This window comes from Paenibacillus sp. Y280 (assembly GCF_056786335.1).
Window position 1 is genome coordinate 57672 of the sequence record NZ_JBXCIW010000006.1, and the last position, 230686, is coordinate 288357.

Genomic DNA, 230686 nt, shown 5'->3' on the forward strand with positions numbered 1-230686 from the left:
ATTGCGGCCTCATGATATTTGACGTTCAGAAGCAAAAGGTCCAAGCTGGCGGCAGCGGCTGCGGCTGTTCCGCGGTTGTCACTTACGGGCATTTGCTTAAACGGATCAAGAAAGGCGAATTGAAACGAATTTTGGTCGTTGCTACCGGAGCGCTGTTATCTCCGCTATCGTTCCAGCAAGGCGAGAGCATTCCATGCATTGCACATGCGGTGGCAATAAGTGCGAAAGGGGGGTGAGGCGGTATGATTTTTTTATGGGCGTTTCTAGTCGGTGGAGCAATATGCGTAATCGGCCAGCTTATGTTCGATGTGCTTAAGCTGACACCGGCGCATACGATGTCCACATTAGTTGTTATCGGAGCCATCGTTGACGGCTTTGATTTGTACGAGCCACTGGTTAAGTTCGCTGGAGCAGGAGCTACCGTTCCGATTACAAGCTTCGGTAATGCGCTCGTTCATGGGGCGCTTACCGAGCTGCATAATCAAGGCTGGATCGGCGTAATATCCGGTATCTTTAAAGTAACAAGCGCGGGCATATCGGCGGCCATCATTTTCTCCTTTCTGGCAGCGCTCGTGGTCAGGCCAAAAGGATAATAATATGATTTTCAAATTGGGGGATCCTGTGGGATCTTCCAATTTTTTTTGGAGCGAAAAAATTTGTGTACACGAAAGAAAGTACTGTAAAATAGTAGTATTGAGTATGAACATAGGCATTATTTTGGGAGGTAATGAAATGGATATTCGTCCTGCGGACATGCAATTATGCGCTGCTATACTACGAAACTTAGAAACTTGTATCCTAGGCAAACAGGAAGAGATCCAGAGATTGCTCATCGCCGTTATTGCAGGCGGTCATGTACTTTTAGAAGATGTACCAGGCACTGGAAAGACGCAATTAGTGAAAGCGCTGGCAAAATCAATCGGCGGTCAATTCCGGCGGATTCAATGCAACCCAGACTTGCTTCCCACTGATATTACAGGCGTTTCCATTTACCATCCCAAGCAGGAAGCATTCTTATTCCGCCCAGGTCCAGTAATGGCTAATATATTGCTCGCCGATGAAATCAATCGAGCGACTACGAAGACGCAATCCGCTTTGCTAGAGGCCATGGAGGAAGGGCATGTAACGGTTGACGGAGATACTTACGAGCTGCCGCGTCCGTTCGTTCTGCTAGCTACCCAAAACCCGATTGAATTTGAAGGCACCTATACGCTTCCTGAGGCACAGCTTGACCGTTTCATGATGAAGCTGTCGCTCGGCTATCCGAGTGAATCCGACGAGCAGCGAATGGTGCTATCTAATGAAGGAATACATCCGTCCGATCGGATTGAGCCTATGATCAACATCAATGATATGGTCCACATTCAGGATCAAGTACAGCAGGTTCATATCGATGATGCTGTAGGCAAATATTTGGTTGGCCTTATAAGAGGGACTAGAGAGCATGGAAGCGTCATGCTTGGGGCAAGTCCGCGTGCGGCACTTGCGCTAGCAAGAGCAGCCAAGGCGAGCGCCTACATCCAGCAGCGTCAATTCGTTACGCCTGACGATGTAAAGGAGCTTGCGCCATACGTACTATCGCATAGGCTGCTGCTCCGGACGGAAGCTAGAATGAACGGGCTGAAAGCGGAGGACATCATCTCGCAGGTGATTCAGTCCACGAAAGTGCCGGTTCGGCTGGAGCGTTAGTCTGATGACAGCGACCAAATCCACGAAGCTGCGTTGGCAGCTTGTCGCAGTTATTTATTTGACCAGTCTTTTTTATTTTTTGTTTCAAGGCGGCAAAACCGCAATGATGCTCTTTATGATATTAAATTTAATGCTCATTTATTTGGTACTTGGAAGGTGGAGCGGCATCAATAAAGTAATGGGCAGCAGAACCTATCAAGCTCCAGGCGCGTCAGGGCTTGATCACTCTTTATCTGCAGGCAGCGTGCTCGATGTCAGTCTACAAGTGAAAATTCCAGGCTTTTATCCGCTGCCTTATGTCATCGTTAGAGATCAACTGCAGCGCCATAACGGGCAAAAGCTTGCGTTCGAGACATCCTTTGTTCCCAATTGGAAGCGCAGCGGACAGGTCGCCTATCAAACGCCTCCTCTGCACCGCGGGGAATATCGGTTTAAGCATACGCAATGCTTATCTTACGATGTGTTCGGACTGTTTGAACACTCCGGCCGATTCGGTTCCGAAACCATTTTTAGCGTACAACCTCAGACGGTTCCGCTCAGACAGTGGAACGGCATTCAGCGAGGTATACGCGGCCCTTATTCACATGCTATTGCTTCACGCTCGGCAAAGGAAACGACGCAAATTAACGGTGTTCGCGAATATTTGTACGGCGATCGCTTGTCTCGCGTGCATTGGAATGCGACGGCGAAGACCGGCGAGTGGAAATCAAAAGCATTTGAGCGCGAATCGCTCCCGCGTACGGTTGTCATCCTTGACCGCCATCCGGGAGGCTATGGAGGCGAGCTTGCGACACGCTTTGAACTAGCTGTGTCTGCTGCGGCCTCGCTGCTCGAAAACGGATTGAAGGATGATACGGCGATGGGCTTGCTCTCGGTGGGCGAGACGATGACGCTGCTCCCGCCTAAATCCGGTCTGGATCAAAGGAATTTGCTTATGAAGCATTTAACCTTCGTTGATGCGGATGCAGCCCAGCCGCTTTATGCGTCGCTGCAGCGCGCAGATTCCATGCTCGAGCCCGGAAGCTTCGCCGTTGTAATCACACCTGAAGTAGGCGCAGATATCATTCGGAGCATGGAGTGGCTGTCTCGAAAAGGCATAACGCCTTGTTTGCTGCATATTTCATCCTCGGTTGATATGCTTAGCCATAATACTTCATGGAAGCATATGATGCGGGAACGCGGTTGGCCCGTATTTGAAATTCGTCAGCTGCAGGAGCTCCCAGCCGCTCTGGAAGGGAGTGGAATTGCATGAAGCAAGCATTAAAATCGATGGGTCGTTATTTTACGTCCGACTGGTATGAGAAGCTTAGATTTATATTTATAGCCATTATTCTTGCGAATACAATATCTATTTTTGAAGGCTACTGGTGGGATGAAACATTCGCCATCGTCTACTATACGCTATTTGCTGCTGCCGCGATCGACGTGCTGCTGCCGCTTCGCAGCCGCTATTACAAGCTTATTGTTCAAATATGTGCCGCCATACTTATTACAACCCAGCTAGCCAGAATGGATTGGCTGGTTGCGAGCCCTCAGCGCTGGGAGGAATGGATTTGGTGGCTGCAAGCGCATTTCGTACAGCTGAACCCATATATTTGGATTAGCGCTGCGATGCTTTTGCTTCATGTATTGTTCGGTATTTGGACGACTACGCGGATCCGCATGATCGGGTTTGTCGGCGCGAGCATTCTAGTGCTGACGATAGCGGACTCCTTTACTCCGATTTGGCTTTGGGATGAAGTAGGCATGGTCGTATTCATAGGGCTGCTATGGCTTGTCGCAAGCCATATGTCGAGGCTTAAGCGCGAGCATCCGAACAGCTGGAAGGAGCTCATTGAATATCCGCTTCATTTAATAATGCCAATTGCACTCGTACTTGCAGTGGTAATGACGGTCGGGCTGAATATGCCGTCCATATCTCCGATTTTGCAGGATCCCTACACGATCTGGAAGGAAGCGAAGGGCGAGACGGTACAAGTATTTCTTGGCGATAAAGGGGCCGATTCGGATATTCCTGGAACTACTGGCAATGCGAGCTCTGGCTATAGCAGAAGTGATGAAGAACTCGGCGGTGGATTTGAGTACGACTATTCGCCGATGATGACGGTTACCACCTCGCACCGGAGCTATTGGCGCGGTGAATCGAAAACATTTTACACAGGAGAAGGCTGGATAGACGGTGACTTAGAGGAAGCTGGAGACCGAGTTGTTAATGTACAGAAAGGTGAACGGCTTTTATCCTTAGATGTACCGCCTGTGGAGGGAACGATAGAGATTGATCAAATCGTAACGATGATACGTAAGGATGCTTATCCTGTATTGTTCGGTGCGGCTCCTATTAGTATGGTAAATTGGATGGAAAATGAAGGAGCGCCTTTACCGACCGGAACAGCCTGGGTGCCTAACTCGAGCGAGCTGCGTCTGTTGAACTGGTCAATAAAAAACCGGATATATCCGAAAACCTACTCCGTTACTTCCTCTGTACCTTTTCTGGACGAGGAAATGCTTAAGAAGGCAAAAGCAGGTTGGAAGGATAAAACGGCAGCTTCAACTTATCGTTATTACTTGCAATTGCCGGATACACTGCCTGATCGTGTGAAGCAATTAGCTCAGGATGTAACCGCTGAGGCAACCAACGATTATGACAAAGCAAAAATGCTGGAAACGTATTTAAGACTCCATTATAACTACAACAACAAGCCGGATGTATCGAAGCTTTCAGGCTCGACAACTGATTTTGTCGATCAGTTCCTGTTTGAGCTTAAGGAAGGCTATTGCGACTATTTCTCCACCTCGATGGCGGTAATGGCGCGAAGCCTTGGTCTTCCTACAAGATGGGTTAAAGGATTTGCTCCGGGGGTGCTTCCGGCTAGCGACTTTGGACCTCCAACTGAATTTAGGGAGGATATCAATTCTAGCGGTGCCGGTACTTATACGGTACGCAATTCCGATGCCCATTCTTGGGTCGAGATCTACTTTGAGGGCTTCGGCTGGCTTCCCTTTGAAGCGACGGCTGGCTTCTCGTTCCCTTATACGTTCGCGGAGGAAGAGAAGGAAGTACTGCCTGACCTTGGCACCGATTCGGAGGAAGCTGCCGAAGCTGTAAAAACGGAAAGCAAATCGAATGCTAGGTTTTGGGCATGGAGCTCTGTTGGATTGCTTGCTGCAGTTGCAGCAGCGTGGCTTTTCGTTAGACGTGACAAGCTTATTGCTTCCGTGCGCAAGCTCCGTCACGGCTCGTACTCATCCAATGACCGAATTGTACTTGAGACGCAGAAGCTGCTTCGCATTTGCAAGAAGCGCGGGCTGGAGCGCGAGGAGCATGAGACGCTGCGAGAGGCAGTCATGCGCTGGTCCCAGAGCCAGAAGCGTCTGCGCGATGATTTCAATGCGGTGCTGGATCGGTTCGAGCAAGCCAAATACAGCCCGGTTATCGCAACAAACGAGGATGCTGATCGTTTTGTACTGAAGGTGAAGTCATTAATCGATCAGTTAAGGTAACAATATTCGTCATAATTTGAACAAATACCGCGCGCCAGTGAAATGGGCAGCGGTATTTTTTTGCAACAAATTTGGTTTGTATGGTATAGTTTCGTAAGAAAGCAGGCAGAAAGCAGAGGGATATCCATTATGTTTGAACGGCTGTTGCCGCATATGCGCGTCAATACAGTGTATGAAATTAATTTAGATGAGCTGCACGCAAGAGGCGTACGCGGCATCATTACGGATCTGGATAATACGCTCGTCGGTGCGAAGGAGGCGCTAGCAACGCCTGAGCTTGTGCAGTGGCTTGATTACGTGCGCTCACGGGGCTTTCAGGTCGTTATCGTCTCTAATAATAATGAAACGCGTGTCGGGAAATTTTCATCACCGCTGAATATTCCATATATTCATGCCGCGCGCAAGCCCGCAGGCAAATCTTTCCGGAAAGCGCTTAGCGTACTCGGACTACCGGCTGAGCATGCTGTCGTTATCGGTGATCAAATGCTGACAGACGTGCTTGGCGGCAATCGAATGGGACTGTACACCATTCTTGTTACGCCAATCGCTCCTTTAGATGAAGGGATTATGACACGAGTTAATCGCCGGATTGAACGGTTTGCATTAGTGCGCTTGAGAAAAAAAGGGCTATGGTATGAGGGGGAAACAAAGTAATGGAACAACAACTAAGTCAGACATCTGGCTCATGTGCGGGCTGCGGTGTCGCGCTGCAGACGAAAAATCCTGAGTTGCCAGGATATTTGCCGGAATCGGCAAATGGGCGCGATCCAGTTATTTGCCAGAGATGCTTCCGTATTCGCAACTATAATGAAGCGTCATCCGTTGCGGTTGATCAGGATGACTTCTTAAAATTGCTTGGAAGCATTGGAAATACGGACAGTCTTGTCGTACATATTGTCGATTTGTACGATTTTGAAGGAAGTTTGATTTCAGGCTTGCAGCGCTTCGTCGGCAATAATCCAGTGCTGCTTGTCGTTAACAAAATTGATCTGCTGCCGAAAGCGATGAATGTGAATCGACTTCGGAACTGGGTTCAGAAGCAAGCGAAGGAAGAAGGACTGCGGACGGTCGACGTCGTATTGTGCAGCGCAAAGCGCAATATGGGCTTCGAGCGCGTTATTGAAGCGCTGGAGCAATACCGGAACGGTCGCGATGTCTATGTGGTCGGCGCAACGAATGTCGGCAAGTCCACATTAATCAACCGACTTATTCGCGATTACAGCGATATGGAGCGTGAGCTAACGACGTCGCGTTATCCGGGAACGACGCTTGACGCCGTTCATATTCCGCTTGAGGATGGCAAAGCGATTATTGATACGCCCGGTATCGTCTATTCAACGCGGATGACGGAAGTTGTGCCGCGCAGCTTTCTCGGCTCTCTATTGCCGGACAAGCCGATTAAACCGCTCGTCTATCAATTAAACTCAGGCCAGTCGCTGTTTATTGGCAGCCTTGTGCGATTTGATTTTGTCGAGGGCGACCGCCAATCCTTTACGTTCTACGTGTCGAATGCGCTTAACATGCACCGGACGAAGCTTGAGCGTGCTGATGAGCTCTATGCGGATCACCGCGGGCAATTGCTTGGCGGGCCAAGCCTCGAGGAGCTGGAGACCATCCCGGCATGGACTAGACATTCGCTCCGAGTGAAGCGCGGCTTGAATAAGGATGTATTCATATCCGGTCTTGGCTGGATTCAAGTGAACGGTACCGGCGGAGCTGTGATTGATATTTATGCACCGAAGGGCGTTAAGGTCATGCTTCGCGATTCGATGATCTAAAGAATTGGCTTTGGAAGGGGAATTCACTGTGACGAGTGTGGGCGCAGGAAACCGAATTGACAGCAATACCGTTTTGTATGGCGTAATCGGCGACCCGATTCGTCATTCAAAGTCACCGATCATGATGAATCGTGCCTTTCGGGAAACGGGAATTAACGGCGTGTATAACGCTTTTCACGTATCGAGCGATCGTATAGCGGATTTCGCTGCAGGCGTGCGGGCCATGGGCATTCGCGGCGTCAACGTTACGATTCCGCACAAGCTGGACATTATGTCCGTATTGGACGAGATTGACGCAGGGGCGCTGGCGATCGGCGCAGTCAATACGATTGTGAACGATGATGGACGGCTAATCGGTTATAATACGGATGGCATCGGTTTTGTACGTTCGCTGAAGGAAGAAGCGGAACATGAGCTTGCAGGCAAGCGAATCGTCGTAATTGGAGCAGGCGGAGCGGCTCGCGGAATCGTCTATGCTTTAACGAGCGAGAATCCCTCGCGCATCACGGTAGCCAATCGTTCAGTAGAACGTGCCCAAGAGCTCTCATCGACCTTTCAACACCTTGCGGATATTGAAGCGATCTCGAATGAGCAGCTGCAAGCTGCTTGCGGGCAGGCGGACATCGTCATTAATACGACATCCGTAGGCATGTTCCCGAAAACGGGCGAGACGCCGATCGATGCAGCCTGGCTGAGGCCAGGCGCAGTTGCAAGCGATCTAATATACAATCCTCTAAAAACAACATTTTTAGAGCAAGCGGAGCAGCGCGGCTGCCGCATTCATGGCGGCTTAGGCATGTTCATCTATCAGGGCGCATACGCCTTTGAGTATTGGACTGGACAGCCTGCTCCGGTCACAGCGATGCGGGAAACTGTGCTGGCTGCGCTGCAAGGCTGACAAGCTTAATCATAATGGCAAGTAACAGACGAATTATTGAGATGAAAGAAGGAACACATACATGCTTACAGGTAAACAAAAACGTTATTTAAGATCGCTCGCACATCATTTGACGCCGATTTTCCAAGTTGGCAAAGGCGGCACAAACGATCACCTCGTCCGTCATATCGAAGAGGCTATCGAATCGCGGGAGCTTATTAAAGTTTCCGTGCTCAACAACTGCCTGGACGATCCAAGGGAAATCGGAGCAGAGGTCGCAGCAGCAGCAGGTGCAGAGCTGGTCCAAGTGATCGGCAAGACGATTGTCCTCTACAAAGAATCCAAGGACAACAAGCAAATCGAGCTTCCTAGCGCAGCACGCAGGTAATCGTAACATTCAAAAGCTGGGAAATAGGGCATACTATCATTCGCAGCGGTTGCTGGTTTGCCTTTTTATGGTTGATGTAAGGAGGAGTTCGACTAGTGAGTAAGATTGGTATTATGGGCGGAACCTTCGATCCCATCCATATCGGTCATTTGATCGCGGCGGAAACAGCGCGCGAGCAATGCGGCCTGCATGAGGTATGGTTCATTCCGTCTTACGGTCCTCCGCTCAAAGCGAATGAACCGGGCGTTAGCGGACAGCATCGTTTAGAGATGGTGTGCGAGGCAATCGAAAGCAATGCTTCCTTTCGCGCACTTGACATTGAATTGCTGCGCGGCGGAGTAAGCTATTCCTATGATACGGTGCTGGAGCTGCGGAGGCTCTATCCGAGCGATTCATTTTCCTACATTATTGGCTCAGACCGGGTTAATGATCTCCCGAAGTGGTATCAGATTGAGCAGCTTGTGGCCCAAATCACATTTATCGGATTAGAGCGTCCAGGTGAACCCATTGCTATTGACGCGCTGCCAAGCTTTTTGAAGGAGCGAATCACGCTGATTCAAATGCCTGGAATCGATATTTCGTCAACTGCGATTAGAAGCATGGTGAATGCTGGACAATCGGTTCAATATTTAGTGCCGGATTCGGTGAATAGCTACATGAGGAGGTACAACCTGTATGAATCGTGAGCAAATGATCGCTAAGGTAAAGGCGGAAATGCCAGAGCGGAGATGGCTTCACACGCAAGGCGTGATGGAAACTGCGGTCATATTGGCGAATAGATTCGGGGAGGACCCGGTTCGCTCCGAGCTGGCTGCCATTTTGCATGATGTGGCTAAATATTGGAAAGTAGAACGGATGGAGCAGGTCATTCGCGATCAGGATTTGCCATCCATACTGCTCCAATACGATAAAGAGCTATGGCATGCGCCTGTCGGAGCTTGGGTGGCCGAGCATGAATATGGCGTCACGGATGCTGAGGTGCTGGATGCGATTCGTTACCATACCTCCGGACGCCGCGGAATGTCGAACCTTGAGAAAATCGTTTGTCTGGCTGACTATATGGAGCCTGGGCGGGATTTTCCGGGAGTAGCAGTTATACGCGAGTTAAGCGAGCAGGATTTGAATGCAGCTTTGCTTGCAGGATTCAACTCTACTATTGCCTTCTTATTAGAAAAAGGAAAACGTATATTTCCGCTAACGATAGAAGCACGGAATGGATTATTGGAATAATATAGAAAATAACAGGAGGCTGAGCTATGGCGTTACATTCGGATGAATTGCTGCAAATTACGGTCACAGCAGCGGAAGACAAAAAAGCGGTACGGGTAGTTGCCTTGAATTTAAAGGAAATTTCTTTGGTGGCGGATTATTTCGTTATCTGCAGCGGCAACTCGGATACACAGGTGCAGGCAATCGCAACTGAAATTCGCAAGCAAGCAGAAAAAAGCGGCAATCGCGTTCGCGGTATTGAAGGCATGGATTCGGCAAGATGGGTGTTAATCGATCTCGGCGATGTTATCGTACACGTATTCCACCGCGACGAGCGTGAATACTATAACATTGAGCGTCTTTGGTCCGATGCGAAGGTTGTGGAGTTCGCATGAGCTTTTTAGCTGGAACAACACAAATGTTAAGGGTGGCACGCGAAGTGTCGCCCTACGGCTATTTCCTTAGCGATGGGGAATCGGATGTGCTTATGCATTATACCGAGCTTGTTGGCTCCAAGCCAAAAATCGGCGATGATGTGGAAGCCTTTATTTTCTATGACTCGGAGGACCGCTTAGCCGCTACGATGAAGAAGCCTCTACTACAGCTTGGCGAGCTCGCACGGCTGAAGGTAGCGGACGTTCACCCAAGGCTCGGATGCTTTCTGGAAATGGGCTTAGGCAGACAATTGCTGCTGCCGCTGTCAGAGCTGCCCGAGAGCATTGAATATAGACCGCTACCAGGTGACGAAGTGTTTGTCGTGATGAAGCATGACAAAATCGGAAGACTGGTCGCAAAAATCGCCTTTGAGGAAGAGCTCTCGGAGCTCGTATTCCCAGCGCCAGAGAGCTGGAACAATCAATGGGTCGAGGGCTGGGTAACGAAAACGCTCCAGCTTGGCTCATTCGTCATGATTGACGGAGGCGTTGTAGGATTTGGCGTTTACGGGCTTATTCCAAGCGCTGAACGGATCAGGCAGCTGCGGCTGGGAGAGCGTGTGAGCGCACGCGTAACCTTCATTCGGGAAGACGGCAGAGCCAATCTCTCGATGGCGCAGCGCAAGGAAATTGGAAGAGTAGAGGATGCCGATCGTATTCTTGCCTTTATGAAGGAAAGACCAGGCGGCGGAATGCCTTACTCTGATGAGACGGATGCCGACATTATTAAACAAAAATTCGGAATCAGCAAGGGCGCGTTCAAACGTGCGCTGGGCAAGCTGATGAGAGAAAGGTTAGTCACTCAGAAGGGCAGCTGGACGTATCTGGCTGTAGAACAGGCTGATGATGCAGCTGGACAATCAGCTGAGACGCAGGCGCAAGGGTCCGATTCCGAAGGGGCTGATCAGCAATGACACGCTCTTACGGACAGTTTGCAAAGGTCTACGATCAGCTAATGGAGGACATGCCCTACGCGGAATGGCTTGGCTTTGCTAGAGCGGGCTGGTCGCGTTACGGCATGCCTTCGACGGTCGTTGACCTTGGCTGCGGTACCGGGAGCATATCAATTCCGCTTGCCCGCTCGGGCTTTCAGGTCTACGGCATCGACCTGTCCTCGGACATGCTTACCGTTGCCCGAAGCAAGTGGGATGAGACGCCTCAGCTGGTCACAAGACCGCGTTCGGGCACCATCCGATGGCTGCAACAGGACATGCGCGAGTGGGAGCTCCAGGAGCCTGTGGATGCGGTCATTTCCTTTTGCGATTGCTTGAACTACTTGACGGAGGAAGCTGATATTGAAGCTGCTTTCCGTGCAACCTTCGCAGGTCTGCGCAGCGGCGGGACATTTCTATTCGATATGCACCCTCCCAAGCAGCTGATCCGCTATGCGGAGGAGCAGCCTTTCGTGCTTGATGAGCGGGATGTCGCATATATTTGGACATGCGATTTCGAGGAGGAGCGCTGCGAGATCGAGCATCATTTAACGATTTTCTCGCGCGACGGCGACTCCAAGTTTTTTCGTTTTGAGGAATCGCATGTGCAGCGCGCATACGATCCAGCGTGGATCGAATCTGCGCTGCGGCGAGCAGGCTTTCAAACGGTCGACCGCTACGCCGATTTCGAGCTGCTGCCGCCAAACAGCGAGTCGGAGCGTCTGTTCTTCGCAGCTGTTAAATAACAAAATGAATAGCGAAGGGTGTCAAATAAGGTCTGATAGGACTTTATGGGACGCTCTTTTTTGATTGGACGCTTAGTGGGCTATAAGCACCTATATGTACTCGCAGAGTGTAATCAGCTTGTGAGTGCGGTCGAAAGTGGGCAATAAGCACGAATATGCGCTTACAGGCAAAGAATAATCCGAGTTTGTGGGCTGTAAGCACCAATATGTGCTTACAGAGTGAAATCGGCGTATGAGTGCGGTCGAAATTGAGCAATAAGCACACATATGCGCTTACATGAGAAGAGTAACCCAAGTTTATGGACTTTAAGCACCTATATGTGCTTATAGGGTGGAATCGGCGTATGAGTAAAGTCCGAAAGCTGTTGTGCAGCACTTATGTGCTGCTCTGGTAACTACATCTTGTGGTATGAGGGGCGAATGTGCTCTGGAAGCAACCTGATCGCTGGCTTCTAGATGTGGTGTTCGAGTCGAATGATGTCGATTTGTGTGCTGATTGTAATATTTTATCAGCGGAGCATGGGTGAACGAGAAGTGCTATTGATTTTGTGGGTACTTCGGCTTGCAAATGTCTAGATGTTGTGACACTCGGCGTTCATTATTCGCGAAGGGCATCTTTCAATCGGCTGTTCATTCCTTCTTCGGCAGAAGCTTTGCGGATGGAATCGAGCTTCATTTTCTTAATCGTTTGGGTCATTTGTTCATGGTCTTTTTCTAATTTTTCGATGTAGATTAGCAGCTCAGGCACCGAATATCCGGCATCCTTGAACAGTTTTTCAATGGATACTCGTATTTGTTCTGCGGTAGTTTTTGGGTTCATTTGGGCCTCCAAAATAGCAATAAAATGTCACTATCCCATCATATCCTCATCTGTTAAAATAGTCGAGTGCGTCCGAAAAATAGATTAATATTTTCTCCATAATTTTCATTGACTACTCCTATATATTGATGTAAAATCAAAAACACAAACTACATATTGATGTAGAAGAGAGCCTTTAATGATAAGACCTTTGTAAATCATGAACCTGCGCAGCTGACGGAAATGATAGTCAGAAGCGCTTTTTAATTGCTTATTTTCAGTAGGGGAGCGAACGTGTTATGCTAGTCGTCTATGATTCCAAAACAGGCAATGTCAAGCGTTTCATTAGAAAATTGAATATGCGGGCAGTGCCTATCGATGAGAAGGAAGAAGTGGACGAGCCGTTCGTGCTGGTCACGTACACAACTGGGTTCGGGCAAGTACCGGAGAAGGTCACTTCGTTTCTAGAAACCAACTCTGAAATGCTCCGCGGCGTTTCCGCCAGCGGCAACCGAAACTGGGGAGCCGGGTTCGCAAAAAGCGCGGATACGATCTCAGAAAAGTACGATGTCCCCGTCATTTTGAAGTTTGAGTTATCAGGTACGAATCAAGATACGCAGCATTTTGTCGAAAGGGTGCGAACCATTGAAGCATATTGAACTGAATAACGAGTTGATGCAGCGCGGTGCAGACGGATTTTACCAGCTGGATAAAGATAAAGAGGCTGTTGCCGCATTTATGGAAGAAGTAGAAGAGAAGAGCGTGAAGTTCGACTCCCTTCGTCACAAGCTAGATTATTTAATCGAAAACGATTATTACGATAATGTATTCGAAAAGTATACATACGAGCAGGTTGAGGCTGTATTCACGCTAACGGCGAACAGCGGCTTTGAATTCCAATCGTATATGGCAGCGTCGAAGTTCTATAAGGACTATGCGATGAAAACGAACAACAAATCGCAATATTTAGAGCAATACTCCGATCGGGTATCGATAGTAGCTTTGCATCTAGGTGAAGGAGATGCGGATAAAGCACTCCGTATTGCCGAAGCGATGATCGACCAGCGCTTGCAGCCAGCTACGCCAACCTTCCTGAACGCGGGCAAGAGCCGCCGCGGCGAAATGGTTTCTTGCTTCCTGCTCGAAATGGACGACTCTCTTAACTCCATAAACTACGTGCTAGGCACATGCATGCAGCTCTCCAAAATCGGCGGCGGCGTTGCCGTTAACCTATCGAAGCTTCGTGGACGCGGTGAACCGATCAAAGGCGTTGAAGGCGCAGCAAAAGGCATTATGCCCGTGCTGAAGCTGATGGAGGATGCTTTCTCCTACGCAGATCAAATGGGACAACGCAAAGGCTCGGGAGCCGGCTATTACAATATTTTCGGCTGGGACATTATCGAGTTCCTTGATTGCAAAAAAATTAACGCCGATGAGAAGGCACGTATCAAAACGCTGTCTATCGGCCTTATTATTCCGAATAAATTTTATGAGCTTGCTGCACAAAACAAGCCGCTTTTCGTATTTGGTCCACATTCCGTACAAAAAGCTTACGGCAAACATCTTGACGACATGGACATGGATGAAATGTACGAGGAATTGCTCGCTAACGAGCTTGTAACGAAGAAAAAAGTGATGAACGCACGCGACATGCTGACAAAGATCGCCTCGATTCAGCTAGAATCCGGCTACCCATACATTATGAACAAATCCAATGCCAACAGCATTCATGCTTTGAAGGATATTGGCTCTATTAAAATGTCCAACCTGTGCACGGAAATATTCCAGCTGCAGGAGACTTCGGAAATTAAAGATTACGGCTACGCGGATGTTATTCAGCGCGATATTAGCTGTAACCTCGCTTCTCTAAACATTGTTAACGTAATGGAGCACAAGAAAGTGAAGGAATCGGTTCATGTTGGGATCGAAGCCTTGACGACGGTCAGTGATTTGTCCAATATCGACAATGCTCCTGGTGTTCGCAAAGCGAATGAGGAGCTTCACTCTGTCGGACTTGGCGCGATGAACCTGAACGGCTACCTAGCCAAAAACAAAATCGCATACGAAAGTGCAGAAGCGAAGGATTTTGCCGGCGTATTCTTCATGATGATGAACTACTACTCCATTGAGCAAAGCATGGAAATTGCTAAAGAGCGCGGCATCACGTTCAAAGATTTTGATCGTTCCGAATATGCCAAAGGCACTTATTTCACTCGTTATGTAGAGAATGATTTCCGTCCAAAGACGGCAAGAGTGAAAGAATTGTTCGAGGGCATGGACATTCCATCGCCTGAGGATTGGGCAGAGCTGCAAGCGAAAGTGCAGAAGCACGGCCTATACCACGCATACCGTCTAGCGATTGCGCCGACACAAAGTATTTCGTATATCCAAAATGCGACTTCGAGCGTTATGCCGATCGTTGAGCATATCGAGACGCGCACTTACGCGAACTCGACAACGTATTACCCAATGCCGTATTTGTCGCAAGACAACTACTTCTATTACAAATCGGCTTACAACATCGATCAGTTCAAGCTGATTAACCTAATTGCAGAAATTCAGCAGCACGTTGACCAAGGTATTTCGTCCGTCCTGCATGTAAATAGCAATGTAACGACACGCGAGCTGGCGCGGTTCTATGTCTATGCTGCGCAAAAAGGGCTTAAATCGCTTTATTACACAAGAACGAAGCGGCTTTCTGTTGAGGAATGCACGAGCTGCGCAGTTTAAGTAGTTCAATTTTAATCGACGCTTACGTAGCAAAGAAGGAGCTCACCAAATGAAAGCAGTAAACTGGAACCGCCCGGATGACGATTTCACTTTAACATTCTGGCAGCAAAACGTGATGCAATTTTGGACGGATGAAGAGATTCCGTTATCTGACGATAAAATGGATTGGATGGAAATGACCGACGCGGAGCGTACGCTCTACAAAAACGTGCTCGGCGGTCTGACCTTGCTTGATACGATTCAAGGCGGCATCGGCATGCCGAAAATTTTGGAGCATGTAGATGGCTTGCAGCGCAAAGCGGTACTGTCGTTTATGTCAATGATGGAGCAAATCCACGCCAAATCGTACAGCAGCATCTTTACAACGCTCGCATCGGGAGAAGAGATCGACGAAATTTTCCAATGGGTGGAGAAAAATGAACAGCTGCAAAAGAAAGCAAATCTGATTTCTTCGTGGTATTCGAATATTACGGGACCGAAAGAGCTTTATAAAGCGATGGCAGCTTCCGTATTTCTAGAAAGCTACTTGTTCTACAGCGGATTCTTCTATCCGCTCTACTTGGCTGGCCAAGGCAAAATGACGAGCAGCGGCGAAATTATCGATTTGATTTTGCGCGATGAGAGCATTCATGGTTTGTATGTTGGCGTTCTTGCACAGGAGCTGTTCCAAACGTTCAGCCCTGAGGAGCAAGCACAGCTGCAAATCGAGATTTATGCATTGCTAAACGAGCTGTACGAGAACGAGATCGTGTATACCGAGCATCTGTATGCACCACTCGGCTTGGCTGAAGAAGTGAATGTCTACGTCCGCTACAATGCGAACAAAGCGCTTATGAACCTTGGCATGGAGCTTCACTTCCCTGAGGAGCCGGTTAACCCAATCGTGTTCAACGGCATCAGCACGCACACGAAGCAGCATGATTTCTTCTCCAAAAAAGGTAATGGCTACGTACGTACGATTCACGTTGAGCCATTGAATGACGATGACTTCGTTTTCAATTTTTAAATAACTTAATCGTATTTCCACCTATGAATCGCTCTTCATTCAGCCTTATGGCAGAAGAAGAGCGATTTTGATTTTTTAAAATAAGAAAATGATTGACACCAAATAGGCGGGATGTTAATATCTTCCTCTCAAATCTTGTACGGAGGTAACAAGCGTGATAACAGTTCATGGATTAAGCAAATCGTATCAGGTTGCAAAACGCTCATCCGGCGTCAGACAGGCTGTGAAGGCTTTATTTAAAAGGGATTATAAGATCGTGGAAGCGCTTAATGATATTTCTTTCACGATTGAGCCCGGCGAAATCGTAGGCTACATCGGGCCAAATGGCGCCGGCAAATCTACGACAATCAAAGTGATGAGCGGCATTCTTGTCCCAGACAGCGGCACCTGTACAGTAATGGGATACACGCCTTGGAAGGATCGGGTTGACTATGTAAAAAATATCGGTGTCGTTTTTGGACAGCGATCTCAGCTATGGTGGGATGTTCCTGTCATCGACTCCTTCGATCTGCTTCGGGATATTTACAAGGTGCCGGAACAGGAATATAGAGACACGCTGGCTTTACTCACGGAAACGCTGGAGCTTCAGGACATTATTCAAATGCCCGTTAGGCAGCTTAGCTTAGGGCAGCGGATGCGCTGCGAGATAGCGGCTTCGCTGCTGCACAGCCCAAGCGTCCTCTTTCTGGACGAGCCGACGATTGGACTTGACGCGGTATCCAAAATTGCAGTACGGCGATTTATACGCACCATTAATGAGGAGAAGGGCGTTACGATTATTTTGACCACGCATGATATGAACGACATTGAAGCGCTGGCGAACAGGATCATTTTGATCGGAAAAGGGAGACTTCTATACGACGGAAGTGTAAACGCCATTCGGAATCAGTTCGGAACAAGGAAGATGATTACCGTCTTATACAGCCATCAGGAGAAGCCGCTTCAGGTGCCCGGCGCGGTCGTTGAGTCATGGTCTCCCGAGCGAGCGGTTCTTAGCGTCGATACGGCAGAGGTCAATATTTCGGAGCTGTTGATCGGCATATCCGCACAGGTAGAGCTTCTTGATATGACGATAGACACGCTGCCAATCGAGGATATGATTGTACAATTGTACAAGGAGCATCAAATATAATGAAGGCGTATCTATCGGTTTTTAAGCTGCGCCTGACGAATGGATTGCAATACCGTACAGCAGCGCTTGCGGGAATCGCAACCCAATTTTTCTGGGGCTTCATTATCATTATGGTGTTTGAAGCGTTCTACAGCGGGGCTGTTACGCAGCCTCCCATTTCATTAAAACAACTCATCACTTATGTGTGGCTGCAGCAAGCGTTTTTAGCTTTTATTATGCTTTGGTTCCGTGACAATGAGCTGTTCCAGCTCATCACAACGGGCAATATCGCATATGAGCTTTGCAGGCCTAGCGGCATCTATGGGTTTTGGTATGCCAAGCTGATCGCACAACGACTGGCAAGCGCGATTCTCAGAAGCCTGCCTATTTTGGCCGTTGCTTTTTTTCTGCCAGAACCTTATCGATTGCCGGCTCCGTCAGACCCGCTTGCTTTATTCTTGTTTATAGTGGCACTCGTTCTTGGGTTATTCTTGATTGTCTCTCTTTCCATGCTGATGTACATATCGGTCTTCGTCACGCTATCACCGGCGGGCTCGCTGCTTATGTTCGGCGTTATCGGCGAGTTTTTGGCAGGCATGGTCATACCTGTTCCGCTTATGCCATCCTGGCTGCAAAGCATCGTAAATGTACTTCCATTTCGCTTTACTGCCGATTTCCCATTTCGCGTCTATTCCGGTCATATTCCGAGGGAAGAAGCGCTTATCGGCATTGCTATCCAACTCGTATGGTTCATCGTATTGGTGGGGCTTGGCAGAGCAGCGATGGCAAAAGCACTCCGCAGAGTAGTCGTAAATGGAGGGTAACGAAGATGAAATTGTATTTAAAATATATGCTGATCCTGTTTAAGTCGCAAATGCAGTATCGTACTTCGTTTTGGCTGCTCTCTTTCGGACAATTCCTCTTGCCGTTTTCTATATTTGCAGGCTTGTATTTTCTGTTCGATCGATTTGGACAGATCAAGGGCTGGGATTTTCAAGAGGTAGCGCTTTGTTTCTCTATCATCCATATGGCATTTGCAATCAGCGAATGTTTTGCGCGCGGGTTCGATTCGTTTTCCAGTTTGGTCGCAAATGGCGACTTTGACCGCTTGCTGGTGCGTCCGCGCAGCACCGTCCTGCAGGTGCTAGGCTCGAAGTTCGAATTCACTAGAGTCGGACGGCTGCTGCAAAGCGCCATGGTGCTTGCTTGGTCGATCAGCCAGCTTTCACTTGATTGGTCGCTGCTGAAGATCATCACTCTCTTATTTATGATTGCGAGCGGCGTATTTATTTTTACCGGCATCTTTATGCTGGCTGCAACGATGTGCTTCTGGACGATTCAGGGCCTTGAAATCGCTAATATTTTTACAGACGGCGGCAGGGAAATGGCCCAGTATCCGCTTAATATTTATCAGAAATGGGTTACGCGCTTTTTTACGTTTATCATTCCTTTCGGCTGCGTCAACTACTTGCCCTTGCTCTATCTGCTGGACAAAACATCAGGCAATGACCTGCCGTACATGCTGGCGCCAATCGCGGGTATTGTTTTTATTTTACCGTGTCTGCTCATTTGGCGCTTTGGCGTTCGTCACTATCGCTCTACTGGATCGTAAGCAGGGATAAGAAGGACGTTGTGGAATATGGTCATAAATGACAGCAACGGGGGATTTTCGCTTTGAAATCGATAACGGTACGAGAGCTTGCGGAGCGATTTTCATTAGAAGTGCTTGCGGGAGAGGATAAGCTGGATCGGCAAATCGCGAAGGCAAGGGCTTATCGCCCGGGACTCGAGTTTGTTGGGTACTTTGAGTTTTTCCCGCAGGAGCATGTCCAAATATTAGGAAAAAAAGAAATTACGTATTTGCATACCTTAACCGAGGACGAACGAAATCATCATATCGGGAATATCGTCAAATATCATCCGCCATGCTTCGTCGTTACAGCAGGTCAAGAAGGGTTGAAATATTTGACTAAATATTGCGATCAAGAGGGAATACCTCTGCTGCGCACAAAGGTTCCTACGGCACAATTTTTGGGGATGCTGGATGCTTATCTGCTCAACTCGCTTGCCCCGGAAATTTCAATACATGGCATCATTTTGAACGTATCGGGCATTGGCATTTTGCTGCGCGGCAAATCAGGCATCGGCAAGAGCGAAACCGCACATACGCTGATCAAACGCGGCTCTAGGCTGGTAGCTGACGATATTGTCGTATTGAAAAAGCTAAGCTCGCAAACGCTGCTGGGCACACACGACGGGAAAACGAAGGAGTTTCTAGCGCTGAGGAGCATCGGTTTGATTAATGTAGTCAGGCTGTACGGTAGACAGGCCTTTCAGGATGAGACGCGTATTGTACTGGATATCGAGCTGACCAAATGGCGGGACAATGAGCTGAACAATGATTTGGAGCTTGTGCCAAAGTTTACGGAATATATTGGCGTGCAAATCCCGCATATCGAAATTCAGGTTCAGCCGGGAAGAGATATCGCTGGCTTGATTGAGGCGGCTGCTAATAACTGGTACCTAAGACAGCAAGGGTACAGCGCGGTAGAAGAATTTATGAAGCGGCTTGAAATGGAGTAGCAATTGCCGCGCAGCAGGTATATTCTGTTACTTGGAACGATTAAAGGCGAAACGACTATCCATTTACTAGTAAAGCATGATACACTAAGTGCAGAGAAAGCTCATCCTTGCGCACAAGTCCTGACAGATTCGAAGGAGGAAACCGCGTGGAAAACTGCTCAATCGTCACAAAGCCTGCGCTCCAATTGGCAGGAATTAGCTACTGCGGCCCGTATTCATCCTTTCCGGATGAGGCGATTCGGCTGCAAACCGAGTTTTTGACACGCAAACATGAGTTGAATGACGCTGCAAAATCTACGGTGCTGTATAGTCCCTATTTCGGAAATGAAGTTTTTGCAACGTACTTTGCTTGCTATGAGGTTCAGCATCTCGAGGAGATTCCTCCCGGCATGGTGCAGTTCACGATTCCTGAGCATCGATACGCGATGGTAGCCTGTTCAAACAAAAGAATCGGCGAAGGGTATGAGCAGCTTCATACTTGGATAAACGAGCTGCGGCTAGAGAAGCAGGAAAACGCCGTATCGCTGGAACTATTTTATATCGACGAGCATCATTTGGAGGAAGAGCCGGTAGAATTGCTTATTCCGCTCAAAGGATAATTTATATGAAGTGCTTGCGCGCAAACGAACGGAGTATCGAATGGAAGACATTCGCTCCGGCTCGTTTTGCGAAGGCAGGCTCTTTTTTGTTTGGAGATGCAAGGATGAAGGGAGGTAGGATAGAGAGATGAGCCATGAATTGTATATCGTAGATGCTTTCACAAATGAACGGTTCAAAGGAAATCCGGCTGCCATCTGTTTATTGGAGCAGCCGCAGCCTGAAGGCTGGATGCAGCAGGTAGCTGCTGAAATGAATCTACCGGAAACGGCATTTATTGTGCCGGGAGCGGAGAGCTATGGCCTGCGGTGGTTTACGCCTGTTGCGGAAGTTGATTTATGCGAACATGCGACGCTTGCGACTGCGCATGTTTTATGGGAGACAGGCAAATTGTCTGCACAGGAAATGGCTCGCTTCATGACGAGAAGCGGTTTATTAACGGCCAAGCTTGATGGTGCTTGGATCGAGATGGATTTTCCAGCCGAGCCGCCGGAAGCAGCAATAGCGCCTGAGGAGCTTGTTCAAGGCTTGGGACTTATTCCTAGGTATGTTGGCCGCAATCGGATGGATTATTTTGTTGAGGTGGACAGCGAGGAGACGGTTCGCACGCTGCAACCGGACTTCGCGATGCTTGCGAGGCTGGAAGCTCGAGGCGTTATCGTAACGAGTCGATCGACTGGCTCTGTATATGACTTTGTGTCACGGGCTTTCTATCCTGGAACTGGAATCGATGAGGACCCCGTTACGGGCTCGGCCCACTGCGCGCTTGCGCCATACTGGGCGAAGCGGCTTCGCAAGGACAAGCTCGTCGGTTATCATGCGTCTCAGCGTGGCGGAATCGTTAAGGTGAAGCCGGTTGGCGATAGAGTTTATTTGTCGGGACAAGCGGTAACGGTACTAAAAGGACAATTGGAGGGGTAAAACGATGTTAATGATGAAGCTGCCAAAGGAACAGAAGGAGCAGATGACCGGCCGGATTCAGCAGTATTTCGAGCTGGAGCGTTCAGAGACGCTCGGATCAATCGCAGCGGAGCAGCTGCTCGAATTTATAATTCAAGAGATAGGTCCACATTTGTATAATCACGCGATTAATGATGCGCGCAAAGCCGTCCTGGAGCGGATGCAAACGCTTGAGGACGAGCTTTATGCGCTGGAGAAGCCGATAGTAGTTAAACGATGATACTCCTTAGACAGAAGCGGACGCGTACGGCTTGAATAAGGAGCTCGAACGTATTGAAGCGCTGCAGCTTCGAGCGCATTGCTCGTCGCAAACGGAAATGAAAGTCAGATAACCTATGCTATAAAAAAACACCGCAGCAGTCGGTGTTTTTTTACTTTATGCGTATGAGGGGTTCCATATAATAGAAAGATATGATATTATTTATGCGAACACTAGTTCTGTTTTTTGGCTGACAAGCTAACAAGGCGGAGCATAGGCGGAGGGAAGGGATCGCGATGGTGACGGATCGGTATTCGGAAATAGATGAGGTAATCGCTTATATTCATGCCAATATTTATGAGCCGCTGCCGCTTTCTCGATTGGCACAGCATGCCGGCTATAGCAGCTTTCATTTCACTCGTATTTTTAAAGAGAGAGTCGGTCTCTCTCCCTTGTATTATGCTTCCTCCCATCGCTTGCAAAAAGCGAAGGCTTTGCTGCTGCATACGAATTTGAGCATTCGCGATGTTGGACTCGAGATCGGGCAGCAAAGCCTTGGAACCTTTACCTCCAGATTTACCGAGCGAGTGGGCGTGACGCCGTCTGAATTTCGCAACTCAGCCCTTCAAGTGGACGATCAAATGCGTTCTCTGCAAGAGCTGAACGATTGGACAAAGCTTGAAATTTCTACGAACAAATACGACCGGATTGAAGGAACCGTTCATGCTGAGATTCCCTTTAACGGAGTCGTTCTGATCGGTTTGTTCGCCAAACCAATCCCTGAAGGTCTGCCTTTATACGGAACGCTGCTTTCCTCGCTTGGCCATTTTTGCTTGACGGGCGTCAAACCCGGCACCTATTATCTGATGGCTACATCGGTTTCTTGGGGGATGCAAGCAAATGATGTTTTGCTGCCGCAAAACACGCTGCGAACAAGAACCAGAGAGCCAATTACCGTCACGGGCAGACTTGCTGTTCCACATCAGCAGGTTATGCTCTATACGCCTCGACCGGACGATCCGCCGATTCTCATTTCCCTGCCTTTGCTGATGAATAATTTTCTCAAGCAAGTAGCTCCATATAACAGCAGAAAGCCATGACCAATTGAAGCGGAACTCAAAAAAAAGCTTGCCCATCTCGCTTTAAGCAGGAGGGACAAGCTCAAAAGTTTATGCACGTGATTTTTTGTGCGAAGCGGTTGACTTGAACGGTGTTACTTTATTTTTGCCTGTCGTTTTCGAATGGTACATTGCTTCGTCGGCTTGCTTAATCAACTCTTGAACAACCTTGCTTTCTTTGGTTGTACTAAAGCCGACGCTTATCGTAACCATCGTTTCCTTCTCCACTCTGGACCGGATCGATTCAGCAACAATCTCTGGCTTCACACGCTCTGTACTAATGCAGCTCAGCAGCTCTTCCCCGCCATAACGTCCCGCCGAGCCTATGCCGCTGGATTCCTCCTTAATGATTTCGGCGACCTGCTTAAGCACTCCGTCAGCCTTATGATGGCCATGCGTATCATTTAATTTCTTGAAGTTATCAATGTCGCAAAATAGAATCGCCATCGGCTTGTTCCTTTGGAGCAGCAGCTCGGCCTTTGAATAAAAATGACGCCGGTTATATAAGCCGGTCAAACCGTCTGTGATAGACGAGTGATAGGTATACATAAGACGCTCGATTACCCATTCAAAGAGCAAAATAAATAAAAGCGAGTAATAGATAACCGGCAGCAGCTGGGTGAACGAAATCAACCAGATGAGCGAGCCGTGGAATACATAGGCATTGGCGAGCCTAGCAAGCTCGCTTGCGAAAAATACGATAAGGCTGGCATAATATTTGGAGCTCATGTCCGCGCTTCTGGTGTCGATCATGACCATAAAAATGACAATTAATCCATAGAAGTCGAGAGCAGGAAAAGTAAAGGCTTGCGCCTCGAAAGCCGTTTCCGCAGTAAAGGGCGTAATCGCAAATTGTATACCTGCAATAACGAAAGTCAACATACTCATAATGATAAAGGGGATGACTTTCAGTTGAGCAGAACGATGAGTATATAATTTCATGAAAACAAAGTTTATAATAATAAAAGAAATGATTTGCATGATCGTGAAAGCCAAATGAAGCCACGGTGATAATGACCAGCCCGGATAGGCAAGAATGACGAGCAAGCCATGCTTGACGATAATGAGCGGTATAGCTGTAATGAGCAAGCGGTACGTTCGTTTATTGCGGTAGCTGGCATATAGCCTCACCGACATAAAAAGCATAAGAACGAGAATGACGATAACAGCCGATGAAGAGAGCAGCTGGCCGTTTGGGCCTGAAAGCCATTGTGTAATTGACATGAGTTAACCACCGATATCTAGTATAGTACGAACAGCTTTACAGAAACATATGTTCTAATATATCATGTTTTACGGTGAACGAATAGTTAAGGGCAGACGTTTTATGTTGAAAGGATGGGACACATGAATATTTTACAAGCCTTATTTTTTCCACCGGAGCAGCCGGGCGGAGTTTCATCGATGATCCCGTACATTCAGGATAGATTTATAAAAATAGGCTGGCAGATGGAATTATTCTCGTTGCCTAAGCGAGTTAGAAGCAAGGGCCAAGAGGACGTCGTTTTCGAGACCTTTGATCATACGATCTATAGCGGAAACGCAATGGTAGACAAATATATTCAAACCTATAAGGATTACGTATGGTGGACCAAAATGCGCATTAAAAAGCCATACGATATTATACATGCCCATCATCCGATTGCAGCGCTCGTTATGAAGCAGCTATTCCCAGAAACGCCGCTGGCGGTGACGATCCACTCCAGCTTCGAGCGCGAGCTTATTTTGAACGGGAAAATTATAGAAGGCGGGCCGGAGCATCAATTCCTAATGAGTCTTTATGGCGAGCTGGAGGCGAAGGCGGATCATTTGCTGACCGTTTCCGAGTCGTTCCGTACGTATATATCTCCTCATATTAAGCATCCGGAGAAAATTAAAGTCATTCCGAACGGCTTTGATGAAAAACGATTTAGGCCGATCGCCCATGAAAATGCGATAACACAGCTCATTACGGTATGCAGGCTTGTCCCTGCGAAAGGACTTGATGTGCTGCTTCATGCATGCGCGGAGCTTAAGCAGAAGGGCCATCCGTTTGTCCTGCATATTATCGGAGACGGACCGATTCGCGAGGAGCTGGAGGCGTTAGCGGTAAAGCTGGATTTATACGACGATATTATTTTTTATGGCTACATGCTTCATCCTGAGGAGTTTATGCCCTTCTTCGATGTGTTCGTATTGCCCTCGCGAGCGGAGGCGTTTGGCTCTGTATTCGCAGAGGCCGCGTTATGCTGGCTCGCGCTGGTGGGTACGAATGTGGGCGGCATAGCCGAGCAAATCGATGACGGAGTCAACGGATTGCTAGTGCCGCCGGAGGATCCAGCAGCGCTTGCAGACGCGCTCGAGAAGGTCGTGACCGATCCTACCTATCGGTACAATCTGGCAAGGGCAGGATGGGATAAGGCGAAGAAGGTATATTCGCTGCAACGAGTCATAGCCCAGCTGAAAAAGGTTTATCTCAATATGAAGCCGGAGTAACTTTTTCATTTTAATAGAATAGGCGGTTATGGGATGTCGGTACCTTTTCGATTTATTCATGCAGCAGATTTGCATTTGGATAGCCCGTTCCGCGGACTTGCGAAGGCGCCGGGCCATGTAAGAGAAGCATTGGCTGACTCGACCTTCGCGGCGCTGCGGCAATTAACGGTGGCGGCGATTCGAGAGCAAGTGGATTTTATCGTTCTGGCAGGAGATTTATTCGATGAGGCGGATCGCTCTCTGCGGGCGCAGCTCATGCTCGTTCGAGAGTGGGAGAAGCTGGAGCAGCATGGCATTGGCGTGTTCATCATTCATGGGAATCATGATCCTCTGAGTGGGTCGAGAGCTGTTTTGATGCTGCCGTCCAATGTATATGTTTTTGGAGCGGATCAGATGGAATATAAGCCGGCTTATCGCAGAAGCGGTGAGCTGGCTGCTTTTATTTACGGCAGATCGTATGGCAAGCGAGTTATGACTGAAAATATAGCTGCCAGCTACAGCATTCAGCCTGATGCGCCGTTTCATATCGCGCTGCTGCACGGCAACGTCGATGGCGACGGATCGCATGACCCTTATGCGCCTTGTGCGCTAGACGAGCTTATTGGCGGCAAAGGCTTTGATTATTGGGCGCTGGGGCATATTCATCACCGCAGAGTGCTGCATACCTATCCGCATGTCGTTTATTCGGGCAATACGCAGGGTAGAAATCCTCGCGAGATTGGAGCGAAAGGCTGCTACATTGTTGAAGTGTCGGCTTCGAGAGCCGTCGAGCTGAAGTTTTTGCCGCTTGACCAGGTACGCTGGCTCGAAAGCAGCTATTCCATAGCTGAAATAAGCTCGGAGCAAGAGCTGCTGCAGCAGCTGGATGGTGTAATTGACCAAGTACTGGCCGAAGCAGAGGGGCGATCGGTTATGCTTCGGCTTATTTTGACCGACCGAGGCCCGCTGCATCAGAAGCTGTCGGACCCAGCGATCGTGAGTACGCTGCTTGAGCAGCTGCAGGCGGGCAGGCAGATTCTCTCTGGCGAAGCTTGGGTGCTCGTGCATGGGCTTGAGGTGAACACGGGAGCTGTGCTGAATTTGCAGGAGCTGGCGGTCGAGGACAGCTTCGCAGGTGAATTGTACCGATTAAGCGCGAGGCTCGCAGAGGACGAAACGCTGTGGCGTGATTTTGCAAAGGAAGCCGTTGGTCAGGTCGCAAGCCACGCGAAGCTGGGCAGGCTTATGCAGGGCAAATGGGACGAGCTTCCAAGGCGCTGGCTTGCGCAAGCGCAGGAGCTGACCGTTGGAGCAATCCGCGGAAATGATCGGGATGCATAAATCTAGGGCAATAGATGGATACGATACCTTTAGGAGTTGACGATGCATGAAGCTTATGAAGGCTGAAATTGACGGTTTCGGACAGCTGCATCGGCGGCAGGTGCCGCTCGATGCGCCGGTGGTCATCGTGTATGGTCCGAATGAAGCGGGCAAAAGCACCGTCTTCGGCTTCGTGCGCACGATGCTCTACGGCTTCGCCAAACGCGGGCAGCCAAGCGAGCGGCAGGAGCCGGTAAATGGCGGCAGACATGGAGGACGTTTGTTTTTTGGCGATGCAAGAGGCAGGCAATATGTGCTTGAACGCTATGCGGCAGATGGATCAAGCAAGCTGAAATTACGTGAAATCGGGCATTTGGCAGATGGAGCCCTGCAGTCGGAAGAAAGGGAGCGCCTTCTAGATGGTGCTGAGCCGATTGTTGCAGAAGGCGCTTGGCTCACGCAAACGGATTGGGAGCGGCAATTTCTTGGAGGTATAAGTGAAAGGCTGTATCGTCAATTATTCGCAGTCACCCTTACCGAGCTGCAAGAGGTGGGTACTCTGCCAAGCGATGAGCTAGGACGTTATTTGTATCAAGCGGGCTGGGATGACGGAAAGACGATTGCGGCAGCAGAGAAACGGCTGGCGCAGGAGATGGAAGCGCTTTTTAAGCCGCGCGGCACGAATCAGCAAATTAATCAACAGCTCAAATCGCTGGAGCAGCTTGAAGCTGAGCTGCGGAAAAGAAATGACGCTATCGCTTCGTACAATGATTTGGTGCAGCAGACGGCCAGGCTTGATGAATCGCTCCGCTCGCTGGAGAAGGATCTGCCTGCGGCGGAATCTCGTCAAAAGCTGCTGAACAAGGCTTGTTCCGTTAGGCCGCTATGGATTCGCAAGGAGAAGCTGCTGCTGGAGCGCGAGCAAATTGCATATGCAGCGCGGCTTTCCGTTCATGCGGAGAAAGGCTGGGAGGAGCTGCTCCGGCAGCGGGCGGAGTATCGGGAGGAGATGGAGAAGCATCGGCAGAAAGCATTGCTGCTGGAGCTTCAGCTTGAGGCGATCAGCTATGATGATCAGCTTATCCGGCTCGGGGATGAAACGGAAGCTTTGCTGCAATCATCGGAGAGCATGCGGAAGCTTGCGCAGGATAGCGCCGAACGGGAGGCAGAGCTGCGGGAGCATGATGAGATGATCGCAAGACTCGTCACCAGCATTGCGCCGGAGTGGACGGAGCGGCAGCTTAGAGAGCTTCAAGTAACGGTAGCCGATCGCGACTATGTGAGAGAGGCAAGGCAGCAGGAGCTTGAGCAGTCGCGGACGGAGGAGCGGTTCGCAGCGGAGCTTGAGACGCTGAAGCAGCAGGAGCGGGAAGCGAGCAGCGCCTTGGAGGAGGCGAGGTCAGCCGTCGCACGAGATGCGGCTGGGCAAGAGCAGGCAGGCGGAGCCGGGTTTGAGGTGCTGCCGCGAACGCGTGATGCGCTGAAGGGGGCGTGGAACGCCCTCGATAGCGCGCTCCGCGAGTGGGAGCTCGAGCGGGCGCGCACTGCCGGCGCCGCCGGAGCCGCGAGCGATAGCGTCGCGGGAGGCCGCGGCGCGGCAGCTGCTGCGGGCCGAGGCGGAGCCGGCCCGCTTTGGGCTGCAGCGGCTGGCGCGGGCGGAGCTGCGCTGGCGCTGTGGTTTGCATCGGCGGCGGCGGGTGAGCCAGCCGGCGGAGCGGCATTAGCTGCGCTAGCGGTCGCGGCGCTTGTGCTTGCTGCGGCTGCGGTGCTGCGGAGCCGCAATGCGGGTCGTGTGGCCAGCAGCAATGATGGATCGCGCGGCCTAGGGCTTGGAAGGAGTGCTGACGCTTGCGACAGAGCGGATCAGCTAGCGTTAAGCGAACGGGAGAAGCGGATTTATCAGGCGCTGGAGACTATGGTGCGCGAGCCGCAGGAAGCTGCGGCAGCGCTGCTTGCGGCAAAGCATCACAGCTCGGCTGAGCACATGCTGGCAGCCGAACAGGCGCGCATTCAACTGCGCGCCGCAGTGGAAGCCCGTCTCGAGGCGCTCCAAACGAGCGAGCGCCTCATCGACAACACCAGCGAGCTCGCCCGCCGCCTGGAGCGGCTGCGCGCGCACGCAGCAGGGCGCAGCGAAGCAGCCGCCGCCGCTGCGCAAACCAGGCAAGCCCTCGCCCGGCAATGGGCCGGCTGGCTTGCAGCACGCTCGCTGCCGGCCGGCATGTCTCCGGCAGCCGTGCTCGAAGCCTTCGACCTTGCCGAGCAAGCTTTGCAGCGGCTGCAGCAATACGACCGGCTGGCGGCAAAGCAAGCCGCCGCGGGCAAGCAGCTGGCCGCTTTCGCGAAGCAAGCGGCCGACTTGTGCGAGCAGCTCGAGGAAGCGAAGGCGCAGCTCGCTATAGATCCCGCGCTCGCACTGCGGCTGCTGCATGCCGAAATACGCCGGCATGCAGCAGCGAAGCTGGAGGCGCGCGGAATACTCGCGCGCCGCGATGAGCTGCATATGGCCATGCAAGCGGCCAATTCCCGTTTGCAGGAGCTGCAAGCTCTAATCGCAGCGCAAATAAATGAGGCAGAGCTTGCTAGCGAAGCGCAATATGAGCTGGCAACCCAGCATCGCCGCGACTTGCAGGAGCTTGAGCTTGAGCTTTCCAAGCTAACGCTTGAGATGACAGCCGGCCTGTCAGAGGAGCGAGTCGCCGAGCTGGAGCAGCTGTTCGGATTATACGATGAAGAGCGACTGCAAGCGCTGCAGGCAGAGTCAAGCTGCGAGCTTGAAGAGCTTGAGAAGCAGAAGCGGGAGCAGCTTGAGCAGCGTGGAAGCTTGCGGCAGTCTTTGGAGCATTTGCTTAAGGAAGAGGAGCACCAAAGGCTGCTATCTGACAAGGAAATGACGATAGCCAAGCTGGAGGCCGATGCGGAGCGTTACGCTGTACTTTCGATAAGCGCTGCATTAATTAGCCGAACGAAGCGGATTTACGAGGAGGAGCGACAGCCAGTCGTGCTGCGCAATGCGTCGCGTTTGATCGCGACGCTGACGGACGGCAAATATATTCGGGTGCTGACGACGCCTGGCGAGCCAGGAATAAGACTCGAAACCTCAGACAACCGCCTAATTGATAGTGCGCTGCTTAGCAGAGGGACCGCGGAGCAGGTTTACTTGGCGATGCGATTCGCATTAGCAGAGGAAGCTTCGCAGGGGACTAAGCTTCCTCTTATGCTGGACGATGTGTTCGTTAATTTTGACCGCGGGCGGCTGCATGCCGTTATGAGGCTGCTCGCGGAGCTGTCCGGCGATAGGCAGATGATTGTAATGACCTGTCATGAACATGTCAGGGATGCCATGCTTGAGCATTGTGAGGATGCAGTGCTCGTACAAATCTAGTTGTTTCTAACGCTTATACTTAAGTGTGGGTTACTCGCTTGCGGATAATCAAGATAAGCCAGCCAAAGCTGATCAGTCCGAATAATGGATAAAGCGTCGACAGCAGCGGGCCAAATCCGATTTGGCTGGCTACATAACAGATGGCGAGAATGAGAAGGACAATTAAGCTGCGCGCCCATTTCAAACGCTCATGAAGCTGAAGGGTGAGCCCGTAAATGTCGGCGATAAGCGTCGTAAAGATTTCCGCGAAAATAATAAAAATATAAATAAATTGAACGCTCGGCCCAAGCTGCCTTGCGATGCCGCCCATCGGAATGGCAAATTGCTGAATGCCCGGCATATGAACGGATAGGGCGATATGACCGGCCAGCAGCATGAAGCCGATGCCGATTCCGCCGACCCAAGAGCCTGCAATGATTACTTTGCGATCGTTAATCTCCGCGCCAAGCGGTACGAGTACTGCCTGCGACATCGAGAGATTAAATGCGGTATACAGAAAAGGCGATGCCCATGCCGCCCATATCGAATGGTCGCTCGATAGCGTAATGAACTTGTCTGCACCCGGTGTTTGGAAGGTGTCAATCATAATGAGTACGGTGAATAGCAGCATAATGGGAACGACTATAGCATTAACCGTTAGGATGGCATTCATCCCTTTGCGCAGCAAAAAGTAGCAGGCGGCTATTGTAATCAGCAGTCCCGATTGATAGGAAATATTCCAATGCTCATAAAAGATCGTACCGGCCCCAGCGAGCATAACGGCTGTTACGCCAAGGAGCACAACGAGCATGAAATGGCTGATGAGCCGCCCGTATTTGTCGCCAAACAAAGCCTTATTTAAATCCTCGTACGATTTCGCTCTTATTTCGCTGGCTATGAGCATCATTTTGGTGCCCAGCCAGATGAACAATACGGTTGAGATTGCGATCGTTATCGTTCCCCAATACCCGAAACGGGTAAAAAATTGCAATATTTCTTGACCGGTGGCAAAGCCAGCTCCTACTATCGTACCCATATAGGTTGAAGCGATTTGCAGCACCTTTCCAGTACGTTTCCACATCGTCTACCGTCCTCCGTTCGATAACCCTCTATATAAGAAGGTATGTCCAATAGGGGACAGGCATGACTTTTTTCAAAATTTTAGGATACTAGATCGACATCAAGTGGAGTAAAATCATGTCCATGCTCATTACCATTGCTGTGTTCATTTCGGCATTAGTATTCATATTGCTGAATCCGAAGGGGATTAACGAAGCGTTTGCTGCGACTGTATACCAAATATGGCTTGCTGTTCACCTTTCCGATCTTGCTGCTTGCTTTGCTTGGTTTATGGCTGCAAGGATGGTCATAGCTATTAGTCGAGTGCAAGCAGCTTTATCGATACGATTTCATTATGTACAGGGTCTAGGTCAAGCTTTAGAAGCGCTCCTTTAGCTTTGTAGGACAACAAATACGTTGTCTGCTTATCCGGCTTTCCGAGCGCTTTCAGCGCAGTCTCGGGGTCGTCTCCTATGTGAAGTCCGCTCAGGCCGGCTGAAATGCTTTTATCATAAACCTCAATATATTGAACTTTCTTGTTAACGTTGATGCCGATGGCGAAGCCTTTGTATTCAAGCACCTTGATTGCCTCGTTCTCGTCATCGAGATGGTAGCTGTCTACGGGCTTGCCAAAGAGCTTACTGACAGCTGCATCACTGTTGCCGATCGTAATGCCGTTTAGCTTTGGCGCATCTGCGCTCCATACAGCGTCTTGGCTTGCCGTTTTGACCGTTGCTTTCGTATCGTCTTTCTTCCCCGCCGTTGAGGTCTTGGCGCTCGTATCGCTCGTCGTTTCGACAAAGTTGGAATGCGGTTCATCCGTATGAAAATCATTGTCAGACTGCTCAATATATGTCTTCTGTGGGCTGTTTGGCTCGTCCTCCTCACTTTGAATCGGAGTTACGCTGCCCGTATAGGAATCGGGTGGAGTTGTCGCTGTGCTCTGACAGCCTGCGAGCAATAGGACCAGCGCAGAGGTAGCTGCAAGCATCGCTGCTTTTGTTTTTTCTTTTTTCTTAGGAAACATGAGCTGCACTTCCTTTCGTAATAATAGTGTAATCGGCATCCGTATTCTAATTGTTTGAATAAATCGAGTTGTGCATGAATAAAAGCGGCTCTCCTGATTTAGACGTAAAATGGTGGGAAAAGTTGCTCTTTTTTACCGTAGATTTGAAATTATTCCTTAGATATACTCGGATTGTTTTTTGGTTTCGGGCTAACGCCTTTAAGAGGGTTGCGCTTTTTGCCTGACCTATGGTACGTTAACGAAAAGGATTTTGGTGGAGGTAATGTAAGATGGAAAGCTTAAAACAACGTATTTTAGCTGAATCATCCGTGTTGTCGAGCAACGTGCTGCGGATGGATGCTTTGATAAACCACCAGGTCGACCCTGCATTGACGATGGAAATGGGACAAGAATTCGCAAGACGCTTCGCAGAAGAGCAAATTACGAAAGTCCTTACGGTTGAGTCTTCGGGCATACCCGCTGCATTCGCAACGGCGTACACGCTTGGCGTACCGCTCGTATTCGCTCGTCGGAAGAAGACGTTGATCGCAGATCCGGACGCATATTTGGAAAGAGTACCTTCCTTTACAAAGGGAATGGTTACCGATATTATGGTGTCAAAACAGTTTCTAACCGCAGAGGATCGGGTATTATTCATTGATGACATTATTGCGAATGGCGATGCTGCCCGTGGTCTCATCAAAATAATTCAGCGTTCGGGCGCAACCTTAATCGGCCTTGGCGTAGTCGTCGAGAAATCATTCCAAGCCGGTGGGAGAACCTTGCGGGAACAGGGCGTTCGAGTGGAGCCGCTCGTTCGTATTTCATCGCTAGATAACGGTGAAATCACATTTGAGTAACATGTTCCAGTACAAATGCTCTTTTCCCATCCAGCATTATCGCGTATACTAATACAGAAGTGATCGAGGGGAGGCACAAGTTATGGGGGAAATGTCTGCAGAGTTTATGTATGCGAAGCTTAACGATGCGAAAGTCCACTTTGAGCGTGCACTAGATTGCAAACATACGGAATTTGATGATTTATATCCTTATATGATCGAGCATCCGCAGTTTTTCTGGTACAAACGCTATGTGGCGTGGTCGGAGCTGCTAACGATTGTGAAGCTGTGCGACGAATTGTCTATTGAATGGCGGGATCAATTCACCGACCGTCAGAGCGAATATATCGGTAAGCGTGTAATGTCTTCACGCGTGCTGGATGAGTGGTATGAAACTAATGATGCCAAAGAGCGCCGGTTAACCGAACTTCAATAGGTTGAGTGAACATTTTTTATAGATTGAATGGAACCTCAATGTGATGCGCGAGCATGCATTGAGGTTTTTCAATACAGATACAGCTGCAAACAAGAATGCGGGAGGGAAGTTCAGTGATTAGCGAAGAGCAATTGGATCAATTCCGCGTTAGCGGGGAGACCGTTAGAGTCGTAAGAGATGAGATGGAAGTTAATGATGTACTCGGGATCGTAGTGGCATGGGACGAGTCCTCCGTTGTCATTCGCCGGCCTAATCGCCGTGTGGTAAAGCTAAGCCGCATTTACAGCTACTCGCCAGCATCTGAGGAACGTGCAAATCCTTTTGAAGATGTTACATAAATAGAGATTTACGTAGGATTAGGGAAGACCATTCAACTTTTGGATGGTTTTTTTTATGAGGAAGTGCCATCGACATCATGGAAAAAACACCTAATTACATATCATTTAAACTAGTATTTGATTCGATAGTAATGACAATTTTTCCTTTGGCATTTCCTTCACCAAGATACCGAAGAGCTGCAGCAGTCTCGTTTAACGGGTAACATTTATCAATAACAGGTACTACATTGCCGGATTCAAAAAGCTTTTTCATAACATTTAGATCCTCTTTGTTCGGCTTATGTATTAGAAGGCCCATTTGCTTATTCGTAATCATTGAAATCAATGGTCCTAGCAACATGACTTGGAAAAGTCGAGACATTAATCCGCCGACCATGATATAAATGCCATTTGGAAGTAATGCACGCTTGACATCGAATATCGAACGATCAGCCACAACATCAAGAATCAGATCGTAACGCCGTCCGTTTTTGGTGAAATCTTCTTCCGTGTAATCAATGACGTGGTCTGCACCAATCGAGCGCAGCATATCCAATTTACTCTTGCTGTCCACGCCGGTCACTTCAGCCCCGAATGATTTGGCAAGCTGCACCGCAAAAGTACCTACACCACCGCCCGCACCATTTATCAAAACCTTTTGCCCTTTTTTAATCTGTCCTTTATGGCGAAGTTCCTGCAGGGCGAGAATTGCCGCTTGAGGTACGGCTGCTGCTTCCTCGAATGTCATGCTGCAGATTTCAAAGCTAATGCACTTTCAGGAACACAAACATACTCGGCAAAACCACCCCAACCACACCCGGATATGTCCCCGAATACCTCATCGCCTGGCTGAAACTCTGTTGCGTTTGTGCCAACCGCTGCTACCCGCCCTGCTATGTCACAACCGAGTATTTTGTATTTTGGTTTTGAAAGCCCTTCAAGTCGAACCAGGAACGGCGTGCCTGTCAGGAGATCCAAGTCCCATGAATTCACGGATGCCGCATAAACTTTTACCAGTACTTCTTTGTCCTTCGGAGTCGGTTTTTCTGCCTCTTTGAGTTGAAGAACCTCAGGTGGCCCGTAATTTGTGTATACAATTGCTTTCATGAGTTTCCTCCAAGTTCGAACTTTCTTTTGCCTATTGTCATGACCTTTAGAATTTTTTCCATCCAATTACATGGTTCGACATACCTGTTATGGATTTTTATGTTATTATCAATTGGAAAATTTGATTTTGGGGACTGGTGTTGAACTTTGGAAACAAATCAGCGTTTAGAACAATTAGACTCAATCAGAGGGCTTGCTGCAACTTCAGTAATTTTGGCTCACATTTCGATTATCATTCCAAGCACCAACATTGTTGAGAAGTTAAATAACACTCCTCTGCATTTATTCTGGCTTGGTCATGAATCCGTCATTTTGTTTTTTATTTTAAGCGGTTTTGTTCTATCTCTTCCCTATCACAATAATAAACAATCAAAGTACAGACATTATTTAATAAGACGAATATGCAGGATCCTGATACCGAGTGCTATATCTATATTGCTAATCATGCTCCTAATGAGCATATTATCACCTAGCAATATTACAGGAGTAAGCGATTGGGCTAATACGATATGGTCAACTCCTTTTACAACTGAGATGATTGTCAATCATTTCATTCTTTTAAAAGAGTTTGACACTATGAATCTAAATCCTGTCATATGGTCGCTAATTCATGAGATGAGAATTTCTTTAATATTCCCTCTGATTATGTGGCTAATAGTTCGCAATAATAAAGGCGTTAATGCGATTATTTTATTTTCTATACCTGTCATATACTTTTTGAGTTATTATATCCTTCTCAATTTGTTTTCCTACGATATAACATCATTCCGTGCTGGTTATTCTTCTTATCTACTCACACCACACTATGTTGCGTTCTTTATGTTAGGAGCTTTGCTTGCAAAATATAAGAGAGATTTCAGTGAACGATATAACAGATTATCATTTGCCTTCAAAATTGCATTATTAGTTATTGGATTGACTCTTTATATGTACGTTTGGCTAGTGCTGCCTAATCATTCTTTGTTGCATATGTTTATAATAAATGATTGGGCTATTGCTTTAGGATGTTGTATCTTCATATTATTTAGTTTAAACTCTAAAACATTAAAGTCGATTTTACTGTTTAAGCCAATACATTTTGTAGGTAAAATATCCTATAGTGTTTATTTGTATCATTTAATTGTAATGTTGACACTCCTATATTCATTATCTGGAAAGATGCCAGTCATATCAATTTTAGTTCTTTCATTTATTGTTTCATTTGTTATAGCAACGATAATGTATTATTTGGTTGAGGTTCCATCTGTAAAATTGGGGAGACTTTTAAGCACGAAACTCATGCCTGACCATTCGATCATTCCAAAAACAATTGAATTCGAAAATCAGTCAGTAGGGGAGTGATGGAATTATTATTTTAACTTGTGAGAAGTACTTGAGCGCAGTTTTGATAATGGAAAAAAAAGTAAATAACAATAATTAAACATATTGTAATAAGAGTTTGATTTCATTCACTGAAAATTGTATCAAATTAGGAGCGTATATCATGGATTCGATATTATTTATTGCAACGTGGGCAATTGTAGGTATTTTTATTGGTGGGGTAATAGTACTGATTAGAGCTAAATTCAAGAAGTAAGGAATTACGAATGTGTCTCTTAATTTGTATGATGAAGTGTGAAAACAGCCACATCCAAGAAGGAAGTGACTGTACTCGTTATTCAACTAAAGCACCCGATAGTTTAAGTGTAATAATTCACAATTTTCCTATGCGAATTTTAATTAAATGGATTTTCTAAAGTATTAACTTCTTGGTATATTATTATTGGATCAGAAATTATACCATATTTTGTAGCAAGTAATATCAAAATTGGATGCTTTTCTATGAACTACTGTAAATATTTGAATGTGAACCAGTATTATTAGATGCTGAAATTAAGAATTTATCTTTTATATATAACCAAGCCACTAACTAGGTTCTCAAATAAAAATGAGAAGTTTGTTGTCACCATTTCACCTTCCTCAGGTCAAGTGAAAGTAAAGGCTGAGGATTTGCGTTCAGATGAAGTTATATCTTATTTTGATTTGAAAAGAGTAGACAGATTTGAAATTGTGGCGAACAAACAAGAACATTCTAGTGTTTTAATCACGCTGTGCCAAGATGAAATTCTACAAACATTAGAAATTGATTTTAAGCCAAGATTTAAGGCAGTTTTTAAGGAACATTTCGTTAGAAAAACATGGAATTTATCTACAAACGGTTGAGGGTGAATATATGACACTTAGTAAAAAACGATCTAGGAAAATAGTTGTAGAAGATGAAGAATACAGGTGGATTATCTCCGCAACTACAAGAGGATGTATCTTGTTAGTAGCAGAACATGGGCAGGAACAGGGACGAAGAATTGAAGTGCATATAGAATCAGATACTAATGATTATTGGGTCGAATTTCCATATGTTGATGATTTGAACTTAAAAATATTAAAACCAAAAGAAGTTGCTATTATTATTTTAGAAGCAATTGAACAAGGGTGGAAACCAAGGGAAAAGGGATTAACACTCGTTTTTGATTGGGTTGGAAATAAATTAGTAAGAAGGAAAGTATAGATTTTATTCAATAAATGAGAAGCTATAAAAGCATCATCATCCGATGGTGCTTTTCTTAAGCCTATGAGTGTGTATGTGAACTCTATCCTGTTTCGACAAACCATGGTAAGATTTAACTATTAATTCATTGAGTAGTAGATCGAATGGTCTAAGTTTCATTACTCTATTCATTGATATATAAAGTTGAGATGGAGGTTTCTTTTGTGATTGGTTACATCGTATTAGCTTTAATCATCGGCTTTTGTGTGGCAGCTATTATTGGGTTTAAAGTAAGAAATAAACCGGATAATAAGAGTTTTAGTCAGCCTTTTGAAGAAAATTATAACTTAAAGGAAATTGATATTACAGATATTGACAAGATGGAAGACGGCTCTGAGTTTGAGATGTATCTGTATAGGCTTCTGATTGAGCTGGGATACTCAGGCGTTTATAAGACAACGAATAGTAGAGATTTTGGAGCAGATGTGGTTTTTACTGATCGTGAGGGTATAAGAAATGTAGTACAGGCCAAGCGATACTCTGATTCTGTTGGCATTAGCGCTGTGCAGGAAGTATTCTCATGTATGCGTTATTACAAAGCTAAGAAGGCAATTGTGATTGCGACAGCCACTTTCACAGAACCATGTGAAACCCTGGCAGGAGTAAATCATGTAAAGCTGCTTGATAGAGCTGATTTGATAAAAATTATGGATGCATTCAAGGAAGATGATATAGCAGCGGCTAAAGGAATAATTGAAGCAGAGCCAAGAATGATATTGGAGTCTTGGAGTGAAGCTAATAGTAATGTCCTGCATGAAATCAGGAAGGACTACAAGGCTGAGAAGTACGTAAAGTCAGTGATGGGAAAGTAATGGATGTGCTAACGACTAACTTCGCTGTTGGTCGTTTTTATATGTTTTTTAAGCAACAAAAAAACCACTGATTATTATAATAATCAGTGGTTTGTATTTACAAAATGGAGTCAATCATTGACCATTAGATTAAACTTCGTCTAAAATAGTCTGTAAACCTAATTAGGATGCGGTCGAGAGGACTCGAACCTCCACGGCTGTTACACCACTAGAACCTGAATCTAGCGCGTCTGCCAATTCCGCCACGACCGCGTATTTTGTTTCAACAGAAAATATCTTAACATTAATTACGTGTAAATGTCAACAAAATTTTATATAAATGGAGGAATATGCTGTGAAGCAATTAGAGCAAAAAATTTTAGAGGAAGGAATTGTCCTAAACGGGAATGTACTGAAAGTGGACTCCTTTCTCAATCATCAGGTTGATCCGCAGCTTATGCTCAGCATTGGCCAAACCTTCGCTGCTTTATTTGAAGAAGAAGGCATTACAAAGGTACTTACGCTTGAATCCTCAGGCATTGCGCCGGCTGTCATGGCTGCATTAACGATGAATGTTCCGCTGCTCTTTGCACGCAAGCGCAAGTCGTTAACGCTCAAGGACGATCTTTATACCGAGAAGATTTATTCCTTCACGAAGCAGGAGGAGAGCGAGGTTACCGTATCGCGCAAATTTATGTCTGAGGAAGATCGCGTCCTTATCATTGATGATTTTCTAGCGAACGGCGATGCTGCGCTTGGCTTGGCGCGCATCGTTGAGCAGGCGGGTGGTACGGTGGCGGGTATCGGCATCGTCATAGAGAAGGCGTTCCAGCCAGGACGCGAGAAGCTTATCGAGCTAGGCTATCGCGTACATTCCTTGGCGAGGGTGGCTTCGTTGGCAGATGGGAAGGTAACCTTTGCTGCTGAGCCTGTTGCGCAAACCGCGTCAAAAGTTTGACAATGGATGCACCGTGTAACTATAATGCTTACATGGCAACCGGCTGGACAGTCAATTTTGTCGCGGGAAGGTATCATCATTATTTTTTGACAGGCGGTGAATGCGTTGACTAGCAATCGATTTGCGGTAGCGGTTCATATTTTGACCTTATTGGAGACAAATAAGGCGGCACGACTGACTTCAGATTATATTGCTGGCAGCGTGAATACGAACCCTGTCGTCATTCGCAGAATTATTGGATTGTTAAATAAAGCTGGCCTCGTCGCTACAAGCGCTGGCGTGGCGGGAGCCGTCATAACTAGACCGGCAAGCGAAATTACGCTCTTGGATATATACAATGCTGTCCATAACAATGGTCAAGACGAGCTGTTTGCTATTCATGAGAAGCCGAATCCGGCATGTCCGGTTGGCCGAAATATTCAATCATCGCTTGAAGCGGCTTTTAATGAAGCGCAGCAGGCGATGGAAAATAAACTTGCCAACATTACGCTTGAAGCAGTCACGCTGGATGTCGTGAGCAAGTTTTAATCGAATCGACTGCAGGAAGAAGAGGCCTAGCTCTAGAGTGGGCCTCTTTCTTTTGCTCTTTTTTCGTTTATTGCGACATAAACCAAAAGCAAAATTTCCTAAGACTTCTATATTTTAAGCATATTTTCCAGCCTCTTCACAAACAATGATAGTAAAAGATGAGGGGTGTATGCAGCAATGAGCAAACAGGATGGATGGTCTGATAATATGAACGTGGAAAAGAGAAGCAGAAACAGGCGTTTACTCATGATGTCGGCTATTGCTGTGATGTGTATGTGCAGTTTAGTTTTCGCTGTGAGCAATGCTGGATATGATCGAATATATGCTCAGTCTGCGTTAAAGCATAGGGCAGCTGCTTCAGAGGAGAAGGAAGTTCGGACTGTCGCGATCGTAATTGACGATTTTGGCAACGGGATGAACGGCACGTCGGAAATGATGAAGCTTCCGGTGAAAATAACGGCAGCGATTATGCCCTTTATGCCGACAACTAAGCGGGATGCGGAGGCAGCGCATAGGCTTGGACACGATGTGATCGTCCATATGCCGATGGAGCCGAATAAGGGACTGAAAAAGTGGCTTGGTCCAGGTGCGCTTACGACGGATTTGAGCGATGCAGACGTTCGCAAGCGTGTGGAGGATGCGATTAACGATGTGCCGCATGCAATCGGCATGAATAACCATATGGGTTCTAAGGTGACGGCTGACGAGAGAATAATGCGAATCGTGCTAGGCGTATGCAAGGAGCGGGGTTTGTTTTTTCTCGATAGCCGAACGACCTACAAAACGGTTGTACCCAAAATAGCGGCGGAGCTCGGTGTCCCGATTGTTTCCAATGATGTTTTTCTCGATGATGTCTACACGGTTCAGCATATATCAAAGCAAATTAACGAGCTGCGCAAGCATCTGGAATTGCACGCGAGCTGCATCACCATCGGACATGTTGGACCTGCGGGACTCAAGACAGCAGCCGTTCTGCAGCAGTACATTCCAGCGATGCAGCAAAGTGTGCAATTTGTGAAGCTGACCGAGCTGGTTAGAGGCGGTTCAATGAACGATCCATTTGTATTGCCCAATTCCTGAGGCGATAGCGGCTGCAACCTCTTGCTGACGCTGTGGATTGGTAAGCATGGTTCGGTCTTTAACACTGCTGATAAAGCCCATTTCGACAATAACGGCAGGCTGCTGAACGCGATTGAGCAAATAAAACGGCTTTCCCTCCCGCGGGAGGAAGGCTGTATTTTGCTGTCGATTAAGCGCATCCTGAATGCAAAAAGCGAGCAAGGAGCTTTCTCCGCTGCTCTGATGCAGAACGAGAGGGCCATGCTGCGAGCTTTTTTTCGACCAATTCACATGGAGGCTAACGAGCAGCTCGCTCTCAATCTCCTGCGTAAGCTGATGGCGCTGCGACAAGTCCTTGCGATGCCTGGAGCGTGTAATATGCCAGCGATTGTCATCACTTAACGCGTAATCGGCAGTTCGATTTAGAACAGAGGGAATATTTTGGCTGCGTAAAATAAAATATAGCTTGCGGGCGACTGCTAAATTGATGTCCTTCTCGAGAATATCGGCAGAGGATGCCCCTCCGTCGATGCCGCCATGCCCAACATCAATGATCACGACCGTAGACGGCAATGCCCAATCCGGATCGGTACCGACCGGCAGAAGAGGCCAAGCTTGAGCGCTTGATGAGCTGGTAAGAGCTGCAAGCCACAGCACGATAATGCCGAGTGCTATTTTACGAAGCATAATAAATTTTCCTCCAGATCACTTTGACTTACCGTATAGCGTGGCTTTTTGGAGGAAAACTCATGCATGTTTACATTCGATTGCTGCAGGGCAAACTTTATAACATCATCTTATTCGAATAGGGAGAGAGGAGCTGGGCAAATGGCGAAGGGCGATGAGTACGTAAAATATGTGACTGAGCGGTTTGTGAACTATATGGAAACACCGAGGGAAGAAAGAAAGCAACAAAGAACGTCAGCCAAAGCGCGTAGAGAGCCATGGCTGACGAGGTGGTTCGGATATGGGCCTATGAGCATTATGCTATGGTGGCGAGGCAGATCTGAGCGTCATCGGTAAAAATGGCCAAGCTCGATCAGCAGCGTTAAGGGGATATAACGGCGATCTGAGCCATTCTCATCTGCTTCAAGCGCCACGTAAATAGATCCTGTATTCCATTTGTTATAGCCGACTACCGACCACACATATAGCATTTGGCCATCGAACAGCTCAGAGGTATAGCGGAGTTGTTCTTTGTTGTTGAGATTGGTGAACAAAGAGGAATAAGAGCTGGTGCTTAATGGAAGAGGCTTCTTGGTCAGCCATGGCAGCTTCGCAAACGTGTTGAATGAGGAAATCGTTACTTGCTTCAAGAGGGTCGCGTGATCAGCTACTGCCATTTGCTTCGCATTCGTCAATTTCATTGTTGACGCTGCTTGCCAATCGCTTGGCTGCACGGGCAGCACCTCGCCGCTAGCGGCATCTGTGTAATAGGTTTCCTTATCCGCTGTTATTTTCCAGGCAGCCAGAAGCGGATGAATATAAAGGGCTTCGGTGTTGGAGGCGGGCTGCAACAGCTCCAGCTGCTTTATCGATCTAGAAAGTGTACGCTCATCGAATAAAGGGTTATGGCTTGTCCCATATTCGCCGAGTTGGAATCCGCCAGCCTCAACGGCATGAACAATGAGGTATCCAACCGTTTCGCTGTTTTGCTTCACAAGGACAAGCCAGCTGTGTGTACCCGGTCCAATCGGTGAAATATCGAGTGAAGATTTTTTCCATGCTTCAAAAGATGGCGCTTCGGCAAGCTCGTCCACCCAGCGCTGCGCTTGCTGCTCAAGCGGCTCATAAGCCGTCGCACGATTTGCTATGGCTGCCGCAGGCTGCGGCTGCAAACCGCCGGCATATAATACAATAGCGGTTAACACACAAGCCGCTGTTAGCTTAATCAACTTTTTTTGCATCCTTTTATCACCTCTATGCTATTGTAAGGGACATGCTTTAAGAAGGCTGTTGCAACCTGTCGCGAGATGGCGGCCTTGCGACCGCCTTTTTTTGACGTATCCATGGGGAAATCGTCTAATTACCGTCAATCGATGCCCTCGAGATGAAAGATGCCGCAGTTAATGGCGGACGCAGTCACACGGGGCTCGTATTGCCACTTAATTTCGGATTGCCGTTGTTCGAATTGCTCGCGAATCGCCGGCTTATTTTCTTCAAGCGAATTCTTTATAAGCGGCTCGTAATAACCGCTGATCCGCTCGAGCTCCTCCTCGAGCCTGGCTGAGGCACTCTCAGCCCAGCTGTAATCATAGCTGCGAAGCTTTCGCTCGAGCGCCTGCTCGACGATGCCAAGCGCCTTGTTGAAGGAGATGCCGTTTTTGGTGATATGGATATTGGCTGGCAGGCGCGGTGTAAGCTTGTGAGTGAGCAGTCGATCATAAAATAACTCCACGCACTGGCCGGTCGCAAGTGAAACCCCGTAGCTGTGAATCTCCTCGCGCTTGCGGTCGCATGCGAACTCAACTCGCATGTTGACGCCCAGCCAGGCGGTATACGGCGTAGAGCTGAAAGGATTGCTGCTGCGCTTATCCGGCTCCTGAAAGAGATACACGAAGCTGCCCTTCGCTTTGGCTGCATCAAACAGCATATCCAGCTTGCGCGCGCCAAAGTACAAATCTTCGCGCGGGACGCGGGCAGGCGCGGCCAAGCTGCCATGCACGAAGCCAAGTGAGCGTCCAAGCGCGGCATTTGCCGCCGCATCTTGAGACGTGATAGCTGGATCTTGCGGAATGGCTGCAGCTTCATTTTTTTTCATTTCCTCAGCAGCGTCATATTTGTTCTTATCCGTCACAAAGAGGAAAGTCATCGTCTCAGGCTCCGCGCCGACTCGGTCCACGAAGCTCCAATAATAGGGCCGATTCGTAAGCTCGCGGTCAGCGAGAGGAGAGAGCTTGACCGTAAAATGGATGGGCGATTTCTCTAAAATAGAGCACTCTGTCGCTTCTAGGTAACGATTTACGAATTTGTGCACTTGCTTCTCGTTCAAGGCTGCACCTCCACGGTTTGTCCAAGCGAATCCAAATTGACGAGCAGATCGGGACTTGCTGGCTGCGGAGTTTCGCCTGTCATCACCTCGTCGCGAATCCGGCTAAGCGAGGAGCCTAAATGATTGATTTTGTTTTTTAATTCCTTTTCATTGCCAGCTTCAAGCAGCATTCGTGCAAGGCGCTGCTCAAGCGAGCCGTCCCCCTTCTCAAAGCGCTCCAAGATATGATCCAGCTCTCCAATGACAAGCTCGAACAGATTGATTTTTTCATGCAAAAGATTGACGATATGCTCCTCGATCGTGCCGATGGTGCATAGATTGTAAATTTTGACGTCTTCCTTCTGGCCAAGGCGATGGACGCGCCCAATGCGCTGTTCCACACGCATCGGATTCCACGGCAGATCGAAATTGATCATATGGTGGCAAAATTGCAGATTTATGCCTTCGCCGCCAGCTTCTGTAGCGATCAAAATTTGCGCGCGGCCGCGGAATAAATCCATCATCCAGTCCTTCTTGCCGCGGTTCATGCCGCCTCGATAGGGAACGGCAACCATATTTTGCGCGCGGAAAAACTGAAGTAAATATTCCTGAGTTGCCCGGTACTCGGTGAAAATGATGACCTTGTCATTCATTTCCTTGACAAGCTCCATCGCTTTTTCCGCTTTCGTATTTGCTTTGATATTGCGTATTTTCTCTACGAGCTCCCAAATTTTTGGACGCATTGGAGAATCCTCTGATGTCTTCTTAAACAGGTTGACCAGCGTCAAAAATACGGCATCGCGGCTGCTGCATACTTCGCGCTGGAGCGTGACGAGGGAGAGCATGCTCGATAAATCGCCGCCGCTCTCTTCATAGCGCTCTTTCACGAAGCCTGTAACCGCATCGTAGAGCGCCTTTTCTTCCTCTGACAGCGTAAGCGGAATATTTTTGACAAAACGTTTTGTAAAATGGATGCCGCCGTCTCCGCGCCGATTGCGAATCATAACGCCTGACAACGCTTCCTGCAGCTGATCCTCGTTTTTCGGAAGCCGCTTGTCGACAACAAAGTTCGCGGCGAAATCACTTTGCCCGCCTAGCTGTCCAGGCTTAAGCAGCGTAATGAGATTGAACAGCTCATCCATATCGTTTTGAATCGGCGTAGCCGTAAGGAGCAAGCAATATTTTTTACGCAACAGATTGGCGAACTGGTAGTTTGTCGTCTTCTTGTTTTTCAGCTTATGCGCCTCGTCGATAATAATTATGTCGTAGTCGGTCCCAAGGACAAGCTCGCGATGGGGATCACGCTTAGCGGTATCGATAGAAGCGACGACAACATCATAACCCCATGTATGCTCCTTCTTCTGGGCAACGGCGGATATGCCGAATTTCTGATTGAGCTCGCGCACCCATTGAAGCACAAGGGAGGCAGGAACGAGAATTAAGATGCGCTTCGCTAGTCCTCGCACAATATATTCTTTGAGAACGAGACCTGCTTCTATCGTTTTGCCAAGGCCAACCTCATCGGCAAGAATGGCACGGCCGCCCATTTCATGGACAACCTTGCGAGCGGTGCTGATTTGATGCGGCATTGGCTCGAAGGATGGCAGCGAACGCAAACATAGCAATTCCTCGAAGCTTTCAATTCGCTTCGCTTGTTCAGCCTCAATAGCGAGCTGATATAACGTCCAATCATCCCATGGTCCGTTTTTGGAGAGACGATTTTGCAGCTCCTCAAACCAGGTGCGGTCACACTGCAAATCGACTAAAGGATGAAGCTTGCGCGTAACGATTGAAGTGCCGGCTTCGGCTGAGGCAGCCTGCGGCGTTGTCGGGATAGTCATCTTAAGCAGCTCCTTCGGCATTAAAAAGGATAAGTTGTAATCAGTATTGCCTTTTCATCCAATAATAATAAGAAGGCGATTAAAAAAGAGAATGGACAAGCATAAGTGTGAGAGAGGCCATGTAAGCGGGGCAGGCTGCTATATTTAGCCATTAACGAGCATGTGGATCAATATGTAGTGTTGTATAATGGCTTTAACACACAATATATTGTGCTAATTGCATATAATATCGTAAATATGCTTGCAGCGCGGAAGCTCGAAGGAGGAAGTAGCAGCGATGGAGATGTCTAACAGCAAGCGACTTGAGGGATTAAGCGAGAAAATATTTTTGGATCGGTACGCTTGGAAAAATGCAGATACGAGCAAAACGTTGATCGGGGATATCGTACTCGTCCTGACGAAGGATGATCCGAAATTTCCGGCGAAGGAAGTCGGGGAAGTAATCGCTCGTGAAGGAAACAGCGTTACGGTTAAGCTTAGAAGCGGGGAGCATATTGCGTCTAGCATTGAGAAGCTGACGCTTACGGTTGAGAAGACTCCAGAGGAAATGTGGGATCGCCTCGCGGGAGCGATGGCCTCCGTTGAGGCTGATCGTGAGAAGCAGATGGAATGGAAGCAGAAATTCAAATATATTTTGGAAGATTGGAAGCTGGTGCCCGGTGGACGGATCGCCGCAGGGGCAGGTGCGAGCGAGGAGCTGACGTTGTTCAATTGTTACGTTATCCCCTCGCCCAAGGATAGCAGAGGCGGCATCATAACGACGCTCAGCGAGATGACCGAGATTATGGCGCGCGGCGGCGGAGTGGGAATGAATCTGTCTTCATTGCGACCTCGCCGAGCGATAGTCGCGGGGGTAAACGGATCATCCAGCGGTGCCGTCTCATGGGGAGGACTGTTCAGCTACACGACTGGATTAATTGAGCAGGGAGGAAGCCGTCGCGGCGCCTTAATGCTTATGTTAAATGATTGGCATCCGGATGTGCTGGAGTTTATTACGGTTAAGCAAACGATGGGCCAAGTGACGAATGCGAATTTGTCGGTTTGCGTTAGCAATGCGTTCATGCAAGCTGTTAAAGAAGATTCGGACTGGGAGCTTATGTTCCCGGATACAAAGGAAGCAGGCTACGATGAGCTGTGGACGGGAGATATTGAGGAGTGGCAGCGGCTAGGCAAAAGAATCATCCCATACAAAACCGTGCGAGCTCGCGAGATTTGGCATGCGATCATCGAATCGGCATGGAAATCCGCAGAGCCCGGCGTCGTTTTTATGGAGTACTACAACCAAATGTCGAACAGCTGGTATTTTAATCCGATTATTAGTACTAATCCGTGTTTTCATCCGGATACCCGTATAGCTACGGAGTTCGGCTTGATACGAATTGAGGATTTGTTGAAACAGGTTGGCAATCAATCATTTTTAGTTGCTACGGACAATCGATTGGTAGAGCAAGCCCGCGTCGTCGGCGGCAGAAGCTATGAAACAGTTGGCACTTATATGCGATCAGCAACTGTTTTTCCAACAGGTTACAGACAAACGATGAAAATTACGCTAGGCAACGGGATGGAACTTAAAGTTACACCCGAGCATCGGGTATTTACAGTAGATGGCTGGAAGGAAGCACAGCAGTTAACCCAGAATGATACCGTGTATATTCAATCTGGAAAAGGTGAATTTGCTCAGCATGACGAGCTCGGAGAACAATGGGGCATGTTTTTGGGCTGGTTGACAGGGGATGGGTGGCTCTCCAAACGCGGCGATATCGGAATGGTATTTGGCAAAGAGGATGAAGATGTCATTCCTCTTATGATCGAAGCCGGAAAGAACTTCAGCGGTGCCGAGGCCAAGTTGTTTAGTAGAGAAAACGGTACGAGTCAACTGTTTTGGTGGCGTAAAGCTTTTCGAGAGCAGCTCGTAAAATTAGGTGTAAAAGCTGTACCAGCAGGCGAAAAAGAGGTTCCTGAAACGATTTTCACTGCCTCAAAGAAGACCGTGGTTGCTTACCTGCAAGCTTTATTTAGTGCGGATGGAACGGTTTATGACAAAGATGACATGCATCGTACCGTTCGTCTAACGTCGTCTTCAAAAAAATTGCTGCAGGATGTCCAGCTCCTATTATTGAATTTCGGCATACATGGTCATATTTATAGCCGCAGTAAGACACAACAAAGACTATTTACGTACACAAAGAAAAACGGGGAGCAGCGGACATATGAAGGCAAACCGTTTTATGAGCTGATTTTGAGCGGTAATAATATCGTTGCATTTAAAGAGGAAATCGGATTTAAATGGATTGCAAGGAAGCAAGCTGCTCTTGAAAGCATTGCTCGTGAATCACGTAAAAATGAGAAGTTTGTAGCGAAGGTGGTTTCCGTTGCTGCAGCGGAATTGGTCCAAGTATATGATATTACGGAACCCGTTACGAACTCATTAATTGCAAATGGGATGGTTGTCCATAACTGCGGAGAACAAGGATTGCCTGGCTGGGGCGTATGCAATTTATCCGCTGTGAACTTATCTAAGTTCTATGATGAGGAAAAGCATGATGTCGCGTGGGATGAACTAGCCAAAGTGACGAAATGGTCCGTAAGGTTTCTCGATAATGTAATTGATAAGACGCCGTATCATTTTGAGGAAAATGAGCGCAATCAGAAGCTTGAGCGTCGCATCGGACTTGGAACGATGGGTCTTGCAGAGCTGATGATTAAGCTTGGTGTTCGCTATGGCAGCTCGGAATCCTTGGTTTTTTTAGATAAGCTGTATGCGTTTATGGCTCGTGAATCCTATTTGGCATCAACCGAAATTGCTGCAGAGAAGGGCTCCTTTCAAGCGTTTGATGCAGAAAAATATGTGCAAAGCGGATTTATGAAGCATATGATCGCCGAGTTTCCGGAGATTGGTGAAGCAGTTGCTAAGAGGGGCATGCGTAATGTGACAGTCATTACTCAGGCGCCTACGGGAAGTACGGGGACAATGGTCGGAACCTCCACGGGGATAGAGCCTTATTTTGCATTTGAATACTTCCGTCAGAGCCGACTGGGATTTGACAAGCAAGATGTTCCCATTGCTGCAGATTGGAAGGAAAAGCATCCGGGTGAGGCGCTGCCCGATTACTTTGTGACATCAATGAGCTTGTCGGCGGAGGATCATATTCGCGTACAGGCTGTGATCCAGCGCTGGGTAGACAGCTCGATCTCGAAAACGGCCAATTGTCCAGCGGACTTCACGGTTGAAGAGACAGGCCGGCTTTATGAGCTTGCATTTGAGCTCGGCTGCAAGGGTGTAACGATTTATCGGGATGGAAGCCGTGATGTACAGGTGCTTTCTACGAAGAAGGAAGATTTCACGGAGACAAAAACAGAAATAGACGAGGAGCAATCGAATTCCGCTATTTCACCAGATGAGGGCAGTGACACCTATTTTGATGCGGATTTGGTCGAGGCTTCGGTTCCTTCCGTTCCAACGGAGCTGGTGGTCGATAAGCAATACAAACGCCGGCCGCAGGTGCTTCGAGGTGCAACCTATAAAGTAAATACGCCATTTGGCATGGCATATATTACGATTAACGACTTGAACGGCACGCCAGCCGAAATATTTTTGAACGTAGGTAAGGCGGGCTCGGATGTTTTTGCAATGGCTGAAGCATTGGGACGTGTCTGTTCGCTATTTCTGCGTTATGGCGATCATGGAAATAAGGTGAAGCTGCTCATTAAGCACCTGAAAGGGATCGGCGGAACTGGAGCGATTGGATTTGGGGTGAATCGAGTGGAGTCGATCGCCGACGCTGTAGCCAAATCGCTCGAGCTGCATCTGGCGAGTGGAGAGGAGCAGGCTGTTTCGATTGAAGCACAGGTTGAATCAAATATCCTTTCTTATGAAGAAACTGCAATGGTTGATTTACCGGAAAACGCTCATCATCATGTGGAAATCACATCGCGGGATTTATGCCCATCCTGCGGCTCCGCTTCATTAATTAGTATTGAGGGCTGCAAGCAGTGCAGCATTTGCGGGTTTAGCAAATGTAATTGATTGGTGGATTGAGGGGCGTGTATCACCTGACGTGTTTGCCAAAACTGATGAGAATTATTAACATGTAAGACCCTAGGAATTCATACCTAGGGTCTTACTTTTTTTTGACTTCATTACAGCGATGCATCGTCCAATTCAGGACAACGTCAATTCAAAAACTGTTTAGAATATTTAAAATGTGGGCAAAACTAGTATTTGGCCTTAATTCTGAAGTTTTAAGAGAATCGGAGAATAAGGAGCATTTCTTCAAAGTGCAACAAGAAACAATAGCTAAAATAAAAGATTACATCACAACGATAATTGGAAAAAAGGGGGGAATCCTTCAGAAGATTTAATTAGTGAATTCATTAAAATTCAAAAATTAAACAACTTTATTACCAAAACGGACTTAGAAATGAAATCGGTCCTGTTACTCTGCCTTACGGAATCGTCAAATTCATCTTACAGCCGTTTGTTGAAAATTCGCTTGAACACGCGTGGTTTGACGAATTGATAACGATTTGGATTCGAGTTTATGAAGATAAAGACACGTTTGTATTTGAGATACAGGATAACGGGCTCGGCATGAGTCAGGAAACGCTTGATCAAATTTTTAATGTTAATGGTACGAGCATTGGCTATGGCATCCGAAATGTGGACGAACGCATCAAGCTCCATTTTGATAAGTCGTATGGGGTTGCAATCCAAAGCAAAATAGGGACAGGTACAAAGGTAAGAATTACACTTCCGAAGCGCCGAATGGTGTCATCCCGGCACTTTACATCGAAAAGAGAGAATGAATTTCTGCAAGGTTAATTTGAATATGGTAATCTATTAGAATAAACCTTAAATATTAAAAAAATTTCTGCCAGCATTTTTGCAGCAATTCTGGTGCCAATGCGGGGTATCGATTAGATCAACTCATACTCATGTAATTCTGCAGCCAGAGCATCTATGGACTGGTCGAGGTTTGCTAGGTGCTCTTGGTACTTTAGAAGCAGATCTCTAGAAACTGAATGAAGGGGCAATGGTGGTGTCCGGTTTCCTCTAACACTACTGCTGGACGTAGTCCGGTAATGGATTCGAGGTCTTCACAGCATACATTTTCATCTGCCGTACGTACCCTTATTTTCTAATGTTCAACTCACTTCTCCATTGTCTTTACCGGCATTTCCAGGTTATTTGTCACCAAAGTTTTTCCGGCCTCATCCAGTCCTTGAATTTCGATGTGCATACCCATGGCAAGTGGGAAATGGACAAACCAAATCGTCCGGCCATCCGGTATATGGATCATTTTCGCAATCTGCTTATAATGAGTCTGCTTATCAGTCAATTGAATATTAACTACATCCGGATGAAACGATTCCCCATAGACAATCTGAAGAGGCGCTTTCTCCGACCCGTCCGGTACATATTCAAAGATTAGACTCCGACTCTGCTTTAATTTGTCCAGACTGCTGTACTGATAACTTCCCCCTGTTACCCATTTGTATCCAAACAGCGTCTTCTCCCAATACTCCAAGTTTAAATCCCCATATTCTTCATCTTTGAGACCGTAATTTCTTGTATAAAATACAGCCACACCTTCGTTTGTCCATTCTTTATGCACAATTTCATCCATTTCAAAATCCGAGATTTTAAGAGTGTGATATCTCTCTGTAATGACCTGTCTCAAAGTCTGATCAATGGCGGGGTCAGCAGCCGGATTTGTCAGTTTCATCGGGAATAACCAAGCAAATACGATAAATGAACTTATAGCAATACAGACGGCTGCTGCAGACGTTTTCCAAAACCATCGTTGTTTTCTCATCTTTGTCACCTCTTCCTTTATCAATTGCAGTTGGCCTAATGTTGGTCGTGACTCTTCGCGATGAGGACCTGTGGAAAGACGTGTGTACCATTGAGGTTCTTTAGGATTCATCGGAATCCGCCTCCTTTATTTCATGGGTTAAATGGCTAGTTGACGGGACTAGATGGTCCGCATAATTTATTATTAGTTCCCCCTGCTGCCATTGTATTGCTGCTCTTCCTTCAGCCACTCGTCAAGCTTCAATCTGGCGCGATGCAGTCTTGACTTGACCGTTCCTTCTGGCAGTCCAAGTACATCTGCTATGTCTCCAAGTGGCATTTGGTAATGGGCATTCAACAGAATTACTTCACGTTGTTTCATCGGTAGCCGAAGCACCAGTTCCCATATCCGGTCCACGAACTGCTCGTCAAAATAAGTCGCTTCCGCGGAAGGAGCGGAGATGTCATTTTGTATGAAATCTTTTAGCACGATTTTGCGAAAAAAAGCCGAACGTTTATAATTTATTGTTATATTTCTTGCTATTCTCAGCAGCCATGTTTTCACGGTACTTTCACCGCGGAACGAAGCAATAGAACGAATAGCCCGAATGAAAGTATCCTGCGCAATATCATCGGCCATATCGTGTTTTTGAGTCATTACATACGAGTAATTCCACACATCCTTCCAATATTTCCTGATAATTTGATCGATTTCATGTGGTCCAATTTGTGAGAGATGCCTAAGGTACTCCTCCTCCAACCGTCTCACCTCCAATAAATAGACAACGCAGAGCTTGAAAAGTTCCATATTTTTAAAATTTTCTTAATACATAAAGACAACGTCCAACACGTAATTATTAAAGATGCGAAAGCCAAAAAATCAGTAAATGTCTCCTTAGCTCAAACGTTTACGCTCTTCAGAATGAAAGAGAATTAGCTACAAAGTATTGGCCAAGTGATGGTACATAAGTTCAACAGCTGAGTGGAAATCATTTAGCTGCGTTGACTACGCTAAAGATTTTGTAACTCAAACAACTTATGTTACTAGCTGAATAACAAAAGCCACCGTGAGGTGGCTTTTGTATTTCTGACAAATGTGGTTCATATCAAGTTGATCCCTCTTCAGTAGAGAGATACAGTAAAAGGATGAGCGAAGCAGGGGGAAACGGCATACGAATTTTAACACATTCTAAGCATCCATTATGTGTGGTTCTAAGAAGTAATTTCTTTTTGGGATAATTTCGAGCTGAATAGATTCTATAACTCGCTTTGTACTACATTTCGCAATTGTACGATAAGCAATAGCAGGAATGGGCTGGTTGAGACGTATCACTACAGATTCTCAATTTTTTCCTCAAATCTTTATTCCTATGGTGATCCTAGGTATCGGGGCAGGTATTGTTTTTATTCCTTTCACTTCTTTTGGACTAACGGGTGTAGATAAACGTGATGCTGGCGCAGCATCAGGACTTGTCAATGTTGCACATCAAATTGGTGGATCAATTGAACTTGCTATACTTATCACGTTTTTCAAGAGAGCAAGTGGAAAAGGAACGCATTCATCGAATGAAGGTAGCTAGGAGCTAGCACACGCTGTTTCAATATCTATAACCGGTTCTGTGGTTTTTCTGACGTTGTCGCTTGTCGTGGTGCTTCTCTTGTTATATCCTGCGCGTACATCAATTAAAAATGGTTGAATCAGAAAACAGTAAGCCTTAGTAGGATTAACGAAATCAGGGGTATTAGGTTATGCTACAAGATTGCGAACAAACAAGGTGCATATCAACGTGATTCCAATCCACTGCTAGATTTCTACTTAAGGGACTTAATAAAAATAGTGTTTTGAGTGGGTGGATTTATGATTAAATCACTATTCTTATCAAAGACAGGGGATAAATAATCATCTTGGTTATGATCGCCGAGAGCCTCGTATTTAGATGCTATTTGAGTATCCCAAATTGAATATTGCGTAAAGTGAACAACTAGCAGTCCTTGTGGATGGATTAGCTCATCGAACTCGATAATTTGTAATTCAAATTTTTCAAAAGGATAAATTTTTTTTAGGCTCGTAATTCTCTTTGTTTCTGTGTCCTGCGGCTTCCGCTGTAAAACTGCCATACAGAAAATGACATCGAATGGTCCTTGTTTTCGGATTTCATTATGTGATGAATATATAAAGTTAATTTTCTCGTCTACGGGGAGTTTTCTGCATATTTCTAAACTTTGTTTGTTGATGTCTGCACCAATAATGTGAGCATGAGGGAAATATCGACGAAGCGTTAAAACCTCTTCGCCTGTGGAGCAGCCGTATGAAAGTATTTTTAAATCTTGTTTGCCATCGAAATAGTCTCTGCAAGCTGAAAAAATAGTCGGGTATCGATCCAAGTAGGTGAGTGAAGTCGTTTGGTGAACATTTTTAGCGTTTAGCAACCGCATAAGAACGATTGATCGATAGTTTCTATCAACACATATGCGATTCGTAGTCATCACTGAATTCCACAAAACATATAAAGCGGATACTAACAGTTTCAAGATTGGATTATTTGAAGATCGGTGTTTTTTAATCCCCTGCTTTGCAGTTCCAATAATTTGCATACCTAATTTTGAATTCATATACACGTATCCATTCTATTTATTTTTTTTAATCGTGAAATTCAGTTAGTCGTTTAAGACGAGCCTGTTTCATTTGTCATTAATATAACACTGTTCTTAATTGGGAACAATCGTTTTTTAAAAAATTATATTTGCCACAGTGCGTTAAAACAATTATTTCAATATTTATATATTCTGATGACATAAAGATGCAGTTTGCACCTTGAAACAGCCTGTAAAGATTGCAGGCCGATTTCGTTCTCAAAAAAGTACAAATAAAGAAAGGCTAAGGAGTGGGGATCGGTATAAAAGGCCTCTTCAAGTTTTGGTAATGTTTAATTATAATTAAACATACTAGAGATTAGTTGGATAAACTTCATATATAATTTACTTATGGAAGGGGATCGTCATGAAAATCGGATTACTAATTGTGGACATGCAAAACATATTCATGAATGAGTTCATAGACAAGCATCAATTGGAATCAGCTTGCGAATACATAAATCATGTTTCAGGTTTGTTGAGGGCAGCAGAGCAAACCATCATTCACATACAGGACATGGAAGGGGCAAGTGATGACATTGATCCGGTAGCTAGAAAAATAATTGCTCAAGTGTCCATTGGACCAACAGATATTGTACTTGAGAAAGAGTTTTCAAATGCATTTTGGAAAACGGATTTGGAACAGATCCTTCGAGACCAAGGCGTTGAACTGGTTGTGGTTTCCGGCTTTGCGGCTGAATAATGCGTCACTTTTACCGTAAATGGCGCGATGGAAAGAGGATTCCGTGCAGTGATTTTACATAAGGGCATTCTAAGTACGAAGCAGGATGCTATTAGCTCCATTTACCGTGATCGGCAGGTCGTATCCTACTCGGTGATCGAATTCATGACGAATATTCTAGGTAAGGGCTCCACGGGCATCTGACCCAGCCTAGCGAGCCTAGAAGCTGTTGTTGACGGCTTTGAACTGTCGTTATTATAATTGATCTATGTCTACGCCAATTCTATCCACTAAACTATATATTCCACCGCCTCGGCCAAATGCAGTTCTCCGCCCTCGACTTTTCGAACGGTTGAACGAAGGACTGAGCCGCAGACTTACCCTTATATCTGCCTCCGCCGGCTATGGTAAAACTACGCTGGTCAGCGAATGGCTCGTCGGTTGTGAACGACCGTTTGCCTGGCTGTCGCTCGACGAAGGGGATAATGACCCAACACGCTTTCTGACTTACCTTATCGCTGCTTTGCAAAAGATTACGGCGAGTATAGGAGAAAGCGTGTTTGGCATGCTCCAAACCCCTCACGGACCTCCAATTGAATCCATTCTGACTGCTCTGCTCAATGAACTCACAGCTATTCCTGATCATTTCGTCCTCGTCCTTGATGATTATCATGTCATTGATACCAAGCCGGTTGAGAAAGCATTTGCCTTTATTCTCGAGCATATGCCGCCACAGATGCACGTGGTTATCGCTACCCGTGAGGATCCACATCTTCCTATGGCTCGCTTGCGCGTCCGGGACCAACTGACCGAGCTGCGAGTCGCCGACTTGCGTTTTAATTATGCTGAAGCAGCCGGATTTCTTAACCAGGTGATGGGTCTAAAACTTCTATCTGAAGACATTGCTCTGCTTGAAACCCATACAGAAGGCTGGATTGCTGGCTTGCAATTAGCTGCGATTTCTATGAAGGGACATCAAGACGCCTCCGGTTTCATCAAGTCTTTCACAGGCAGCCATCATTTTGTGCTCGACTATTTGGTTGAAGAAGTGCTGCAAAAGCAGTCCGAAAGCGTTCAGACTTTTTTGCTGTCTACCTCTATTCTCGATCGCATGTGCGCCCCTCTTTGTGATGCCGTTCTTAGCAAGGTAGAGGGGGAACAGACGGACGCTGATGCATTTACCCAATCTTCCTTGCTTCACCGCAACTCTTCGACTGGGCAAGAAACTTTGCAGTCGCTCGAGCAAGCAAACCTATTCATCGTACCATTGGATAATGAACGGCGTTGGTACCGTTATCACCATCTTTTTGCGGATTTGCTACGGCAGCGGCTGCAGCAGAGTGCCGCATTGCCTACAGTTGATTCAAGGAATGGTGTAGCAGAATTACATGTACGAGCAAGCGAATGGTATGAAGAGAATGGACTGGAAATTGAAGCTTTTCAGCATGCGGCTGCCGCAAATGATATTGATCGTGCTACTCGCCTGATCGAAGGAAAAGGGATGCCACTGCACTTCCGTGGCGCGATGGCCTCTGTACGGAACTGGCTGGAGTCGCTGCCATCAACGATACTGGATGAGAGACCCTCGTTGTGGGTGATCCATGCTTCGGTTCTATTGTTTGGCAGCCAACTGGATGGCGTCGAACAGAAACTGCAAGCTGCAGAAGCAGCTCTGCAAGGGGCCGAGCCAACCGAGAAAACCTGTGATCTTATAGGACATATTGCGGCCATTCGGGCAACGCTGGCCGTTACTCAGCACGAGGTAGAAATGATTCTAGTACAGTCGCACCGAGCCTTGGAATATCTGCACCCAGTCAACCTGCCTGTCCGCACAGCGACTATTTGGACGCTAGGGTATGCCTACCATCTACAGGGAGACCGCGTAGCGGCAACAAAGGCCTATACCGAAGCGATAACAATCAGCGAGTCGATCGGCCATTTTATTATTACCATAATGGCTACTATCGGCCTCGGCAACATGCAGGAAGCAGACAATCAGCTCGATCTAGCAGCTAAGAGCTACCGCCGCGTTCTGCAACTGGCAGGTGAAACGACGCTGCTCGTTGTTTGCGAAGCACATCTAGGCCTTGCCCGAATTAGTTATGAATGGAACGACATGGACGCTGCAAAGCAGCACGGGCAAAAGAGTGTCCAACTGGCGATTCAATTAGAAAGTACGGACAGATTGGTTGCTTGCGAGCTGTTTCTCGCCCGCTTGAAGCTTGCCGAGGGTGATCCGACAGGCGCAGCCGCTATTTTAGCAAAAACCGCTCAGTTCGTTCGCCAGCATAATTTTGTACATCGCATGTCTGAGGTTGCTGCCGTACAAGCGCTTGTGCTGCTTCATCAGGGCAATTTGGCAGCAGCGGCTCATCTGGTTCAGAAGCACGAACTCCCCCTCGTCCAGGCTCGGCTGCATTTAGCTGAGGGAGACACATCCGCGGTACTGATTGTTCTGGAACCTTTGCTCTTGCAGATGGAGGAGAAGGGGTACGCAGATGAGCGGCTCAAGATTAAGGTGCTGCAGACTATCGCGCTATATAAGCATGGGGAAAAGGATAAGGCAATGCAATTGCTGGGTGATGCCATGGCGCTTGCTGAGCCCGGCGGGTTCATTCGTATTTTTATCGATGAAGGTATTCCGATGGCTGGATTATTGTCTGAAACAGCTCATCACGGGATAATAACGGACTATATTGGCAAGTTGAGGGCTGTATTTGAAACTGATGGGCAAAGTAGCGAAGATAAATTTTATTTTCCAACTGCCCAGCCAGCGCAGTCCCTTATCGAGCCGCTGAGCCAACGCGAGTTAAAAGTGCTTCAGCTTATTGCCCAAGGACTCTCGAATCATGAGATTAGTGAAAAGCTCTTCATTGCTTTAGATACGGTCAAAGGGCATAACCGCAGAATTTATGGCAAACTGCAAGTTCAAAGACGGACGGAAGCTGTAGCCCGCGCACGCGAACTGGGATTGTTGTGATTTGAGGGGCATGGAAATATATAGATGTTTATTTATAATTTGAACTCGATGCATACGTATTCGGGTTCTTTTTTATAGGGTCCTCAAATATACGTTAAGTTGATATTGCTTTTATTTTAATGAGGGCAGACAGGTAGTAATAAATCTATTGCTCCCTTCGACAGTATCAGTTAAAAAAAGCCATGTTTCGTCAAAGGATAATTTGTTAAGCTTGGCGAACTGATTAACGAGGAAGCCATTTAATGGAAAGACTGAGTGTGATAGGTTCAAATCATGCGGTAAACAGGTAAGGTTCAATTCATGCCTAAAAGTTAAAGCGCTTATATTTTTATAAAAATAGAGAAAAATGATACGTTATCTAACTTTAAATGCCTTTCTAACAAATCAAGTAAAACGTATAGTTGAAGTAGGAATTGATAAGAAAATGAAAAAATGTAAAAAAAAACAATAGAAAGGAGTGGAGATTGAGCTTTTATAAAGACTCGAAAGAAGCAATGCCAGCATCTCATTTATGCTTGCATTTTTTTCGAATCTTTCTTATTAATTCTGATTGAATAAGTACGCGTTTACAGCTAATAAGCAAAAAAAATGGAAAAGAGGTGTTTAGAATGATGCAACGTAAAAGATTGTTAGCATTAGCGTTGAGCCTTTGTTTAACCCTCACCTTATTGCCATCGTTTGGATTAGCGGCTGCCGGGCCTGTGCCAAGTCCGTGGAAAGCACAAAATATAGGGTCTCCGTCATTGGCGGGCAGCGCGACCTTCGATCCCGCAAATGGCAAATTTGCAGTGAGTGGCGCAGGAACAGATATTTGGGGCACCAGCGATCAGTTCAACTTTGTATACCAGCCTTGGACGGGTAATGGAGCCATAGTAGCACTAGTGTCTTCGCAAACGAATACGAATGAATATGCAAAGGCTGGCATTACGTTCCGAGAGTCGCTAAATGCCAATGCCAAGCATGTCGATTTGGTTCTGACTCCGAATCATGGCTTGCGTTTTCAGTACAGAACGGCTACTGGAGGCACGACAAAGGATGTGTCTGCTGCTTCGACCAATCCTTATTGGATTAAGCTGGAACGTACCGGCACTACGATCAAAGGATACGTGTCCAATAATGGACTCAACTGGGGCGACTTAGGAAGTATAACGGTTTCTTTGAGCAACTCCTTGTATGTTGGTTTGGCGGTTTCAAGCCATAAGACAACGGCTTTAAGCCATGCGGTCTTCGAAAATGTTAAGGTCAACAGCAGTGGAGATGTGTATCCGCCAACTGCGCCGACAGGTTTGAAAGTGGACACCAAATCAAACACAAGCGTAAGCATATCCTGGACGGCATCCCTAGACGATGTGGGAGTTACGGGTTATGACTTATATAAAGACGGAGTATTGGCCCAGGCCAATGTGTCCGGAACCTCTTATACATTCAATGGATTAACCGCGGACACAACCTACAGCTTTACCATCAAAGCCAAAGATGCAGCAGGGCAGGTTTCTGAAGCAAGCAGCCCGCTTTCAGTAACAACCTCGACTCAGAATGATACTCAAAGCCCAACTGTACCGACTGGACTTGCTAGTCCGAGTAAAACATCATCGAGCGTCAATTTAACTTGGACTGCATCTACAGACAATGTAGGCGTATACCAATATGACGTATTCAACAATGGGGCATTAGCTGCGACTGTATCCGGCACATCCGCTGCAATCAGTGGATTGAATGCCAACACGACGTACAGCTTTACTGTGAAAGCAAGAGATGTAGCAGGAAACATCTCAGCGGCAAGCAGCGCACTGTCTGTGAAAACCAATACAACTTCATCTGATCCTTATACGACGCAAGTCATCAGCAGCAACCTTCAGGTTCCGTGGGCATTGGATTTCGCATCGGATGGAAGGATCTTCTTTACCGAACGGAACAGCGGCAGAGTTCGTGTAATTATTAACGGCGTAGTACAGTCGACACCGGTCATTACACTCGGTTCTCCTTTCTATTACATGCCTAATAGTGAAGGCGGACTGCTGGGTATTGCACTAGATCCGAACTTTGCTACTAATCACTATATTTATATTTATCATACGTATAAAACCAGTGATAACAAGGTGTTAAACCGTGTCGTTCGACTAAAAGAAAGCAACAATAAAGCAACCGTCGATAAAGTGCTGCTCGACAAACTTCCTGGCGCTGTCTATCATAACGGCGGTCGGATCAAAGTAGGACCAGACGGCAAGCTGTATTTTGGAAACGGAAATTACGGTCATGCAGAAGAGACGCTTAGCTATCTTGGAGGAAAAATCTTCCGTATTAATCTTGACGGTACAATCCCAAGCGACAACCCGTTTGGTCCGAATTCACCGATTTACAGCCGTGGACACCGCAATCCGCAAGGATTAGCGTGGCAGCCGGGAACTAACCGCTTATTCCAATCAGAGCATGGCGAATCGTCCACAGATGAAATCAACTTAGTTACGCCGGGAGCCAATTATGGCTGGCCGAAATATAGCGGATCGAACCATAATGCCTCGGGAATCACAGCTCCGCTTATTTATGCGCAAGGTACGACATGGGCACCATCGGGCATTACTTTTGTAACGCAAGGTCCATGGAAAGGTGATTTGCTGGTTGCCAACTTGAAGGGCCAACAAATCATTAAAATGCGTGTCGTTGAGAAAAATGGCAAGCCAACGATCAGCAGCAGCGATTTGACTTATTTGTACAAAAACCAATATGGCCGCATCCGTGATGTCGTGGAAGCGCCAGATGGCTCCATCTACTTTGTTACCAGCAACAACGGCGATAAAAATGGAAACGGCACACCGGACAAAATCGTTCGTCTGGTGCCTAACTTTTAATTGATCGTGAGGGGAGGTGAAGTTATGTGGGTTAAGCCAAGCTACAAAGTAATTGATGTTTGTGCTGAAGTTACTTCTTACGCTTCTCAAAAGTAGAAACTGCGTGCCGGAGAAATCCGGCACTATTCTTTATTGGAGGTAATGAAGATGCTTCTGAAAGTGTTAGGTTCGGCAGCCGGGGGAGGCTTTCCGCAATGGAATTGCGCTTGTACATACTGTCAACGTGCCAGGGAAAGAGATTCGCATGTGAAAGCGAGGACGCATAATTCGCTTGCCCTTAGTTTGGATGGGGAAGGGTGGTATTTAATAAATGCAACTCCAGATGTTCGGGAGCAAATAGAAGCACACTGCACGCTATGGCCTGGACCGGGCTTGCGGGGAACACCCATTTTGGGTGTTTTGCTGACGGATGCGGAGCTTGATCATACTCTTGGCCTATTAAGCTTAAGGGAGAGCTCGGAATTGGACGTGTATGCATCAGCGCCAGTAATGCATGCGCTTACTTATGCGTTTCCTGTTCGGCCAATGCTTGAACCATACGCCAAGCTGAGCTGGCATGAAGTAAAAATGGGCGAGCCCATTTTCCTTTTTGGAGGAAATGTTGTTATTCGTCCATTCCGACTAGGCTGCAAGTCTCCGCGATATGTTGGCACAAGCGGCAGCTTGGAAGCTGAATGGAAGGATCACGATTGGGTAATCGGCTATCGAATTGAGGATGTATTGTCAGGCGGCGTTGCGGTTTATGCGCCTGGCGTGGAGTCGTGGACAGCTGGCTTAGATCGGCAATTGGAAGGTGCGCACAGCATTTTGATAGACGGGACCTTCTGGCATGGTGACGAGCTTCGCAGCATGGGCATCTCTGAGCTTGAAGCCGCGGACATGGGACATATCCCCATAATGGGTCCGAACGGCAGTTTTCAAAAGCTAATTACGCTCCCCGCTTCTCGCAAAATTTATGTCCATATCAACAATACTAACCCGATCCTCGACCGTGCTTCGAGCGAATATCGCAGTCTTCAAGAGCATGACATCGAAGTAGGATACGACGGCTTGGAAATGGAGGTTTAAGATGAAAGAAGCATGGTCAAAGGAAACATTTATTTCGGAACTGAGAAAAGTTGGAGCGGAGCGCTATCACGATAAGCATCCTTTCCATTTACGAATGCATGAAGGAAAGCTTAGTCCCGCTGAGCTGCGGGCATGGGTAGCGAACCGATTTTATTATCAGAAAAACATTCCAGTTAAGGATGCGATCGTCCTCTCAAAGCTTCCGAGTAAGGAAGATCGACGGATATGGCTCCAGCGAATTATCGATCATGACGGCCGTGAGGGAGAAGAAGGCGGAATTGAAGCTTGGATACGGTTAGGCGAAGCCGTTGATATCTCGAGAGAGGATTTGTTGAATGAGCGATTGGTTCTCCCGTCCGTTCGATTCGCTGTAGATGCCTATGTCAATTTTTGCCGCAACCAGCCTTGGGCTATTGCCGTTGCGTCTTCATTAACAGAGCTATTCGCTCCCATTCTCGTATCGCAGCGTATTGGCGTGTTTGAAGAGTTGTATCCTTGGGTGCGCCCTGAAGGTCTGGAATACTTCAGAGGAAGACTGCATCAGGCACCTCGGGATGCGGATCATGGTTTGGAGATTGTCCTCCGCGAATGTGTTAGTCGTAAAGGACAGGATTCGGCGATAGCCGCGCTTTCCTTTAAGTGCGATGTGCTTTGGTCCATTTTGGATGCGTTAAGCTGGTCCGTTCAACGGGAGGAGGATCGCAATGAACTCTTGGGGGTTGTCTGAACGGCCAAGACTGCGTCCCCCGGCGCGCGTCAAATATGATCAAACGCGCCAAACGGATTTATTGCTTCTTCCTGAGCGGATTATACATCTAAATGGTCCTGCAGGCGATATTCTTCAGCTTGTGGACGGTCAGCGGACCGTCGCTCAAATTGTTGAAGAGCTGCAAATCAAGTATGGCCAAACAAGCCTTCTAGAGGATGTGTCGGAGTTTTTGGCGCATGCGTCAGAGGAGGGGTGGATCGAGCTATGAAGGTAAGCGCGCCATATGCCTTGACTGCAGAAATCACGCATCGCTGTCCGCTGCAATGCGGATACTGCTCGAATCCAATCGAGCTTCAAAAACGCGAGAACGAGCTGCCCACTGAGGATTGGCTAAGGGTATTGGAGGAGGCTAGCGAGCTTGGCGTCGTACAGGTTCACTTTACCGGTGGAGAACCGCTTTTGCGGCCTGACCTGGAGCAGCTTATCCGCCGGGCTCGCGACTTGGGCTTATTTGTAAATCTCATTACAAGCGGCGTAGGACTCACGGAAAAAAGAATGCAAAAGCTCTCAGAGGCGGGAACTGACAGTATTCAGCTAAGCATCCAAGCTTCCACGGCAGAGCTTGCTGATAGGATTGGCGGTTTTAAAGCGCATGAGATCAAGCGGAAAGCGGCTGAAATGATTCGCTCTGCCGGCATGACCTTAAATATGAATGTCGTGCTTCATCGGCATAATTTGCATGTCATTGAAGAGATGATCGAGCTTTGCGCGTCTTGGGGAGCAGAACGGCTTGAGCTAGCCAACACGCAATATTACGGATGGGCTTTAGCCAATCGCAACGAGCTTATGCCTACCAAGCAACAGGTTTATTCGGCTGAAGCCGCCTTTTACCGAGCGAGGGAACGTTTTGGCAAGCAGATGGAGCTGATCTGGGTGCTGCCTGATTATCATGAAAACCTGCCGAAGCCTTGTATGGGCGGATGGGGCAAGCTTTCACTCACAGTTTCCCCAAATGGCTTAGCTTTGCCTTGCACGGCTGCCTCCAGCATTAACACCTTGAAATTCGAGTCAGTCCAAGGTCGAAGCCTCTCTTGGATCTGGGAGGAGTCCGAATCTTTCCAGGCTTACCGTGGATTCGACTGGATGCCCGAGCCTTGCAGAAGCTGCGATCTGCGGTTTCAGGATTTTGGCGGCTGCCGCTGCCAAGCGTTTCTTCTGACAGGCGATGCTGAGCAAACAGATCCTGTATGTGAGAGGTCCCCCAATCATCATCTGATAACAGATATAGTTGCTGCACATGCCTCGGAGTCTGCATTTGTACGGACTGCCGATACCCAGAAATTCCTTATTTCCTACCGTGGATAGTCGAGGAGGAACGCCTTTATGAGGATATTCGATGCTCATTGCGATGTATTAAGCAAGCTGCTGGAGAACGCGGAGCTTGATTTTGTAAATGAGGAGAGCAAGCTGGATGTCACACTGCAAAGAATACGTGAATCCGGCATTGGCGTTCAAAGCTTTGCCATCTACTTATCGGAAAAATGGCCGTCTGAATTTCGGTATGTGCTTGAATGTATCGACTTATTTCATCGACATATTGTCTCAGAGGGACGCATGTCATTTATCCGTTCCAAAGAGGATTTGCAAGAGGTCGCAGCAAGCAATCAAAACGGCGCCTTGCTATCGCTCGAGGGAGTAGATGCGCTCCAAGGCAACCTGACCTACCTGCGTATCTTGTTTGAACTAGGGGTGCGAAGCGTAGGCATAACATGGAACCATTCGAATTGGGCTGCTGACGGGGTGCTGGAACAGAGAGGAAGCGGGTTTACAGCAAAAGGCCGGAGCCTCATCAAAGAATGCAATCGATTGAATATGATTTTGGATGTATCTCATCTATCCGAATCAGGCTTCTGGGAACTTGTCGAGCTTTCCGATAAACCATTTATCGCATCGCATTCAAATGCCAGCAAAGTAAGTCCGAGGCTGCGAAACCTGCGAGATGAGCAAATTACTTCTCTTATTGAGAAAGGGGGTGTAATGGGCATTACGTTTGTGCCTCCTTTTGTTCAAACCGAAGAGCCCGTTTCGATGGATAAACTATTGCTGCATCTGGACCATGTCTGCTCGCTTGGCGGCAGCCGGCATGTAGGTTTTGGTTCGGATTTTGACGGGATGGACAGATGGCTTATCGGATTGGAGCACGCCGGCAAGTATGACAAGCTGATCGATCTGCTGCTTAAGCATTATCGTGAGGAGGATGTTGAACACTTCATTTACAAAAACTGGTACAACTTCTATATCAAGCATTTGCCGAGGGCAAAAAAAGATTTAGAGGATGGACAAAAAGAAAGGTGGGAAGTTTTTGTATAACATTCTTTTTGTAGACGACCCATCGGAAATAAGCAGCTCATTGTATAATGATTTCCCTTGGGAAGAAATTGGATTTCAAATCGCGGGTCAGGTCAGCAATGAGAAGGAAGCACTTCAGTGGATAGAGGAGAAAGGCGACATTGATGTTATTTTCACAGATATCCGTATGCCTGTTCTAAATGGTGTGGATTTGGCCAGGGTGCTGTATGAACGGAAATCGGGAATAAAAGTCATTTTTTATAGCAATTACCGCGATATCGATTATGCTTATTATGCTATGTTATACGGAGTCCGTGAATATTTGATTAAACCTGTCGCTTACGATGCGCTTATAAACGTCATTACGAAAATTCACACTGAACTGGAGGAGGATGGTACAAGGCTTGCCGCAAAAAGATCGCTGAAGGAGGTTGAAGTGAAGTACGCTAAAAAGGGAAATGGAAAGTTAGTTCAAGAGGTTATGACTTATGTGGAGCAGCATTACCAAAATGTTAGCTTGGAGTGCGTGGCCGGCCATCTCTACATGAACGCCAACTATTTAAGCCAATTGTTCAAGCAAAGGACAGGGAAAACATTTTCAGATTTTGTCATCAGTGTAAAAATGGAAAAAGCCGCGTGGCTGCTTCAGGATTTTAGGATCAAAACGTATGAAGTCAGCGAAAAGCTAGGTTATAGCAATGCCAAAAATTTTTCCCGCACATTTAAACAGTTTTATGGCATTACACCAAGCGAATATCGGAATCGCTAAATAAAGAATGAAAAGCCGATTGCTCTTGAATTCATATTGAAGTCCTTGATTTTCAAGGGCTTTTTTTTTTATTCGCTCTACAAAAAAATATTTGTTTATTTATCAAACCTATCTTTCCTATGCAGCGTTATCTCTACATGTAAAGACCATAAAGGAGGAATTATTAATGCTTACACGATTTAAGAAACTGTTTTTGATTACTGCAATGTGTACGACAATCATTGCCGCCCCGCTTGGCTCGGCGTCTGCAGAATCGTCGTCCAGGATCAAGACCGATGCCGATACGGCATTTGAGCTTGGGCTTCTTATTGGAGACGGCAAAGGCGTGGATGCAGCCTATTTGAGTAAAGCGTCAACGCGCCTGCAAGCCGCTATAATCTCGCTCCGACTTAATGGAAAACTGAAGGAAGCTCAAGCTTTTACAGGCAAAACGAATTTCTCTGACGCTTCGAAGGTTGGCAAAGCCAATCAACCCGTTCTTGCTTACCTAAAGAGCAAACCGGAGCTAGGCTGGCAAGGCGCGGGCAACAATCGTTTTGAACCAACAGCAGCGATCAGCTCCCAGCAATTTTACAAGGTGATATTGGAGAACCTCGGTTATAAATCAGGATCAGACTTTACATACCAACAATCGGAAACATTTGCAGCTTCGCATGGCTTGAAAGAGATTGCCGGCAAGTCGTCACTGCTGAATACTCATCTAGCAACATCACTCGTCGAGGCGCTGTCTGCCAATACGAAAAAAGGCAAGCCGTTCTTCGATACGCTGCAAGCGAGCGGAGTCATTGCTTCCGGTGCAGCATTGCCGCAAGGCGAGCGAATTGGTCTTGCGCTAAACGACAAACTCGGCAAGTATTTCACGGATAAAAACGGGCGTGCGCTCTATTTCTTCACAAAGGATGCGGAGAACGTTAATTCCTGTCAAGGAGATTGCTTGAAGAACTGGCCAGTCTATTACGATGCCAATCTTCAAATACCGGCTTGGCTGAATAAAGCTGACTTCGCTGTTATTACTCGCACAGACGGCGCGAAGCAGTTAACTTACAAAAATTGGCCGCTCTATTATTTTGCAAAAGACAGCAAGCCTGGCGATGTAACCGGTGAGGGCGCAGGCGGCGTATGGTTTGCGGCGAAGTCGGATTACGCGATTATGCTTGGCACCTCGAAGTCAGCGGGCAACTATTTGACTGACGATTACGGCAGAGCACTCTATTATTTTGACAAGGATACATCCGGAAAAAGCGTTTGCGAAGGCAATTGCCTAGTCAATTGGCCTGCATATTCAACCTCAAGCGTTAGTGTCCCATCTACGATCAAAGGAAGCGATATTGGAACGATTACCCGTTCGGATGGAAGCAAGCAAGCATCATTTAAAGGGTTCCCGCTCTATTATTTTATTAAAGATAAGGCACATGGTGAATTGAATGGGCAAGGTGTCAATGATGTCTGGTATATCGTAGATCCAGCCAAATTTAATGGAACGACTGCATCGACAACACCAGCTGCACCGGCACCGACTGCTAAGACGTACAACATTGACATTAAGGAGTACTCCTTCGGCAAGGAAGCTCTTACTGTGGAAGCAGGCTCCAAGGTTATCTTCACGAACTACGACGAGATGAAGCATAATGCGGTTGCCTTGGATGGATCCTTCTCGACTCCTTTACTCGCTAAAGGCGAAACCCATACGGTAACTTTTGATAAACCAGGTACTTATAATTACTTCTGCGAGCCGCACAAATCATTCATGACTGGTCAAATCATCGTAAAGTGAGCGTGAAGACATGCGAAAAATAACTTATGGATGTTTTATGCTAATACTGCTGCTCCTCTTCTTATCAGGCTGCGGCAGCTCTCAGGAATCAAACGAGATTTCTGCCCACAATAACACAATGGATATGACGTCTGCTCCAATTGAAGCTGCTGATGAGTATGCAGATGATGGATACGGGGCGGTAAATGAAGCTCCATCCCCTAGCCCAGAGGATACAGCCTCCCCGGCTCAGGAGCCGGTTGAAATGGAAAAGCCGGTAGAAACGGAAAAGCCCGTAGAAACGGAAAAGCCCGTAGAAACGGAAAAGATTGAAGCAACGGAGAAGCCGAAGGAAACGGAAAAGATTGAAGCAACGGAGAAGCCGGCTGCAACGGAAAAAGCGACAGAAACGAAGCCGAAGGCTACAGCGGCTCAGCCTAAGTCTACGCCTAAGACACCGGTCAAAACGGAGGCGCCGATAAAAGAAAAAGAACAGCCTTCTGACGCGGTAACCATTCATACAGTGGAGATTACGAACTTCGCCTTTTCTCCGGAAAAGCTCGAAATTTCACAGGGCGATATCGTTACCTTTATCAATAAGGATGAGGTAAAACATTCTGCAACTGCTGATAGTGGACAATTCGATACGGAATTGCTTGCACAGAATGAAAGCAAGAAGGTTACCTTCTCAGATGCAGGCGAGTTCGGCTACTATTGTATTCCTCATCCAGGCATGAGAGGGTCAATCGTAGTGAAGGAAAAATAATTTATCTTTTATTAAAGATTAGGGGCAGCTGTTTAAGGCTGCTCCTGTTTCTGATAACATAAAGAAAAAAGCCTGTCGTGGAGGCGCTATCAATGCTTAATCTTACCGATCAAGAACTCATGCAGCTTATTAGAAAAGGTAAAAATAAAGCGCTGTCCGTCCTTTATGACCGGTATGGCTCTTTGGTGTATTCCTTTGCCATCAAAGCGGTTCGGGATGAGCCGACCGCAAGAGACATTTCACAAGCGGTATTTATGCGTTTATGGACGACAGAGTCGGAATACGATCCAGACAAGGGGCGTTTTACAAGCTGGCTTCTTACTATTACCCGCAATATAACGATGGATCATATTCGTAAGCAAAGAAGAGAGGCTTCCGTCCTTGTACAAATAACGGATGAGCGCTTTAATGAATTGCCTGATCAACTGGCATTGTCGCCCGAGGAGCATATTGAAAGGCATTCCTTAAGGGAACAAATTCAGCATGCGTGCAAGCATTTATCCATTTCTCAGAAAACGCTCCTTGAGCATTTTTATTGGCAAGGCTATAGCCTGAGAGAGCTGGCACAGCTGTATGATCAGCCTCTCGGAACGGTCAAGAACAGACTTCATCAGACTTTGAAAATATTGCGAAGGCATCTTGTGGCAAAGGGGGAACTTTAAATGAATGACGAAGTTTACAGCAGCGATTGCGATTTCATACTCGATTATTTATCTGGAACTGGCTCTAAAGAGGAAAGGGACGCATTCGAACGTCATTTAACTTATTGTGATTCTTGCAAGCAAGAGCTGGCTGAATTGCAAATTGTATGGGAGGGGCTTCCCATGGATATGGAACGAATTGAACCTCCAGAAGATCTGAAGGAGCAAATTATGGCTGCTGCCAAAGCAGCACCAAGGCGCCATAAATCACGGAATGAAAAAAAACTTTGGAAGCCATTAGTTGCTGTGGCTGCGGCAGCGATTATTTTTGTGGCCGGATCGTTATGGGATAATCCTTTCATTAAAAATCAGGATTCGGGATTCGAGTCCATCGAAAAAGCTTTATTTGCTCCAGCCTCCGAGATTGTAAAGATCACGATGTTAAAGGCGGAATCCGCTGAGAAGGAGCATGCGTATGGCATCGCATGTATTGTGGACAATGGAAAGAGCAAGCAGTTTGTCGTCTATGTGTTCGGAGCCCAAGAAACGAAAAATGAGGAAGCATATCAGGTCTGGCTTCTCCGGGATGGCATTCGATCGAGTGCAGGCACGTTCCGCGTTGATGAGAAAGGTGTGGGACTGCTTGCGATGGGAGTAGAGTCAGAACAATTAACCTACGATAGCATCGGCATAACGCTGGAGCCTGATGAGAAGAGCGTTCAGCCGCGCGGGATGAAAGCTTTCGGAACGGATACCGGTCCCTATTCGGCAAATACATTATAGCTTTCGAATGAAGGAGCTGTCTCAGAGGTTATCGACCTTGAAGGACAGCTTCTTTTTTTAACGCGCTTCCCACGCTGTGTAAGAGGTGCTCCGCCAGCAAAATAGAGTCTAGAAAGTAGACCTATTTTAGTTGATGCCACTTTAAGCTAGCCACAATGTAATGCGGCAGGGGGATATGAATCTATTATTCTATAAAACAATCAAATGACTAGTTACGAATGATAGAATTGCTACATATGTTGTAAGTAGCTTCTAATAGGAGGTATTACGCATATGCCAAAAGAAAAGAAAAATGCAGAAAACAGCGGAAATCGCACAGGCGGCAATCGCACAGGCGGCAACCGCACAGGAGGCAACCGCACAGGAGGCAACCGCACTGGTGGTAACCGCACAGGAGGCAACCGCACTGGTGGTAACCGCACAGGAGGCAACCGCACTGGTGGTAACCGCACAGGAGGCAACCGCACTGGTGGTAACCGCACAGGAGGCAACCGCACTGGAGGCAACCGTACAGGTGGCAACCGTACTGGTGGCAACCGCACTGCTGGTAACCGCACTGGCGGAAACCGTAGTGGCAACAAATCGGGAGGAAGAGGTCCCGGTCCTCGCCAATTAAATCATGCAGATGATGCAAAAAAAGCAGAATAGCCACACGAAAAAAAGCAACTCATTCCTCTTCGGAGGCAAGAGCTGCTTTTTCTTTGAATTACACGCCGAGCTAGCCTGCTTATCCCTTGCCCTTGCGGGTCAAATCAGCCAAATCATCCCATTGCTTGCTCGTCAACTCGGATAAGCTGTTGAATTGGCCTGCACCTTGCAGCCATTCGCCGCCGTCAATCGTTACGACTTCACCGTTCATATAAGCTGCATAATCAGAAATGAGATACGCTGCCAGATTAGCAAGCTCCTCTTTATTACCTACCCTCTTAAAGGGAACGCGGCCGATCATTTTCTCCTCAAGCTCGGGAGTCGGAGCAAGGCGTGACCATGCGCCTTCTGTTGGGAATGGCCCTGGCGCAATAGCAATCTGGCGGATTCCGTAAGGCGCCCATTCCACGGCGAGCGATCTCGTAAGCGCCAGTACGCCAGCTTTTGCCGCCGCAGAGGGTACGACATAGCCTGAGCCTGTACTGGCATAGGTGGTAACGATGTTCAGCATAGTGCCGCCGATTCCTTGCTCAATCCAACGCTTCCCAACCTCAAGTGTCGTATAGAAGGTGCCATGCAGTACGATATTCAAGACAGTGTCTACCGCTCTTGGCGAGAGCCGTTCTGTAGGACTGATGAAATTGCCTGCAGCATTGTTAACGAGTACATCGATGTGTCCAAAATGGTTCTCAACGGCCGTAATCAGCTCACTCACTTGAGCGGGGTCACGGACATCACAGCTCTTGTAATAAACAGGGCTTGACGCAAGGCTCATTTCTTCTGCCGCCTTTGCGAGCAAGGCTTCGCGGCGACTGGCTATTGCCAGATTGGCGCCAAGCGCAACAAACCTTTCGCCCATAGCACGACCAAGACCCGTCGCTCCGCCAGTAATCAGCACGACCTTTCCTTTCAATAAATCAGTGGAAAAAGGCTCCATATGCATACCTCCCCTTAAATCAGCATCGCTTCGTTCGTTTAATCATATCAGCGATAGCTTAAGGTTATGTCCATATGTTCGAGGCGCGTTTTCAATTTCTTATTATTATTTTGACAATCGCTTGATAATTAACGAGTAACATTCAAAGTGGATTGAAAATAGAGTTCTCATGGAGGGTATATCTAAATGAAGAAGTCAATGAAGGGTTTACTGGCTACAGGACTATCGCTTGCTGTTATTTCCACCAGCTCGCTCCTTATGGCAGCTGATACGGCAAAAACACAAGTGAAGAAATCGGAATCCAAAAACGTTATCGTTTTGATCGGCGATGGCATGGGTCCTGCACAGGTTTCTGCAGCTAGACTATATTCGAAATCTGTTCTGGGTAAACCGCATCTTACATTGGATTCCTACTATGTTGGACAAGCAACTACATATGCGGATAAAGGCGAGGATGGAGATAAAATCGTATCCGGTGCCATTACGGATTCCGCTTCGGCTGGTACAGCATTCGCAACGGGCAATAAAACGTATAATGCTGCAATCAGCGTATCGAATGCAGATGTTTCCAAGCCATATGCTTCTGTAATCGAAGCGGCTGAAATGAACGGCAAAGCAACGGGTCTTGTCACGACAGCTCGTATTACCCATGCTACGCCTGCGGTTTATGCATCGCATGTTCGCAGCAGAGATAACGAGAGCGCGATTGCATCGCAATATTTGGATAGCGGCGTAGACGTACTCTTCGGCGGCGGCGAGCAGTTTTTCCTTAGCAAGGATGAAAAGGGAAAACGCTCTGACAAGAGCATCATTAAAGACTTCACGGCTAAAGGCTATAAAGTAGTAAAAGACAACAAATCACTTAATGCTTTGACTGCAAAAAATCAAAAAGCAATCGGACTATTTGGTTCTTCACACGTCGCTTATGTACCGGATCGTAAAGAAAGCACGCCAAACCTAGCGAATATGACGAAAAAAGCGCTGGAAATTTTGTCGGCGGATAAAGACGGCTTTGCCATTATGATCGAAGGCGGCCGTATCGATCATGCCAGCCATGCAAACGACTTTCCAACGACGGTCCAGGAAGTGCTGGATTTCGATGCAGCTGTGAAGGTTGCTGTAGAATTTGCAAAGAAGAACGGCAACACTTCGGTTGTCGTTACGGCTGACCATGAGACGGGCGGACTTTCCCTCTCCCGCGATAACATCTACGAGTTGAACATTGAATTGTGGAACAAGCAAAAGCACTCATCCGAGTTCTTGATCAATAGTTTGAAAGAAGCAAAAACGATTGAAGACATCAAAAAAATCGTTACGGATAACACTTGGATCTCGGATCTGTCCGATGAGGAAGCACAGCTGATTTTGGATGGCGATGGCTCTTCTTATGCAAGAGAGGGCGGCTACAACGCGGTCATCTCGAAGCGCGTTCTAGTTGGCTGGTCCGGTCATGGTCACTCCGGCGTTGATGTTGGCGTTTGGGCTTACGGCCCGATTGCTAGCCAAGTAAAAGGCCAAATCGACAATACGCAAATCGCTCTAGCTTCAGCAAAAGTAATCGGCGTAGATTTAAACAAAGCAACTGCAGCACTGCAATCGAAGCATCTGTATCCGAAGTTCAAAGTTAACCGCGATGGCGTAGTTTTGTATCCTGCAGAAGCGTTGGCGAAGGCGCTTGGCGGAGCTTATAAATCCGGTGCAGCAGCAAGCACGTTGACTAAAGGCAAAAATTCAGTTGAAATCAATAAAACCGGCTTGACTGTAAAAGTAAATGGCAAAGCAGCTTCTTACAAAGCTGATCTGGATAACGGCAAGTTTTATCTTCCTCTTGAAGCTTTCAATAGCTTGACAGGTACTAAACTGACTTGGGATAGCTTGTCCGAGCGCATCGTTCTGAAGTAGTAAACAATCAGTGATATTAACGAGAACAGGGGAACCCGCTTCCCCTGTTTTTACGTTGGGAGTGAGATGAATGATTACCATTCAGCAGCTGGCTAAAGGATTTTCGATAAATGGTGAAACGATTGCTATTCTCGATATTCCACTCTGGCAGGTCGAACAGGGCAGCAAAATTGCGATTATCGGGCCAAGCGGGTCCGGCAAAAGCACGCTGCTTCATATGATTGGCGGCCTATTGAAGGCTGAAACGGGTCAAATTCTTGTGAACGGAATGAAGCTTCATGAGCTTACGGAATCACAGCGTGATCAATTTCGAGCGCAGCATATCGGTTATATTCTTCAAGACTTTCATCTTATTCCTTCCCTTACTGCCAGGCAAAACATTGAAATAGTCATGAATCCGTCAATGAGCCGCAAAGAAAGAGCAGCCGAAATGGATTATTGGTTTGATCAGGTTGGATTAAAGGACAGAATGTTGCACCGGCCTTCTCAATTATCTAGAGGGCAGCAGCAAAGAGTTGCCATCATTCGCGCTCTCATTAATCGACCTTCCATTTTGCTCGCGGATGAGCCAACCGGCAGTCTGGACTGGGAAACGGCAGGTGAAATCACCGATATTTTGTTAAGCGACGCGGTTTCCAAGCAAACAACTTTGTTAACCGTTACCCATGATCTGAATCTGGCAGAACGATTCCCGATTCGGCTTCATATTCAGGAGATTAATAAAGCGTTCAAGAGCAATCCAAATGAAAAGCATCCGATTCAAAAGGAGAGAGCCGTATGACACAATGGACTCTCATTTTTAAAAACCTGGCTCATCGGAAATTTCTTTCCCTATTGACGGTTATATCCGTTACAGTAACGGTTGCATTGCTAGTGTTCCTTATTCTGTGCCAGGTTAGCGTGAACGAAGGCGCGAAAAGAGGATACGGACCTTTTGAGCTCGTCATCGGAGCCGATGGGAGCGATTCGCAATTAGTCCTTAACACGTTTTATCACGTTGGCGCGCCAACAGGCAATATACCGCTTGATGTGCTTAACCAAGTCAAAGAGAATGAGCAAGTTATGAACGCTTATGGCATGACAACAGGCGATAATTACAATGGTTTCCCCATTGTTGGCATAGAAGTCGAATATTTTTTAACGCGCTACGGCGATCAAAAGCTTGCTTCAGGTCACATGTACCAAAAGCTCGGAGATGTAGTCGTTGGCTCGCATGTTGCCAAGTCGCTTAATCTTCATGTCGGAGATACCTTTAAGGGCGGCCATGGTGTAATAGAAGAAGCGGGTCATTCCTTTGAAGAGGAAGAAGAAGATCATGATGCTCATGAGACGTTTATGTACCAGGTTTCAGGCATATTGCCTTTCTTAAACACTCCTGACGACGGTGCGGTATTTACTACGATGGATTATGCATGGGCTGTCCATGAGGAAGAGCATGGAGGCACAGAGGTGACCGCCATTCTGATCAAGCCGAAATCCATTGGCGGCGTACCGTTAATTAAACAACAATTTGAAGCAATCAATAATGTTCAAGCTGCGTATACAAGCAAAGCAGTAGCGGATGTGCTGGATGTGGTAGACAAGGGTACGGAGATGATAGGTCTAGTTACCGTGCTTTGCGTTATTTTAGCTTCGATATCGATCTTGCTCTCTTTAACCGCTGCAGCAAATGAACGGCAGAAAGATGTTGGTTTGCTTCGGATTATCGGCAAGTCCAAACGATTTATTTTTATGACCTTTATTGGTGAGGGATTTGTTTTGGTCAGTCTAGGCTTGCTTCTTGGATTATTGGCGGGTCATTTATCCGGCTTAATATTTAAAGACATCTTGTTCGAATATACAGGAATTCAAATCAATGCGTTAGTGTTAAGCGGGCAGCATGTGCTGCTTGTTGTTGGAACTCTATTATTTGGGCTATTGGCTATGCTCATACCATCCTTCAAAATGTACCGGATAGATCCTATGCAATTATTCAGAGCTTAGAGGTGATTATATGAATAAGCGTCTCGCTGTTACATTATTAACGCTCGCGCTGCTATCTGGCTGCGGCAATGCTCCTAAGCAGCAAGAAGAAGCAGGATCATTCGCTGTGAACAGCGCAGCAGCCTCGCAGCTTGAATCGGGTGAACCAGGCAATTTCTCCGATGCAGCAAGTACAAATGAAAGTGAGAACGAACAATCGGTTGTGTCTATTGAAGCAACAAATCCTCAATCGGATACGGTAGTCTCAGAAAAATCACAAGCAGCTGCATTGCCTCTTGAAGAAACGAAAAAGGCAGCTGTCAACGCTGAGAAAAAACAGCCGACTGAAACGAAGGAGCCAATCCAACAACAAAAAAAGCAGGGATTGACTGACAAGACGCCCGTAAAAGCTCCAATTGAAGCTTCCAAGGACGCGTCTAAGGAAGCATCTAAGGAAGCATCTAAGGAAACGACCAAAGAAGCAACCAAAGAAGCAGCCAAGGAAGCGACTGATGCAGCAGCTAATGAATCATCAAAAGATGATAAAAAGGCTTCTCATGATGTGAAGAATGCAGGTACAAGCGAGATTTCGTGGTCCAAGTTTTTCGACAATGAGGACCAGACAACCCCTTCTGATCAATTCTGGGATCTTAGCGGCAGCAATGTGGAGATCAACGGATATATGGGCGAGGTATTATCGTTTGAAAAAAACTGGTTTCTATTGATCCCAAAGCCAGGCGCAGAATGCCCATTTGATAATGGCGATGAAACGTATTGGAATAAAATTATGATCGTTTTTGTACCTGAGGGCACGAAGCTAAGGCATCATACTGGTCCTCTGAAAATTTCCGGCAGACTGGATGTCGGCATTAAAATTGATGAGTCCGGTTATAAAACGATGTTCCGGCTTTACGATGCTTCCTTTGAAGAAATCAAAGAGTAATACATCCTATCTATTGATAATAGCTGCTGCAAAAAAAAGGAGATGGCGAGTAGGAGCCTTCTCCTTTTTAGTTGCGAATAGCTTTTCCGAAATAATGTTAACTCTTGATTATTATCGTATCGTTATTTGTGTTCCACTTGACGCTGGCGCCTAGCGCTTCCGTTACGAAGCGGAGAGGGACGATTGTCCTGCTCTGGTAATATCGAGGCGCTTCAGCGATCTCCTTCGGTATTCCGTTAATGGTTGTCTGATATTTATACACCTCTAGCTGTATGCTCGTTTTTCCTTTACTGATCGTTATTTTGCCTGAGTTGTAACTCACCTTAGCGCTCATAGCCTCGAATACGTCGCGCAGCGGAACGAAGGTTGTCCCGTTCATAATAATCGGAGCAGCGCTTAGCGGAATGTAGGCATCATTTAGTTGAATGGAGAAGCTCTTGAACACAGCAGCCGGCTTGACTGCAGATAATGTTTTTGGAGATGCTGTTCCTTGATTAAGGGACCCATATTTAGCCTCGCCCCAAGACCATGCCATTCCTTTGCCATCCAAGGCTAGCCCGCTGTTCGCTGCTCTTGCTTCAATATCTATTATATTGCTCAAGCCCTTTATTTGAATCAATGAGCCGTTTTCCTCGCTATTCCAGATCGATCCATCCTTATGCAAGGCCAAGTTGTAATTTGCACTGTACGGGGCAGCAGATATTTTTGTGAAGCCGCCTTTAGGCTTGACAGCCGGAGGCTCATAGTAGCCGACCGTTCCGTCATTCCGAAGCAATAGAAGGTTTCCCATGTAGTCATTGAACATTTCCGAGACGGCGATTATATTCTTCGTTGCCCAAGGCAATGTATCCTCGCCCATACGCACATTGTTCCAATATCCCCAGCGATTGACGCTCCCGTCTTCTTTGACGATAGATATATTGTTTTGAGAAGCCGCGATAGCTTTAATGTCCTCACGCTTAATCAAGCCGGGGACATAGGCTTTTTCTTCTTGGGGCCGCTCTTCATAGGCGCTGCAATAGTTTTCGTTAAAAGTAAAATCCGATCGAGTCATCGATGCGATGCATGAATTTCCCCAGATCCATGCCTTGTGATCTTTCGTAAGAGCAACATGAAAGGAACGGCCGCTCGCGATGGCAACTACATTTTTTAACCCTTTGACCTGTGCAGGCTCATGGTTTTCGTTAGCTTTTGGCTTATCGATCATGCCATTTCCGAGCTGTCCCCATTCATTTGAGCCCCAGGTCCATACGGTTCCGTCCGCCTTCAGTGCAATGTTGCCAACTTCGGCTGCAATCGCTCCCGCTATTTTAGGACCTCGCTTAGCTTGCTCATTTCCTTCCCATGTCCAGATTGTACCGTCCTTTTGAAGCGCCAAATGCGACTCTAACGACGAATCAATGTCGATAATGCCGGTTAGCACAGAGCCTTTGCTCACAATATCCTGTTCGGCAAATGCCGGATGGATCTGTGTGAAGCACATACAGAGAAACAGAAACGTTAGTCCTGTCCATTTCTTTCGTAGTCTCATCCTGATGGCTCTCCTTCTCATCTGATTATAAGGTATAACTAGTTAGACGCAATGAGAAGCTGAAAAGTTATTTATACCGTTAAAAATAAACAACAGCAGCGGTTTAATGATGTTTCTTTTTCAAAAAATAGTTTATACTAGGCATGTTCACGCATTTATCCGGGTCGTATAAGGGGTCATATGGGCATGGAAATCGTAGAAGCAACCATTTCGTCCATTCAAGCAGCTTTGGAAGCAGGAAAGCTTACGTCTCGTGAGCTGGTCCTGTTTTATTTTGACCGAATCGCATCCCATGATAAAGAAGGCCTAACGATCAATTCGGTGCTTGAGCTTAATCCCGACGCTTTATTTATTGCTACAGCCTTAGATAGTGAACGAGCAGCGCAAGGTCCAAGGGGGCCGCTTCATGGCATTCCGATCCTGCTCAAGGACAATATTAATACAGGTGATTTGATGCATACGAGCGCAGGCTCGCTTGCCCTTGCAAACAGCTACGCGGGGGAGGATGCTTTTATTGTGAAGCAGCTTCGCGAGGCAGGGGCTATTATACTCGGAAAAGCGAATATGACGGAGTTTGCCAACTTTATGACGGACGGAATGCCATCCGGATATAGCTCGCGCGGCGGACAAGTACTAAATCCGTACAATATTTCAACGCCGACCGGCGGGTCGAGTGCGGGCTCTGGCGTCGCGGTTGCTTGCAATTTTTGCATGGCTTCAATCGGCACGGAAACCTCTGGCTCCATATTGAATCCGGGCAATTTAAGCTCGACAATAGGCATTAAGCCGACGGTAGGGCTAGTGAGCCGTTCAGGCATTTTGCCGCTATCGAACAGTCAGGATACGGCTGGTCCAATGGCAAGAACCGTAACCGATGCTGTACATGTTCTAAACGCAATTGTAGCGCATGATGCGAGCGACGCTGCAATGGGGGCGGGCTATTGGCGCAAGCAAAACGATTATAGCGTATTTCTTGATCCGCTTGGTCTCGAGGGCGCTCGGATCGGTATTCCGAGAGACTATTTCTTTGAAGAATTGACGGACGCGCAGCTCGCTATCTTTAACGGAGCAGTGGAGCTGATGAGAAAATGCGGCGCGATTATTGTAGACCCTGCAGATATACGAACCGCTCGTCAAATCAAGTATTCTTCGGTCGTGCTCAACGAGTTCAAAACCTCGCTGAATGCTTACTTGTCCAAGCTGCCCTCCGGCTCCCAAATTCGCACGCTGAAGGACATTATCGCCTTTAATAATGAGCATCCAATCGAGACGCTCAAGTACGGACAGTCGACGCTGCTTTCTGCCGAAACAACGACATCGGGCACGCAGACCGATGTCCCATACCTTCGCGACCGTGCTGCCGATCTCAAATTGTGCAAGGACGAAGGGCTGGATGCTGCGATGAAAGAGCATCAGTTGGATGCACTGCTGTTTCCAGCTGATTTTGGAGCTAGAATTACGTCGCGAGCCGGCTATCCCTCCATCGTTGTTCCAGCGGGCTATACCGCCAAGGGAGTGCCGTTTGGCGTCACTTTTGCCGCGAGAGCGTACGAGGAGCCGATGCTCATCAAGCTTGCTTATGCCTATGAACAGCATAGCAGAGTTCGCAGGCCGCCTTCGTTAAAGAGTTTTATCTAGAAGCTTTATATAATAAAAATCCTCCCGACATTGGCATGCGGGGAGGATTTCTTTCACTATACGGTTATTTTTTCGCTTTGAAATGAACGACCGCGCTATAAAGCATTTTTTCGATTTTAGGATTAAATACGGCATGATGGCTGACGTGGAACACCTCTAGCAGCAACCCTTTATTATTTTCAATTTGCTGATCGATCTTTTGCTCCAGCGTTCTCAAATCATAGGCTTCAAAAAATTCAATCTTGTTTTCAATTAAATCCAACCGAAAGTCCATTCGAGTATCTCCTAAACATAGATATATTTCCTATACCTATTATACAGCTATACTACTTCGCCCACAAAGATTCAATTTCCTCAAGCGATTTTCCTTTGGTCTCCGGCACAACCCGCCAGGTGAACAAGAAGGCGAGCAGAGCCATACTGCCATAGATCCAGAAAGTTGCTGCAGGTCCTGCGGAGCTGAGCAATGGCGGAAATGATTGCGATACGATGTAATCCGCTGCCCAGAGCGCCATTGCCGCGATTGCCGTCGCTTTGCCGCGGATACGATTCGGAAATATTTCGGACATGATGACCCAAACGACAGGTCCAAGCGAAATCGCAAATGAGGCCACGTAAAGCAAGATGAAGATAAGTACGAGCGGGCCATCGGCATGTCCGGTTTGGAAGGCAATGCCTATTACCAGCAAGCATATCGCCATTGAAGCCGAGCCGACGAGCAGCAGCGCTTTGCGTCCGACTTTGTCAATAAGCCATAAGGCGACGATGGTGAATAGGAAGTTGATGAAGCCGACCAGGATCGTTTGAATCAGAGAGGCATTCGTACCGGCGCCCGTTGCTTTGAATATTTCCGGGGCATAATACATAACCGCATTTATTCCTGTAACCTGCTGAAGAACAGCGAGGCCTACGCCAACGATCAGAGCAATTCGCAGAGAAGGGCTGAACAGCTGCCGGATCGAACCGCTTTCTTGCTCGAAGGATTGCTTAATGTCATGCACCTCTTGTTTGGCAAGCTCTTCGCCATGAATTCGCAATAAAATAGGTAATGCTGCCGCTGAGCGTCCTTGCTTGATCAGCCATCTAGGGCTCTCAGGCACGAAGAACAGCAAGATCAAGAAGAGCAAGCCGGGAATTGCGCCAACTCCGAACATCCAGCGCCAAGCAGACGCAACAGCCCATGCTTCATCGCCAGAGCCGGAAATCCATAGATTAACGAAATAGGTAAGGAAGATTCCGGTTACAATTGCGAGCTGGTTGAGGGCAACAAGCCTGCCCCGATATTTTGCTGGAGCAATCTCAGCATTGTAAAGCGGACATAGGGTGGAGGTAATGCCTATTCCGATTCCGCCGATAATCCGTGCGATAATGAAACCGGAGAAGCTGTCCGGAATTGCAGTGCCGATCGAGCTGATAATAAACAAGATCGCAGCTGCAATCAGCACTTTTTTACGGCCGAAGCGATCTCCTAAAATGCCAGACATAGCCGCTCCAACGATACAGCCAATGATCAAGCTGGAAACGGCCCATCCAACCTGAAGCTTGGATAAGTCGAACCGATCCTCCATAAATCCAACTGCACCTGATACGACAGCCGTATCAAAGCCAAATAATAATCCGCCAAGAGCGGATACGATAGAAACAAGAGTTACAAATTTCATGCTCACTTGTTCTTTATTGTTAGTCTTCGCCATTCCCACAATCGATTTCTCCTCTCTGACAAACTCATCCTGCATTAAAAACGAATTTCATTATATCATGCAAAATGCGCTTCTCCGCGTGCAAACACCTTCACAAATCAGTGTTGTTGCTGTATTAATTTTGGACTATTGATGTAAGGTGCCCTTATTTAGGGAAACTAGCATTTTATTGTCCTGCCAAACACAAAAAAGTCCATGTCGAAGCGACATGGAGCTTGCAGGCGTGCTTATTTTGTTTGACCGCGATAATCGGAGGGTGTCACGCCGGTCACTTTTTTGAAAACACGGCTGAAGTAATTGGGATCATTGTAGCCGACCTCGAAGCAAACCTCCTTTAGGCTCAGCTCTCCCGATGCCATTAGCGCTTTCGCTTTATCGATGCGAAGGGCTGTGACATAGTCGATAAACGTTGTGCCAACCTGTTGTTTGAAAATTTTGCTGAAATAGTGGGGATTCAGATGTACAAAGTCCGCCGCTTCTTCAAGCGACAGGTCTTCTGAGAATCTCCCTTGAATGTAGGCTTTGGCACGGTCTAGCACTGTTTGGGTTTGCTGCTCGCGCTGCTCGCGAATACGCTGCATTGCTGAGAGAACGTATGCGTCCGGAATGGATTCCGCACTAGCTGGCAGGCTCACGTGATCGGATGAGGATTGCCCGAATCCATGCTTTAATTCGTCGAAGTGGCATACGTTGCCGAATTGCTCAAAGTAATTGGAGGCAAATACCGCTTCAAAATAAGATTTGCGCAGCCCTTCCGCGCCAGCATGAGCTTGTCCGATACCGATCGAGATATCAACCTCAAGCTGCCTTGCTGCTATCGCGCATAACTCTTCTCCGAATGCCGTAGTCGTCTCCTTCCATTCCGCAGCCGTCAGCGAGCTGGTTTTGTTTATGAAGATCGCCATATGGCGTTCGATTAAAGAGCTGACCATGCTGGTCGCCGCATTGGTTTTGGCAAATCCCCTGATCGTATCGTAAATTTTATGCTTATTGTCTATTATTATTTTCTCGGGAAAGGCGATTACGACAGCACAGCCTTGCGTTAGGGGGAAGCTAAGCCATTCAGACAATTGCTCAATATCGGTGTATGTAATATGATCGAGCATAAACATCATCGCCAGCTCATTTTCTGCTAAGGGCAGCAATTGAGACAGCTTTTGCCTGAGCTCCAGCTCGTCTGAACGCTTCTTTTTTTCTAGTTCCAGCTCCTGAATGAGCTGCTGAAGCGTTTGGACGACCTGCTCCCGCTTGGCTGGCTTGATCAGGTACTCCTTCACACCAAGAGAAAGCGCCTCTTTGGCATAAGCAAAATAATCATAAGCCGTCACCATGACAAATTTCGCATCCGGCAATTTATTTTTGATTTCGCGTATAGCCTCTAGCCCTTGAATGCCTGGCATATTGATATCCATCAATACGATATGCGACCGATGCTCCTCTGCAAGCTCAATAGCGGTACGTCCGTTTTCGGCATGGAGGATCTGAAACGTATTTGGCAGCATTCGCTCAATGATCCATTCCAAGCCTTCACGCTCAAGCGCCTCATCATCGGCGATCAACAGTCGGTACATAAATGTTTTTCACCTCCATTTTCCATTACGGTTGGTATTCGAATCGTAACCGTGGTTCCGCTGCCCAGCTCGCTTTGTATCTCGATTAGCTCATTGACGCCGTAAAACAATTGCAGCCGCTTAAACACATTTTTTGTGCCGAGTCCTGTTGAATGCTTGTGATTAGATTCAGATTCAAGCCGCAGCAACGATTGGCGAACCTCCTCGGTCATCCCGCTGCCATTATCTGATATGGATATGCGCATGCCATCCGATTCCCGCACTATTTCAACCCGAATGATCGCGCCGTTCTCCATATGCTCAATGCCGTGCATAAAAGCATTTTCTACGATAGGCTGGAGCGTTAACGCAGGAATGGACTGCTGCAGCGCAGACGGCTCGATTTCCATCTCAAGCTGAATGCGGTCGCGAAAGCGGGCCTGCTGTATGATGAAATATTCCTTAACATGCGCCACCTCGTCTTGCAGCGTGACCGGCTGATCGAGATTGCGCAAATTGTATCTTAACAAATTAGACATCGATACGATGAGATCGCTTGTTTTCTCGGCTCCTTCGAGGAGCGCGAGCTTGGACAGCACATTGAGCGTATTAAACAGAAAATGCGGATTGATCTGGCTTTGCAGCGCCTGCAGCTCCAATTCCTTGACGAGCCGGTCTTTCTTCAGGCTTTCTTTATCCTTCTCGATCAAGACGAGCAGGTCGCTCGTCATTTGCTCAAATGCACCCGTCAATAGGCCAAGCTCGTCATTGGAGTGTTGCAGACTCGGACTTGCGCTTTGCTGTAATTCACCTTTCGAAATTTGCTTTGCACGGGAAACAAGCCTGCTTACGGGAGCGGTAATGCTGCGCGATATCCATATGGCAAGCAAAATGCTCAGCAGCGTGTTGGTGATGAATACCGCTGCTCCGAGCAGGTACATGCGCTTATTTTCAGCCTGAATTTGCTCGTATATCGGTTGATAAATGCTTAATTCCATTTCGACAAGCTGCTGTCCATCCTCCCGAATAAAGCTTGCCGTTCTCTCTGCTTTTTCGTATTGGGCGTGGGAAGCTATTGCGCTTTCAGCCGACACTGCCGCGAAGGCAGCTTGCTGCTGCTCCAAAAAAGTATCCAGCAAATTCATATAGCTCGTTATAGAAGTTGAGTGGATGGAGGTTGTTGACTCCGCTTGAAGCTTAGCGCGAAGCTCCACTAGTTTATTTGAATGTTTCGTGTACAGTTCATGATTAAGCTCGTTTGGATTTAGTAAATAGCTGTGAAGCGCTCCTAAGCCGTTCTCGGCGATCTGTGAAGTCTCGTTGTACAAGAGGAGGCGATCCATCATTTGATTATAGCCTTGCTCCACTATTTTTCCACTTTGGAACAAAAAGAAGGTGATAAGATTGACGAGCAGAACGAGCAATGGGATGAAAATCAGCAGCTTTGTACGAATGGTCATGGGCTCGTTTCTCCAATTATATCATTTGAGGCTTGCCCTTCCTGAACCGTAATCTTCGTAAAATGCCGCTCGGGAAGCGGCTCGCCATGCACATAATCATTTAGAAGCGAAATGGCATCATAGCCCATGTTATAGGGCTGCTGAACGATGGATGCTTTAATTTTTCCGCTGGCGATCCGCTCCAACGTTTCTTCCAAGGCGTCAAACGCAAAAATTTGCAAGCCGCTATGCTTCGATCGTTCGGCAGCCTCCGAAATGCCGATGCCATCCAAGGCGCTAAGCCCGACTACAACATCAAGCTGTGGATATTGGAGCAGCAGCTCTTCGGCTTCTCCGGCAGCCTGAAGACGAGAAATATTGGATGAACGAACATCAACAAGTGTCAGCTCTGGAAATTTGGCGATGACCGAGCGGAAGCCTTCAAGTCTCAGCTGCTGATTAGGCGCTTGCTCATTACCGATCAGAACGGCAACCTGCCCCTTATGTCCGGCAGCTTTGGCTACGAGATTGCCCATTATTTTTCCGGCTTCGAGGTTGTTGGTGCCTACATAGGAAAGCCTTTGGCTGCCCGGTTCATCCGTATCTATTGTAATGACGGGAATATGCTTGCTTACAGCTTGATTAATGAGGTCCACGAATTGCGGATCGTTTATCCCTTGCACGAGCAATGCATCCGCTTTGGCTGCGATCGCTTTCTCCAGCAGTTTGATTTGCTCATTTGGATTAATGCGGAGCGGTCCTGTATACGTAAGCTTCATGCTGTATTTAGACGAAGCTTCCCTTGCTCCTTGTTCGATCGATCGCCAATAAGGATTGTTGAGCTCTTGCGATAGAAGAACAACCTGGTAGGGCACTTTGTCGCTGGCTTCGCCAGAGAGAATAGGCTGCAGCAGCTCCCGTATTCGCAGTGTCGAGAACAAGAAGCTAAGCAGAAGGCTGGAAAATACTATAAATAATAGGGTGATTCCCATATTCCATTTTCGGTTGGACATAATACAGCTCCTTATAGCGTCCATTTCTTTGGGATTATTATACTAAAACCTTTCTACAATCAAAAGTCGGAGCGGAGGAGGTGAATTGTTATCCTACTTCGATCGCTGTCATCGGATCAAAATCAACGCACTTTTGTAAGTCCGACACATGGCAAAATGACGCTAGATATCGCAACTCAGATTTTCGCATGGCATGGAAGTCACCATGTAGCCCAAATCGCTTCATTAATTGAACGAATGGGCTGGGTTAACGGGTATCAAGTTTTTAAAAGCGAATAATGCAGTCATCGAAAATACTTAATATCCGCGTCCCGATTGGCAGCGTGCAGAATGGTTGCGTTTAAACGGAACTTGGTCTTTCGGGTTTGATCACGAAAATGCTGGACTGCAAGCGAATGGCAAAAGTCGAACGGGCAGTCTTTTCAGTCACAAATTACAGTACCTTTCTCATGGTCAAGTCCATTGTCGGGCATTGATAAGCAATGATAAAGGGATTGCCTGGTATTATAGGGAAATTGAATGGGCGCCTCCAACTATAAATTCAAAAATATTTCTTAACAAAGCTAAATGCAAGTCGCTGCTTTAAGCTTCAATTCTCTGCAGAGCATGGCGGATTGGCGCTATACGGACGCATTGCAGGGCGGTATCCGATCGACATTATCGTTCATCTTAAAGGTTAATTCAAATTCATCATCAACAGAAAGAGGCAGCTTCGACCAGTTGCTTCTTTCTGTTATGCTTAGGCAGTTCTAATCACACCAATATGATACAATATATGTAAGTTTTTATCTTTAAGCAGAAGGAAGGTTGATGGCGTGAATACTCGTTCTATTCAGGAATCCGATTATTATGAAGTGATTCCAGTAATAAATGATTGGTGGGGCGGTCGTCAGATGACACAGCTACTGCCGCGCTTATTTTTTGAGCATTTTCAGAATACTAGCTTTGTAATTGAAGATGGCGGGAATATTGTTGCTTTCTTGATCGGTTTTATATCTCAAACACATAGCAATGAATCATACATCCATTTCATAGGTGTTCATCCAAGCTACAGAAACAGAGGCATTGCACGAGAACTATATGAACAATTCTTTAATAAAGTCCTTGGTTGCGGCTGTGATACTGTCCGCTGTATCACATCTCCAATAAACGAAGGCTCGATTAACTTCCATACACAGTTGGGATTTTCCGCCTCGGTTGCAGTCGACCATGATGGTCCAAGGCAAAATCGAATATTATTTGTAAAAAAGATTTCCCTTTAGTTGCATCCATGGCGCCAAGTAGGAATTGACCCACAAAAGTCGCTAATTTGTTAACGGTTTGCATGAAAATAACTTTGAATTATGATATAAATGAAGGGGAGAAATTGAAGGGGGGTACATATAGATGGGAGTTCCTGTTGGCGTTTGGATTTTTTCAGGCATTATCGTCGTGTTGCTCACTTGGCTGACGTTGTGGATCACAAAAAAGGCCTATTCCAAAAAATGGGATGAATCAGATACATAGTATCCTCAGTTAATGAGCAATCGTTTTGAATAAACTGTACATGAGGCTCCTTGACCAAAGACAAGGAGTTTTTTGTATGTGGTTTTTTTAATTTAATAATATTGGAAAAACGTGTATAATGTGGACAATGTTAATGTTGAAGGAGATGCTGTTCATTGATGCCCTATGAGCTTGCTCAGTCGCTCGTACATAAGAAAGAGAATCGCTATTATGTATTCGCGCTTATTTTTAGTATTATGGTATATCTGGCACTATTTCTTTCCATTATTTTTATTGCCATCATTCCTATTCTTATTCTTCTGCCGCTCTTCGCTCAGGCGATCATGCTGGCATCCATTCGCACGAATGGCGTACGAATTACGCCGAGGCAATTTCCAGAGGTATTCGAAATCGCGCAGGAGCAATGTGCTAGAATGGGCTTTGCAACCGTTCCGGACATATACATTATGGAATCAAGCGGCGTATTAAATGCATTCGCCTCGCGCTTCTTTGGCCGAAATATGGTTGTCCTTTATTCTGACTTATGCGAGATCCTTCAGACTGGGGGCGAGAAGGAGCTTGCGTTTATCATTTCACATGAGCTGGCTCACATCAAACGCAATCATTTAACGAAGCAGCTGCTGATCATCCCTGCATTATGGTTTCCGTTTATTGGCGAAGCGTATTCCCGTGCTTGTGAATATACATGCGATCGCATGGCAGCCTATTTTACCAATGATGCAGAAGCCGCGATGAATGGGCTCACGATTCTTGCAATTGGCAAAACGCTTTACAAGAAAGTCGATCGTGAACAATATTTGATGCAAAGCAGTCATGAAAAAGGTTTTTTTGTTTGGCTGGCTGAGAAGCTTTCAACGCATCCGCCCTTACCAAAGCGAATACACGCGATTCAACAGTTTGCCGGCATTTCGACTGAAATTGTTTTTAAGTCTACACGTTTAGGTGCAATAATCGCTCTAATCGCAGTACTTGTTTTGGCAGGATCGATTGCAGTCGGGGTCACTTTCTCAAAATCCATTGATACCTTTATAAGCTCGCTTGATGATACACCTTCGGAAGAAGAGCTGCTTGGAGCAGCCTCAGAGTCAGATCTGAAGCGTGTTCAATCTTTGCTTGATGCTGGTGTTAATCCAAATGCAGCAGACGAAGAGGGCTGGACAGCGCTCATGTGGGCCTCACAATTTAATGAAACGGCGATAGGCGCAGCATTAATAGATGCGGGGGCAGATCTGGATTTGGTGGAGACGAGCTATGAAGAAACAGCGCTGACCGTTGCCTTGTACAATAGCAGCCTTGAGATGGTTGCGCTGCTGCTTGAAGAAGGTGCAAACCCTGATTTGCAGGATAGTGAAGGCTATACACCATTAATGACAGCTGCATCTAACGGTGATATAGAGGCTGCGAAGCTATTGCTGGAAGCCGGGGCAAATCCGTTGAAGGTTGATGAAATGGGATATACGGCAGAGGATTATGCGCTAGAAAATGGTTTTGAGGAAGTAGCTTTGCTGCTTCAACAAGGCAATGAAATATAAAAAAAGAAGCTTGATTGCTTAAGCTTCTTCATTCTATGTATATCGTTTCATTATGGATATGCTTGATGGTCGGGACGACACGATTTGAACATGCGACCCCCTGGTCCCAAACCAGGTGCTCTACCAAGCTGAGCTACGTCCCGCTAAAATAAGATGGTGCCGTCGAGAGGACTTGAACCCCCAACCTACTGATTACAAGTCAGTTGCTCTACCAGTTGAGCTACAACGGCACGTCGATTTCGTTAAACACAAGATGTATTATTGCATATAACTCGTACTAATTGCAACTGTTTTTTTAATTTTTTTTGAAGAGGATGATTGCGATGAAGGTTGTACTTGCTCCCGACTCCTTCAAAGGCTCAAGAAGCGCGGTTCAAATCGCAAATCGGATGGAAGAAGGCATCCGAAAAGTGTATCCAGAAGCAGTTATCGTAAAGCTTCCGATGGCAGACGGCGGCGAAGGCACTATGGAAATTATCGTGCAGGCTACCGAAGGCAATTTCATAACGGTACCTGTCCATGACCCTTTAGGCCGGATCATTCAAGCCAGATATGGCATTACTGGAGATGGACATACAGCAGTCATTGAGCTTGCTGAAGCATCGGGTCTCGCATTGCTGCAAGGCGATGAGAAGAACCCGCTTATCGCTACGACCTATGGCACTGGCGAGCTGATTCGGCATGCTCTTCGAGCAGGCTATCGCCAATTTATCGTTTGCCTTGGAGGCAGTGCGACCAATGACGGCGGCGCCGGTATGCTGCAAGCGCTTGGCATGAGACTTGTGGATGTGAGCGGCGCCGAGCTGCAGCGAGGCGGAGTCCATTTATCGAAGCTTGCGTATATGGATGATTCCAAATTGGAGAGCGGTACTCGGGAAAGCAAGTTTATAATTGCAAGCGATGTGCGTAACCCCCTATGCGGCGAAAATGGCGCTTCAGCCGTTTACGGACCGCAGAAGGGTGCTGACCCAGAGGCGGTAAACCAGCTCGACCAAGCACTATTCCATTATGCTGATATGATTTGCAAACAAACGGGAGCTGACGTATCAAGCGTTCCTGGCAGCGGTGCGGCCGGTGGAACAGGTGCGGCCTTGTTGGCTTTTTTTGATGCTTCAATGCAAGCTGGCGCGCGTCTTGTCATGGATACCATCAAATTTGACGAACAGATACGTGATGCCGATTGGATTATTACGGGCGAGGGCAGATTAGATGGGCAGACCGGAGCAGGCAAAGTGATTGAGGCTGTATGTGAGGCGGCAGCTGAGCAGCAGATCCCAGTCATTGCGGTGTGCGGGGCGGTTGAAGCAAATGCGGCATACACGGCTAAGCTTGGTCTGCGCGCGTGCTTCTCACTCGTGCCTGGACCATGCACCGTCGAAGAGGCCGTAGCCCGAACGGATGAGTGGATGAGCGAGAGGATGATCCATATTTTCAGCTTATTAGGAACAAATACACGGAATGGATAAAGATTTGATCTATTGCTGCCTAGTTGATTAAATGATGAGCAAGCGAAAGAGACGCTGCAACATGTTATGCTCTCCGAAAATCATCGTTTGTAGACTAATCAGCCGTGAGAAAAAGCCTCCAACCACACCTTGAAGGTGGAGTTGGAGGCTTAGCTTTCTTATGACCTGCACGACAACGGGGAACAAAAGAATCCAAGATAAGGCTTGGGACAGCCTCTTTATTATGTCGATTGTTGGATTAAGCCGTCTCGCCTTCGACTACCGCTTCGTTTTGGTGAATTAGCATTTCGACCTTGCGAATACGGTTTTTGCTTGTTTCGCGAATGATGAATTTATAATTTTCGAAGAAATGCTCCTTGCCCGGCTTCGGATCGGCAACCTGGCTGTACAACCAGCCGCCAACCGTATCAACATCCTCTTCCTCGAAGTTCATGCCGGTTAGATCGCTAAGCTCGCTAAGAGATACTTTACCGTCCAGCAGGTAGCAATTATCTGCAAGCTGCTCGATTTCCTTACGCTCGTCGGCATCGAATTCATCTCGAATTTCACCTACGATTTCTTCCAATATATCTTCGATCGTAATCAGGCCCGAAGTACCGCCGTATTCATCAACAAGTATTGCGATATGAACGCGCTCCAGCTGCATCCGTTTCAGCAGCATTTTAACTGGCGTAACCTCGGACACGCTAAGGACGGGGTGTACGAGCTTCTTGAAATCTAAATCGCGGTCGGTTTCATATTCAAGGAAAAGCTGCTTCGTATTGATCATACCCACGATGTTGTCCTTGCTCTCAAGCGCAACCGGGAAACGCGTATATTGCTCCTTGCGAATAATTTCCATGTTATCTGCTAACGATTTGTTTGTGTACAAGCAAATCATATCGGTGCGCGGCACCATGATTTCTTTGGCCAGCAATTCATCAAAGGCAAAGATGCGGCTTACATATCCATACTCTGTATTGTTAATCTTTCCGCTTTGGTAGCTTTCGTTAAGAATGATTTGAATTTCTTCTTCCGAATGAGCTTCTTCATGCTCCGTGGCAGGCTTCAAACCGAACAGGCGAACCAGTCCGTTAGCCGAGCCGTTAAGCAGCCAAATGAAAGGATATAAGATTTTGTGGAATAAAATAATCGGTTTAGCTGTTAAAAAGCTAATAAACTCGGCTTTTTGAATGGCCCATGTTTTTGGCGCAAGCTCGCCGACTACGACGTGCAGGAACGTTACCGAAATAAATGCAATTAAAAAGGATAGAATATGACTGAGGTCATCATTTAAAGCAAAACGTTCAAATAAGGGTAAAAGCATTTTTTCAACTGTTGGTTCTCCCAGCCAGCCAAGCCCAAGTGCTGTGATGGTAATACCTAATTGGCAGGCTGACAAGTAGGCATCCAGATTACTCGTAACCCGTTGAACGGCAAGCGCGTTCTTCCGGCCCTCAAGCACTAACTGATCGATCCGACTGGAGCGAAGTCTAATGATGGCGAACTCCGTTGCGACGAAAAAAGCAGTTAATAAAATAAGAAGAGCAATCATGAATAAATTGAATCCTATACCCATTTTCGTTTCTCACTACCCTTTTATTTTTATATTTTTTTTATTCTTATGATCTACTATAACGAATGATTACAGGTTATGACAAACGCCATATGCAACGGTAACAGCCTTATAAACGCTTTAAGAGCGATTTAACGACGTGGAAAAGCTTATTCTCATTGATTTTCGAGTCTTTACAAGTGTCATTCTCCGGCATATGATGAGTTCATATGAACTTGAAATTGAACGTATGACGAAAGCGCGAGGAGGAAGGGATATGGAATCCTTTACGCTTACTCGAAAAGAGATGGCTTGCCTGCTGCTTGCTTTAGATGGAAAGTATAATTTAAAGCCGCTTCAGGTGCTGCAAGCCGCATGGACGAAGACGCATCAATATGATTTGGAAAAGGGAACAGGGCTGCCTGCATTTCTATCCACGCTGCTGCCGCCGATTATAGAGAAGCTAATCAAAGGCAATGAGCTCAAAAGCTTTTCGCTTCACGAAATTGCTGCTCTCGGCCAGCTGATCGAATATTCAAATCTGTCGATTACCTCCATGCAAAACTGGGTAAAGCGAGATTTTAAACCTTATTTTGATTGTCCGAAGGCGGGCAAAAAATATTCTCTAAACCAAGCTGCGTTATTGTTTATCATCGATGATTTAAAGTCAAATCTCGATTTTGAATCGATTCGCAAGCTGTTTGAGATCGTATTTAAGAAGCCGGAGGATGAGTCCGATGATTTAGTTGGACCTATTGAATTATATGCATCCTATACGAGTATGTTTGAGGAACTGGACGCAAATAACGATCATTTGCTCGATATTTCCGGCCATTTGAAGGAACATCCCCATCAGGATTCATTGACGGAGCATGTTATTCGTTCATCAGCGAATCAATTTGCAAGCAGATTGCCTAATTTAACGGACAACCAGCGGGAAGCGATTCGGAATATTTTGCTTGTCGCCGTCATTTCGATACAAACGTCCTATTTCCATTCCTTATCTAGGCGGTATTGCAATGCTACTCTATTTCTTAATCCGGAGTAAATTAGTTCAAAAGCTGTCCGCCTCCTGTGGCTGGATAGCTTTTTTTGTGTTTTTCTTAGAGAAGCAGCTCATCGAAATGGACAAGAAATATCTGCCGAAAGCGAAGGAGAAAGCATGTGTGTTTATTGTGTAATTAAGGAATTATTGTTCCATCTAACCGTTCAGCCTTGTGCTGGGCGTTTTTAATATCATTTCTAGCACTTGGATAAATCGCCAATTTGTAATGTAAAAGAAGGATAACCTAGTGAAATGCCGAATTGAATGGTGGAATTAAACAAATAAAATAAAACCTCTATGGGGGATACGATGAGCAATTTGAATTTTCAAGTTAATTTACAAGGCATGATTGAACTTCTTTCCAAACATTTATATTCGAATCCCGGCGTATTCGTAAGGGAATTGCTGCAAAATGGCGTTGACGCCATAACGGCGCGCAATCGGCTCGGCCATCGTTTTGATGCCCGCGTTACGATAGAGCTATATGCTTCTCGCACGATTGCGGTCCATGATAATGGAATTGGTTTAACTGAATCGGAAATCCATCGTTTTTTAGCACAAATCGGAAGCACCTCGAAGCGTGAGGAACTGGATGCAGCGGATGATTATATCGGGCAGTTTGGCGTAGGATTGCTTTCCTGCTTCGTTGTCAGCGGAGAGATTGTTGTCATAACCCGCTCTGCGCTTGAAGGGGATACTCTGGAGTGGAGAGGGCGGCCAGACGGGACCTACTCCATTCGCAAGCTTGAGAAGGATGCGCCGATCGGAACTACTGTGTTTTTAACGAGTAAGGAAGGTTATGAGGATTACTACGAATGGGATCGATTATCGGAGTTGATGACACATTATGGTGAGTTTCTGCCTGTTCCGATAGAATTATCCGAGCAGAACGCCAACATAACGATTAATAAAGATACCCCTCCTTGGTTGATGAATAAACAAGAAGCGCTTGAATTTGGCGAGTATGAAATGAATCAGAACTTTGTGGATGCTATCCCGATAAAATCGGTCATTGGCGAGCTTGAGGGCGTTGCCTATATTCTGCCTTATGCCGTTAGCCTGCAAGCGGAGAAGAAGAATAAAGTATATGCGAAGCGAATGCTGCTCTCGGACCAAATCAATAGTTTGCTGCCGGATTGGGCTTTTTTTGTTACCTGCATAATCAATACCAATGGGTTAAGGCCAACGGCGTCCCGTGAAGCTTTTATGGAAAATGAGCTATTTTATTCGGTAAAGGATGAGCTAGGTGAATGCATTAAGCGATATTTGATCGAGCTATCTGAGACTAATTCGGACGTGTTCGAAAAAATGGTCCGGATCCACTATAACTCACTTAAAGCGATGGCTGTCGAGGACGAGGAGCTTTACCGACTGTTTATTGGATCCTTATCCTTCGAGACGTCGTTTGGCATGATGAAGATGAGTGATATTTTGGCGCAAACCCGACAGATCATCGTCTCCTCAACACTTGATGAGTTCAGGCAAGTCGCGCGGGTAGCTAAAGCGCAAGAGGTGATGGTTATTAATGGCGGCTATGTGCATGATTTTGAACTGGTGCGCAAGCTTTCCGAGCTTGATGAGAACATCGAGGCATCTGTGCTCGACCCGATCAATTTCTCTAATTATTTTCAAGATGTTTCTGCCGGTGAGCTGGAAGTCGTTCGCTCGTTTTTGGAGCTGTCGGACCGATTGTTGGCCCCGTATCAATGCAGAAGCGTAGTAAAACGCTTCGAGCCTGCTGACTTAGCGGCACTGTACAACACGAATGATGAAGTGAATTTTTTGCGCATGGCTGAGCAGACGAAGGAAGCGGCGAATGACTTGTTTGCAGATATCATTGATGTCGTCATTCATGAAATGTATGAGCTTCCAATGGCCAGACTTTGTTATAACTTCAACAACCCGCTTATTTATAAGGCGATGATAAGTCAAAATGAAGATATGCAGAAGTTATGCATTGAGATCGTGTACACGCAAGCCTTGCTCCTTGGCAATTATCCACTAGGTCCGGAGGGGCTGAATCTTATGAACCAGTCGTTCATACAGGTGCTTGAGATTGGACTGAGTCAGGCAGGTGAGAGCAAGTCATGAAGCAGCGATATGATCAATTGCGAAGTGACGCTTGGAGTTTGCCTGAAGGGAAGCAGAAGCTTGCGGTGCTGGAGGAAGCCATTCGAATTGCTGATCTGTATATGTCCAAAGAGGATGCGTATCATTCCCGCATGTCCTATTCATCGGCTGCGCTTGATTCCGGCTTTCAAGAAAGATTTCTCGTGTCGTTTGCATGGTGCCTGACGCAATTTGAGAAGGAGCCTTCCACGTATTACAGCTTCTCAATCATTTGGCATTATAAATGGTTTGTTAATCAGATATGGCGTTTTCCGCAATTTGGTGCAGCCCAAATCCAAGCCATTATTGATGATTTCAAGGCAAAATGCCTACAATACGGTCACAGCTTGCGTCCCTATTTTCAAACCCTTCATCGATATGCGCTATCCCGTGGCGATATGGAAGCTGCTCAACTGAATTATGACCTATGGCGTAAAACGGCAAGGGATGGCATGTCAGATTGCAGCGCTTGTGAACAGAACAGCTCTGGTTATTATCACTTCACAGCTGGCAGATATCGACGCGGGTTGCAAGCGATGAGACCCATAATGGATGGCCGAATGACTTGCAAATCAATTCCGCAAAATACGTACAGCCATCTTCTGCTCCCATTGCTTGAGACCGGGCAAGCAGAAGAGGCTGTGAAGATAGCGAAAAAAGGTGCGCGATTGCTGAAGGGACCAGGCTATTTAGAAGAATATGGCAACTTTCTCGCTTACTATACGGCAACGGATATCCATAAAGCGGCAAAGTGGTTCGAGCAAACAATCGCTTATGCAATGGAAACTAAAGTAGGATGGGATCGTTTCTTATATATGAGCTCAGCGCAAGCTTTTCTAATGAAATGGCATGAACAAAAACGTCGCAGAAAGCTGAACGTGGGCAGCAAGATTACTTATGAAATGATCGAGCAAGATGCCAAGTCATTAGCGCAAGCTTTTGACCGGAGAAACGAAAATAATTATTGCACGGAGCTGTTAAAACAGAGAATGAAACAAGTCCAAAAGTTGAGCAACAGTTGACCCATCGGTTGACGGAAAGCAAATGGAAGTGGTTCAATTGAACTAACGATTTTAAGTCATCAGAGAGGCAGTGGCTCATTTGTTCTCCAATATGATTAACGATCTGTGGGATTATTATAATGGCACCGATTCTGCTGCTCAATCAACGGAACGGTTGCGCTTGGCATTATGACAGAGAAGGATTTGACGCCAGCGGGCAGTGTGTCCGTGCATGGCCAGACGGTTATTGCAGAATGGTTGCCAATAACGATTGAAATTAAAGAGTAAGCTGTTGTGAAGGAGCTGCGCTATGTTGTTCGTTCTTGTTGCACTATGGGCTATTGCAGCCATTATATGGCTCTCAGACCGGCAAGCATCCATTAATCATTGGTTAGGCGCAGTAGCGTTCAGCGGAGGGGCGGGAGCGCTTGCCGCCGTCCTGGATATGCAATGGCTTCCTGCTGCAGCGGATGCGGGAATGAATGAGGTAGCGCAGCAGCTCCTCTATCGCTTGCAAGCGGTCTCTTCGTTGGCTTCTTATTATGGCTTGCCTTATTCCTTCGCGCTGTTCGCCGTCGCTTATCGACCTGTTCGTCTATCGAAGCGGCTGCAGCAGCTCCTGCCTTTTTTGCTGCTTATACCCATCGTATTGTGCATTATATTTACGCCCTTCTACACGGAAATGTACCCCATTACATTCAAAATAGTAGCCTGGTGGGCAGTGCCTTACATTATTTATGGCGCGGTCCAAATTCTGCTTAAGCGACAGCTGCATGCCTCCTTCTCTCGTACGCATTGGATCATCTGCTCGGCAGTGCTGCCTCCGGTCATGTTCTGTATGGTTATGAATTACGTACTGCCAAGCTTCGGCATGCTGCGCATGTGGGTTTATAATACATGGATAGTCGGTTTAGGCGTAACGGTATTTGTCATTGGTTTATTCACATACGGCTTTATGGGTGTGCGGGTCAATATCGATCGGCGGAGATACGATTCTACGCTCAGAGCGGTCACGTCGGGTACGGCCATCCTCAATCATGCGATTAAGAACGACGCGGGCAAAATGCGGCTATTTTCAGAGAAAATGAAGGATTATGCGATCGAAACAGATCAGCAAGAGCTGCTAGCCGATATTGAGACGGTGCTTCATGCCTCTAGGCATATGCAAGAGATGCTCCAGCGCGTTCATCGCCGAACAGAGGATTTGGTGCTGCGCGTTGAAGCAACGGATTTGGCAGCGTTAATCGAGCAAACGATGAATGGATACCAACCTGTTCTTGGCAATATCACGCTCCATGCTTCGCTAATCGAAGGATGGAGCTGCCGTATTGATCCGGCACAGGTAGGGGAGGCATTAGGCAATATCATTGCGAATGCTTTGGAGGCGATGAAGAACAACGGCGAGCTGTATATCCATTTAAGTGAGACGAAGCGGGAGCTCGTTATCGAGGTGCGAGATACAGGCCCTGGCATGATCAAGAGCGAACTAACGAAGGTGCTTGAACCTTTCTATACGACAAAAAGCGGAAGCGACACCAATTTTGGACTTGGACTGCCCTATGCGTATCACGTCATGCGCAAGCATAAGGGTATGCTGGAGCTTCGAAGCAAGCCGGGTGTCGGCACATCCATCTACATGACGTTTCCTAAACGAAGCGTGCAAGCAGAACGAGCGGCGGAGAAAGAAGCCGAGAGGAGAGAAGCTCATGGATAATATTAGGGTATGGATCGTTGAGGACGATCCCGATTGGCTTCGCGGACTTGTGGCGTATTTAAACAAGGAGCCGGATATCAGCGTCGTCTGGACGGCGAGCAGAGCGGAGGAGGTAAGGGAAGCACTCCTTGCGGGCAAACAGCAATCGATCCCGGCGGATGTTGTATTGATGGACATTATGCTGGATGGCAGACCGGAGGGCGTACTGCTTGCCGAGGAGGCTGCCGTATCTACTGGAGCGAAAGTCATCATGCTGACATCCATGGAGGAGAAGGAGCTCATCTTCCGTTCCTTTCAAGCGGGAGCTATCGATTATCAAATCAAATCGGATTTTGAAAGCCTGCCTAATGCCGTAAGGTCAGCCTTCCGAAGCCAATCTCCGATCAACGCAGCCGTTGCAGATCGGATGCGAGAGGAATTCCGGCGGCTGAAGCAGCTTGAGCGAGAGTTCGAAGTAAAGAAGCTGGGCGATCTGATCACACCTTCGGAGCTTCAACTGCTTGACCTGATTGATCAAGGCTATACGCAGCCGCAAATTGCCGACAAGCTGGTCGTATCGATCCGTACCGTCAAAAACCATGTCAATCATATTTTAAAGAAGCTGAATTTGACCGGATCACGCGAAGCTGCCAATAAAGTGAAAGAAATGGGCTTATTCCATAAGAAGAATGACGAGGATAGTACCAGATAATGTTGGTACTATTTTTTTGTGCCATTTTTTTCATAATAGAAAGAGAAGGGAGGGTTTTATGATGGTGTTTGAGATGTTTTCAGCCGCTCATTTTGCCGGATTGTCAGCGGCCATTATTGTATTTATCGGCATTATCGTATTTCGCAAGCCTATGAGGGAGCCGGCGGTAAACCGAAAAGTACGTTATGGGCTGGCGATACTGTTAATCGTCTGCGAAGCCTCCCTTCAGCTATCCTACTTCCTGGATCATAGGTGGGGAGCTTACTCATTGCCCTTTCAGCTTTGCAGCCTGATGGTGCTTGTTAGTGGGTTAATGTTATTTTCGAATAAAAAAAATCTTTACGACGTCGTTTTCTTTCTCGGAAGCATGGGGGCTCTGCAAGCGCTTTTGACCCCCAATTTAGACGAAACGTTTCCTCATTTCCGTTATTTTCATTTCTTTATCGCGCATATCGGAATCGTTGGTGCTGCTTTGTTTATTATGGCCGTGGAGCGATACCGTCCAACCTTTCGTTCTGTCCTGAAAGCAATGGTTTGGCTTCATGTGCTCGCCGTGCCGGCAGCCATTACGAACGTCGCCACGGGGACAACTAACTTTATGTTTTTGGCGCAGAAGCCCGGTACAGCATCCTTGCTTGATCTGCTGGCGCCATGGCCTTGGTATTTGCTGCAGCTTGAAGTCATCGTGTTTGCCATATGCACACTGCTATACGCGATCGTCTGGCTAGTGCACATCGTTGAACAGACATCCAGCGAGACATAATTCTTTTGCCGATGGGGATAATGAAATCGTCTGGTTTGACAACTGAAACAATATATAATAAAGTAACTAACATAAAGTAATTAAAAATCTCGATTTGACCAGCTAACTTTTTAGCAGAAGGTTATAGCATCGCAAATCGGCTGAAACAAGACATTTGAGAGGCAGGAGAATTAATGACATCAGAAGCATTTTTGGACGCAGTTAAAGCAAGACGCACATATTACGGCATTAGCAAAGAAGCTGTAATCTCCGATGAGAAAATTGTAGAATTGGTTCATGAGGCAGTTAAGCACACGCCATCAGCCTTCAACTCACAAAGTGCGCGAGTAGTCGTATTGCTTGGCGAAAATCATGATAAGCTATGGGATATTACAACAAATACGCTTCGAGCTATCGTTCCTGCAGATTCATTCGAGTCTACTGAGCAAAAAATGGGCTCCTTCAAAAGCGGATACGGCACGGTCTTATTTTTCGAAGATAAAAAGGTAGTAGACGGCCTAATGGAAAGCTTCCCGGCATATGCGCAAAATTTCCCGATCTGGTCGCAGCAATCCTCAGGCATGCATCAATTGGTGGTGTGGACTGCGCTTGAGAAGGAAGGTTTTGGCGCTTCGCTTCAGCATTACAATCCACTAATCGACGATGAGGTTAGATCAACATGGTCATTGCCTGATTCTTGGCAGCTGATTGCGCAAATGCCTTTCGGCAAACCGACAGCGGAGCCTGGGGAGAAAACGTTTCAACCGATCGATCAGCGCGTGAAGGTATTTAAGTAAAATTGTGAAAATACGGAAAAAGAGCCGAACAGGAGTTTCCAAGACCTGCTCGGCTTTTTTATGCTTAATTTGGGCAACACTCCAATAAAACTGGTTAAATGGGGAGAACAATATTGGGACACTGGCTGTTTGCTCTAAAAACATGTACAATAAAAACCGATATACATAAAGTGAACATGACCGCATATACGAATGGATACAGCTGGGAGGAAATCATGAGTATCGACCCTCGGATTATTAAAACATTATTGCAGCTGCAGCTTTCTCCAAGCTTGAATTTGCAAGCAGCAGCCAATCCATTGCAAGCGACGGCGGGCGATGGCTCTGCTTCCTTATTTGATACGCTATTATCTCAATATATGTCCGACAGCTCGGTTGGAAATGGCAGTGCTGCTCCTATACTGCCGGCAGATGCGTTAGCTCAGCTTTCCACGCTAAGCAGTCTTCCGAATGTTTCCTACAGCAGTCTTGGCGAAGCAAGCAGCTCACCAAGCGAATATGACGAGCTCATCGAGCAAGCATCCGCCAAGTATGGCGTAGATCCTGCCTTGATCCAAGCGGTCATCAAGACCGAATCCGGCTTCCGTTCGGATGCGCAATCCGGTGCAGGCGCTAAGGGTTTAATGCAGCTGATGGATGGAACGGCAAGAGGGCTTGGCGTCACCGATCCTTTTGATCCCGCGCAGAACATTGAAGGTGGAACCAAATATTTATCGCTGCTGCTGAAGAAGTATAACGGGAATGAACAGGTTGCCTTGGCAGCCTATAATGCTGGTCCTGGCCGCGTTGATCGAACAGGCATACAGACCAACGAGCAGCTTATCGAAAATCTTGAGGCGCTGCCGGAAGAGACGCAGCGATATGTTGCAAAAGTGCTTCAAGCCAAGTAAATCGGCAGCAATAAGATCACGATTTGGTTTTCTGCCACACAGGCGGAAGCAATCGATGATCTTTTTCTTTTTTGGAAAGGAGACATGAGTACGATGCTATACTTTGATCACTGTGCTTCAACGCCGCCTTATGAAGAAGTCGTGCACACGATGATGGAGGTTATGAAGTCGCAATTTGCAAACCCTTCATCCCTTCACCGCGCTGGCACTGATGCTGATAAATTAATTGAACGCTCGCGCGCACTCCTTGCAGAGCAGTTGCAAACGACTAGAGGGAATTGGGTATTTACATCAGGCGGAACCGAATCCAACAATTTAGCGATAAAAGGTGCAGCGCGCCAATATGCTGGCAGAGGCAAGCATTTGATTACGACACAGATTGAGCATGCCTCCGTCTATGAGTCGTTTGCGCAGCTGGAGCAAGAGGGGTACCGCGTCACTTATTTGCCGGTCAGTGAATCAGGACATGTTCGTTTAGAGCAATTGGAAGAGGCACTGACCGGCGACACGATTCTGGTTAGCGTTATGCATATCAACAATGAAATCGGATCGATTCAGCCAATAGAGGAAATCGGACGGCTGCTCAAGCGATATCCGAAGACGTTGTTTCATGTTGATGCCGTGCAAAGCATCGGCAAGCTGCCGGTTCGCATCGAGGACTTTGGGATTGACATGCTGAGCGGTTCGGCTCATAAGCTGCGAGGTCCAAAAGGGGTTGGCTTTCTCTATGTCCGAGAAGGTGTTGCGCTGCAGCCTATGCTTACGGGAGGCACGCAGGAATTCGGTTATCGCGCCGGCACGCAAAATGTGCCAGGCATCGTTGCATCCGCCAAGGCGCTACGGATGTCGCTTGAATCCATGGAGCAGCGAGAACGGCGTATGAAGCTGCTGAAGCAAAAGCTCATTCATCATATTGAGGGAATGCCGGAGCTTAAGCTGAACGGGGCTGAGCCTTCTGCTTCGCATATTCTTCATTTCTCATATCCGGGCATGAAGCCTGAGGTCATCATTCATATGCTTGAGCAGCATGGTATAATGGCTTCAACCAAATCTGCCTGCTCCTCCAAGGACGACAAACCGAGCCGTGTGCTGCTCGCTATTGGAGCGAGCCGCGAGCAGGCTGCGGGCGGGGTGCGAATCAGCTTTGGGGATGAACACGAGGAGCGGGATATAGATGCTTTAGGCGTGGCGCTGCGTCATGTCGTTAAGCAATTGAAGCCGCTTGAGAGGAGATTGACTTAAACTTGCATTATGATCAAATTGTGCTCCGTTACGGAGATTTAATGGTAAAGGGAAGAAATCGTAATAAATTTGAGAAGCGAATGCTTGACCAAGTGAAGCAAGCATTGCTCCCTTATGACAATATTACTTATTTCAAATCCTTTGGGCGCCTGTTTGTTAAGCTGAATGGGCATGCGCATGAGCCTGTTGCGAATCGACTGAAGGATTTATTTGGCATCGTCTCGTTAAGTCCGGTTATCAGCACAGAACTGGACCTTGAGAAAATTCGGGCTGCCGCACTGGCACTAATGCAGGCGCTGCCAGAGAAACCGGCAACCTTTAAAGTAAGCGCCAAGCGTGCGTGGAAGCCATTTCCTCATAATTCGCAAGAGATGAATCATTTGGTTGGCGGATTTGTGCTGCAGGCTTTGCCTGGACTGAAAGTGAATGTGAGCAAGCCTGATATTGAATTGCGAGTCGATATTCAAGAGGAAGCGACGTATATATTTTGCGACGTTATACCCGGTGCAGGCGGATTTCCGTTCGCCTCGAACGGCAAAGCGATGCTGCTGCTCTCTGGCGGCATAGACAGTCCTGTAGCAGGCTGGCTGGCGCTGCGAAAGGGACTGGAGGTGGAAGCAGTCCATTTCCACAGCTACCCGTTTACAAGCGATCAGGCGAAGGATAAAGTGATTGAGCTTGCAAAGCGCTTGTCTTATTTCAGCGGCGAGCCAATCAAGCTGCATCTTGTTCCTTTTACTGAAATCCAAACGACTTTGGTTCAAGCCAAAAGCGATAATCTGATCATCACTTTGATGAGAAGAGCTATGCTTCGCATAACAGAGCAGTTGGCTGAACGCAGCGGTGCGAATGGCATCGTGACGGGTGAGAGCTTGGGGCAGGTAGCAAGCCAGACACTTCCGAGCATGAACGTAATCGGCCGCGCAACGGAGCTGCCGCAGCTTAAGCCGCTTATCATGATGGACAAGCATGAGATCATACGTTTAGCGGAGAGAATCGGAACGTTTGAGACGTCGATTTTGCCCTATGAGGATTGCTGTACCTTATTTTTGCCAAAATCGCCTACCACGAATCCGAATCTTAGAATCGTAGAGAAGCTTGAGGCGCTCATTCCTAATTATTCGCAATTGCTTGCGGATGCAGTAGAAGGAACAGAGCTGCTGCATCTTACTCCTGAGCTTCAGACATCCGTACAAACGGCAGGCGAGGATAGCTGGTTCTAGCAATTAAATGATAAAGCGATAAAAAAAGCAGAAATCCCGTCAAAGGGATTCGCTGCTTTCTTGTTGTGCTTGTTTTTTCTTGCGCATATTAGTCAATAAACCAGCAATAATCGTAATAGCAACGATAATGACAACGAATGTCCAGAAGACCAGCTGATTTTCGAAAAATGTTTTGAATGATTTTTCATGCGTTATCATCTTGGCAGCCGTATAAGCAAGCACCGCAGAACCGACATAAACGATCCATTCGAAACGATTGATTAGTTTGATGAAGATCGTGCTGCCCCATACAACGACGGGTACACTAATAATTAATCCAAGGATGACCAGAAGCGTATCGCCATGTGCTGCACCTGCAACCGCGATAACGTTGTCGATTCCCATCGCCGCATCGGCAATAATAATCGTCCGTATCGATTGCCAAAGCGTGTTGCCTGATTTAATGCCGTCATGGGCATCTTCCTGTACGAGCAGCTTGTATGCGATCCATATCAGCAGGAGGCCTCCTACAAGATTTAGCCAAGGAACGTTAAGGAGCTGAACGACGAGCAAGGTGGCAATAATTCGAATACCGACTGCACCGGCTGTTCCCCACATGACGGCTTTCTTTTGCTGATCCTTCGGCAGGTTCCGTGCTGCGAGCCCTATAACAATGGCGTTGTCTCCGGCCAAAATAAGGTCGATGAAAACGATGGTCAGCAGGGCGGAGAAAAACTCGACTGAAAATAGCTCCATAAGAAATCTCTCCCCTTCCATAAACAGGAATTCCTAAGTCTCCAATAAATACGCTTGCTGGTGAAGATGGATTCATTATTTTTTGGACATAATCTTCATAGCTTGTTCATACCTCTGATAAGAGGGGGGATGCAGCTTGGACAGCGTTATTGTATTTATCGAAATCGTCTTAATTAATGTATTGCTGAGCGGAGATAATGCTATTGTTATCGCCATGGCGAGCGGTCAGCTCCCGCCAGAGCAGCGAAAGCGCGCCGTTTGGTGGGGGGCACTCGCTGCAGTAGGGCTGCGATGCATTTTAACTTTGGTAGCCATAAAGCTGCTGCAGGTGCCTTATTTGCAAGCAATCGGAGCTCTGCTGCTGTTCTATATCGCAGTGAAGCTGCTCGCAGAGGCTGGCGGGCAACAGGATTCACATTCTGTAAAAAAAGCGAAGACGATCGGTCAAGCGATCTGGACGATCGTAGTAGCTGATTTCATTATGAGCCTTGATAATGTTCTGGCAATTGCTGCTGTCGCTGATGGCGATCCAATTCTAATTTTGCTCGGAATCGCGCTGAGCATTCCTATGATCATTTGGGGAAGCCAGATGCTCGGGACACTACTGCAAAAATTCCCTGCCTTATCTTATATTGGAGCTGCTTTGCTTGCCTATGCGGCTGGAGAAATGCTTATGCATGATCCCGGCCTCGACAAACTGCTCTTTCACGGCTCCAAAACGCTTGCCGAAGCGATTCCGCTTCTTTGCGTACCGCTTGTAATTGCGTTAGCAGTTGTCAAAAAAAAGCCTATTTTATAATGTTTATGACATGCCCCGTTTACTCAAAATATTGAGGGACGGTTTTTTTTTGCTTATACCCTCGCTACGTACTGGTATTTTTGCCTCAGTTCCATTAAACTAATATAGATAAAAACTGTCGTCTTTCGTCAAGATATGCGATTGGCGTTGTAAGGAGCGGAAGCGCAAATGCCTAATAACAAATATTCCGCTGGAATTATTTTGCTGTTAGCCGGGGTCGTAATATTGTTCGGCAAGTTAGGTGTATTCAGCTTTTTGGGCGCTATCTTCTGGCCGCTGCTCGTGTTGATTCCTGGAGTGCTTCTGCATGTTCTTTACTTCGGGCGATTAGTTCCTGCGGTCGTGCTTGTACCAGGCGGAATGCTCGTCGTATATGCCCTGCTGTTTGTCGTATGCAACCTTTTTGGATGGGATAGCTTGAAATATTTGTGGCCGCTGTTTATTTTTGGCGTAGCAGCAGGCCTTTACGAATATTATTTGTTCGGTTCATCCAGACCGCGTGTTGTGCTCACGGCATCGATTGCGCTTGCTGCCGCATCGGCCGTGTTCGTTATTTTAGTACTTTTGTGGAGCTGGGGGATTTATGCGATTGCTGTTGCACTAATTGCGGCAGGTGTTTGGATGATGCTAAGCAAGCGCAGACGTTGGTAACAAGATTTAAATAAAAAACAATTGGAGTGGATTACAAGTTATGCAAGCAAGAGAGAACTTACGAAATATCGCTATTATTGCCCACGTTGACCACGGTAAAACAACGTTGGTTGACAAGCTGCTTCAACAATCAGGTACGTTTCGCGATCATGAAGCAGTACAGGAACGCGCAATGGATTCTAACGATCTAGAGCGTGAACGCGGTATTACGATTTTGGCAAAGAACACAGCAATCAACTACAAAGATTATTTGATCAACATTGTAGATACGCCTGGACATGCTGATTTCGGCGGCGAGGTTGAGCGTATTATGAAAATGGTTGACGGCGTGCTTTTGGTCGTTGATGCTTTTGAAGGCTGTATGCCGCAAACGAAATTCGTTTTGCGCAAAGCGCTTGAATCGAACCAGACGCCAATCGTTGTCGTGAATAAGATTGATCGTCCGAACGCTAGACCACAAGAGGTTGTAGATGAAGTTCTTGATCTATTTATCGAGCTAGGCGCGAATGACGAGCAGCTTGAGTTCCCGGTTGTATATGCATCTGCGCTAATGGGTACTTCCAGTCTTGATCCTGAGAAACAAGATGAGAACATGGAAGCTCTATACGAAACAATCGTCAGCAACATCCCATCGCCAACTGAGGACACTGAACAACCATTGCAATTCCTAGTAACATTGCTTGATTACAACGAGTACCTTGGCCGTATTGCAGTAGGTCGCGTTAACCGCGGCATCATCAAGCAAGGCCAAACCGTTGCAGTAATGACTCGTGAAGGCGGCAATAAACAAGCAAGAATTGAGAAGCTGTTCGGTTTCGTAGGTTTGAAGCGCGTTGAGATTGAGGAAGCAGGCGCTGGCGATATCATCGCAATCGCAGGTATCCGTGAAATCAACATCGGTGAGACGATTGCTGATCCTCAGAAGCCAGAAGCTTTGCCAGTTCTAAAAATCGACGAGCCTACGCTTCAAATGACTTTCCTTGTCAACAACAGTCCTTTTGCGGGCCGTGAAGGCAAATGGGTTACATCCCGTAAGCTTCGTGAGCGTCTATACAAAGAGCTTGAGACAGATGTAGCGCTTCGCGTTGACGAAACAGACAGCCCGGATGCATTTGTCGTTTCCGGCCGTGGTGAGCTTCACCTTGGGATTCTGATCGAGAACATGCGCCGTGAAGGCTTCGAGCTTCAAGTATCCAAACCTGAAGTTATCATCAAGGAAATTGATGGTTCGAAGAAAGAGCCTTACGAGCGTCTACTAATTGACACGCCTGAAGAAAGCATGGGCGCTGTTATGGAGAGCCTTGGAACACGCAAAGCAGAAATGCTTAACATGATCAACCATGGCAATGGCCAAGTTCGTTTGGAATTCAGAATTCCTGCACGCGGCTTGATTGGATACCGTACACAATTCTTGACTTTGACACGCGGCTACGGCATCATGAACAATGCTTTCGACAGCTATGGTCCACTAGCCGGCGCTGGCGTAGGCGGCCGTCACCAAGGCGTTCTGGTAGCAAGTGAGAACGGAACATCGACATTCTACGGCATGATGGGCGTAGAGGATCGCGGAATTCAGTTCTTGGAGCCGGGTACTGAAATTTATGAAGGCATGATCGTTGGCGAGCATACTCGTGAGAATGACATCATCGTCAACATCTGTAAAGTAAAACAATTGAACAACATTCGTTCTGCTGGTAAAGACGATACCGTTACATTGAAAAGTCCTCGCCTGTTCTCGCTTGAGCAAGCGCTCGAGTACTTGAATGATGACGAGTATTGTGAAATCACGCCGAAGACGATTCGTCTGCGCAAGAAAATTTTGAACAAAAGCGAGCGCGAACGTGCGGACAAAAACCGCAAAAACGCACAAGCCAGCGTTTAAGAGCCAGTCACTTAACAAACGTAAGGTTTTGCTCGCGCAAAGCCTTGCGTTTTCTTTAAAATATAAGTGGGATTATAAGTTAATAACTTATAATCCCACTTACATTTCACAGTGAAACGATTGCTGTGCAACTAAAATGCGGCGAAGGCCGTTAACAATGGAGAAGGAGGTATGCTGCATGCAGGCTTGGTTAAGCGATCATAAGCTGATTTCTTATTTGATCATTCTTGGCTTTACGATATACATATTCAATAAAGTGTTTCGTGCTCAGCAGAAGCTGCCGTTGTTGAAAGAGATTTTGGTCTACGCTTTGATTGCGTTTGGCTCCTTTGTTTTGATGATTTTGCAGGTAGATAAACTTCCGATCATTCAATGTATGGGAGTAGCGGTTCTAATGATGCTCATGCTTCGCGGGCGACAATTGTATGACAAGTGGAAGGGCAACAAGGCCGGAGACAATGCCCCTCAGAATGCGGAATCAGGCAAATGAAGCTAGAGGACGCTCTTTTTAACTGGCTGCAAATTAAGCTGGTTGCGGATGCCAGGCAAGATGATCAAGCAGCCCTCGACACGCTCGTTTTTTTTGAGCAAATTTTGTCAGAGGATCATGGCTTGTCGAGCTTTGTCATAACGAAGATTGACGATACGATGATACATTTGAAATACGAGAAGGATGACCGCGCCAAGCTGCAGTTCTATCCTCGCGAGGCCTGCGAGCAGCTATTGACGGACATTGAATCAAATCCAAAATACAACTGAACTTGAAGGTGGCACATATGAGCAAGGGTTCAACGGAATTACCTCCAAGGGCGGGAGCGCGTCAATCAGCAAAAGCTAAAAAACAAAAGCCGCGCAAAAAACGCTCGGTTTGGAAAACGATCTTTGTGATGCTGTTTGCGGTGCTTATCCTAATAGTTTTGGCTTTAGCTTATTTGGTGTTTAAGGCGGATGAAGCCGTAGATAAAATCGCAGCACCTAGCGGTAATGAGGTAGTAATACCCGCAGGAGAATCGGTTAAGGAGAAAGCAGTTGCTCTACTGTTGATGGGCCTTGACTCGCGTTCTCATGGAGGCGGCTTGAACACGGATGTCATGATGGTAGCCGTATTTAACCCGAATTCCAAATCGGCAACGATCGTTACGATTCCGCGTGATTCGAGCATCGATGTTGAAGGCTATAGAGAACGCAAAGCCAATAGCTTTTACGCTGATTTTTATATGAACGCGCTTAATAAGAAGGATCTGAATAAAGAAGCGGCTTATGCTGATGCCAAGCAAGAGGTCCGCAATGTCATGAGCAAGCTCTTCAATATTGACATCAAATATTCCGCGGTAATTAATTTCCAGGGCTTCGCAGATGTTGTAGATGCACTGGGCGGCGTGGAAGTTGATGTTGATATGCGAATGAAGTATAAGGATTCTGCAGACGGCACCAATATCGATTTGGAGGAAGGCGTTCAACTGCTGAGCGGCGAGAAGGCGCTTGATTTCGTCCGGTATCGCAAATCCAACAACGGTAAAAATATGTCCAGCGATTTTGACCGCAATGCAAGACAAAGCCAAGTTATTGGCGCTCTTACAGACAAAATGAAATCTTTGGATGGTGTAACGAAGATTGGTTCGGTATTCGAGGCTGTCGGCAAAAACTTAACAATGGATATGCCTTCCAAAGAAATCAAGAACATGATTGCTGAATATATGAGCATGGGCCGCAATGATATTACGTTTATTCCGCTTGAAGGAACATGGAGAAGTCCCTATGTTTATCTCGATGAAGCGAAGCTTGATGAAGCTCGGGCTGCCTTGCAGGCAAAAATGGCTGAATAACCGTAGACTGCAACTAATATTATGGATATAATAATGCTACAGAGGCCAATTTGAATCTGTTCAGAAGGAGGTCATGCGAATGACCAATGCCGAATACCCAAGATCTGAGCAAGCGATCGAGAATTTGCTAAAGCAGCCTATCGTTCAACTGCGCGAACTACATGCGGTATCTGACAGTTTGACCTCGAGCATTATGGAATACAGGGACGCGATGGATAACGCCGCGTGCTTGTCCACTACCCTTGTCTGCGACAAATCGAATAAGAACTTTGTTGCGGATGCTTTAGCTGTACAAGTTTCCGCGGCCTTGAAGAAAGCCTAGTGATTGCTCACTAGGCTTTTTGTGCCTTCAGGGGGCCTTTACAATTTCTTATTCATCCTTAGGAGCTTGTTGTTTCTCGGGCTCAATCGGCTTAACGTCACGCGGTATCTGCGGAATGAGTCTTCCTATGATATCGGCCATTTCCTCTGCGAAGCCGGCGATCGGTCTGCCGCGCTTGATGTCAGTGCCTATTTCATTAATTCGTTGGGAAAGATCCATATCCGCAGTAACTAATGCGTCTACGCCGTATGGATCCTTGTGAAACGCTTCGGCGACGGAATATTTAATCGTACCGACTCTTGAGCGATCCAGCTTGGCATCTACATCGATTCCGACGATTGCTGTATTTCCGAACACGACACAGTGCGCGTTCGTTACGCCGTCAATTTCTTTGGCCAACTGCTCCAGATGTGCCGCAACCTTTTTTGAATCTTTAATTTCCTTTTTTCGCGGTTCAGTTTGCTGAGCTTTCACCTGGTCATTATTTTGTGGAGAGGGTGATGTCTCATTACGTGCGACGGTGCCGCAGCCTGTCGCTACAATCGCAACAATGATCGCTGAAGTTAGCCATTTGAACATGTTTGCCACCTCTTTTTTCTCGTTGAAAAATCTAAAAGTCACCAGTGAATCATAGTTTACCCGCAGCAGCGATTTGCTATGTATGGCTCTAATGAATATCCAACGCCGGGAGGGTTCTCATGAAAAAAATATTCGTGCTCGATACAAATGTGCTGCTTCATGATCCGCAAGCGATTTTTGCTTTCGATGATAATGAAGTCATAATTCCCGCGGTTGTGTTGGAGGAAATCGATTCGAAGAAGAGGTTGGCTGATGAATTAGGTCGAAATGCCCGATCCATTTCACGTCTTCTTGATAAGATGCGTGAAAAGGGCCATTTGCATGAAGGTATTGAGCTTCCGAGCGGCGGCATCCTCAAGGTGGAATTAAATCACCGCAGCTTTATGCGCGTTCAGGAAATGTTTGGTGAAATGTCAAACGATAATCGGATTTTGGCGGTTGCGCTGAATTACCACATAGAGCAAGAGAATGAGCCTGTGAAGCAAAGCATCGTACTTGTAAGCAAGGATGTACTTGTTCGTATTAAGGCTGATGTGCTTGGCTTGCAGGCACAGGATTATTTATCGGATCGAGTCGTTGTATCGTCTGACTTCTACGCGGGCTATATGACGCTTTATGTGCATCCGGCAGTCATCGATGAGTTTTACACCTACCGCTTTCTTACCGTGAACAACATGCACTTGAACATTCGCTTAAATCCGAACGAATTTGTTATTTTACGCGATGAAATGGGCACTTCAAAGTCTGCACTGCTAAAGGTTAGCCAAGATGGAGCGAGGCTTGAGCCGTTATATCTTAGCAATGATCCGATTTGGGGCATCACTGCCCGAAATGCACAACAGCGCATGGCGCTTGAGCTGCTCCTAAACGACGATATCCCGCTCGTAACGCTTACGGGCAAGGCAGGGACGGGGAAGACGCTTCTAGCGCTTGCAGCAGGCCTTCTGAAGACGGAGGATGAGCATAAGTACAAGAAGCTACTAATCGCGAGACCTGTCGTTCCAATGGGCAAGGATATCGGGTATTTGCCAGGAGAGAAGGAAGAGAAGCTGCGTCCATGGATGCAGCCGATTTATGATAATTTGGAGTATTTGTTCGATACGAAGAAGGCAGGCGACATCGACAAAATATTGATGGGTATGGGGAGCATTCAGGTCGAGGCGCTCACCTATATTCGTGGCCGGTCCATTCCAGGCCAATTCATCATCATTGATGAGGCGCAAAATTTAACGAAGCATGAAGTAAAAACGATCGTATCGCGGGTTGGCGAAGGCAGTAAAATTGTCCTAATGGGCGACCCGGAGCAAATTGACCATCCGTACCTTGATTCAATCAGCAACGGATTGACGCATCTCGTGGAGCGCTTCAAAAACGAAGGGACGAGCGGACACATGACGCTGGAGAAAGGCGAACGCTCTAAGCTTGCACAGCTTGCCGCTGATTTACTGTAATCAGAACGACCCGCTATTATGGGGCACTGTAAAAGCCTTATTTTTAAGAAATGTAAGTTTTTGTGGAGATAAATCAATATGCCGACGAGCCTTAGAAGCAGTTCTAAGAGCTCGTTTTTCTTTTTCTGGTACTATCTCTGTTCATAGGACTCCCGATATGCAGTCAGTGCATTAAAAGCATCCTATAGGCTCATTTACATTTGCTGCTAATGACCATTAGATTTACAGGTTCGTTTGGACAAACCTTGAATTTATTGTTATCCTATTTTAGTAGATTCAAGGATGAAAGGAAGAACGCTGTGACTCCCAGAAAATATGTGCCGTTTATGATCGGTACGTTACTGATAGCAGCACTATTGCTTATCCCTTACTCGCGCAATATAGATCAAGCCAGCATTGGAAAACCGGACAAGAAATCTAATGAACAGCCCGTACCGGGCGAGGTTGTTATCGATCAGCTCACCGACATTTTTGTAAACGTTTCCTTGCCTAATTCGCAGTTTCTTCAGCTGCAGGAGCTAAATCGGAATTTTATGATGAAATATCCTCATATACAAGTTAAGCTAACCAATGAGCCAGCCAAAGATGACGCTTATAGCCTGTGGGTGCTTCAAAGCCAACAGGGGGAATCTGCTGACATAATGCTGCTCGATAATGGGTGGGTCAGACCGTTTGCGGTTCGCGGATTTCTAAAGCCTGCTGACAGTGTGATGACAGGGGATACGCTCTCTGATCAGATGACAGGGCTTCTCGACCCGCTCAAATGGAACGGATATTTGTGGGGGGTACCGCGGGATGTGAATCCGTATGTTGTCGTATGGAGCGGTGTATTGCTTGCGGAGGCAGGCTTGAAGGGGCCGCCATCCGACTGGGCATCATACCAAGCTGCAGCTGCCAAGATTATCGAGCTTCATCCACAGGCAAGCATCGTGAATTGGAGCGCAGGCAATTTGCTGCAGCAGCTTGTTTGGCAGGCTACATTCGACACGGACCAATCTAACTTGCTGAATATGCAGCCCTTAAACGAGATGCAAACGGCACAGCTTGAATGGTTTCAAAATATGGAACAGCATATAAGCCGGATCGAAAATAATGCGATTGATCAATTTAATGCATCATTTCAAAGCGATAGCCTGCTCGCTGCTATTATTCCTTGGAATGACTATGAGAGCTTTAATGAAGGTTTGCGAAATAAGCTGATCGTCGATCGGGATCATATTTATTCCCCGTGGTTAAATGGGCATAGCTATGCCATCTCCTCAAGCAGCGATGTGGAAGAAGAAGCGATGCTGTGGATCAGGGAAATAACGGACGTGGACAACCAGCAGATGACTTACGATCGATCGGGGCAGCTGCCGGCTAGAGCTTCCTTGTATACATTCAACAGCTCACTGCAAAATGATCCAGTCCAAATACCGCCTGCCTGGTGGAAGAAGGTGTTGATTGCCAAGCGGGAGGAGAATGAATTGCCGCAGCCTGATCCGATGTGGCCAGAGAAATGGCAGTATCGGGAGCGGATGTGGAAATTATTTTCCGAAGGGACGTTCCAAATTACGCCGTATGTTGATTCACTCGCCGTTCAAGGCGAATAGACCCAAAAAAGGAAAGCCTGCCCCGCAGCGTGCGGGGACAGGCTTTTTTGGCTTACTGCAAGGATTCACTAAGTGTTCGCTCAAAGCTTAAGATTCAGCTTTATGGTCAGCTCGCCATCGGACATAACAACGGAATCCGCCTTGAGGAAGGATACGATTAAATCAGGATAAAAGCCAAGGTCAAATTCCTTCTCCAAAGCTCGGCGGGTTGTATCGGGCAGCGCAAAGCCGTTGAACAGCAGCTCATCTACATGGAATAGAATAGCGTTCTTCGGCTCGTTCTCAACCGTATAATGACCGGCAATTTTAATTTCCATGCTGCCTTGATTGCCTTGGGCAATAACTTTGTCATCAACGAATTTGAAGGAGAAATTGTTGAAAATGTCATTTTGCTCACGCAAAAACGAGTTCAAATCATCCTCAGGCACTCGAATCGTATATTGAAAGCCATTAATTTCAAGCAGCTGCTTGTTGTCCTGGATCCAGTTCGGAAGCTGCTTCATCGCTTTCGATAGCGCGCGGAAATATTGTTTGACTATGTCAACTCCCGCCGTATCCCAGTAAGAGGTAAGCTCCTTCATTAAAATGCGAATGCGATCGGCATCCGAACGGCCCGATAGCTGCTCATCCAGCTGCTTCTCAAGCGCCAATACGCGTTCTCTTTGCGTTCGCAGCTGCTCTTCCATGATGGATAGCTCATCTTGTCTTGACTCAAGCTGCTGGTAGCCTTCCTTCACCTTCGTGTATTGCTCCACATATGTATTCAAGGTATGCTTGTCTTGGGTAAAAATAATTTCTGCATAATCCAGCATTTGAAACAGCTCCGATAATGAATCAAAAGATAGTAGAGCGCTGAACAAAAAATCCCGTTCTCCCATATAATAAGCCCGCAAAACGCTTCCAGCCTCGTCTTGCTTGTCCGATATTTGCTGCTTCTGCAGGTGCAGCTGCTTCTCGGTGTCCGTCATCGTCAGTGCAAGCTGCTGCTTTTGCTCTTGGATACGGATGATTTCTTTATCAATTTCTGCGACGGATAAGCTTTTTTCAAGCAGCGAGTGCATTTCCTCCTCATCAACCGGCAGAGGCTCTGCCATAACGGGAAGCCGAATCAGGAGCATTGCAATTAGGAGCATCACCGTGGCTGCTATGGAAACACGATTACGCTTGGTTGTCAATGTCAACGGCATCGTCCCTCCTCAGCATTCATTTTATGCGGCAATCCATTCTATTATATCTTACATTTGGAAAAGGATGAACCTAATGATCAAGGATAACCCGCTTGCCGCCTCTATTGCGGCAAAAATTGCTGAGTCAGCATACTCTGGTTGGCATATCGATAATGAAGGGAGAAGGCATGCAGCGAGGTGTATCTCCTTCTATCACTATATGAACGCTTGTCTTTATGATAGAAAGCATGGTTATTATCGCTCGGGGCCAGTGCGCGTGGGCAAGGATGGAGACTTTTATACGAGCTCGGGAATTGGCCGCGTTCTGGCAGAAGTACTTGCTGGCTGTGCATTAGCCTGTAGCGATGCGGTTGGTGGGCGGCTGAAGCTAATCGAGTGGGGAGCGGGAACAGGCAGGCTTTCTGCTCAAATCGCGGCCGCAGGCTGCAAACGAAGCAGCGATTGGCCGGAACGATTCCAATCGGTCCTTATCGAGGATCATCCCGCGCATGGCCGCGCGGCAAGAGAGGCTTTCGTTGATAGCAAAGGACAATGGGTTGTTGAGCCGCTGATTGCCTCGTCAGATGATGCGTGGCATTCAAGCTGGCTGAAGCAACCGGCATTCGTGATCGCAAACGAGCTGCTGGACGCATTTCCCGTTCACAGGATTGAGCGTATTGAGGGAGAGCTGTATGAGCTTGGCGTTGCAGGCGATGAGTTGCAGGGCTTTCACGAGGTGTATATGCCGATCACTGATTCACGAATAAGCCGCTGGCTTGCGCGAGACGGCATTCAGCTTAAGGAGGGACAGCGGACGGAGGTTCATGCGGATGCAGCAGCGTTTCTGAAGAAGCTGGGAGATGTCATGACGACCGGACGACTCGTGCTGATTGACTACGGTCATGATGCTGCTGAATATACAGCGGAGCATCGCATGCATGGAACGCTTATGTGCTATTGGCGCCATCTTACAAGCGACAGTCCGTACATCCGAATCGGCGAGCAGGATATAACTTCGCATGTTCCGTTTACGTTTATTCAACATGAAGCCGAGAAATGCGGCTGGCAGGTTGCAAGCTATACGACCCAAAAGCAATTTTTGATCGATCATGGCGTTCTGGAATTGCTTCAAAACCATACCAGCACCGATCCATTCAGCGAGACGGCTCGATTGAACCGATCGATTAGGCAGCTCCTGCTCAGCGATCAGATGAGCGAATCGTTTAAAGTGATGATTTTGGACAAAGGTTCACTTACATAAAGAACGGTGACAACTCAAATGGAGCTGTCACCGTTCTTTTGTTCGATTATGCATGAGTGGTTCTATGCGAAACGAGCATTGCCGTCATGGACAGCAATGCTCGTTTTCACTTAGCTTAAGTATATGACCTGCCTAGGCGAGTGTCTGTTGCGCCCTTGTTAAAACGGCAAGTCCATCTTGAAGACCGACCAATACGTGAAACCCACGAATGAAATGATCATATATCCCCAGAACATTACGATGTAAGTTCTCTCGGAGAAATTCAAGTAGCCTAGAAATACGAAAGCGACGGCTTGTGCAAAAAATAAAAGCGCAAATTCCGTCATATGACCTGCAAAAGCCATAAGTCCGATTACCAGGGTCCAAAAGCCAAGTACCCGATACATGCGTGCCATGATGACATCCCCCTTTCGCTACGACCCGATTTTCTAATGATCATTATAACGTTTGGCGAAATAAGTGTAAACCAAAAACGTGACGAAATCGCAAACTTTTTGTTTATAGCCATTCCTATATACGGAGTCTAGACATAGTTTGCTCAATAATAAGTGCTAACATGTATGAGCAATTGAAAATTTGGTTATACAATTTAGTATCCAATAGATTCTATGAACTCTACCAAGGGCATAGAGATAAAGTAAGCGCCTTTACGTTAGGAGGTTTTTGTTGCATGACAGCAGTCAGACAAGATGCGTGGAGTCCGGACGACGATCTAATACTCGCCGAGGTCACACTACGCCATATTCGAGAAGGAAGTACCCAGCTTGCAGCTTTTGAGGAAGTAGGCGAACGAATCGGACGGACGTCCGCAGCATGCGGTTTTCGTTGGAATAGCTGCGTTCGCAAAAGGTATGAGGATGCTATCCAAATTGCAAAGCAGCAGCGCCAGAAACGTAATTATTTGAAAAAACAAACGATTGTCGCAACGCCGCATGTTTCATCGATTGCCGTTTTTGAAACGGATGAGCGTGGTTTCAAGCAAGAAAACAGCTCGATCGAGGAAGGTTTGTCCGTTGATGCTGTTATTCGTTTTCTCCGTGGATGGAAGACGACCTATCAGGATTTGACGCGTCAAATCAAATGGTTTGAGAAGGAACTGAAAGACAAAGAGGATGAGCTATATCGTTTGCGCGACCAGAATGAGAGATTGTCCAAAGAGGTTAACAATGTCCAAACGGATTACCGCGCAGTAAACGATGATTACAAGACGCTTATTCAAATTATGGATCGTGCAAGAAGACTTACCGTATTAACGAATGATGACGAGGCCAAGCCTAGATTTAAAATGGATGCAAACGGCAATTTGGAACGTATTGAATAAGTTATAAACCGAAAATGAGAGAGGTTGGCCATTTATTGGCCAGCCTCTCTTTTTTTATAAGAAATAATAAGTTTCAGCTGCCTATATCAGTTGCATTATTTTCAGCAGATTTGATACGATGTTTGCAATATAGCGATGAGCTGCTGGTGTTCGGGAGGCGTAGAAATTGCAAATGGATGTAGTAGGCGGAGGATCGCTTGGTCTGCTCTATGGGGCGAAGCTAGCAGACGCGGGCGCTGATGTGACAATATGGACGCGCAGCAAGGAGCAGGCTGTGTTGCTTGCGGACGAAGGAATTAGGTTAATTGAGCTTGGAGGAACAAGCGAGCGAGTGATTCGTGTGAGAAGCGAATGGATTGAGCAGGTCTCCTTACGAAAATGGAATAAAGGCCAAATAAGTAAAAAAATGGATTATCATTGGCTGCTGCTAACGGTCAAACAAACGGATTTGAAAGATGAGCTGATATCGAAACTCGCCCTGCTAGCAAACCGTTCGGAGAATGATGGACCAGCCATCATGAGCTTGCAAAATGGGATCGGCCACTTGGAGCGTATTCAAGGCATTCTTCCGAATTTGCCGCTGCATGCCGCGGTGACGACGGAAGGCGCTAAACGATTAGATTCGCGATCGGTAGAGCATACGGGCAAAGGGCAGCTTTGGCTGGGTGAGTGGGGAGGAAACGCGCGTAAAGAGGATGAAGCTCTAGCTATCTCGCAAAAAATGTTGGTTGACATGCTGCAATCGGCAGGATTTGCCTCTTCACTGTCGAATGATTTGGAGAATCGAATTTTCCATAAACTTCTTATTAACGCAGTAATTAATCCGCTGACGGCGATCTTTGATGTGGAAAATGGACAGCTTCCAGATCATCCCGCTCGCGAGAAGCTTATGCGTGAGCTATATAAGGAAACCGAGCATATTCTTGTTAACGCGGGCATGAGCATGCCTGGAGATGGCTGGCAGCTCATCATCGATGTTTGCAGGCAAACCAGTCGTAACATTTCCTCCATGCTAAGCGATATTCGGGCAGGCAGGGTTACAGAAATAGATGCGATTAATGGCGGAGTTGCAAGGCTGGCTGCGAAGCATGGCCTGCAGGCACCGTTAAACCTGGCAATGAAGGAACTCGTGCAAGCACTGCATCCGAAAGCTGAATAGGAGGGACTGAAAGACGTTGGAGATGATAATGGATAGCATCAAACATGCATACGCTTATTTGGCGGTCATTCCAGTCATACCTTTCGCAATCATCTTATTTGGTTATGGGGCTTATATTCAGGATCGGAAGAAGGCTTTCCTATTGGCCATGGACGTCACGACGGCGTTGTTCATCGGCTGCGTAGCCGTATTATTCGACATTTTATTTGGCAGCAAATTCGGTCTTTATGGCATATTATTATTTATGCTGCTTGGAGGCGGATTGCTTGGCAATGCTCAGTTCCGCAAGCGCGGCACGATTGATGGCAAAAAAATTTTTCGAACGATTTGGCGGCTAAGCTTTTTTTCGATGAGCGTGCTGTATGTTGTGTTCATGTGCATTGTCATCGGCAGATTGGTGCTTACCGCATAATTTATATGTACATAAGCTAAACGCCTCATTAAAAGCTGAGGCGTTTTTGTTTTGACGGACGGCTTCACCTTTGTGTACAATTAAAATGTTCAGTTTAATCCATTATAAGTCGCTTTGGCGACTATCCAGCAGGAGGTTACAGGCTGCGCTATGAGAAAAGAAACTTATTCATTGCCAAGCGCTCAGCCTTTAACAGAGGCATATATAAATCGCACAGATGACCGTATCGATGTTTTGTACGGCTATCATGCGGGAGCGCAGCAGGATTGGGATAGACGGTTTAAACGTTTGGAGCAAAGCAGCCATGTGAGAGCCGAGGCTGCAGAGGTTGCGCATGCACTGCGTGTTTACAATGAGAAGGCGGGCGCAAGTGCTGAAGTATTTGCATCCATCTCAGCAATAGCAGAAGGTGCTCCGGTTGTCGTTGGAGGCCAGCAAGCCGGGTTGTGGACCGGTCCATTGCTCGTAATACATAAGGCAGTATCCATTATTGGTGCTGCTAAATCTGCGAGCGAGCAGCTTGGGCGTACGGTCGTGCCGGTTTTTTGGGTTGCAGGCGAGGATCATGATTGGGATGAAGCGAATCACGCCTATGTGCTAACAGCTGAGCAGGAGCTGCGCAAGCTATCGTCGGCACGCCCTGAAGGCTCGCGCACATCGGTGAGCCGCACGTCTATTTCGGAAGAAATGTGGACGCAGCTGCTGGCGGAGCTGGAACAAGCGCTGCCGCATTCTGAATTCAAGCCATTGCTGCTGGAGGAATTGCGCCAGATGTCCCATAAGGCGCAATCGCTATCGGATTTGTTCGCTATGATTTTAAGCTATCTCTTCGGCAAACAAGGGCTCGTGCTGCTTGATGCAGATCATTCGGTTATCCGCCGATTGGAAGCTCCGATGTTTAGAAAGATTATCGAGCGCAATGACGATTTGGAGAAGGCCTATATGGCATCTGCTGCGCAAGTCAAGGAGTTTGGCTACAGCTTGCAAGCGGATGTTACACCCGGCAGTGCGAACCTGTTTCTGTTCAACTCGGCAAATGGCGATGAAAGAACACTTCTTCATAAGAAGGATGGTCTTTATCAAGACCGTAAAGGCCAGTTGTCGTTAACGAAGGAGGAGCTCCTGCAGATTGCGGATGAGCAGCCGGAGCAGCTTAGCAATAACGTACTGACTAGACCGCTTATGCAGGATTATTTGTTCCCTGTACTCGCTACGGTGCTTGGTCCCGGTGAAATAGCCTATTGGGCTTTGACTGGAGAAGCCTTCCGCACGCTTGAAATGGAAATGCCGATCATCGTGCCTCGTATGTCCTATACGTTAATAGAAGGAACGGTAGCCAAGCATATGGACAAATACGAGCTTTCCTTCGAGGATGTCATGGAGCGCTTCGAGGAGCGCAAGAGCACATGGCTGAAGGATCAAGACGGATTATCCATCGAACAGCAATTCGATATTGCGAGGCAGCAATTCGAGCAGCTCTACAAACCGCTGCTCGATCTGGCTGCCTCCGTTCAGCCTTCGCTTGCTAAGCTCGGAGATACGAACATGCAAAAAATCGTCGAGCAGATCAACTATATGGGCACGAAGACCGTTGATGCCTACAACAAGCAATTTGAAGCGTCCACGAGGCAGCTTGATCGTATACACCATTCCATTAAGCCGCTTGGAAAGCCGCAGGAGCGGGTGCTAAATATGACCGCCTATTGGAATCGCTACAGCTTAAACTTTCTGGATAAGCTTCTTGAGGCGCCGTATAACCGAGCGGGCGGACATGAAATCGTTTATTTGTAAAATTACAGGAGGTATATACAGGATGAGTACAGTAGAAAAAAGCATTGTAGCCGACATGTCATTGGCACAAGATGGCCATTTGAAGATTGATTGGGTAGCTGCGCATATGCCGGTTCTGAATACGATTCGCGAGCAGTTCGAGAAGGAACAGCCTTTTAAAGGGCTAAAGGTTACGATCGCGCTGCATTTGGAAGCGAAAACGGCTTACCTCGCTAAGGTTGTCAAAGCGGGCGGTGCTGATGTTACAATTACCGGCAGCAATCCGCTGTCAACGCAAGACGATGTATGTGCCGCGCTCGTAGAGGATGGCATCACCGTATTTGCCAAATACAATCCAAGCCCGGAAGAATTTAAGGCGCTTAACATTAAAGCACTTGAGTGGAAGCCTGATCTCATTATCGATGATGGCGGAGATCTTGCTACGATTTTAAATTCGGAGCATCCTGAATTCGGCGAGAACCTGCGCGGCGGAGCGGAAGAAACGACGACGGGAATTATTAGGCTGAAAGCGATGGAAAAGGACGGTTCCTTGAAATTCCCGATGGTCGCAGTAAACGATGCGTATTGCAAGCATTTATTCGATAACCGTTACGGTACGGGCCAATCGGTATGGGATGGCATTAACCGGACAACCAACCTGATGGTCGCTGGTAAAACGGTTGTTGTCGTCGGCTATGGCTGGTGCGGCAAAGGCGTTGCGATGCGTGCGAAGGGGCTTGGCGCGAATGTCGTAGTAACCGAGATCGACGCCATTAAAGCGGTTGAGGCTTACATGGATGGATTTGCCGTTATGCCGATGATTGAAGCGGCAAAGGTAGGAGAGTTCTTCGTGACGGTTACAGGCAACCGTGATGTTATCCGCGGCGAGCACTATGAGGTTATGAAAGACGGCGCGATCATTTCGAACGCAGGCCATTTTGACGTTGAAGCGAATAAGCCTGAGCTTGCAGCATTGTCGTCAAGCGTGCGTACGGTTCGTCGCAACATTGAAGAATATAAGCTCCAGGACGGTCGCAGCATTTACTTGCTGGCTGAAGGACGCCTTGTTAATTTGGCTGCCGGCGATGGACATCCAGCCGAAATAATGGATATGACGTTCGCGCTTCAAGCCGTTGCGCTGAAATATGTGAACGAGCAATACAAAACGATTGGCAGCAAGGTGGTTAACGTACCATATGAGCTTGATGAGCAGGTAGCGCGTCTCAAGCTGCAATCACTTGGCTTTGGCATCGATAAGCTTACTGATGAACAAATCGCCTATTTGGACAGCTGGAAAGAAGCTGAATAAATCATTTGGAAAGCCGCGAGCAATCGCGGCTTTTTTGTTTGTAACCTTTTATTCCCAACCTGCGTCTAGAGTGCAAACCAGTAAGGGGGAATGACAATGTATAAACAGAAAAAAGGATTAGTAACATGGGCAGTCATTATTTTATGGATCGGGTTGTTGGCAGGGTGCTCCTCGGGAAACTTTGATACAGCGAGCAATAAGGCTTCGGAACAGTCAGCCCCAATGGAAGAAGCGAAATCGGATGGCAAAAGTCTGTCCAATGCTGAAAATGCTGCGGCTAATACAGCCGTAACAGCTGATGGTGACAGCGGTTCGACTGCAGGCGGCGGCTTTGCCTCTGAAACCGCTTCGGGTACAGCGGGCTTTAATCAAAAAATTATTTACACCGCCAATTTAAGCATGCAGGTGGATGAGCTGGCAGCAGCTGCGACATCGCTTCGCAATGCGATTCATCAAAGCGGTGGTTATATTTTACAATTCCAAGATACGAGGCATGATGGGGAAATCGGCGCAACCTATACGATCAAGGTTCCGGCTGCGGGCTTTATGTCGTTCATCGATCGGATCGAGCTTATCAAGCATAATGACTTCGAAAGAAATATCGGGGGCAAGGACGTATCCGAGGAGTATGTTGATCTTGAATCAAGGCTGAAGGCGAGACAGCTGGTGGAAACCAGGCTGCTGGCGATGATGGATAAAGCCGTTAAAGCGGATGATTTGCTGAAATTTTCACAGCAGCTCTCGGAGGTGCAGGAGGAGATTGAGCGCATCAAGGGGCGAATTCGTTATTTGGATAACAACGTTTCGTTCTCGACGGTAGAGCTGCGCATGTACCAAACGGACCAAACGCTGAAAAAGGAAAGCTTGAAGAAGCCGAATTTGGGCGGAAGGATGTCTGATGCAATAACAGGAAGCACAAAGGTTGTGTGGGATGCGCTTAACTTCTTGCTCGTTGTATTAGCGGGGGCAGTACCGGTAGCTGCTGTTGCGGCGGTTATTGCTGTACCTGTCATTTGGCTGTATCGGAGGAAGAAAAAAGAGACGGATGCCAGTAAAAAGCCGAATTCGGATGAGGATGAGCAGCCGCCGGCTGTTTAAAGATTAATAATCATTAATACTATGAAATATTTTAGAAAAATCCTGCTCATGGAGCAGGATTTTTATTTTAGGTGGCGAACTACTGTATCTTAGTGGGGAAAAGTGGGGCAAAGTGGTGGAAATAGGGGAAGGGGTGGGGTGAAGTCATGTTTATGGGTGAATATCAACATAGCATTGATGAGAAAGGCCGCATCATCATACCTTCGAAATTCCGTGAATCACTTGGAGCCTCGTTCATTGCTACCCGAGGTTTAGACAATTGCTTATTCGTATATCCCATGAGCGAGTGGAGCGTATTGGAGCAAAAATTAAAAACATTGCCGCTTATGAAATCAGATGCGCGTGCTTTTACCCGGTTTTTCTTTTCCGGTGCTACCGAATGTGAGCTTGATAAACAGGGAAGGGTAAACATACCCAGCCATCTTCGCGAATATGCGAAGCTGGACAAAGACTGCATGGTGCTCGGCGTCTCCGGCCGCGTTGAAATTTGGAGCAAGCAGACTTGGGACGGCTATTACGAGCAATCGGAGCAAACCTTTAACGAAATCGCTGAGAAGCTCGTCGATTTTGATTTCAACTTCTAGATTGAACAACAGGAATGGGAGGGCTGAGGCGTGTTTCAGCATATTACAGTACTTTTGGAAGAAGCGGTTGACGGTCTAGCTATTAAGCCAGACGGCATCTACGTCGATTGTACGCTTGGAGGGGCAGGGCATAGTGAGCTCATTGCGTCCCGATTAGGCGAAGGAGGGCGGTTAATCGCATTCGATCAGGATGACTGGGCGCTGGAAAATGCTCGCGTTAGGCTTGCTCCATATTTGGATAAAGTAACGCTGGTTAGAAGCAATTTCCGTGATTTGGAGCAAGAGCTTAGAGGATGCGACGTTCCAATGAAAGACGGCGTCCCTCAGGTCGATGGCATTTTGTTCGATTTAGGCGTATCAAGTCCGCAGCTTGACGAAGCAGAGCGCGGCTTCAGCTACAACCACGATGCTCCGCTTGATATGCGGATGGATCGCGAGGGTGAGCTCACAGCTCATGAAATCGTCAATACGTGGGATGAACGTGATATTTCCCGCATACTCGATCGCTACGGCGAAGAGAAGTTTGCCCGTTCAATCGCAAGAAACATCGTTAAAGCGAGAGAAAAGGCGCCAATTGAGAAAACAGGAGAGCTGGCTGAATTGATTAAAATATCGATTCCAGCCGCAACAAGGCGTACAGGCGGGCATCCTGCCAAGCGCTCCTTCCAAGCGCTGCGCATTGCCGTAAACGATGAGCTTGGCGCAGAGGAAGAAGCATTAGAGCAAACGATTCGCTGCTTGGCTCCTGGCGGCCGAGCATCCGTCATTACGTTTCATTCGCTTGAGGATCGCATATGCAAGCAAATGTTTGCGAAGTTTGTAGAGAAATGTACTTGTCCGCCCGACTTTCCGTTATGCGTATGCGGAAACAGCGGGACGGTGAAATTAGTTAACCGCAAGCCGATAGTACCTTCCGAGAGAGAGCTGGAGCTTAACCCTCGGGCGAGGTCGGCAAAGCTTAGAGTAGCAGAAAAATTGTAAGAGGGGGATTTGAATTGGCGTACGTGAATGGCAATTTAGCGCTGCAACCTAAGCGAAAGCAGGATCAGCAAACCGTTATTAAAGAAACGAAACGATTGGTTAAGACTCGCAAATCCTTACCGGTTCAAGAAAAGCTGTTGTACATGTTCACAATATTAATGTGCGTTGTAGTTGCTGGTGTCATTATTTTTCGCTACGCACAAATCTATGATATGAACCTCGACATCAAAAATCTCAAAAGCGAATACCAAACGATGAACATAGAAATGGAAGATTTGAAGAAGCAGGTTGAGATGCTGAGCGATCCTGAGCGCATACGCAAGATTGCCGAATCACAGGGGATGGTAAGCACAATTGAAGGCGGCATAACGGTAAACACCGGTGACGATGAGTTGAAAACGGCAATGAGTGATCAGGGTGAGTAAGATGAAAAAGAGAATTAGATTGCGGACACTGTTGTTTGGAGGGGTAATGACCCTCCTTTTTCTCATTTTAATAAGCAGAATCTATTTCGTGCAGGTAGTAGAAGGCGCCAAATATTTGGAATTGGCAAAGAAGAGGTGGTCAGCGGCTGAAGAGATTGTCGCTAAGCGCGGCACAATTGCCGATCGAAATGGCAATGTGCTTGCGATGGACACCATCACCTATAATGTTTCCGTTAATCCAGAAGTCATCAATAAAGAGGAGCTTACGGAAGACATTATTGACGGGCTGCATGAAATACTCGGCATTTCGAAGGATGAGCTTCGGAAAAATATAACCGCCAAAAAAGACGATGGTACATATGTTGTTAACCGGGAGATTCGAAAAGGCGGCTGGCAAATCGACAAAACGGTAGCCGATAAAATTAGAGCGTTCCGTAAAGAGTTGTCCAAAGAAAAGAAGTTGACTGGTGTCGGTATTGATTTGGCGGAAAGCTTGAAGCGCTATTATCCTAGAAAAACTTTAGCTTCGCAGCTCGTTGGCTATTTGGATCGTGAAGGTGCAGCGATGACAGGCGTTGAAGCTTTTTTCAACGAACAGCTAACCGGTACAAACGGTTTTATCAAGTATGAGAAGGACGGGAAGCGCGTTCAGCTCGTCGAGGGCGAAGTGGAATCTCAGCCCGCTAAGAACGGCCAAAATATTAATTTGACTATCGATAACGAGATTCAGCATTACGTAGAGGAGGCGCTGCAAGAAATTGTGAAGGTGTATGCGCCGAAAAGCGCGACAGCAATTGCTGCTGATCCCGACACGATGGAAATTTTGGCAATGGCAAATACGCCTCAGTACGACCCGAATGAATTTTGGAAAAACAATTCGAATTCCTATAACCATGCGATTAAATCATTGTACGAGCCAGGCTCAACATTCAAGATCGTAACGCTTGCGGCGGCCGTGGAGGAAGGCGTGTTCAATCCGGATGAAAAGTACAAATCTGGCCAAATCAAAATAAAAGGCATACCAAAGCCGATTCGTGATATTAAGCGAGAGGGCTGGGGGACAATTTCCTTTCTGGATGGCTTGAAGTATTCCAGTAACGTTGCATTCGTCAAGCTGGGATACGAGAGATTAGGAGAGCAGAAGCTAAAAGATTATTATACTAATTTTGGATTTGGACAAAAAACAGGCATTCAGCTAGGCAATGAACTGGCTGGCTCTATGCGTTTTCGGTATGCGAGCGATATAGCGATTGCTACCTTTGGACAAGGGGTGGTTACGGTTACGCCTATTCAGCAGGTAGCGGCGGTCGCAGCGGTAGCGAATGGGGGCAAGCTTCTTCAACCGCAAATCGTAAAGAGTATAACGGACCCGACTACTAAAACAACTAAAACCATTGAGCCGAAGGTCGTTCGTCAAGTGATATCCGAGGAAGCATCGCGCAAGGTCGGCGAATATTTAGAGCAGGTTGTCTCTGATGAGAAGAAGGGGACCGGTAAAAATGCGTATATTGACGGATACCGTGTAGCGGGGAAAACGGGTACAGCACAAAAGGTTATCAACGGAAAATATTCCGATTCGAAGTTCGTCGTTTCGTTTATGGGCTATGCCCCTGTTGATAATCCGAAAATCGTCGTCTATGTCGTTGTGGATGAACCGAATGACCCTCTCGTTGGGGGGGGGAGGGTAGCTGCTCCGGCGTTTAAGCAAATCGTACTGAAGAGCTTGCGCAAAATGGGCGTAGCGCCTAATTACCCTGCCGAGACGAATGACGCGAAGAAGGAAGTGTCAATGACGGTTCCTAAAGTAACCAAGCTTCCTATTGCTCAGGCAAAAGCTGAATTCAAAGCAAAAGCGATGACATTTGAACAGGTTGGGAATGGCAAGACCGTCTTGCAGCAAATTCCAGCGCAAGGCTCATCCGTTCATCCTACTCAGAAAATCTATTTAATTACGGAGCAGCGAGAGAAGCTGGCCATTCCGGATTTGAAGGGCGTATCGCTGCGCGATGCGCTTGAAATCACCTCGTTGATCGGCATTCGTCTTATTCCTGACGGGGAGGGCTTTGTCGTATCCCAGAAGGAGGAGACGTTGAATAACGTAAGAGTGCTGAAGGTTACACTCGCTCCGCCGCTTGGCGCAGACGGGAAAAAGGATGCGGCAGTGAAAGGTTCAGATTCCAATCCCAATGCGAACGCAGCTGGCGAGTAAGCTATAATTAAACACGGGCGAAGGCGGCTGCCTTCGTCTAAAGCTTGTTCTATCCTCCGCTTGTCCCGAATAATCTGGGAATGAGCGTCATTGAGCGCTCCTTCGAAACAGTCAAGCGGAGGGGGAACAAGTTATGAAGGTATCCAATGTAACGGTCAGACGACGTTTATTTATCGTACTTATATTGGCAGGGATCTCATTCCTCGCCTTATGTATCAGACTTAGCTATGTACAGCTTTGGCAGGGCGAGGAGCTCGCAAATAAAGCGGAAAATTCTTGGAGACGCGATATCCCGTATGTTGCCAAGCGAGGGGAAATTGTGGACCGCAACGGGATACAGCTGGCTTACAACGTCAGCTCGCCTACTGTCTATGCGATTCCCGTGCAAATCAAAGACAAGCAGGCTGCGGCCGCTGCCCTTGCGCCGCTTCTCGACATGTCGCAGGAGAAGTTATTCACGAAGATTAAAACAAAAAGCATGATCGTTAAGCTTGGGCCTGGAGGGCGGAAAATCACGCTTGATAAAGCCGAGCAAATTCGTGCGCTAGGTCTTCCGGGCATCGTCGTCGCCGAGGATAATAAACGTTTTTATCCGTATGGCAGCCTTGCGGCACATGTGCTTGGCTTTACGGGAATCGACAATCAAGGGTTGACGGGCATTGAAGCAAAATATAATACGGAGCTTAGCGGCATTGGCGGAAGCGTATCCTTTCTATCGGATGCGGCAGGCAGGCAGATGCCTAACTCCTCGGATACGTATGTTGAGCCGAAGGACGGGCTTACGATGCAGCTCACGATCGATAAGCAAATACAGACGGTCATGGAGCGCGAGCTTGATCAAGCGATGACGAAGCTGCAGCCAAATGGCATTATCGCCATTGCAATGGACCCGAATAATGGTGAAATTCTCGGAATGGCAAGCCGTCCTACCTATGAGCCGGATAAATACCGCGAGGTGCCGACGGAGGTTTACAACCGCAACCTGCCGATATGGATGACATACGAGCCTGGCTCCACCTTTAAAATTATTACGCTGGCTGCTGCTTTGGAGGAGAAAAAGGTTGATTTAAAAAATGAGCGTTTCTTCGATCCGGGCGCCATCGAGGTTGGCGGGGCAAGGCTTCGCTGCTGGAAGAAAGGCGGCCATGGCAGCCAGACTTTCCTGGAAGTTGTTGAAAATTCGTGCAATCCCGGCTTTGTCACGCTCGGTCAGCGACTTGGCAAGGAGAAGCTATTCGATTATATTAAAAACTTCGGCTTTGGCACGAAGACAGGAATCGATATTGGCGGCGAGGAGAACGGCATCTTGTTCAAGCTCAGTCAAGTCGGTCCTGTAGAGCTGGCTACGACGGCCTTCGGTCAAGGGGTATCGGTTACGCCAATTCAACAGATTACGGCGGTGTCTGCTGCCATTAACGGCGGTACGCTATACAAGCCGCATGTAGCGAAAGCTTGGGTTAACCCGGAAAGCGGCGCGACCGTAGAGACCGTTAAATCGGAGGCTGTGCGGAAGGTCATTTCCGAGGAGACGTCCAAGCAAGTGCGCGAAGCGCTTGAAAGCGTAGTGGCCAAAGGAACGGGACGTAATGCTTTCATCGACGGCTACCGCGTAGGCGGCAAGACAGGTACGGCCCAGAAGGTCATCAACGGCCGATATTCACCGAATGAGCATATCGTTTCCTTTGTCGGCTTTGCTCCTGCGGATGATCCGCAAATCGTCATTTACGTAGCAGTAGACAATCCGCAGGGGATTCAGTTCGGGGGCGTTGTAGCTGCTCCAATTGTCCGAAATATAATGGAGGACGCGCTGAATATTTTGGAAGTACCAGCTCGTGAGAAGCAGATCGATCGGATCTATAAGTATGGCGAAACACCAATCGTAACCGTACCTAATCTGGTTGGCAAAACGGTGTCCGATTTATATGAGGATCTGAACATGAATTTTAATCTTACATCCGCAGGCTCGGGAAGAACGGTTATCCGACAAGCACCTGCTGCAGGAACCCGTGTCGATCGCGGCTCCACGATTCGGATCTATTTAGGCGAAGAAGATAATATATCCCACTCACATTGACTATAATGGTAGTTAACGAGGGTGCTGAGAGCGGCGGCTTATCGTTACTCCGTCAGCGCTTTAGGGAGGAGTGGGGCAGATGCGTTTAAAGGATGTTGCAGAGCTGCTTGCAACCGCGCGGCTCATAGGCGATGGGGAAACGGAATGGAACGGCATCGAAACCGATTCAAGAAGCATCACCGAGGGTCAGTTGTTTATCTGCCTGCGAGGACATACCGTTGACGGCCATTTGTTTGCGCCTCAGGCGGCCGCTGCCGGCGCAGCCGCGCTTATTGCAGACCGGCAGCTGGATTTGCCAGTTCCACAGATCATTGTTAGCGACTGTCGACTTGCAATGGCTGTTATTGCTAACTATTATTATGCCTATCCAAGCCATGCTTTAAAATTAATCGGTGTAACCGGTACGAACGGCAAGACGACAACAACGTATTTGATTGAGCAAATATTAAATGATCAGAATAGGCCTACCGGCGTGATCGGCACGATCGAGCGTCGTTACGCGGGCCTGTCGTTCCCGATGACGAGCACGACCCCGCAGACGCTTCAACTGCAGCGTTATCTCGGCGAAATGCGCGATGCGGGCACGCAATATTGCGCGATCGAAGTATCCTCTCACGCACTTGAGCAAGGGCGAGTAAAGGGCTGTCGCTTTCGGACGGCAGTATTTACAAATCTTACGCAGGATCATTTGGATTATCATGAAACGATGAGCCGTTATGCGGCTGCAAAAGGATTGTTTTTTTCTAGGCTGGGTAACGAATATGCTTCTCAGGAGAAAGAGCGCTCCTATGCCGTCCTTAACGCGGATGACGCCGCTGCGGCAGAGTACGCGGAGCTGACGGCATCGGAGGTTGTAACCTACGGCATCGATAAGGAAGCGGATGTTCGCGCCTCCAATATTCGGATTACTGCGCAGGGTACCACCTTCCATGTGCAAACTTTCCGGGGAGAGACGGACGTTACGCTGCAAATGGCAGGCAAGTTCAATGTTTACAATGCCCTTGCCGCTATCAGCGCGGTCCTTCTGGAAGGAGTGGAGCTGGGGGCAATTGCTCGTAGCCTAAGCGCGATTCCCGGCGTACCTGGACGGGTGGAGGCTGTTAATGCCGGTCAAACGTTCGCGGTGATCGTCGATTATGCGCATACCCCCGACGGTTTGGAAAATGTGCTGCGAGCGATCCAGCAGTTTGCCGGGAAGCGAATCATTTGCGTATTCGGCTGCGGTGGCGACCGGGATCGGTCTAAGCGGCCGCTAATGGGAAATATTGCCGTCAAATATGCAGACTACGCTATAATTACTTCCGATAATCCGCGAACGGAGCCGCCGGAGCTTATACTTAAGGATATTGAGGATGGACTTATAAAGGGTAAAATCGATCCTTCCACATATGAATTACTTGCCGACCGCAAGGCGGCAATTCAAAAAGCGGTTGAAATGGCAAGCCAAGGCGATGTAGTATTGATTGCGGGGAAAGGTCATGAAACCTACCAGGATATAAACGGAGTCAAATATCCATTTGACGATCGAAAAGTAGCGAAAGAAGCGATAAGGGGAATCATACATTGATTAAACGTACGATCAAGCAAATTGCCGAGATGAGCGGCGCTAGATGGAATGGAAACAATAAGGAACTTATGATAACGGGTGTAACGACTGACTCGCGGCAGGCTGCTGCGGGCCGGCTGTTCATACCGCTTGTTGGCGAGCAGTTCGACGGGCATGCTTATTTGGAGCAGGCAATTCAAAACGGAGCCGTTGCCGCTCTCTGGCAGAAGGGACGCGAGGTGCCGGAATCGCTTTCCGATGTGCCGCTTCTCATTGTAGGGGATACGCTCGTTGCGCTGCAGCGGCTCGCAGCTGCCTACCGAAGCGAGCTCGTCGTGCGCGTTGTTGGCATTACAGGAAGCAACGGCAAAACAACGACGAAGGATATGACGGCTGCTATACTTGGAACCTCGTACAAGGTTCACAAGACGGAAGGCAACCTGAACAATCATATCGGCTTGCCGCTGACGGTTCTTCAGCTTGAGGAGGATACGGAAGTGGCTGTGCTGGAGATGGGAATGAGCGGCTTTGGGGAAATCGAGCTGCTTACGAAGATTGCCCAGCCGGATGCCGCGATCATTACGAACGTTGGCGATGCTCATCTTCTTCATCTGGGCTCAAGGGCAGGAATTGCCAAGGCGAAGCTGGAAATCGCTCTCGGCTTAAGCGAGGATGGCTTGCTGCTTTATAATGGCGACGAGCCGCTGCTTGAAACCGAGCTTGGACGCTCCGTGCTTCCGGCGGGTATCGTACGAAGAACCTTTGGATTAGCTGCCCATAACGAATGGTCGGCAGCCGATATCGTTATAGAATCAGAAGCCGCGTCGTTTACAGCAGTATATAACGGTACGCCCAGCGGAATGGGAACGATTCGAATCCCTGTACCCGGCCAGCATAACGTAAGCAACGCGCTTGCCGCTATTGCTATTGGCCGCTTCTTCGGCGTACCGGCTGCAAAAATCATCGAAGGCTTGCGTGATTTGAAGCTGACGGGGATGCGCATTCAGCCCGTTCGCGCTTTCAATGGCGCGATGATTTTGAACGATGCCTATAACGCCAATCCTACAGCCGTTCGCGCGGCTATTGATCTTGTTGAACAATTGGATGGCTATACTCGCAAATGGATCGTGCTCGGCGACATGCTGGAGCTTGGGCCGGAGGAGCAGACGCTGCACTTTGAAGTCGGGGCTTATATAACGCCGGGCAAGGCGGATGCTGTTCTTACTTTTGGACCACTAGGACAGCATATCGCGCAGGGTGTGAAGTCGCGTTTCCCGAATGCTTCCGCAAGCGATGTCGTTCGCCATTTCGAAGAGAAAGAAGAGCTGGTGCAGTGGCTTCGCAATAAGCTGCAGCCTACGGACATCGTCCTTATAAAAGGTTCACGCGGCATGCGGATGGAACAGATTGTCCAAGCTTTGGAAGTGGGGTGAGGAAATGGACATGATGGTCATTTTATTTTCAATAGGCGCCTCCTTTTTGCTAGCGGTTTTGCTCGGACCATTGTTCATTCCGCTGCTACGCCGCTTGAAGTTCGGTCAGCAAATCCGTACGGAAGGCCCACAAAGCCATCTGAAAAAAAGCGGCACGCCAACGATGGGCGGCATCATCATTATGTGTGCGCTCATGATCGCCTTTTTGAAGTTTTCCGATAAAACGGCGGAGTTTTGGGTGCTGCTGACAGCATCGCTTGGCTTTGGTCTTGTTGGCTTTTTGGATGATTATATTAAAATTGTTTTCAAAAGATCGCTTGGCCTCACCGCTAGACAGAAGCTGTTCGGTCAGCTGCTGTTTTCTATAATCGTGTGCGCGATGCTCTACAATATGAATCACAGCACGGAAATTACGGTTCCGGGTACAGGCTGGGGCTTTGATTTAGGCTGGTTTTACTACCCGCTTGTCGTAATTATTATGTTTGCTGCGAGCAATTCGGTTAATTTCACCGACGGGCTTGACGGTCTGCTGGCGGGAACAAGCGCAATCGCCTTTGGCGCATTCACTGTCGTCGCGCTGCAAACGTCGGCTCATGAATCGGCCGTTTTCTCTGCTGCAATGGTCGGCGCTGTGCTCGGTTTTCTCGTATTCAACAAGCATCCAGCGAAGGTGTTCATGGGTGATATGGGCTCGCTCGGCATTGGAGGCGGGATTGCGGCAGTGGCGATTTTAACGAAGACAGAGCTTCTGCTTATTGTTATTGGCGGTGTGTTTGTAATCGAAATGCTGTCGGTTATTTTGCAGGTAGGCTCCTTCAAGCTAAGAGGCAAGCGTATTTTCAAAATGAGCCCGATCCATCACCATTTTGAGCTGGTTGGCTGGTCCGAATGGAAGGTCGTAACGGTATTTTGGTTCGTTGGATTAGTGCTTGCAGCAATAGGGCTGCTATTTGTAATATAATTATAAGAAATGTAGCGAACAAGCGGCTGCCAATTTATTGGGGCCGCTTCATGTATCCATAGAAGGGACTGTCAGTTATGAATCATCCGGCATCTTATCAAGGCCGCCGAGTTGTCGTATTAGGCTTGGCTAGAAGCGGGGTTAGCGTAGCAAAAGTATTTCACCAATTAGGCGCAGATGTCGTTGTGAACGACATGAAGGCTCGCGAATTATGCCCCGAAGCGGATGAATTGACTGCTTTGGGCATTTCTGTGCTGTGCGGCAATCATCCAGACGATCTGATAACGGAAGAAACGGCGCTATTGATTAAAAATCCCGGCATACCTTACTCGTCTCCGCCTGTACAGCGTGCGGAGGAGCTGGAGGTTGAAGTGATTACAGAGGTAGAAGCTGCATATTGGCTTTCACCTGCCCCTATCATCGGGATTACAGGCTCAAACGGCAAAACGACGACGACGACCTGGATCGGCGAGATTTTAAGCGCAGCCGGCTTAAAGCCTATCGTTGCGGGTAATATCGGCCGTCCACTTTGCGAAGCGGCCTTGGAGGCAACGCCAGACCAGTGGATCGTTGCCGAGCTCAGCAGCTTTCAGCTAAAAGGCACAAGCGATTTCCGCCCGTATATTGCGCTGCTGCTTAATATCGCGGAGACGCATCTGGATTATCATGGCGATATGGACGACTATGTCAACTCCAAAGCCAAGCTGTTCGATAACCAAACCGAGGATGATGTAGCTGTCGTTAACTGGGATGACCCGGAATGCAGAGCGCTGTCCGTGTTTCTAATTGCTCAGCAGCTGCCTTTTTCTCTTTACGAGCGACTTGAAACAGGCATTTGCATTGAACCGCCATACGAGCTGGACATCATAGATTCGCTGGAGCAAGAAGCGGCTAAAAATAGACAAATCGTATTCCGCCAGGGAGAAGATATGGAAACAACGATTTTGCCAGTCTCTGCGCTTGGTATTCCAGGACGCCACAACGCGGCTAACGCGCTTGCGGCTATTGCAGCCAGCTTAGCTGCAGGAGTTGCTCCGGATCAGCTTATAGCGCCGCTCAGGGAGTTTGATGCCGTAGAGCATCGGCTGGAGTTCGTGCGTGAAGTAAACGGAGTCAAATATTACAACGATTCCAAGGCGACTAATCCAGTCGCGACTACGATTGCAGTTCAATCCTTCGCTGCACCGATCGTGCTTGTAGCAGGAGGACTCGACCGGGGCTCCGACTATATGGAGCTGGTGCCTTTATTCCGCGAACGCCTCAAAGCGCTCGTTACATTTGGCCAGACAAGCGAGAAGCTTTCCCGAGTAGCTGAGCTTGCAGGTTTAGGCAAGGTGGAAATCGTCGAACCTAGTGAGGACGCCGAGTCCGTCCTGCAACAAGCGGTGAAGCAAGCAGCAGCAATGGCTGAGCCTGGCGATATCGTGCTATTATCGCCTGCATGCGCAAGCTGGGATATGTTTGCCTCGTATGAGCAAAGAGGGCGCATTTTTAAAGATTCGGCGCATACCTTGTAAGTAGGGGGCATGTCCCTACTTTCCCATGCTAAGAGGTGTGTTCGCTATGGCCAAAGCGCGTTCTGCCCCGGATATTTGGATGCTGTCTGCAATTGGACTCATTCTCGCAATCGGGTTGATTATGGTATACAGCGCTAGTGCAGTGCTAGCTTTTCATGAATTCGGCGATCGTTTCTACTTTGTGAAACGTCAGGTTATATTTGCCGCATTAGGCATAGGTGCGTTACTATTTACAATGAACACGCACTATACCGTATGGAAAAAGTGGGCGCCGATGGCGTTGATCGTTTGCTTTGGACTGCTGATGCTCGTTCTAATACCCGGAATCGGCGTCGTTCGCGGCGGTGCCCGCAGCTGGCTTGGCATTAGCTCCTTCGGTATTCAGCCGTCGGAATTTATGAAACTGGCTATGATCTTGTTTCTGTCGAAATGGCTGTCTGAGAAGCAGCAGACGATTACGTTATTCAAGAAGGGACTAATGCCGCCGCTTGGTTTGGTTGGACTAGCCTTTGGCTTAATTATGCTCCAGCCTGATCTTGGTACCGGCGCGGTAATGGTAGGCGCATCCTTATTGCTTATTTTTACAGCTGGCGCGAGAATGGCTCATTTGGGCGGCTTGGCGCTTATCGGTGTTGCTGGTTTTATCGGACTGGTTATAGCAGCACCGTATCGTTTAAAGAGAATTACGTATTTCCTTGATCCATGGGCTGATCCGCTAGGCGGAGGCTATCAAATTATTCAATCGCTATATGCGATCGGACCCGGCGGATTAGTAGGGCTTGGTCTTGGAATGAGCCGTCAGAAGTTCAGCTATTTGCCTGAGCCGCAAACGGATTTTATCTTTTCTATATTGGCCGAAGAGCTAGGTTTTATTGGCGGGGCTACGCTTATCTTGTTATTTTTAGTTGTCGTTTGGAGAGGCGTACGTGCGGCAATCGCCGCCCCGGATACTTTTGGCAGCTTGCTTGCTGTTGGGATTACCGGTATTGTCGGCGTGCAGGTGCTTATTAATATTGGCGTCGTCATCGGCATGATGCCGGTAACGGGCATAACGCTGCCGCTCGTCAGCTATGGCGGTTCATCGCTCACGCTTCTATTGACGGCACTGGGCATTTTATTGAACATCTCTCGTTATTCGAGGTGAGGTTGGATGCCTTATCGGAGCGGCATGAGCTTATTTTCGAAAATAATGAAATCAAATGTCCGGCTTCTGAATCGTTTGCGGCTCGCTATTAGGCGGCTGCGGCTATTCAAGCCGGATATTGCTGTCGATATGGCAGGCTGGAACAATGATACGACCTACATTCGAAAAGTACAGGCAATTCTCGTCGGCACGAAGCAGCCGCGGGTATTGGCTGATTTGTATAAACGGCTCTAATCATAAACAAAAGGCAACAGCAATTGCTGTATGTGAAATAAGGCTCTTTCCGAGCAATGGAACTGACTGTTCAATATGGGCCATTGTCACACAAGAGCCTATAAGGGCATAGGATACACTATATTCGTGACCGTCACCTGAAAGGAGCGGTTATTGCAACTAAACGATCCGGCTGCAGCGTTTTAGAGCTTGCAATCGGAGAGCAGCGAATGGTTTTATTATCCTTTATTCAGCAAGTCATGTGCATGCGACCGGGTTTTGCTATGCAAATCCCAAGCTATGCTTACGAGGCAGGCTTTGCCCTGCAATCCTTAAGGAGGTTCAACTAATGGAAGCATTTAAAGCGGAATTGAAACAAGCCAATCTTGGCGAAGTTTTGTACAACGAACCGCTCTCGAACTATACAACATGGAAAATCGGCGGTCCCGCTGATATATTAATCCTCCCTCGAAGCAGAGAAGATTTAGTTTCTGCGGTTCGTTTGGTGCAAAAGCATCAGATGCCATGGACTAATTTGGGCAGAGGCTCAAACATGCTGGTGAGTGATAAAGGCATTCGCGGAGTTGTCATTAAACCGCACAGAGGGTTAGATTACGTGCGATTTGAAGGATCGCTGGTCATAGCTGGCGCTTCGTATTCTTTAATAAAGCTATCAGTCATGGCGGGTAAGGAAGGTCTGACCGGGCTTGAGTTCGCGGGGGGAATTCCAGGCACGGTAGGCGGAGCCGTCTATATGAATGCTGGCGCGCATGGATCGGATGTGTCACGTATTTTTAAGTCAGCTGATATTGTACTGGATACAGGAGAATTGGTTCGCTACGAACGTGATGACATGCATTTTTCTTACCGTCATTCGATTCTGCATGAGCAAAAGGGCATCGTCGTTGAAGCCACTTTTGAACTGGCAGAGAAGGATAAGAAGGAAGTCCTCGCTGAAATGGCCTCTTATAAAGAGAAAAGATTGAGAACGCAGCCGCTGCAGCTTGCAACTGCAGGCAGCGTGTTCCGCAATCCGCCTAATGATCATGCCGCTAGACTTATTCAAGAGGCGGGACTCAAGGGTGAACGCCTTGGCGGGGCGCAAGTATCGGAGCAGCACGCCAATTTTATCGTAAACACCGGGCAAGCAACAGCTGAAGACGTTCTCGCCCTCATGACTCATATACAAAGCACCGTTCAGGACCGCTTCGGCATCCTGCTGGTGCCGGAAGTATTGGTGGTGGGTGAGCGGTAATTCGGAGGTGATACATTGGACAAATTGGTGATTGAAGGTGGGAAACCTCTCTCAGGAACCATAGTTATCCAAGGAGCGAAAAATGCCGCTTTGCCGATTCTGGCTGCCAGTCTGCTGGCTGAAGGCACAACAACGATAGATCATGTGCCTGATTTGCTGGACATCGATGTCATGCTGAACATTTTGCGCGAATTAGGATGCCGCGCCGAGCATTCGGGAGGAACAGTTGTGCTGGATACTGAAACCGCACATACCTCTCACGTGCCGGAATCGTTAATGAGACAGATGCGCTCTTCTATTTTTCTAATGGGGCCTTTGCTAGCTAGGTTTGGCGAGACGCAAGTTTACCTGCCTGGGGGCTGTGCAATTGGTGAGAGAAAGATTGATCTTCATTTAGAAGGCTTGAAGGCGCTTGGGGCTGAAATAGAAGAATTCGGCAACCGCATTATGTGCCGTGCGGACAAATTGCTGGGCGCCGATATTCATTTAAGTTTCCCAAGCGTTGGAGCAACAGAAAACATTATGATGGCCGCTGCTTTGGCGGAAGGCCGAACTACCATTAGCAACGCCGCACGTGAGCCGGAAATTCAAGATTTGCAGCGATTTCTAAATGCGATGGGCGCGAAGATTATGGGTGCCGGAACCGACACGATAACGATAGATGGGGTACAGTCGCTAACACCATGTCGTTATAAGGTCATTCCCGACCGCATAGTAGCAGGGACGATTATGGTAGCTGCCGCCGCGACACGCGGCTATGTGACTCTCCAAAACACGCAGCCGGCCCACTTATCCTCTTTGATTCATGTTCTGCGCCGTGCAGGTGTTCAAATCGTTGTCGACGGTGATATAATTAAAGTTGGCAGTGCAGCCAGACCCAAAGCGGTTGAGAGGATTGTAACCTCTCCTTATCCGGCTTTTCCTACCGATTTGCAGTCTCAGGTTATGGTGCTGCTTACGCTTGCTGATGGTGTAAGCGTATTGAAGGAAACGATTTTTGAAGGCAGACTAAAGCATGTGGATGAACTGTCTCGTATGGGCGCCGACATTCGGGTGGATATGAATGCCGCATTCATTCGTGGCGTGCCAAGGCTTTATGGAGCTACGGTGGAGGCGACGGACCTGAGAGCGGGCGCAGCCCTTGTAATTGCGGGTCTAGCAGCGCAAGGCAAGACGGTCGTAGAGCAAATCCATCACATCGACCGAGGCTACGAAAAAATCGAAACGATGTTGTCTAGGCTGGGTGCGCGCATTTCGCGATATTCTCCGGTGCCTAATAACTAATACTAAGCGCATGAGCTGCAAGATAGAAACAGCCGGTACCCTATTGATGCAAAGCGTAAGCTGAAGCATGGAGGCTAGCCGGATGTTTTTTGGGGAAAGAAGGGACAAGTTATGAGCTCGCAGATGCCTGTACTGAAGGAACCTAATCGAAAGCGAATGGGCAGCCGAAAGCTGTTAACCATACTTATTCTATTGTTTGTTGCTCTGCTTACAGTATTATTTTTTAATTCTTCCATTAGCAAGGTTTCAGAAATACAAATTGAAGGTACAAGATTTGTTACACATGAAGAAATCAACAAGGCAGCTGCGATCCTGGTTGGCGATGCGTTCTTCCGTACTTCATCCTCGACAATCAAGGAAAGAGTTTTGACGCTGCCGCAAATAAATGATGTGAAGGTTACAAAAGCGTTTCCAGGTCTTCTTAAAATTGCAGTGGAGGAGTATCCGGTGGTTGCGTTCGAGCTTTCCAAGCAAGGGGAAATGACGGCGCTCTTGTCAAATGGTACAACCGTGGAAGCGGATAGCGATGTTATGCAGCTTGTGGACAAGCCTGTGCTGTCCGGCTGGACCGACGATAACCCAGTAAAGGCAGAGTTAACGACACAGCTCGGCAAAATAACGGCGAAGCAGCTCTCTGACCTTTCAGAGATTATCCCATATCCTTCATCGGCTTATCCTGATCGCATAAGGATATATACACGAACGAAATTTGAAGTGGTCACGGCCGTTTCCGTGCTTACGGAGAAGATTGAAGCGCTGAACGCTGTAATCGAAACACAAGAGCCAGGCAAGATCACGATGCTGCTTGCGGATACATATGTTCCTTTTCAAAGCGAAAGTCTAGAAAATATGGACGCTGATCAAAAAGAGACTACTCAATAGCTTCAAAGAATGGTAGAATTTTATTTATCGCATTTAAACTCGATGGGGCTGGATAACATTAGGAAATATAGAGTGCCGCAAGGGGCGGGACTCGACAAAAAGCGAAAATACTACGAAAACTTTGTTGAAAAAAGAGGGAAAATATTAAAAGCGTTGAATTAGTAGGAATACCTTGAACAAGTGAAATATTAATTTTTATTTGAAACGGAGGTGCCGCAGGATGAGCAGTAACGACATCATCGTCAGTTTGGACATCGGTACATCCAAAGTTCGTGCTATTATTGGTGAAGTGAATAATGGAGCCATTAATATTATTGGAGTTGGATCTGCCGACTCAGAGGGTATTCGCAAAGGAGCAATTGTAGATATTGACCAAACCGTGCAATCGATCCGAAATGCAGTTGAGCATGCGGAGCGCATGGTAGGCATTCAAATATCAGATGTTTACGTAGGAATTCAGGGCAACCATATCGCACTGCAGACCAATCGTGGCGTCGTTGCAGTATCCAACGAGGATCGTGAAATTGGGGAAGAAGATATTGAACGCGTACTTCAAGCAGCTAAAGTAGTAGCGCTTCCACCAGAGCGTGAAATTATTAATTTGGTACCGAAACAGTATTTAGTTGACGGTTTGGAAGGTATTTCCGACCCACGAGGTATGATTGGAGTGCGACTCGAGGTTGAGGCGACCATCGTCACGGGGACGAAGACTGCCATACACAACCTTATGCGTTGTGTAGAGAAAGCAGGCCTTCGTATTTCTGGTGTTATTTTGTTATCATTGGCGTCAGGTGTCGTTTCACTGACCAAGGATGAGAAATCGATGGGCACTGTACTAACGGATATTGGAGCGGGCTCCTGTACGATCGCCATTTATGATCAAGGCGGACTAGCTGCTACATCAACACTGCCAATTGGCGGTGAATATGTAACGAACGATATTGCTTACGGCTTGCGTACACAAAGCGATCAAGCGGAAAAAATTAAACTGAAATACGGATGCGCGAACGTGCTTGACGCGGCTGAAGATGTGAAGTTTAAGGTTACGCGCATGGGAAGCAATGTGGAGAAGGAATTTTCGCAGGTTGACCTTGCAAGCATTATTGAACCGCGCATGCAAGAAATTTTCCATTTGGTTCGCCAAGAAGTACGTCGACTCGGCTATGGGGATAAGGTTAACGGCTATGTCTTAACCGGTGGTTCCGTTTCGATGCCAGGAACGCTCGCTTTGGCCCAGACAGAGCTGGAGTCTTCCGTCAGAATCGCATTGCCTGATTATATCGGAGTAAGAGATCCGGCATTCAGCAGCGGTGTTGGCATGATTCAATACGTGTCGAAATATATGGGAGCTCGAGGAACAGGAGCAGTGAAGAAAACGGCAAGCCGCAAAGCAAGTCCAGCAGCTTCAACGAAACCCGGTATGTTCGAGCGGATCAAAAGCATGTTTAATGAATTTATATGAAAATATAAGATAATATAAGATTCACCTCTATACGATGCTTATATTTTACCGCGAAACGTTGCTGTATTGTATCAATGATGCTGTCGGCAGTTTACGCTTGACTGGGGGAAAATGAAGATGTTGGAATTCGACTTTGAGCTTGAACAGCTTGCTCAAATTAAAGTAATAGGTGTAGGCGGTGGCGGCAGCAATGCCGTTAACCGTATGATCGAAAATGGTGTTAAAGGCGTCGAATTTATTACGGTGAACACCGACGCTCAAGCGCTTCATTTGGCTAAATCCGAGCATAAGCTGCAAATCGGCGACAAGCTGACACGCGGTCTTGGTGCAGGTGCTAATCCAGATGTAGGCAGCAAGGCTGCTGAAGAATCCCGCGAAATTATTATGAACCAGCTTAAAGGCTCGGACATGGTATTCGTTACCGCTGGTATGGGCGGCGGAACAGGAACAGGCGCAGCTCCAGTAATCGCTGAAATTGCCCGCGAATGCGGTGCATTGACAGTTGGGGTTGTCACGCGTCCGTTTACCTTTGAAGGCCGCAAGCGCTCGGGACAAGCTGAGCTTGGCATCGAGGCGCTCAAAGAAAAGGTAGACACGCTGATCGTCATTCCAAATGACCGGTTGCTTGAAATCGTAGACAAGAAGACTCCGATGCTGGAAGCGTTCCGCGAAGCGGATAATGTACTTCGTCAAGCGGTTCAAGGCATCTCCGATCTAATCGCTGTACCGGGTCTGATCAACCTTGACTTTGCAGACGTGAAGACGATTATGACAGAACGCGGATCCGCATTGATGGGTATCGGTATCGCAACTGGCGAGAACCGTGCTGCTGAAGCAGCGCGCAAAGCGATTATGAGCCCGTTGCTTGAAACATCGATTGACGGCGCTCGCGGCGTTATTATGAACATTACAGGCGGCAGCAACCTTTCGCTTTATGAAGTAAATGAGGCGGCTGAAATCGTCATTTCGGCATCTGATCCGGATGTGAACATGATTTTTGGTGCTATCATCGATGAAGATTTGAAGGACGAGATTAAAGTTACTGTTATTGCAACGGGCTTCGAGCATAAATCGGCCGCAGCTCGCCGTATTCCGCAGCAACAGCCAGAAGCAACGGATACAAGACAAGCAGGCAATGCTAATCCAGTTAAGCCTTTTGGCTCAAACAACACATCTAGTGATCAACTAGAGATTCCAGCATTCCTTCGCAATCGCCCACGCAGCGATCGCTAGAACTTTATTTACGCCTCACCAGTTCAAATGGTGGGGCGTTTTTTTTATGTTATAGAGGGCTCATAGCGGTCATAAGCGCATATATGTGCTTACAGTCAAAGAAAGGCATGAAATTTCCCCCAATAAGCACCTATGTGTGCTTAAAGAGAGAAAACGGCGTGTGGGCAGAGTCGAATGGCAGCCTTAAGCGCAAATATGTGCTTAAGGCTAAAGAGTAACGTGGAATTGCCCCATATAAGTACCTATGTGCGCTTAAAGAGAGAAATCGGCGTGTGGGCAGAGTCGAATGGCAGCCGTAAGCGCATATATGTGCTTAAGGCTAAAGAGAAACGTGAAGTTTCCCCCATAAGCACCTATGTGTGCTTAAAGAGAGAAATCGGCGCGTAGGCGAGCTCAGAAGTGAGCCATAAACGCATATATGTGCTTAATGCCAAAGAAAGGCTTGAAAATGTGCCCCATAAGCACCTATGTGCGCTTATAGGGTGAGATCGAGGCGTAGGCGAACTCGAAAGTCAGCCATAAGCGCATATACGTGCTTAATGCCAAAGAAAGGCATGAAATTGTGCCCCATAAGCACCTATGTGCGCTTAAAGAGAGAAATCGGCGCGTGGGCGTGCTCGAAAGTCAGCCATAAGCGCATATACGTGCTTAATGCCAAAGAAAGGCTTGAAAATGTGCCCCATAAGCACCTATGTGCGCTTAAAGAGAGAAATCGGCGCGTGGGCGTGCTCGAAAGTCAGTCATAAGCGCATATATGTGCTTAATGCCAAAGAAAGGCATGAAATTGTGTCCCATAAGCATCTATGTGCGCTTATAGGGTGAGATCGTCGCGTGGGCGAGCTCAGAAGTCAACCATAAGCGCATATACGTGCTTAATGACAAAGAAAGGCTTGAAATTGTGCCCCATAAGCACCTATGTGCGCTTAAAGAGAGAAATCGGCGTGTGGACAGGGTCGAATGATGGCCGTAAGCGCATACGTCCTTACTCTATGGCCATAAGCGCATACGACCTTACGGCTATAGAGTAAGGCGAAAATCCTTGCCTACAGGGATGCGAATAAAGACGCTTACTTCTCGGGGTTTATTTTGTAGGATCGAATTCTTTTTGTACCATTACCGGCAGGTAGGAGCATTTGTTTTTGCACCATGCTGTGCAGCAGCTTTTGAGCATCTCTTTTATTGATCTTCAAGAGTGCAATAACGTCCGCTGGACGAATAGGATGCGCCAAAGTGGATGAATGCTTTAAAACCTCCAGCTGTAGAAATTCCTCAGCACTAGTTTCATTCTTTTTCCCAATCAAGCTCTTGCCCATAAATTGTTGAAGCAGCTGCTGGCACATGCGGGGTTTTTCTTTTATGTCGTCATACGAGAACCGCAACACTTTCCAACCGTCGAGTATAAGATGGTTCTGGCGCATTAAGGAATCAGAAAATTGCCAACGAGTCATTTCTGCTGAATGTGTGCGATAGCCATCGATTTCGATGACGAGCTGCAAGCCACTCTTTACATATGCAAAATCCAAAAAACGTGTGCCGTCACGAAAGTCGGAAACTTCATACTCGGGATACAAGCCTTCAAACTCCGTAAAGGCAGGGTACCAAACCATTTCTAAAAAATGCTTTTCTGCATGTCCAAGACCTTGCTCAAGTCTTCGCCTGCCCTCTCCCTTGCGTGTATTCAGATTCGCTTCCAGCCAGCGTTCGTAAACCAAATGAAACGACAAAAGAATCAGCCTCCTCCTGAAAATAAAAAAACCGCTTACTTCGGGAAACTAAGTTCCCAAGGTAAGCGGTGTACTTCACTGCTTTGCATCTATAATTTGAATCATACTCTATTTCCATTTCATGAACAAGAGGCTATCTCTTTGACCGCCCATTCGTAATACAGTGAAGTGAGCTGTTTGCGATGGTTACGTAGATGCATGGCTAAATGATGTGGATTTTTTGATGCGAGTGGAAGAAACGGGAAGGTTAGGTCTATATTTTGGACTATACTCTATCTCTGAAGAAGGAAAAAGAATACGTTCCTTGATTAGAAGTGCTTCATAGCTGTATATCTTAAATTCGAAGCATACTATTTTTCCGAACTAAAAAACGGGCGGTTTTTATACAGCTACTCGACAAAAAAAGATATGTCATGCTGTCATGAATAGACAGACTTTGAAATAGGATTTTAATATACTAGTCTCAATCGTTCTCCCGGGAGCCGGCTGCAGGCCCGTTTACCGCCAGTGCAGGAAGGTGACCGAAGTGGCTATTTATGTGGATGTTATGTTTTTGCGAGAGCTGCTTGTTGATGGTGCAATTCTATTAACTTCCGCTTGGGCCCGTCATCTGAAACCACGACCTTGGCGGGTGTTATTGGCTTCTGCTGTCGGAGCTTGTTATGTCGTTTTGATGCTTTTTCCACATTTATCCTTTTTATTTACATTAGCCGTAAAAATCGGGATGTCGCTTTTGATGGTGTGGATTGCTTTTGGGTTCGCGTCCATTCAGCATTTTTTGAGAAATGTCGCGGCATTTTATGCGGTTAACTTTGTTGCCGCCGGTGCGGTGCTTGGGCTCTATTATTTGTTGATGCAAGGGTCCGGTGAGGTTTGGAGGACGATTACGTTCGTAAACGGCAGCATGCGCGTGGAGCTGAAGATGGGATTGTTTTATTTAATTGCTGCGTTTTGTATCGGACTGTATATATACCGTACCGTATTGACGCAAAAACGAGAAAGGGAGCTGGTGCAGACTCATTTGGCAGAGGTCAAAATAACAATTGGAGATCGTATTCAAACCTGTATTGGCTTAATTGACACCGGCAATCAGCTCTATGATCCGTTAACACGGACGCCGGTCATGGTAATGGAAGCTGCATTATGGCAAGATGATTTGCCCGAATCGTGGTTGAATAGCATACGAGATGCACAAGTGGATCGTCTTGTAGCGGGAATGGATGAACAGCCCTTCGTGTGGCAGGATAGGCTTCGTCTCGTTCCATTCAGAGGTGTCAACCGAGGGTCACAGTTCATGCTAGCGATAAAGCCGGATGCGGTTGAGATTACTAGGGAAGGACAAGTATTTGAAACGCGGAAGGTGCTTATCGGGCTTGACGGCGGAAAGCTAACGTCTGATGGAGCATATCGAGCCATTATCCATCCGTCTATGGTACAACAATAAAACCGTATGCTCATACAAACGAGGAGGGATGGGCCAAATGCTCGTCAAGTACAAATTGATCCTTCAGTTATATTATTATCGTGTTATGTTTTTATTCGGATTAAAAAGCGAAGAAATTTATTACATCGGTGGTAGTGAAGCGCTTCCACCGCCATTGACACGTGAAGAAGAAGAATATTTGCTGGAAAAGCTGCCTACGGGTGACACGGCTATTCGTGCGATGCTAATTGAACGAAATTTAAGGCTCGTCGTGTATATCGCCCGTAAGTTTGAAAATACCGGCATTCATATTGAAGATCTCGTATCGATTGGCGCGATTGGTCTCATAAAGGCGGTCAACACCTTTGATCCGGAAAAAAAGATCAAGCTTGCGACGTACGCCTCGCGTTGTATCGAAAATGAAATATTGATGTATTTGCGACGCAACAGCAAAACCCGTACAGAAGTATCTTTCGACGAACCGCTTAACATTGATTGGGACGGCAATGAGCTGCTTTTATCCGATGTGCTCGGTACGGAAAACGATACGATTTACCGCAATATCGAAGAACAGGTCGACCGCAAGCTGCTTCATAAAGCGCTGGATAAGCTGTCGGAGCGGGAGCGGATTATTATGGAGCTCCGCTTTGGTCTTGCCGATGGCGAGGAGAAAACGCAAAAGGATGTGGCAGACCTTCTTGGCATTTCGCAGTCGTATATATCGCGCCTGGAGAAGCGGATTATAAAAAGACTTCGAAAAGAATTTAACAAAATGGTGTAAGGCCGCACCCCGCTTGCGGTTGTCGAACGATGTCGCAATAGGAATAAAAAGACCACCCAAGGAGATAATGTACATTAATGTTTCTCCTTGGGAGGTAATCACGTTGACCCGAAATAAAGTCGAGATCTGTGGAGTGGATACCGCGAAACTGCCTGTCCTGAATAATGTCGAAATGAGAGAATTGTTTACGGCATTGCAAACCCGCAACGAGTGGGCAGCAAGAGAGAAATTAGTAAACGGCAACCTGCGGCTAGTACTTAGCGTTATACAACGGTTTAACAATAGGGGAGAGTTTGTGGACGACTTGTTTCAAGTCGGCTGCATCGGACTTATGAAGGCGATAGATAATTTCGACCTTGGCCAAAACGTCAAATTTTCCACCTATGCCGTACCGATGATTATCGGAGAAATACGCCGTTACTTGCGAGACAACAACCCGATTCGCGTATCACGAAGCTTGAGGGATATTGCCTATAAGGCGCTTCAGGTAAGAGATAGCTTGACGAACAAAAATTCACGTGAGCCGACGATCTTTGAAATATCAGAGGCGCTGAATGTTCCGAAGGAAGACGTCGTTTTTGCGTTAGACGCCATACAGGATCCGGTTTCTTTGTTTGAACCGATCTATCATGATGGCGGCGATCCGATATATGTCATGGATCAAATTAGCGACGAGCGGAATAAGGATGTATCGTGGATCGAAGAAATCGCGCTTCGGGAAGCGATGCACAAGCTGAACGACCGAGAAAAAATGATCTTGTCCATGCGTTTCTTTGAAGGAAAGACACAAATGGAAGTAGCCGATGAAATCGGCATCTCGCAGGCGCAGGTTTCTCGCCTTGAGAAGTCGGCCATTCAGCAAATGCAAAAGCATGTTAAAACATGAGTTGAAACTTGAAAAACGGTGCCGCGAGGCACCGTTTTTTGTTTGCAATCAGAACGAAAATGGTTACGCGATCAACAGCATCCAGAAGGTTAATCCGCTAAGAATCAAGCAAAGCGGAGCGTAAATGAACGAGTCCATTCGTGCAAAGGGAGTATTGCGAATGCTTTTGAAAATGCCGACCGCACGAAATTCACCGATTGCTCGCAAGAGAAACACAACAGCAAGCGACCAGCCTGCGAAACCTGGCAGCCAAGCAGGGCCAACAGCTGGTAATACATCAACAATCATAAGGAGAGAAGCTGCGGCAGCCCAAAAAATCAAAGTAACAGCAACGATGCCGAGGCGTCCCGGTTTAAAGAGCGGCGAATTTGTATCGCTTCTCGTCGGAACGGCGATCGAGAAGCCTCGGCGACCGCCAAACAGCCAATACAAATGAATGCAGCCTATCAAGAACAACACCGCGCTAACAATACCCGCGAGTACGAATTGCAACATTAACCCCTCCCGTTAAATGGAATCATTTTTTCGATAAATGGCATCAGCAGGTTAATTTGCTTCTCCGCGTCCTGAGGCGAGAGCATTCGATGCTTATTGCGCTCATGCCATCCTAAGTAGTAGCTGTACAATAGCTCGGACGAGCTGCATGCTGCCTCATCGGATAAACCGCATTCCTTAAGCAGGCCGGTCATGTAATCCAATCGCTGCTGCTCAATTTGAAGCAGCATTTCCGCGTATGAAGGCTCGGTAGCTCCTAATTTTCGCAAATGATAAACAAAGTCCTTGCCTTCATTTGAGCTGAACATAACAGCAAGCAGCTGCCGCACCTTCTGCATGGGCTCTAAAGTCTGATTGTGCTGGATTAAGGCGATGATCGAGCTGGTCGCTCTTTCATGCCAATAATTAATGATACGTTCAACAAACAAGATGCGATTTTTGAAATACCAATAAAAACTGGTTTTGCTGCTGCCGAGCTGCTTAGCTAGCTGCTCCACAACTAAAGCTTCAACACCTCCACTTGCAAACTTTTGCAGACCAAGCTTCACCCAATCGAGTTCTGTCGCGACGATTTTTGGCATGGTTCCTCCATGTATTTTTCTTTTTTGTTTATTGTACGATGTCGTACATTAATCATAACAGCCAAGTTGGTAATTGGGAAGTATTGTACGATATCGTACATAAAAATATTTTTCATTAACAACGGCTCGTTTTTTAGAGAAGAAGGACATTTTGGGCAAATTGCTCATATAGTTATAGGAGAAGCAAACGGACGATCACTCTACTTGAAAAGCGGTGAACGGAAATGAAAATATCTGATTTTCAGACGAAGGACGTTATCAATATTGTAGATGGCAAAAAGCTTGGTCAAATATCCGATTTGGAGCTTGACTTGCGGCAGGGGCGCATCGATTCCATCGTAGTGCCGCAGTTTACTAAATTTCTAGGCATGTTCGGAGGAGGCGGCACGGAGGTCGTCATTCCTTGGCGCAACATTGTGAAGATCGGAGCGGATGTTGTGCTCGTTAGAATGGATGATACGAAGCAGCTGCGTTCCGAGGAGGACGATTTGCACGCTCGCACGTAACAAGGTAAACTGTGTCTAAACGAATGGAAGGATTGCTCAACGTGCGCTAGTCATTTTGCACGTGCCTAACAAGCCTTTAAATAGAGGTGAAAGCCAAATGGAAGCTTTTAAACATATTCAATCAGCGAAGGGACCTTCGCTTTTTTTGTTGTCCGAGTGGAATGACCGGCTTGAGCGGTTGACCGCTGGATTTACTGGAAGAGATGGCGGAGTAAGCGAGGCGCCGTGGGCGTCTTTAAATATGGGCATGCATGTCGGTGACCTTGATGAAGCGGTTATTGGGAACCGACGGTTATTGACTGATGCTGTCGGATGGCCGTTTGAAGCGTGGACCTGCGCTGAGCAGGTGCATGGGAATCGTGTGCATCAGGTAACGGAAGCGGAGAAGGGAAGAGGCAGAGCGACTCTGGGCGAGGTGCTAAAAGATTGCGATGCAATCATGACGGACGTGCCGGGTGTGCTGCTCGCTTCTTTTTATGCTGATTGTGTGCCGCTCTACTTCTACGACCCTGAGCATGATGCGATCGCGCTTGCACATGCCGGATGGAAGGGCACCGTGCAGCAGATTGCCTCGGAGACGATACAAGCTATGGTAAGCGCGTATGGAACGAATCCACATGCGATGCTCGCTGCGATTGGCCCCTCTATCGGCGGATGCTGCTATGAGGTTGACGGACCGGTGATAAATCAAGTCCAGCAGCTATTGGAGAGACTGGGACTTCCGGGTGAAGAAGCTGAAACGATGCTCAAGAAAGCAGGCAATGGCAAAGCGAACTTAGACTTGAAAGAAATAAACCGACAGATTATGATAAAAGCAGGAATTTTGCCGACATGTATCGAATTAACAGAGTGGTGCACCGGATGCAGGAGGGATTTGTTCTTTTCCCATCGCAAAGAAGGTGGCATGACCGGCCGAATGGCCAGTTGGATCGGCATTCGGGAGAGGTGAGGCAGGATGTTTACTATACAGGATAGAATGCAGCTCGTTGAAGAGCGAATCCAGAAGGCTTGCGAGCGTTCGGGACGAAGCAGGGAAGAAATTCAAATTATTGCGGTCACAAAGTATGTGTCCTTAAATACAACAAAGACTGTTTTCGAGCAGGGCTTGCGCCATCTTGGCGAAAACCGCTGGAAGGTCGCGCAGGAGAAATGGGAAGCGATTAGCGGGAATGTCGAGCAAGATGCGGACGAGCAGCCCATTTGGCATTTTATTGGATCATTGCAAACGAATAAAGTGAAAGATGTCATTGGAAAGTTTACATACATGCATTCGTTGGACAGGCTTTCGCTAGCTGAGGCAATTGACAAGCGGGCTTCACAGCTCGGCATTATCGTCCCATGCTTCATTCAAGTAAACGTCTCTGGCGAGGATTCGAAGCAAGGCCTTGAACCAGAGCAGCTGTTTTCATTTGTGGAGCAGCTTGGCGCGTTTCATTCGATTAAGCCAATTGGGCTAATGACGATGGCTCCGTATGAAGCGGAGCCCGAGCAAACCAGAACAGTTTTTAGAGCTTTACGAGAGCTGCGGGATGAGCTGCAACAGCGCCCGGAACTTCCAAATACGATCACCCATCTTTCAATGGGCATGTCGAATGATTTTGACGTAGCGATTGAAGAAGGAGCGACATGGATTCGCCTTGGTACGATACTAGTAGGGAAAGAGGAGGAATAATAGATGAGTGTCATTAACCGTTTTATGAGCTATTTTGGTTTCCATGATGAAGAAGAAGTCGTTGAGAGAGAACGGGTCGTCCAGCAGGAAGAGCAAGAAGCTGAAACTTCTCCCTTCGAGGCACGTAAAAACACAAAGAGCAATAATGTTGTCAGCATTCACTCGCAGAAAAATGTCAGAGTTGTGCTTAGCGAGCCCCGTTCTTACGATGAAGCACAAGAAATTGCTGACCATTTGCGTTCGCGTCGTGCCGTCATCGTCAACTTGCAACGCGTCCGCAATGATCTTGCTGTACGGATTGTTGATTTCCTAAGCGGTACAGTGTACGCTTTAAACGGGAGCATCTCTAAGCTAGGCCCAAATATTTTTCTATGCACGCCGGATTCAGTGGAAATTCAAGGTGCTATAACGGAAATGCTGGCCGATGAGAACGACTACAATAAAATGAGGTGACCTTGAGTTGTTAAATAGTATTGAAGGAGCAATAAATACGCTGCAAAGCATTTACAGTTTTATGATCATCGGGTATGTGCTGCTGTCATGGCTGCCAAATGCTCGCGATAGCTTTATCGGCGTGTTTCTTGGCAAGCTTGTAGAGCCCTACCTCGGAATATTCCGGAGATTTATCCCGCCGATCGGTGGCATGCTGGATCTATCCCCGATTATTGCTCTCTTCGCTTTGCGTTTCATAGCAGCAGGCTTGATGGGAGTAATTAAATTTTTCGTTAACAGTTAACAAAAGGAATGAAAGCTTATGAAACAAGGTATATATGATCATTTCCACCCCGACGAGAAAGCTTTTGTCGATCGGGCAGAGGAATGGATAGAGCGGTCCGCACAGCAGCATGAGCTGAAGCGGACCGATTTTTTAGACCCAAGGCAAGCACAAATCCTGACCATATTAGCTAATCGCAATCCAGACGTGAACGTTCGCCTTGATGGCGGCAGTGAGCTGGCAGAACGGAAACGGGCCATTATTGGACCGGATTATCGCAGCTTGGATGATGAGGCGATCGGCATTTCGGTGCTTGAGGTAAATGGGTCTGGACAAGCTAGCCTTGAGCTTGATCATGGTGATTTTTTGGGCGCATTGCTCGGACTTGGCATTAAACGTGATCGAATTGGTGATATACATGTACATGAACATTTTTGCCATATCATCGTTTTAGATGAAATTGCCGATTACTTAAATATACACCTGAGACAGGTTCATCGCATGAATGTTCTGACGGACATCATTCCGCTTGCAGAGCTGCAGACCGTTGTGCCGAAGCTGGAGGAGATGAGCTTATCCGTAGCTTCCATGCGATTGGACGGCATCGCGAGCGACGTATATCGGATTAGCAGATCCAAAATTGTAGATCCGATACGAGCAGGCAGATGTCGAGTGAACTGGAAATCGGAAGAGGACCCATCCGAGCAGCTTCGCGCGGGAGACGTTGTGTCTTTTAAGGGACTTGGACGATTTAAAGTGATTGAGGTCGATGGTGTGACAAAAAAGGGCAGAATACGCGTCAGGATAGGCAAATTTATTTGAACGATTGCAGGATTTTACCTGTAGTTGTCGAAAGTGTTCACATCAATAGTAAATCCGGTTGCCAGAGTCACAAATACCATGAGGAGGTGCGCCAATGCCTTTATCGCCATTGGACATACATAACAAAGAGTTTGGTCGGAGACTGCGCGGCTATGATGAGGACGAAGTCAACGAATTTCTAGATCAAGTCATCAAAGACTATGAATCGCTTATTCGTGAAAATAAAGAGCTGCAAAATCAATTGCTTGGCCTGCAGGAAAGATTGAATCATTTTACAAATATCGAAGAAACGCTAAGCAAAACCATTATTGTAGCGCAGGAAGCTGCTGACGAGGTAAGAAGCAATGCGAAGAAGGAAGCGCAGCTGATCATTAAGGAATCGGAGAAAAATGCCGATCGTATCATTAATGATTCGCTTGCGAAGTCTCGCAAGGTTTCTCTTGAGGTTGAAGAGCTCAAGAAGCAAGCATCTGTGTATCGCGCTCGTTTCCGGACGCTCGTAGAAGCGCAGCTTGAGCTGCTTGCCGTTGACGGCTGGGATACGCTGGAGCCGAAAGCAAGACAAGCAGAGCGTGAGCTGACGCTCGGTTAGTTTAACCGCAAATAGGCGAATTGACATTTGACATTTGGCCTGTTGTTACGCTATAACTAATGATAATGAATCATTGATCTCAACTTCGTTGACGAGAACAAGTACGTTTTAGGGTCACTCCTCAGAGAGCCGGCGGCAGCTGAAAGCCCGGTGTGTGAGCCAATTCGGAATATCCTCTCTGAGAAGCGGCGCCGAACCTGCGAGAGCAGCAGTAAGTGCTGACGGCTGTCCCCCGTTACAGGGAACGCGAACAGAACGTTCGCGACTAAGGTGCCGCATGAAGCGCAGTTCGAGTGAGCTGTTTGCCTTTATCTTCCTGCTAGCTGTACAGCAGAAGAATATGCGGAACAAGGGTGGTAACGCGACTAAGCCTCGTCCCTTCTCATAGGGATGAGGCTTTATTTTTGTTTAAAATTAGGAGGCTGAATTATGCAACGCGTAGATGTTAAGGAACGTGCCCGCAGTCGTGAGATGCGTGTGCTTGAGCAATGGAAAACAGAGGATACCTTCAAGAAATCAATTGAAAATCGAGAAGGCAAGCCGAATTTTGTATTTTATGAGGGACCGCCAACCGCTAATGGAGCGCCTCATATCGGTCATGTGCTAGGCCGTGTTATCAAGGACTTTATCGGACGTTACAAGACGATGTCAGGCTACCGCGTAATCCGTAAAGCAGGCTGGGATACGCACGGTCTTCCGGTTGAGCTTGGCGTAGAGAAGCAGCTGGGCATTTCCGGCAAGCAAGAGATCGAGGAATACGGCATTGAGAAATTCGTGAAAAAATGTAAGGACAGCGTATTTGAATACGAGAAGCAATGGCGTGAGCTTACAGAAGCGATCGGATACTGGACGGATCTAGACAATCCATACATTACGCTTAAGAATGAGTATATCGAGAGCGTATGGCATATTTTATCAACCATTCACGGTAAAGGGCTGCTGTACCGCGGACATCGCGTAAGCCCGTATTGCCCGGATTGCCAAACGACGCTCAGCTCGCATGAGGTTGCACAAGGCTATGAGGATGTGAAGGATCTAAGCGCGACTGCCAAGTTTAAGCTTGCGGATTCCGGGGAGTTCGTTCTGGCATGGACGACTACGCCATGGACGCTGCCAGCTAACGTGGCGCTCGCTGTAAATCCGGAGCTTGATTATATCCGCGCTTCCAAAAATGGCGAAGTGTATATCGTTGCTCAAAATTTGGCTGAGAGCGTACTGAAGGACGAGTATGAGGTTCTATCGGTTGTGAAGGGTGCAGAGCTGGTCGGCTTAAGCTATGAGCCGCCATTCAATTACGTTGCGATTGAGAAAGGACATATCGTCATTGCCGGCGATTTTGTCAGCGACACTAGCGGTACAGGGATCGTTCATATTGCGCCTGCACACGGCGAGGATGACTACAGAGTTTCACGCGAGAACGGAATCAGCATGCTGAATGTCGTTGATTTGGCGGGTCGCTACGTTGCGGAAGTAACGGACTTTGCGGGCCGTTTCGTCAAAGACAGCGAGCTTGATATCGATATCGTCAAAATTTTGAGCGAGCGCGGCTTGCTTTACTCGAAGGAGCGCTACGAGCATAGCTATCCATTCTGCTGGCGCTGCAAAACGCCATTGATCTATTATGCAATGGAAAGCTGGTTCATTAAGACAACGGCAGTGAAGGATCAACTGATCGCAAACAACAACAGTGTAGACTGGTACCCGGGCCATATCCGTGAAGGACGCTTCGGCAAGTTCCTTGAGGATTTGGTGGACTGGAACATCAGCCGCAACCGCTATTGGGGAACGCCGCTCAACGTATGGGTTTGCGAAGTGACGGGCAAGGAATATTCGCCAAGCAGCATCGCTGATTTGCGTGCGATGGCAATCGGCGATGTGCCTGAGGATATCGAGCTCCACAAGCCATATGTAGATGGCATCAAGCTGAAATCTCCTTTTGCCGAGGGCGCCGAAATGACGCGCACACCGGAAGTAATCGACGTCTGGTTCGATAGCGGCTCAATGCCTTTCGCTCAGCAGCATCATCCGTTTGAGAATGAGCAGCAGTTCGCTGAGCAATATCCTGCAGACATCATCTGCGAGGGCATTGACCAGACACGCGGCTGGTTCTACAGCTTGCTTGCTGTATCGACGCTATACAATGGCAAAGCGCCTTACAAAGCGGTTATCTCAACCGGTCATATCTTGGATGAGAATGGACAGAAGATGTCCAAATCGAAGGGCAATGTCATTGATCCTTGGGAAATCATCAACGAATACGGCACGGATGCATTCCGCTGGGCGTTGCTTGCAGACAGCGCGCCATGGAACAGCAAACGGTTCTCGCGCGGCATCGTAGGCGAAGCAAAATCGAAGGTCATTGATACAATCGTCAATACGCATGCATTTTTTGCACTGTATGCATCCATCGACGGCTTTGACTTTAACGAGCATGCGGAAATCAAATCGGATAACAAGCTGGATCGCTGGATCATTTCCCGCTTGAATAGCTTGATCAATACGGTAAACAAAGGATTAGAGGTTAATGATTTCCTTAACCCGGCCAAATCGATTGAGACGTTCGTTGACGAGCTTAGCAACTGGTATATCAGACGCTCGCGCGACCGTTTCTGGGGTAGCGGGCTTACCGATGATAAGCTGGCTGCTTACCAGACGCTGCGCAGCGTACTCCTTACGCTCTCACGTCTAATCGCGCCGTACGCACCTTTGCTTGCTGAGGATGTATACGGCAACTTAGGTGGAGTGGGCAGCGTGCATTTGGCTGACTACCCTAAAGCCGACGAGGCTGCGATCGATGAGACGCTGGAGCGCGATATGGAAAGCGCGAAGCAAATCGTTGAGCTTGCGCGCAACGTTCGGAACGAAACGGGCATCAAGACTCGTCAACCGTTGTCTGAGCTTATCGTTTCGCTGGATCGTGATTTTAACGTGGCAGACTACGAAGACATCGTGAAGGACGAAATTAACGTCAAAGCGATTACGGTACAAAATTCCGACAGCGGCTTTGTTGATTTTACGCTTAAGCTGAACCTTAAAGTTGCCGGCAAAAAGTATGGCAAAAATGTAGGTCCAATCCAAGCGCAGCTGAAAGGCTTGAATGCAGAGCAAACTCGCAGCATTGTGAACGGCGGAAGCTTCGACTTCACGAGCGCTGAGGGCGAGCAACTGGTCATTGCCGTTGAAGAGCTGTTGGTTGAGAAACAAGCGAAATCCGGATTTGCTTCCGCATCAGGCTATGGCGTTACCGTAGCGCTTAATACGGATATTACGCCGGAGCTTGAGCAGGAGGGCTGGGTGCGCGAGGTCATTCGTGCCGTTCAGGATACGCGCAAAAAGCTGGATCTGCCGATCGAGAAACGGATTGACCTTGTACTCGATGTAGATTCTGAGCTTAAAGCTGCTCTTGAAGCATTCAAGGATGTCCTGCACGATAATGTGCTTGTACAGTCAGTAGCCTATGAAGAAACGCCGGAGATGGAAAGAGTATCGCTCGGTGAAAAGGTTATAGGGATTTTCATCCGCGGATAAGGATATAGTATAGAGGAAAACAACAAGCGAAAAACGAGGCCGTCGCCTACCGGCTGCTGCAGCAAGCGACCGATTGGTCGCATAGCTGCAATGGCAGGGAGGTTAGGCCTCGTTTTATTGTTTGACAAAGGGGATGCCTCGTATGAAAACAAATAACCCGGAACAACCGAAAAATTTGGACGAGCTGAAATCTTCGCTCGGCATACTTGATAAACGCCTGCAAGTGGTCGCAACGGATTTGGAGCGTACGCAAATTGCCGACTACGTGCAACTGCTTAACCGACCCAGAACGTTGATTTGGAAAAATCTGCTCGCCGGTACGGCGCGAGGCGTTGGTATCGCGATCGGCTTTACTTTTTTTGCTGCGACGATTCTTTATGTGCTGCGTATTTTAGGTGCGTTGAACCTGCCGATAATCGGCGACTATATCGCGGACATCGTTCGAATTGTACAAATCCAGCTTGAAGGAAAAACGTATTAATTATTTTTCGTCATGCTCTTCCGTCTCAAGACCGTGGTCTCCTTCGCCGGCATCCAAATAATGTGAATATTCCCGGTTGCGGATCACAGAGACATGACGGCCGGTGATGTCGGTCGCCAGGAAGCTTTCGATCGGCTCAACGAAGCCGTCATTCTCATAGGCTTCAATGCCAACATGATCGTAATCGGCGACATCAGGATGTTCTGACATTGCAGGTGAATCGGCATTGCCATATTGTTCAACAATTTGCCATGCGTCCTCACCGTCAAAGCCGTTGTAAGAGTCATGCTCGTCCATGCTTGTGCGTCCAAACGGAGGATCAAGAACTAATTCTTCAACTGGCCTGCGCAGCGATAAATGCTGGCGGGGCGCATGCTCGATGCAATACAGCGTATCCGGAACAGCATCGAGACGCTCAAGCGGAATAGGTTCGTTGCAAGTCATGCATATGCCGTATGAACCGTTTGCTATCGCATCAAGCGCTGCATCGATGCGCCTAAGATGCAGATCCTCCTGTTCAAGCAGGGCGACATCCTTTGCACGTTCGTAAAGCTCGGTTGCGGTATCGCCCGGATGGTTATCGATCGATGAAAGCTCGCCGGTATCATCGCGTTGCGAATGGGATAATCCGTAATGATCATTTTCTGCAAGCCTGTGTTCGATTTCACGCTGCTCATCCAACAACCTGCTTTGCAGCAGCTTAATATGAGCGTTTGATGGGGTTGTCATTTTTGAGCGCCCTCCTTAGCAGGGAACATAATTGCTGTATTAGCTTTTGCCGAAAGGCGGTTTTTCAGTATGGGCTTCAATGGAAGAACTACGCTTCCTGCTGGCTCTCGTTTGGCGCTGTATGCTACAATTGATTGGAATTGTTTGAAAGGAGCCGCCTGCGTCGATTTAAGCTTCCTTATCACGCAGCTCTTTGGAGTTGAATTGTTGCTTCACAAAAAATTAGGAGTGATTAGATGCGTTTTTATTATTATTGGGTAGCCGTAATCGTGTTTGTCCTTGATTTTGCAACAAAAAGAATAATTGAAACTAAGCTTGACATCGAGGATCAAATTAGCGTTATCGGTAATTTTTTTCTCATTACTTCGCATCGAAATCGGGGTGCTGCATTTGGCATCCTGCAGGATCAACGGCTGTTTTTCATTATTATTACGATCGTCATTGTAACGGGCATTATATGGTACATTCAAGCGATGCGCAGGTCTGCCAAGCCTTGGCTGCTTGTTGGTCTTGGACTTGTTCTTGGCGGTGCGATTGGCAACTTTCTGGATCGCGCTCGGTTTGGGGAGGTTGTCGACTTCCTGCAGTTCAACTTTGGCAGCTATGAATTTCCGATTTTTAACGTTGCGGATTCAGGTATCGTCTGCGGCGTAGCATTAATTCTAATTGACACGTTGTTGTCCGCTAAGGATGATAAGAAACGTTTGCAAAATGGAGAGGACAAGGATCATAACAATCATGAGCAACAGCCTGTATAATGAAGAGCCTTTGGAATGGATTGCAGAAGCAGAGCAATCCGGCGAACGAGTAGATAAGTTTGTAACGGACAGCATCGACGAAGCTGCCGTGTCGAGAACGCAAGTACAAGAATGGATCAAAGCAGGAGCCGTGCTGGTAGACGGAAAGGTTGCAAAAGCGAACGTAAAGGTGATGGAAGGCAACCATGTTGTTCTTCACATACCTGAGCCGGAAGAGGCTGCGATCGTGTCTGAGAACATTCCGCTTGAGGTTATATACGAGGATTCGGATCTTATTGTCATCAATAAAAAGCGCGGTATGGTCGTTCATCCCGCACCAGGACATTCGTCCGGAACGCTTGTGAATGCGCTTATGTATCATTGCAAGGATTTGTCCGGCATTAATGGCATGATTCGTCCAGGCATCGTGCATCGGATCGATAAGGATACGACGGGATTGCTGATGGCCGCCAAAAATGACCTCGCGCATATTTCGCTTGCGGAGCAGTTGAAGGATCATACGGTAACGCGCAAATATATCGCTCTTGTGCACGGCAATTTGCCGCATGACCAAGGGACGATCGATGCGCCGATCGGACGCGATTTAAATGATCGGAAACTGTTTACGGTGACTGAGCGCAACAGCAGACAGGCAGTAACGCATTTCCATGTGCTCGAGCGTTTGGGCGATTATACGATTGTTGAGCTGCAGCTCGAAACGGGCCGCACCCATCAAATTCGTGTTCATATGAAATATATCGGACATCCGCTTGCGGGAGATCCGGTTTATGGTCGCAATAAGACGGTGGCGCTAAAGGGACAAGCTTTGCATGCCGCGCTTCTTGGCTTTACCCATCCGCGCAGCGGCGAAAGATTAGAGTTCGAGATGCCGTTGCCGGCAGATTTCGAGAATGTGCTTAGCAGCTTGCGGTCAAGGTAGCTCAAAACGTGCAAAAGTGCAAACTTTTCACCACTTTATTCATTATTTCGAACTGTGAAGTAAGTTATTCTAACAGTAACATCTGAAATTAATGAAAATATAAGGATAGGTGACACCAAATGACATCCATTAATCAAAATTACCTGGAGCTGCAAGGCAGCTACTTGTTTTCGGAAATTGCAAAGCGCCGCACAAAATTTATTCAAGAAAACCCTAATGCAGAAATTATCAGCCTAGGTATCGGCGACGTTACACGCGGCTTGCCGGAAGCGGTACTGAAAGCTATGCACAGCGCAGTAGACGAGCTTGCGGTTCCTGGATCATTCCGCGGATACGGTCCAGAGCAAGGCTACGATTTTCTAGTTAACGCTATTATTGAAAATGACTATAAAGCACGCGGCATCGAAATCGCATCGAATGAAGTATTCGTAAGCGACGGCTCCAAATGCGATGTCGGAAACATTCAAGAGATTTTCAGCGAGAACAGCATCGTTGCCGTACAAGATCCTGTATACCCCGTGTATGTAGATACGAACGTAATGGCTGGCCGCTCAGGCAAATACAATCAAGAAACAAAACGTTATGAGAACATTTCGTACTTGGAGTGCACGGCTGAGAACGACTTTAAACCAAGCCTGCCGGACCGCAAGGTTGATATCATTTACTTGTGTTACCCGAACAATCCGACAGGCATGACGCTAACGAAGGAAGAGCTGAAGGTATGGGTTGATTACGCAAGAGCGAACAACTGCATCATCCTTTATGATTCTGCTTATGAGTCATTTATCCAAGAAGACGACGTTCCTCACAGCATCTACGAAATCGAAGGCGCGCGCGAGGTAGCTATCGAATTCCGCAGCTTCTCGAAGACAGCAGGCTTCACAGGCGTACGCTGCGCATACACGGTCGTTCCGCGCGAGCTTAAAGGATTTGACGCTTCCGGCAACGAGGTGTTGTTCAACGACCTATGGAATCGCCGCCACACGACTAAATTCAACGGCGTATCGTATGTGACACAACGCGGTGCAGCTGCTATTTACTCGGAGGAAGGCAAAGAACAAATCAAAGCTTTGGTTGATTACTATATGACTAATGCTGCGATTATTCGCGACGGTCTGGCATCGCTTGGTTTGGAAGTGTTCGGAGGCGTCAACGCTCCTTACATCTGGTTGAAAACGCCAAATGGCTTGGATTCATGGGCATTCTTCGATAAGCTTCTTACGGAAGCGAACATCGTTGGAACACCGGGTGTTGGCTTCGGACAAAGCGGACAAGGTTATTTCCGCCTAACGGCATTCGGCAGCCGCGAAAATACGGAAAAAGCGGTAGAAAGAATTCGTAAGCTTAGCCTATAGCAACTAACGCGATCCTTGTATAGCTGATCGGAATGGGTTCACACGATGTACAAGCGGAAATATTCGTTTTTACTTGACAACAAAATGTCGAATATGGGATAATTCCTATGATATACAGCAGTACCTTTAACTCAGTCCCGAGAGGCTGGCAAGGTAGCGTGAATAACAAGTCTATAGAAGAGAAGAATAGGACATCCAAATGCGCAGCTTTCTGTGACGAGAGCAGCGGGGGCATGTACCCTATCTCTTCATGGCTTATCACAAGCTCCTTGCGATTTTTGCAAGGAGCTTTTTTTGTCGCAACCTGGCATTTTGGCGATTATGGAAGGAGTAAGCGGAAATGACGGAAGAAGAGCAATTGGTCATCATGGATGAAACGGCAATTCGCCGGGCATTAACGCGAATTGCTCATGAAATCGTGGAGAAGAACAAGGGCATCGATAACTGCGTAATCGTAGGCATTCGCACGCGGGGCATTTACCTCGCACATCGCATTGCGGAACGCATCAGGGAAATTGAAGGGAAGCCGGTACTCGTTAGCGAGCTTGACATCACGCATTACCGAGATGATCGCAAGTCTGCCAAGTCAGCAGACGTTGAAGTCGCAGCGGCGATAGGCGATACCGACGGCGTACCCTTCACGGTTCAAGACAAACGAATCATATTGTTCGACGATGTGCTCTATACAGGACGAACGATCCGGGCGGCAATGGATGCGCTTATGGATTGCGGACGGCCGCAAAGCATCCAGCTGGCGGTGCTTGTAGACAGAGGACATCGGGAGCTGCCGATTCGGCCTGATTTTGTCGGCAAAAACGTGCCAACCTCCAAGCAGGAGCAAATTGATGTAGCTCTTGCCGAAATCGACCATATCGATCAAGTCACATTAACAAGAGGGGGCAAGCCGGATGACGGTGACACTGCTTAAACAACGGAGTTTGCTCGGATTAAAGGATTTAAGCAAGGAAGAGATAGAATCTATTCTTGATCGGGCCGCTTATTGGGAGAACCAATCCATTAAAGTCCACACAACGATGCAAGGCAAGTTCGCAGCCAACATGTTTTTCGAAAATAGTACACGGACGCGCTTTTCCTTCGAAGTAGCTGAGAAGCGTCTTGGTACAGAGGTGCTGAATTTCTCTTCCGCGGTATCAAGCGTACAGAAGGGTGAATCAATTTACGATACGGTTCGCACGCTGGAATCGATGGGAATCGACGTAGGAATCATTCGGCTCAAGCCAATCGGCGTTCTTGCCGAACTGGCAACTAAGATCAAGGTTCCTTTAATTAATGCTGGAGACGGCAACAACGAGCATCCTACCCAAGCACTCCTCGATATGTATACGATGCGCAAGCATTTTGGACAACTCAAAGGATTGACGGTTTCGATTGTCGGAGATGTACTGCACAGCAGGGTAGCAAGATCGAACCTATGGGCGCTGCAAAAATTCGGGGTCAACGTGAACTTCTGTTCGCCGGTGAATATGCAAGCCTCTGAGCTGGATGTCTCTTATGTCACTATAGATGAAGCTTTAAAATCAGATGTCGTCATGATGCTGCGCGTGCAGCTTGAGCGCCACGAGAGCGGCAAGCTCAGCTCTGCCGAGAACTACCGCGAGCATTACGGCTTGACGGTGGAGAGAGCAAGCAAGCTTGCCAATCATGCAATCATTATGCACCCTGCGCCAATCAATCGCAATGTAGAAATCGACGATGAGCTGGTTGAACATCCGCAATCACGCATTTTTCCGCAAATGGAAAATGGGGTACCGGTTCGAATGGCCGTCATAGAACGCGCACTCAGCTAACAGCAGCAATATAGACCGAACCAATCGGAGGGTGAAAACGATTATGTCATTATGGATAATTAACGGTAACGTATGGAACGAAATTTCGGGCAGTCTGGAAAGCAAGCATATCCAAATCGCAAACGGTAAAATCGAAGCGATCGTAGACGGCGCGCAAACGCCGGATACGGGCAGCGCAGAGGTTATTGATGCACAGGGCAAGCTCGTATCGCCAGGCTTTATCGATATGCACGTTCATTTGCGCGATCCAGGCTTTGAATATAAAGAAGATATCGCTACAGGTACTCGTTCCGCTGCCAAGGGCGGCTTCACGACGATTGCTTGTATGCCTAACACGCGTCCGGTAACAGATACGGCTGAGACGGTTTCCTACATTAAGAACAAAGCAGCGGACGTCGGAGTCGTTAAGGTTCTGCCTTACGCATCCATTACAAAAAACGAGCTCGGACGCGAGCTGACGGATTTTGCTTCTCTTAAAGAAGCAGGAGCAATTGGCTTCACCGATGACGGAGTAGGCGTTCAAAACGCGCAAATGATGAAAAACGCTATGGCGCTTGCGCAATCGATGGATATGCCGATCATCGCGCACTGCGAGGACGATACGTTGGTTGAAGGCGCTTGGGCGTCGGAAGGCGAGTTTTCCCGCAAGCATGGCTTGAAGGGAATTCCGAACGAATCGGAAGCGATTCATGTAGGAAGAGATGTATTGCTGGCTGAAGCAACGGGCGTGCACTACCATGTATGCCATGTAAGCACAGAGCAGTCGGTTCGCTTGATCCGCCTTGCCAAGCAAATCGGCGTTCGGGTGACCGCTGAGGTTTGCCCGCATCACCTGCTTTTGTCAGATGAAGACATTCCAGGCCTTGATGATGCAAATTGGAAAATGAATCCGCCGCTCCGCACGCCGCGCGACGTTCAAGCGGTTATCGAAGCGATTGAGGATGGAACGATCGATATGGTCGTTACCGATCATGCCCCGCATAGCGCAGAAGAGAAAGCACGCGGCGTGCAGCTAGCGCCATTTGGCATCGTTGGATTCGAAACGGCATTCCCGCTCTTGTACACGAAATTCGTACAAACCGGCAAATGGACGCTCGGGTTCCTCTTGCAGCGCATGACGGCAGATCCGGCTCGCGTCTTCCGTCTTCCGACGGGTCGCTTAGAGCAAGGAGCGCCTGCCGACGTAACCATCGTGGATTTGAACAGCGAGCGTTCGGTTGATCCAAGTTCTTTTGCATCAAAAAGCAACAATACGCCATTCGGCGGCTGGAAGCTTAGCGGCTGGCCAGTGACAACCATCGTTGACGGCGCTGTCGTCTGGTCCGAATAATAATATCTACTTAATTAAGCCAATATATGGGGAATAATGAACACCTGAGGAGTGATACGGATGCAAGCAAGATTATTGTTGGAAGACGGTACGTTGTTTACGGGCCTTTCGTTCGGTGCAGAAGCGCAAATGATGGGAGAGGTTGTATTTAATACAGGTATTACCGGTTATCAAGAGGTCCTCTCCGATCCGTCCTACTGTGGACAAATCGTAACGATGACTTACCCGCTAATCGGCAACTACGGCATTACACGCGATGACTTTGAATCGATTCGCCCCTTCATTCACGGGTTCGTCGTTCGTCGTCATGAAGAAGTGCCAAGCAACTGGCGCGCACAATACTCGCTAGGTCAGCTTCTGAAAGAATACGGCATTCCGGGCATCAGCGATATCGATACACGGATGCTTACTCGCAAGCTTCGCAACTACGGTACGATGAAAGGTCTGATCACGACTGGCAACGAGCGCGTTGAAGAGCTTGCTGAGCGTCTTAACATCTCGAAGCTGATGACAGATCAAGTCGCACGCACATCGACACCTCACCTTTTCTCAAGCCCAGGACAAGGCGAGCGTATCGTGCTTGTTGACTTCGGTGCAAAAAGCGGTATTTTGCGCGAGCTTACAAAGCGCGGCTGCGATGTCATCGTCGTTCCTCACAATACAACTGCAGACGAAATTCGCCGCCTGGCTCCAGACGGCATTCAATTGTCCAATGGCCCTGGGGACCCGCAGGATGTGCCTTACGCCGTTAAAATGATTTCCGAGCTGCTTGGCGAATACCCGATCTTTGGCATTTGCTTAGGTCACCAGCTGTTCGCGCTAGCTTGCGGAGCAGAAACGACTAAGCTGAAATTCGGTCACCGCGGCGGTAACCACCCGGTTAAAGAGCTTGCAACTAACCGTTGCTACATTACTTCGCAAAACCACGGATACACGGTGCTTGAAGAGTCCGTAGCGAACACGCCTTTGACGGTCACGCACATTAACAACAATGACCGCACAATCGAAGGACTTAAGCACAATACATTCCCTGCATTCTCGGTTCAATATCACCCGGAAGCAGCTCCTGGACCTTACGATTCCAGCTATTTGTTTGATGAGTTCCTGGAAATGATCCGTACGCACAAGAAAAACAACCCACAAAAACCTCGTCAAGCGGTGTTATCGGAGACGTTGAAAGGAGAGCTTCAGTATGCCCAAAAATAATGAACTCAAAAAAATTCTCGTGATCGGATCCGGTCCGATCGTCATCGGACAAGCGGCGGAATTCGACTATGCCGGCACACAAGCTTGCCAAGCGCTCAAGGAAGAGGGCTATGAGGTTGTTCTTATAAACAGTAACCCGGCTACAATCATGACAGATACGAACATGGCTGATAAAGTATACATCGAGCCAATCACGCTTGATTTTGTATCCCAAATCATTCGCCAAGAGCGTCCGGACGGATTGCTTCCGACGCTTGGCGGCCAAACCGGCCTCAACATGGCGGTTGAGCTTGCGCGTGCAGGCGTTCTTGAACGCGAGAACGTCAAGCTGCTGGGTACTCAGCTTACAGCTATCGAGAAAGCGGAGGATCGCGATTTGTTCCGTGATCTAATGCGCGAGCTTGAGCAGCCTGTACCGGATAGCGATATCGTTACGACGGTGGAGGATGCGATTGCTTTTGCAAATACGATCGGTTATCCAATTATCGTTCGTCCAGCATACACGCTTGGCGGAACAGGCGGCGGTATTTGCGCGAGCGAAGAGGAGCTGCGTGAGACGGTTGCTTCCGGTATTCGCTACAGCCCGATTAGCCAGTGCTTGATCGAGAAATCGATTGCCGGCATGAAGGAAGTCGAATATGAAGTCATGCGCGATGCGAACGACAACTGTATCGTCGTATGTAACATGGAGAACTTTGACCCGGTTGGCGTACATACAGGCGATAGCATCGTCGTTGCGCCTAGCCAAACGCTTTCCGACCGCGAGTATCAAATGCTTCGCTCGGCATCATTAAAAATCATTCGCGCTTTGAACATCGAGGGCGGCTGCAACGTACAATTCGCGCTTGATCCACATAGCTATCAATACTATGTTATCGAAGTAAACCCGCGTGTCAGCCGCTCTTCGGCGCTTGCTTCCAAAGCAACGGGTTATCCGATTGCTAAAATGGCAGCAAAAATCGCAATTGGCTATACGCTGGATGAGCTGGTAAACCCAGTAACCGGCCAAACGTACGCTTGCTTTGAGCCAACACTAGACTATATCGTATCTAAGATCCCACGCTGGCCTTTTGACAAGTTCGTTAACGCGAACCGTAAGCTAGGCACGCAAATGAAAGCAACAGGCGAAGTTATGGCGATCGGCCGTACATTCGAGGAATCGATTCACAAAGCGGTTCGCTCGCTTGAGATCGGCGCGCACCGCATTCACTTGAAAGAAGCATCGTCCCTAGAAGATGCCGTGCTTCGCTCACGCCTTGAGAAGCCGGACGACGAGCGCATGTTCCTTGTAGCGGAAGCATTCCGCCGCGGTTATAAGCTGCAGGAAATTCAAGATATTACAAACATCGATTGGTGGTTCCTTGATAAAATTCAATTGATCGTTGCATTCGAAGATCGGATGCGCAGCGAATCAGCCCTTTCCTATGAAATGCTATATGAAGCAAAACGCAAAGGCTTCTCCGATCGTTCGATCGCAGAAATCCGCCGCGAAGGCTTCCCGAACGGCAGCCATACAACTGAGGAAGAAGTACGCGCGCTTCGCGTACAACACAATCTGAAGCCTGTATACAAAATGGTTGATACTTGCGCCGCTGAGTTTGAAGCGTCTACTCCGTACTACTACTCTACTTATGAAGTAGAGAACGAAGTTACAGAAACGGATAAACAAAAGGTACTCGTGCTTGGTTCCGGTCCAATTCGCATCGGCCAAGGCATCGAGTTCGACTACTCAACGGTCCATGCTGTATGGGCCATCCAAAATGCGGGCTACGAAGCGGTTATTATCAACAACAACCCGGAAACGGTATCAACTGACTTCAGCACATCCGACAGACTGTACTTTGAACCATTGTTCTTCGAGGATGTGATGAACGTCATCGAGCAAGAGAATCCAATTGGCGTAATCGTACAATTCGGCGGCCAAACGGCAATTAACCTTGCTGCTCCGCTCTCCAAAGCAGGCGTACGCATTCTCGGCTCCAGCCTTGAAAGCATCGACGCTGCGGAAGATCGCAAGAAGTTCGAAGCCTTGCTTCGCAGCTTGAACATCGCACAGCCAGACGGCAAGACTGTAACTTCAGTAGACGATGCAGTTGTTACCGCGCAAGGACTTGGCTATCCCGTACTTGTTCGTCCGTCCTATGTACTAGGCGGCCGTGCAATGGAAATCGTATACTCGGATGAAGAGCTTCTAAACTATATGGAGGTTGCCGTAAAAATCAACCCCGAGCACCCGGTACTGATTGACCGCTACATGCTGGGCAAAGAAGCAGAGGTAGACGCGATTTGCGACGGCGAGACAGTGCTTATCCCAGGCATCATGGAGCATGTTGAGCGCGCGGGCGTTCATTCCGGCGACTCGATCGCGGTTTACCCGCCACAATCGCTTTCTGATGACATTAAACAACAAATCGTCGACATTACAATCAGCATTTCCAAAGCGCTGAACGTAATCGGACTTGTCAATATCCAGTTCGTCATTCATAAGGAGAAGGTGTATGTCATCGAGGTTAATCCGCGCTCGTCGCGTACGGTACCTTTCCTAAGCAAAGTAACAAATATTCCGATGGCAAACTTGGCTACAAAAGCAATTCTTGGCACGAAGCTTGCAGAACTTGGTTATGTAGACGGCTTATGGCCTGAGGATAAATACGTATCGGTTAAGGTTCCTGTATTCTCCTTCGCTAAGCTTCGCCGCGTTGATCCTACCTTGACGCCTGAGATGAAATCGACGGGAGAAGTTATGGGCCGCGACGTTCAGTATGCGAAAGCACTATACAAAGGCCTCATCGGCGCAGGAATGAAAATTCCAACATCAGGCGCAATCATTGCTACGGTGGCGGACAAGGACAAAGAAGAGGCAACAGAATTGCTGCGCGGCTTCTTTAACCTAGGCTACAAAATCATCGCAACTGGCGGAACGGCAAAAGCGCTTGAAGAAGCAGGCTTGATCGTTACGACTGTTAATAAACTAAGCGAAGGTTCACCAAATATTTTGGATCTCGTACGCGAAGGTGAAGCGCAGTTTGTTGTCAACACGTTGACAAAAGGCAAAGCGCCTGAGCGTGATGGATTCCGAATCCGTCGTGAAGCCGTTGAGAATGGCGTTGTTTGTATGACATCGCTGGATACTGTCCGCGCATTGCTAGTCATGCTCGAGACTTTAAACTTTTCCTCGCGCTCTATGCCAGTGGTGCTTCAAAAGAAATAAGCTCACAGCAGCTTAAAAGTACGGCCAGCGTTCATTGCTTTGCTTGCTTCCAAAGGGCTTTAAGCCTTTGCGGAGGCAAGCATAGAGCAAGACGTATGGCCGTTTATTATGCAAATGTGCAGAGAAATGGAGAGGTTTCGAATGAAGTTGACAAACGAGCAAGCTGCAGGACGGATTATGGTAGCGCTGGATTATCCAGATGCTGCAGCGGCAGAGCGTTTAATTGCCGAGCTGCAGGGCATTCCTTGTTATATAAAAGTGGGGATGCAGCTGTTTTATGCAGCAGGTCCTTCATTTGTGAATAGCTTGAAAGAGCGAGGCTACTACGTTTTTCTAGATGTTAAAATGCATGATATTCCGAATACGGTCAAAGGCGGGGCAAGCAGCGTTACTAAGCTAGGCGTAGACATGTTCAACGTGCATGCTGCTGGCGGAAGCGCAATGCTGGAAGCTGCACTTGAAGGCGTGGACCTTGCCCTTGCAGGCAGCGGACTGAGCAGGCCAACCGTGATCGCGGTTACCCATTTGACGAGTACAAGCCAGTCGATGCTTAACGAGCAAATTGGCATCAACGGTACGGTAGAGTCTGCGGTTCTGCGTTATGCGGAGCTGACGAAGAAGGCAGGTCTGGACGGCGTTGTCGCATCGCCCTCTGAGGTAGAAGCGATTAAAGCAGCATGCGGTGCAGCTTTCAAAACGATTACGCCCGGCATTCGTCCGGCAGGCGCTGACGTGAACGATCAATCGCGCATTATGACGCCTAGCGAGGCTCTGAGTCAAGGCACTGATTATATGGTAATCGGTCGTCCGATTACGGCGGCACCTAGCCCAAGAGCTGCAATTGAATCCATTATTGAGGAGCTGACATCCTATGAGTAAATCAACGTTAACTGAATTGCCTAACCAAATTGCCAAGAGCTTGCTTGAGATTGAAGCGGTGGCGCTTCGTCCTAATGAGCCTTTCACTTGGACTTCAGGCATTAAATCGCCGATCTATTGCGATAATCGACTTACAATGACTTATCCTGCAATTCGAGATGTGATAGCTGAGGGCTTCGCGACCATCATTCGCGAGAATTATTCTGATGCCGAGGTTATTGCGGGAACATCAACGGCGGGTATTCCCCATGCAGCGTGGGTAGCCCAGAAGCTTAATCTGCCGATGGCCTATATTCGCGACAAAGCGAAAGGACACGGCAAGCAAAACCAAATCGAAGGACGCGTAAACCCAGGCCAGAAGGTTGTTGTTATCGAGGATTTGATCTCGACAGGCGGCAGCTCGCTGAAAGCTGGGCTAGCCGTGCGGGAAGCAGGCGCGGAAGTATTGGCCGTGCTAGCGATTTTCACTTATGAGTTCGATTCAGCGATTCAAGCCTTCGCCGCAGAGCAAATGCCGCTTGCAACGCTGTCTAACTACAGCGCATTAATTCAAACGGCTGTTCAGCTCGGTAAAGTTGCACCGGAAGATGTGGCTGCATTGCAAGCTTGGAGACAAGATCCTCAAGCTTTTGGTAAATAATTTGTAAATGAATTAAAAGGCGTGCTCTCGCATTCATGAGAGCACGCCTTTGATATCTATCAAATTAATAAATTCGACACAAAAAATTAAAATTTTCTTCTTAATCTCTTATTAATTATTAGGTTATCCGATAAATAATAATAGCACTATTTTTCATGAATTGTGTTGCGGTACATTAATGAAGTTATTTGGTTGGGGAGCAGATGCGGCCACAGAAATCGTTAATGAGCTGGACCCAGCCATTTCTCATTTTAAAGTGAAATAAATTGGGGTTAAATGCTGCTTTTAGCGTGATGCGGGAGCATTCGCCAAAAGCAGCTTTTTTACTTTGCAAACTTTTTAAAATATGTTTCTTTTTGGCGTAACTTTTTTACCATGTCCTTCGTCTATCATGTAAGATTAGAATTATGAAAGTTGGTTGAGGAGGGATCGCAAGCGCTTATGGCCATTCCGCAGGAAGAAGAGCAAATAACAGAAGGGCAGATAGAACCCGCCGTTGAAAGACGCAATCTACTTACCGTAACCGATGTAGAGCGTACGTTTCAGGTTGGAGGTTCTCCGATTCATGTATTGAAGGGCATTCGAATGGAGCTCAAGGAGCGCCAGTTAGTTATGCTTAGAGGCAGATCGGGTTCAGGCAAGACGACGCTTCTGAATTGCTTGGGCGGGCTGGATACTCCAAGCAAGGGTGAGATTTTGTTTAATGGTTTGACCTTTCACAGTATGAGTGACGATCAACGAACGTTAGTAAGACGCAAGCACATGGGCTTTATCTTTCAAGCCTTCGCACTTATGCCGCTTTTATCTGCACGGGAGAATGTGGAGCTTTCCCTTCGCATGGCTGGTATTCCGCGTGCAGAGTGGAAGGATAGAGTTACAGAGTGTCTTGAGCTTGTTGGACTCGAGCGAAGGATGAATCACCGTCCATTCGAGCTCTCGGGCGGCGAGCAGCAGCGTGTTGCTATTGCTAAGGCGATCGCTCACAAGCCAATGCTGCTTTTGGCCGATGAGCCGACAGCAGAGCTTGATTCAGGCATGTCCGCTCAAATTATGGCCGTTTTCCAAAATATTATTCGCACTGAACAAGTTACAATTTGTATGACTACACATGATCCTACGATTTTGGAGGTTGCCGACCGTGTCTATGAAATGGTGGACGGAAAGTTTATTTAAACGCTCGATGGTTGTTGTAATGGGTGCTTCATTAGTATTCGCAAGCGGGTGCTCATTGCTTCCCGCCGAGCCAGAGGAAGAGGTATTGCCGGAAATCGCCCCTCCGCAAATATCCAAGAAGCCGGAGTACGAGGTGACGACTGCCACTCTCGAGACGAAGGTGCAGGTGATTGGCAAGCTGATCTCCTTGGAAGAAGAAACCTTGTTTTTCACACTTGACGGCAAGCATTTGAAATCGGTCTCTGTGAAAGCGGGTCAAGATGTCAAGGCAGGCCAAGTGATCGGCGAGCTTGACGTGGATGATTTGGTCAAAAATCTGCGCCTCGAGAAGCTTGCTTTTAAGAAGGAAGAAGTTTCAATGAAAGAAACGCTGCGTTCACGCGATGAGATGGACACGATTGAATTTGAGGAAAAGATGATTGCTTTCGAAGAGCGCAGGCAGAAGCTGGTTGACATGGAAGAGGAAATCGCGAAGGCAACTTTGACAGCACCATTTAGCGGTAAGGTTGTTACGTTAAATGTTCAGAAGGGCGATCTTATTAAAGCTTATGCGCCGATTGCAATTATAGCGGACACGAGCAAAATAACAGCAGCTGCGAAGCTATCCAAAACAGAGCTGGAAAAAATAGCTGTCGGTTTAGAGGTATCGGCTAATATCAGCAGTGTCGGTACGTTTAAAGGCAAAGTGAAGCAGCTTCCGATCAAAACGGAAGAGGATCCGAATAATGGCGGCGGCAACGGCGGGAATCCTGAAGCACCGAAGCCGGAGCGTCCAGAGGACTTCCTTCTTGTCGATCTTAAGGATCTGCCGAAAAACTTAAACAGAGGAACCCCGCTGTCTATCAACATCATTACGAAGCGCACAGAAAATGCCATTGTTATTCCTCCTTCTACGCTTCGTTCAATTGGTGCTCGAACTTACGTGCAGGTTATTGATGCTGACGGCAAGCGTGAGGTGGATGTAGAGGTCGGCCAACAGACCGCGACGCAGGTTGAGATCCTGCAAGGTTTGAAGCCGGGGCAGAAAGTTGTAGGTCGATAGCCGATGGGTATTCCGCTATTTCGTTTTTTGTTCCGCAAAATGTGGAACACGCGCTGGCTAACCTTAAGTACGCTGGCGGGACTGACCTTGGCGGTTGCTTTTGCGACCAGTATACCAATGTACGCGGATGGCGCGCTCAAACGAGTCGTAGCCGAATCGCTGCAGGAGAAGAGCTCTGGATTACCGGCTGGCTCCCTTCTAATGAGGTATCAATCACCCGCTGGCGGGAAAACGGATTTATCGGCGCTGTCGGGGCTTGAAAGCTATATTTCGGATGGAGTGCCGAAGGAGATCGGCTTTCCTTATCAAACATACGTCAACAGCTATTCCATACGCAGCACAGAGGTCGTGCCCGAGGATCCCTCTAAGGTTGATGCTGGGCGCAATCGCCAGCTTACGATTATGACCATGTCGAAGCTTGAGGCTAATACCGAGCTTACGCAAGGCAGATGGTTCGTGAATACTGAAGGGGATGGAGAGCTGCTCGAAGCGGTTATGTTCGAGGAAGCGATGTATCGTAATGATGTACATATCGGTGACATATTCGAATATCCGGTATACGGCGGTTTAGATCTTACATTACGGGTCAAAATCGTCGGGGCGGTCAAACCGCTTACTGATACAAGTTCATACTGGTATCAAGGAATGGAAAGCTTGCTGAATACGTTGCAAATTAGTGAAATAGCGTTTGAGAAAAATTTGCTCGCTAAGAGAAGCATTCCGCTTCATAATGCCAGCTGGTATTATGCTTTCGATTTATCGGAAATTCAAACGAGCCAATTATCGCCGCTAGGCAGGACGCTTGAGCGCCTCAACATTGAGTTGTACCAGCGTCTCAAGGATACGAGAGTTGAAATCTCGTTTGCGTCCACGCTTTCAGAGTTTAAGAAGCAAAGCCTGCAGTTGCAAACGCTTCTGTTCACGCTTGCTGCACCCATGCTGGCTATGGTATTTTTCTTTATTGCGATGAATGCTCGCCAGTCTCTCGACAAACAGCGCAGCGACATCGCCGTTCTCCGAAGCCGGGGAGCAGGTACGCGACAAATTATTTGGATTTATTTGCTCGAGGGCTTGCTGCTTGGCGGCATAGCGCTTGCGAGCGGCCCCTTCATCGGCTGGTTCATGGCGAAGAGCATAGGATCGGCCAATGGCTTCCTCTCCTTCGTCAATCGCAAGTCGATACCGGTTGGCTTCTCTACGGAAGCGATGATCGCGGGAGGCGCAGCGGTATTGCTTGCTCTTCTTGCGACAATTATTCCAGCAATTATGTATGCTAGATCATCTATAGTCAGCTACAAGCAGGATCTTGCCCGGTCTGACCGCAAGCCTGGCTGGCAGCGTTGGTATCTCGATGTATTATTGATCGTTGCTGCAGGCTATGGGTGGTATATGTTCAATGAACGGCAGATGCTGACGTTCAAAACAGGGATGACGACGGATCAATTAAATGTTCAACCGTTTTTATTCTTTGTTCCGGCTTTGTCTATTTTTGCACTTGGTTTATTTTTCTTGCGGCTGTTCCCGTGGCTGTTGAAGCTCTTCACATGGCTGGGACGCAAGTTTTTACCAGTGCCTCTTTATTTAACGCTTACTCAGCTTTCCCGCTCATCAAAGGGATATTACCCGCTTATGATTTTGCTAGTGCTAACGCTGGGACTTGGCGTTTATAACGCATCGGCAGCTAGAACGATCGATTTGAACTCGACGGAACGGACGTTGTATAAATACGGCGCCGACGTTACCATTCAAACGGTGTGGGAAGGCTCTCCAGAGATTACAACGAAGCCGGGCAATAACGGCGGAGGCAATGGAGGAAACGGCGGCGGCGGTGGTGCAGGCGGCGGAAATGGCGGAGGAGGTAACGGTAGTGCCGGAGGCGGCGCTGGCGGTGGAAATGGCGGCGGCTCAGGTGGCGGCGGTCAAAGCGTCCCTACAAAAGTTTTATTCAGTGAACCGCCCTTCGAGCTGTTCCGTTCCCTGGAAGGGGTAGAAGCTGCAGCACGCGTATTGCAGGCGAAAGGGAGCGTCGTTATCTCGGGCAAATCAATTGGTCAAGGTACGATAATGGGTATCGACAACGTTGACTTTGCGAAGGTTGGCTGGTTCCGCAACGATTTGTATCCTGCGCATCCGAACTATTATTTGAATAATTTGGGGCTGTATGAGCATGCGGCGCTTATTCCTTCAAAGGTAGCCGAGAAATATCAGCTGAAGCTGGGTGATCCGGTGTCAGTCGGCTTTACGGAAGGCAAGGTTGATTTTGTAGTGGTGGGCATTTTGCCTTATTGGCCTAGTCAATATCCGGATAAATCACCGTTCATCATCACGAATTTGGACTATATTTATGATCAAATTCCGCTTATTCCTTACGAAGTATGGTTGAAAATGAAGCCTGATGCGAAGGTCGCGCCTATCGTTAAAGAGCTGCAGAAGGCCGGTGTAGAGCTAGCATCTATCAATGATGTTAGAAGTGAGCTTATTCTGCAAGCGAAGCTTCCGACAAGAGGCGGCGTCTTCGGCATACTGAGCTTAGGATTTCTCGTTTCCGTTATCATTACCCTTGCAGGCTACGTGCTCTTTTGGTTCTTTAATTTATCGGGGCGTGTCGTTCAATTCGGGGTACTTCGCGCGATGGGACTTTCTCGTAAACAGCTCACGGGCATGCTGCTGCTGGAACAGCTCTTCACAGCTGGTCTTGCGATAGGTCTGGGCGTTTTAATTGGGAAAGCGGTCAGCTTGCTGTTCCTGCCTTTCCTTCAAACAGCGGAAAACGTGGCCGAGACAGTACCGCCATTTAGAGTCATTTTCGAATCGAGCGATACGAATCAATTGTTCATCGTAGTCGGATTTATGATGCTGATCGGCGCATTGATTCTCTTCCTGCATATTCGCAGGCTCAGAGTGCATCAAGCGGTCAAGATGGGAGAAGAACGATGACAACAGCGATGATCGATTGCGAAGGTCTGGTGAAAATTTACAAAACAGACGATCTAGAGGTCGTCGCCCTGCAAGGCTTGAACTTAAAAGTAAACGAAGGCGAGCTTATGGCTATCATCGGCAACAGCGGCAGCGGGAAATCGACGCTTCTGAATACGCTGGGCGGTCTTGACCGCCCTTCTGCCGGACAGGTGCGCGTTGGTCCATGGGATTTGCTCAAGATTACGGAAGAGGACCTCGTGAAGTATAAGAGGGAAACAGTCGGATTTATTTGGCAAAATAATGCCCGCAACCTGCTTCCTTATCTCTCCGCGCTTGAGAACGTTGAGATGCCGATGATGTTGTCGGGCAAGGTCGATCGGCCTTATGCAAAGCAGTTGCTAGAGTGGGTAGGCTTGAAGGAGCGGATGCATAACAAGCTCCATCAGCTATCCGGGGGGGAGCAGCAAAGGGTCGCAATCGCAATTTCGCTGTCGAACCGTCCTAGGCTTTTGCTTGCTGATGAACCAACAGGCTCTGTCGATACGGCAACCTCGGATTTAATTATGGGTATTTTCCGCAGGCTGAATCACGAGATCGGCATTACGATCGTGATCGTAACACATGACTTGACGCTTGCGGGCAAGGTCGATCGGGTAGTCGCCATCCGCGACGGCTTAACGAGCACGGAGTTTATTAAACGGAATCCGAATATCAATCTTGATGGAGGTGAGGCAGAGCTGCCAGCTGCTGCTAGTGGACTGCAATCCGTTCATGAAGCCTATGTCGTCGTAGATCGAGTTGGACGTTTACAAGTGCCTAAGGAATATTTATCCGCCTTAAACATTAAAGACAAAGCAACTATGGAATTTGACGGTGAGCGGATTATTATTACGCCGCCAAAATCATTGGGGGGTTAAATCGAATGAATACTAAACGGTTGTCAGGTATGCGGATTCGTAAATTTACTTTGGTTAGCTTAACGCTTGCTTTGCTGATTGGCTTGCTTGCTGCTTGCAGCGGCGGCTCGGAGGAGTCTGCGGAAAAGCGGGTATTGCGGATTGGCGTACTATACGGCGGATCGGATAACGAGCCATATTTCCGCCAGCAATACACAGATATGTATGAAATGTCGCATCCAAACATCGAATTCGAAATCGTAGGCGCAATCAACTATGATGAACAGCGCTTTGAGCAGCAAGATCCATCCAAGCCTTCAACGCAGCCTGATCCTTATGAGAAGATGAAGGAAATGCTAAACGGCCCAAATCCAGTAGATGTTGTCGTTCTGGACTACAACATGCTTCGTCGTTTTACGCAGGATAACCTGCTTCAACCGCTTGATACGCTCGTACAGCAAGATAAATTTGATTTGAGCGATTATGTACCTACCGTTATTGACGGTATTAAAGCGGCCGGCGACAGCAATCTTTATGCTTTAACGCCTACGTTCAACTCTTCTGCACTTTACTATAATAAGAAGATGTTCGCTGACGCAGGTGTAACTCCGCCAACAGACAAGATGCAATGGGCAGATATTCTTAACCTTGCTCGTCAAGTTGCCAAAGGTGAGGGAGAAGACCGTAAGTTCGGCTTCTCGTTCAATCGCTGGCCATCCGATGGCTTTAATGACACTCAGATTTACAGCCAAGCGCTTCAATTGAAAATGTGGGATGACAAAGCTGAGAAAATGCTTGTTAACAGCGATCAATGGGAAGGCGTATGGAGTACAGTAGCATCCCTCTACCAAGAGGAGGTTGTTCCGACTCAAGAATTCATTAACAAAATGTATGAGAAGCAAAGCACTGATGGCGGAAATGGCAATGATCCATTCTATGGTGATTTGTTCATCAAAGGCAAAGTGGCAATGACAATTGGCGACTATGGCTATATTAACGAGCTCAAGAAAGTTTCGGACAACGCTTCGAAAATCAAAGATTTTGAGCCTGTAGACTGGGATGTCGTGACGGTACCCGTTCATCCTAACGATCCGGATGTTGGCGGCAGCATTACGCTTAGCCAGCTGATGGGAATTAACAGCAAAGCGCAAAATGATAAAGACGCTTGGGATTTTATTAAATTCTCAAACAGCAAGGAATGGGCGAAGCTGAAGTCGAGAAGCCTTTATGAGATGGTTGCACGCAAAGAGTTCTTGTCGCCGATCGGCGGGTTGCAATACAACATGAATGCCTTTACTACGCTTAAGCCGCTTCCGCCATCAAGCACGGATGCTGACCTTATTTATCGTACTAAACCAGGGATATATGAAGCTCAACAGCCAGGTTATGAGCTCTTCCAGGAAGTCATCAAAAAAACGAAGACAGCAAAAGAAGCGCTTGCGGAGTGGGAAACACGAGGAAATGCAGTGCTTGAAAAAATCAAAAACAATCCGACTGGAACAGCTACTGATGGCGGCGGTGCAGTCGAAGTGATGCCAAGATAATAAGTAAATAATATCGTAAAAAGCCCGCAATCGGCCTGAGCGCCGTTTGCGGGCTTTTTCCTTTGTAATGGACATTTGTCTACCCTCTTAATAGAAACGACTGAAAAGCAGTCCAAGAGCCGTTATCGGTCTGATAAAGCAAGTGAACGCGATCGATTTTGGAAACGAGGTCAGTAGATTGCATTCGAAGATTGCCATATAGATCGTGAAGCTCATCAGCGGAAAGCTCTTGCCCGATCGTGACATGCGGCGTATAAACGTGATTAGAATCGGTGCTTGTCAATGGACCGCTGCAAACCTGCTCGTGGAGCTCCTGCATTGCAGCTGTGTCTTGAAGCGCCAGATAGAGCACATGATTAACGGGATAGAAGGTCGAGACTCGGTTCAATTCGATGGTGAATGCGGGCATGGTCGATGTTACCTTCTCCAAATGTGCGACGGCAACCTGCAGCTCGTCATTTGTCCATTCCTCTGCTTCTCTAACAGTGAGATGAGCAGGAATTGCTGAGTAATGCGGATCATGGCGTCTCCGCCAGCTATTAGCGACATCTTGCACATGCTTTTCCGGGAAAACGACTATTCCAAATAACATGGACATCAGCTCCTTCGTAATGACCTAATTTGAGTATACCCGATTTGCATGAAATATAAGAAGCAATTGGAAAGGATTAATTCATTTACACTAGTATTATCCGAATTTGTGGGTATTCTAATGGCTACAGCCTTTATTGGTGTGGCAAATAAGCTGCTTATCCTATAATAAAGTGGGGGGATTCGCATGAGATGGGTGTACTGGGTGCGCCTATACGAAACGAAGTTTCAAGCTGGTTGCCTTGTCAGGAGAATGGAAAATGATTGGTGGATCTATGGCTATGATTGTCCACGTGAGGTCGAGGTTTTTAGATCCCGCAAAGGCCGATTTGGCGTGAGATATATTCCTTAAAAAAGAAATAAAATTATATTAGAATATTTTGCTTGACTTAAAACATCCCCGTATAGTATATTATTTTATGTCGCCATTTCAAGAAGCTTTGCTCAAATGGATATACGTCGCGGGGTGGAGCAGCCCGGTAGCTCGTCGGGCTCATAACCCGAAGGCCGCAGGTTCAAATCCTGCCCCCGCAACCAACCTTTCGATGAATACGTTGAAATAGACGTTTTTCGAGGGCCCTTAGCTCAGTTGGTTAGAGCGGTCGGCTCATAACCGATTGGTCGGGGGTTCGAGTCCCTCAGGGCCCACCATAAGCAAAACCTTCACATCATGCCGGGGTGGCGGAACTGGCAGACGCACAGGACTTAAAATCCTGCGGTGGGTGACCACCGTACGGGTTCGATTCCCGTCCTCGGCATACCTACTTACATAAGGGTTTTCCCTTCAAGGTAGCAATCCTAAAAACCATAAAAAATGATGAATCCTGTGTACCAGATTGTGGCACTGCTAGCCACACAGGACTCGTCGCGTGAGATCCTTTTTCGCACTATCTGTATCCCAAATACAGGTGAAGGCGAAGGAGGATTTTTTAATTATGGCGGTAAGGATGAACAAGGTAAAGAGAGCACCTGCGACAATGGAAGAGGCACTGGATCGATTCATTACCTGGAAGAAAGCAAATGGGATTAGCGATCAGACTATACTGGACTACACGACACATGTGAACCTGTTATTTAAGCGGTATCCTGATGCTAAGCAGTCATACGATCAACTGGAACAGGCGGTCGTTGATCATCTAGGACAAGAAGGTATTAAGCCCGCGACCTATAATAATCGACTAATATACCTACGTACTTTCTTTAAATGGTGTGTGGAGCATGGCATGATATCTGATAACCCCTTGAATGGCTTTAAGAAGCGCAAGTATGAGGGGCGGCATGTCAGTGTTGATGAAGATACACTCGCACGTCTAATAGCCCTCCCTAACCGCGAGACGTTCGCTGGCTTGAGGGACTACACATTATTCCTTTTGTTCCTTGACTGCGGGATAAGACCCAAGGAAGCATTCAGCCTGGATGAGGGTGATTTCCACCCACGTGCCAGAGAAATGCGTGTAGATTCAGCTAAAGCAAAAACCCGTGTATCTCGTACGTTGCCATTATCGTCGATGACTGTGGAAGCAATTCAGGAGTTACTATCTGTTCGTCCTAAAGAGAGGAGCGGAAAAGCACCTATATTCTGTACGAATGAGGGTAGACCTCTCATTAGGCATACATGGGGCGACCGAGTTGAGATGTACTGCAAGAAGTTGGGGACGCACTTATGGCCTTATGCTCTGCGTCATGCATTCTCTATTGTGTTTCTGCGCGGCGGCGGTAATACATTTGGATTGCAACAGATGCTCGGCCATGTGGATATGACTATGACCAAATGATATGTAAAGCTGTCAAATACTGATGTAAAAGAGTAACATAATACAGCTTCGCCTCTGAACAGGTTGATTCAGCAGAAGGTACGGGTAGGGATGATTAAGTAACTCTGAATGCAAGCAGCACCTTCTCCACTGGGGATAGGTGCTTTTGCTTTTTATTAAGCTATTAGTTCTTAGCCTTCTTAATCAGTTTGTCGATGCCGATAACTGTAAAATAGATTATTAGCAAGATAAACCAAGCTGGAGCAGAAAATGCTTTACCGCCGCCCAGTGCGATTCCGACGTCACCCATGTAGATTCACCTCCTTTTCAGAATTAAGATCCAATGTAGGAAGTATTGCAATTAGCTGTTGCCAAGCTTCTTGTGTGGTTGGATTACTTAGAATGTCCTTTTGCTGCTGTCTGAAGTTGCAACTAATCAAGCCCAATGTGTAGAACTTGTAGTTCCATGTTGGATCGGATTCATTATATTTACCGTAATAGCTAGTGAAGATCCTAAGGGTGTCCCCTATTAGCGGAATATGGTATTCAGACTGATAGTTACTCATTAATTGAGACCAGTAATGTTTTAAGACAGCGATAAGTTCTGCGGTCTCGTCAAAGTCTGTCTCAGAAGAGTTCTTAAGCCTTGCATGCCATTCAGATATGTTGATCATGGAATGGAGATGAAACGATTCATTAAACTCCCCAATAAAATCAATCTGCATCAGACGAATCATTTGACCAAGTAAATCGTTATTAATCTTGCCATGCATAAAGAAGTGAGAGAGGAGCGAAATGAGTAAGTTATAAAGTTGTGCAGTAACTTTCGATCTACGTTCTAATGACTCAATCGCCGACTTGGACGGTCTTCCTATGGGCTTTGACTTATTAACTTCATCTGAAGCAATCTCTGCGATGATATCCTCATAGTAAGGAGTATTAGTAAACTCTCCGATTTTCTCGAAGGTGTCCACCAATTCAGTATGAAATTCCTGAATCCGATCCTTTAGCTTGTCCCATTGAACAGGGTAGCCTTTCCAAAATAAAATGAATATGTAGTCCTTCTGATGCTTGATCGTCTTGCTGGATTTTAGCTCATTGATTAGCTGAATGGCTTCCATTGTCCGCTCGTGGTACTGGGTAACAACTCCCTTGGAATATCCTTGACTGATTCTTTTACCAATAATAAGCCCGTGCTCAACTAATCGTTCAATCGCCTTACTATTCAGCTCAATCCCAAGCGCTTCAGCTTGATCCAGTATTTCATTCTTTAACATTTTGTTCACCTCTTGAACAGATTGTAGCCCGTTCAATAAATGAAAACAATGGATGGTCAGTGGGGAAATGAATTCTTTAAGTCAACGAACACACAACTTCAATCACAATACTCGCTTACTATTTGATATTGGCGATTCATGGTACTATTGGGAAAATGGGATTGGGGCGATGCAGGATGAGTAAGGGGAGCTGTAGGGATGAGTTATTACTTGCAACGAGATCGATAGTTAAAGCGAAGGGAGATAATCGGTTTACTCTTAAGGAAGCTATTGAGTATATGAAGAGAAACAATACGATCTATGCTGAATCGACCATCAGAACTCATATAACTTCCAGGTGTTGCAGTAATGCCAAGAAACATCACGCTGTTACATATAATGATTATGAAGCTCTAGGTAATGGTGTATACAAAATCATCGATCTATAGGAGAGGGCAATCGATGAAAACAAAGTCAGCAAGGTCCAAAAATTACTATAGGCTTGTGAATGTAAAACCTCAGACGTACGAGTATAAGGTTGGGAACCACAGATATGTGTTGAAATTTGAGTCAATTGAACCACGTGGGGGCAAGAGTGCGGCAATCATCCAGATGAATGGATCGACTACCAACTGGATTGATAAGAATGAAAAAGATTGGAGCCCCGACCCGACTATAGGGAAGGTGCTCTGCTGGTGTCATGAGAATAAGCAAGTGCTATTAGACACTATCTATTGTCTGAATATGTGGTCAGCTGTTGATAAGGACCCATCTGGTCTTAAGGGTAAGGGTAACGATACTCTTAATAATGCCAAGAACGATAAATGGATAGCTAAGATATGCAAGAATGTCGACTATGTAATCGTCGCTCATGGGGATTGTAAGGGGGTGGATTCACTCGTCTTGAAGGGGCGCAAAAAGCAATTAGGAAAACTCCTTCTGGGTTGTGACCTTTATCATGTTGGGGAGCTAACCAGGAAGGATAATCCTAGACATGGTCGAGGGTGGAACGGCAGTCCAGCTCTAAACCGTTCGATTGTATACACTCACTCCCGAAGGAACAGAGAAGTGGAATAGGCTAATTGAAGTTATTACATCCCCAACGATAGCAGCCGATGGAACGATATATGTTATCAAAAGCGATCCTGGAAGTTCATCCGAATTGGTAGCTGTTAGCCCTGATGGGCAACATAAGATTATCTATCGAATTCCAAATCTACAGGATGAGGCCACAAAAATAGCCATATCCAAAGATAACGTGCTATATTTCGCAACCAGGGCAGGATACATCTATGCAGTAAGAGAAAATGGTGAGCTATTATGGGAGTATGCACATAAGCCTGATCGAGATGTTACATTCACAGAGCCTGTAATTGATTCAGATGGAACACTATTAATTGGCATTAATGATTCTTACAATTTCTCTATGATAAAATCATTTGATAAAAGCGGTAAAGACAAAATGATTGTTTCATTTACTGAACCTCCGTACTACAAAATACATCATACAGGCATAATTGGATCAGATGGTTCCCTTTACTTTGTAATTCGAAATGGTCATGAATCGTTCCTCTATGCTGGTGGTGGTAAACAAAAGACAACAACCGCAAAAACAGATGTTAAAGTTGCTCCTGATAATGATATAAGTCAGTTCGAAGGCAAATGGAGTACACCTGGTTCGGATGAATTGGCCTTTGACATCTCCTTTAATGATAAAAACAGCGGTGTTATTACCTATTTCAGTGAGGGACAAGAGTATCCAAATAACTTTGGCTATATTCAGTCTGCTGACAATAGCGTTATATTACGAGTCGGTGATGAGGATCAACAACGAACGACCGTGAAGTTAGTACTCGGAGGAGACAAACTTACTTATGAACAGAACGGTCAGATATACAAACTGGAGAGGTCGGTAGCAGCCGAGTAACAGAAGAAACTGCAGAACAAGCTTGATTAAAGGATTTAAGGGTAAATGGAGCGATTCAGCTCAGGAATTATGCTTTGAACTTACCCTAAACGATAATGATTCAGGAGGTATCCCAACTATTATCAGGAAAAGGAACCGTATCAAGAAGCATTCAAAATCCCCTACATGGATGAATACGAAACTGTAATCGAACTTGAAGCTGGAGCAAGCCAAGTCCGCCTAAGTTTAAGTCACGATAAAGAATCCATGACGTATGAATCGGATCTCAAATCAACTACCATGACAAAGCAGGAAAAGCGCCCACTCGGCGCTTTTCTTTTGGTCAAAAGCAGGGTAATCTTCCATTAATGTTGAATAGTAGGACTAAAGTCTGCTATCGTTCATTATATAAATGTAGGTACAGAACGTGAGTTCGCTGACATAGTTATGTCTTTTACTGCTGATAAGATAAGTTAGATGAAGCTAATCCTTTGTGCGACAAACAAGCCATGAAAAAATACGGTTTACTTTCATGCTTAATTTTACTGGTTGTACTCAGCGACCGCAACGAAGTTGTCTTGCTATTAATGAAGAATGGTAGAGGTGGATGGTTTGAATGTAAAAGAAGCATTTGCATACTTTCTAACGAAAATCGAGTTGAACCCTACACGAGTTTCACTTGCCTCTGAGCGTTATAAAACTTTGAAGGAATTAATTGAGTCTGAGTTGCCAGGTAAGACTGTAAAACAGATTGGGTCATTCCAGCGCAAAACAATGATTCGTCCTATGGATCTTTCTGATAAGATTGACATTGATGTCCTTATATCGTTTGGGAGCGCCACGCACTTCTCCCTACCTGGATCTAATAGTGGAGTAACTCCAAGACAGGCATTAGATAAGATTTATTCTGCGCTTATTACGAATCGGACTTATAAGACTATGCAGCCAGAGGTAGACTCTCCAACAGTAACTATTGAGTATGCAGATAACTTTTCAGTTGAGTTTGTGCCTGCTTTTGTTGATAAACTGGGGTCTCACAATCATCAGCCAGGGGAGCCCGATTGCTACATTGTTGGACAATCTGATGGAAGTTGGATTCCGTCCGATTACGATTACGATGCATACATTATTTCTAGTCTTAATCAAGGAGATACATTCAACAAGCAATTAGTACCACTGATTAAGATGTTTAAGTTTTACTGTCGCTCACTTAAACTAAATATTAGCTCTTATTATATAGAAATATTGATAGTATATTCTATGTATTCAATCTTACGGGAATGGAAGGATAAGGGATACACATGGGACTATAGCCATATGTTCGCGGCATTGTTATCTGAATCATCTAAATTGATTGGGGCTTCTATATCATTGCCTGATAGCTTTACGCCAACCGTGTCCATACCTCAGTATTCTTCAAGGCAAATAAGTGAACTCAAGTCATATTTTAAGCTTCAAGGTGAGGAAGCTTGGGAAATATGTAATTTAGCTAAGCAAGGAAATCAGAGAGAAGCAGTTCGTGCATGGCATAATATTTTTGGAACACCATTTCCATCGTAATAATAGGAGGGTAACATGAGCCAAGAGCACCTTATCAATGAATGCATGAGAATAGAAGGTGATGCACTATATACTGCTGAAACACATTTCATTATTGCCGCTCATTTGAAAAAGATTGGTTTCTGGACAAAGCTGTTTCCTGCGGTGTCTACTGCTATAAGTGGAAGTGTTGCATCGTTTAGTGATTTGGAAATTTTTAACTGGGTCACGATATTGGCCGCAATTGCTACCGCTCTTGGCGTTGTGTATGATCCAGAGCGAACTTATAACGAACATACGGCGGCAGCTAAGGAGTTCACTGTATTAAAACAAAGAGCTAAGTATTATTATCATACATATATTCATGAAACCCAGCATGAAGATTTTTTCAAAGTTGTTCATGACCTTAGAGAGCGATATAACGAGCTCATATATAGTACTCCTCAAACCGAGGAACGATTCTTCCGCATAGCACAAAAGAGAATTCAAACGGGTAAACATGACCCTGATTTTGAGGTATAGTAATAGGATTCAATTTAAGTATCGAGTGATACTTATTCTACATTAATATGGAACTACAAATTGCAAAACGTTCAAAGGTATTAATAGGCCAGTATGTGAGGTGAAAGTGATTTGAATGAAGTTATCAATTCAAATGAACATCTGATTGCTAGAATTAATGACGTATTGAAGGATAGGAAAGACAGTATCGTCAACATAATCAACGACAAGCTGACACTTTCCGTCTTTACCGAGCTTGCCAAGAATTTGCACAACGTTAAACAGATCAATTTTATAATACGTGATACAGCCTACATTCCCTCAGCACGCGAAATAGCAAGGGAATTCGAAATTGCATTTAACAGCTCAGATTTGTTCTTCAACTCGTATGAGATTACAGAAAAGAACAAGTTAAAGCACTTCGTAAAAGCGAAATCCATGTATGATTTTATCAAAAAGCATGTAAATGTCCGCAAAACTAGAACTTCGCAACTGGTAACTGGAAACCTGATCATCATTGATGAGGAATTTCAAATACAGGGCTCTTCTTCGCTTGAATTGTCGAGGAAAGCTGTGCGCGGCGCATTACCTCGAATCAATTTTGACACATTCATCACGAATACGATGGATAATGATCAGATATTGAACAATAAAGCCAAGTTTGAAGCGCTCTGGAACAATAATCAATATACGGAAGACTTCAAGGATCAAATCCTACAGAGTCTCAGCTATGTGTATAAAGAGTACTCACCTGAGTTTCTGTACTACTTTACGTTGAATGAGTTGTTCGGTGGACAACTCGATAATGGCATTGACCGTTTTGAGCGTGATAGCATCAGCTTCAAGAAAACCAAGATATGGAATAGCTTATTCGACTTCCAGAAGGATGCCGTAGTATCCGCAATTCAAAAGATAAATAAGTACAATGGCTGCATTATTGCAGATAGCGTAGGCCTTGGTAAGACGTTTGAAGCATTAGCTGTAATCAAATACTTCGAGCTTAGGCAAGATAATGTCCTGGTGCTTACACCAGCTAAGCTATACGATAACTGGAACTCGTTTAAGAGCCCGTATATGGACAATACCTTCATTGATGATCGCTTTAACTATAAGATACTATTCCATACGGATTTATCAAGAATAAAGGGAATGTCCAAGAGTGGTCTAGATTTGACCCGTGTGGATTGGAGCAAGTTTGATCTTGTTGTCATCGATGAATCACATAACTTCCGTAATCGCATCGAAAATGAAGAGCATGAGACGCGGTATCAGCGATTGATGAATGAAGTCATCAAAAAGGGGCCGAATACGAAGGTGCTGTTGCTTTCAGCAACTCCTGTTAATAATTCATTAACTGATCTTAAGAATCAACTGAGCATTATTACAACTGACAAGGATCATGCGTTTGAAGAACAAGGAATCGCGAGTGTCTCTTCCTTGCTTAGACGAACACAAAAGGAATTGAACGACTGGCTTGAATCAGACAACCGATCCAAGAATGCACTTATAGATAGACTCCCTGCTGATTTCTTCAAGCTGCTTGAGATGCTAACGATCTCCCGCAGTAGAAAACATATTACGGGGTATTATGGCAGTGACAAGGTCGGCAAGTTTCCACAAAAGATGAAACCCGATACTCATACTCCAGCCATCGATGAACGGAAAGAACTGCTGAATTTCAGTCAAACAAACGAAGTGCTGGAGTCCCTAAAACTCGCCGTGTACTCACCAATGAGTTATATTCGTTCAGAGCATAAGGCCTACTATCGGGAAAAGTATCAAACGGTACGAGGAGATAGAGTTCTCTTCTACCATGAGAGCCGCGAGCTGATTACAGCTAAGCTACATCGGTTCAATCTATTTAAGAGGCTGGAGAGCTCTGTCTATTCATTCGGAGAGACAATTAGGCGCTTGATTGCTAGGATAGATGGCTATATTGATACTATCTCACGTCATCAGTCAGGGGACGTTTCCCTCGAAGGCGAGGAAGTACTTGATGATGGATCAACACTGGATTATAAGTATCAGATCAAGGTTGAGCATCTGCTTACTGCGGACTTCTTGGAGGACTTATATTACGATAAGGGCATATTGGATCGGTTGTTCGAACACGTATTAACCATCATGGATAACCGAAGAGATGCTAAGCTGAAAGAGCTTGAAACAATCATCATCGATAAGATCATGAATACGCCATATAACCCAGGCAATCGCAAGATAATCATCTTCTCTGCTTTTGCAGATACGGCTAACTACTTGTATGACTGTATCGCGGAGGAATGTTCCAGGCATGGCGTTAACGTAGCTTGCGTAACAGGATCAGGCAATCCAAGATCAACAGTAAAAGGCTTGTCCGAGTTTAACCAAGTTTTACGTCATTTCTCGCCTCGTTCGAAGACAGGTCAAGAGTTGCCGCGGGAACAACATATTGATGTACTGATTGGTACGGATTGTATCTCTGAAGGGCAAAACTTACAGGATTGTGATTGTGTCGTCAACTACGATATCCAGTGGAATCCTGTCGTGCTTATCCAGAGGTTCGGACGAGTTGATCGTATCGGCAGCAAGAATGATCAGATTGCAATGATTAACTTCTTCCCGAATGTGGAGTTGAACGATTACTTGCAACTTGAACAGCGAGTTAAAGGGAAAATGTTGGGAGTTAACCTTACGTCAACAGGAGATGAGGACTTGTTGTCTCCAGAGATGAACGACTTCATGTTTAGGAAAAAGCAGTTAGAACGTCTTCAAGACGAAGTGGTTGATATGGATGACCTTAATGATAATATCTCATTGACCGATTTGAATATGAATGACTACTTATATGAGCTGGCGGGCTACATCAAGGAACATCCAGAGATCAAACAAGTACCTAAAGGGATTTACTCCTTGGTGGAAGGCGGTACGAAAGGGACGCTATTCTGCTTCAGACATCAATCGGATACGTCCAAGCCCAATAACGAAAGTTCTCTGTACCCATACTACATCATGTATATGACAGAGTCAGGAGAAGTTCATTTCGGAAATACCAATGCCCGTGAAGCATTGAAGGAATTCAGAAGACTTGCCTACGATAAGAGCGTACCGAACGCGGCGCTGTTAGCCAAGTTCAATAAAGAAACACGCAATGCTGAGAATATGGCGCTGTACTCCTCCCTTTTGAATAAGGCAATCAAAGCTATTCAGGGCGAGGAGGACAAGAACGCACAGATATCCATATTTGATTTCAGTGGATATAATAACGAGTTTGCGAATGCAAGCAGTGACGATTTCGAATTGATCTCGTTCCTGGTTGTGGAATAGAGGTGATCCATGCTAGGTTTACCAAGCCAGTATGAAGTAGACAAAAGTATTCAAATCAATACCTTTATGACGGCAGACTTGTCTTCTAAGGAAAAGAAACGCTTCAAAGATTCTGTTTCGTTGATAAAGCTTGAGTATCAGATAGCTGGTGAGTCAGTACCATCACTAATAAACGATCAATATGATTGCCAGGCGATACTTTTCTTTGGGGTTAAGTTGAATTCTATTAAGGATGCATCGTTCGTATGCGATATCATTCAGAAACTCGTTAAGTCGTTTTGTATGATTAGATGCTTTGATATGAAAGGAATGCTGACGTATTCCTTTGCACATAAAAGACTCAATCTACAGGATCGCTCGCAGGTTGTAATTGAGGGTTCGATCTTAACAGCTATTTCCTCATCACTACTGACTGACGAATCTGTAACACTAATGAATGACTATGTCTCTTTCGACAAGTTAAGAAATAAAGCGAATAAGATGACCATGTATATAGAGATGATGACGAAGGCCTACATCATTACTCATTCATCGGTATGGTCAGGGAGTAAGGGACTGCTCACTTCTAAGGCGTGGTATAATGTATCGGATGCTCTTCTTATCTTTGATTACTATAAAAGAGTTATACAGCTTCTGAAGGACAAGAAAGCAGCTAAGACCATATCCGAGCAAGCCAAGTGCAATTCTGAACTAAAGAACATCTTAAACCAATTATCTCAATTCGTAACCAATTAACAGGAGGAATTTAGCGTGGATTATACCAAGGTGTCCAAGGAGATTTTCGATCCAATTAAGGCTAACAAAGCAAAATTCGAAAAGAAGTTCGGTGAGCAGCTTGCCGAGCTCTTTCCTTCTGCTGTGAAAGATGGAGTTGTTGACTTCTCATCATTACTAGCAGAACTAGGCCAATACGTTGATTCTGAGGAACGCTATGAGCTCAATTGGGCTGGTAAGGCTGAAGCTAAACGTGTTTCTAATATAGACTTGGCTACGCAGACATTAAGGTATGTTCCAGAGGAAAGCAAAAATCCAGGAGAAACAGAAAATCTATACATTGAAGGAGATAATCTAGAGGTATTAAAGTTGCTTCGTAATAGTTACTTCAATAAAGTGAAGATGATCTATATAGATCCTCCTTATAATACAGGGAAAGATTTCGTTTACATGGATAATTTTGTTGAAGAGAGAGCTCAGGTAGAAATTAAAGAAGGGGATATAACTGAAGATGGAAATCGACTAATGATAAATCAACAAAGTAGTTCGAGATATCATTCAAGTTGGTTGTCAATGATATATCCTAGGCTAAAGGTAGCTAAAGATTTACTATCAGATGATGGAGTTGTCTTTATTAGTATCGATGATAACGAAGTAGATAATCTAAAGAAAATATGTAATGAGATTTTCGGTGAGGCGAACTTTATTGCTAATTTAGTATGGGCAAATAAAGAAGGTGGCGGTGGTTCAGATAGTGAGTTCTTCAGAATAAAACATGAATATATTCTATGTTATGCCAAGAATAATACTAGTCTGACTATACATGGAGTTGATATCACAAATGAGGACAGGTATTCACTGGAAGATGAGCATGTGCAGTATAGAGGTAAATACTATTTACAGAAGTTGAATCAAGCTAGTATACAGTACTCTGCTTCATTAGATTATCCAATTATCGCACCAGATGGCACAGAGTTATTACCTGAGATTGATGGAAAACAGGCTTGTTGGCGGTGGTCAAAGCAAAAAGTTGAGTGGGGAATCCAAAATGACTTCCTAGTAATTAAAAAAACGACTGATGGAAGCTGGCAAGTATACACCAAGCAATATTTGAAAGTAGACAACAATAATAATCCTATAACCAGAACAAACCGCCCCTTGGCACTAATTGAACAATATTCTAGTACGCAAGCTTCAAAGAAGTTAGAACAAATTATGGGTTCTAAGGTATTTGATTATTCCAAACCTCATGATTTAATTTACTGGTTGCTAAAATTAGGGACGAACAAAGATTCTTTGGTTATGGATTTCTTCTCAGGCTCAGCAAGTACAGCACACGCAGTAATGCAACTTAATGCTGAGGATGAAGGAAGAAGGAGATTTATTATGGTCCAAATTCCTGAGAAATGTAAAGAAAAGAGTGAAGCTTATAAGGCTGGATTTTCAAACATATGTGAAATAGGAAAAGAAAGAATTCGTCGTACTGGAGAAACTATATTAGAAGAAAGCAAAGGTAAAATAGGAGTAATGAGCCTGGATGTTGGATTTAAAGTATTCAGGGTAGCCACAACAAATATCCGTTGGTTCAGTGAAGCCATCACTAAAGATGTTCTTGATTATGACATGACAATGACAGATAAAGATAAGATAGACTTCAACCCTGGTTTCACAGACATTGATATTGTCTACGAAATTCTATTGCGACATAGGGATATCCCGCTCTCTTCCAATGTAGAACAACTATCTGACATCAGTCGTAGAACATATATCTTTGCTGATACAGTCGTTGTATGTCTTGAAGAGACGATTACTGAGGACATGATCAATAAGATCGCGGACATTGAACCTATGCCGACCAAGATCATCTTCAGAGACAGCGCTTTTGGGGATGACATCTCCCTGAAGGAAAACACAATGATTCGATTGGAAGCTCAAATACGTAAGAATAGCGGACTTGAGAAACGGGCTTATCGAGTCGAATTCATTTAAGTGGAGGTGAAACCGCAGTGACAAAACGTATAGCCTTTCAGTTTGAAGATGGACTGAACTACCAAAAGGAAGCTATCGAATCGGTAGTAAGTCTTTTTAAGGGCGTTAACCGACAAGAAGATAGTGCAATCTATCGAAACATATCTCGCGCTAGACAGATCACAGAAGGTGATCCCGTAAGGAATCCACAGATCGTTACTGGCACAAGGCTACTTAATAATCTTCGTGAAGTACAGCTTCAGAACATGTTGTTTCCTGACTACCAATTGGAAAACAATAACTTCACCATTGAGATGGAAACAGGTACGGGGAAAACCTACGTCTACCTGAGGACGATCCTTGAGCTTAACAAAGCCTATGGATTCACTAAGTTTATGATCGTCGTTCCGACGATTGCCATTCGTAAAGGTGTAGAGAAGAGCATCGAGATGCTACGAGAGCATTTTATGGCATTGTACGATGGTCTGGACTTGAAGAACCATGCATTTGTATATAATTCATCTACACCGAATGAGATTAGCTCCAAGTTCGTCGAAACCATGGACTTAAGTATAGCAGTAATGAATATACAGGCTTTTAATAAGGAAACGAACAAACTGCGCCAAGAAGATGAATATGGCCAGGTGCTGTGGGATGATATCCAATACATCAATCCCATTGTAATCATTGATGAACCGCAAAAGATTGAAGGTGCTGGGAAGAAGAAGAGTGCTTCACTTGAAGCTATCGAGATGATTAACCCGCTCTTCATTCTGCGTTATTCAGCAACTCACAAACGATTGTACAATCAGGTATATAAGCTTGATTCCTATGATGCCTATCAGAATAACCTGGTTAAGAAGATCGAAGTCAAGACGGTACATGGTACGATTTCTAAGGACTATCCATATGTACGTTATGTTGAATTCACAAAAGACCTCCATGCCAAACTTGAGATATTCCATGTCGAGCAAGGTGGTACGATACGAACAAAGACATTTAACGTACGCCGCGGCGCGAACTTGCATGAACTATCTGGTTCCTTGGATCAGTATCGGAATATGATCGTTCAAGAAGACCCTCATCAGTTGAAGAAGTTAAAGATTGGTACGGGCGATAACATCATCGAGCTAGGAATCGGAGACAACAATTCTGGTATTAGTGAAAGTGACATCATTCGAATTCAGATTCGCCTTGCCATCAGAACGCACCTTGATAAGCAGCTCAAGATACTGCGTCAGGGTTACAATATCAAGATCCTGACGCTATTCTTTATTGATGCTGTTCACAAGTTCAGAGACAGCACTGCTTCTGATGGACGCGGGGAATATTTGCGAATCTTTGATGAAGAGTACGCAAACATCATCGAGGATACAACATGGAATCAATTATTTACCAAATACCCAGCTCTATTCAAGCACTATAAAGATATCCTTAAAGTACGTGAAGGATACTTTGCGGTGGACAAGAATAAACATTCTGTTGAAGTAGAGAACTGGGAAAGTATTCTTGATGAACAAAAGCTCAAGCAGAAATCACAGGAAGATGTGGATCGTGGTATTGAGTTAATCTTGGAGAAAAAAGATGAGCTTATCTCGTTCGATGAACCACTTGCTTTCATCTTTTCTCACTCAGCACTACGCGAAGGTTGGGATAACCCTAACGTATTCACTCTTTGTACGCTCAAGCGTGGCGGCTCAGAGATTGCGAAGAAGCAAGAGATTGGTCGAGGGCTCAGGCTGCCCGTAGACATCAATGGAAACCGTAGCACCAATGCAGAGATCAATGAGCTAACCATTATTGCTAACGATTATTACGATCAATTTGCGGCTGCTCTCCAGAATGATTTCAATGATCAAGCAGGCTTTGATAAGGATGAAGTGACAGCAGATATTATTCATAAAGCTCTAAAACAAGCGGGTATTCCAGTTGATAAGGTCACTGCTGAATTGGTTGAAGCATTCAAGAACGAACTCTTTCAGAACAAGTTTATCAATGAAAAGAATCAGCTCACCAAGAACTCTAAAGAGATTCTATCGATTGAATTTAAGGATGAAACCTTAAAAGAGCATAGCGAAATGATCAAAGAGAAGTTTGTTGAGCACATGATCGCAAAGGGAACTAAGAAGATCCCCGTTAAGAATGGAGACGAAGCTCCTGTTGATAATGGCCAACATAGCTTCATGTCCGAGGATGCTTTTGTCCTGTTGCTCAAAGAATTAAGTGCTCGTATGAGAAAGCGAACGATGTATCAAGTTAAGATCGATCATCAGGCATTTATAGATTCATGTATCAACGAATTGAATGATCTGTTAAAACATAAGAAACTACGTAATGAGTTTGAAGTTGAGACAGGAAAAGCGACCTTCAATGATCAACAGAAGTTCATGCTTGCCGAAGCCATTCAACAGTACGAACATGAGGACTTGAGCACACAATGGCAGAAGAAAAGCGACTTCGAAATAATTAACTATATTATGTATCATACGCTTTTACCGCGTCTGGCCATATATAAAATCGTATCGAAGCTAGATAGGAAGGTGCTTCTGAGTAATCAGGACATCCTTGATATAACGACCCAGCGGATCAAGTCAAAGCTGAAGGAATTTAAGGCATTCGGCATTACGGAATACCAAACGATTGATGGATATGTATTTAGTGATAAAACGATCTTTGAAGCGGATTCGATTGATCAGACGATGCTTGATGATGCAACAAGCCTTATATATAAGACGAATTCGAGCAATCGTAGAGCGATGTACAAGTATTACAGGCTGGATAGTAAGGGCGAGAAGACATTTGCTGAGCAATTGGATGCTGACCCGAATGTATTGCTGTTCACGAAGATTAAGAAGGGCGGATTCGTCATCGATACGCCATTTGGCGAATACTCACCAGACTGGGCTGTTTTGTACAAAGGAGATAACAATACCGCCAAGCTCTACTTTATCATTGAAACAAAGATCGACAAGGAAGACAAAGACCTAACAACTGTCGAGAGACGAAAAATAAGATGTGGAGAGCTGCATTTCAAAGCAGTTTCAAGTGATGTTGATTTCCATTGGGCGAATAGCTATACCGATTTTAAGAACAAGATTGGAAGGTAACAACACTTAGTTTTAGTGACTAGGATGTGACATTTTGCCCCTTATAGATAAAATTGCGGAGACAATAGATCGGGAGAAATATGCCACTATTAATGTTTCTATTTACAATAATCAAGACATCATGATCGACAGTTATGATATTTGGTTCGATCATGATGTTACATTATTCTGCTTGCAAAAGCTGTATGTCCACGAGGGTAAAATTGATGAGATTGGTGACACGATAACTTGCAGCAAATATGAACTTGAACAGACCATATTGTCGTTCAACCAAAGAGGCTCATTAAAGTTGGATGTTACTGGATAAAACCAATAGACGGCACTGCATCAAGTAAAACAAGCTAAGGAGTAGCCGCCTTTTATTAAATGGAAATTGGGTGATAGGTATGGCGTTGGGACAATTAGAGGTGAAGTTATCAAATGAACACCTTAATAAATTCTCTAAGACGAGATCCCTCAAGGCTCTGGCGGAACTAATTTGGAATGCACTTGATGCAGATGCTACTAAGGTTAATGTTCAATTTGAAAGAAACCGCCTTGGAGGAATTGAACATATTGTTATAACTGACAACGGAGAAGGAATACACTTTGGTCTCATTCAAGATCGTTTTGGTAAATTAGGTGGCTCTCATAAGATAAAAAATAAGACAAGTCCTAGTGGTAGAAGATATCATGGTAAGTTAGGTCAAGGTCGTTACAACGGATTCGCCCTTGGTAAAAGCATAGAATGGGTTAGTATCTTTAAGGACAACGAAGAGTTGTATGAGTTTAATATTATTGGGCGATTGGGTAATATGAACTACTTCCAATTCTCAAATCCAGATAAGACAATTGGTACTGAGATAGGTGTCAGTGTCAGCATTTCAGAACTATATGATGAAAAGGTTAATGAGATTGCCGATAGTTCCAGATTAGCTCAAGAATTAACGTTGATCTTCGGGCCTTATCTACTTGCATTTAGTGGTATTAGAATCACTATTGATGGAATCCTTCTTAATCCCAGCAAAGTTATTGTAAATCAGCAAGACTATAGTATAAGCACTACATGCCAATCAAAAGTAGTAAGTGGTAATTTGAAGATAATTGAATGGAGTACAGGGTCAACCAAGAATATGTATCTATGTAACAACGAAGGAATTGCATATGAGGAAGAGGCATCGGGGGTTAAGACTACTGGGGGATTTCCCCATACCGCATACCTTCAAAGCGACATAGTAGAAAATTTGGTGAATGACAATCAGTTGGAAGTTCGAGAAATGACTCCTGAGTATAATGTTCTTAGAGATGAAGCTTATGAAATTCTAAAGTCAATTTATAGAGACAGATTAGCAAACGAAGCCTCTAAGGAAGTTAAAAAACTTAAAGAAGAAAAGGTATATCCTTACACAGGAAAAGCCAACACAATCATAGAGATTGCTGAAAGGCAGGTATTCGATATCTGCGCAGTCAAGATTAACCAATACCTACCTGAATTTAGTAAGTTGAATAAAGGTTCAAAGCAGTTTACATACCGATTACTTAAGGAAGCATTGCAAGCTAATCCTACCAGCCTTAGCAAGATATTGAACGAAGTATTAAATCTTCCTGTAGACCAACAAGAAGAATTTGCAGCCATTCTTGATAAGACTAGTCTAAAGTCCATTATCAATACTACCAAATTGATATCAGACCGAGTGTCATTTATCAACGGACTTGAACAAATACTATATTCTGATGAGTATCACAAACGATTAAAAGAAAGAAGTCAATTGCATAAAATTCTGTTGGGTGAACTATGGCTGTTTGGTGAGCAGTATTCATATGCATATGATGATATTACTTTGAAGAATGCTCTTAAGAAGCACCTCGAATTACTGGGTAGAAGTGATCAAGTAGAAGAATTAGATTATTCAAAGATCAAAGACCTAAATGATATTCCTGATATCGGTTTATATCGACAGTGCGTGACTGGTGGCGGCGACCACTTTGAAAATTTGGTTATTGAACTTAAAAGGCCCTCTTGTGTGATAGGCCAAGATGAACTAAATCAGATTGAGAAGTACGCAGTAGCAATCGAAGAGAATGAGTATTTTGACAAGGATAAGACTAAGTGGAAAATTGTCTTGCTTGGAATCAGAATGGATAAGTTTGCTACAAAAAAGGTAACTCAGTCAGACAGAGACCCTGGACTGCTGTATCGTGGAAATAATATGGAAGTTTGGGTGAAAGAGTGGAAGCAAGTTATTCAAGATGCTAAAGGTAAACACAGATATCTTCAGGACAAGCTAGAGTTGTTTGTGAAAGATAACGAAGAAGGAATGAGGTATTTGAAGGACAAGTACAGTCAGTACTTACCCGATTAAATAATTGGAGGAGTGACTGGATTAATGCATGGTGCTTCGATAGCTAATCTTAATATGATGTTGTGGCGAGCAACATACTGAAGTCAAAAGAAGTGGTTGATGACATAATGGAGTTGAAATTATGAGATTGTTATATAAGTACTATTCGGTGAATGAGAATTCACTTAATAACTTGATCAATAGTTTGGTTTGCTTTAATGATCTGATGAGGTTTAATGATCCGTTTGAAGGAATAGGCCATTTTTTTTATGATGTGACACCAGAAGAGCAAAGGTACTGGGACTCAATTGGATCGAATTTTCCAAAAGATCTTAGCAAAATGTTCGCGGAGGATAGTAAAGAGCTATTAAGATTTAAACATAGAATCTTATGTGTTACAGCAAAATATGATAATCCCCTTATGTGGGCACATTATGCGAGTGCGCATTCTGGCTTTTGTGTGGGTTATGCAGAAGAAGATATTACTCATATAAGTGATAAGTTTGATGGGGTCAAATATGAGAAGGAGCCAAGTATGGTCAATGCAACCCAACTTGATACGAATCAGATTGAAGCCTTATTATATGTTAAATCTGAAGATTGGAAATACGAAGAAGAATGGAGAGCGATATACACTCTAAAAGATGTTGACGTAAGACACTTGGATTATGGTGAATATATCGGCAAGTGTTATGGCGAGGAAGACAATGAAAAGCTTTATGTACCCTATGGTTATGTCAATATGGGAAATCAACAGGTCTTAGAAGTAAATAAATATATTTTGAAACAATGCGAGCCTCAAATTATTTATTTAGGGCTGAGGATGAAACAAGAAGAAAGAGCACGCCTCATCGAAATAGCAAAAGCGAAACAATTAAAAATTTGTCAAATGTCACAACAACTGCACTCTTTCAAGATGGAATCTCATCAAATAAATTGGTGACAACGGTTACCTATTAAGTAAACTGAGATATTAAAGAAGTTTTCGATGATCACATCCCTGATGACAAACATGTATTTACAAGCGGATAGTCAAGGACACTTCAAAGCATACTGAAGTCCGAAAACACGTAAGTTAGAAGGAGTGTTGGTTATCAATTTTCGCAAATTGCGTATGAAAAAAGTTCAAACGGGTATGTATCTAGTTTGGTTTGACTATGAACAAAATCGGTTCTTATTAACAGTGACTGGGGCAAACACTTCTGATTATCGAATGAAGTTCGAGGTAGCCTACACTGAAAAGGAAAATATTAATGCCGAGTTGCACCGCTTAAGAGAGCATCAACATTGCATCTTCGACACCTTAGAACCAAGATTAATAATATGCAGCTTGGATGACGAAAATGAAACAAGCAAAGAAGAATTGGAAGTTAAAATTGATAATGAATGTCTCATTAGAAATTTAATCAAGTTCGATGACGACCCACTATTATTAATATAACGCGAACTTGTGTTCCGTTTCCTGGCCTGATATAATGTATTTAGACACACAGGATTCACGAGTTCTTTGTGTTATGAATCCTGTTGAGCTAAAGCGGTGCAGATAGTGCAGAATCCAGTATCCACGCGGTTTTGCGGATTGGCCAGGACGCACAGGACTTAAAATCCTGCGGTGGGTGACCACCGTACGGGTTCGATTCCCGTCCTCGGCATACCTAGAAAACTTTGAGGTTTTAATGGTTTTCACGAAGTACATAACGCTCTATATTTACATAAATCCTGTAACTTATTATACAAGATTTACGTAAAAGCTGGAAAACCTCCTTTGTAGTATCTGACAAAATCAGGTACAATCGAAGGAGGTTTTTTCATTGACTGCGCTGTTGAGATGAGTGAACTAATTGATCCATTTTAGTGAAGATGTAATTTCAAAAGAAGAAGAAGTGTTAATATTAAAAAGGTATTTATCGTTTTCATATCATTAGGACTACTTCTAGGTTATTCATTAAATACAACTGACAGAGCAGAAGCAAAAGCAAATATCGATACATATAAAAACTGTACAGAAATGAATAAGGTATACAAAGGCGGAGTTGCTCGTACTTCGTCAGTTAAAAATAAAGGTGGAAAAACGAAATATAAGCCTTATGTTTCACAGGCTATCTATGATGCCAATAAGAAAAGTGACCGTGACAAAGATTTGATTGCATGCGAGCGTTAAGCCCGTGCTTCAATATTACCACCAATACATGCAATATCATTTTGAAATCCAATCAGTCAGAATACATAATTGATAATATTGTCAAAAAATATGATGGGTAATCTTTTCATCCCGAATCTTACATAATAGGCATACATGAGTTTGGTTCTCGCATACATCTTACTTGATAAGCGAAAAACTCATCTTGGTCTGCTCAATGTCATGAAGCCACACAATTAACTTGTTTTGGAGGGATTTCAAACATGAATGCAGGATTTTGGATTCGACTAGGAGCTGCGTTGCTTGACGGTATTATCGTTGGTGTTCCTTTATTTATTATTTCATTGATTATTACCGGTGGGTTGGAGGGAAGGGAATATTATACAGATGTGATTTCATTCCTTTATACGCTATTGCTTCCCGTCTTTTGGAGAGGTTATACGATTGGAAAGCGTATTTGCGGTGTTCAGATCAGAAAGCTTGACGGTTCGCCTCCTGGTCTAGGAACGATGCTGCTGCGACATGTTGTTGGCGGGCTAATATACGGCGTAACATTGGGTATTGCAGCTATCGTCAGTGCCTTTATGGTTGGTATGCGTGAGGATAAGCGGGCCATTCATGATTTTATCGCGGGTACGGAAGTTGTGCATGCCAATTGAAAAAAACGAGCGAAGCCTGCTGCGTATAAACGCTGCCGGCTTTTTTTGCAAACTTTTGCTTTCTCTAATTTGAATGAAGTAAACTAGAAGCTGTAACGCAATACTTGAGCAAATAAGGGGAAGTAGGCGGTTGAATGAATAAGCATAAGAATGAGGAGTCTTCACTTAAGCAAAGCTCACGCCGTTTATATGCGGAAGTGTTTTCGTTGAAGGATACTTTATATCATGATTTAACCGATAGGTTCAAGGATGATCATTTTTTATTAGAAAACAGAGAGCAGTGGAAAACGGGCATTATGGCTGCTGCTATCTCGACTGCGCTTTTTAGCACCATTTTGTCGGGAAGCAAAGAGTTTCCTTATGTTTATTCCTATCTGAAAATAAAGCTCCAAGCGCATCATCCAGAAGGGGAGGCCGCAATTGAGAGCTGCATGGGCGTTATTTCTAATCTGTTGAATGGTGCGGAATATAATGCTGAGGCATTCTCTGAAGGGCTTGCGCTGTGGCTTTATTTTAGCATCAGGGGCAGGGAATCGTTCGTTGAAGAAGAAACCGTTCCTTATATGTTAGCGGGACAATATATTAATCAATATTATTTGAATTGGTTTGATAAGCAAGTATAGGAAATTTTTTCATTTATACAGCTTAGAAGGAGACGTTGATGTGACGATAATGCCCAGTAACGATTGGTCGCAGCGGCTAGAGGAGGAGCTTAAAGCCCCTTATTTGCTTGAGCTGCTTGATTACCTTGATGATAAATATAAATCGATGACGGTTTACCCAGAGAAGCAAAATATTTTTAATGCACTAAATTATACAACCTATGAACAGACGAAGGTTGTCGTTTTGGGGCAGGATCCGTATCACGGTCCTATGCAGGCACATGGGCTTAGCTTCTCCGTGCAGCCGGGCATGAAGGTGCCGCCATCTTTAAAGAACATATACAAAGAGCTGGAGGCGGATGTGGGTGCTCCGATTCCAGACCATGGCAGTTTAGTATCTTGGGCGCAGCAAGGCGTACTGCTCCTTAATACGGTGCTTACGGTGGAGGAGGGCAAACCGAATTCGCATCAGGGACTAGGGTGGGAGCGGTTTACCGATTCGATCATTGCGGCGATGAATGAAAGGGACAAGCCTGTCGTATTTATGCTGTGGGGCAAGCACGCAGAGGCGAAGGCCGCTCATATTGATAGGGACAAGCATCATATTATATCCTCGCCGCATCCAAGTCCGTTTGCTGCTCGCAAGGGTTTTTTTGGAAGCAAGCCTTTCTCAAGGGCGAATGACTTTCTAGAGGCGATTGGGAGCGAGCCTATTGACTGGACGATACCTATGCTGTATGAACTAAGAAGCAGTTAAAAAAAGGCTTCTCCGATGACTGAGCGATTGCTCATACCATAGGAGAAGCCTTTTTCTGTCTTTGTTACTTGGCGCTGATCGCGCTGCCTGTCGATGCATCGCTTGAAGAAGCGGATTGCGGAAGCACTGGTTTTAGCTTTGCATCTACGTAGGTCGAAACCTGAACATCGGTTACAACCTGCGGATACATTTTATCTGGATCAGGGAGAATCGTTTCGACATAAATAATCGCCTGGTCTCCTTCAAAGCCAATGGAAGAGATCCGGATGCTGTAACCAGGATGCGGCACTTGCGCGCTGATGGTTACTTTATTAATGTCAGCGTTTACGGCATTAACAGTAAGCTTAAGGTCTAGCTTCGGCTGTTCGGGCAATTCAGGAATAGGAGTCGTCTCCTTTACGAATGTAACGGCATCATAGAGCCAGCCGGCGGCGTCGCTTCGCGTGATCGCTTTTTTAGGATAAAACTTGTTCGAGCTATCCAGTGTGACGATTTTGCTAATGAGCAGCTTTTGGATGCTTTCCATGTAATCCTTGTTAACGTCTGCCTCATCCTCAAGCATCATATAAATTTCGATAAAGGCAAAATCGCCTTTTTTCAAAATCGCTTTGAACAAGTGGTGGGCGAACTGCTCACGTGTCATGACATCATTAGCTTTGACTGTTTTTGGAATTTCAAGTCCATTAAGATTAGCAATGATAAACGATTGCGAATACCATGCATTGTCCTTCAGGTTAGTAAAATAATCGCTTGCTTTAGGCTCTTTAATGAAGCGAATATGATCGATGTTGAGCTCTAACCCTTTTACAATCAAGGTTACGCCTTCCGCATAAGTGAGCTTGCCCTTCGGATTAAACTTATCCTCTTTATTGCTGCTTAGTATGCCTAGTTTCTTTAGCTCGGCAATTTTTTGCTCGTTTACATCATTTTTTACATCTTTAAATGCCCAGACGGTTTGTCCGAGCGTGAAGAGCATCATTGCAACCAGCGTCAATATTATTATCGGTCGTTTTCTCATACGGTCACCTCTTCGTTTATTTTGCTGCAGCACTTATTTGACGCAATAATAATTCAATTTGTTGCAATTCGCAAGAAAACATTAATCTTTAGGAGAGTGGCCCTGCCTTTATTGATCAAGCGAAGAAATTCGGAACCGGTACAACGCAACCTTTTGAAAAAACTCTCGTCAAACTTAATAATACAAAAAATTACAAAAAGGAGCTGCTATGAAAATTAGAAAAATATTCAAACCTATTATTTTTATCCTTGTCCTTATGATTATGTTTTCTGGCCATGTACATGCTTCATCCGATTCGAAAGTCAAAAGCTTGAATAATATTGTGCAAATTAGCACGCAGGAATATCATAGATCTGCGCTTGCCTTGGATCGTGAAGGTGTCGTATGGGCTTGGGGACATAATTACATGGGTGGAGTAGGGGACGGTACGACTGGATTCAAATCAGCTGCTGTACCTGTTTTGGGGGATGTTGTAAAAATTGCCTCGAGTTTCGAAAATAGCTTTGCTCTAAAAAAAGATGGAACGGTTTGGGTTTGGGGCAGAGACACCGGATTTCAAGGAGATGGAGTCTACCCTCCAGCTTCCGAATATATAACGAAACCGGTTAAAGTAGAGGGCCTTAACGATGTTGTTGATATCAAAACAGGGAGCAACCATGCCATCGCGTTAAAGTCGGATGGATCGGTGTGGAGCTGGGGAAATCCCACCTATGGTGCGCTTGGAAGAACGGAATGGAAGCAATCTATTTCAAGTTCACTGATTCCTATGAAGGTGCCTAATCTACAAAATATTGAATCCATTTATGCAGGGTCATTATTTTCTGCCGCTGTAGCGAAGGACGGAAGTACGTGGGTATGGGGTGGGCTTGGCAGTTTTAGCAATATCGATTTAATTGTAAAACATGCGCCGATTAAACTAGCTGATTATAAAGTCAAAAACATCGTTGAAATTTCGCCATACTATCGGATTTATGTGACCAAGGAAGATGGAACGTTGTGGGAGCTTCAGAAATTGATGAAGCTGAAACAAATTGCGAGCGGTGTCGAAATGATAAGCTGTGGTGTTTTCTGTGCGGTTTCCAAGAAAAATGGAGATTTGCTGTGGTGGGATTCCGCTTCGCTTTCCGTTCCTAGTTTGCAAAAACATGATTTGAATATCGGTAAAGAAGAAATACGACAATTTGATTTCCATACAAATAATCAGATTCTATTGTTAAAAACAGATGGAACCGTCAGTACTTACGATACAATCAGTTCAATTACAGGGAATGAGACCGTTGATGATAAAGAATTCCAAGCCTATGTGAAGCTCTCGGACAAGGCGTTGAAGCCGCAGCTAAGGCCCGTTTGGAAGGCGATTAATGTCAAGCTTAATGGCGTTGGAGTACCGCTCTCGGCAAATCCTATTGTTATTAAAGGAATTTCCTATATACCACTTCGGGGTGTATTAGAGGGGATGGGAGCAGAGGTTCAGTATAGTGAGGGCAATATTACGATCTCTAACTCCGATCATAAGCTGAAATTAAAGATTAGAACGACAGCAGGAATGAAAGATGGCGTGAAGTTGACGCTGGTGGGTCCTCCGCTAGTAATAAAAGGTATGACCATGGTGCCGCTTCGTTTTGTTAGTGAAGGATTGGGAGCCACAGTGGTATGGGATGCGGACAACAGAACGATTGATATTAAATCAGACAATTGAAGCTAGTTTAACGTGGGGTGGGGTTGCTATCTGACCAGAAAATAAAAAAACGAGCCTTTAGCGCTTCTAAAGGCTCGTTTCACGTATAGGGATCTTTTAACCAGCTTACTCGCAGCAATACTCGATCTACCCAATATCGGAGATGAAAACAAAAAAACCCTTGATACACAAGGGTTTCGACGTTTAAGTTATGGTGATCTGAACAGGGTTCGAACCTGTGACCCCTACCCTGTCAAGATAGTGCTCTCCCAGCTGAGCTACCAGATCGTATTAGCGACAATTAATAATATAGCAGGATAAGGAAGTGAAGTCAACACTTTTTTGGGATTTTGTAAAGAAAAGCTTACCCTTCAGATTGCAGTGCTGATGTCTAGCGGGTTATAATGCTTTAGGTAGAACAAGCTACTTAGAATCAAGTGTAAACAGCACATTGATACATAGATAGGAGATGGCTTTAAACATGTATAATAACGACATTCACAATCAGTTTGTAGAGGCCGTTCAACAATTGATTGGCAAATCAGGCATCGTCCACTTGCAAAATGATGTAGATTACAAGATCGTTGTGCAGCAATTTACCGGATTCGAAGTGTCCGAGCATTATGATGACGAGGGAGACCCGATGATTTTTAAATTATCGTTTTTAAACGAGCTCGGCAGTGAAGATTCCATCGAAATTTGGGATAGCGCTATTGTTGATCTGGACTTTACAGTGCCTGAAGTAGCGGAAGAATGGGTTACTCCCGGGCTTCAATTTATATTTGCTGTTCTCAAGGATGAGAGCAATGCCATTGAATTTTTTGCAAAATAAAAGGGCTCAGCCTATACGTGCAAGAGAGCTTGATTGTCGCTCTGCTTTGGCCAAGCAGCCTGAATATTCGTTGAGGAGATAATCAAGCTCTTGGCTGATTTTGACAACTGCCTGATCTGTGAGGTTGTTGCATGCATCAAAAATTAAGATCATTTCGGCACGTACCTCTTCAATTTTTTTCTGATAAAAACAGTGCTCCATTAAAACCCCTCCAACTTTTCAATGTGAGTATAACAATAAACGAAGGTTGTTTGAATTTGTTGATAAAACAAATGAGGAATTTGTTAGTTTATTGAACAATTCTATAATGAATACCTTCGTATTTGATTAACTACACCGCTGCGTTTATTCTGAAACATTCACATATATGGAAGAATAGTCAAATGTGAATACGAGAGATAAAATACCCCCTAAGGATTTACAGCCTTAGGGGGTACTTTCTTTAAACGCGTTATGACTCATGCGGAATATCGCATTTGTTTCGAATGAAATGGATTTGGTTTCGAATCCGGTTCAAGTGCTGCTGCTCTTCTTCGGTTTGTTCTCCGTGTACGGCTTGCTCTAGCTGCTCTAATTCCTGTAATAAGCTTGGTAAATCATGAGACGCATTCGCACAATTATAGCTGCTGTCTACATTTTCAAGCATCGCTTTTCCCTCCAATCCTGTAAGGTAGGACCTTAGCATTGTTATCCAATGTCCGTCAGTTAGTATGAGCCGTTTAACGATGGATATGCATATTGGAAACGTATACTAAAGCTAATCAAATCCGCATACCTATATAGAAAGCGCTCAGGAGGCGGTTTCTGTTGGCTGCGGATTATGCCTATTTGGCTATATGGCTATTGGGAATGTTTGGAATAATTGGTATAGTGATTGGGGCGGTGGCAGAATTCGTTATTAAAGATACATTATCGCATGATGAGCAGTTTGTATGGCGAAGGAAGCTTCCGGCAGAGACTTTCAAAAGAAAATAAAACGAAAATCCGGCGTTCGCCTAACAAGCGAATTCGTCGGATTTTTTTATGCATAGGAAGGATTAATGAAATTATTTCCATTAATTAAACGAACGAATTGATTTCTCTTTACAGGAATATGATGGTCTGCTAAACTAGCAGCAATCTATTGTCAACCTAAATAAAAATATTTTGGTTAACAATAGGAATGATTATCGGATGGAGATTATTATGACACGGAGTTACGAATGGCTTACCGCAATGAACAAGGCGCACCTATGGCATCCTTTTACCCAAATGAAGGACTATAATGACGCAGATCCGCTCATCATTGAACGTGGGGAAGGCGTCCGGCTATATGATGTGCAGGGCCGTGCTTATTATGACGGTTTCTCATCCGTCTGGCTCAACGTTCACGGGCATAACGTGCCGGAGCTCAATCAAGCGATCAGGGATCAGCTGGAGCTTGTCGCCCACAGCACTTTGCTCGGAATGGCAAATGTACCGGCAATTGAGCTGGCAGAGAGATTGGCAGTTATCGCTCCAAAAGGCTTAAATAAAGTTTTTTACTCTGATTCCGGAGCAACCGGTGTCGAGATTGCGATCAAAATGGCATTTCAATACTGGCATAACCTCGGGATAAAGGGCAAATCAACGTTTATCACGATGAATCAAGCGTACCATGGGGATACGATTGGCGCAGTCAGCGTAGGTGCTATTCCGCTCTATCATGACGTGTTCCGCCCCATGCTTTTTCCATCCCACGTGATTCCTTACCCGAATGCTTATCGCCATGAAGGCGGAGCTGCAGAAGCGATGAAAGCTACACTAACGGCATTGCGAATGCTCCTTGAGACAAAGGCTGATGAGATAGCTGCGCTAATTGTGGAGCCGATCGTGCAGGGAGCCGGTGGGATCATCGTCATGCCGCCGGGTTGTTTACGCGAGATGGCCGCGCTGTGCCGACAGTATGGCGTGCTGCTTATCGCGGATGAGGTGGCAACGGGCTTTGGCCGGACGGGTGCGATGTTCGCTTGCGATTTGGAGCAGGTCTCGCCTGATTTGATGGTTATAGGAAAAGGGCTGACTGGCGGCTATTTGCCGGTGGCAGCGACGCTTGCGACGGATGAGATTTATGATGCTTTTTATGCGGATTACACGGAACAGAAAACATTTTTCCACGGACATTCCTTCACGGGCAACCCGCTTGGATGTGCAGTTGCATTGGCAAGCTTGAAGCTGTTTGAAGAACGTAACATGCTTGAAGGCGTAAACATAAAGGCGTCCTTTGTAGAGCAAAAGCTCGCTGCGCTTAAAAACCGTCCGCATGTCGGCGATATCCGGCAAAAGGGACTGATGATCGGAATTGAGCTCGTACGCAATAAGGCTTCACGAGAGTCTTACGAATGGGCAGAACGAATTGGCGTCAGAACGAGCAGGCGAGCTAAAGAGCTAGGACTGCTTACGAGGCCGCTTGGCAATGTCATCGTGTTTATTCCTCCGCTTGCCAGCACAGAAGCTGAGCTTGCTGCAATGACGGATATTTTGGTACAAGCCATCATAGATGTCACTGAAGGTGGTTTACATTCATGAATGGGATACGCGGATTATTTGTAACGGGAACGGACACCGGCGTTGGGAAAACAATCGTTACGGGTGCTCTTGCTGCTGCGATGCGCGCTGAAGGGCTAAATGTCGGCGTATGGAAGCCTGTGCAGTCAGGCGCCCCTCTTGGCAGCGGAGCTACCGACGCAGAACGTCTGCTGCAATGCTCCGGCATTGAAGAACGGGCGGAAGCAGTGGGGCCATTTACATTTGAGGCACCTCTTGCCCCGCTGCTCGCTGCAAAGGAAGCGGGGATGAGCTTAACGCTGCGGGAGCTAATCGACGCTGGCGAGCCTTTGGCGAAGCGTTACGAGTCGCTGCTTGTCGAAGGAGCAGGCGGCGTCGCGGTTCCGCTGACTGACACCGCACTCGTAGCAGACTTGATTACGGAGCTGCGCGTACCCGTCATAATTGTGGCGCGTTCAGGTCTCGGCACGATTAACCACACGCTGCTTACGGTGTCCTTCCTCCGTGACCGCAAGATCCCGATCATCGGCATTATTTTAAACGATGGCGAATCGACAGACATACAGGACGATCCGAGTGTCGCAATGAACGCAAAGCTAATCGAACGATATTGCGGCGTAAAGGTACTCGGTCGTTTTCCACGCTTGCATGACGAGAAGAATACACAATTGTTGATCAAGACGGTAAGAGAAAAGATTCTATTGACACCTATCCTACAAGGATTAGCTGCTCAATTAACGGAGGCTGTAGAATAATGAATACAGTAGCTGGTAATGTTGAATGGGCTTCTTTTGCTCAAAAAGCGCTTAATGGCGAGCTTTTAACGGTTGAGGAAGGGCTAGCCATACTTGAAGCGGACAACGAGGAGCTGCTTCCGCTGCTGCAAGCTGCTTTTACGGTGAGGAAGCATTATTTCGGCAAAAAAGTGAAGCTGAACATGATCATCAACGCCAAAAGCGGCCTTTGTCCCGAAGACTGCGGCTATTGCTCGCAATCTATCGTATCAACTGCGCCCGTTCAAAAATATACGCTGCTCGATAAGGACACATTGGTAGCAGGAGCCCGCGAAGCGATGGCTCGCAAGGCAGGCACCTATTGCATTGTTGCGGCCGGGAAAGGTCCAACGGAAAGGGAACTGAATCAAGTCGTAGATGCGGTAAAAGAAATCCGTGATACGATGCCGCTCAAAATATGCGCCTGCTTGGGACTGTTAAAGGACGGTCAAGCCGAGCGCTTAGCGGAAGCAGGCGTACATCGATACAATCATAATCTGAATACGAGCAAAGCCAACTACCCGTCGATTACGACAACTCATACATACGACCAGCGAGTTGAAACGGTAGAGAAGGTGAAGATGCACGGCATATCTCCCTGCTCGGGCGTCATTATCGGTATGGGGGAAACGAATCAAGAAATCGTTGAAATGGCTTACGCGCTCCGCGAGCTGGATGCGGATTCGATTCCAATCAATTTCCTGAATGCGATTCCGGGGACCCCGCTTGAGAAGGCTGGACGTACTCCGGCTATAAAAGCTTTGAAGGTTCTTGCGCTGTTTCGGTTCATTTGCCCGGCAAAAGAAATTCGTGTCGCGGGCGGCCGCGAGGTAAACCTCCGTTCACTGCAGCCTTTGTCGCTATACGCTGCAAATTCGCTTTTTGTTGGCGATTATTTAACGACAGCAGGCCAAGATATTTCGGCTGATCATCAAATTATTGAAGATATGGGCTTTGAAATTGAATTGAATGCCCTTTAAGGCGGTACAGAACATGAAGTGGATGGAAGAAGAGCTTGCGAAATTGACAGATGCATCGCTTGAGCGCACCCTGCGCGAGAATGACACCGTTTCAGATCGCCCTGGCTATGTGCGGCGCGGAGAACGAGTGCTGCTAAATCTGGCATCCAATGATTATCTAGGGCTTGCACTGCATCCCGCCATTACTGAGGCGATTCGCGAGCAGCTTCTTATAGGCGGAGCAGGCTCAGGCGCTTCGCGCCTTGTAACCGGCAACCGGCCGCTGAATGGCCGCCTTGAGGAAGAGCTGGCTGCTTGGCAGAACAGTGAGGCTGCACTTGTATTTGCAAACGGCTATATGGCTAATTCAAGTGTAATAAGCGCACTCGTTGGACGAGGCGATGTCGTTTTCAGTGATCAGTTCAACCATGCGAGCATTGTGGACGGCATTGTCATGAGCCGAGCCGAGCATGCTAGATACCGCCATAACGATATGGAGCATCTGAAGGCATTGCTGAACAAGCACCGTGACAAACGGCGTAAGCTGATTGTTACAGATGCCGTTTTTTCCATGGATGGCGATCTGGCACCCTTGCAGGAGCTAGCTTCGCTCAAAAGAGAGCATGGCGCGATGCTGATGGTAGACGAGGCGCATAGCGGGGGAATTTACGGAGCGCGCGGCGAGGGGCTATGCCATGAGCTGGGTTTGCAAAATGAGGTGGATGTACATATGGGTACATTCAGCAAAGCGTTTGGCGTATACGGCGCGTATGTTTGCGGCAGTCGAACTTTAATCCGCTGGCTGATCAACAAGGCAAGGTCGTTGATTTATTCAACGGCGCTGCCCCCGTCGCTCATCGCAGGTATTTCAACCGCACTCGACTTGGTACAGGCCGAGCATTGGCAGCGTGAACATCTTCATGCGGCGTGCAGGCTGTTCCGCTCCTCTCTTTGTGCTGCCGGCTTTAACGTCGGCTCCGGGGACACGCCTATCATTCCGCTGATCGTCGGCGATAACGCAGTGGCACTTCGTTTCAGTGAAGCGCTCGAAGTTGAAGGAATCGCCGCTGTAGCGATTCGTCCGCCAACCGTTCCAATCGGAACCGCGCGCATTCGTTTCTCCTTATCGGCAGCGCATGCTGAGCATGAATTGGTCGATGCGGCCATGCGCATTCGCCGGATCGGATTGCAGCTGGGGGTGCTGAGTCCATGACAGAATTGGCTGATTATCCGTTGAATGATTCTGCCCTATTTGGCAGACCTGGCACCGGCATGAAGCAAAGCACGATCCTATGGCTGTCGGGATGGAGCATTTCGAATACAGTCTTCGACCGGTTTCATGCGTGTTTACCGGAATTTCATCATATCGCTGTAGATTACAGCAAGGCAGATACGCCAGAAGAGATGCTGGAGCTGATCGATTCGGCTGCAGAAGACGCCGGCAGTCCGCTATTGATAGCAGGCTGGTCGCTTGGCGCATTATTGGCACTTAGACTTGCTTCAAGAAGGTACGCAGACGGTCTCTTGCTGCTCGCAGGAACAGCCCGGTTTACCCGTTCAAGAGAAGAGAAGACTAGGGGATGGTCGGATGCTTATATGAGGCAGATGATTAGAAGCCTTCAGAATGACCGATTTGAAGTAGAGTTGAAATTTCGGCAGATCATGTTTACGGATTCGGAACGGGAAGCTGACTTGCCTGACAGTCTTCCGTCGATAGGTGGCTGGACAACCTCTGCTCTTATCGCGGGACTTGAGCTTTTACGTCATGAGGAGAGCTTAACTCTACTTTCACAGATGACATGCCCTGTTTTATTAATTCATGGCACCGAGGATAAGATTTGTCCATACGGCGCTGCCGGGGAGTTGATGTCCCTATTGCCAAGCGCTGAGCTGCTAACATTAACCGACTGCGGCCATGTACCGTTTATTGGAAGGGAAGCGGGCATAGCCGTCGAGCTAAGGAGATGGTGGCATGAGCAACAGAAAACAAATGATCAAACGACATTTTAATCGCAGCGCAGCCGGTACTTATGATCAGCATGCAAACGTGCAGCGCTTAATGGCGGATCGACTTGCCCAAACGCTTCAAAAGCATGCTCACCCAGAAGAACCCCCCGCGCTTCGAATACTTGAAGTAGGCTGCGGAACCGGAACGCTGACCGAAATGTTGGCTAACGAATGGTCAAGCTCCATGATTACCGCATTGGACTTGGCACCGGAGATGCTAAAAGCAGCTGAGCATCGTCTCCGTTTAGGTTCTGGACGAGCGCGCGTTCGTTTTTTGCATGCAGATGTCGAGGAGTGGGTATCCGAAGCTCCATCAGGCTCATTTGATTTGATCGTCGCTAACGCATGCTTTCAATGGTTGAGCGAGCCGAGCAAGACGCTGCGCAAGCTGCAAGGCCTGCTTCGTTCAGAAGGCTTGCTGGTGTTTACAACGTTCGGGCCGGAAACGTTTCGCGAGCTGCATGAATCATTTAATGCCGTTTATAATGCCAACGGAAAAGTCCCGCAGCGTCACGGGATTTCGTTCCAATCCGCTTCCGAGTGGAAGGGCATGCTGGCTGAAGCGGGCTTCTCAACCATTCAAGCTGAATGCTCGACTCAAATCGAAAAATTTGCTTCTGTAAGAGAGTTTCTGCACTCTGTAAAAGCGGTAGGAGCCAGCGCTTCAGAAGCTGCCGATAAACGCTACTTCGGCTCAAGAAGCCTGTTCACGAACATGTACATGGAGTATGAGAAGAGGTTCAGCCTGCCAGAAGGCATCGCTGCAACATACGAGCTTTTATTATTCCAAGCGCAAGCTGCAAAATAAATGGGGTTTCTCTGCATAATAACTCCATCTATAAGGCAATATAAGGATTGTTGTACATTCTTCTACATTGAAAGGAGCTAACGAAAAATGAGCGATTCGATTGGCGGACAAGACACGAGAGAGCAGATTGTCGCCGTGCAAAAAAACGGAGACGGTGACCTGACTGCGTTCAAAACGACAAGCGGTCGCGTGCTTGATTATGCAACGGCGCTTCAGGAAGTCCAAGCCGGAAATATTTCGGGCGTTAACGCCTTCAAGGGCAGAGATGGCGATACGTATATCCGCGGCGATGCCGACGGCGATCCGACGAACAATTTGGACCAGCTGCCTACCTTTTAGGGCAAATAGTTAATGCTCTTAAATAAACCGACAAACCAGCGTGATTTGCCTAGATCGTCCATGGATGACTAAGGCTCTAAAAGGAAAGGCGCCGCATAAGGAATATGCAGGCGCCTTTCTTATGTCTACTCTACCGTGTATTGCTTATGCTGCTCGACAATTCGCATATGGCCGGTATGGCCCTCAAATTTCTCTATAGCGTCTCCGTAGTGCATGAGCCATGTTTTTCTTTGGATTTCTTCCGGAAGGCTTAGAAGCTCCTCCAAGCAGGCGTGAACGACTCCTGGTGCTTCAAGCTGGCAATCATGATAAATCGTGGTGACGCCTTCATCAACTAATTGTTGAAGCAGCGACGGATCGAATCGCATATCGGCAGAATAGAAGAAGCTATTGTTAAATAGAAAGGAATAGCTGGGCTTATTCGAAATATGCTTCGTTTGAATGAGCTTGACCGTTAAGCCGGGATGAAGCTCAATTTCTATATTCGGCTTGAGTGGACGAACCTCAAAGAAGTGCTCCAGCTTATCTAGCGGCTCCTGCGTTAGCCCGCCGCGAAGAGTATGTTCCCAAAGCGGTTCAATTAGTGATTCGGCAATGAAAAGTACCGGCTTGCGATTATATTTGAACATCATCTGAAAAGCGTACTCCTCCAAGCCGCCAACATGATCTCCATGAATGTGACTAATCAATACCGCATCAAGCTCAGAGAAGGAATATCCCTGCTGATGCAGCGCTTTGGGAAGAGTAATACCGCAATCAACAAGCAGTCGAAAGCCGTCTGATTCAATAATGGCATTGTTGTTATCGTATTTTTTCGCAAAAGCGCTTCCTGTTCCAATCATCTTTATGTTCATGATAAAACCTCCTCAGCATTCCACATAAGTACTGTACCAAAAATTGTGTATCCCTGACAATTGCAGATGCACATTCGCCCTTCCCTACATACAATGCTAAAGCGAAACGTATAGTGGAGGCGAACGAAGGATGAGCAAAGGAAAAGGTAAAGTAGCGAAGAAAAAAACACCGGCAAGCGATCGCAAGCATTATAATTACAAGCTGGTGCTATCGGACACTTGTGCGGTGTGCAAGACGCCGTGCGCAAGGGGAATGAGCTATTTGGCAAGGATGAGACAGCCCGGCACACTAGGGAAGGGCGTACCTTGCGTACTAACGAGAACGTTTGGGTAATAGCATCATTTCATTTCGGTATTTCCCAGGCAAGCGCATGTTTCAACAGCGTTTGACAATACTGGTCGAATTATGCTTAGGGGTGCAAATAGATTTGTCCAAAGCGCAACTTTGGTAATGCAAGCGAGTATAACCATACATCCAGCTATCGGATGGAGGGCTTACATCTATGAAACTCACAAAAGTTGCTATTCTGCTGCTGTTGCTATCGGTTTGGGGCGGAACCATGCTGTTCGCAGATTCTGCAACACAGAAGGTTCGCGTCATCATTAATGGCAATGAGCAGGATGACGGTGGTTTAGTCACAGACAGCAAAACCTATTTGCCGCTTCGTCAATTAGCCACATCAATGCAAGCGATCGTTGAATGGGATAATCAAAGCAAACGAGCAGCCGTGTATAAGCCAAATGTGCATATGTTTCTTTTCCAAAATAATGCGGTATTCGGAAATGTATCCAAGGGCTATCAAGCGAAGTTCAAAGTGTTTGCTCAGATCGATAATTTGAAGACGGATATCGTCGCTGTGAAAGTCTCGATCTTTGACCCATATGGTAAAGAGAAAGTAATTCAAACGGAAGCCGTAACAACGAACAAGGACAATTTTTGGTTTGCAACAGATGAAATTGATTATAAGTTTGAAGCTAGCGGAAAATATCCGATTCGTTTCTTTGTCAAGCTGCAAGGTTCGGATGAATGGACGCCTGTCTCTGAAAAATTAATTTCTTCCCAATAATGCATAGGCAAAGCCAAGGCGCTCCTCTACTGCGAGGGGCGTCTTTGTTTGACCGTAGATAGAGTGTCATGTTACTATACGATAGTCTGTAAACATTATTGAAATGGGGTAATATCATGAGCGAGCATCAGCATGGAGATGATTGCGGCTGTGGTCAAGATCACGAGCATGAAGAGCATGTCTTTATCGTGACTGACGACGAGGGCCAGGAACGCGAGATGGTCATGGTTTATACGTTTGAATCCGAAAACAATGTGTACGCAGTATTGCTGGATCGCAACGATCCGGAAGCAGACGGCGTCATTTTCCGTATTGAAGAAGAAAACGATGAGTCCTTCCTTGTTGGCATCGAAGACGATGCCGAGTGGGATCGCGTAACGGCGATCTACGAGGAAATTGCACGTACGGAGAGCGAAGGGAACTAGTTCCGGGTCGCCATCTTACGAGCTTGCAGCACACAAAAAATCCGCGAGCGCCGCTTGCGGATTTTTTTGTGTGCGCCTGATTATTTGCGCGGATTATAATAAATCGTTCGGCCATTGAACATGGTCAGCTCTGCTTGCAGCTGCTTGGCGATATATTTGCACAGCTCATTTGCTTTCGCCTTGTCGCCGTGGGTAGATTCGTCGGGAAGAACGACCTGCACGCAGGGTACGACTTTGCCAGACACGGTCTCTGTTTCGCTTGGGCCAAGTATAATATGCTTATAAAGAGGATTAATACCCTTCAAATAAAACCAACGTTCATCCTGCTTTGATTCGATCGTATAAGGGAATGCTGCTTCGGCGTAATCCCAATCTAACTGTAAGCCGGTTAGCTTCGTTTGCTCTTGGTAATGCAGGAGCTGGCTTTGCACTTCCTCTAATGTCAGCTTCTCCACGGATGATCCTTGCACAAATTTTATGTAAGCGCTTTGACTCATCGTATCTCACCTCTGCAAACATCATAGCATGCAAGAAATCGGTTGACAATAAGTGGCATTCCGGAAAAATGGAGCGAAAAAAAACCGACCCTCGAAGCATTGTTGTGCTTCATTAAGTCGGTTTACAAGCTTTAATTATGAAATAGCCGTTTCTTCAACGATTACTTTCACATATTCGATGCTGCGATCCTCAGGTCCTTTGACCGGCAGGCCGACTTGGACGTGATCAACGATATAATCGATATTTTTTTGCGTTATAACCTCGCCCGGCAGCAGAATCGGGATGCCCGGCGGATATACGTAGATAAATTCCGCAATAATTCGGCCCGCTGATTCCTTGAATGGCAGCACTTCCGTCTGACCGTAGAAAGCATCGCGCGGCGATAAGGAAAGCTGCGGGATATCTGGGATTTTGACAACTAATTCACGCGCTTCAGCACCATCATGGAACCGCTCTGACAGGCCGCGAAGCGCAATTAATAATTTTGATACGGAATCAGAGGTATCTCCAGGCGTAACTAAGCAAAGAATGTTATACATGTCGCTCATTTCAATTTCCACATTATAGTTGTCGCGAAGCCAGTTTTCCGTCTCGTAGCCGGTAATGCCAAGGTGACGGACATGAATGGAAACTTTAGTCGGATCGTAATCATAGGTAGCCTCATCACCGAGAATTTCTTCTCCGAAGCAATACAGACCTGGAATCTCATTGATTTCCTTACGTGCAAGCTGGGCAAGCTCAATCGCGCGCTCAGCGATAGCATGTCCGTTCAAAGCAAGATTGCGTCTCGACGAATCCAGCGATGCCAGCAAGATGTAGGATGTCGACGTTGTCGTCAGCATACTGATTACAGTCTGAATGCGATGCGGGTTGACTCTGCCCTTGCGGACATTGAGCACCGAGCTTTGTGTCATGGAGCCGCCGAGCTTATGAACGCTAGTCGCAGCCATATCCGCGCCAGCCTGCATAGCGGACATTGGCAGCTTCTCATGGAAATGAATGAGCACGCCATGCGCCTCGTCCACGAGGACAGGGATGTCGAAGGTATGAACAAGATCGACAATCTCTTTGAGGTTGGCGCATATGCCAAAGTAAGTCGGGTTGATGACAAGCACGGCTTTGGCATCAGGGTGGCGCTCGAGCGCTTTGCGGACGGATCGAGTCGTGATGCCGTGGTCGATACCAAGATTATTGTCTCGCGCAGGCGAAATGAATACAGGTCTAGCGCCTGCAAAAATAATGGCAGCCATAATGGATTTGTGCACATTGCGAGGAACGATAATTTTGTCCCCAGGCGCGCATACCGATAAGATCATGGTTATAATTGCGCCGCTTGTTCCTTGCACAGAGAAATAAGTATAGTCCGATCCGAAGGCGTCAGCAGCCAGCTTCTGCGCTTCTTCAATAACGCCTGTCGGTTGATGCAGGTCATCAAGCGGTGCTATATTGATTAAATCGATCGACAACGCGTTATCGCCGATAAATTCGCGAAATTCCGAGTCGCTGCCCAATCCTTTTTTGTGTCCGGGAATATGAAACTGAACGGGATCCTGCTCCGCATGTCGGCGAAGCGCGGTGAAGAGCGGGGTTTTATTGTGATCCATCGCTATCATCCCTGCCTTTCATTAAGAGGTAACAAACAAAGTTGAGTATAGCAAATACAGGGGGGATTGCAAGCTACATTTTTTTAATAATTTGTGAGTCTGTCTTATTTGTTCTTCAATTGTTCATACATGATGGATAAAAGGATATGGTAACATAGGTTGGTGGAGGGGTTGCAGCATGAAAGATAAACGAATGCTTATTGTAATGGCTATTCTAATGACAACATTTATAGGATTCGGCATTATCATTCCGGTTATGCCTGAAATTATCCAAGCAGCGGATCCAAGCAAAGCAGAATTACATACGGGACGGATGCTGGCTATTTATTCTGCTGTTTCGTTCATTCTATCACCTTTCTGGGGGAGCTTGTCCGACCGTATTGGCAGACGGCCAATTATTTTAGTCGGCGTTCTTGGATTTGCAGCGAGCTTTTTGCTGTTTGGGCTGTCCTCCGGCAATTTGACGCTTATGTATCTTTCTCGTGTGCTTGGCGGCTTGTTCTCGGGTGCAGTTGCTTCCGTTATCGTTGCGTATGTCGCAGACATAACGCCGCCGGAGGAGCGGACAAAGGGAATGGGGCTCGTCGGCATGTCGATCGGCCTTGGCTTTACGATAGGACCGGGCGTTGGCGGTTTGCTCAGCGTGGTCACGCTAGAAACCCCTTTTTACGCTGCATCGGCCTTGGCGCTCATTACCTTCGTGCTTGCCGCGGCGAAGCTGAAGGAATCACTTGCGCCAGAACAGCGGAGAAGCAAGTCGGAGAAGCGGGTATCGCGCCTTGCGGCTTTTACTGGACCGCTTAAATATTTGTACGTATTGGCGTTCTTCGTAACGTTCACGCTCGCGGGAATGGAAGCAACGCTGCAGTTTTTTGGAATGCGGCGGTTTGACGTCACTCCGCTGCAGGTCGGCATATTATTTTTTGTATGCGGGTTTGTCGGTGCGCTTGTGCAAGGGGGCATTGTACGCAGGCTTATCAAGAAAGGCGAGGAGCCCAAATATATCGCTTTAGGGCTCATCATTTCAGCTATTGGTTTTTTCCTATTGCTCGCCGCACATTCCTTATGGTGGGCTACGATGTCGCTTGCTGTATTTGGAATCGGCAACTCCTTGATCCGGCCGTGCGTTACGTCGCTCATTACGCAGAAGACGACTGTCGGTACGGGCGTTGCATCCGGTCTAAGCTCGTCCATGGATAGCTTAGGCCGCATAGCAGGGCCGCTGCTAGGCTCCTTCTTCTTCACGATTGAAATGGGACTTCCTTATTTGCTTGGCGGCATATTGTGCTTGGCAGCTCTGCTCCTGCTGCTTCGCTTCCGCCAATTGGACAAGATCAGCTTTCCGGAAAGCGCGGCAGATACGGCTAAATAACAAATAAAGTTGCTGTCTCAAACGTACTAAACTCGCTAGAGAAATAGGTTGCTTTTGAACAAAAATTGAAAGAAAAGATGGCGGTGCAGGGACTATTCCTGTACCGCCATCTTTCTATTTTGAGCTTTTGCAGCCAAATGGAAGAACTTCCACAAACATCGATTGCAACTAATCAGGCATGTGGGCGGTGGTGGAAATGAGAGCTTCAGCGGACAGTGATTCCTTTATTTTACTAATTCAACGATTATTGTGGCGTTCGCGGACTCAGGTTTCGCCATCACTCGGAAAACCCCATTTTAACCTCGTTTAAATGGAGGGACGGATCTCCTGTCCGCATAATGCGCCTAAATGGTCATAACGCTAAAATAGCGGAACTGCAGTCCGTTCTTTATCTTACAATAAAAGTAAAAATGAATAAGACAAATATCAACCAAAAAAGCCTCCAACCACAACTTGAAAGTAGAGTTGGAGCATTAGCTTTCTTATGATCCGCACTTCAACGGTGGACGAAAGAAACCATGATAAGGCTTTGGTACAGATCTACTATTCAAAAAACCCCTTTTGCGCGAAAATCATTTTTCTGAAATTAAGCTGGCAATCGGTCTGCAGTCGTAGACGGTTTACGACTTAGGGCGAGAAACAATTCCCTTCTCTGGACGTTTTTGCTGACCAGACTTTCCCACTATGATTAGTAATGTCAAAACAAAAGATAACCGTAAAGGGAAAAGGAGTCGGGAACAAATGAATAGATTGACAGAATGGTCGTTCCGGAATAAGGCGGCCATGATACTGATCGTCATTATGGCATTAGCGATGGGGGTTATCAGCTATTTCAGGCTGCCGATGGAGTTTTTGCCGGCATCAGACAATCCTCAGGTCATGATTACCGTTATTGGACCGGGCAGTGACGCGAAGTCGATGGAGCAGATGGTTACGAACCCTCTGGAGGAGGCCGTAGCGTTCGTGAAAGGGAAGACTGATATGCTCTCGACTTCAGGTGACGGATACGCTCAAGTTAATTTGAATTTTGATTCAAAAACGAATATGAAGGAAGCGAAGGCGGAAATTGAACGGATAGTGGATCAGGTACCGCTGCCTGCAAATGTGATGAAGCCTTTCGTCGTTCAATTCAATACTTCCATGATTCCTCTCGCTTGGGTAACGTTAACCTTTGAAGAGGGAATGAGCGAACAAGAAAAGGAAGCAAAGCTTAAAGAGGTGTCGATGGCGCTTCAGAAGTCTGAAGGTGCGGGACAGGTCAGCATAAGCGGCAAATCGTCGCCGTCAGTGCATGTTGTACCGCTAACGGATAAGCTTGCTGATGCGGGTATTCCAGTACAAGCACTAATGGGCGTTCTGCAGGGCAGAGGGACTTCGGTATCTATCGGTGAGCGTACATTGGACGGAGCAGCCAGCAATCTAAATGTATATGATCATGTGACGGATGTGGAAACGCTGCGCACGCTCCCCGTCGCTGCCGGCGTAAAGCTTGGAGACGTGGCGACTGTTGAGCTTGCCAAGGAACAACAAAGCATCAGCCGGATGAACGGCAAGGATGCGGTAATGTTCACCATCTCTAAATCTGCCGATGCGAATGCAGTTACTGTCGGTCAAGGAATCGAGAAAACTGTAGAGCAGCTAAACGCTGATATCAATGGAATTAATGCTTCTATTATTTTAAGCACATCCGACTCGGTCGTCACTTCCGTTAACAGTATGATGCGTGAAGTGCTGCTTGGCGCTTTGTTTGCAACGATCGTTATATTGATATTCATGCGCAATTTTAAAGCGACGATCGTGACAATCGTCTCGATCCCGCTTTCGCTCGGCATTACGCTTTATTTGCTGCAGCTCTCTGGCGTATCGCTTAACATCATTACGCTTGGCGGCGTAGCGGTAGCGGTTGGCCGACTAGTGGACGATAGTATCGTAGTCATTGAGAACATTTTTAGAAGGCTGCAAAAGGAATCCTTCTCCGTTAAGCTCATAACGGATGCAACGAAGGAAGTAGCTTCCGCCATTACTTCATCAACACTCGTAACGGTTGCGGTATTTTTACCGATGGGCCTTCTGCGCGGCTCGCTGCAAGCATTCCTGCTGCCATTCGCGCTTACGGTTGCTTACTCGCTGATAGCCTCACTCTTAGTAGCGTTGACCGTCGTACCGATTCTAAGCGCGCTCTTGCTGCGCGGAACGAAGGAGAAGGAGCATGCGGGTTCTCCCAAATTCGCAGCTTTCATTCGCTGGAATCTTGCCCATAAATTAGTACCGTTAATTATCGCTGTACTGCTGTTAGCCGGCTCGATTGGTGCTTACATATCAATGCCTAAAGGAGCTCTTGACACCTCCAGCGCCGAGAACGTTAGAGTAACGCTGCAATATCCGAGCGAAACGTCAGCAGATAAAATGCTCGCTGCCGGCAAGAAGTTTGAATCCTATTTGACAGGCAATAAAGATATCGAATGGGTTTTGATGGTGCTTGGCAATAGCGCCGACGCGGCCAAAAACGGGTCTGTTTCATCGCCTACGCTCATTACTTATTTGATTGACCTGAAGGATAACGTCGACGCTGAGCTGTTTATAGATAACGTAAATTCACAAAAGGATCAATATAAAGAGGCAACGTTAACGGTTAATGCTACCGATTTAATAATGGGAGGCAAACAGCCGCAAATCAATATTGACGTGACTGGCGACGATTCTGAGCAGCTTGCTCAAGCCGCACAACAGCTTATCGCAGCTATTAAGCCGATTGATGGCGTACAAAAGGTAGTCAGCAATCAAGAGGAGAAGAAATCGGTTTTCTCCTTCCATGTCGATCCTTCGCTTGCGAAAGGTCAAGAGTTGGCGATGCAGCTGCAAGGCATGCTTAACCCGGTGCCGATTGGCATGATTCGAATAGAGGATAACGATACGCCTGTAATTTTGCAGCCGGCATTGAATCCAGATTCAAAGGCTGAGCTTGAGCAGTTGACTGTGATGACGGAAACAGGCGCCACTCCTATATCGAAGGTTGCGGAATTGGTACGCACCGAGGAGCCCGCGCTTTACTACCATAAAGAAGGAAAGACTTATATCCGAGTAACAGCTAACGCTGACCCTAAGGAGCTTTCGGTTGTTGGTGATAAAATCAACAAAGCGACGAAGGAGATTAAGCTGCCGAAGGGCGTAACGCTTATGATAGGCGGAGCATCAGCCGAACAATCGAGAGATTTTGCAGACCTCGGATTAACAGCGCTTATTTCCATCGGTATCGTGTATCTGATTATGGTGATGACCTTCAAAACGCTTCGCGCGCCACTTGCGATTATGATTTCACTGCCGCTTGCAGCCATCGGTGCCGTAACGGGCTTGCTCGTCTCGGGCGTAACGCCGGATTTCACGGCGATGTTCGGAGCGCTGATGCTGATCGGAATCGTCGTCACGAATGCGATCGTATTGATTGATCGCGTGAAGCAAAACGAGCAGACGATGTCGATTCGCGAAGCGCTGATCGAAGCGGCCACGACGAGGATGCGTCCGATCGTCATGACGGCGGTAGCGACGGTATCTGCAATGCTGCCACTCTTATTCGGTTCGCATGAATCGGGAAGCATCGTATCCCAAAGCTTAGCTATCGTCGTAATCGGGGGCTTGACCGCAGCAACGCTGCTTACGCTGATCATCGTTCCATGCGTGTATGAGCTGCTATTCTTCCGCACCTCGCGGAAACAACGGCGCGCTGGCGCAGCTTCCGCGCAAGCGGAAGCCGCAGCAGCACTGCTGGATTAAACAGAAAAGGCTGTACCGCTGAGGTCGAAATCGACCTTAGGGTACAGCCTTTTTTTTATAAGTTCGCCATGCGGTAGAGCGGCATGAGCGTATCATAGGTGGAGGAAGCTAGCGCCAGCAGCGCATCGCCGTCTTGAAGGATCGGATCATCCGCCTTCACATGAAGACCGATTAGCAGCTCAGCCTTCTGCACGTCACGGAAGCGGACAAGCGCGTCTTTCCAATCCTGCTTCGACATACCGCTGATCGCGATAGAATCCTTCTTCATATGATCCAATGAGAGCACATAATGCTTAGGAACGGTTGCGATTACGTCGTCGATCTGCTTCAAGAAGGCCTTCGCAATGTTGGCTTTGTTCGGTACTTCATAAATAAGCGCAAGCCATATAAATAAATGATCATCGAACAAGCCAAGCTGAAAATGCGGATGAGCCTTGTAGCCGCGTTTATTGCTGCAAATCGCGAGCCAAGTATCCTTCGGCGGGTTTACTTTGCGGCGAGCATGCCTTGCGACATGCAGATACATTTCATTGCCGGCATGAACGGCCGTATCTACGCTGAGCTGCTCCCCGAGCGCACGGAATTTAGGTTGAATTTGATTTTGAATAGCGGCCATTCTTTCTTCGAGACCCTCGAGTCCAAAAACATCAAAGTCAGCCTGCGTGAAGCCAGCAAGAGTAGTAGAAGCAGAAGCTGCAGCAGCAGTCTGTGTAGTCATCGTTATAGTCTCCTTCGGTTAACAAGAATCATTGATGCAATAATTTTAAATAAAAGATGGCGATTTGCGTACGGTCGCGGAGCTCAAGCTTATTTAAGATTTCGGTTATATAATTTTTGACGGTGCCTTCGCTCAAAAACAAGGAGGCGGCAATTTCTTTGTTTGATTGGCCATCCGCAATGAGGCGGACGATTTGGCTTTCTGCCGGCGTGAGGCCGCTGATCGTCAAGAGTTTATTTGTATCGGTGCGAGGCGACTCGAGCATGCCAGCAAGCTTGCGCGCAATTTCAGGGTGAATGAGCACAGAGCCCTCATGCACCGTCTTAATGCCGCTGATGATGCGGCTTGGCGGGACATTTTTGAGCAGATAGCCGTTCGCACCGTTCCGAATGGCTTGCGCGATATATTCATCATCGTCGAAGGTCGTCAGGATGAGGACAGCAGGGGGATGCTCAAGTGCTCGCAGCAGCTTTGTGCCCTCCACGCCGTCGCAGACAGGCATCCGAATGTCCATGAGGACCACGTCAACTGGATGCTGGCGGACAAACACTGCTGCTTCCTGTCCGTTTGCGCATACGCCGGCAACCTGCAAATCACTATCCAAATCCAATATAACTTTCATGCTCTCTCGAATAAAAGGATCATCATCCACTACCAGCACTTGAATCATAAGCTCGAACATCTCCATTTCTAAGCGAGCAGTATCTTCATTATCGTTAACCGCCAAGGAGCGGAAGCGTTGTCGTAACCGAGAATCGATCTGAATTCTCCCACTCCAGCCTGCCCCCGATCAGCGCTATCCGCTCCTTCATGCCCTTCATGCCAAGACCTGCCTCTATCGGCTTGCTTGGCAGGCAGCCATTATTCGCTATCGTAAGTGCGACGCTAGTCTCCAAGAAGCTGAGAACAACATCAACGGCTGTTGCTTTTCCATGTCGAACCGCATTTGTAATCGCTTCTTGTGCATTTTTGAACAAAATAAGCTCCATGCTCGGATAAAGCGGCCTTGGGTTCCCTGTTATTTGGAAGCTGACGGCTATTCCCAAAGCCTCTGCCGATTCTTCCACGAGACGATCCAGCGAATAGCGCCTGGCATCCTTTTCACCATCTGCTGCGAGCCTCCGCACCGTGCGGCGCATGAGCTCCATGCTGTCCTGAAGCTGGTCGCGAATTTGCGTTAGAGTGGCTTTTGCTCGGTTTGGATCCGCATCAAACAAATGCAGAGCGGCTTCAGACATCATTTTAACTCGAATAAGCCGGTGACCAAGGTCGTCATGAATATCTTTGGCGATGCGATTCCGCTCTTCAATCTGCGCATTATGCTCCACCTGCGAGGCATAATCCTGCATTCTCCGTCTAGCAGCGTCAAGCTCCACGTGACTGGCGGCCAACGCCTCATATAAATCTTCTATTTGGTGCCGCTTTTCCTCAAACTCATTTGACGCATAGAGAATAGCAGCCGTCGTGACCCAGAGTACAGCTACGGCAAAAATAATCTCATTATCTCTGCCATGCAGGCCTGACAGCAATGTCAATAATCCAATTGCTGCCCAGAAAATGCACATCATGGGTGCAGGCCTGCTGCGGAATGTCGCAATAAGGGTGGAGAAGAGCAATAGAAACAATACTCCGCCGTACGTATAGGAAAACCAAGCAAAGCCGAAAAACTCCGTAAGCAGCAGCAAATGGACGGCTTTCGGAAACAAGGAGCCGGCTTTAATCAGGAGCAGGGCAAGCAGCACAAAGGTCGTGTATATGGCATATGAGCCTGCGTCTACATTAACGATGCTAATAATAGGAGGGATCGCTACGAGCAAAATCCGAATCCGGTATAGCCATATATTCATGTCGAAAAGCTCCCGCAGCTGAATTTGCTTCATTATAGCATAATGTTGCAGGAACGAACGATAACGAAAGCAGCTTTTCATCCAACTTTCATGCTGGCGGCAGCGCAATATGCACGAGATGACTTTTGTCACCTTCAGAAGGTGACTTAATAGACCTGTATCTGCGATTGTCTTCGAGTATGATTGGTTTATCAGAAACAAACCGAGAGGATGAGCAAATCATGAGTCTAGTCACATTTCGCGAGGTTGTCAAAAAATACGATACGACATTAACGGTAAACCATCTTACTTTTAATATCGGCGAAGGAGAAATCTTTGGCCTGCTTGGACCAAACGGCGCCGGCAAGAGCACATCTATCCACATGCTGTCGGGCTTGCTTGAGCCAAGCGGCGGCGACATTTTGGTGGATGGCTTCTCGATCCGAAAGCAGCCGCTTGAGGTGAAGAAACGGATTGGTCTAGTTCCGCAGGAGCTTGCCATTTACGAAACGTTGACGGCGAGAGAGAATGTTACTTTTTTTGCAAAATTGTATGGCTTAAGAGGGTCGCTCCTGCGCGACCGTGTTGACGAAGCGCTGCAATTCGTTGGGCTGCTTGAGCGTGCCAAGGATAAGCCTTCAACGTTCTCGGGCGGCATGAAGAGACGGCTCAACATCGCCTGCGCCATTATGCACCGGCCAAAGCTCATTATTATGGATGAGCCGACTGTCGGCATTGACCCGCAGTCGAGGAATCATATTTTGGAATCGGTAAGAGTGTTGAACAAGCTAGGCTCAACCGTCATTTACACAAGCCATTATATGGAAGAAGTTGAGACGATTTGCACGAGAATCGGCATTCTAGATCAAGGCAAGCTTATCGCATGCGGTACGAAGGATGAATTAAAGCGTCAAGCAGGACAAGGGGAGAAGCTCATTTTTGAAATAGATCAGAAATCGAGCAACGCGCTGACTGAGATTGTGGAACACCCTGGCGTAGAGCAGTTGAATGAGCATGACGATGGCTTGACGCTCGAAGTGTCGGTGAAGGAGTCGTCTTCCATCTTGCAGGATCTATTGTTTATTATCCAGAAGCATGGAATCAATCTTCGCAAGCTGACAAGGGAAGAGCCCAATCTCGAATCGCTCTTTCTGCAAATGACCGGGCGCACATTGCGTGACGAGTAGGGGGTGCTGACAATGCGAGTGTGGTGGACGACTGCTTATTATGAGCTGATCAAATATAGCCGGATGCGTTCCGTTCTTATTCTATTAATTGGATTGCCATTATTGCTGATATTGCTGCTTGGAAGCGCCTTTGATACGGAGATTAAGCCAGCGAAGGTGGCGCTGTTTACAGCGGATCAGGGTGAAATGAGAGCAAGCATTGATTCGTTCTGGAAAGATAAAGCGATTGCGCCTTACATTAAAGTGCTTAAGGCGGGGTCGGAGAAAGAGGTTAAGGACTTTGTGCGAGAGGGGATTGCCGATTACGGCGTATTTATTCCATCAAATTATTCTGAGCAATTGATTGCTGGTGAAACTACGAAATGGCTGACATACTCAGGACGCTACGAAGAGAAAAATATAGCTGCGGATGCGGTCGTAAATCGTTACTTGTCGAATGTGAATTTACGCTTAGCGGCGATAGAGACGCTCGGACCAGAGCTTGCCGCAGCAAACGTGTGGGCGGACAGCCAAGCTGAAGCTAACAAGAGCCCTATTGCTGCTTATAATCTGGGTTCTGGAGACAGTCAAATATTTGGCGAGACGTCTGCGATCCAATACTATGCAGCTGCTTACTTAATCATGTTCCTGCTATATAGCGGCATGTCAGCAGCACTTGCTTTGCTGAACCAGAGAGAGAGCGGTACGCTGCAGCGCATGTATGCGATACCGGGCTCGTTTAGAGCGATCGTATTTGGCATCATCGTTGGAGCTGTCATGCTTGCTGCACTGCAAGCAGCCGTTATCGTAGCATTCACCAGCTATGTATATGGCGTGGAGTGGGGCAGCCGCTTTGGCTCCATTACATTGATTTGTTTGCTTACCACTGTCGCGGGAGTAGGTCTTGCCCTTACGATTGCTTCGTTTGCCCGTACTAGAAAAACAACGCAAACCTTGTTTACCATTATTGTTTTCACCATGACCTTTCTCAGCGGCGGCATGATGACCGGTATCGAGAAGGTGGTAGGCGGGGCCAGTAAACTGACGATCAATCATTGGGCTAACGTGAGTCTGCGGGCTCTTATGAGCGGCACGGATACGGCTGTGGTTTGGAACGGAATCGGAATGCTTGGCATAATTGCACTTGTGTGTACAATTATTGCAGTCATCAGACTGCCAAAGGTGGTGAAGCAGCATGCCTAGCTTTCATATCGCTGCACAGCTAATACGCAGAACAATGGGTTCCCGCCACGGGCTAATTATGAGTGTGTTGATACCTGCGATCTTTCTTTCCATTATGGCAGGGCTGTTTGCTAACCTAGAGGGTGGAAAAGCGGTTATTGCCATTAGCAATAAGGACGCTGGCGAACTTGGCAGCTATCTAGCTTCCTCGGTTCATCAGGTGAGCCTCTATGAGATTCATTTGGAGCCAAAGCTGACAGAACAGGATCTTAAGGATATGGTCGTTGACGGAAAAGCAGATGCTGCTATCTATATCCCATCGGATTATTCAGCCAAGCTGCTCGAAGGCAGCCAATCTGAGGCGATTTTGTACCGGATGAATGTGCAATTATGGAATGCATCGCTTGCAACCTTACTGGAGACGGAAGCGAGCAAGCATTCATCCTCTGTAAGTCTTGTAAAAGGGGCTGGAGAAGCAGATTTGACGAAGCTAACCGCGCTGCTTGATGCACAGGCGTCGCCAAAGGTTATTTCCGATAATGTCAGCATGAAGCTGGGCAAAATCGTTTCCAATCCGATGATGATCGGTCTTATGCTCATGTTCGTTATGATGCTTGTCAGTCAATCGATCGGCTTAGTCCTGGAAGATAGAGAGCAGCGAACGATGGCGAGAATGTTTACCGCTCCGCTCCGTGCTATTGATATTGCCTTCGGCAATTTTTTGGGAAGCATGCTCGTAGGCACCATGCAGCTAGTCATTGTGCTCAGCTTATTGTATTTTGTATTCGGCTACTCGCCGGGCATTACGTTTGGGTCGATGCTGCTTGTACTGGAGTTTTTCTTGCTGGCAGCCGTAGGCCTTGCATCAGCGGTAGCGGGGCTTATACGCAACAGCGCGCAGCTGTCCCAAATCAACAACCTTATCATTACACCGACCTGCATGATCAGCGGCTGCTTTTTCCCTATATCCATCCTGCCTGATTTTATGCAAAAGCTCGCTAATTTCACGCCGCAAAAATGGGCCATTCAAGCGGTTGACCGTTTAGGGGGCGGAGGCAGCATCAGCGATATCAGCTTGCAGCTTCTTATCCTGCTCCTATTTGCCGCCGTTATGATCGCGTTTGGGTCTGCTGTGCTAAGACCGAATCGTGCAAGCAAATCTTAAGCCGAGTTCGATGTGCAAAATTACGCTTGACTTCGCTACCTTTATATTGTAAATTTTATCAAAAGTTAACGACATCCTAACAGCGTCGACCAAGGCTATGTTGATCAGCCGCCGTTTATGGCAGAGAGGAAGCCCGCAGGCTGTAAGGCTTCTATAAACGACTGATTATTCCCTACCTTGCGAGCTGCAGCGGCAAAGCTACAAAGCCGCTGCCGGAATTCATATTCCGTTATCTAAGCAAGAGCTGTCTGGATTTGCCGGCAGCTATATGAGGGTGGTACCACGAACGCATTCGTCCCTTTCGAATGCGTTCTTTTTGTTTTCTTATAACCGAATATCAATCAAGAGGAGGCTATTCCAAGCATGAGACAGAGCCAATTGTTAATGCCGACTTTACGCGAGGCGCCATCGGAAGCGGAAGCAGCCAGCCACATTCTAATGCTGCGGGCTGGTCTAATCAGACAGCTTGCGGCTGGCATTTATACTTATTTGCCGCTCGGCCGCCGCGTGCTCAGAAAGCTGGAGCAGATCGTGCGGGAGGAAATGGATCGGGCAGGCGCGCAAGAAGTGCTGATGCCGGCGATGCAGCCAGCCGAGCTTTGGCAGCAGTCCGGTCGTTACGAGGTGTACGGGCCTGAATTAATACGATTGCATGACCGGCATGATCGGGAATTTACGCTTGGTCCGACACACGAGGAAGTAATAACCGCACTCGTTCGCAGCGAGGTTAGTTCTTATCGGCAGTTGCCGATGACGCTGTACCAGATACAAACAAAGTTTCGCGATGAGCAGCGTCCTCGCTACGGCTTGCTGCGCGGCAGAGAATTTCTAATGAAGGATGCCTACTCCTTTGACGAAGATTGGGAGGGACTTCACCGCAGCTATATGAGCATGTACGAGGCATATAACCGCATTTTTACGCGCTGCGGTCTTAATTACCGTGCCGTTGAGGCGGATGCAGGTTCGATTGGTGGAGAAGGCGGCACGCATGAGTTTATGGCGCTCGCTGAAATCGGTGAAGACACCATTGCGGCATGCGATGCCTGCAGCTATGCGGCTAATCTCGAGAAAGCGGAGTTTCGCGTTGAGCTGCGAGCAGATAGCAAGCAAGCAGAAGAGCAGAAAGAGCTTGAACGCCTTCATACGCCGAATATTAAGAAGATTGAGCAGCTTGTTGAGGCATTTGGCATCGGTGCCGATGCATTCATGAAAACTTTGATCTATACAGCCGACGAAAGCCCTGTAGCGGTAATCGTTCGAGGCGATCATGAGGTTAACGAAATAAAGGTCAAAAATGCGCTGGGCGCAGCTCATTTGGAGCTTGCGGATCAAGTGACGACAGAGCGTGTGACAGGCGCGCCAATCGGCTTCGCAGGTCCGATCGGCTTAACGATTCCTATCCTTGCTGACTATGCTGTTCTGGCGATGGAAGCGGGAATCGCGGGAGCAAATGAGCAGGACTACCACTTGGGGAACGTGCAGCCGGGCGTTCATCTCGGGAATGCACAGGCAGGCGATTATCGCGATGCGATAGCGGGCGACTGTTGCCCGCGCTGCGAGCAAGGACGCATGACGTTCCATCGCGGCATTGAGGTTGGCCATGTATTCAAGCTTGGGACCAAATACAGCGATGCGCTCCACGCTAAATTTCTGAACGCTTCGGGTACAGAGCAGCCCTTCATTATGGGATGCTACGGAATCGGGGTATCGAGGCTGCTGTCCGCCGTCCTTGAACAGCATGCGGACAGCAATGGAATCGTCTGGCCGAAGTCTATCGCGCCCTATCAGGTTCATGTCGTTCCTGTTTCTGCAAAGGATCAGGGTCAAATGGATTTGGCGCTTCATATAGCAGCGCGTCTTCAAGAGGCCGGAGTTGATACGCTGCTTGATGATCGCGACGAGCGTCCGGGTGTCAAGTTCAAGGATTCGGACCTTATCGGCATACCGATTCGCATCGTAGTAGGGAAGCATGCCGCCGAAGGTATCGTTGAGCTTAAGCTCCGAAACGAAGCGGAAACGCAAAAGCTAGGCTTAGAGGAAGCCATCGCTTTTGCGCTTGAAAAGTAAGCGGTAGAACAAAAATAATACGCTTACATATAAAAATTCCACTGCCGCCTATGGCATTGTGGAATAAAAGGGGAACGAGCCGTCTGCATTTGGGGACGGCCGCGCCCTTTTTTTAGTTTAGTCGGCTGTATTCGTAAAATTAGTCAATAATCCAAGTTGCCATAACATAAGATGGAGTATAAGATGAAGATAAGAACAAATTATCAGATTATTTCGTCAACTCATCATCATCTAAACTGAGGTAAGGGAGGGATTGCCGTGAACAAAAGCCACGAAGTCGAATATTGCAATTTGGAGCTGCGATTTGACCGCCGGCAAATCCAAAATCTCATCCGCGATCTTATTCAGGAAGGTTACTCCTTGTACTGGAGCGAGACCGAGGGGCAGTTTCTAGTATCCATTCGAACAGGCCGCAAGCTCGTTAAGCTTCAATTCCAGCGAATGAAAAATCGTTACAAAATTGTCGGCGACTACATCATCAAGGACGAGAAACTGTCGGAGTTGATTGAAAAGCTGATTAATGACACACGTGGACATGCGGTTGTGAAGCGCATTAAAGATCGTCAAATCGTCATTGAGAGTATTATGTTCGGTGAGATTATACGACTCGTGGAGGTGTCCGGTATGGAACATCGGATTATTTATCAGAAGAAGCCTTTTGTTACAATAGAAGAAATGATTAGAGCTTTTCAATCCAAGCGAGCAGAGGAAAGAGCCATCGTACTGCGCTATGAGCTGGATTATGAGTTGTCGATGCTCTTCGATGCGCTGCAAGGCGATGACGAGGAAGCGGTTACGGAATCTAAAGAACGGCTGATGGCGCTTCGTTCGGAAATGTTGCAACTGGAGCTCTGATGATGGATGCTGGTTCCTATATGAAAGACTAAAAGCGATCGAAAGCTGTGCAACGCATACAGCATTTGATCGTTTTTAGGTTGTGCTATGCCATTGAAACGATGCAGCGCCGCATCGAATAACAAGTAGTTTACCTTCATATATAAGATAAACTTTTTGAATCGGTCAATATTTTTGATGCAGCAATTCCGACATTTTTATAGGCAAATAGTTTTCTTCTTGGCTTAAAAAGAGTAAAATGAAACTATTGTGACCCAAAATAGATGATGAAGGATGGAAGAACCAGATGTCTAAACAGCAAATTGGCGTTATTGGATTGGCCGTAATGGGTAAGAACCTTGCCCTTAACATTGAGAGCAGAGGCTTTACAGTTTCAGTATTTAACCGCTCCCGCGAGAAGACAGATGATCTCGTTCAAGAAGCAGCCGGCAAAAATCTTGTTCCGACATACACCATTGAAGAATTCGTTCAATCGCTTGAAGTGCCTCGCAAAATTTTGATCATGGTTCAAGCTGGAGCAGGAACGGACGCAACAATCGATTCCCTCGTTCCTCATTTGGCTGAAGGCGACATTATCATCGATGGCGGAAACGCATATTTCCCTGATACGGTACGTCGCAGCAAGGACCTTGAAGCAAAAGGCTTCCGCTTTATCGGTACAGGCGTATCCGGCGGCGAAGAGGGCGCTTTGAAAGGACCTTCGATTATGCCAGGCGGCCAAAAATCCGCTTACGAGCTTGTTGAACCGATCCTTACTGCAATTTCTGCTAAAGTAGGCGATGACGCTTGCTGCACATATATCGGACCGGATGGCGCTGGCCACTATGTGAAAATGGTACATAACGGAATCGAGTACGGCGACATGCAGCTGATTTGCGAAGCATACGACCTGCTCAAAAATGTGCTTGACGTTAGCGCAGAAGAGCTTCACGAAATTTTCTCCGAGTGGAACAAAGGCGAGCTAGACAGCTACCTTATTGAGATCACGAGAGATATCTTCTCGAAATACGATCCTGAGACAGGCAAGCCAATGGTAGACGTTATCCTAGATTCCGCAGGCCAAAAGGGAACTGGAAAATGGACAAGCCAAAGCTCGCTGGATCTTGGCGTTCCGCTTTCGATCATTACGGAATCCGTATTTACTCGCTTCTTGTCGGCTATGAAGGAAGAGCGCGTTGCGGCTAGCAAAGTGCTTAACGGACCTGTAAAAACACCTTTCCAAGGCGACAGAGCGGCATTTATCGAGTCCGTGCGCAAAGCGCTGTTTGCAAGTAAAATTTGCTCGTACGCACAGGGCTTTGCTCAAATGCGTGCGGCTTCGGAAGAATATAACTGGGATCTTAAATACGGCGAAATCGCAATGATTTTCCGCGGCGGCTGCATTATCCGTGCTCGCTTCCTGCAAAACATCAAAGACGCTTACGACCGTGATCCGAACCTTCGCAACCTGTTGTTGGATTCCTATTTCCAAAACATCGTTGAGTCTTACCAAGGCGCTTGGCGCGAAGTGATTTCTGCTGCTGTTGCAAACGGCGTACCGGTTCCTGCTTTCTCAAGCGCAATCGCTTATTTCGACAGCTACCGTACAGAGCGCTTACCTGCGAACCTGCTTCAAGCGCAGCGCGACTACTTCGGCGCTCATACGTTCAAACGTTTGGACAAAGAAGGAAGCTTCCACTTCAACTGGATGCAATCTTAATACGAGCAGCTATTTAATGATTCCGCTCGCGGGGTTTGTCCACATACAATCCGTGTGCTGCTTGACGCAGCCATTCACGCAGCCGATCAGCCTCTTGATTGCTGTAATGTCTGCGATGAACGAGGGACATAGCCGCTTCGGCAAAGAAATGAAAGTTTTGCAATAAGCGTGGCTGCGAAAGATCCATTAAGGCTGGATCTTCGTCAGCCACCTTTTTTTTAATCAATTCAAGCATCCAGACGACATCCGCGCGACAGAGCGGATGATCAGGATCGAGAATACGATCGACACGTTTTTGAGTGGGGTGAAATGGTTGCAGATTGAGATCACTGGTCATCGCGAGCGTCACTCCTAATCCTAATTATTCATCATTATCATCCATACGGCATATGCAACTTTTTTATACCCTAGAATTGCAAAAAAATGTTATGATGTTGAAGAAGAAATGGTTTAGCAAGAGCGAAAAGGGTGAAACGGTTACGATGGACAGGCAACCATTGAAAAAGTTAGTGTTAATCGGGTTTATGGGGACCGGCAAGTCAACCGTCAGCAAGCTGCTCGCAGGGGAACTTGGCTGGAAGCGAGTCGACGCCGATGAGGAAATCGAAAGGCTTGAAAACAGGCTTATTTCTGATATTTTTGCAGCGGATGGCGAAGCGGGCTTTCGGGTAATCGAAACCAAGGTTCTTGAAGCGATTTTGGCGAGCGAGGAGTCATCTGTCATTGCTACAGGCGGCGGTGCCGTGCTTAGCGAGGTTAACAGGGAACTCATGCTTAGCAAAGGGTTTGTCGTCGCACTGAAGGCGAATCCGGAGCAAATTATTGCAAGGGTAAAAACAGACACGGCGCGCCCCTTGCTGCAAGGCGATGCGGAGGAGAGAGTTAATCTGCTGCTGGAGCAGCGCAAGCATGCCTATGATTTTGCGCATCTGACGATTGATACGACGAATATGTCAGCAGAAGAGGTCGTTGCGGCGATACTTGCGCAGCATATGATTTCGCAATAACTTGATTTTTCATCACTACAAGCGGCCCTCGGCTGGTTGGGTGTATATATTATTGTAAAGGGAGATCATACGAACTATGGACGTATTAGTGACGCCAACGCCAAGGCTTGAAGGCGAGCTTCAAGCGCTATCTTCAAAAAATTACACCACACGCTACCTGCTGGTAGCAGCACTTGCGGAAGGGACGAGCACCATTTATTATCCGGCTCACAGCGAGGATAGCGATGCCATGCGCCGCTGTATCCGCGATCTAGGAGCGAGCGTAGAAGAGGATGATGAGAAAATCGTCATCACCGGCTTTGGCCGCAATCCGAAGCCTGTCGAGCAGCTTGATGTAGGCAATGCGGGTGCTGTATTGCGTTTTTTGATGGCAATTGC

The 230686-nt window shown here is 46.8% G+C and carries 218 protein-coding genes, 7 tRNA genes and 1 other annotated feature (2 of these 226 only partly in view); of the genes, 179 read left to right on the top strand and 46 right to left on the bottom strand.

Annotated elements, in window-relative coordinates; translation table 11 throughout:
* The 14 genes from spoVAD to AC1TPC_RS09790 all read left to right on the top strand — a co-directional run.
* A protein-coding gene (gene spoVAD, locus AC1TPC_RS09725) for a stage V sporulation protein AD (protein WP_482066661.1) crosses the window boundary here: on the top strand, positions 1-236 show its end. Its footprint begins 778 nt before the window's first position; the window shows 236 of its 1014 coding nt (coding positions 779-1014); its start codon lies beyond the left edge, outside the window; its stop codon occupies positions 234-236.
* 6 nt (positions 237-242) lie between these two features.
* Entirely contained in the window at positions 243-593 is a 351-nt protein-coding gene (gene spoVAE / locus AC1TPC_RS09730; protein WP_482066662.1) for a stage V sporulation protein AE, read from the top strand.
* 139 nt (positions 594-732) lie between these two features.
* Entirely contained in the window at positions 733-1689 is a 957-nt protein-coding gene (locus AC1TPC_RS09735; RefSeq protein WP_482066663.1) for an AAA family ATPase, read from the top strand.
* Positions 1690-1693: 4 nt separating this feature from the next.
* The gene (locus AC1TPC_RS09740) at positions 1694-2941 is read left to right on the top strand and encodes a DUF58 domain-containing protein (RefSeq protein ID WP_482066664.1); all 1248 of its coding nucleotides are present in this window, start codon (positions 1694-1696) and stop codon (positions 2939-2941) included.
* Positions 2938-5190 (top strand): DUF4129 domain-containing transglutaminase family protein, encoded by a 2253-nt coding sequence (locus AC1TPC_RS09745; protein ID WP_482066665.1) that lies wholly within the window; start codon positions 2938-2940, stop codon positions 5188-5190. The genes AC1TPC_RS09740 and AC1TPC_RS09745 overlap by 4 nt, the downstream gene beginning before the upstream one ends.
* Before the next feature lie 129 nt (positions 5191-5319).
* Positions 5320-5844 carry a YqeG family HAD IIIA-type phosphatase gene (locus tag AC1TPC_RS09750; protein WP_482066666.1) on the top strand — a complete coding sequence of 175 codons (525 nt, stop codon included), beginning with the start codon at positions 5320-5322 and terminating at the stop codon, positions 5842-5844.
* Entirely contained in the window at positions 5844-6968 is a 1125-nt protein-coding gene (gene yqeH, locus AC1TPC_RS09755) for a ribosome biogenesis GTPase YqeH (protein WP_482066667.1), read from the top strand. Before AC1TPC_RS09750 ends, yqeH begins: the two co-directional genes overlap by 1 nt.
* A 28-nt stretch (positions 6969-6996) precedes the next feature.
* On the top strand, positions 6997-7866 hold the full coding sequence (gene aroE, locus AC1TPC_RS09760) for a shikimate dehydrogenase (protein ID WP_482066668.1): 870 nt from the start codon (positions 6997-6999) through the stop codon (positions 7864-7866).
* 61 nt (positions 7867-7927) lie between these two features.
* Positions 7928-8233, top strand: coding sequence for a ribosome assembly RNA-binding protein YhbY (gene yhbY / locus AC1TPC_RS09765; protein WP_169083421.1), 306 nt, complete (start codon positions 7928-7930; stop codon positions 8231-8233).
* A gap of 95 nt (positions 8234-8328) precedes the next feature.
* Positions 8329-8919 (top strand): nicotinate-nucleotide adenylyltransferase, encoded by a 591-nt coding sequence (gene nadD, locus AC1TPC_RS09770; protein WP_482066669.1) that lies wholly within the window; start codon positions 8329-8331, stop codon positions 8917-8919.
* Positions 8909-9463 (top strand): bis(5'-nucleosyl)-tetraphosphatase (symmetrical) YqeK, encoded by a 555-nt coding sequence (gene yqeK / locus AC1TPC_RS09775; protein WP_482066670.1) that lies wholly within the window; start codon positions 8909-8911, stop codon positions 9461-9463. Before nadD ends, yqeK begins: the two co-directional genes overlap by 11 nt.
* 26 nt (positions 9464-9489) lie before the next feature.
* A complete protein-coding gene (gene rsfS / locus AC1TPC_RS09780; protein ID WP_482066671.1) occupies positions 9490-9837 on the top strand; it encodes a ribosome silencing factor in 348 nt (115 codons plus the stop codon).
* Positions 9834-10790 (top strand): CvfB family protein, encoded by a 957-nt coding sequence (locus AC1TPC_RS09785; RefSeq protein ID WP_482066672.1) that lies wholly within the window; start codon positions 9834-9836, stop codon positions 10788-10790. The genes rsfS and AC1TPC_RS09785 overlap by 4 nt, the downstream gene beginning before the upstream one ends.
* Positions 10787-11554: a class I SAM-dependent DNA methyltransferase gene (locus tag AC1TPC_RS09790; RefSeq protein ID WP_482066673.1), complete on the top strand. Its 768-nt coding sequence runs from the start codon at positions 10787-10789 to the stop codon at positions 11552-11554. The genes AC1TPC_RS09785 and AC1TPC_RS09790 overlap by 4 nt, the downstream gene beginning before the upstream one ends.
* A 598-nt stretch (positions 11555-12152) precedes the next feature.
* Here the strand turns inward: AC1TPC_RS09790 and AC1TPC_RS09795 are convergent.
* Positions 12153-12374, bottom strand: coding sequence for a hypothetical protein (locus AC1TPC_RS09795; protein WP_482066674.1), 222 nt, complete (start codon positions 12372-12374; stop codon positions 12153-12155).
* 278 nt (positions 12375-12652) lie between these two features.
* Between AC1TPC_RS09795 and nrdI the strand changes: the two genes are divergently transcribed.
* From nrdI to AC1TPC_RS09850, 11 genes are all read left to right on the top strand, one after another.
* Positions 12653-13012, top strand: coding sequence for a class Ib ribonucleoside-diphosphate reductase assembly flavoprotein NrdI (nrdI, locus tag AC1TPC_RS09800; protein ID WP_482066675.1), 360 nt, complete (start codon positions 12653-12655; stop codon positions 13010-13012).
* Entirely contained in the window at positions 12999-15083 is a 2085-nt protein-coding gene (gene nrdE, locus AC1TPC_RS09805; RefSeq protein WP_482066676.1) for a class 1b ribonucleoside-diphosphate reductase subunit alpha, read from the top strand. The genes nrdI and nrdE overlap by 14 nt, the downstream gene beginning before the upstream one ends.
* A 49-nt stretch (positions 15084-15132) precedes the next feature.
* Positions 15133-16089 (top strand): class 1b ribonucleoside-diphosphate reductase subunit beta, encoded by a 957-nt coding sequence (gene nrdF / locus AC1TPC_RS09810; RefSeq protein ID WP_482066677.1) that lies wholly within the window; start codon positions 15133-15135, stop codon positions 16087-16089.
* A 154-nt stretch (positions 16090-16243) separates the two neighbouring features.
* Positions 16244-17221, top strand: a complete 978-nt coding sequence (locus tag AC1TPC_RS09815) for an ABC transporter ATP-binding protein (RefSeq protein WP_482066678.1) — start codon at positions 16244-16246, stop codon at positions 17219-17221.
* Complete coding sequence (locus AC1TPC_RS09820; protein ID WP_482066679.1) at positions 17221-18024, top strand: ABC transporter permease; 804 nt, start codon at positions 17221-17223, stop codon at positions 18022-18024. Before AC1TPC_RS09815 ends, AC1TPC_RS09820 begins: the two co-directional genes overlap by 1 nt.
* Positions 18025-18029: 5 nt before the next feature.
* Complete coding sequence (locus AC1TPC_RS09825) at positions 18030-18812, top strand: ABC transporter permease (protein WP_482066680.1); 783 nt, start codon at positions 18030-18032, stop codon at positions 18810-18812.
* Between the two features lie 62 nt (positions 18813-18874).
* A complete protein-coding gene (gene hprK, locus AC1TPC_RS09830; protein ID WP_482066681.1) occupies positions 18875-19783 on the top strand; it encodes an HPr(Ser) kinase/phosphatase in 909 nt (302 codons plus the stop codon).
* 146 nt (positions 19784-19929) lie between these two features.
* A complete protein-coding gene (locus AC1TPC_RS09835; RefSeq protein WP_482066682.1) occupies positions 19930-20382 on the top strand; it encodes a GyrI-like domain-containing protein in 453 nt (150 codons plus the stop codon).
* Positions 20383-20509: 127 nt separating this feature from the next.
* On the top strand, positions 20510-21301 hold the full coding sequence (locus tag AC1TPC_RS09840) for a PhzF family phenazine biosynthesis protein (RefSeq protein WP_482066683.1): 792 nt from the start codon (positions 20510-20512) through the stop codon (positions 21299-21301).
* Between the two features lie 4 nt (positions 21302-21305).
* Positions 21306-21560, top strand: a complete 255-nt coding sequence (locus tag AC1TPC_RS09845; RefSeq protein WP_482066684.1) for a DUF2164 domain-containing protein — start codon at positions 21306-21308, stop codon at positions 21558-21560.
* Between the two features lie 275 nt (positions 21561-21835).
* On the top strand, positions 21836-22639 hold the full coding sequence (locus tag AC1TPC_RS09850; protein ID WP_482066685.1) for a helix-turn-helix domain-containing protein: 804 nt from the start codon (positions 21836-21838) through the stop codon (positions 22637-22639).
* A 69-nt stretch (positions 22640-22708) separates the two neighbouring features.
* Here the strand turns inward: AC1TPC_RS09850 and AC1TPC_RS09855 are convergent, their stop codons facing one another.
* Positions 22709-23881 (bottom strand): GGDEF domain-containing protein, encoded by a 1173-nt coding sequence (locus tag AC1TPC_RS09855; RefSeq protein ID WP_482066686.1) that lies wholly within the window; start codon positions 23879-23881, stop codon positions 22709-22711.
* A gap of 123 nt (positions 23882-24004) precedes the next feature.
* Between AC1TPC_RS09855 and AC1TPC_RS09860 the strand changes: the two genes are divergently transcribed.
* Genes AC1TPC_RS09860 through AC1TPC_RS09870 form a run of 3 tightly spaced genes read left to right on the top strand, consistent with a single transcriptional unit; the run spans position 24005 to position 29816 of the window.
* A complete protein-coding gene (locus AC1TPC_RS09860) occupies positions 24005-25132 on the top strand; it encodes a glycosyltransferase family 4 protein (RefSeq protein WP_482066687.1) in 1128 nt (375 codons plus the stop codon).
* 33 nt (positions 25133-25165) lie between these two features.
* Positions 25166-26452: a metallophosphoesterase family protein gene (locus tag AC1TPC_RS09865; RefSeq protein WP_482066688.1), complete on the top strand. Its 1287-nt coding sequence runs from the start codon at positions 25166-25168 to the stop codon at positions 26450-26452.
* Between the two features lie 46 nt (positions 26453-26498).
* Entirely contained in the window at positions 26499-29816 is a 3318-nt protein-coding gene (locus tag AC1TPC_RS09870) for an AAA family ATPase (protein ID WP_482066689.1), read from the top strand.
* A 19-nt stretch (positions 29817-29835) separates the two neighbouring features.
* Here AC1TPC_RS09870 and AC1TPC_RS09875 read toward each other — a convergent pair whose 3' ends face one another.
* Positions 29836-30876 (bottom strand): YkvI family membrane protein, encoded by a 1041-nt coding sequence (locus AC1TPC_RS09875; protein WP_482066690.1) that lies wholly within the window; start codon positions 30874-30876, stop codon positions 29836-29838.
* 294 nt (positions 30877-31170) lie between these two features.
* Positions 31171-31881, bottom strand: coding sequence for a hypothetical protein (locus AC1TPC_RS09880; RefSeq protein WP_482066691.1), 711 nt, complete (start codon positions 31879-31881; stop codon positions 31171-31173).
* Positions 31882-32150: 269 nt separating this feature from the next.
* On the opposite strand from AC1TPC_RS09880, the gene AC1TPC_RS09885 reads away from it, so the two are divergent.
* The 3 genes from AC1TPC_RS09885 to AC1TPC_RS09895 all read left to right on the top strand — a co-directional run bounded on the left by AC1TPC_RS09885 (position 32151) and on the right by AC1TPC_RS09895 (position 33473).
* Complete coding sequence (locus AC1TPC_RS09885; protein WP_482066692.1) at positions 32151-32720, top strand: xanthine phosphoribosyltransferase; 570 nt, start codon at positions 32151-32153, stop codon at positions 32718-32720.
* Between the two features lie 82 nt (positions 32721-32802).
* Entirely contained in the window at positions 32803-33135 is a 333-nt protein-coding gene (locus AC1TPC_RS09890; protein WP_482066693.1) for a hypothetical protein, read from the top strand.
* 113 nt (positions 33136-33248) lie between these two features.
* Positions 33249-33473: a hypothetical protein gene (locus tag AC1TPC_RS09895; protein ID WP_482066694.1), complete on the top strand. Its 225-nt coding sequence runs from the start codon at positions 33249-33251 to the stop codon at positions 33471-33473.
* Between the two features lie 94 nt (positions 33474-33567).
* Here AC1TPC_RS09895 and AC1TPC_RS09900 read toward each other — a convergent pair whose 3' ends face one another.
* The gene (locus AC1TPC_RS09900) at positions 33568-34200 is read right to left on the bottom strand and encodes an NAD(P)-dependent alcohol dehydrogenase (RefSeq protein WP_482066695.1); all 633 of its coding nucleotides are present in this window, start codon (positions 34198-34200) and stop codon (positions 33568-33570) included.
* Positions 34197-34559, bottom strand: coding sequence for an alcohol dehydrogenase catalytic domain-containing protein (locus AC1TPC_RS09905; RefSeq protein WP_482066696.1), 363 nt, complete (start codon positions 34557-34559; stop codon positions 34197-34199). The genes AC1TPC_RS09900 and AC1TPC_RS09905 overlap by 4 nt, the downstream gene beginning before the upstream one ends.
* Positions 34560-34706: 147 nt before the next feature.
* Between AC1TPC_RS09905 and AC1TPC_RS09910 the strand changes: the two genes are divergently transcribed.
* From AC1TPC_RS09910 to AC1TPC_RS09925, 4 genes are all read left to right on the top strand, one after another.
* Entirely contained in the window at positions 34707-35900 is a 1194-nt protein-coding gene (locus tag AC1TPC_RS09910) for an acyltransferase family protein (protein WP_482066697.1), read from the top strand.
* A 522-nt stretch (positions 35901-36422) separates the two neighbouring features.
* Positions 36423-36761: a hypothetical protein gene (locus AC1TPC_RS09915; protein ID WP_482066698.1), complete on the top strand. Its 339-nt coding sequence runs from the start codon at positions 36423-36425 to the stop codon at positions 36759-36761.
* Positions 36762-36771: 10 nt separating this feature from the next.
* Entirely contained in the window at positions 36772-37104 is a 333-nt protein-coding gene (locus tag AC1TPC_RS09920; RefSeq protein WP_482066699.1) for a hypothetical protein, read from the top strand.
* A 203-nt stretch (positions 37105-37307) separates the two neighbouring features.
* Positions 37308-37955, top strand: coding sequence for a restriction endonuclease (locus AC1TPC_RS09925; protein WP_482066700.1), 648 nt, complete (start codon positions 37308-37310; stop codon positions 37953-37955).
* A 168-nt stretch (positions 37956-38123) separates the two neighbouring features.
* On the opposite strand, the gene AC1TPC_RS09930 is transcribed toward AC1TPC_RS09925, so the two are convergent.
* Positions 38124-38207, bottom strand: a tRNA-Leu gene (locus AC1TPC_RS09930).
* Positions 38208-38289: 82 nt separating this feature from the next.
* Between AC1TPC_RS09930 and AC1TPC_RS09935 the strand changes: the two genes are divergently transcribed.
* From AC1TPC_RS09935 to AC1TPC_RS09945, 3 genes are all read left to right on the top strand, one after another.
* Positions 38290-38892 (top strand): xanthine phosphoribosyltransferase, encoded by a 603-nt coding sequence (locus AC1TPC_RS09935; protein WP_482066701.1) that lies wholly within the window; start codon positions 38290-38292, stop codon positions 38890-38892.
* Between the two features lie 105 nt (positions 38893-38997).
* On the top strand, positions 38998-39420 hold the full coding sequence (locus AC1TPC_RS09940; protein ID WP_482066702.1) for an Rrf2 family transcriptional regulator: 423 nt from the start codon (positions 38998-39000) through the stop codon (positions 39418-39420).
* Between the two features lie 177 nt (positions 39421-39597).
* On the top strand, positions 39598-40500 hold the full coding sequence (locus AC1TPC_RS09945) for a divergent polysaccharide deacetylase family protein (protein WP_482066703.1): 903 nt from the start codon (positions 39598-39600) through the stop codon (positions 40498-40500).
* On the opposite strand, the gene AC1TPC_RS09950 is transcribed toward AC1TPC_RS09945, so the two are convergent.
* Positions 40465-41166 carry an N-acetylmuramoyl-L-alanine amidase family protein gene (locus tag AC1TPC_RS09950; RefSeq protein ID WP_482066704.1) on the bottom strand — a complete coding sequence of 234 codons (702 nt, stop codon included), beginning with the start codon at positions 41164-41166 and terminating at the stop codon, positions 40465-40467. The two genes, AC1TPC_RS09945 and AC1TPC_RS09950, sit on opposite strands and share 36 nt — an antisense overlap.
* Before the next feature lie 141 nt (positions 41167-41307).
* Between AC1TPC_RS09950 and AC1TPC_RS09955 the strand changes: the two genes are divergently transcribed.
* Positions 41308-41502 carry a YqzE family protein gene (locus AC1TPC_RS09955; RefSeq protein ID WP_482066705.1) on the top strand — a complete coding sequence of 65 codons (195 nt, stop codon included), beginning with the start codon at positions 41308-41310 and terminating at the stop codon, positions 41500-41502.
* Here the strand turns inward: AC1TPC_RS09955 and AC1TPC_RS09960 are convergent.
* The 3 genes from AC1TPC_RS09960 to AC1TPC_RS09970 form a co-directional block, all read right to left on the bottom strand.
* A complete protein-coding gene (locus AC1TPC_RS09960) occupies positions 41493-42386 on the bottom strand; it encodes a hypothetical protein (protein WP_482066706.1) in 894 nt (297 codons plus the stop codon). The genes AC1TPC_RS09955 and AC1TPC_RS09960 overlap by 10 nt on opposite strands.
* A gap of 125 nt (positions 42387-42511) precedes the next feature.
* Positions 42512-43471: a YqhG family protein gene (locus AC1TPC_RS09965; RefSeq protein ID WP_482066707.1), complete on the bottom strand. Its 960-nt coding sequence runs from the start codon at positions 43469-43471 to the stop codon at positions 42512-42514.
* Entirely contained in the window at positions 43468-45291 is a 1824-nt protein-coding gene (locus AC1TPC_RS09970) for a DEAD/DEAH box helicase (protein ID WP_482066708.1), read from the bottom strand. The genes AC1TPC_RS09965 and AC1TPC_RS09970 overlap by 4 nt, the downstream gene beginning before the upstream one ends.
* Positions 45292-45568: 277 nt before the next feature.
* Between AC1TPC_RS09970 and AC1TPC_RS09975 the strand changes: the two genes are divergently transcribed.
* The gene (locus AC1TPC_RS09975) at positions 45569-49318 is read left to right on the top strand and encodes an LAGLIDADG family homing endonuclease (protein ID WP_482066709.1); all 3750 of its coding nucleotides are present in this window, start codon (positions 45569-45571) and stop codon (positions 49316-49318) included.
* Positions 49319-49756: 438 nt separating this feature from the next.
* A complete protein-coding gene (locus AC1TPC_RS09980) occupies positions 49757-50113 on the top strand; it encodes a sensor histidine kinase (RefSeq protein WP_482066891.1) in 357 nt (118 codons plus the stop codon).
* A gap of 328 nt (positions 50114-50441) precedes the next feature.
* Here AC1TPC_RS09980 and AC1TPC_RS09985 read toward each other — a convergent pair whose 3' ends face one another.
* Positions 50442-51218, bottom strand: coding sequence for a hypothetical protein (locus tag AC1TPC_RS09985; protein ID WP_482066710.1), 777 nt, complete (start codon positions 51216-51218; stop codon positions 50442-50444).
* A 72-nt stretch (positions 51219-51290) separates the two neighbouring features.
* Positions 51291-51845 carry an RNA polymerase sigma factor gene (locus AC1TPC_RS09990; protein WP_482066711.1) on the bottom strand — a complete coding sequence of 185 codons (555 nt, stop codon included), beginning with the start codon at positions 51843-51845 and terminating at the stop codon, positions 51291-51293.
* Between the two features lie 559 nt (positions 51846-52404).
* On the opposite strand from AC1TPC_RS09990, the gene AC1TPC_RS09995 reads away from it, so the two are divergent.
* Positions 52405-52665 (top strand): hypothetical protein, encoded by a 261-nt coding sequence (locus AC1TPC_RS09995; RefSeq protein ID WP_482066712.1) that lies wholly within the window; start codon positions 52405-52407, stop codon positions 52663-52665.
* 232 nt (positions 52666-52897) lie between these two features.
* Here AC1TPC_RS09995 and AC1TPC_RS10000 read toward each other — a convergent pair whose 3' ends face one another.
* Entirely contained in the window at positions 52898-53698 is an 801-nt protein-coding gene (locus AC1TPC_RS10000) for a class I SAM-dependent methyltransferase (protein WP_482066713.1), read from the bottom strand.
* Between the two features lie 388 nt (positions 53699-54086).
* On the opposite strand from AC1TPC_RS10000, the gene AC1TPC_RS10005 reads away from it, so the two are divergent.
* The 16 genes from AC1TPC_RS10005 to AC1TPC_RS10080 all read left to right on the top strand — a co-directional run bounded on the left by AC1TPC_RS10005 (position 54087) and on the right by AC1TPC_RS10080 (position 69684).
* Positions 54087-54422 (top strand): isochorismatase family protein, encoded by a 336-nt coding sequence (locus tag AC1TPC_RS10005; protein WP_482066714.1) that lies wholly within the window; start codon positions 54087-54089, stop codon positions 54420-54422.
* Between the two features lie 48 nt (positions 54423-54470).
* On the top strand, positions 54471-54605 hold the full coding sequence (locus AC1TPC_RS10010) for a hypothetical protein (RefSeq protein WP_482066715.1): 135 nt from the start codon (positions 54471-54473) through the stop codon (positions 54603-54605).
* 148 nt (positions 54606-54753) lie between these two features.
* The gene (locus tag AC1TPC_RS10015; RefSeq protein ID WP_482066716.1) at positions 54754-57381 is read left to right on the top strand and encodes a winged helix-turn-helix domain-containing protein; all 2628 of its coding nucleotides are present in this window, start codon (positions 54754-54756) and stop codon (positions 57379-57381) included.
* Between the two features lie 608 nt (positions 57382-57989).
* Positions 57990-60230 carry a PQQ-dependent sugar dehydrogenase gene (locus AC1TPC_RS10020; RefSeq protein WP_482066717.1) on the top strand — a complete coding sequence of 747 codons (2241 nt, stop codon included), beginning with the start codon at positions 57990-57992 and terminating at the stop codon, positions 60228-60230.
* A 24-nt stretch (positions 60231-60254) separates the two neighbouring features.
* Positions 60255-60326 (top strand): pyrroloquinoline quinone precursor peptide PqqA, encoded by a 72-nt coding sequence (gene pqqA / locus AC1TPC_RS10025; RefSeq protein WP_369688908.1) that lies wholly within the window; start codon positions 60255-60257, stop codon positions 60324-60326.
* 51 nt (positions 60327-60377) lie between these two features.
* A complete protein-coding gene (gene pqqB / locus AC1TPC_RS10030; RefSeq protein ID WP_482066718.1) occupies positions 60378-61298 on the top strand; it encodes a pyrroloquinoline quinone biosynthesis protein PqqB in 921 nt (306 codons plus the stop codon).
* A 1-nt stretch (position 61299) separates the two neighbouring features.
* Positions 61300-62025, top strand: coding sequence for a pyrroloquinoline-quinone synthase PqqC (gene pqqC / locus AC1TPC_RS10035; RefSeq protein ID WP_482066719.1), 726 nt, complete (start codon positions 61300-61302; stop codon positions 62023-62025).
* The gene (gene pqqD, locus AC1TPC_RS10040) at positions 62003-62275 is read left to right on the top strand and encodes a pyrroloquinoline quinone biosynthesis peptide chaperone PqqD (RefSeq protein ID WP_482066720.1); all 273 of its coding nucleotides are present in this window, start codon (positions 62003-62005) and stop codon (positions 62273-62275) included. Before pqqC ends, pqqD begins: the two co-directional genes overlap by 23 nt.
* Positions 62260-63372, top strand: a complete 1113-nt coding sequence (pqqE, locus tag AC1TPC_RS10045; RefSeq protein ID WP_482066721.1) for a pyrroloquinoline quinone biosynthesis protein PqqE — start codon at positions 62260-62262, stop codon at positions 63370-63372. The genes pqqD and pqqE overlap by 16 nt, the downstream gene beginning before the upstream one ends.
* A gap of 18 nt (positions 63373-63390) precedes the next feature.
* Positions 63391-64377, top strand: a complete 987-nt coding sequence (locus AC1TPC_RS10050) for a dipeptidase (RefSeq protein ID WP_482066722.1) — start codon at positions 63391-63393, stop codon at positions 64375-64377.
* Complete coding sequence (locus AC1TPC_RS10055; RefSeq protein WP_482066723.1) at positions 64370-65125, top strand: response regulator transcription factor; 756 nt, start codon at positions 64370-64372, stop codon at positions 65123-65125. Before AC1TPC_RS10050 ends, AC1TPC_RS10055 begins: the two co-directional genes overlap by 8 nt.
* A gap of 166 nt (positions 65126-65291) precedes the next feature.
* Positions 65292-66899 carry a plastocyanin/azurin family copper-binding protein gene (locus tag AC1TPC_RS10060; RefSeq protein WP_482066724.1) on the top strand — a complete coding sequence of 536 codons (1608 nt, stop codon included), beginning with the start codon at positions 65292-65294 and terminating at the stop codon, positions 66897-66899.
* Positions 66900-66936: 37 nt separating this feature from the next.
* Complete coding sequence (locus AC1TPC_RS10065) at positions 66937-67644, top strand: cupredoxin domain-containing protein (protein WP_482066725.1); 708 nt, start codon at positions 66937-66939, stop codon at positions 67642-67644.
* Between the two features lie 92 nt (positions 67645-67736).
* The gene (locus AC1TPC_RS10070; RefSeq protein WP_482066726.1) at positions 67737-68306 is read left to right on the top strand and encodes an RNA polymerase sigma factor; all 570 of its coding nucleotides are present in this window, start codon (positions 67737-67739) and stop codon (positions 68304-68306) included.
* Positions 68307-69068, top strand: a complete 762-nt coding sequence (locus tag AC1TPC_RS10075) for an anti-sigma factor (protein ID WP_482066727.1) — start codon at positions 68307-68309, stop codon at positions 69066-69068.
* Between the two features lie 292 nt (positions 69069-69360).
* On the top strand, positions 69361-69684 hold the full coding sequence (locus AC1TPC_RS10080) for a hypothetical protein (protein ID WP_482066728.1): 324 nt from the start codon (positions 69361-69363) through the stop codon (positions 69682-69684).
* 111 nt (positions 69685-69795) lie between these two features.
* On the opposite strand, the gene AC1TPC_RS10085 is transcribed toward AC1TPC_RS10080, so the two are convergent.
* Positions 69796-70653 (bottom strand): SDR family oxidoreductase, encoded by an 858-nt coding sequence (locus AC1TPC_RS10085; protein ID WP_482066729.1) that lies wholly within the window; start codon positions 70651-70653, stop codon positions 69796-69798.
* A 186-nt stretch (positions 70654-70839) separates the two neighbouring features.
* Here AC1TPC_RS10085 and AC1TPC_RS10090 point away from each other — a divergent pair, with 186 nt between their 5' ends.
* The 4 genes from AC1TPC_RS10090 (at position 70840) to AC1TPC_RS10105 (ending at position 75460) form a co-directional block, all read left to right on the top strand.
* Positions 70840-72555, top strand: coding sequence for an alkaline phosphatase (locus tag AC1TPC_RS10090; protein ID WP_482066730.1), 1716 nt, complete (start codon positions 70840-70842; stop codon positions 72553-72555).
* A gap of 70 nt (positions 72556-72625) precedes the next feature.
* Positions 72626-73336: an ABC transporter ATP-binding protein gene (locus AC1TPC_RS10095; protein ID WP_482066731.1), complete on the top strand. Its 711-nt coding sequence runs from the start codon at positions 72626-72628 to the stop codon at positions 73334-73336.
* A complete protein-coding gene (locus tag AC1TPC_RS10100; protein ID WP_482066732.1) occupies positions 73333-74538 on the top strand; it encodes an ABC transporter permease in 1206 nt (401 codons plus the stop codon). Before AC1TPC_RS10095 ends, AC1TPC_RS10100 begins: the two co-directional genes overlap by 4 nt.
* A gap of 10 nt (positions 74539-74548) precedes the next feature.
* The gene (locus AC1TPC_RS10105; protein ID WP_482066733.1) at positions 74549-75460 is read left to right on the top strand and encodes a hypothetical protein; all 912 of its coding nucleotides are present in this window, start codon (positions 74549-74551) and stop codon (positions 75458-75460) included.
* A gap of 97 nt (positions 75461-75557) precedes the next feature.
* On the opposite strand, the gene AC1TPC_RS10110 is transcribed toward AC1TPC_RS10105, so the two are convergent.
* The gene (locus AC1TPC_RS10110; RefSeq protein WP_482066734.1) at positions 75558-76991 is read right to left on the bottom strand and encodes a stalk domain-containing protein; all 1434 of its coding nucleotides are present in this window, start codon (positions 76989-76991) and stop codon (positions 75558-75560) included.
* Positions 76992-77171: 180 nt separating this feature from the next.
* Here AC1TPC_RS10110 and AC1TPC_RS10115 point away from each other — a divergent pair, with 180 nt between their 5' ends.
* Positions 77172-78629, top strand: coding sequence for an amidase family protein (locus tag AC1TPC_RS10115; RefSeq protein WP_482066735.1), 1458 nt, complete (start codon positions 77172-77174; stop codon positions 78627-78629).
* Positions 78630-78693: 64 nt separating this feature from the next.
* On the opposite strand, the gene AC1TPC_RS10120 is transcribed toward AC1TPC_RS10115, so the two are convergent.
* From AC1TPC_RS10120 to AC1TPC_RS10140, 5 genes are all read right to left on the bottom strand, one after another.
* On the bottom strand, positions 78694-78903 hold the full coding sequence (locus tag AC1TPC_RS10120; protein ID WP_482066736.1) for a YrzA family protein: 210 nt from the start codon (positions 78901-78903) through the stop codon (positions 78694-78696).
* Positions 78904-78955: 52 nt separating this feature from the next.
* Complete coding sequence (locus tag AC1TPC_RS10125) at positions 78956-80323, bottom strand: sugar porter family MFS transporter (protein ID WP_482066892.1); 1368 nt, start codon at positions 80321-80323, stop codon at positions 78956-78958.
* A gap of 233 nt (positions 80324-80556) precedes the next feature.
* Positions 80557-81900 carry a response regulator transcription factor gene (locus AC1TPC_RS10130; protein ID WP_482066737.1) on the bottom strand — a complete coding sequence of 448 codons (1344 nt, stop codon included), beginning with the start codon at positions 81898-81900 and terminating at the stop codon, positions 80557-80559.
* A complete protein-coding gene (locus AC1TPC_RS10135; protein ID WP_482066738.1) occupies positions 81885-83339 on the bottom strand; it encodes a sensor histidine kinase in 1455 nt (484 codons plus the stop codon). The genes AC1TPC_RS10130 and AC1TPC_RS10135 overlap by 16 nt, the downstream gene beginning before the upstream one ends.
* Positions 83336-84331: a substrate-binding domain-containing protein gene (locus tag AC1TPC_RS10140; protein WP_482066739.1), complete on the bottom strand. Its 996-nt coding sequence runs from the start codon at positions 84329-84331 to the stop codon at positions 83336-83338. The genes AC1TPC_RS10135 and AC1TPC_RS10140 overlap by 4 nt, the downstream gene beginning before the upstream one ends.
* Positions 84332-85146: 815 nt before the next feature.
* Between AC1TPC_RS10140 and AC1TPC_RS10145 the strand changes: the two genes are divergently transcribed.
* Positions 85147-85593 carry a GNAT family N-acetyltransferase gene (locus tag AC1TPC_RS10145; RefSeq protein ID WP_482066740.1) on the top strand — a complete coding sequence of 149 codons (447 nt, stop codon included), beginning with the start codon at positions 85147-85149 and terminating at the stop codon, positions 85591-85593.
* 402 nt (positions 85594-85995) lie between these two features.
* The gene (locus AC1TPC_RS10150; protein ID WP_482066893.1) at positions 85996-87369 is read left to right on the top strand and encodes a M48 family metallopeptidase; all 1374 of its coding nucleotides are present in this window, start codon (positions 85996-85998) and stop codon (positions 87367-87369) included.
* A 66-nt stretch (positions 87370-87435) separates the two neighbouring features.
* Here the strand turns inward: AC1TPC_RS10150 and AC1TPC_RS10155 are convergent.
* Together AC1TPC_RS10155 and AC1TPC_RS10160 are read right to left on the bottom strand one after the other, a co-directional pair.
* A tRNA-Pro gene (locus AC1TPC_RS10155) sits at positions 87436-87512 on the bottom strand.
* Between the two features lie 11 nt (positions 87513-87523).
* Positions 87524-87599 (bottom strand) — tRNA-Thr (locus AC1TPC_RS10160).
* 93 nt (positions 87600-87692) lie between these two features.
* Between AC1TPC_RS10160 and AC1TPC_RS10165 the strand changes: the two genes are divergently transcribed.
* A complete protein-coding gene (locus AC1TPC_RS10165; protein ID WP_482066741.1) occupies positions 87693-88835 on the top strand; it encodes a glycerate kinase in 1143 nt (380 codons plus the stop codon).
* Positions 88836-89073: 238 nt separating this feature from the next.
* On the opposite strand, the gene AC1TPC_RS10170 is transcribed toward AC1TPC_RS10165, so the two are convergent.
* Positions 89074-90393, bottom strand: coding sequence for a hemolysin family protein (locus AC1TPC_RS10170; protein ID WP_482066742.1), 1320 nt, complete (start codon positions 90391-90393; stop codon positions 89074-89076).
* 253 nt (positions 90394-90646) lie between these two features.
* Here AC1TPC_RS10170 and AC1TPC_RS10175 point away from each other — a divergent pair, with 253 nt between their 5' ends.
* The 11 genes from AC1TPC_RS10175 to thiI all read left to right on the top strand — a co-directional run bounded on the left by AC1TPC_RS10175 (position 90647) and on the right by thiI (position 101823).
* Positions 90647-91417, top strand: coding sequence for a DUF1836 domain-containing protein (locus tag AC1TPC_RS10175; protein WP_482066743.1), 771 nt, complete (start codon positions 90647-90649; stop codon positions 91415-91417).
* A 306-nt stretch (positions 91418-91723) separates the two neighbouring features.
* Entirely contained in the window at positions 91724-93505 is a 1782-nt protein-coding gene (locus AC1TPC_RS10180; RefSeq protein ID WP_482066744.1) for an HSP90 family protein, read from the top strand.
* Positions 93502-94545: a hypothetical protein gene (locus AC1TPC_RS10185; RefSeq protein ID WP_482066745.1), complete on the top strand. Its 1044-nt coding sequence runs from the start codon at positions 93502-93504 to the stop codon at positions 94543-94545. Before AC1TPC_RS10180 ends, AC1TPC_RS10185 begins: the two co-directional genes overlap by 4 nt.
* Positions 94546-94713: 168 nt before the next feature.
* Positions 94714-94812 carry a DUF6081 family protein gene (locus AC1TPC_RS10190; protein ID WP_482066746.1) on the top strand — a complete coding sequence of 33 codons (99 nt, stop codon included), beginning with the start codon at positions 94714-94716 and terminating at the stop codon, positions 94810-94812.
* Between the two features lie 22 nt (positions 94813-94834).
* Positions 94835-96238, top strand: coding sequence for a sensor histidine kinase (locus AC1TPC_RS10195; RefSeq protein WP_482066747.1), 1404 nt, complete (start codon positions 94835-94837; stop codon positions 96236-96238).
* The gene (locus AC1TPC_RS10200) at positions 96231-96929 is read left to right on the top strand and encodes a response regulator transcription factor (protein WP_482066748.1); all 699 of its coding nucleotides are present in this window, start codon (positions 96231-96233) and stop codon (positions 96927-96929) included. Before AC1TPC_RS10195 ends, AC1TPC_RS10200 begins: the two co-directional genes overlap by 8 nt.
* A gap of 58 nt (positions 96930-96987) precedes the next feature.
* Positions 96988-97692, top strand: a complete 705-nt coding sequence (locus AC1TPC_RS10205; RefSeq protein ID WP_482066749.1) for a YwaF family protein — start codon at positions 96988-96990, stop codon at positions 97690-97692.
* A 173-nt stretch (positions 97693-97865) separates the two neighbouring features.
* Entirely contained in the window at positions 97866-98468 is a 603-nt protein-coding gene (locus tag AC1TPC_RS10210; RefSeq protein ID WP_482066750.1) for a nitroreductase family protein, read from the top strand.
* 215 nt (positions 98469-98683) lie between these two features.
* Positions 98684-99358 carry a lytic transglycosylase domain-containing protein gene (locus AC1TPC_RS10215; protein WP_482066751.1) on the top strand — a complete coding sequence of 225 codons (675 nt, stop codon included), beginning with the start codon at positions 98684-98686 and terminating at the stop codon, positions 99356-99358.
* Between the two features lie 84 nt (positions 99359-99442).
* Positions 99443-100600: a cysteine desulfurase family protein gene (locus tag AC1TPC_RS10220; RefSeq protein WP_482066752.1), complete on the top strand. Its 1158-nt coding sequence runs from the start codon at positions 99443-99445 to the stop codon at positions 100598-100600.
* Positions 100601-100602: 2 nt separating this feature from the next.
* Positions 100603-101823: a tRNA uracil 4-sulfurtransferase ThiI gene (thiI, locus tag AC1TPC_RS10225; RefSeq protein ID WP_482066753.1), complete on the top strand. Its 1221-nt coding sequence runs from the start codon at positions 100603-100605 to the stop codon at positions 101821-101823.
* 39 nt (positions 101824-101862) lie between these two features.
* Here thiI and AC1TPC_RS10230 read toward each other — a convergent pair whose 3' ends face one another.
* Positions 101863-102558, bottom strand: coding sequence for a TerC family protein (locus AC1TPC_RS10230; RefSeq protein ID WP_482066754.1), 696 nt, complete (start codon positions 102556-102558; stop codon positions 101863-101865).
* Between the two features lie 136 nt (positions 102559-102694).
* On the opposite strand from AC1TPC_RS10230, the gene AC1TPC_RS10235 reads away from it, so the two are divergent.
* From AC1TPC_RS10235 to AC1TPC_RS10265, 7 genes are all read left to right on the top strand, one after another.
* The gene (locus tag AC1TPC_RS10235) at positions 102695-103357 is read left to right on the top strand and encodes a TerC family protein (protein WP_482066755.1); all 663 of its coding nucleotides are present in this window, start codon (positions 102695-102697) and stop codon (positions 103355-103357) included.
* 168 nt (positions 103358-103525) lie between these two features.
* Positions 103526-104008 (top strand): hypothetical protein, encoded by a 483-nt coding sequence (locus tag AC1TPC_RS10240; RefSeq protein WP_482066756.1) that lies wholly within the window; start codon positions 103526-103528, stop codon positions 104006-104008.
* A 40-nt stretch (positions 104009-104048) separates the two neighbouring features.
* The gene (typA, locus tag AC1TPC_RS10245; RefSeq protein WP_482066757.1) at positions 104049-105890 is read left to right on the top strand and encodes a translational GTPase TypA; all 1842 of its coding nucleotides are present in this window, start codon (positions 104049-104051) and stop codon (positions 105888-105890) included.
* A gap of 178 nt (positions 105891-106068) precedes the next feature.
* Entirely contained in the window at positions 106069-106380 is a 312-nt protein-coding gene (locus tag AC1TPC_RS10250) for a YlaH-like family protein (RefSeq protein ID WP_482066758.1), read from the top strand.
* Entirely contained in the window at positions 106377-106649 is a 273-nt protein-coding gene (locus AC1TPC_RS10255; protein WP_482066759.1) for a hypothetical protein, read from the top strand. Before AC1TPC_RS10250 ends, AC1TPC_RS10255 begins: the two co-directional genes overlap by 4 nt.
* Positions 106650-106666: 17 nt before the next feature.
* Entirely contained in the window at positions 106667-107716 is a 1050-nt protein-coding gene (locus AC1TPC_RS10260) for an LCP family protein (protein WP_482066760.1), read from the top strand.
* 79 nt (positions 107717-107795) lie between these two features.
* Positions 107796-108038 (top strand): hypothetical protein, encoded by a 243-nt coding sequence (locus AC1TPC_RS10265; protein WP_482066761.1) that lies wholly within the window; start codon positions 107796-107798, stop codon positions 108036-108038.
* A 48-nt stretch (positions 108039-108086) separates the two neighbouring features.
* Here AC1TPC_RS10265 and AC1TPC_RS10270 read toward each other — a convergent pair whose 3' ends face one another.
* Positions 108087-108617 (bottom strand): YhcN/YlaJ family sporulation lipoprotein, encoded by a 531-nt coding sequence (locus tag AC1TPC_RS10270; protein ID WP_482066762.1) that lies wholly within the window; start codon positions 108615-108617, stop codon positions 108087-108089.
* A 119-nt stretch (positions 108618-108736) separates the two neighbouring features.
* Between AC1TPC_RS10270 and AC1TPC_RS10275 the strand changes: the two genes are divergently transcribed.
* Entirely contained in the window at positions 108737-110068 is a 1332-nt protein-coding gene (locus AC1TPC_RS10275) for a PhoH family protein (protein ID WP_482066763.1), read from the top strand.
* A gap of 299 nt (positions 110069-110367) precedes the next feature.
* The gene (locus AC1TPC_RS10280) at positions 110368-111660 is read left to right on the top strand and encodes an ABC transporter substrate-binding protein (protein WP_482066764.1); all 1293 of its coding nucleotides are present in this window, start codon (positions 110368-110370) and stop codon (positions 111658-111660) included.
* 80 nt (positions 111661-111740) lie between these two features.
* On the opposite strand, the gene AC1TPC_RS10285 is transcribed toward AC1TPC_RS10280, so the two are convergent.
* Entirely contained in the window at positions 111741-112841 is a 1101-nt protein-coding gene (locus AC1TPC_RS10285; protein ID WP_482066765.1) for a coiled-coil domain-containing protein, read from the bottom strand.
* A 79-nt stretch (positions 112842-112920) separates the two neighbouring features.
* On the opposite strand from AC1TPC_RS10285, the gene AC1TPC_RS10290 reads away from it, so the two are divergent.
* On the top strand, positions 112921-114087 hold the full coding sequence (locus tag AC1TPC_RS10290; RefSeq protein WP_482066766.1) for a class I SAM-dependent methyltransferase: 1167 nt from the start codon (positions 112921-112923) through the stop codon (positions 114085-114087).
* A gap of 158 nt (positions 114088-114245) precedes the next feature.
* Here the strand turns inward: AC1TPC_RS10290 and AC1TPC_RS10295 are convergent, their stop codons facing one another.
* Positions 114246-114482: a DUF2626 domain-containing protein gene (locus AC1TPC_RS10295; RefSeq protein ID WP_053375484.1), complete on the bottom strand. Its 237-nt coding sequence runs from the start codon at positions 114480-114482 to the stop codon at positions 114246-114248.
* A gap of 275 nt (positions 114483-114757) precedes the next feature.
* Here AC1TPC_RS10295 and AC1TPC_RS10300 point away from each other — a divergent pair, with 275 nt between their 5' ends.
* The 22 genes from AC1TPC_RS10300 (at position 114758) to ftsZ (ending at position 140359) form a co-directional block, all read left to right on the top strand.
* Positions 114758-115408 carry an RsfA family transcriptional regulator gene (locus AC1TPC_RS10300; RefSeq protein WP_482066767.1) on the top strand — a complete coding sequence of 217 codons (651 nt, stop codon included), beginning with the start codon at positions 114758-114760 and terminating at the stop codon, positions 115406-115408.
* A 172-nt stretch (positions 115409-115580) separates the two neighbouring features.
* On the top strand, positions 115581-116567 hold the full coding sequence (locus tag AC1TPC_RS10305) for a ketopantoate reductase family protein (RefSeq protein ID WP_482066894.1): 987 nt from the start codon (positions 115581-115583) through the stop codon (positions 116565-116567).
* A gap of 28 nt (positions 116568-116595) precedes the next feature.
* A complete protein-coding gene (locus AC1TPC_RS10310) occupies positions 116596-116979 on the top strand; it encodes a DUF3397 domain-containing protein (RefSeq protein ID WP_482066768.1) in 384 nt (127 codons plus the stop codon).
* A gap of 150 nt (positions 116980-117129) precedes the next feature.
* On the top strand, positions 117130-118770 hold the full coding sequence (bshC, locus tag AC1TPC_RS10315; RefSeq protein ID WP_482066769.1) for a bacillithiol biosynthesis cysteine-adding enzyme BshC: 1641 nt from the start codon (positions 117130-117132) through the stop codon (positions 118768-118770).
* 22 nt (positions 118771-118792) lie between these two features.
* A complete protein-coding gene (locus tag AC1TPC_RS10320; protein WP_482066770.1) occupies positions 118793-120058 on the top strand; it encodes an adenosylhomocysteinase in 1266 nt (421 codons plus the stop codon).
* Positions 120059-120154: 96 nt separating this feature from the next.
* Positions 120155-121156 carry a DUF4349 domain-containing protein gene (locus AC1TPC_RS10325; RefSeq protein ID WP_482066771.1) on the top strand — a complete coding sequence of 334 codons (1002 nt, stop codon included), beginning with the start codon at positions 120155-120157 and terminating at the stop codon, positions 121154-121156.
* A gap of 146 nt (positions 121157-121302) precedes the next feature.
* On the top strand, positions 121303-121740 hold the full coding sequence (mraZ, locus tag AC1TPC_RS10330) for a division/cell wall cluster transcriptional repressor MraZ (RefSeq protein ID WP_482066772.1): 438 nt from the start codon (positions 121303-121305) through the stop codon (positions 121738-121740).
* A gap of 30 nt (positions 121741-121770) precedes the next feature.
* Entirely contained in the window at positions 121771-122721 is a 951-nt protein-coding gene (rsmH, locus tag AC1TPC_RS10335) for a 16S rRNA (cytosine(1402)-N(4))-methyltransferase RsmH (protein WP_482066773.1), read from the top strand.
* 23 nt (positions 122722-122744) lie between these two features.
* Positions 122745-123146, top strand: a complete 402-nt coding sequence (ftsL, locus tag AC1TPC_RS10340) for a cell division protein FtsL (protein WP_482066895.1) — start codon at positions 122745-122747, stop codon at positions 123144-123146.
* 88 nt (positions 123147-123234) lie between these two features.
* Positions 123235-125355: a penicillin-binding transpeptidase domain-containing protein gene (locus tag AC1TPC_RS10345; protein ID WP_482066774.1), complete on the top strand. Its 2121-nt coding sequence runs from the start codon at positions 123235-123237 to the stop codon at positions 125353-125355.
* Positions 125356-125488: 133 nt separating this feature from the next.
* Entirely contained in the window at positions 125489-127429 is a 1941-nt protein-coding gene (locus AC1TPC_RS10350) for a stage V sporulation protein D (RefSeq protein ID WP_482066775.1), read from the top strand.
* A gap of 79 nt (positions 127430-127508) precedes the next feature.
* Entirely contained in the window at positions 127509-128996 is a 1488-nt protein-coding gene (locus tag AC1TPC_RS10355; protein ID WP_482066776.1) for a UDP-N-acetylmuramoyl-L-alanyl-D-glutamate--2,6-diaminopimelate ligase, read from the top strand.
* The gene (locus AC1TPC_RS10360; RefSeq protein WP_482066777.1) at positions 128993-130408 is read left to right on the top strand and encodes a UDP-N-acetylmuramoyl-tripeptide--D-alanyl-D-alanine ligase; all 1416 of its coding nucleotides are present in this window, start codon (positions 128993-128995) and stop codon (positions 130406-130408) included. The genes AC1TPC_RS10355 and AC1TPC_RS10360 overlap by 4 nt, the downstream gene beginning before the upstream one ends.
* A gap of 4 nt (positions 130409-130412) precedes the next feature.
* Positions 130413-131369, top strand: a complete 957-nt coding sequence (gene mraY, locus AC1TPC_RS10365) for a phospho-N-acetylmuramoyl-pentapeptide-transferase (protein ID WP_482066896.1) — start codon at positions 130413-130415, stop codon at positions 131367-131369.
* 77 nt (positions 131370-131446) lie between these two features.
* Positions 131447-132886, top strand: a complete 1440-nt coding sequence (gene murD, locus AC1TPC_RS10370; protein WP_482066778.1) for a UDP-N-acetylmuramoyl-L-alanine--D-glutamate ligase — start codon at positions 131447-131449, stop codon at positions 132884-132886.
* A gap of 46 nt (positions 132887-132932) precedes the next feature.
* A complete protein-coding gene (spoVE, locus tag AC1TPC_RS10375) occupies positions 132933-134030 on the top strand; it encodes a stage V sporulation protein E (RefSeq protein WP_482066779.1) in 1098 nt (365 codons plus the stop codon).
* A 6-nt stretch (positions 134031-134036) separates the two neighbouring features.
* Positions 134037-134264: a hypothetical protein gene (locus AC1TPC_RS10380; protein ID WP_482066780.1), complete on the top strand. Its 228-nt coding sequence runs from the start codon at positions 134037-134039 to the stop codon at positions 134262-134264.
* A 328-nt stretch (positions 134265-134592) separates the two neighbouring features.
* Positions 134593-135498, top strand: a complete 906-nt coding sequence (gene murB, locus AC1TPC_RS10385; RefSeq protein WP_482066781.1) for a UDP-N-acetylmuramate dehydrogenase — start codon at positions 134593-134595, stop codon at positions 135496-135498.
* Positions 135499-135513: 15 nt separating this feature from the next.
* Entirely contained in the window at positions 135514-136782 is a 1269-nt protein-coding gene (gene murA, locus AC1TPC_RS10390) for a UDP-N-acetylglucosamine 1-carboxyvinyltransferase (RefSeq protein WP_482066782.1), read from the top strand.
* Positions 136783-136893: 111 nt separating this feature from the next.
* Entirely contained in the window at positions 136894-137664 is a 771-nt protein-coding gene (locus AC1TPC_RS10395; RefSeq protein ID WP_482066783.1) for a cell division protein FtsQ/DivIB, read from the top strand.
* 220 nt (positions 137665-137884) lie between these two features.
* Positions 137885-139126, top strand: a complete 1242-nt coding sequence (gene ftsA, locus AC1TPC_RS10400) for a cell division protein FtsA (RefSeq protein ID WP_482066784.1) — start codon at positions 137885-137887, stop codon at positions 139124-139126.
* 117 nt (positions 139127-139243) lie between these two features.
* Positions 139244-140359 carry a cell division protein FtsZ gene (ftsZ, locus tag AC1TPC_RS10405; RefSeq protein ID WP_482066785.1) on the top strand — a complete coding sequence of 372 codons (1116 nt, stop codon included), beginning with the start codon at positions 139244-139246 and terminating at the stop codon, positions 140357-140359.
* Positions 140360-141426: 1067 nt separating this feature from the next.
* Here the strand turns inward: ftsZ and AC1TPC_RS10410 are convergent.
* Positions 141427-142083, bottom strand: coding sequence for a DUF559 domain-containing protein (locus AC1TPC_RS10410; RefSeq protein ID WP_482066786.1), 657 nt, complete (start codon positions 142081-142083; stop codon positions 141427-141429).
* 526 nt (positions 142084-142609) lie between these two features.
* On the opposite strand from AC1TPC_RS10410, the gene spoIIGA reads away from it, so the two are divergent.
* The 3 genes from spoIIGA to sigG all read left to right on the top strand — a co-directional run bounded on the left by spoIIGA (position 142610) and on the right by sigG (position 145173).
* Complete coding sequence (spoIIGA, locus tag AC1TPC_RS10415) at positions 142610-143527, top strand: sigma-E processing peptidase SpoIIGA (RefSeq protein ID WP_482066787.1); 918 nt, start codon at positions 142610-142612, stop codon at positions 143525-143527.
* A gap of 37 nt (positions 143528-143564) precedes the next feature.
* A complete protein-coding gene (gene sigE, locus AC1TPC_RS10420; RefSeq protein WP_054027973.1) occupies positions 143565-144287 on the top strand; it encodes an RNA polymerase sporulation sigma factor SigE in 723 nt (240 codons plus the stop codon).
* Positions 144288-144390: 103 nt separating this feature from the next.
* Positions 144391-145173, top strand: a complete 783-nt coding sequence (gene sigG / locus AC1TPC_RS10425; protein ID WP_056638991.1) for an RNA polymerase sporulation sigma factor SigG — start codon at positions 144391-144393, stop codon at positions 145171-145173.
* A gap of 63 nt (positions 145174-145236) precedes the next feature.
* On the opposite strand, the gene AC1TPC_RS10430 is transcribed toward sigG, so the two are convergent.
* Both AC1TPC_RS10430 and AC1TPC_RS10435 read right to left on the bottom strand, forming a co-directional pair.
* Positions 145237-145668 carry a DUF3995 domain-containing protein gene (locus AC1TPC_RS10430; RefSeq protein ID WP_482066788.1) on the bottom strand — a complete coding sequence of 144 codons (432 nt, stop codon included), beginning with the start codon at positions 145666-145668 and terminating at the stop codon, positions 145237-145239.
* Positions 145668-146249 carry a TetR/AcrR family transcriptional regulator gene (locus AC1TPC_RS10435; protein WP_482066789.1) on the bottom strand — a complete coding sequence of 194 codons (582 nt, stop codon included), beginning with the start codon at positions 146247-146249 and terminating at the stop codon, positions 145668-145670. The genes AC1TPC_RS10430 and AC1TPC_RS10435 overlap by 1 nt, the downstream gene beginning before the upstream one ends.
* A gap of 224 nt (positions 146250-146473) precedes the next feature.
* On the opposite strand from AC1TPC_RS10435, the gene AC1TPC_RS10440 reads away from it, so the two are divergent.
* The 9 genes from AC1TPC_RS10440 (at position 146474) to AC1TPC_RS10480 (ending at position 154565) form a co-directional block, all read left to right on the top strand.
* Positions 146474-146755 (top strand): YlmC/YmxH family sporulation protein, encoded by a 282-nt coding sequence (locus tag AC1TPC_RS10440; RefSeq protein WP_482066790.1) that lies wholly within the window; start codon positions 146474-146476, stop codon positions 146753-146755.
* A gap of 97 nt (positions 146756-146852) precedes the next feature.
* Positions 146853-147704, top strand: coding sequence for a peptidoglycan editing factor PgeF (gene pgeF, locus AC1TPC_RS10445; RefSeq protein WP_482066791.1), 852 nt, complete (start codon positions 146853-146855; stop codon positions 147702-147704).
* 6 nt (positions 147705-147710) lie between these two features.
* Positions 147711-148427, top strand: a complete 717-nt coding sequence (locus AC1TPC_RS10450; RefSeq protein WP_482066792.1) for a YggS family pyridoxal phosphate-dependent enzyme — start codon at positions 147711-147713, stop codon at positions 148425-148427.
* A 3-nt stretch (positions 148428-148430) separates the two neighbouring features.
* Entirely contained in the window at positions 148431-148880 is a 450-nt protein-coding gene (locus tag AC1TPC_RS10455; RefSeq protein ID WP_482066793.1) for a cell division protein SepF, read from the top strand.
* A gap of 7 nt (positions 148881-148887) precedes the next feature.
* Positions 148888-149163, top strand: coding sequence for a YggT family protein (locus tag AC1TPC_RS10460; protein ID WP_482066794.1), 276 nt, complete (start codon positions 148888-148890; stop codon positions 149161-149163).
* Positions 149164-149181: 18 nt separating this feature from the next.
* On the top strand, positions 149182-149964 hold the full coding sequence (locus AC1TPC_RS10465) for a YlmH family RNA-binding protein (RefSeq protein ID WP_482066795.1): 783 nt from the start codon (positions 149182-149184) through the stop codon (positions 149962-149964).
* 94 nt (positions 149965-150058) lie between these two features.
* Positions 150059-150556, top strand: a complete 498-nt coding sequence (locus AC1TPC_RS10470) for a DivIVA domain-containing protein (protein ID WP_482066796.1) — start codon at positions 150059-150061, stop codon at positions 150554-150556.
* Positions 150557-150635: 79 nt separating this feature from the next.
* Positions 150636-150939 (top strand) — a binding site (T-box leader).
* 46 nt (positions 150940-150985) lie between these two features.
* Positions 150986-154084, top strand: a complete 3099-nt coding sequence (gene ileS / locus AC1TPC_RS10475; protein WP_482066797.1) for an isoleucine--tRNA ligase — start codon at positions 150986-150988, stop codon at positions 154082-154084.
* Positions 154085-154226: 142 nt separating this feature from the next.
* Positions 154227-154565 carry a DUF5665 domain-containing protein gene (locus AC1TPC_RS10480; RefSeq protein ID WP_482066798.1) on the top strand — a complete coding sequence of 113 codons (339 nt, stop codon included), beginning with the start codon at positions 154227-154229 and terminating at the stop codon, positions 154563-154565.
* On the opposite strand, the gene AC1TPC_RS10485 is transcribed toward AC1TPC_RS10480, so the two are convergent.
* Positions 154566-155294: a TraR/DksA C4-type zinc finger protein gene (locus AC1TPC_RS10485; protein WP_482066799.1), complete on the bottom strand. Its 729-nt coding sequence runs from the start codon at positions 155292-155294 to the stop codon at positions 154566-154568. It abuts the gene before it with no gap.
* Positions 155295-155530: 236 nt separating this feature from the next.
* Between AC1TPC_RS10485 and lspA the strand changes: the two genes are divergently transcribed.
* The 15 genes from lspA (at position 155531) to AC1TPC_RS10560 (ending at position 174974) form a co-directional block, all read left to right on the top strand.
* A complete protein-coding gene (gene lspA, locus AC1TPC_RS10490; RefSeq protein ID WP_482066800.1) occupies positions 155531-156052 on the top strand; it encodes a signal peptidase II in 522 nt (173 codons plus the stop codon).
* Positions 156033-156971: an RluA family pseudouridine synthase gene (locus tag AC1TPC_RS10495; RefSeq protein ID WP_482066801.1), complete on the top strand. Its 939-nt coding sequence runs from the start codon at positions 156033-156035 to the stop codon at positions 156969-156971. Before lspA ends, AC1TPC_RS10495 begins: the two co-directional genes overlap by 20 nt.
* A 119-nt stretch (positions 156972-157090) precedes the next feature.
* Positions 157091-158326, top strand: a complete 1236-nt coding sequence (locus AC1TPC_RS10500) for an LL-diaminopimelate aminotransferase (RefSeq protein ID WP_482066802.1) — start codon at positions 157091-157093, stop codon at positions 158324-158326.
* Between the two features lie 340 nt (positions 158327-158666).
* Positions 158667-159254 carry a bifunctional pyr operon transcriptional regulator/uracil phosphoribosyltransferase PyrR gene (gene pyrR / locus AC1TPC_RS10505; RefSeq protein ID WP_482066803.1) on the top strand — a complete coding sequence of 196 codons (588 nt, stop codon included), beginning with the start codon at positions 158667-158669 and terminating at the stop codon, positions 159252-159254.
* Positions 159235-160134, top strand: a complete 900-nt coding sequence (locus tag AC1TPC_RS10510; protein ID WP_482066804.1) for an aspartate carbamoyltransferase catalytic subunit — start codon at positions 159235-159237, stop codon at positions 160132-160134. Before pyrR ends, AC1TPC_RS10510 begins: the two co-directional genes overlap by 20 nt.
* Before the next feature lie 43 nt (positions 160135-160177).
* Positions 160178-161464: a dihydroorotase gene (locus AC1TPC_RS10515; protein ID WP_482066805.1), complete on the top strand. Its 1287-nt coding sequence runs from the start codon at positions 160178-160180 to the stop codon at positions 161462-161464.
* Between the two features lie 60 nt (positions 161465-161524).
* Positions 161525-162670: a glutamine-hydrolyzing carbamoyl-phosphate synthase small subunit gene (carA, locus tag AC1TPC_RS10520; protein WP_482066806.1), complete on the top strand. Its 1146-nt coding sequence runs from the start codon at positions 161525-161527 to the stop codon at positions 162668-162670.
* Positions 162657-165881 carry a carbamoyl-phosphate synthase large subunit gene (carB, locus tag AC1TPC_RS10525; protein WP_482066807.1) on the top strand — a complete coding sequence of 1075 codons (3225 nt, stop codon included), beginning with the start codon at positions 162657-162659 and terminating at the stop codon, positions 165879-165881. The genes carA and carB overlap by 14 nt, the downstream gene beginning before the upstream one ends.
* Positions 165882-166022: 141 nt before the next feature.
* On the top strand, positions 166023-166760 hold the full coding sequence (pyrF, locus tag AC1TPC_RS10530; RefSeq protein ID WP_482066808.1) for an orotidine-5'-phosphate decarboxylase: 738 nt from the start codon (positions 166023-166025) through the stop codon (positions 166758-166760).
* The gene (pyrE, locus tag AC1TPC_RS10535) at positions 166753-167400 is read left to right on the top strand and encodes an orotate phosphoribosyltransferase (RefSeq protein ID WP_482066809.1); all 648 of its coding nucleotides are present in this window, start codon (positions 166753-166755) and stop codon (positions 167398-167400) included. Before pyrF ends, pyrE begins: the two co-directional genes overlap by 8 nt.
* 441 nt (positions 167401-167841) lie before the next feature.
* Positions 167842-168573, top strand: coding sequence for an ABC transporter ATP-binding protein (locus tag AC1TPC_RS10540; RefSeq protein WP_482066810.1), 732 nt, complete (start codon positions 167842-167844; stop codon positions 168571-168573).
* On the top strand, positions 168539-169615 hold the full coding sequence (locus tag AC1TPC_RS10545) for an efflux RND transporter periplasmic adaptor subunit (RefSeq protein WP_482066811.1): 1077 nt from the start codon (positions 168539-168541) through the stop codon (positions 169613-169615). The genes AC1TPC_RS10540 and AC1TPC_RS10545 overlap by 35 nt, the downstream gene beginning before the upstream one ends.
* A gap of 3 nt (positions 169616-169618) precedes the next feature.
* Entirely contained in the window at positions 169619-172552 is a 2934-nt protein-coding gene (locus tag AC1TPC_RS10550) for an ABC transporter permease (protein WP_482066812.1), read from the top strand.
* A gap of 8 nt (positions 172553-172560) precedes the next feature.
* Positions 172561-173451 carry an ABC transporter ATP-binding protein gene (locus tag AC1TPC_RS10555; protein WP_482066897.1) on the top strand — a complete coding sequence of 297 codons (891 nt, stop codon included), beginning with the start codon at positions 172561-172563 and terminating at the stop codon, positions 173449-173451.
* Positions 173452-173456: 5 nt separating this feature from the next.
* Positions 173457-174974 (top strand): ABC transporter substrate-binding protein, encoded by a 1518-nt coding sequence (locus AC1TPC_RS10560; RefSeq protein ID WP_482066813.1) that lies wholly within the window; start codon positions 173457-173459, stop codon positions 174972-174974.
* Positions 174975-175053: 79 nt separating this feature from the next.
* On the opposite strand, the gene AC1TPC_RS10565 is transcribed toward AC1TPC_RS10560, so the two are convergent.
* Positions 175054-175566 carry a 2'-5' RNA ligase family protein gene (locus tag AC1TPC_RS10565; protein WP_482066814.1) on the bottom strand — a complete coding sequence of 171 codons (513 nt, stop codon included), beginning with the start codon at positions 175564-175566 and terminating at the stop codon, positions 175054-175056.
* Between the two features lie 459 nt (positions 175567-176025).
* On the opposite strand from AC1TPC_RS10565, the gene AC1TPC_RS10570 reads away from it, so the two are divergent.
* From AC1TPC_RS10570 to AC1TPC_RS10585, 4 genes are all read left to right on the top strand, one after another.
* Positions 176026-176102, top strand: a tRNA-Met gene (locus AC1TPC_RS10570).
* 37 nt (positions 176103-176139) lie between these two features.
* Positions 176140-176216 (top strand) — tRNA-Ile (locus AC1TPC_RS10575).
* Between the two features lie 21 nt (positions 176217-176237).
* Positions 176238-176323: transfer RNA gene (locus AC1TPC_RS10580), tRNA-Leu, on the top strand.
* A 177-nt stretch (positions 176324-176500) separates the two neighbouring features.
* Positions 176501-177340: a site-specific integrase gene (locus AC1TPC_RS10585; RefSeq protein ID WP_482066815.1), complete on the top strand. Its 840-nt coding sequence runs from the start codon at positions 176501-176503 to the stop codon at positions 177338-177340.
* A 163-nt stretch (positions 177341-177503) separates the two neighbouring features.
* Here AC1TPC_RS10585 and AC1TPC_RS10590 read toward each other — a convergent pair whose 3' ends face one another.
* Positions 177504-177629, bottom strand: coding sequence for a hypothetical protein (locus AC1TPC_RS10590; protein WP_482066816.1), 126 nt, complete (start codon positions 177627-177629; stop codon positions 177504-177506).
* Complete coding sequence (locus AC1TPC_RS10595) at positions 177622-178596, bottom strand: hypothetical protein (RefSeq protein WP_482066817.1); 975 nt, start codon at positions 178594-178596, stop codon at positions 177622-177624. The genes AC1TPC_RS10590 and AC1TPC_RS10595 overlap by 8 nt, the downstream gene beginning before the upstream one ends.
* Positions 178597-178772: 176 nt before the next feature.
* On the opposite strand from AC1TPC_RS10595, the gene AC1TPC_RS10600 reads away from it, so the two are divergent.
* The 16 genes from AC1TPC_RS10600 to AC1TPC_RS10675 all read left to right on the top strand — a co-directional run bounded on the left by AC1TPC_RS10600 (position 178773) and on the right by AC1TPC_RS10675 (position 198092).
* Positions 178773-179024, top strand: coding sequence for a DUF7669 domain-containing protein (locus AC1TPC_RS10600; RefSeq protein WP_482066818.1), 252 nt, complete (start codon positions 178773-178775; stop codon positions 179022-179024).
* A 13-nt stretch (positions 179025-179037) separates the two neighbouring features.
* Positions 179038-179652 carry a DUF1643 domain-containing protein gene (locus AC1TPC_RS10605; protein WP_482066819.1) on the top strand — a complete coding sequence of 205 codons (615 nt, stop codon included), beginning with the start codon at positions 179038-179040 and terminating at the stop codon, positions 179650-179652.
* Positions 179653-179737: 85 nt separating this feature from the next.
* A complete protein-coding gene (locus tag AC1TPC_RS10610) occupies positions 179738-180502 on the top strand; it encodes a hypothetical protein (RefSeq protein WP_482066820.1) in 765 nt (254 codons plus the stop codon).
* A gap of 591 nt (positions 180503-181093) precedes the next feature.
* On the top strand, positions 181094-182041 hold the full coding sequence (locus AC1TPC_RS10615) for an SMODS domain-containing nucleotidyltransferase (protein ID WP_482066821.1): 948 nt from the start codon (positions 181094-181096) through the stop codon (positions 182039-182041).
* 15 nt (positions 182042-182056) lie between these two features.
* Positions 182057-182542, top strand: coding sequence for an SLATT domain-containing protein (locus AC1TPC_RS10620; RefSeq protein ID WP_482066822.1), 486 nt, complete (start codon positions 182057-182059; stop codon positions 182540-182542).
* Positions 182543-182653: 111 nt separating this feature from the next.
* Complete coding sequence (locus tag AC1TPC_RS10625) at positions 182654-185824, top strand: helicase-related protein (protein WP_482066823.1); 3171 nt, start codon at positions 182654-182656, stop codon at positions 185822-185824.
* Between the two features lie 9 nt (positions 185825-185833).
* Positions 185834-186559 carry a DUF4391 domain-containing protein gene (locus tag AC1TPC_RS10630; protein WP_482066824.1) on the top strand — a complete coding sequence of 242 codons (726 nt, stop codon included), beginning with the start codon at positions 185834-185836 and terminating at the stop codon, positions 186557-186559.
* Between the two features lie 15 nt (positions 186560-186574).
* Positions 186575-188527, top strand: coding sequence for a site-specific DNA-methyltransferase (locus tag AC1TPC_RS10635; RefSeq protein ID WP_482066825.1), 1953 nt, complete (start codon positions 186575-186577; stop codon positions 188525-188527).
* A gap of 17 nt (positions 188528-188544) precedes the next feature.
* Positions 188545-191613, top strand: coding sequence for a restriction endonuclease (locus AC1TPC_RS10640; RefSeq protein ID WP_482066826.1), 3069 nt, complete (start codon positions 188545-188547; stop codon positions 191611-191613).
* 34 nt (positions 191614-191647) lie between these two features.
* Positions 191648-191920, top strand: coding sequence for a hypothetical protein (locus tag AC1TPC_RS10645; RefSeq protein ID WP_482066827.1), 273 nt, complete (start codon positions 191648-191650; stop codon positions 191918-191920).
* A 79-nt stretch (positions 191921-191999) separates the two neighbouring features.
* Complete coding sequence (locus AC1TPC_RS10650; RefSeq protein ID WP_482066828.1) at positions 192000-193955, top strand: ATP-binding protein; 1956 nt, start codon at positions 192000-192002, stop codon at positions 193953-193955.
* 121 nt (positions 193956-194076) lie between these two features.
* Positions 194077-194877: a DUF2971 domain-containing protein gene (locus AC1TPC_RS10655; RefSeq protein WP_482066829.1), complete on the top strand. Its 801-nt coding sequence runs from the start codon at positions 194077-194079 to the stop codon at positions 194875-194877.
* 948 nt (positions 194878-195825) lie between these two features.
* Positions 195826-196095, top strand: coding sequence for an excalibur calcium-binding domain-containing protein (locus AC1TPC_RS10660; protein ID WP_482066898.1), 270 nt, complete (start codon positions 195826-195828; stop codon positions 196093-196095).
* 242 nt (positions 196096-196337) lie between these two features.
* The gene (locus tag AC1TPC_RS10665) at positions 196338-196733 is read left to right on the top strand and encodes an RDD family protein (protein ID WP_482066830.1); all 396 of its coding nucleotides are present in this window, start codon (positions 196338-196340) and stop codon (positions 196731-196733) included.
* Between the two features lie 134 nt (positions 196734-196867).
* The gene (locus AC1TPC_RS10670) at positions 196868-197356 is read left to right on the top strand and encodes a hypothetical protein (protein ID WP_482066831.1); all 489 of its coding nucleotides are present in this window, start codon (positions 196868-196870) and stop codon (positions 197354-197356) included.
* Positions 197357-197405: 49 nt separating this feature from the next.
* Positions 197406-198092: a uracil-DNA glycosylase gene (locus tag AC1TPC_RS10675; protein ID WP_482066899.1), complete on the top strand. Its 687-nt coding sequence runs from the start codon at positions 197406-197408 to the stop codon at positions 198090-198092.
* Positions 198093-198156: 64 nt separating this feature from the next.
* Here the strand turns inward: AC1TPC_RS10675 and AC1TPC_RS10680 are convergent, their stop codons facing one another.
* Entirely contained in the window at positions 198157-199110 is a 954-nt protein-coding gene (locus tag AC1TPC_RS10680; protein ID WP_482066832.1) for an S-layer homology domain-containing protein, read from the bottom strand.
* A gap of 208 nt (positions 199111-199318) precedes the next feature.
* On the opposite strand from AC1TPC_RS10680, the gene AC1TPC_RS10685 reads away from it, so the two are divergent.
* Entirely contained in the window at positions 199319-200809 is a 1491-nt protein-coding gene (locus AC1TPC_RS10685; protein WP_482066833.1) for a stalk domain-containing protein, read from the top strand.
* A gap of 191 nt (positions 200810-201000) precedes the next feature.
* Here AC1TPC_RS10685 and AC1TPC_RS10690 read toward each other — a convergent pair.
* A tRNA-Val gene (locus AC1TPC_RS10690) sits at positions 201001-201076 on the bottom strand.
* Positions 201077-201269: 193 nt separating this feature from the next.
* Between AC1TPC_RS10690 and AC1TPC_RS10695 the strand changes: the two genes are divergently transcribed.
* Positions 201270-201620 (top strand): hypothetical protein, encoded by a 351-nt coding sequence (locus AC1TPC_RS10695; protein ID WP_482066834.1) that lies wholly within the window; start codon positions 201270-201272, stop codon positions 201618-201620.
* Between the two features lie 6 nt (positions 201621-201626).
* Here the strand turns inward: AC1TPC_RS10695 and AC1TPC_RS10700 are convergent, their stop codons facing one another.
* Positions 201627-201821, bottom strand: a complete 195-nt coding sequence (locus AC1TPC_RS10700; protein WP_482066835.1) for a Spo0E family sporulation regulatory protein-aspartic acid phosphatase — start codon at positions 201819-201821, stop codon at positions 201627-201629.
* A 250-nt stretch (positions 201822-202071) separates the two neighbouring features.
* Positions 202072-202266: a DUF2524 domain-containing protein gene (locus AC1TPC_RS10705; RefSeq protein ID WP_482066836.1), complete on the bottom strand. Its 195-nt coding sequence runs from the start codon at positions 202264-202266 to the stop codon at positions 202072-202074.
* Positions 202267-202427: 161 nt separating this feature from the next.
* Between AC1TPC_RS10705 and AC1TPC_RS10710 the strand changes: the two genes are divergently transcribed.
* The 8 genes from AC1TPC_RS10710 (at position 202428) to AC1TPC_RS10745 (ending at position 209032) form a co-directional block, all read left to right on the top strand.
* Positions 202428-202595, top strand: a complete 168-nt coding sequence (locus AC1TPC_RS10710; protein ID WP_482066837.1) for a hypothetical protein — start codon at positions 202428-202430, stop codon at positions 202593-202595.
* Between the two features lie 210 nt (positions 202596-202805).
* Entirely contained in the window at positions 202806-204167 is a 1362-nt protein-coding gene (gene bioA, locus AC1TPC_RS10715; RefSeq protein ID WP_482066838.1) for an adenosylmethionine--8-amino-7-oxononanoate transaminase, read from the top strand.
* Positions 204164-204901 carry a dethiobiotin synthase gene (gene bioD / locus AC1TPC_RS10720; protein ID WP_482066839.1) on the top strand — a complete coding sequence of 246 codons (738 nt, stop codon included), beginning with the start codon at positions 204164-204166 and terminating at the stop codon, positions 204899-204901. The genes bioA and bioD overlap by 4 nt, the downstream gene beginning before the upstream one ends.
* Positions 204901-205899, top strand: a complete 999-nt coding sequence (gene bioB / locus AC1TPC_RS10725) for a biotin synthase BioB (protein ID WP_482066840.1) — start codon at positions 204901-204903, stop codon at positions 205897-205899. Before bioD ends, bioB begins: the two co-directional genes overlap by 1 nt.
* A gap of 13 nt (positions 205900-205912) precedes the next feature.
* Positions 205913-207091, top strand: a complete 1179-nt coding sequence (gene bioF / locus AC1TPC_RS10730) for an 8-amino-7-oxononanoate synthase (RefSeq protein WP_482066841.1) — start codon at positions 205913-205915, stop codon at positions 207089-207091.
* Positions 207088-207888 carry an alpha/beta fold hydrolase gene (locus tag AC1TPC_RS10735; RefSeq protein ID WP_482066842.1) on the top strand — a complete coding sequence of 267 codons (801 nt, stop codon included), beginning with the start codon at positions 207088-207090 and terminating at the stop codon, positions 207886-207888. The genes bioF and AC1TPC_RS10735 overlap by 4 nt, the downstream gene beginning before the upstream one ends.
* Positions 207851-208693: a malonyl-ACP O-methyltransferase BioC gene (gene bioC, locus AC1TPC_RS10740; protein WP_482066843.1), complete on the top strand. Its 843-nt coding sequence runs from the start codon at positions 207851-207853 to the stop codon at positions 208691-208693. Before AC1TPC_RS10735 ends, bioC begins: the two co-directional genes overlap by 38 nt.
* A gap of 87 nt (positions 208694-208780) precedes the next feature.
* Positions 208781-209032, top strand: a complete 252-nt coding sequence (locus AC1TPC_RS10745) for a DUF3892 domain-containing protein (RefSeq protein ID WP_482066844.1) — start codon at positions 208781-208783, stop codon at positions 209030-209032.
* 125 nt (positions 209033-209157) lie between these two features.
* Here the strand turns inward: AC1TPC_RS10745 and AC1TPC_RS10750 are convergent, their stop codons facing one another.
* Complete coding sequence (locus AC1TPC_RS10750) at positions 209158-209886, bottom strand: MBL fold metallo-hydrolase (protein WP_482066845.1); 729 nt, start codon at positions 209884-209886, stop codon at positions 209158-209160.
* Positions 209887-210016: 130 nt separating this feature from the next.
* On the opposite strand from AC1TPC_RS10750, the gene AC1TPC_RS10755 reads away from it, so the two are divergent.
* From AC1TPC_RS10755 to AC1TPC_RS10765, 3 genes are all read left to right on the top strand, one after another.
* Positions 210017-210220, top strand: a complete 204-nt coding sequence (locus AC1TPC_RS10755) for a hypothetical protein (protein ID WP_482066846.1) — start codon at positions 210017-210019, stop codon at positions 210218-210220.
* 169 nt (positions 210221-210389) lie between these two features.
* Entirely contained in the window at positions 210390-210953 is a 564-nt protein-coding gene (locus AC1TPC_RS10760; protein ID WP_482066847.1) for a stalk domain-containing protein, read from the top strand.
* Positions 210954-211069: 116 nt separating this feature from the next.
* A complete protein-coding gene (locus AC1TPC_RS10765; protein ID WP_169083213.1) occupies positions 211070-211378 on the top strand; it encodes a DUF1292 domain-containing protein in 309 nt (102 codons plus the stop codon).
* 80 nt (positions 211379-211458) lie between these two features.
* Here AC1TPC_RS10765 and AC1TPC_RS10770 read toward each other — a convergent pair whose 3' ends face one another.
* Together AC1TPC_RS10770 and AC1TPC_RS10775 are read right to left on the bottom strand one after the other, a co-directional pair.
* Positions 211459-211875: a DUF1885 family protein gene (locus tag AC1TPC_RS10770; protein ID WP_482066848.1), complete on the bottom strand. Its 417-nt coding sequence runs from the start codon at positions 211873-211875 to the stop codon at positions 211459-211461.
* Between the two features lie 135 nt (positions 211876-212010).
* The gene (locus tag AC1TPC_RS10775) at positions 212011-213480 is read right to left on the bottom strand and encodes an aminotransferase class I/II-fold pyridoxal phosphate-dependent enzyme (protein WP_482066849.1); all 1470 of its coding nucleotides are present in this window, start codon (positions 213478-213480) and stop codon (positions 212011-212013) included.
* Positions 213481-213658: 178 nt separating this feature from the next.
* Between AC1TPC_RS10775 and AC1TPC_RS10780 the strand changes: the two genes are divergently transcribed.
* Both AC1TPC_RS10780 and AC1TPC_RS10785 read left to right on the top strand, forming a co-directional pair.
* On the top strand, positions 213659-214852 hold the full coding sequence (locus AC1TPC_RS10780) for an MFS transporter (RefSeq protein WP_482066850.1): 1194 nt from the start codon (positions 213659-213661) through the stop codon (positions 214850-214852).
* Positions 214853-215593: 741 nt separating this feature from the next.
* The gene (locus tag AC1TPC_RS10785; protein WP_482066851.1) at positions 215594-218623 is read left to right on the top strand and encodes an efflux RND transporter permease subunit; all 3030 of its coding nucleotides are present in this window, start codon (positions 215594-215596) and stop codon (positions 218621-218623) included.
* A 55-nt stretch (positions 218624-218678) separates the two neighbouring features.
* Here AC1TPC_RS10785 and AC1TPC_RS10790 read toward each other — a convergent pair whose 3' ends face one another.
* The 3 genes from AC1TPC_RS10790 to AC1TPC_RS10800 are packed head-to-tail and all read right to left on the bottom strand — an operon-like array spanning position 218679 to position 221188.
* Entirely contained in the window at positions 218679-219341 is a 663-nt protein-coding gene (locus AC1TPC_RS10790) for a DUF1054 domain-containing protein (RefSeq protein ID WP_482066852.1), read from the bottom strand.
* Positions 219342-219369: 28 nt separating this feature from the next.
* Positions 219370-220011 (bottom strand): response regulator, encoded by a 642-nt coding sequence (locus AC1TPC_RS10795; protein ID WP_482066853.1) that lies wholly within the window; start codon positions 220009-220011, stop codon positions 219370-219372.
* A gap of 46 nt (positions 220012-220057) precedes the next feature.
* Entirely contained in the window at positions 220058-221188 is a 1131-nt protein-coding gene (locus AC1TPC_RS10800) for a sensor histidine kinase (RefSeq protein ID WP_482066854.1), read from the bottom strand.
* A gap of 221 nt (positions 221189-221409) precedes the next feature.
* On the opposite strand from AC1TPC_RS10800, the gene AC1TPC_RS10805 reads away from it, so the two are divergent.
* From AC1TPC_RS10805 to gndA, 6 genes are all read left to right on the top strand, one after another.
* Positions 221410-222354 carry an ABC transporter ATP-binding protein gene (locus AC1TPC_RS10805; RefSeq protein ID WP_482066855.1) on the top strand — a complete coding sequence of 315 codons (945 nt, stop codon included), beginning with the start codon at positions 221410-221412 and terminating at the stop codon, positions 222352-222354.
* A 12-nt stretch (positions 222355-222366) separates the two neighbouring features.
* Entirely contained in the window at positions 222367-223536 is a 1170-nt protein-coding gene (locus tag AC1TPC_RS10810; protein ID WP_482066856.1) for an ABC transporter permease, read from the top strand.
* Positions 223529-224680, top strand: coding sequence for an ABC transporter permease (locus AC1TPC_RS10815; protein WP_482066857.1), 1152 nt, complete (start codon positions 223529-223531; stop codon positions 224678-224680). The genes AC1TPC_RS10810 and AC1TPC_RS10815 overlap by 8 nt, the downstream gene beginning before the upstream one ends.
* Positions 224681-225043: 363 nt before the next feature.
* On the top strand, positions 225044-226747 hold the full coding sequence (locus tag AC1TPC_RS10820) for a proline--tRNA ligase (protein ID WP_482066858.1): 1704 nt from the start codon (positions 225044-225046) through the stop codon (positions 226745-226747).
* A gap of 258 nt (positions 226748-227005) precedes the next feature.
* Entirely contained in the window at positions 227006-227602 is a 597-nt protein-coding gene (locus tag AC1TPC_RS10825; RefSeq protein ID WP_053375586.1) for a hypothetical protein, read from the top strand.
* 286 nt (positions 227603-227888) lie between these two features.
* The gene (gene gndA, locus AC1TPC_RS10830; protein ID WP_482066859.1) at positions 227889-229301 is read left to right on the top strand and encodes an NADP-dependent phosphogluconate dehydrogenase; all 1413 of its coding nucleotides are present in this window, start codon (positions 227889-227891) and stop codon (positions 229299-229301) included.
* Positions 229302-229314: 13 nt separating this feature from the next.
* Here the strand turns inward: gndA and AC1TPC_RS10835 are convergent, their stop codons facing one another.
* Positions 229315-229638 (bottom strand): hypothetical protein, encoded by a 324-nt coding sequence (locus AC1TPC_RS10835; RefSeq protein WP_482066860.1) that lies wholly within the window; start codon positions 229636-229638, stop codon positions 229315-229317.
* Between the two features lie 145 nt (positions 229639-229783).
* On the opposite strand from AC1TPC_RS10835, the gene AC1TPC_RS10840 reads away from it, so the two are divergent.
* Positions 229784-230308, top strand: coding sequence for a shikimate kinase (locus AC1TPC_RS10840; protein WP_482066861.1), 525 nt, complete (start codon positions 229784-229786; stop codon positions 230306-230308).
* Between the two features lie 76 nt (positions 230309-230384).
* Positions 230385-230686, top strand: partial view of a 3-phosphoshikimate 1-carboxyvinyltransferase gene (aroA, locus tag AC1TPC_RS10845; RefSeq protein WP_482066862.1) — the 5' end (the start) only. The gene runs 994 nt beyond the window's last position; the window shows 302 of its 1296 coding nt (coding positions 1-302); the start codon lies at positions 230385-230387; the stop codon falls past the right edge of the window.

Excerpts from the sequence above, each read along its gene's own strand:
- AC1TPC_RS10700 (WP_482066835.1), bottom strand. The coding sequence starts at position 201,821 with ATGGAGCACTGTTTTTATCAGAAAAAAATTGAAGAGGTACGTGCCGAA.
- AC1TPC_RS10395 (WP_482066783.1), top strand. The coding sequence starts at position 136,894 with ATGAGCTCGCAGATGCCTGTACTGAAGGAACCTAATCGAAAGCGAATG.
- mraZ (WP_482066772.1), top strand. The coding sequence starts at position 121,303 with ATGTTTATGGGTGAATATCAACATAGCATTGATGAGAAAGGCCGCATC.
- AC1TPC_RS10150 (WP_482066893.1), top strand. The coding sequence starts at position 85,996 with ATGCCCTATGAGCTTGCTCAGTCGCTCGTACATAAGAAAGAGAATCGC.
- AC1TPC_RS10435 (WP_482066789.1), bottom strand. The coding sequence starts at position 146,249 with ATGCCAAAAATCGTCGCGACAGAACTCGATTGGGTGAAGCTTGGTCTG.
- AC1TPC_RS10795 (WP_482066853.1), bottom strand. The coding sequence starts at position 220,011 with ATGATTCAAGTGCTGGTAGTGGATGATGATCCTTTTATTCGAGAGAGC.
- AC1TPC_RS09820 (WP_482066679.1), top strand. The coding sequence starts at position 17,221 with ATGAAGGCGTATCTATCGGTTTTTAAGCTGCGCCTGACGAATGGATTG.
- AC1TPC_RS10205 (WP_482066749.1), top strand. The coding sequence starts at position 96,988 with ATGATGGTGTTTGAGATGTTTTCAGCCGCTCATTTTGCCGGATTGTCA.
- AC1TPC_RS10120 (WP_482066736.1), bottom strand. The coding sequence starts at position 78,903 with ATGGACTTTCGGTTGGATTTAATTGAAAACAAGATTGAATTTTTTGAA.
- AC1TPC_RS10470 (WP_482066796.1), top strand. The coding sequence starts at position 150,059 with ATGCCTTTATCGCCATTGGACATACATAACAAAGAGTTTGGTCGGAGA.
- AC1TPC_RS10815 (WP_482066857.1), top strand. The coding sequence starts at position 223,529 with ATGCCTAGCTTTCATATCGCTGCACAGCTAATACGCAGAACAATGGGT.
- AC1TPC_RS10685 (WP_482066833.1), top strand. The coding sequence starts at position 199,319 with ATGAAAATTAGAAAAATATTCAAACCTATTATTTTTATCCTTGTCCTT.
- gndA (WP_482066859.1), top strand. The coding sequence starts at position 227,889 with ATGTCTAAACAGCAAATTGGCGTTATTGGATTGGCCGTAATGGGTAAG.
- carB (WP_482066807.1), top strand. The coding sequence starts at position 162,657 with ATGCCCAAAAATAATGAACTCAAAAAAATTCTCGTGATCGGATCCGGT.
- lspA (WP_482066800.1), top strand. The coding sequence starts at position 155,531 with ATGCGTTTTTATTATTATTGGGTAGCCGTAATCGTGTTTGTCCTTGAT.
- AC1TPC_RS10300 (WP_482066767.1), top strand. The coding sequence starts at position 114,758 with ATGACAGCAGTCAGACAAGATGCGTGGAGTCCGGACGACGATCTAATA.
- AC1TPC_RS10820 (WP_482066858.1), top strand. The coding sequence starts at position 225,044 with ATGAGACAGAGCCAATTGTTAATGCCGACTTTACGCGAGGCGCCATCG.
- sigE (WP_054027973.1), top strand. The coding sequence starts at position 143,565 with ATGCTCGTCAAGTACAAATTGATCCTTCAGTTATATTATTATCGTGTT.
- AC1TPC_RS10295 (WP_053375484.1), bottom strand. The coding sequence starts at position 114,482 with ATGGCACGCATGTATCGGGTACTTGGCTTTTGGACCCTGGTAATCGGA.
- AC1TPC_RS09880 (WP_482066691.1), bottom strand. The coding sequence starts at position 31,881 with ATGTTTCCTAAGAAAAAAGAAAAAACAAAAGCAGCGATGCTTGCAGCT.
- AC1TPC_RS09960 (WP_482066706.1), bottom strand. The coding sequence starts at position 42,386 with ATGCAAAAAAAGTTGATTAAGCTAACAGCGGCTTGTGTGTTAACCGCT.
- AC1TPC_RS10750 (WP_482066845.1), bottom strand. The coding sequence starts at position 209,886 with ATGAACATAAAGATGATTGGAACAGGAAGCGCTTTTGCGAAAAAATAC.
- pyrF (WP_482066808.1), top strand. The coding sequence starts at position 166,023 with ATGAAGTTGACAAACGAGCAAGCTGCAGGACGGATTATGGTAGCGCTG.
- nrdI (WP_482066675.1), top strand. The coding sequence starts at position 12,653 with ATGCTAGTCGTCTATGATTCCAAAACAGGCAATGTCAAGCGTTTCATT.
- AC1TPC_RS09860 (WP_482066687.1), top strand. The coding sequence starts at position 24,005 with ATGAATATTTTACAAGCCTTATTTTTTCCACCGGAGCAGCCGGGCGGA.
- AC1TPC_RS10745 (WP_482066844.1), top strand. The coding sequence starts at position 208,781 with ATGAGCGATTCGATTGGCGGACAAGACACGAGAGAGCAGATTGTCGCC.
- yqeH (WP_482066667.1), top strand. The coding sequence starts at position 5,844 with ATGGAACAACAACTAAGTCAGACATCTGGCTCATGTGCGGGCTGCGGT.
- AC1TPC_RS10465 (WP_482066795.1), top strand. The coding sequence starts at position 149,182 with ATGAAACAAGGTATATATGATCATTTCCACCCCGACGAGAAAGCTTTT.
- AC1TPC_RS10515 (WP_482066805.1), top strand. The coding sequence starts at position 160,178 with ATGTCATTATGGATAATTAACGGTAACGTATGGAACGAAATTTCGGGC.
- AC1TPC_RS10810 (WP_482066856.1), top strand. The coding sequence starts at position 222,367 with ATGCGAGTGTGGTGGACGACTGCTTATTATGAGCTGATCAAATATAGC.
- AC1TPC_RS09740 (WP_482066664.1), top strand. The coding sequence starts at position 1,694 with ATGACAGCGACCAAATCCACGAAGCTGCGTTGGCAGCTTGTCGCAGTT.
- AC1TPC_RS10115 (WP_482066735.1), top strand. The coding sequence starts at position 77,172 with ATGGGCATGGAAATCGTAGAAGCAACCATTTCGTCCATTCAAGCAGCT.
- AC1TPC_RS10555 (WP_482066897.1), top strand. The coding sequence starts at position 172,561 with ATGATCGATTGCGAAGGTCTGGTGAAAATTTACAAAACAGACGATCTA.
- AC1TPC_RS09915 (WP_482066698.1), top strand. The coding sequence starts at position 36,423 with ATGCTGAAATTAAGAATTTATCTTTTATATATAACCAAGCCACTAACT.
- AC1TPC_RS10380 (WP_482066780.1), top strand. The coding sequence starts at position 134,037 with ATGCCTTATCGGAGCGGCATGAGCTTATTTTCGAAAATAATGAAATCA.
- AC1TPC_RS09785 (WP_482066672.1), top strand. The coding sequence starts at position 9,834 with ATGAGCTTTTTAGCTGGAACAACACAAATGTTAAGGGTGGCACGCGAA.
- AC1TPC_RS10180 (WP_482066744.1), top strand. The coding sequence starts at position 91,724 with ATGAGCAATTTGAATTTTCAAGTTAATTTACAAGGCATGATTGAACTT.
- AC1TPC_RS10275 (WP_482066763.1), top strand. The coding sequence starts at position 108,737 with ATGAAAAAAATATTCGTGCTCGATACAAATGTGCTGCTTCATGATCCG.
- AC1TPC_RS10590 (WP_482066816.1), bottom strand. The coding sequence starts at position 177,629 with ATGGGTGACGTCGGAATCGCACTGGGCGGCGGTAAAGCATTTTCTGCT.
- AC1TPC_RS10780 (WP_482066850.1), top strand. The coding sequence starts at position 213,659 with ATGAAAGATAAACGAATGCTTATTGTAATGGCTATTCTAATGACAACA.
- pqqC (WP_482066719.1), top strand. The coding sequence starts at position 61,300 with ATGAAAGAAGCATGGTCAAAGGAAACATTTATTTCGGAACTGAGAAAA.
- AC1TPC_RS09750 (WP_482066666.1), top strand. The coding sequence starts at position 5,320 with ATGTTTGAACGGCTGTTGCCGCATATGCGCGTCAATACAGTGTATGAA.
- AC1TPC_RS10560 (WP_482066813.1), top strand. The coding sequence starts at position 173,457 with ATGAATACTAAACGGTTGTCAGGTATGCGGATTCGTAAATTTACTTTG.
- AC1TPC_RS10480 (WP_482066798.1), top strand. The coding sequence starts at position 154,227 with ATGAAAACAAATAACCCGGAACAACCGAAAAATTTGGACGAGCTGAAA.
- AC1TPC_RS09845 (WP_482066684.1), top strand. The coding sequence starts at position 21,306 with ATGTTAATGATGAAGCTGCCAAAGGAACAGAAGGAGCAGATGACCGGC.
- pqqD (WP_482066720.1), top strand. The coding sequence starts at position 62,003 with ATGAACTCTTGGGGGTTGTCTGAACGGCCAAGACTGCGTCCCCCGGCG.
- AC1TPC_RS10140 (WP_482066739.1), bottom strand. The coding sequence starts at position 84,331 with ATGTCCAACCGAAAATGGAATATGGGAATCACCCTATTATTTATAGTA.
- AC1TPC_RS10440 (WP_482066790.1), top strand. The coding sequence starts at position 146,474 with ATGAAAATATCTGATTTTCAGACGAAGGACGTTATCAATATTGTAGAT.
- AC1TPC_RS10540 (WP_482066810.1), top strand. The coding sequence starts at position 167,842 with ATGGCCATTCCGCAGGAAGAAGAGCAAATAACAGAAGGGCAGATAGAA.
- AC1TPC_RS10655 (WP_482066829.1), top strand. The coding sequence starts at position 194,077 with ATGAGATTGTTATATAAGTACTATTCGGTGAATGAGAATTCACTTAAT.
- AC1TPC_RS10320 (WP_482066770.1), top strand. The coding sequence starts at position 118,793 with ATGAGTACAGTAGAAAAAAGCATTGTAGCCGACATGTCATTGGCACAA.
- AC1TPC_RS10800 (WP_482066854.1), bottom strand. The coding sequence starts at position 221,188 with ATGAATATATGGCTATACCGGATTCGGATTTTGCTCGTAGCGATCCCT.
- ftsA (WP_482066784.1), top strand. The coding sequence starts at position 137,885 with ATGAGCAGTAACGACATCATCGTCAGTTTGGACATCGGTACATCCAAA.
- AC1TPC_RS10650 (WP_482066828.1), top strand. The coding sequence starts at position 192,000 with ATGGCGTTGGGACAATTAGAGGTGAAGTTATCAAATGAACACCTTAAT.
- AC1TPC_RS10085 (WP_482066729.1), bottom strand. The coding sequence starts at position 70,653 with ATGGAGCCTTTTTCCACTGATTTATTGAAAGGAAAGGTCGTGCTGATT.
- AC1TPC_RS09865 (WP_482066688.1), top strand. The coding sequence starts at position 25,166 with ATGTCGGTACCTTTTCGATTTATTCATGCAGCAGATTTGCATTTGGAT.
- nrdF (WP_482066677.1), top strand. The coding sequence starts at position 15,133 with ATGAAAGCAGTAAACTGGAACCGCCCGGATGACGATTTCACTTTAACA.
- AC1TPC_RS10070 (WP_482066726.1), top strand. The coding sequence starts at position 67,737 with ATGCTTAATCTTACCGATCAAGAACTCATGCAGCTTATTAGAAAAGGT.
- AC1TPC_RS10695 (WP_482066834.1), top strand. The coding sequence starts at position 201,270 with ATGTATAATAACGACATTCACAATCAGTTTGTAGAGGCCGTTCAACAA.
- AC1TPC_RS10765 (WP_169083213.1), top strand. The coding sequence starts at position 211,070 with ATGAGCGAGCATCAGCATGGAGATGATTGCGGCTGTGGTCAAGATCAC.
- AC1TPC_RS09985 (WP_482066710.1), bottom strand. The coding sequence starts at position 51,218 with ATGAATCCTAAAGAACCTCAATGGTACACACGTCTTTCCACAGGTCCT.
- AC1TPC_RS10310 (WP_482066768.1), top strand. The coding sequence starts at position 116,596 with ATGGATAGCATCAAACATGCATACGCTTATTTGGCGGTCATTCCAGTC.
- AC1TPC_RS10050 (WP_482066722.1), top strand. The coding sequence starts at position 63,391 with ATGAGGATATTCGATGCTCATTGCGATGTATTAAGCAAGCTGCTGGAG.
- AC1TPC_RS10550 (WP_482066812.1), top strand. The coding sequence starts at position 169,619 with ATGGGTATTCCGCTATTTCGTTTTTTGTTCCGCAAAATGTGGAACACG.
- AC1TPC_RS10630 (WP_482066824.1), top strand. The coding sequence starts at position 185,834 with ATGCTAGGTTTACCAAGCCAGTATGAAGTAGACAAAAGTATTCAAATC.
- AC1TPC_RS10755 (WP_482066846.1), top strand. The coding sequence starts at position 210,017 with ATGAGCAAAGGAAAAGGTAAAGTAGCGAAGAAAAAAACACCGGCAAGC.
- AC1TPC_RS10305 (WP_482066894.1), top strand. The coding sequence starts at position 115,581 with ATGGATGTAGTAGGCGGAGGATCGCTTGGTCTGCTCTATGGGGCGAAG.
- AC1TPC_RS09745 (WP_482066665.1), top strand. The coding sequence starts at position 2,938 with ATGAAGCAAGCATTAAAATCGATGGGTCGTTATTTTACGTCCGACTGG.
- AC1TPC_RS09875 (WP_482066690.1), bottom strand. The coding sequence starts at position 30,876 with ATGTGGAAACGTACTGGAAAGGTGCTGCAAATCGCTTCAACCTATATG.
- AC1TPC_RS09955 (WP_482066705.1), top strand. The coding sequence starts at position 41,308 with ATGGCGAAGGGCGATGAGTACGTAAAATATGTGACTGAGCGGTTTGTG.
- pqqB (WP_482066718.1), top strand. The coding sequence starts at position 60,378 with ATGCTTCTGAAAGTGTTAGGTTCGGCAGCCGGGGGAGGCTTTCCGCAA.
- AC1TPC_RS10200 (WP_482066748.1), top strand. The coding sequence starts at position 96,231 with ATGGATAATATTAGGGTATGGATCGTTGAGGACGATCCCGATTGGCTT.
- AC1TPC_RS10785 (WP_482066851.1), top strand. The coding sequence starts at position 215,594 with ATGAATAGATTGACAGAATGGTCGTTCCGGAATAAGGCGGCCATGATA.
- AC1TPC_RS10095 (WP_482066731.1), top strand. The coding sequence starts at position 72,626 with ATGATTACCATTCAGCAGCTGGCTAAAGGATTTTCGATAAATGGTGAA.
- rsfS (WP_482066671.1), top strand. The coding sequence starts at position 9,490 with ATGGCGTTACATTCGGATGAATTGCTGCAAATTACGGTCACAGCAGCG.
- AC1TPC_RS10705 (WP_482066836.1), bottom strand. The coding sequence starts at position 202,266 with ATGCTTGAAAATGTAGACAGCAGCTATAATTGTGCGAATGCGTCTCAT.
- AC1TPC_RS09885 (WP_482066692.1), top strand. The coding sequence starts at position 32,151 with ATGGAAAGCTTAAAACAACGTATTTTAGCTGAATCATCCGTGTTGTCG.
- pyrR (WP_482066803.1), top strand. The coding sequence starts at position 158,667 with ATGACGGAAGAAGAGCAATTGGTCATCATGGATGAAACGGCAATTCGC.
- AC1TPC_RS09970 (WP_482066708.1), bottom strand. The coding sequence starts at position 45,291 with ATGACTATCCCGACAACGCCGCAGGCTGCCTCAGCCGAAGCCGGCACT.
- AC1TPC_RS10450 (WP_482066792.1), top strand. The coding sequence starts at position 147,711 with ATGTTTACTATACAGGATAGAATGCAGCTCGTTGAAGAGCGAATCCAG.
- AC1TPC_RS10175 (WP_482066743.1), top strand. The coding sequence starts at position 90,647 with ATGGAATCCTTTACGCTTACTCGAAAAGAGATGGCTTGCCTGCTGCTT.
- bioF (WP_482066841.1), top strand. The coding sequence starts at position 205,913 with ATGAAGTGGATGGAAGAAGAGCTTGCGAAATTGACAGATGCATCGCTT.
- AC1TPC_RS10240 (WP_482066756.1), top strand. The coding sequence starts at position 103,526 with ATGCCTAATAACAAATATTCCGCTGGAATTATTTTGCTGTTAGCCGGG.
- AC1TPC_RS10075 (WP_482066727.1), top strand. The coding sequence starts at position 68,307 with ATGAATGACGAAGTTTACAGCAGCGATTGCGATTTCATACTCGATTAT.
- AC1TPC_RS10325 (WP_482066771.1), top strand. The coding sequence starts at position 120,155 with ATGTATAAACAGAAAAAAGGATTAGTAACATGGGCAGTCATTATTTTA.
- AC1TPC_RS10250 (WP_482066758.1), top strand. The coding sequence starts at position 106,069 with ATGCAGGCTTGGTTAAGCGATCATAAGCTGATTTCTTATTTGATCATT.
- pyrE (WP_482066809.1), top strand. The coding sequence starts at position 166,753 with ATGAGTAAATCAACGTTAACTGAATTGCCTAACCAAATTGCCAAGAGC.
- AC1TPC_RS10000 (WP_482066713.1), bottom strand. The coding sequence starts at position 53,698 with ATGAATTCAAAATTAGGTATGCAAATTATTGGAACTGCAAAGCAGGGG.
- AC1TPC_RS10220 (WP_482066752.1), top strand. The coding sequence starts at position 99,443 with ATGAGTACGATGCTATACTTTGATCACTGTGCTTCAACGCCGCCTTAT.
- bioA (WP_482066838.1), top strand. The coding sequence starts at position 202,806 with ATGACACGGAGTTACGAATGGCTTACCGCAATGAACAAGGCGCACCTA.
- AC1TPC_RS10165 (WP_482066741.1), top strand. The coding sequence starts at position 87,693 with ATGAAGGTTGTACTTGCTCCCGACTCCTTCAAAGGCTCAAGAAGCGCG.
- AC1TPC_RS10255 (WP_482066759.1), top strand. The coding sequence starts at position 106,377 with ATGAAGCTAGAGGACGCTCTTTTTAACTGGCTGCAAATTAAGCTGGTT.
- AC1TPC_RS10455 (WP_482066793.1), top strand. The coding sequence starts at position 148,431 with ATGAGTGTCATTAACCGTTTTATGAGCTATTTTGGTTTCCATGATGAA.
- yhbY (WP_169083421.1), top strand. The coding sequence starts at position 7,928 with ATGCTTACAGGTAAACAAAAACGTTATTTAAGATCGCTCGCACATCAT.
- ftsZ (WP_482066785.1), top strand. The coding sequence starts at position 139,244 with ATGTTGGAATTCGACTTTGAGCTTGAACAGCTTGCTCAAATTAAAGTA.
- AC1TPC_RS10605 (WP_482066819.1), top strand. The coding sequence starts at position 179,038 with ATGAAAACAAAGTCAGCAAGGTCCAAAAATTACTATAGGCTTGTGAAT.
- bioD (WP_482066839.1), top strand. The coding sequence starts at position 204,164 with ATGAATGGGATACGCGGATTATTTGTAACGGGAACGGACACCGGCGTT.
- carA (WP_482066806.1), top strand. The coding sequence starts at position 161,525 with ATGCAAGCAAGATTATTGTTGGAAGACGGTACGTTGTTTACGGGCCTT.
- AC1TPC_RS10195 (WP_482066747.1), top strand. The coding sequence starts at position 94,835 with ATGTTGTTCGTTCTTGTTGCACTATGGGCTATTGCAGCCATTATATGG.
- AC1TPC_RS09900 (WP_482066695.1), bottom strand. The coding sequence starts at position 34,200 with ATGACATTCGAGGAAGCAGCAGCCGTACCTCAAGCGGCAATTCTCGCC.
- AC1TPC_RS10135 (WP_482066738.1), bottom strand. The coding sequence starts at position 83,339 with ATGACCATTCGTACAAAGCTGCTGATTTTCATCCCATTGCTCGTTCTG.
- AC1TPC_RS10060 (WP_482066724.1), top strand. The coding sequence starts at position 65,292 with ATGCTTACACGATTTAAGAAACTGTTTTTGATTACTGCAATGTGTACG.
- AC1TPC_RS10430 (WP_482066788.1), bottom strand. The coding sequence starts at position 145,668 with ATGTTGCAATTCGTACTCGCGGGTATTGTTAGCGCGGTGTTGTTCTTG.
- bioB (WP_482066840.1), top strand. The coding sequence starts at position 204,901 with ATGAATACAGTAGCTGGTAATGTTGAATGGGCTTCTTTTGCTCAAAAA.
- spoVAE (WP_482066662.1), top strand. The coding sequence starts at position 243 with ATGATTTTTTTATGGGCGTTTCTAGTCGGTGGAGCAATATGCGTAATC.
- AC1TPC_RS10005 (WP_482066714.1), top strand. The coding sequence starts at position 54,087 with ATGAAAATCGGATTACTAATTGTGGACATGCAAAACATATTCATGAAT.
- AC1TPC_RS10185 (WP_482066745.1), top strand. The coding sequence starts at position 93,502 with ATGAAGCAGCGATATGATCAATTGCGAAGTGACGCTTGGAGTTTGCCT.
- AC1TPC_RS10620 (WP_482066822.1), top strand. The coding sequence starts at position 182,057 with ATGAGCCAAGAGCACCTTATCAATGAATGCATGAGAATAGAAGGTGAT.
- AC1TPC_RS10110 (WP_482066734.1), bottom strand. The coding sequence starts at position 76,991 with ATGAGACTACGAAAGAAATGGACAGGACTAACGTTTCTGTTTCTCTGT.
- yqeK (WP_482066670.1), top strand. The coding sequence starts at position 8,909 with ATGAATCGTGAGCAAATGATCGCTAAGGTAAAGGCGGAAATGCCAGAG.
- AC1TPC_RS09920 (WP_482066699.1), top strand. The coding sequence starts at position 36,772 with ATGACACTTAGTAAAAAACGATCTAGGAAAATAGTTGTAGAAGATGAA.
- AC1TPC_RS10595 (WP_482066817.1), bottom strand. The coding sequence starts at position 178,596 with ATGTTAAAGAATGAAATACTGGATCAAGCTGAAGCGCTTGGGATTGAG.
- AC1TPC_RS10265 (WP_482066761.1), top strand. The coding sequence starts at position 107,796 with ATGACCAATGCCGAATACCCAAGATCTGAGCAAGCGATCGAGAATTTG.
- murD (WP_482066778.1), top strand. The coding sequence starts at position 131,447 with ATGAATCATCCGGCATCTTATCAAGGCCGCCGAGTTGTCGTATTAGGC.
- AC1TPC_RS10350 (WP_482066775.1), top strand. The coding sequence starts at position 125,489 with ATGAAGGTATCCAATGTAACGGTCAGACGACGTTTATTTATCGTACTT.
- AC1TPC_RS10260 (WP_482066760.1), top strand. The coding sequence starts at position 106,667 with ATGAGCAAGGGTTCAACGGAATTACCTCCAAGGGCGGGAGCGCGTCAA.
- AC1TPC_RS10775 (WP_482066849.1), bottom strand. The coding sequence starts at position 213,480 with ATGGATCACAATAAAACCCCGCTCTTCACCGCGCTTCGCCGACATGCG.
- AC1TPC_RS10805 (WP_482066855.1), top strand. The coding sequence starts at position 221,410 with ATGAGTCTAGTCACATTTCGCGAGGTTGTCAAAAAATACGATACGACA.
- bshC (WP_482066769.1), top strand. The coding sequence starts at position 117,130 with ATGAGAAAAGAAACTTATTCATTGCCAAGCGCTCAGCCTTTAACAGAG.
- AC1TPC_RS10355 (WP_482066776.1), top strand. The coding sequence starts at position 127,509 with ATGCGTTTAAAGGATGTTGCAGAGCTGCTTGCAACCGCGCGGCTCATA.
- AC1TPC_RS10290 (WP_482066766.1), top strand. The coding sequence starts at position 112,921 with ATGATCAAGGATAACCCGCTTGCCGCCTCTATTGCGGCAAAAATTGCT.
- AC1TPC_RS10585 (WP_482066815.1), top strand. The coding sequence starts at position 176,501 with ATGGCGGTAAGGATGAACAAGGTAAAGAGAGCACCTGCGACAATGGAA.
- AC1TPC_RS10210 (WP_482066750.1), top strand. The coding sequence starts at position 97,866 with ATGACATCAGAAGCATTTTTGGACGCAGTTAAAGCAAGACGCACATAT.
- typA (WP_482066757.1), top strand. The coding sequence starts at position 104,049 with ATGCAAGCAAGAGAGAACTTACGAAATATCGCTATTATTGCCCACGTT.
- AC1TPC_RS10130 (WP_482066737.1), bottom strand. The coding sequence starts at position 81,900 with ATGTACCGACTGTTGATCGCCGATGATGAGGCGCTTGAGCGTGAAGGC.
- AC1TPC_RS09870 (WP_482066689.1), top strand. The coding sequence starts at position 26,499 with ATGAAGCTTATGAAGGCTGAAATTGACGGTTTCGGACAGCTGCATCGG.
- AC1TPC_RS10735 (WP_482066842.1), top strand. The coding sequence starts at position 207,088 with ATGACAGAATTGGCTGATTATCCGTTGAATGATTCTGCCCTATTTGGC.
- AC1TPC_RS10790 (WP_482066852.1), bottom strand. The coding sequence starts at position 219,341 with ATGACTACACAGACTGCTGCTGCAGCTTCTGCTTCTACTACTCTTGCT.
- AC1TPC_RS09945 (WP_482066703.1), top strand. The coding sequence starts at position 39,598 with ATGAGCAAACAGGATGGATGGTCTGATAATATGAACGTGGAAAAGAGA.
- AC1TPC_RS10125 (WP_482066892.1), bottom strand. The coding sequence starts at position 80,323 with ATGGCGAAGACTAACAATAAAGAACAAGTGAGCATGAAATTTGTAACT.
- AC1TPC_RS10230 (WP_482066754.1), bottom strand. The coding sequence starts at position 102,558 with ATGGAGCTATTTTCAGTCGAGTTTTTCTCCGCCCTGCTGACCATCGTT.
- pgeF (WP_482066791.1), top strand. The coding sequence starts at position 146,853 with ATGGAAGCTTTTAAACATATTCAATCAGCGAAGGGACCTTCGCTTTTT.
- AC1TPC_RS10080 (WP_482066728.1), top strand. The coding sequence starts at position 69,361 with ATGCAGAAAACAGCGGAAATCGCACAGGCGGCAATCGCACAGGCGGCA.
- AC1TPC_RS10105 (WP_482066733.1), top strand. The coding sequence starts at position 74,549 with ATGAATAAGCGTCTCGCTGTTACATTATTAACGCTCGCGCTGCTATCT.
- AC1TPC_RS10565 (WP_482066814.1), bottom strand. The coding sequence starts at position 175,566 with ATGTTATTTGGAATAGTCGTTTTCCCGGAAAAGCATGTGCAAGATGTC.
- AC1TPC_RS10675 (WP_482066899.1), top strand. The coding sequence starts at position 197,406 with ATGCCCAGTAACGATTGGTCGCAGCGGCTAGAGGAGGAGCTTAAAGCC.
- AC1TPC_RS10670 (WP_482066831.1), top strand. The coding sequence starts at position 196,868 with ATGAATAAGCATAAGAATGAGGAGTCTTCACTTAAGCAAAGCTCACGC.
- ileS (WP_482066797.1), top strand. The coding sequence starts at position 150,986 with ATGCAACGCGTAGATGTTAAGGAACGTGCCCGCAGTCGTGAGATGCGT.
- AC1TPC_RS10100 (WP_482066732.1), top strand. The coding sequence starts at position 73,333 with ATGACACAATGGACTCTCATTTTTAAAAACCTGGCTCATCGGAAATTT.
- bioC (WP_482066843.1), top strand. The coding sequence starts at position 207,851 with ATGAGCAACAGAAAACAAATGATCAAACGACATTTTAATCGCAGCGCA.
- AC1TPC_RS10600 (WP_482066818.1), top strand. The coding sequence starts at position 178,773 with ATGAGTAAGGGGAGCTGTAGGGATGAGTTATTACTTGCAACGAGATCG.
- AC1TPC_RS09735 (WP_482066663.1), top strand. The coding sequence starts at position 733 with ATGGATATTCGTCCTGCGGACATGCAATTATGCGCTGCTATACTACGA.
- AC1TPC_RS09855 (WP_482066686.1), bottom strand. The coding sequence starts at position 23,881 with ATGTCAATTACACAATGGCTTTCAGGCCCAAACGGCCAGCTGCTCTCT.
- spoVE (WP_482066779.1), top strand. The coding sequence starts at position 132,933 with ATGGCCAAAGCGCGTTCTGCCCCGGATATTTGGATGCTGTCTGCAATT.
- AC1TPC_RS10270 (WP_482066762.1), bottom strand. The coding sequence starts at position 108,617 with ATGTTCAAATGGCTAACTTCAGCGATCATTGTTGCGATTGTAGCGACA.
- AC1TPC_RS09825 (WP_482066680.1), top strand. The coding sequence starts at position 18,030 with ATGAAATTGTATTTAAAATATATGCTGATCCTGTTTAAGTCGCAAATG.
- murB (WP_482066781.1), top strand. The coding sequence starts at position 134,593 with ATGGAAGCATTTAAAGCGGAATTGAAACAAGCCAATCTTGGCGAAGTT.
- AC1TPC_RS10665 (WP_482066830.1), top strand. The coding sequence starts at position 196,338 with ATGAATGCAGGATTTTGGATTCGACTAGGAGCTGCGTTGCTTGACGGT.
- AC1TPC_RS10170 (WP_482066742.1), bottom strand. The coding sequence starts at position 90,393 with ATGGGTATAGGATTCAATTTATTCATGATTGCTCTTCTTATTTTATTA.
- AC1TPC_RS09795 (WP_482066674.1), bottom strand. The coding sequence starts at position 12,374 with ATGAACCCAAAAACTACCGCAGAACAAATACGAGTATCCATTGAAAAA.
- AC1TPC_RS10485 (WP_482066799.1), bottom strand. The coding sequence starts at position 155,294 with ATGACAACCCCATCAAACGCTCATATTAAGCTGCTGCAAAGCAGGTTG.
- AC1TPC_RS09890 (WP_482066693.1), top strand. The coding sequence starts at position 32,803 with ATGGGGGAAATGTCTGCAGAGTTTATGTATGCGAAGCTTAACGATGCG.
- AC1TPC_RS09840 (WP_482066683.1), top strand. The coding sequence starts at position 20,510 with ATGAGCCATGAATTGTATATCGTAGATGCTTTCACAAATGAACGGTTC.
- AC1TPC_RS09975 (WP_482066709.1), top strand. The coding sequence starts at position 45,569 with ATGGAGATGTCTAACAGCAAGCGACTTGAGGGATTAAGCGAGAAAATA.
- mraY (WP_482066896.1), top strand. The coding sequence starts at position 130,413 with ATGGACATGATGGTCATTTTATTTTCAATAGGCGCCTCCTTTTTGCTA.
- AC1TPC_RS10020 (WP_482066717.1), top strand. The coding sequence starts at position 57,990 with ATGATGCAACGTAAAAGATTGTTAGCATTAGCGTTGAGCCTTTGTTTA.
- AC1TPC_RS10190 (WP_482066746.1), top strand. The coding sequence starts at position 94,714 with ATGACAGAGAAGGATTTGACGCCAGCGGGCAGTGTGTCCGTGCATGGC.
- AC1TPC_RS09850 (WP_482066685.1), top strand. The coding sequence starts at position 21,836 with ATGGTGACGGATCGGTATTCGGAAATAGATGAGGTAATCGCTTATATT.
- AC1TPC_RS10500 (WP_482066802.1), top strand. The coding sequence starts at position 157,091 with ATGACATCCATTAATCAAAATTACCTGGAGCTGCAAGGCAGCTACTTG.
- AC1TPC_RS09790 (WP_482066673.1), top strand. The coding sequence starts at position 10,787 with ATGACACGCTCTTACGGACAGTTTGCAAAGGTCTACGATCAGCTAATG.
- AC1TPC_RS10090 (WP_482066730.1), top strand. The coding sequence starts at position 70,840 with ATGAAGAAGTCAATGAAGGGTTTACTGGCTACAGGACTATCGCTTGCT.
- AC1TPC_RS10760 (WP_482066847.1), top strand. The coding sequence starts at position 210,390 with ATGAAACTCACAAAAGTTGCTATTCTGCTGCTGTTGCTATCGGTTTGG.
- AC1TPC_RS10065 (WP_482066725.1), top strand. The coding sequence starts at position 66,937 with ATGCTAATACTGCTGCTCCTCTTCTTATCAGGCTGCGGCAGCTCTCAG.
- AC1TPC_RS10495 (WP_482066801.1), top strand. The coding sequence starts at position 156,033 with ATGAGCAACAGCCTGTATAATGAAGAGCCTTTGGAATGGATTGCAGAA.
- AC1TPC_RS09950 (WP_482066704.1), bottom strand. The coding sequence starts at position 41,166 with ATGCTTCGTAAAATAGCACTCGGCATTATCGTGCTGTGGCTTGCAGCT.
- AC1TPC_RS10510 (WP_482066804.1), top strand. The coding sequence starts at position 159,235 with ATGACGGTGACACTGCTTAAACAACGGAGTTTGCTCGGATTAAAGGAT.
- AC1TPC_RS10840 (WP_482066861.1), top strand. The coding sequence starts at position 229,784 with ATGGACAGGCAACCATTGAAAAAGTTAGTGTTAATCGGGTTTATGGGG.
- AC1TPC_RS10215 (WP_482066751.1), top strand. The coding sequence starts at position 98,684 with ATGAGTATCGACCCTCGGATTATTAAAACATTATTGCAGCTGCAGCTT.
- AC1TPC_RS09905 (WP_482066696.1), bottom strand. The coding sequence starts at position 34,559 with ATGAAAGCAATTGTATACACAAATTACGGGCCACCTGAGGTTCTTCAA.
- AC1TPC_RS10680 (WP_482066832.1), bottom strand. The coding sequence starts at position 199,110 with ATGAGAAAACGACCGATAATAATATTGACGCTGGTTGCAATGATGCTC.
- AC1TPC_RS10770 (WP_482066848.1), bottom strand. The coding sequence starts at position 211,875 with ATGAGTCAAAGCGCTTACATAAAATTTGTGCAAGGATCATCCGTGGAG.
- AC1TPC_RS10835 (WP_482066860.1), bottom strand. The coding sequence starts at position 229,638 with ATGACCAGTGATCTCAATCTGCAACCATTTCACCCCACTCAAAAACGT.